The organism is Dyella silvae (assembly GCF_026421305.1).
Lineage (GTDB): Bacteria > Pseudomonadota > Gammaproteobacteria > Xanthomonadales > Rhodanobacteraceae > Dyella > Dyella silvae.
Map to the genome: position 1 here is coordinate 1 of NZ_JAPJBQ010000008.1, position 202,044 is coordinate 202,044.

Here is a 202,044-nt window from a genome sequence, read left to right on the forward strand (position 1 = left end):
GGAAGGCGCGCCATCGGGGTGGCCTTTCTCTTGGTTACTTCTCTTTGGCCACGCAAAGAGAAGTGACCCGCTGTCCGGCAGGACAGCGGAAGCCCGCCGCAGGCGAGCCAGGTCGCGGGAACGCTACGTTAGGGCGAAAGAGCAAAGTCACTGGATGACCAGCCTTCGGCTGTTGTGAAGCGCTTCCAGCCTTCGCTGGGATGACGGTGAGGGGAATAAACGTTACCGCGAGCACCCGCCCCTCACCCCAGCCCTCTCCCCGGAGGGGAGAGGGAGCCAGGAGCGGCGAGCGCGGCGCGATACGCGGAACATCCTTCGTTCGAACACACCACCATTGACCAAATAACACCGCCATCCCACGCCACCCATCCAGCCATAGGCAGTAAGGGATAGAGGCAGGAATAGCCTTCATGGTCTAGGGAAAAAAACCCTTGATCAGCCGACAATCCACTGCAATCCAAGCAGTTCCGACTCGCGGGCTTTCGCCCGGCAACGCCAGTCGAGAGCGGCGCGTTTCGAGCACCTAGGGGCTCTCATTCGGCAGGTTGTTCCGCACCACGCGGGGGAGGGTGTAAGCCATGCATGCCAGCACCGCCGCTCTCATCGAGATGGATTGGGAGAACTTCGACCCATGGCGCATCCAGCCGGTACGCCACACGATGGCCGATCACCCGCTCCTGCAGCCGGATCAGCTCATCGCCCTCGGCAAACGCTTCCAGGGCAGCAGCCACCTCTTCACCTTCAACAACAATGCCGGCGCCGACGCCAACTTTGATGATGTCGCGCGCCTGTATCCCAACCGGCGTTCTGTCACCGACACCGTGCAGGGCATCAATGACGCCAAGGCGTGGATGCTGCTTCGCCATGTGCAGGCCGACCCCACCTACCGTGCGCTGATCGATCGCGCGCTCGATCCGATCATGCCGCACATCGAACGCAAAGATCCCGGCATGTACTACCGCGCTGGGTGGATCTTCATTGCCTCCCCGCACACCATCACGCCGTTCCACATCGACCGCAACCACGGCATCTTGCTGCAGATCAACGGCACCAAGAAGGTGTACGTGTGGGATGCGGAAGATATCGACGTGTGCAGCGAGCTGGCACGCGACTGCTTCCATTCGCGCCATGAGCTGGACAAGGTCAAGTGGCACGAAGAGTTTCGCGAACGCGCACACGTGTTCGAAGTGGGTCCCGGCATGGGTGTGTACATGCCCATCACCAGCCCGCACATGGTGGAAACCGGCGACGAGCCATCCATCACCATCAGCCTCACCTACAGCACCAACGCCACGCGCAAGAACGCGATGGAACATGTCATGCACGACCTGATGCGACGCAAGGGCATCCAGCCGTCGGACATCGGTCAACACCCGCTGCTCGATCGGCTTAGCTACGTGGGCGCAGTGGCCATGATCGCCATGCGCGGTACCGGCAGCCACCCGCCAGCCTGTCCATCGCTGGCACACCGTACAGCCTACGCCGTGGCGGACTAAGCAACCGCCGCCGAGCCTGCCCCTGTGATCGAAGCGGATGTCGTGAATGCAATGAACGCACACAGCTCAACCACTGAAGACGTCGATTCGGCCGCCATCACGTTGTTTGATGTTTTGCCTCGCCAGCCGGGTGCCGCCGATAACGACTGGCGTCAGGCGTCGTTCGCTCTCGGCAATGTGCCGGCGAGCGCCCTGCCCTGCGCACCGGTCCAGCTGGTGTACGCGGCGCTGGCTCTGGTCGAATCGAAACTCACCGGTGCAAGCAGCGTCAACGCGCTCACGCGCGTGGCTGGTCAATCGCATCACACCCAGGTGGAAGTGCCGCGCTCCGCATCGCGTCGCGAATGGCTCGGCTATGTCGCTGGTGCCTTCAACGGAATGTCTGCTGCGTCGACGCATAACCCATGGTGCGCCATCGACAGTGACGCACTGCCAACGGGCGACGCCGATGCACACAGCTACTGGCAACTCGATGCAGACGCATCGAACGTGCGGGTGAGCTACCGTTCGCCGTTCGACGAGGCCAACGTCGCGGTGCTCGGGCGTTGTGTGCAGCTTGCGCTGAACGCGTTGCTTGCATCAGACACTGATCTTCTCGCAGACATCGGCCTGATCGACGCGGCACAACGCCAACAGTTGCTGCACGAGTGGAACGATACCGCCGTGCCGCGCCAGCCCGGCGATACCGTGCATGCGCTGTTCGCCACCGTGGCGCGTCGTTATCCCGAGCGTCTGGCTGTCGTTTCCGGCGACACCTCACTGCGCTATGACGAACTCAATGATCGCGCCGATCGCGTCGCCACTGGCCTGGCTGCCGCGGGGATCAAGCCGGGCGATACCGTGGGTTTGCTGCTTGAGCGCTCGCCGGACGCCATCATCGCGATCCTCGCCATCCTCAAAGCCGGCGCCGCCTATCTTCCGCTCGATGCAGGCCATCCTGAGGAACGGCTGGCGTTCACGCTCAATGATGCAAAGACCGCACTGGTGATCGCGTCGCCCGGCACTACACCGCCGGCGGGCGCCAACATGCCCTTTCAGCCACTCGATCGTCTGGAAGCACCGGTACCCAGGGCATCCTTTCCCGCACTGGACGGCGACGCCCTTGCCTATTTGATGTACACGTCCGGCTCGACCGGCACGCCCAAGGGCACGCAGATCATGCACCGCTCGATCATCCGCCTGGTGCGTGAGGTGGACTATGTGACGTTCGGCAATGCCCCGCGCGTACTGCATGCCGCGCCGCTGGGCTTCGATGCGTCAACGCTGGAAATCTGGGGCGCCTTGCTCAATGGCGGCACCTGCATCATCCACAACGAGCGCATTCCCACCGGTTGCGGCCTGGCGCGCACCATCCAGCGGCACGATGCGCGTATCGCATGGCTCACCGCCGCGCTGTTCAACGCCATCGTCGATGACGACGCCACCCGGCTGGAAGGCTTGCGCCAACTGCTGATCGGTGGCGAAGCCTTGTCCGTGGCGCATGTGCGCAAGGCCTACGCTGCCTTGCCCGATGTCACCATCATCAACGGCTATGGCCCCACGGAATGCACCACGTTCTCGGCCACGTACGCCATTCCGCGCACGCTGGACGAACACGCACACTCCGTTCCCATTGGCCATCCCATTCCAAACACCACCCTGCACGTGCTCAACGCCCAGGGTGAACACGTGCCCGTCGGCGTGGCAGGCGAGCTCTACATCGGCGGCGCCGGTCTCGCGCGCGGCTATCTCGGGCAACCGGCGCTCACCGCCGAACGTTTCGTGCCCGATCCCTTCAGTGCGCCCGGCGAACGCCTCTATCGCACCGGCGATCTGGTGCGCTGGCTGCCGGAAGGTGTGGTCGAGTTCATCGGCCGCACCGACCATCAGGTAAAGATTCGCGGCTTCCGCATCGAGCTCGGCGAAATCGAAGCGGCGTTGCAGCGCATCCCCGGCGTACGCGCCGGTGCGGTGCTGGCACGCGAAGACCATCCCGGCCAGAAGCGCCTCGTCGCTTACTACGTCAGCAGCAACGGAGACGTCACGGCACGCCAGCTGCGTGAACAGCTCGCGCGCGGCCTGCCCGAGTTCATGGTGCCGGCGATTTATCTGCGTCTGGACAGCCTGCCGGTCACACCCAACGGCAAGCTGGACCGGCGGGCGCTCCCCGCTCCCGACGGCCGCCGCCCAGAGCTGGCCAATCCTTACGCGTCGGCAGCCAATGCGCTGGAAGCGAAGCTCTGCACGCTGTTTGCCGATGCGCTCGGTCTGGATCAGGTGGGCCGCCACGACAACTTCTTCGAACTGGGCGGCCACTCACTGCTCGCCGTGCGCACGCTCGCCCGCATTCACGCCGAGCTGTCGCATACGCCAACCATCCCGGCGTTCTTCGGCAACCCGACGCCTGCCGCGCTGGCGGCATTGATCGAAGGCCACGATACGCACACGGCGCTGGCCGCGCGCATCGGGCGCGGCCGCGAAGGCGATCCGGGCGAAGCTATCGCCATTATCAGCATGGCCGGCCGCTTTCCCGGTGCCAGCGATGTGGAGTCTTTCTGGACTCATCTGTGCGAAGGCCGGGAATCGATCCGCTACTTCCAACCCAACGAACTCGACCCCGCGGTACCCGCCACGGATCGCGACGACCCCGCCTATGTCGCGGCCCGTGGCGTGATCGACGGCGTCGAGGATTTCGACGCGCCGTTTTTCGGCATGTCGCCGCGCGAAGCCGAGCTTACCGACCCGCAGCAGCGCGTTTTCCTCGAGCTGTGTTGGGAATGCATGGAACGCGCCGGCTATGTACCCGATACGCACAAGGCACCCGTCGGCGTGTTCGGCGGCATGCACAACGCCACCTATTTCCAGCGTCAGCTCAGCAGCCGCCCCGACCTGATCGACAAGCTCGGCGCGTTCCAGGTCATGCTGGCCAACGAGAAGGACTATCTCGCCACCCGCGTCGCGCACAAACTCAATCTCACCGGGCCGGCCATCAGCATGAACACGGCCTGCTCGACGTCGCTGGTGGCCATCTGTCAGGCCGTCGCCGCGTTACGTTCCGGGCAGTGCGATATGGCGCTGGCCGGCGGCTCGTCGATCACCTGCCCGCCCCGTAGCGGCTATCTCTCGCAGGAAGGGTCGATGCTGTCGCCCGACGGGCACACGCGCACGTTCGACGCGCAGGCTCAGGGCACCGTATTCAGCGATGGCGCGGCAGTCGTTCTGCTGAAGCGACTGTCGGATGCGCAACGCGATGGCGACGCCATCATCGCGCTCGTACGCGGTATCGCAGTCAACAACGATGGCGGCATCAAGGCCAGCTTTACCGCGCCGAGCAGCGCGGGCCAGGCGGCCGTCATTCGCATGGCGCTCGATGATGCGGGCGTCGACGCGCGTTCCATTTCCTACGTCGAAGCGCACGGCACCGCCACGCCGCTGGGCGATCCCATCGAAATTGAAGGACTGACCACAGCATTTCGCGAGTACACCGACGAACGCGGCTTCTGCGCCGTCGGCTCGGTGAAGAGCAACGTCGGCCACCTGGTGATGGCAGCCGGTGCCACCAGCGTGATCAAGACGGCGCTGTCTTTGCGCGAACGCTTGCTGCCGCCCAGCATCAATTTCCAGGCGACCAACCCCAAGATCGACTTTGCCAACTCGCCGTTCGTCGTCAATGACACGCTGCGCGAATGGCCCTCCGAGGCCGGTCCGCGCCGCGCCGGCGTCAGCTCGTTCGGCGTCGGTGGCACCAACGCGCATGTCATTCTGGAAGAACCTCCGGCCGTCCAACCCTCCGACGCCACGAGCGGGCCCCGGCTTTTGTTGCTCTCCGCACGCTCTGCAGATGCGGCGAGCCAGGCGGCCGCGCGTCTCGCCGATCACCTCACCGCGCGACCCGACGAGAACCTCGCCGACGTCGCCTACACCCTGTACCAGGGCCGCAAGGGTTTTGCTCAACGCTTGCACGTGGTGGCGAACAGTACCGATGAGGCAGTCGCCCGCCTGCGCGAACTGACATCCTCGAACGCACGCGCCGCCACCAGCCCCGCACCGGACGTGGTGTTCCTGTTCCCCGGCCAGGGCTCTCAATATGCCGGCATGGGCCGCGCGCTGTATGCCGCCGAACCCGTGTTCTGCGCCGCCATCGATGAGTGCGCGCAGCTATTCCATGCCGAGCTCGGCTTCGATCTGCGCGAACGCCTGTTCGCCGACGATGCCGATGCGCTGCGCGAAACCTCGCTGACGCAGCCTGCGACCTTCGCCATCGAATACGCGCTGGCGAAACTCTGGATCTCGGTCGGCGTACACCCGATAGCCATGATCGGCCACAGCGTCGGCGAGTTCGTCGCAGCCGTGCTTGCCGGCGTGATGAGCCTTGCCGATGGCGCGCGGCTGGTGGCACGACGTGGCCGCCTGATGCAGGCCATGCCAGCCGGTTCCATGTTGTCGGTGCGCATGGATGCCGCCCAGCTCATCGCTCGCCTGCCGCCAACGCTTCAATTGGCCGCCGAAAATTCTCCGCAGGCCAGTGTCGCCAGCGGCCCAACGGCAGAGGTCGAAGCGTTCAAAGCGACCCTCGACAACGAAGGCATCGCCTGTCGTCTGCTGCAGACCTCCCACGCGTTCCACTCCGCAATGATGGATCCGGCGCTTCCGCCATTCCGTCAGGAAGTGGAAAGCGTCGCCTTGTCCGCACCGGCCATTCCCATCATTTCAACGCTGACTGGCGCACCGCTCAGCGACGACGAAGCACGCTCCGTCGATTACTGGACCAGCCATCTGCGCGGCACCGTGCGTTTCTCCAGTGCATTCGCCTCGCAACTCGAACACACCACGGCCCTGTTTGTGGAACTGGGGCCACGCACTGCGCTCACCACGCTCGCACGGCAACATCCGCAAAGCCGGGGACGCACCATCGTGCCGTCGCTGGCCGATACGCCCGACAACGAGCACACCGCCTGGCTAAACGCCGTAGGCACGCTCTGGTGCTCCGGTGCATCGCTTGGCCTGTGCGTGCTCGATCGCCGCCAGCGCCGTCATCGCGTGCGCTTGCCCACCTATCCGTTTGAACGCAAGCGCCACTGGATCGACGCCGCGCCGCTGGGCGCCGCCGCACCCGTGGCAGCGCCGGCTGTTGCGGCGCCCACCAACGTCGTTCCTCTGTTCAACCCAACGTCTGCACCACTTGCGGAGAGTCCCATGGATGCTGTTCTCCCCGATGCGAAGGCTGGTTCTGCGCGTGTCACCCGGCTGATGAACCAGCTCACCGAGCTGTTTGAAGACGTGGCCGGCACCGAGCTGCAAGGTGTGGATCCCACGGCCGGCTTCGTCGAACTCGGTCTGGATTCGCTGGCGCTGACCCAGGTGGCGCTGCAATTGCAGAAAACCTTCGCGCTGAAGATCACCTTCCGCGAACTGATGGAGTCGTTCTCCACATTCGAGCGTCTCGCCATGCACATCGATCAAATGTTGCCACCCGATACCGCCGCACCGGCCGCGCCCGCCGCCAGTGCGACCGCTCCCGCGCCGACCGTTGCCGCCGTTGCCATGCCCGCCATCCACGCCGGCGCGACCGGCAATGTGATGCAAGACGTGATCCAGCAGCAGATGCTGATCATGCAGCAGCAGCTGGCTTTGCTGGCCGCCGCGACTCAGGGCGTGGCGCCGGTGGCCGCACAGGCAGCGCCGCCACCGGCAGCCCCGGTCGCCGCACCGGCGCAAGCGGCCAGCGCCCAGGCACCGGCACCGGACGAGGAAGCCACGCTCGCCCACACCACTTACGACGTCAAGAAAGCCTTCGGCGCCATCGCGCGTATTCACTCCACCCAGACGGACCTCACCGAGCGCCAGCGTGCTCGCCTCGACGCCTTCATGCGCCGCTACATCGACCGCACACGCGCATCCAAGGAATACACGCAACGCCACCGCAATCACCTCGCTGATCCGCGCGTGGTCAACGGCTTCCGTCCGCTGCTCAAGGAAATGATCTACCAGATCGTCATCAACCGCTCCAAGGGTTCCAAGGTGTGGGATCTGGACGGTAACGAGTACGTCGACGCGCTCAACGGCTTTGGCATGAACCTGTTCGGCTGGCAGCCGGATTTCGTGCTCGACGCCGTACGCCGTCAGCTGGACTCCGGCTACGAAATCGGCCCGCAGCATCCGCTGGCCGGTGAAGTCGCCGAACAGATCTGCGAGCTCACCGGCTTCGACCGCGCCGCGCTGTGCAACACGGGCTCCGAGGCGGTGATGGGCACCATCCGCATCGCACGCACCGTCACCGGCCGCGACACGCTGGTGATCTTTACCGGTTCGTATCACGGCATCTTCGATGAAGTGATCGTGCGTGGCACCAAGAAGCTGCGCTCCGTGCCGGCCGCGCCGGGCATTCTGCGCAACACCTCTGAAAACGTGCTGGTGCTCGACTACGGCACGCCGGAGTCGTTGCAGATCATCCGCGAGCGGGCCTCGAGCATCGCCGCCGTGCTGGTGGAGCCGGTGCAGAGCCGTCGCCCGGATTTCCAGCCGCGCGATTTCCTGAAGGAACTGCGCGCCATCACCGCCGACGCCGGCGCATTGCTGATCTTCGACGAAGTCGTCACCGGATTCCGCTCGCATCCGCGCGGTGCGCAGGCGGTGCTTGGCATCGATGCGGATCTCGCTTCCTACGGCAAGGTGGTGGGCGGCGGCTTCCCCATTGGTGTCATCGCCGGCAAGCGCCGCTTCATGGACGCGCTGGATGGCGGCAGCTGGCAGTACGGCGACGCGTCGATTCCGACCGTGGGTGTGACCTACTTCGCCGGCACCTTCGTGCGCCATCCGCTGGCGCTGGCCGCCGCGCATGCGGTGCTCGATCACCTCAAGGCCAACGGCGCGGCCCTGCAGGAGCGCCTCAACGCGCGCACCGCGCTACTGATGGATGAACTCAACGCCTTCTGCGCGAGCGTGGGTGCCCCGGTCCAGCTGGTGCATTTCGCGTCAGTGTGGAAGACCAGTTTCACCGAAGACCACCCGCTGCAGGACCTGCTGTTCGCCATGATGCGCAGCCGCGGCATCCATGTGCTGGACAACTTCCCCTGCTTCTTCACCACCTCGCACAGCGAGCAGGACTTCGTGGCCATCGCCAAGGCCTTCAAGGAGTCGGTGCTGGAAATGCAGGAAGCCGAATTCCTGCCGCGCAAGAAGAATGTGGAAACGCTGGCGTTTGACGCCAACCGCCCGCCGGTGACGGGTGCCCGTCTTGGCAAGGATCAGGACGGCAGCCCCGCGTGGTTCGTTCCGAACCCGGACGTCCCCGGCAAGTACATGAGGGTGAACGCATGAGCCCCAATGACACCACGCCGCTGTCAGCCGCCCCGGTGGCCGTGGATTACGACCCGTTTGCCGGTTCCGCACTTGAGCGCGTGGTGCCACCCACGGCACCCCAGCGCGAAGTGTGGCTGGCCTCGACGCTCGAACCTGCCGCGTCGCTGGCCTATAACGAATCGATCTCGCTGCGCCTGCGCGGCGAGTTGAACGTGTCGGCGCTGCAGACGGCGCTGCAGCAGTTGATGGACCGCCACGAAGCACTGCGCGCGACCTTCAGCAACGATGGCGACGAGCTCTATATCGCCGCACAACAGGACCTGCCCTGCCCCGTGCGCGACCTGTCCTGGCAGGGCGCGGACGAGCGCGAGGCCGAGATCGCCCTCACCCTGCAGCACGCGGTGACCACGCCCTTCGACCTGGAGAACGGCCCACTGGTCCGCGCCGAGCTGCTCCAGCTGGTTCCGCAGGATCATCTGCTGGTGTTCACGGCCCATCACATCGTGTGTGATGGCTGGTCGTTTGGCGTCATCGTGCGCGACCTTGCGGCGCTCTACGCACAGGCCATCGGTGCCGGTACCGAGCCCGCACCGGCCGACACCTTCGCCGACTACGCGCTGGCCGAAGCCGCGCATGAGCAAAGCGAAGAAGGCCGCAGCGCCGAGGCTTATTGGCTCAAGCGCTTTGCCGACGCCACGCCATCACTCGATCTCCCCACCGACCACCCGCGCCCACGCCAGCGCAGCTTCAGCTCGCTCCGCGAAGACCTGATGCTCGATGCGTCGCTGATTGCAGATGTCAAACGCATGGGCGCACAGCGCAACGCCAGCCTGTATGCCACCCTGCTGAGCGCGTTCGGCCTGTTGTTGCAGCGTCTGAGTGGGCAGGACGATGTGGTGATCGGCATTCCTTCCGCCGGCCAGGCCACCGGCGGCCACGACACGCTGGTAGGTCACTGCGTCAACGTGCTGCCGCTGCGCATCGCCATCGATCCGGCCACACCGTTCGCTACCAGTCTGCTGCAGGTGCGCAGCGATCTGCTCGATGCGTTCGACCATCAGCAGTACACGCTGGGCAGCTTGCTGGCGCATCTGGCCTTGCCGCGCGACCCGAGCCGGTTGCCGCTGGTCGGTGTGCTGTTCAACCTGGATCAGGCGCTGGACGAACGCAGCGTGACCTTCCCCGGGCTGTCGTTCGAATTCGCCGGGAATCCGCGCGCCTTCGAGAACTTCGAGCTGTTCGTCAATGCCGTGCAGGTCAACGGCGGCGTGCGGCTGGAGTGCCAGTACAACGCCGATTTGTTCGATGCCGTCACCATCCGTGCCTGGCTGGATGCGTATGCCACCCTGTTGCGCCACGCCACGCTCACGCCTGAAGCGGCCAGTGGCGCGCTGGCGCTGGTCTCCGATGCGGCGAGCGTCGCCCTGCAAGCCATGCAGCCGGCGCGCACGCCGTATCCTGCGCAGCAGCTCGCCCACGAATATTTTGAAGCGCAGGTGGATCGCGCACCGTCGCGCAGTGCCGTTGCTGCCGGCAGCGATCTGTTGACCTACGCGCAACTCGAAGCGCGTGCCAATCGCATCGCCCACGTGCTGCGTGCACGCGGCATCGGCGGCGGTAGTCTGGTCGGCCTGTCGCTGTCGCGCAGTCCCAACATGGTTGCTGCGCTACTCGCCGTGCTGAAGTCGGGCGCGGGCTATGTGCCGCTCGATCCGAGCTTCCCGCCGGACCGCCTGTCGTTCATGGCGGAAGACGCCGCACTGGCCGCATTGATCGTCGATGACGCCGCCTCCGCCGCCTTCTCGTTCCCCGAATCGCAGGTGCTGTCACTGACGCGCGACGCCGCCCTCATCGAAACGGCCAGCGCGGAGCGATTGCCACGCGACGACCAGGCAGCCACGCCGGAATCGGTGGCCTACCTCATCTACACCTCGGGCTCCACCGGCAAACCCAAGGGCGTGCGCGTACCGCATCGCGCCACCGCCAATTTCATCAGCAGCATGCAACAGGCGCCGGGCATCAGCGAAGACGATCGTCTCGTCGCCGTCACCACGCTTTCCTTCGATATCGCCTTCCTGGAACTGATGCTGCCACTCAGCGTCGGCGCTGCCATCGTGCTGGCGAGCTATGACGACGTGCGCGACGGCACAGCGCTTCGCCGGCTGGTGGAAGAAAGCGGCGCGACCTTCATGCAGGCGACTCCGGCAGGCTGGCGCATCCTGCTGGAATCCGGCTGGGCGGGCCGCGACGGTTTCAAGGCACTGGCCGGCGGCGAACCGCTGCCGCTGGATCTGGCCGAGCTGCTGCTGGAACGCTGCGCCGAACTATGGAATGTCTACGGCCCCACCGAAACCACCGTGTGGTCCACGCTGTGGCGCGTGCACGACCCGCGCGCTGGCATCTTCATTGGCCAGCCGATCGCCAACACCACCGTCTACATCCTCGACGGACACGGCTCGCTCTGCCCGCTGGGCATGCCCGGTGAAATGTATATCGGTGGCGACGGCGTCACCCTGGGCTATCTCAACCGCCCCGAACTGAATACCGAGCGCTTCTTGCCCGATCCGTTCGCCACGACCGCCGGCGCGCGCATGTATCGCACGGGCGACCGTGGACGCTGGCTCGCCAACGGGCAGCTCGAACATCGCGGCCGCCTGGATTTTCAGGTGAAGATCCGCGGCTATCGCATCGAACTCGGCGAAATCGAAACGGCGCTTGCCGACCTGCCGGAAGTGGCGCGTGCCGTCGTGGTCGCCCGCGAGGATCGCCCCGGCGACGTGCGGCTGGTCGCCTACGTGGTGCCCAACGAAGGCGCCGCCATCGAAGAAACCGACCTGTGTCCGCGGCTGCGCCAGCGCCTGCCGGACTACATGGTGCCGCAGCACATGATGGCGCTAGCAGCCATTCCGTTGCTGCCCAACGGCAAGATCGACCGCAAGTCGCTGCCCGCACCGCCGGTGCAAACCGTGGCCGCCAACCGCGAACGCCAGGCACCGCAGACCGATACCGAGCAGCGCGTTGCCGCCGCCATGGAGTTGGTGCTGGCATTGCCCGGGCTCGACGTGCGCGACAACTTCTTCGCACTGGGCGGCCACTCGCTATTGGCAGCCCAGCTCACCTCACGACTCAATCGCGAGTTTGAGATCACGCTTTCGTTCCGCACGCTGTTCGACGCACCCACCATCGCCAGCCTCGCCGCGACCATCGACCAGCTCAAGGCCAGCGGCACGGCCACCGCGGCACCTGCCATCGTGCGCCGCAACGATCAGCAACGCGCACCGCTGTCATTGATGCAGCGCCGCCTGTGGGCACTGGAAGAACTGCAACCCGGCCGCGTCACCTACAACGCGCCATCCGCCCATCGCCTGCGCGGCAAACTCAACGAAGCGGCGTTCGATCAGGCCATGCAGGAAATGATGCGCCGCCAGCCGATCCTGCGCACGGCGTTCCGGCGCAACGGCGATGATGTCGAACAAGTGGTGGAAGACCTCACGCTGACGCTGTTCCCGGCGGAAGATCTTTCCTCGCTGCCGGAAAGCGATCGCGAAGCGGTGCTGATGGAGCGCCTGCAAACGCTCACCGATACGCCGTTCGAGCTCACCCGCGCACCGCTGTTCAGCGCCCGCATGTTCAAGCTGGCCGACGACGAGCATGTGTTCTTCTTCATGCCGCACCACATCATCTGGGATGGCTGGTCGTTCGACATCCTGTATACCGAACTCTCGCAACTCTACAAAGCGTTTGCCGAAGGCCACCCCTCGCCGCTGCCTGAGCTGCCTGTGAGTTACGGCGACTTTGCTACCTGGCATGCCACCTGGCTGGAGAGCGAGCCCTTCAAGGCGCAGCTCGGCTATTGGCAGAACCGTCTGGGCAAAGCGGAAGAAACGCGCGCGTTGCCCACCGACCATCCGCGCCGCCCCGGCATGTCCGGCGTTGGCCGCACCGAATGGATCCGCGTACCGAAAGACGCCACCGACGCCATGCACGAGGTCGCACGCAAGGCCGACGCCACGCTCAACATGGCCTTGCTCGCGCTGTACTACGTGCTGCTGAGCGGCATGACTGGCGAGCGCCATCTGGTGGTCGGCACGCCGGTACGTGCACGCAACCAGACCGAAGTCGAAGCCGTGATGGGTTACTTCAACAACCTGTTGCCGTTGCACATCACTGTCGATCCGTCGCAGCGCTTCATCGACTTCGTGCGCCAGGTGAAGGACGCTGCCATCGAGAGCTTCGGCCACCCGGATGTGCCGCTGGAGTACCTGCAGCGCGAGCTGCGCAGCGGTCACGGCAACGGTGCCGTGCTCTATCAGGCGCTGTTCTCGTTCCAGGACGCGCGCCAGCGCATCGTCGACTGGGGCGGTCTGCATCACGAGCAGATCCTGCTGTTCCAGAGCGGCGCCACCGAAGACCTCGGCCTGTGGTTCCTGGAAAACACCAAGGGCCTGCTGGGCGGCGTCACCTACAACGCGGACATCCTGCAGGCCGCCACGGCCCGCTTGCAGCGCGATCGCTACCTCACCCTGATGGCACGGGTCAGCGCGGATCCGCTGCAGACCATCGACGCACTGGTCGCCGCCAATGACGACGAGTTGGCACAGCTGGCGCAATGGAACGCCTCCGCCAGCCCCGCCGAATCAACCTTCGCCGATGTCGTCACGCAATTCGAAACACAGGCCGATAGCCATCCGCAGCAACCGGCTCTCGCCGTCGGCAACTGGAATACGTCGTACGCGGAGCTGGAGACGCGCAGCAACCGCATCGCCGCCTGCCTGCGTGCGCGTGGCGTAAGCACCGGAACCGCCGTGGGCCTGTGCGCCCCGGCGGGCGTAGGCCGACTGGCCGCATTGCTGGGCACGCTCAAGTCGGGTGGCACGCTCGTGTTGCTCGATCCCGAAGATCCGCCGGCACGGTTGCGCCATATCATCGACGACGCCGATGTATCGGTGCTGGTAGGCAACTCGGAGCTCGACAACGCGCTGAGCTGGACGAAGGGCAAGACCCTCTGGCTGGATACGGATACCAGCGAGATCATCGCCGCCTCCGCTGAGCGCTCGCCCGATCGTCGTATCTCGCCCGATGATCTCGCTTTCGCCGTGTACGTGCCGGGCGAGCTTGGACAAGCACGCGGCACCGCCGTAACGCATCGCACGCTTGCCCTGCTGATTCAGGGTTTGCGCACCGCGCTGGATACGTCGGAAGCCGACCGCGTGCTGGGAACCGCGCCTACCACCACCGGCCTTTCCGTCATCGAACGCCTCCTGCCGTTGTGCAACGGTGCGAAGTTCGTACTTGGCAATCATCAGGCCGATGGCGAATCGCTGGCCGGACTGATGCAGGCCAGCGACGCCAACGTCGTGTTCGCATCCCCCGCGCTGTGGCAATCGCTGCTCGCCACCGGTTGGCAAGGTCAACCGCAGCTCAAGGCCGTGTGCACCGTCAGCGCGCCACCACCGGCCCTGGCTGCGGAACTGGCCAAACGCACCGCCGGCGTGTGGAGCCTGCACGGCGCGGACGACAGCGCCATCATCGCCACCATCGGCAAGATCGATCGCCCGGAAGATGGCGTGCACAGCGGTCATGCGCTCGCCGGCACCATCGCCTGGATACTGGATGCGCAGCAGCGCCCCAGCCCCGTCGGCGCCATCGGCGAGTTGCATCTTGCTGGTGCCACGCTGAGCACGCCGTTCGGCAAGCGCGCGACAGCGCTGCGCACCATCAGCCTGCCCAACACACCAACACTCGTTTCCACCGGCATCCGCGCCCGCCGTCTCGCCGACGGTCAGTTGCAGGCGCTCGGCCGTTTCGATCGGCGTCTGCGGATACTTGGCCATGACGTCGACCCCACGGCCGCGGAAACCCTGCTGCGTGCACAGCCCAGCGTGGCACAGGCGGTTGCCGTGGCACGCACGCATGCCGATGGCGAAAACCAGGTAGATGCCTACGTCGTCGCCGCACCCGGCCATGCGCCCGATCGCGAACAGCTGCGCACGTTGCTCAGCAACGCGCTTTCCGCCAACGAGGTACCGCGGCATCTGGTGCTGCTCGACCGGCTGCCGCTGCTCCCCGACGGCAGCGTAGATACGGCGGCCCTGCCCCTGCCCGGTGCTCACACCGACGATCTGTCGGAACTGGCCGTGCAGCCCAAGACACCGGGCGAGCAACTCTTGGCCGACATATGGCGCGATCTGTTGCACATCACCCAGGTACGCACCAGCGACAACTTCTTCGATATCGGCGGGCACTCGCTGCTTGCCGTCGAGATGGCGGCGCGAGTGCAGCGTGACACGGGCGCGCGACTGAACTTGCTCGACATCGCCAACGGCACGCTGGCCACGCTGGCGGCGGAGCTGCCGGATACCCCGCAGGCGCCGGCAGAGAAGCCAGCACCACTCGGACAAAGGTTACGGAAACTGTTTGGAAAACGCTGATTCTTCGAGTTGAGGGTTTGTTTGTGCCTAAACACGATGTCCCTAAAGCGTCAATGCCACCTCACCGTCATCCCTGCGAAAGCAGGGATCCAGCGCCTTTAGTCGTTACGTAAAACCAAAAGACACTGGATCCCTGCCTACGCAGGGATGACGGTGAGGGAACAGGGAAGCAAGGCGGCAATCGTGAAAGGGTTCACAGGGGGAATTGGAGATGATCGGAATGGCCTACGCCGTGTTCATCGCCTGCTGGCTGCTGCTGGTCTATGTCTTTGTGGGTTATCCCGCCTGGATCTGGCTGCAGGCACGCTTTGCGCCGAAACCGGTAAACAAGCAAACCATCACACCCACCGTATCGGTCATCATCGCCGTGCGCGATGGCGCGCGCTGCATCCAGACCAAGCTGTCCAATCTGGGTACGCTCAATTACCCGCGTGACCTGATCGAAATCATCGTGGTCTGCGACGGCTGCAGCGATGCCACCGCCAGCCTCGCGCGTCACTTCGGCGACCCGCGTGTGCGCGTGCTGGATTACAAAGATCGCCGCGGCAAGGCCGCCTGCCTCAACGACGCCATCGCCGTCGCCAAGGGCGAGGTATTGCTGCTCACCGACGTGCGCCAGAAGCTTGCACCCGTAGCGCTGCGCGAACTGGTCGCCAACCTGGCCGACCCCACCATCGGTGCGGTCGGCGGCGAGCTGCTGCTGGCCGATGCAGAAACCGGCTTTGCGCACAGCGTGGATGCCTACTGGCGTTACGAGAAAATGATCCGTTACGCCGAGAGCCAGTCTGGCTCCACCATCGGCGTCAGCGGCGCCATCTACGTCATGCGCCGCGAACTGTACAAACCGCTGCCCGAAGGCACGGTGCTCGACGACGTGCTGGTGCCCATGCGCGTGATCGCGGCCGGCAAGCGCGTGATCTTCGAACCGCGCGCGCTCGCGTGGGATCGCGTCACCCAGCTGCCCGCCGAAGAACGCGTGCGCAAGATCCGCACGCTCGCCGGCAACTGCCAGCTGGTGCAGATCGCGCCATGGCTTCTGGAGCCCTGGCGCAACCCGGCATGGTTCCGTTTTGTCAGCCACAAATTGCTTCGTCTGGTCGCGCCTTGGCTGCTGTTGCTGCTAGCCATGACCTCTACCTATCTCACCACCTATCACCTCGCCTGCACCGTCACCTTCGTGCTGTTGCTGCTGGGTGGCGCGCTGGTGCTGGCTGGCCGGATGTTGCCGGTGTTCGCGCACTGGCTCCCGGTGAAGCTGGCTGTGGCTTTCTTCTATCTCAATCTGTTCGCGGCGCAGGCACTGGTCACCTTCGCCCGCAATCGTGGCCTGAATTTATGGTGACTTCCATGCCAGACAGCGGCACGAAGGTGGGTCTGCGAGGGCAGCTTGGCGAGCTGTGCTACAGCAGCGGCCTGCTGCATTCGCTGCAAAAGATGCGCTCGTGGTGGCGCAAGGATCTGCGCGTGCTCGCCTATCACCGCGTGATGCCGCTGCCTGATCCGGCCACCTACGATTTTGATCTCGAACTGATCAGCGCCACGCCCGAAGGCTTCCGCGAACAGATGCAGCACCTGAAGGCGCGCTATCACCCCATGCGCCTCAGCGACGTCGCCGCCACGCTCAATGCAGGCAAGGAACTTCCTGCCGATGCCGTGGTGGTGACCTTCGACGACGGCTACGACGACAACTACCACGTTGCCTATCCGATTCTTCGCGAACTCGGCGTACCTGCCACGTTCTTCGTGTCCACCGGCCATATCGACAGCGGCCGGCCCTACGCCTACGACTGGCTCGTGCACCTGATTCTGCTCAGCCCTGCCGAACGCCTGCAACTGCCAGAGCTGGGCATCGACCTGCCGATGCCGTCAGACCGCTATGAACGCCGCGCGATGGCCGCCATGGTGCTCGACCACATGAAGGAATTGGACGCGCTGACGCAAACCGCACTGACGCGGCGGCTGGCTGTCGCATGGAACATGCCCGGCGAAGTGGCGCCACCCGAATGCCGTCCCATGACCTGGGACCAGGTGCGCGAGATGCACGCCGATGGTTTCGAGTTTGGCTCGCATGGCGTGCATCACCGCATGCTCTCCAAACTTCCGCCGGCCGAGCTGGCGTTTGAGATCTGCCAGTCACGCGACACCTTGTTGCGCGAAGTGGGCGACGCTCCGCTGCACATGTCCTATCCGGTGGGCGGCGAGCGTGCCTATGACGAGCGCGTGATGGATATGACGCGCGACGCCGGCTACGAGCTGGCCTGCAACTACATTCCCGGCACCAATCCGCAACCCGCGTCGAACCGCTACGCGCTCTACCGGCTTGCCGTGGAGCGCAACATGGGCACGGGCTGGTTCGCCGCCATGCTGACCTTGCCCAGGCTGATGAGCTATCCGCCATCCAGCCGTCCCACCATTCAGGGGGGACCGGCATGTTCCCACTGATCCTGCTCTATCTCGTGCTCACCATCGTGCGTCCACAGGATTACGTGGCCGCGCTGGTCGGCGTGCCCGTGCTGCCGGTGGTGCTGATTCTGGCTTTTCTCAGCTGGCTTGGCTCACGCGCACGCACCTTCGCCGCGCCGCAGTTCGCTCTGCTGCCTGCGTTTCTGTTCGTGCTGATGATCTCGCAGGCCACCAACGGCTGGGTGGGCGGCATGCTCGATCAGCTCGGCAAATTCGGTCCCGCGGTAATCGCTTTCTTCATTCTCGCGGCCGCCTGCACCAGCCGCGAGCACGTCATCACCACCATGAAGGTGATCGTGGTCTGCTCGTTCGTGCTGGCCTTGCACGGCGTGGGACAAGCACAAACCGGCGTCGGCTGGACCGGCATACCCGTGGGCGAAGACGGCCGTATCCAGTACGTAGGCATCTTCAACGACCCCAACGACCTCGGCCTGCTGTTTGTCGCCGCCTTGCCGATGGCCGTCTATCTCAGCCGCCGCGCGGGCATCTTCGGCCGCATGTTCTGGCTGGGCGGTGCTGCGCTGCTGCTCTACGGTATCCGTCTCACCAACTCTCGCGGCGCGTTGCTCGCCGTGCTGGTGGTGGCAGGCGCCTATGTCTGGTATCGCCGCGGCCTGTTCACCGCCAGCGTACTCGGCGTGGTCGGCCTGGCCTGTCTGAAAGTGCTGTCCTCGCGCATGCAGGAACTCGACGCAGGCGAGGAGTCTGCCAACGGCCGCGTGGATGCCTGGTACTCGGGCCTGCACATGTTCATGTCGCACCCGCTCTTCGGCGTTGGCGCAGGCAACTTCACCGAATACAACGAACTCACCGCGCACAACTCCTTTGTGCTGGTGCTGGCTGAGGCCGGCTTCATTGGCTACGTGCTGTGGTTGGCTTTTGTCGGCTACAGCTTCTGGATGATGGCCGCCGCGCTCCGCTACAAGCCCGCGGCCGACAACACCGAGGCGATGGATGCCTGGCGATTGGAACGCCCGCTCGCGCTCACCCTGCTGTTGTCGCTGTGCGGCATGTTCACCACGGCGTTCTTCCTCAGCCGCAGCTACATGATCGTGCTCTATCTGATTCTGGCTGTGGTCACCGGGTACTACATCGGTGCACGGCAGCGCCTGCCCGGGTTGCGTTTGTTCACGCTTCACGATGGCGGCTGGCGCTGGGTACCCGCGGCCATGGGCAGCATCGCCGGGCTTTTTGTATTGGTGGCCGTTCTGTTGCGAACGGCGGGGTGAAACAGGAGGACCTCACATGAGCGTTTTCTACGAAACAGCATTTCGGCGGGTCCTTTTTCCCGCCTACGAAACAGGGTTGAGAAGGCGCGATACCTTGTCGTGGCTGGACCGCTACGAGCGCGACCAGTGGCTGTCACCCGCGCAGATCGCCCAGTTGCAGTGGGCGCGCCTGAAACAGTTGCTGGAACACTGCTATCGCGAAGTGCCCTATTACCAGAAGCAATGGCGCGCGCTGGGCATCACGCCGGATGACATCCGGACCATGGACGACTACGCCCGGCTGCCGCTGCTGACCAAGGCCGACATCCGCGCCAACTTCGAGGATCTCAAGGCCACCTCGGTGCGAGACAAGCTGCTGTACAAGGCCACCGGCGGCTCCACCGGCGAACCCATGCGTTTCGGCTACACGCGCGAAAGCAACAGCCGCCGCCATGCCGTGATGTGGCGCGGCTACAACTGGGCGGGCGCACCGCTCGGCAGCCGCAGCCTGCTGCTATGGGGCGCAGGCGTGGGCACGCTGCCGTGGAAGCAGAAGATGAAGGATCGTCTGTACCACGCCGCGTTCTCCCGCCGCATCGTCAACAGCTTCCACATGACGGAATCCAATATGGCGGAGTACGCCGACGCCATCGACGAGTTCAAGCCGCAGGTGCTGCTCGGTTATATGGGACCGCTGGTGCGTCTGGCCGAGTGGATGCTGGCCACCGGCCGCCGCGTGCACCGGCCGCGCGCTTTCATCGCCTGTGGCGAAGCGCTGCATGATTTCCAACGCGTGCTTATCGAGGAAGCCTTCGGCTGCCCCGCGTTCAACACCTATGGCTGCCGCGAGTTCATGCTGGTGGCCGCCGAATGCGATCGCCACGAAGGTCTGCACATCAACAGCGACCACCTGGTGGTGGAACTGCTGAAGACGCCCGACGCTCCCGAGGAAGGCAGCACCGGCGAAGTCATCGTCACCGATCTCTCCAACCACGGCATGCCGTTCATTCGCTATGCCACCACCGACCTCGCCACGCCGGCCGAGCACACGTGTAGCTGCGGACGCGGCCTGCCCTTGCTCAGCCGCGTGGATGGCCGCGTGATCGACGCCATCCGCACACCGGACGGCCGCATCCTGCCCGGCATGTTCTTCCCGTTCCTGTTCAAGGAGACCAAGGGTGTCAACCAGTACCAGCTGGTGCAGCGTGAGCTCGACAAGCTGGAGCTGTCGATCGTTCGCGGCCCGGCCTTTGACGACGAATCACTCGCCTTCATTCGCCACGAAATCTACAAGGTGCTGGGCGACAGCGTGCAACTGAACTGCCATTTCGTAGACCACATCCCACTCACCAAGAGCGGCAAGACGCGGCTCACCATTTCGGACCTCACGTGAACATTACCCACGTCGTCGAGAACCTCAACCGTGGCGGCCTGGAGCGCATGGTGCTTGAGCTGGTGAAACTGCAGCACCGGCAAGGCCATCGCTGCCAGGTCGTGTGCCTGTTCGAGCCCGGCTCGCAGGCGCATGAACTCGACGCACTGGGTATACCCGTCAATGGCTGCAACAAACAGCGTGGCGTCGACTTTCGCGCGTTGTCGCGGGCACGCGACCTGATCCGCCGACATGACACCGAAGTGCTCCACACCCACAACGCCGTTGCGCATTACCTCGGTGTGCTGGCCAGTCTCAGGCTGGGCGTCCGCCGGGTGATCAACACCCGTCATGGCATGGGCATCAACCAGCACACCGCGCGGCGCGAATGGTTGTATCGCCGCGCGCTCACGCGCACCGATACCGTGGTGACCGTATGCGAGGCCGCACGCCGCGACGCCATCACGTTGGGCATCGTGCCCTGGCCCAAGGCTCAGGTGGTGCCCAACGGCATTGCGCTGGAGGGCTTCGCGCCCGCCTCCACCAGCATGCGCGAACGGCTGCACCGCCTGCTCAACCTGCCTGACGATGCCACGCTCATCGGCAACGTCGGCCGGCTCAACTGGGCCAAAGACCAGGTGGGGCTGATCCGCGCGTTTGGCCGTCTGCACGCACAACGCCCGGATACCGCACTGGTACTGATCGGCGATGGCGAGCTTCGCGCCGAACTGCAACGCGAGGCTGCCGACGAAGGTGTCGGCGACCGCGTGTACTTTCTCGGTGACCGCACCGATGTGCACGAACTGCTGCAAGGGTTGGACCTGTTCGTGCTTTCCTCACTAAGCGAGGGCTACTCCATCGCGCTGCTGGAAGCCTGCGCCGTGGCCCTGCCCATTGTCGCTACCGATGTCGGCGGCAATGCCGAGATCGTGCACGATGGCCATACCGGCCGGCTGGTGCCGCCCGGCGATCCCACGGCGCTGGCCGAGGCCATCCTGTCATTGCTGCGCGAACCCCTGCGCGCCACCGCCTGCGGCCGCGCCGCCCGCGAATGGGTGGAACAGAACGGCACACTGGAAACCATGGCCGGGCGCTATGCCCTGCTCTACCACGGCGTGACGGATCGAGCACCATGCGACTACGCATACTGATCCTTACCAATCTGTTTCCCACGCCATGGGATCCACTGCGTGGAGCCTTCAATCGCCAGCAGTTCGAGCGGCTGGCACAGCACCACGACGTGGACGTGCTGACCTCGGTGAGCTTCACCGAGCGCCGCAATGCCCCCAGGCGCAAGGTGATCGTCAAGAACATCCGCACCGATCACTTCGTGTTCTATTACCTGCCGCGCATTGGCCGGCCGCTGCATGCCGTGTGCTGGCTGCTCTCCCTGCTGTGGCAGCGCGGCAAGCAAATACGCGCCGCCAACTACGACTGCGTGCTGGCGAGCTGGGCCTACCCCGATGCCGCCGCAGCCGGATGGCTGGCACGCCGCCTGCACATTCCCTATGTGGTGAAGGTGCATGGCAGCGATCTCAACGTGCAAGCCGAGCATGCGCTGCACCGCATGCAGATCCGTTCTGCACTGCGCGGTGCCAGTGCCGTGGTGGCAGTAAGCCGGGCGCTTGCCGAGAAATCGGTGACGCTGGGCGCGGCCCCCTCGCAGGTGCATGTGCTCTACAACGGCGTGGATCAGGACCTGTTTGCGCCCGGCTCGCGCCCACAAGCGCGTGAAAAACTGGGCCTGTCACCTGAGGCACCGCTGATCCTCTACGTAGGCAACCTCAAGGAAAGCAAAGGCTGTGGCGATCTGCTGGAAGCCTTTCCCGCCCTGCTCGCGGCGCATCCGCACGCGCGGTTGGTGTACGTGGGCGATGGCACCTACGGCATGGCCCTGCGCGAACGCGCCGCCGCGCTGAACATCATCAAACGCGTCACCTGGGTGGGACCGGTCGCGCATGATCGCCTCGGTGACTGGTTCCGTGCCGCCGATCTGCTGTGCCTCCCCAGCCATAACGAAGGCGTGCCCAATGTGGTGCTGGAAGCCATGGCCTGCGGCACGCCGGTGGTCGCCACGCGCGTCGGCGGCATTCCGGAAGTGGTGCCTGACTGGGCTGGCACGCTGGTGCCACCGCACGATATCCCCGCACTCAGCAAAGCACTCATCGAGGCCAGCCAGCGCGACTGGGACGACGAGCGCATTGCCGCACACGCCGCCAGCTTCCGCTGGGAAGACAACATCGACCGCCTCGACGCCATCATGCGTGGCGTTGCCCAACGCGCGCCCTCATCCGTGGGAGCCACCGCATGACACTCCGGCCCAAAAAGCAGCAACTGCTGAACCTGCTGCCGAAAGGGTTAGTGCAAACGCGCGGCCCGGCGAAGGACAACGCGCTCTATCTCACCTTCGACGATGGCCCGCATCCGTCGTGCACGCCGCGCCTGCTCGATCTGCTCGCCATGCACGGTATTCGCGCAAGTTTCTTCCTCGTCGGACACCGGGCAGAGCGGCACCCTTCGCTGGTCGAGCGCATCGTGGCCGAGGGCCACATGATCGGCAATCACTCCTACAGCCACTGGTCGTTCCGGCCCATGTCGCTGCAACAGCAAGTGGACGAATTCCAGCGCGCCGATGATGTGCTGCAGGCGTTCGACCAGCGCCGCCACCATCGCGTGCGCCCGCCGCAAGGCCATCTGGCGCCCGCCTTGCTGCTCTATTGCGCCAGCCATCGGCGCAGCATCGTTTACTGGTCGTACGACAGCCTGGACTACCAGCAAGGCCCCAGCAGCGAGCTGGTGGCGCGTCTGCGCGCCCAGCCGCCGCGTGCCGGCGACATCCTGTTGATGCACGACGACAGCCACAAGGCCACCGAAGCGCTCACCCTGCTGCTGCCCGAATGGCTGGCCAAGGGACACACCTTCCATCCACTGCCAGCGGACGGCGCATGAAGATCATCTACCACCATCGCACGCAGGGCCGGCACGTCGAAGGCGTGCATATCCGCGGCATCGTGCATGCGTTGCGCGATCTCGGGCACGACGTGAGCGTCATCTCTTTCCCCGGCGCGGACCCGGAGCACGAGCCGCCCAGCCAGGCCACCAGTGGCCGCGGGCCGCTGCACGGCCTCATCGCACGCCTGCCTGGCGTGGTGTTCGAGTGCATGGAGCTCGCCTACAACCTCGTCACGCTGGTGCGCATGGGTTCGGCCATCCGCAAGCAACGTCCGCAACTGATCTACGAGCGGTACTCGTTGTTCCTGTTCGCCACGGTGTGGCTGGCACGCCGGCATGGCATTCCACTGGTGCTCGAGATCAACGACTCGGCGCTGGTGCATCGCGTGCGCCCGCTGCATCTGAAAACGCTGGCCCGCCGCATCGAAAGCTGGTGCCTGCGCCGCAGCACCGGACTGGTGTTCATCTCCAGCTACTTCCGCGCGGAAGCCGAAGCCGCTTACGGTGCTATCGCGCCCTCAGTGATCTCGCCCAACGCCGCCGACCTCCATCGCTTCAACCCCACGCGTTTCGACCGCGAACAGCTGCGCCGCGAACGCGGGCTCACCGGGCATGTCGTGTGCGGTCATATCGGCGTGTTTGCGCACTGGCACGGCGTGGATGGTTTTGTGGAGGCTATTGCGGCACGCCTGCGCGAACAGCCACAACTGGCCCTGGTGCTGGTGGGCGACGGCCGCACCCTGCCCGCCGTGCGCGCACTGGTGGAAGAACGCGGCCTCAGCGACCGCGTACTGCTTCCCGGCCGCGTACCGCACGACGAGATTCCCGCGTGGATCGCCTGCATGGATTACGCCGTGCTGCCCGACTCCAACCTCTACGGCTCGCCCATGAAGCTGTTCGAGCTGATGGCCATGGGCGTCGCCGTGGTAGCACCGGACTATGCGCCGGTGGCTGAAGTCATTCGCGATGGCCACACCGGCTGGCTGTTTCCCCGTGGCGACACCGCACTCTGCGTCGAACGCGTACTTGAGCTCACCGCACAAAACGACGAACGCCAGCGCATCGGCACCGCCGCCCGCGACTATGTGGTGCGTGAGCGCCAGTGGCGAAACAACGCCGAGCAATTGCTGACGCTGGTACCTGCGGGAGCCAACGCATGATGCCCGGCACACTCACCCTCATCGCCCTGCTGCTGGTGGCCTGCGCCTTGCTCGCACTGGCCGCGGCCATACGTGCCCGCAACATGCAGATCTGGCTGGGCAGCTACCTGCGGCGGCGCGCGCCGGCACCCCAGGGCAAGGTCCACGTGATGTTCTGTTTCGTCGACCACTTCGAGCCCGCATGGGGCAAGGCCGACTTGACCACCCAACGCCAACGCGTCGACCGCTGGTGTCTCGACTATCGCACGCTCGCCTCCGCGCATCGCGACGCCGATGGCCACCCACCGCAGCACACGTTCTTCTACCCCGAAGAGGAATACCTGGAAGAACACCTGGAGAAGATTGCCTCGCTTTGTGCTGAAGGCTACGGCGAAATCGAAGTACACCTTCACCACGACAACGACACCGAAGACAACTTCCGCGCCACCATCAGCCGCTTCAACGACGTGCTGCACGCGCGGCACGGCGCACTACCGCGCGACCCGCAAAGCGGCCGCCTGCGCTTCGGCTTCATCCACGGCAACTGGTGCCTGGACAACTCGCGCGCCGATGGCCGCTGGTGCGGCATCAACAACGAGCTGGTGCTGCTGCGCGAACTGGGCTGCTACGCCGACTTCACCCTGCCCTCCGCGCCCAGCGACACGCAAACGAGCACCGTCAACGCCATCTACTACGCCACCGACGACCCCGCACGCCCCAAATCACACGACACCGGCGTACCCGTACGCGTGGGCGGGCAGCCCAGTGGCGACCTGATGATTGTGCAAGGCCCGCTCGGCCTGAACTGGCACGACCGCCGCTTCGGCATCATCCCGCGCATCGAAAACGCCGACGTACGCCGCGCCTGCCCACCCACGCCTTCGCGCGTGGACGCCTGGGTACGCACCGGCATCCATGTCGAAGGCCGCCCGGAGTGGGTGTTCATCAAAGTGCATACGCACGGCACGCAAGAGCGCGACATGGACACGCTGCTCGGCGCACCGGCCCACGCCATGTTCGAACACCTGGAACGCACCTACAACGATGGCCACCGGCACGTACTGCACTACGTCACCGCACGCGAGATGTACAACATCATCAAGGCCGCTGAGGCGGGCAAGGATGGTGACCCTAATCAATGGCGCGACTATGAGTTGCCGCCGCCGTCTTATGGAGGAGCGCTTTCCTCTTGACTCCCTCTCCCCTCCGGGGAGAGGGCTGGGGTGAGGGGCGGGTGCTCGCGGGAACCTACAACATGGCAGCGATCAATCGAACGACATCGCAAGATTGGCCCCTCACCCTAACCCTCTCCCCGGAGGGGAGAGGGAATAAAAAACGCGTGAAGCTTGGCTCATAACATGCGCACCATCCTCATCTGCCACGCCGCAGACACATTCGACCGCGAAGGCCTCGCCGCCTTCATATGGAGGAGCGCTTTCCTCTTTGCTCCCTCTCCCCGGAGGGGAGAGGGAATACAAAACGCGTGAAGCTCGGCTCATAACATGCGCACCATCCTCATCTGCCACGCCGCAGACACATTCGACCGCGAAGGCCTCGCCGCCTGGCTCGCCTCGTTCTCGCAACTCGCCGGCATCGTGATACTCGATGAAACCGGCCCGCAGAAACGCGCCCGCATTCGCCGCGAAATCAAACGCGTCGGCTGGCTGCGCTTCCTTGACGTGATCGCCATGCGCTTCTACCAGCGCCTGGCCCTCGCCACCCGCGATCGCGCATGGATGGACAACGCATTGAACGCCCTGCGTCACCGCTACGGCCCGCCGCCCACCGTTCCGCACATCGTCGCCTCCAACGTCAACGACGAGGCCGTCGTGCAGTTCCTGCGCGACACCCGGCCCGACATGGTGATTGCCCGCTGCAAGCAACTGCTCAAGAAAAAACTCATAGCCATCCCACGCATCGGCACCTTCGTATTCCATCCCGGCATCTGCCCGGAGTACCGCAACGCCCACGGCTGCTTCTGGGCCCTGACGCGGCGCGACCTGCAACGCGTCGGCATGACGCTGCTCGCCATCGACGCCGGCGTGGATACCGGGCCCGTCTACGGCTACTACAGCTACCCGTTCGATGAACGCCACGAATCGCACGTAGTCATCCAATATCGCGTCGTGCTGGAAAACCTCCACGCACTCGAAGCCCGCCTGTGCGACATCGCCAACGGCCTCGCGCAACCGCTGGATACACGCGGCCACGCCAGCGCCAGTTGGGGCCAACCGTGGTTTACACGCTATGTGAGCTGGCGGCGCGCGGTAGCGAAGGCAGGTGCAGCGTGAATCCACCCTCGCTGATGTACCACGACGTAGTGGCGCCCGGTCACGAAGACGCCAGCGGCTTTCCCGGCCCCGCTGCCGCGCACTACAAACTCGACGGCGAAGCGTTCGAGCGGCAGCTCACTGCACTTGCCGGCAGCGGCCTGCAATTTCCCGCCGTCACCACTTCGCCGCTCGCCACCGATACCTCATGCCTGCTCACCTTTGACGACGGCGGTGCCAGCGCCGCCCACATCGGCACCTTGCTCAGCGAGCGGCGCATGGTCGGCCACTTCATGGTCACCACCAGCCGCATCGGCACGGCCGGTTTTCTCAATGCCGATGCCATTCGCGACCTCGATGCCGGCGGTCATATCGTCGGCAGCCATTCGCACACCCACCCGGCGGAAATCTCGCGCATGCCGGCTGCCATGCTCGATGCCGAGTGGCGCATCAGCGTGGAACGCCTGCAGCAAATACTGGGTCGTCCCGTCAGCGTCGCTTCCGTACCCGGCGGCTTCTACTCACGCGCGGTCGCGCAGGCCGCGGCGGCGGCGGGCATCTGTTTCTTGTTTACGTCCGAACCGACCGTGCGCGAGCACATCGTCGATGGCTGCCTGATCCTGGGCCGCTACACGCTGTGGCGCGGCATGGAACCTGCGACGACCTTAGCCCTCGCGCGGGGCACGGGTGCGCTGCGGCAACGGCAGTGGCTTGAATGGAACCTCAAGAAACCACTCAAGCGATGCGCGCGACCTGTCTATCACCTGGTGCGGCGGCATTGGTTGGGTGAGGCGTAGCGGAGGCTTCAGCGGCTCACCGCTGTATCGATGCGTCAGGTCATTCAGTCGGCATGCCGGCCGACACAGGGGTAGCGCGTCAAGGCAAACCCCTACAGCGGGCGGTAGCCGCCCTCAGTACTCTCGAAGGGTCGCTCGCGGTCTCTGTGTACCGGTTGCCGCAAGTGACCATGGCAGTAAAGTCATGAAGCGCGGGCCGCGAGTGTGTCAGCACTCACGACCCGCTGACCAAAGCCAACCTTAGGAGTTGATCTTGGCTACCCACGATCATACGGCACGCGCACGCCTGCCCGTTCCCGCCGGCAGCACCCACACTCCTCCACCCGACACCCTCACGGAGTCGGCGTCGGCACTCCCTCCTGAGCTCGTGTTCACCCGCGAAGACCTCGCCCTGGCTGCGTATGCCCTGACGCGTCTGCGCATCGATCACGAGCAGTGCCTGCACGCCCGCGCCCAAGGGTTTCCCCACAAGTCGCTGGAATGGCCGCTTTCGGCCACCGTGGCCATTGCAGTGGCCACCGCTATCCAGTGCCTTGAACGTCTGGTGGATGGGTACGGTGAGGCGTTGAGAGTGAACGCTTAGCCCCGTCCTGTGATCGTTCCCCGTGGCGCGTCGATACCCATCGATGCGCCACACCTGGGCGATCACGCACAGCGTCGCAGGACATTCCCCGACACGCATCGATGTCATCCCTGATGCGTCGCCTTGCCGTGCCTGACCGGAAAACCCGATGAACCTGATTCGCCTCGACCCGCATCTGCGGGTGGACCCTTCACAGCGTCTGCGCACCCCCGGCGAGGTGCTGAAGCACGACTACCTGATACCCCGCGCCATGACCCTCTCCGCCCTCGCCCGCCGCACGGGGATCACCGTGACCAGTCTGCGGCGACTCATCATCGGCGAGGTCCCCATGCGCACCACCTACGCCATCCGCCTCGCCGTGGTACTCAACACCAGCGCGCTCTACTGGATGCTGCTGCAAGTGCAGTGCGACCTGGAGCGGGAAAGGCGTGGGCGCGATGTCGCGATAAAGGAGCCAAGTGCTTCTTCGCGTTAGGTCGCCTAGAAAAGGAAGCAGGAAAGCACTCCGACCCCTTTTCTGTAGGCTGGCTCAAACTATGAAAGAATCGCTCGTGCGCTCGGGAGCGCAACGAGGGGAACCATGAGAAAGCTACTTCTATCCGTGATGTCGGTGGTTGCGCTTTTTCCTGTCACCGCTAGCGCAGCGCAGGGGTACAACACCGTAAAAGACCTGAGGCTATTGTCCGACGAATCGCGCGCCTTTTTTATCGGTGGCGTTTACCTTGGCTTCAATGAAGGCCTTGGAGTCGGCGACAAGCCGACTTGCCAAGCACCAACTGGATCGTCCATCACTGCCATCTCTGCCATGGTGGAGAGTCAATGGCGTGCATTCCCGCAACAGTACGATGACCTGGAGTCGTCCATTGGCGTAGTGAAAGCAATTTGCACTCTATGGCCGCCAGCTAAGCCAAAGTAGTTTCCAAAGGAAAAGCCCAGCGCTAGGCCGGGCTTTTGTTTTGCGTGTTCAGTATTGCGATCAGCGCTTCATGGCTCGGCCCTCGCAATCGGACACAGCTATTCGATCATGCTAGTTTCGTGCAGGGCGAAACGATGTCAGGCATCAGCCGCCGTTGTGCTTCTTCTTGACTGAGTCGAAGATCGCCTCATAGGCCTCAGCGACCTTGCGCTTCACGTCATCCGCAGTGCCATTGGTCAGAGCCGACCCGTGCGGGTTCGAAACGACTGCGACCAGGATGTCCTTTGCGATTTCAGATGCCGTTTGCGACATGCTCTCTCTCCGTTGGTTGTTGTAACCACTGGCATAAGGCCAAGGCCTCCACGTTTCAAGCCCAGTCCCACTGCCAATGTCACACGGAGACGAAAAAGGGGTGAGAGTGCTTTTTCTAAAGATTTGAAAAAAAGCACTCTGACCCCTTTTCGCTCGAAGGATTCGCCTTATAGAACGTACACGCCGGACATTGACCGCCATAGCTCAGCGCGACCCGACAGGTGATCGTCGAAACTGACGGCTACGCTCGGAAGACGGACGTCACTGATTGGGGCAAGGTGGCTCTGACCGTAGTGTTCGGCTTCGCCGGGATCGGTGGCATCGCCCGCGGTCCTCGCAAAAATCAGTGACCCTCCAATTGGTATAGGCGTCTGGCTCCCAGGCGCCCCGTTATACTTCGACCCATCACAGGGGAGAGCCTATGCGCTACTTCGGGTCAGCGATCATTCTTGCCGCAGCAGCTTGGCCTGCCAGTGCTTCAGCTCAGGGGGCGAACGAGCGGTTCACATTGAGCTGCACATACACCTATGGCCAGTCGGAGCCGATTACTGCCTCGCTGCTCGTGGACCCAGGAAAGCGGCTAGTTGGCGTCTATCCCGCCTCCATCACGGATAGACAGATCCGCTTCCACATCACGCAAAGTGCGTTTCCCGAGGAGACGACGACGACCATTGACCGCTTCAGCGGTGAGATCATGGTGCATGACGACAAGGCCGGCGTGACCCTCGCCAGCGGCACCTGCCACAAGGAAGATAAGCAGCGGTTCTGACCATCGACAGGGGAGTGACTCATGGAAGCCATCATCAGGCGGCTATTGATCGTGCTTACCGTGCTTGGTATGGCATTGGGCGCCGGCATTTCAGGATGGGCCCAGAGGCAGCATCGGGAGGAGGTCGCAGCCTCTTGGCGCATGTACGACATCGCTGCTGCAGCCTACAAACCATGCAAAGCAGATGCGAAGGGCGACTTGGCCGTGGAACAGCTCTGCTGGGACATCTATTGGAAGATCAAGTTGGATTCCGACACTAAGAGAACCGAGGCCGACCGGCTCCGCACGCCGTTCTTCGCTGGCTTGTGGATTATCGGCTGCTCCCTCTTCCTCTGGCCCATCTTCTTCCTGGCACGCTGGATCCTCACCGGAAGTGTTCGACGCGAGCGCAAGCCAGTTGGGGAGGTCTAACTGTGTTCGGCTGGCTATTCAAGAAAAAGACACCGCCTCCGCTGCCCAAGAGCGATCCACTACAGCCCTACCGCGGCTCCGATATCAAGGAGAAGCTGGCCCACGATGATCAGCGGATGCTCGCAGCTGGCATCAAGTACGCCATCTGGCTCAGCTCTGGCGCGCCATGCGCCGATGACGAGATGACAGCGCTCCATCAGAAGCTCGACGGTAAGCGCTACTCCATTGCAAAGGGCATGAGGGTCGGCAAGCGCTACATCCGACCCGGAATAGAGGACGGCTGTCGGTGCTACCACAAGGCTGTGATCCCAGGTTTCAAAGAATGATCCAAGACAAGAGAAAGGGGGTCGGGTTCACTTCCGTACCTCAGAGGTGAACTTGGCCCCATTTCCAGCAGTCGAGGCAAAAACCCTGCGCTTCGCGAGCACACGCCCTACCCACCTACCACCCAGGGAGGGAAAAAGGGGTCAGAGTGCTTTTTCTAAGGACTAGAAAAGCACTCTGGCCCCTTTTCGCTTATGGTCGAAATGCGCAAGACGTAGCCGTCCTTTATCGACTCCGAGAAAAAGGGGTCAGAGTGCTTTTTTCTAGTCCTTAGAAAAGTACTCTGACCCCTTTTTCTCTGAGGAGCTGTTCGATGAGGAGCTGCGGAAGTTTGAGGAGACGGTGTTTGGGTACAGCCGTCCCCCTTACAACTTCTACGACAACTACTGAGCCCGTTCGATAGGCCAACGTGTGAATGCGAAAACGTACAGCATCACAATGTTGACCAGCGGTATGAACATGACCAGAGATAAGACGCCGCTGAAGAAATAGGGGTCAGAGTGCTTTTTTTAAGGACTAGAAAAGCACTCTGACCCCTTTTCGCTCACCCCTTTTCGCTCTCAGGAATCAGCGCATTAACTACGCGCGCCGATACCTTGCCTTCAATTCTTTCTGGCTTTTCTGCCTTGAAGCGCTCCACCGCCACATACCAATGCCACATCATCTGCTCACTGCAACGAACGAGGATTAGGCGTCGTTCGGAAGAGAGTGCACCGACGCCAACCACCCTTGGGCTTCGTCCAGATCCAGGTTCAAGCTCGCATACGTCGCGCGCAGAAGCTTCGGCGGCAGGGCCCAGTCCCACTTTTGTCGTTGCAGGTTCTTCGCCTCGGCCAGGAGGTCGTCAACTCCTGGCATCGCCTCATGGGCCAACGCCATCACGCGTTCAATGATGACCTCAGTCCGTAGATCGCCTTTGGTGACCTCAACTCCGAGTGGCGCAAGCGCTGATGGCAGACCTGCCGCCGACAGCCGGCATGCTAGTGCCTCATTGGCAGCATCCCCCAGCCAGGTCAGTAACAGGCAATAGGGCCCCTGATCAACCAACCAGCGCTCATCCAAGGCCAGTCCCTGGTACGCCAATCGCCCCTCATCGAGGAATCGCTGGGCTGTGGGATCGAGGAATCGTACAAGCCCGCTGCCCCGATAGAGCTCTCGCATCCTCTGGCGCACGCGGGAATGGATGCGACCGCCTGTCCCACTGAACAGCGGCGGTGCACCACCCTTTGACGGGGTTACGAAAATGGTCTTGTCGGAGTCGTTCACGGACTCCACGAGCCAAGTGCGTCCGGCAAACAGGATGCGCTGCCCTGCAACCAATAGCTGGTGCACCGGGAGTGTACCTAAGGCCTTGCCGCCAGTGACGACCCGAAACTCTTCGTCGTTAAGGAAGGCCGCGTAGAACGTGTAGTGGTTGACCAGCTGATCGCCGCGAGGACCGTGCAGGAGCAACCCAGAGCCATCCTGCTGAAGGATCTTCTCCTGACCGAGGTGCCGCAACAGCTCGGTAAACATGGCCGGACTAAGCCCCTCGAATGGCGCGCCTGATCCGCAGAGGAGCCGGTACGCCGACGAGGCATTCATGCCGCCGTACTGAGCAATGACGGACAGCAGCTGCTGCACCAAGGTAGAGAGGTGCGCCCCATGCGTGACGGGCGGCTCGAACCAATTTTCCAGCAGCAACGAAATGCTGGCAGCGATTTCGACAACGTCTAGGCGTAGCTGCGAGGAAAAGGTGGATTGGCTGCCGAGCGCGTCTTCAATCACGAAGCCGCGCAGAATCGCCGACTCACCACGGCGCCGGCCCGACCGCCCGAGCCGCTGACGCAGACTGGCCACCGACGGCGGCGGGCCGATCTGAGCAACGCTCTTGACGGCGCCGATGTCGATGCCAAGCTCGAGCGTACTGGTGCAGACAGCCGTGGCAGGCCTGTCCTTTTGCTTCAGCGCCACCTCAGTGTCGTTGCGGATCTCGCGAGACAGGCTGCCGTGATGGGGCCAGAACTCATTGGCGATCCGCGCTTCTTCGCACAGACCGCTCAGCAGGTGCGCATAGCGTTCCACCTCTCGGCGGCTGTTGGGGAAGACCAGGTTGTTGGATCCGCGAAGATTGGTGAAAAGATCCCGCGCGATCGCGGTGGTGGACAGGCCATCGTTGGGGCCAGGGGCCTTGTCCAACCGGGCCGGCTCCTCGAACCCCTTCACCAAAACCTTCAGCGTCGCACCGCCCGAGCCCGTCTCCACGATCGCCACCGGCCGGCCGCTGCGGAGGAACGTGGCAGCCAGCTGCATATCGCCAAGGGTGGCGGACAGCCCAATGCGCGGCACCTGCCGCCCTAGAACGGAATCAATTCGGTGCATCAAGGACTGAAGCTGCTTGCCGCGCTCCGAGCCAATGAACGCATGAAGCTCGTCAACGACGAAGTACACAGCGTTCGAGAACGCCCCGGCCACAGCCGTGCCCCGGTTGCAGAGCATCGCCTCGAGGGATTCGGGCGTGATAAGGAGGACGCCGGACGGCTTCTTCAGGAATCGACTTTTGACCGAGCTGGACACGTCCCCGTGCCATGGCCAAACCGGAATCTCCAGTGTCTCGCACAGACGCTCCAGTCGGCCGAACTGGTCGTTGATCAGAGCCTTGAGCGGACTGACATAGACGATGAGACCGGCAGGGTTGTGTTGGAGCAGGTGTGTCAGCGCCGGCAGAAATGCCGCCTCGGTCTTTCCCGCTGCCGTTGCAGCCGCAACGATAACGTCTTGGTCCCCGGCGACGATCAGCGGGATCGCTAGTTCCTGCACGTCCCGCAAAGCTTCCCATTGCTCCACCCAAAGGAAGCGCTGGATGCGTTCGTCGAGCAGATGAAAGGCAGTGGACGCCGTCATGCACGCTTACAACTGGAACGAGGCAAGCTCGTCGTCCTGTTCCACCGCCAAGTCTCCGGCGCCGCCGGTGTCGCGCGCAACATCGATGCCGCCCAGGAGAGCCTGCCAGTCCGCGCCTGGGTTCTGCTCCAGAACCGCCAGCAAGTTGATGAACGCAGTGATGGTTGTCCGGGGTGTGCGGTAAAACGAGTCGCCTATACGTCTGTCGCAATGCTCCATGAAGCGGCTGATGCCGTCATCAGGGATGAGGTATTTGGCGGAATCGCCGCTGGCGTACACGTGGCGGATGTTCTGCAGCAGGACAAAAAAGTCCTCAACTGTGAGGCTCGCAAGACGTATTACCGGACCGCTGAAGTCCACCAGGCCGTCCTGCGCAAACGTATTGCGGGCCAATCGGCTCTCCAACGCCGGATAGCTGTACAGACCGCGCCGAGTATCGAGGAGAAACTCAGGGGTCCCACCAAGCACGAAGCCCAACCCCACTGCGGTGCCCTGGAAGGAGTCATTGAGCATGCGCAGCAGCTGCTCGTAGTTGGACTGGCGAGCCTGCGCGTTCGCCAGCTTAAAGAGATTCACCAGCTCATCGAGGCACACAAGCAGGCCGGCATAGCCGGCGAGAGTGACGAAGCGCGCCATGAGCTTCAGCTGGTCGTAGATCGAGGCATCGTCCACGATCGTACGAACCCCCAACGCTGCCCGCGCATCGGTACGCGTGGCAAATTCGCCGCGCAGCCACCGAAGGGCATCTGCCTTCAGCTGTTCGTTGCCCTCCTCGAACCCACGATAGTAGGCCGCGATTACATCGGCAAAATCGTACCCGTTCACCAGCTCTGCGAGCTGCGCCAGCTTCGCGCGGATGACCTGGTCAGTGGGTTGCGCATTCGCCCTTGCCTCGCTGGCGGCAGTCGCGACAAATTTCTCGACCACAGCAGGGAGGGCACCACCTTCGGGCTTTGCTCGGGTGGCCACATTGCGCATCAGCTCGGCATATAGCGAGCGCGCCTGGCCGCCGGTCGCATGCAGCCGGCGATCCGGGTTCAGATCGGCGCTGGCGACGACGAGCTTACGCTCCATAGCTATGGCACGAACAAGATTCAGGAAGAACGTCTTACCCGATCCGTACTCGCCGATCACGAGGCGAAAGGATGCCCCGGTATCGGCCACCCGATCGATGTCACCTACGAGCGTCTCGACCTCACGCTTGCGACCGACCTGAATGAGATGTTGGCCGGTGCGAGGCACAACGCCGATCCGCAGCGATTGAATGACCGAATCCCGGTCCTTGGGTCGAATGGGTGTGCTCATGCTTTCAGTCTCTCAGTAACGTCAGCGTTGACTTCAACGGGGTCGTCCCCTTCCGTAAGAGGGTAGTCAAAGGCATCGTAGGCAGCGTCATTGATGGTCTCCAGGGCGCCATCCAGCATCAGCGATAGGCTGGTTGCCAAACCCTGCAGCTCTGCACGCGTCCATTCCGCACGCTCTAGCAGCTCGCGAACAAGGGCACTGTGCGGGCCGTCGAGCCCCATGAGGCTATCGGTGTCGGGCAGCGCGAGCTCGATCGCCGGGTCCGTCGTGACATCCGCCGGATCTTCTTTAAATACATCGGCGAGCAGCGCAGTGACTGTCGCCGTCTCGCGCTGTAACGCCTCTATGCGCTTGGCATCGAGCTTAAGCCCCCTGGCCGGCTTACGTTCGGGGACGGCGCTACCAGCCGCCGCGGCATGCACGCTGCTGAAGAGGTGCTGGCTGTCCAGGCCAAGCATGGCGTAGACCTTTTCCAACAGCACCATCTCGGCGCGCGAGACCGTGCCATCAACCTGAGCCAGCGTGACCATAAGCGCAGCGATGCGCTCCTTGGAGGCGCTATCTGCTGAGCCCAGCTTTTTCTTCAGCGATGAGATGGCCACAGGAGCCGCCGTTAGCAACCTCAAATGCGCGCCGAGCCGGCGGCGCTGGGCCTCGGTGAGCTGGCGCCAGCTGCCAATCTCCTGCAACAGATGCTGCTCCTCATCCGCGCTGAACTCGCCATCCGCATGGGCGCCAGCAGCCGCGACCTGCAAAGTGAGGGCGGCGACCTTGTATTCATCGCTGTCGCGCGACGCCTCGGGCGTAGCAATTAGCGGAAAAACGACGATGGGATCCGACATGCCAGGCACCCTTGCGCCCTGGAGAAGATCTGGCTCGACTCCCAGACCCTGCGTCGCCAAAATACCTGCCAGTGCTCGGATCCTGTCTCCGGATAAGTCGGGAGTACCCACCTGCCTCAGGAAATCATCCAGCGGCAAAGTGAAGCCCGACTCGCCGGAGCAGCGGCCGCGCAAAGTCTCCACCTGCGCCTTCGCTTTAGTTGGCCACACCTCGAACGGCAGCAGTGTCCGTCCGGCAGGCGTGCCCCGCACGCTCGCATCTTTACCGAGAGCGCGGCTGTACCCGTCCAGCTCAGCCGTGCACTGATTGGCCAACTCAAGCAATTTCTCGATCGGCGCAGATAGGCCAGTCACGTCCGGCAGATCCCCGACTACTCGAGTCAGTTCGGTGCGCCCCTGCAGGCCGGCCGAAGCAGGACGGTAGACGACGGCCAATTTCTTTCGATTCTTGGGTAACACCAGGCCAGTGCCATAGCGCTCCCCATACCGGGCACGGAATAGCTGATCAAATTCCTCGGCACAACGGCTCGCCGGAGTTCGAAGGTAGACCGTGGGGTTATAACGGACCCAAGCCAGTGCCAGCGACGCGGACAATGGCACGCGATCGATCGATGCTTGGCCCAGGGCGACCTTGAGCGGCCACGGCAAACTGTAGCTTCGAACCATCGGGGGCAGCGCTGACGCATAAGTGCGCTCTGGTACTGCAACGACTGCCATCCATTCCAATAAACCTTCGGCAAAAGTTCGAAATGATGGCGAACCGTCAGCGTAAACCGCCGACAGCTGTGTGATCTCGTCGCGAATGATCTGCCATTCCGTCGGGCCCACAACAGAATAGCCATCCACGATAACGCGCTGCTCCAGGCCGTAGAAGAAAAGGAATACGTACCCTATATCGCAGTCTGGGTGACGGCGCCCCGCCACCAGCCAGTTGAGGTAAGCGCGACGCGCCGTTGGGTCGAGCTCAGCGTAGCTGGGCCAGTAGGATGTCCGACTGACTGTGAAGTTCCCCGTACTCCTGACGTTCAAATGCGGCTGAATCAGGCTGGGGTTGTTGTAGCCGCCCGCTGCGCGGCCAGTGCCAACGTAGAGCAGGCCGCCGGGCACAGTGGTGCCAGCCACGTTGACGGTCTGTCCCTGGGGGATCCATCGTGCCGCGCTCAGTTCCGGTGGGCGCTGCGGGAGCTGAAACTCGGACGGGTTGGCGGCATCTCGGCTGCCGGACAGTTGAAACTCTGCGGGCTCGGCTTCCTTGTCTACAAAGCGATCCGTGATTTGCGACAACATAGAGAAGAACTCCGGCTCTGTTGCCGGAGGTGGCACCTGTATGGGAAGGGCGGGCGGCTGCCCGCCTGCCGGCGATGATGAGGCACGCGCCGGCGGCCTGTGACTCGAGGCCATGATCTGCTCGAGCGTCCGGTAGTCGGAGCTCTTCTGGCGAGTGCTGAGGTGACGCTTGATCGCGCGCGCCCCCCAGCGCAGCACCATCAGCCCGATGCCGATAATGGCAAACCAACCCCAAATTCTCCACGGAATGAGTGCCACTACGAAGGCGATGACGATGATTCCGATCAAGGCGTCGCCGCCATTCCCTGAGCGTCGGCTCATACCACTATCCCCTTAGGGTGGAGATCGTCGAGGGCCTTCGTCTGGTCACAACTGGACCAAAGAGAAGCCTCGGTCGATGGCTCGACCCGTCGTCGAACAAACGGTTTCTATCCCATGGCTGCGCAGTCTATCCGAGATGAGGTGACTGCTTGGATCTGTGTACCCGTGCACACCAGGCTCGGTGACAGCGAGCGTAGGCCCCGCTTCAACTCAAGCCTCCAGCGGGTCCAGTGTCGTCCGTGGACAACCGCCCTCCCCTAGAAAGAACCTGATTCCCTTTTCATCCAAAACCCGGGTCAGAGTGCACTTTCGGAATTCATTACTCTTACTCTGATCCCTTACTTGGCTCGGGCATAACCGCTGCCTGCTCATGAGTTGTCGTGGCCATCATTGATGAAGACCGACTCCCTCGATACAGCGGACTGCCCGGATTCCCCATCCGGCGTGCGAGCCACACCATCATGCCGAGTGCGAAAACATTCACGCCCATCTGGCCGAAGTTGATCCAGCCCAGCGAGAAGACCAGATTCAGGCCCAGCGTAAAGGAAAAAGTAAACGCACCGGTCACGAAGTGCAGTAGTTGCACTGCCCAAAACAGTTGACCCAACGGTGCAGATCTATCATCGCCGCGGAAACAACCGACACCCGCAACAATGCCGAGCACGGCCAGCATCAGGTTGAGGGTGATGAAGAGTGCCGGGTAGCCGATCTTGGACGCTAACCAAATGGTCCAGACGATGCCGGTTGTTCCGTGAAATACGAGAACGCCCGCGATGATCTTGTCTTGCTTTGCCACATGCTCTCCCTTGCAGCGTTATTCGCAGCCTGTCCCTTCGTAGCTGCGTGAGCGACATCGTACCGAACTAGGGGTATCTATCAAGGCGCTACGAATGGCTGCTAATGCCATGGCCCGTAAGCGACGAAAGCTTTAGCCACCACTCGTCATCAACGCACAAAAAAACCGCCTTTCGGCGGTTTCTTTGTTCTTCCGGATAGCGATGCAAAAGCCATCGATATCGCTTATTGGTGCCCAAGGGGGGACTCGAACCCCCACGCCTCTCGGCGCTACCACCTCAAGGTAGTGCGTCTACCAATTCCGCCACCTGGGCAGGTGTCTTACTTAGTTTTTCTTTGCCGGTTCCGTCGCGGCCGGTACATCACCCGCGGGCTTGGCCGGAGCCGTTGCCGCGGGGACGTCGCCCTGCGCCGGCTTGGTGGCCTGCGGAATTTCCGCGTTGGCCGGCGCGGCGGGCTGCGCATTCTGCGTTGCCGCCGGCTTGTTGGCAACCCCGGACATCACACCCAGATCGCTGCCGGTTGCAGGCTGCGGCCCACCGTGGTGACCGAGATACATACCCATGCCCAGGCTGAGCGCAAAGAACAGCGCAGCGAGCACCGCCGTGGAGCGAGTGAGGAAGCTGGCCGAGCCGCGCGCACCGAACACGGTAGCGGATGCACCGCCACCGAAACCGGAGCCCGCGTCGGCGCCTGCACCGCGCTGCATCAGAATCAGCACGATCATCGCCGCGGCGATCAAGATGTAGAAAACGCTGAAGATGACGAACATGGTTCTCTTTAAGAGTCCGTGACGCTCAATACGCTGCAGCGCAGATACCCAGGAAATCAGCTGATGCCAGCGAGGCGCCCCCGATCAACCCACCATCTACGTCCGGCTGCGCGAACAATTCCGCAGCATTCGCCGCTTTGACACTACCGCCATAAAGCAGTCGGGTCAGACTGGCAATCATAGCATCTTCTTTTGCGAGTTGGCTACGGATGAACGCATGAACGTGCTGCACCTGTTCGGGCGTGGCGGTGTGGCCGGTGCCGATGGCCCAGACGGGTTCATAGGCGATGACGGCGGTGTCGAACGCGGCAATGCCATTCATCTCGATGACGGCCTTGAGCTGGCGGGTCACCACGGCTTCGGTGAGGCCGGTCTGGCGCTCGGCCAGCGTTTCGCCCACGCAGAGAATCGGGGTGAGGCCACCGGCGCGGGCCGCAGCAAATTTGCGGGCCACCTGCTCGTTGGTTTCGTGGTGGTACTGGCGGCGCTCCGAGTGGCCTACCAGCACCCACTGCGCTCCGGTATCGGCCAGCATGGCGGCGGAGACTTCGCCCGTGTAGGCGCCCTGCCCGTCATGCTCGCTGACGTCCTGGCCGCCAAAACCAAGGCCCGAGCCTGCGTGCTGCGAGGCCAGTTCACCCAGATAAGGGAACGGAGGAAACACGGCTACGTCGATGGCGGGAGGCAATGCTGCGACGATGTCACCGACCAATGCTGCGGCCATGCTGCGGCTCCCATGCATCTTCCAGTTGCCGGCGACGAATTTCTTGCGCATGTTCCCATTCCGTTTCGTGTAAACCCGAAAGCTTACCGATCGACCATGCCACTGGCAATGAAAGGCTGACAAGCCCTTGCATTCACGACAAAAATCAACAACACCAGAAGGAGACCACTTCATGCCCCCAGCCCGCCCACTGACCCTTATCACCGGTGCCTCCGCCGGCATCGGCGCGGCCTTCGCCCGCGATCTGGCTGCACGCGGCCACGACCTGGTGCTGACGGCCCGCAGGGTGGAACGGCTGGAATCCTTGGCGCAGGAGCTGCGCAGCCACCATCAGACGACGGTTACCGTGCTGCCCGCCGACCTGGCGGACCCTGCGGCCGCGCATCAACTGTGCGATGCCCTCGATGCGCGTGGACTCAAGGTGGACTGGCTGATCAACAACGCGGGCTATGGCGTTCCGGGTACGTTCGAGGCGAACGACTGGCCGGTGCACGAGGCGTTTATCCGGGTGCTGATGACCGCGCCGGCCGAGCTCGTGTGGCGTCTGCTGCCCGGCATGCGTGAGCGCGGTTATGGCCGCATCATCAATGTGGCTTCGCTGGCTGGCCACGTGCCGGGTTCGGCGGGCCACACGCTGTACGGCGCGAGCAAGGCCTACCTGATCAAGTTTTCGCAGTCGCTGGCGTTGGAAAACCAACATCTGGGCATCAACGTTTGTGCGCTCTGCCCCGGCTTTACCTGGTCGGAATTCCACGACGTCACCGGCACACGGGAGCTGATGAACAAGCTGCCCGGGTTCATGTGGCAAACCTCTGAGATGGTGGTGCGCGAGGCGTATGACGCGGTTGAGCGTGGCGAGATTGTGCGCGTGACGGGTCGCGTGAATCGTTTTATCAAGGCGCTGACGAAGCTGCTCCCTGACCCGCTGACGTTGTGGCTGTCTGCACGCGAATCGAAGCGCTATCGCGTGCTGGAAACGACTCACTAACTCCGTGCGCGACGCTCGCAGTTGAGGGTGTCGCCAACGACCATGCGGCCATTGCGCTCCACTTCCCAGTCGATGCGGAGCCGCTCTGGCGTCACGCGTATGTATGAGAAGCGTTGCGCGGGTTTTACTTCGGGCGCGGAAGTCCAGATCAAGCGGCCGTCGCGCCAGCCTTCCGAAGAGAAGATGCGTGCGCCGCCGAAGTTGTCGAGGATGGTGGCGTTGTAGCGGCTTGCCTTGGGGTCATAGCCCCATGCTTCTACGGCGTGATACATCGCCGGTGGTGATGTGTCGTCGTGGTGTTTGAGCAAGGCTTTGCCTGCGAGATCGCGTTCGAAATGCAGCTCGGAATCGATGGTTTTGCCGCTGGCGGGGAATACGCCGTGGCAGGTCCACTCGCCGGGTAGATCGGCGAAATCGTGGAAGGGGTCGTCGGTTGCGGCGATGGCATAGCTACTGAGCAAGTACAGACTGCATGCGATCAGCATCGGGCGCATGGCGGACTCCTTGTCATGAGGAGTCCAGCGTAGCTTTGGGCTGATGGAACAGGATCGGTCGGAAGTCATGGGAGGACGTGTCTTCCCGCTCCCGAAGGCGGCTCAGATGAAATGGTGGGGCTAGATTGGCCCCTCACCCCAGCCCTCTCCCCGGAGGGGAGAGGGAGAAGTGGGGTGCACCGCAAGAATCACCGTGCAAGCCGAGAGGAAGCGAAGCGACGGTCCGCTTTAAGTCCTCTCCGCCGTGGCGCGTTGCGGTGTAGCCGTACCGCGTGTCGGATGGATCGATAGGTGCCGATTAACTTAAGCCCCAAGGCTTGTATTAATCACGACGCTACGAGCCCTTTAAGGCCATTTTCTTTGGGTTACTTTCGACGCGAAGCTAGTCCCCGTGGGATCTTTGACTCCGGGCATCCTGCCCTACGCCCTTCGGGCCGGCTTCGCCGTTCGCACGCGCTCCAAGCGCGTGCGTGGGCCAGCAAAAGAAAAGTGACTCGGCCTCCGGCAGGAGGTCGAAACGCCCGCTGCGTAAGCGGCACGCTGGCGGAAACGCCACGCTCAGAGCCAAGAGCAAAGTCACTGGATCCCCGCTTTCGCGGGGATGGCGGTGAGGGAAACTGACTTTGTCGCGAGCACCCGCCCCTCACCCCAGCCCTCTCCCCGGAGGGGAGAGGGAGAAGTGGGGCGTGATCAGATCAGCTTGATTTCGCGCAGGCGCTGCAGCAGGTACTCGTGCGAGGTAATGCTGGTGTCGTAGCGGCTCGGGTTATCGGCCGTCACTGTCTGCGGCAGCGGATCGAGCACCACATCCGGATTCGGATGCAGGAAGTACGGCACCGAGTAACGCGGCTTGCGTGCGTTATCGTTCTGAGGATTCACCACGCGATGCGAGGTGGATGGATACACGTGATTGGTAAGGCGCTGCAGCATGTCGCCGATATTCACCACGATGGCATCGCCTTCGGTGGTGATCGGGAGCCACTCACCTTCGCGAGTAAACACCTCGAGACCCTCGGCACTCGCACCCACCAGCAAGGTGATGAAGTTGATGTCTTCATGCGCACCCGCACGCACGTTGGGGATGTTTTCCTCGGTGATCGGCGGGTAATGGATCGGGCGCAGGATGGAGTTGCCCTGGTCGATCTTGTCGTCGAAGAAGCGCTCAGGCAGGTTGATGTGCAATGCCAGCGCACGCAGCACGCGCGAGCCAAGCTGGTCGAGCGCTTCGAACAAGCCGTAGCCGTTCTTCTTGAAATCGATGATTTCGGCCGGCCAGATGTTGGGCGGCATGACCTCGGCAAATTTCGAGTCGCGCGAAATCTCGCGGCCGATATGCCAGAACTCCTTGAGGTCGGCGAACTTGCTGTCCTTTGCCGTTTCCACTTTGTACGGCGTGTAGCCGCGTGCACCGCCGCTGCCGGCGATGTGGTACTTCATCTTGGTCTCGGTCGGCAGCGCGAAGAACTGCTGGAACGACTCGTAAGCGCCGTCAATCAGCTCGCGCGGGATGCCGTGGCCGCTGATGCAGCAGAAACCGAATTCGCGATAGGCGTTGCCGAGTTCGGCGACGAAAGCGTCGCGGTCGGTGTCGTAACGACGAATGTCGAGGGTTGGAACTTTCTTCATGGCTTGTCCACAGGTGTGCGTGCGGTCCACTTGTCTGTCCGCCACCGCAGGGGCGGGGCACGTCGGGCCAATCCTTGGCGACCTGGGTGTGGGGGCCGGCCTTATCCAGAAGGACGAAGGGCGGGCCCTGACAGGCTCACGAGCGTTCAGCGCTAGATTTTACGACACCAGCAAGCTGTTCGGCCAACTGGCGCACTTCGGCCTCGTCGGCCGCTTCTACGGTGACGCGTACCAGCGGCTCGGTACCTGAGGCGCGCAACACCACGCGGCCGCGGCCGGCCAGTGCACGCTCGGTTTCGGCCAGGGCCTGCCGCACGGGCTCACTGTGAAGCGCTTCGCGTGCGCCATCGGCGCGTACGTTGATCATCACCTGGGGCATCTTGCGCAGGCCCTCGCGTGCCTGTGCCAGATCCTTGCCGGTATAGGCCAGCGCTTCGAGCACGGCGAGCGCGGAGACGATGCCGTCGCCGGTGGTGGCGCGATCCAGAACCAGGATGTGGCCGGAGGTTTCACCGCCAAGGTTGCCGCGATGTTCCTTGAGCTGCTGCAACACGTAGCGGTCGCCGACGTTTGCGCGAATCAGCTTGACGTCGATGGCGGCCAGCGCGAGCTGCAGACCATAGTTGCTCATCAGCGTGCCGACCACCGGGCCCAACAACATGCCCTGCGCATGCCAGGCGTTGGCCAGCACGTAAAGAATGTCGTCGCCATCGGCGGCGCTGCCGTGGCGATCTACCAGCTGCACGCGATCGCCATCACCGTCAAACGCAATGCCGATATCCGCGCCCTGCTCCACCACCGCTCGCTGCAGCGCCTGCGGATGGGTGGAACCGACGTCACGATTGATGTTGAAGCCGTCGGGCTTGTCACCCATGACGATCACGTGCCCGCCGAGTTCGCTGAAGACCTTGGGCGCTACCTGATAGGTCGCACCGTTGGCGCAGTCGAGCACGATCTTCAGGCCGCGCAGATTGAAGTCTTCGGAGACGGTGGACTTGCAGAACTCGGCGTAACGCGTCACCGCGTCGGCAATGCGTGTGGCCTTGCCGAGCTGCTCCGACGGCACGGTGGAGAACTCGAGATCCAGCTCCTCTTCGATGGCTAGCTCCACTTCGTCGGAGAGCTTTTCGCCATTGGCGGAGAAGAACTTGATGCCATTGTCGTGGTGCGGGTTATGCGAAGCGCTGATGACGATGCCCGCATCCGCTCGCAATGAACGCGTAAGGTACGCCACGCCCGGCGTCGGCATCGGGCCAAGCAGCGCCACATCAGCGCCAGCTGCCACCAGACCCGCTTCCAGTGCCGACTCGAACATATAGCCGGAGACGCGGGTGTCCTTGCCGATCAGCACTTTCGGGCGAGGATGGCCATAGCGCGCCAGCACCACGCCCACCGCTCGACCCAGGCGCAGCATGAAGTCCGCACTGATCGGCCATTGGCCGACCAGACCGCGGATACCGTCCGTTCCGAAATATTTGCGTTGTGTCATGGCTCAGCTCCAGGCACCCGCATTTCGTTGCGGCGCCGCGTCCTGCGAAAAGGTTTATTCGTCGTCCGGCCAGCGCGGCGCGGCGGGTTTGGTGTCGCGGCGCACCGGCGTGTCACCTGCCTTGACGGCATGCCATACGGCCAGAGCGTCCACGGTAGCGGCCACATCATGAACTCGTACCACGCGAGCACCGCGCTGCACCGCGATAAGCGCTGCGGCAACGGACCCGGCCGCACGCTCGGCGGGCACTTGCCGACCTGTCATGGCGCCGATCATCGACTTGCGCGACAGGCCTGCGTACACGCCGCTGCCAAGGTTGGCGAACTGCTCCAGCGCGCGCAGCAGGGCAAGGTTGTGTTCGAGCGTCTTGCCGAAGCCGAAACCCGGGTCGACCATGACCTTGCGGCGGTCGATGCCGGCCAACTCGCAAGCGAACAGTCGGTCGGTGAGAAAACGATGCACCTCGCCCACCACGTCGTCGTAGTGCGGTTGATCCTGCATGCTGCGCGGCTCGCCCAGCATGTGCATCAGGCAAACCGGCACGCGCAATTCGGCTGCCGCGTCCAGCGCGCCTTCGCGGCGCAGTGCATAGACGTCGTTGATCATGCCCGCGCCGGCAGCGACTGCCGCACGCATGACTTCGGGCTTGGAGGTGTCGATGGCGAGCGGCACCGTGGTGCGCGCGGCCAGCTGCTCCAGCACCGGTACGACGCGGCGCAGCTCTTCGTTCAAGGGCACGTCTTCGGAACCGGGGCGCGTGGACTCGCCGCCGATATCCAGCATGTCCGCGCCCTCTTCGACCATGCGCAGGCCGTGCGCTACGGCCTCTTCCACCGTGGCATGGCTGCCGCCGTCGGAGAACGAGTCGGGAGTGACGTTGAGAATACCGACCACACGCGGCCGGTCGAGCCGCAAGGGCCGGCCGGCGCAATCGAGCACGGGAGCAAACAGATCATCGAGGGACATGGCGACTCCCGTGTACGCGCAAGGGTGATCTCAGGACTCGCCGCCCAGCGGCCCCATGAACCGGCGGTAATAACGCAGCTCGTCGATGGAGTCGCGAATATCGGACAGCGCGGTGTGCGCCGATTCCTTCGCAAAGCCCTTGCCGATGGCGGGCGCCCAGCGGCGCGCCAGTTCCTTCAGCGTGGATACGTCGAGATTGCGATAGTGGAAGTAGCGCTCCAGCCTCGGCATCTCGCGATGCAGGAAACGGCGATCCTGGCAGATGGAGTTGCCGCACATGGGCGATTTGCCCTGCGGCACCCACGCCTTCAGGAACTCCAGTGTCGCCTGCTCGGCCGCTGCGTGGTCGTCCGTCGAGGCTACCACCTGGTCCCACAAGCCGGATCGGCGATGCTGGTTGCGGTTCCACGCATCCATCCCCTCAAGCCGCTCCAGCGGGTGGCGGATCGCGAATACCGGTCCCTCGGCCAGAATGCGAAGTTCCTTGTCCGTGACAATGGTGGCGATCTCGAGAATGGAGTCGTTGTCCGTATCGAGCCCGGTCATTTCCAGATCGATCCAGATCAGATTGTCTTCGTTCGCTTGGCTCATGCGCCCTCCTGGACGCGCAGTCTACCATCCGCGCCTGCGCCAGCATCCACGGCTGGGACCGGCATGCGATGATCCCCCGTATGCAGACCTTCTTTTGGCATGACTACGAAACCTTCGGGGCCGACCCCTGGCGCGATCGCCCGGTGCAGTTCGCCGGCATCCGCACCACGATGGACCTGGAGATCGTCGGCGAACCGGTGATGTTTTTCGGCAAGCCGCCACGTGAAATGCCGCCCCACCCCGAGGCTTGCCTGATTACCGGTATCACCCCACAGCAGGCCGAGCGTGAGGGCGTGATTGAGGCCGATTTTGCCGCACGCGTGCATGAGCAGTTAGCCCAGCCCGGCACCTGTGGCGTGGGCTACAACTCGCTGCGCTTCGATGACGAAGTGAGCCGGCAACTGTTCTATCGCAACATGTACGAGCCCTACGGCCGGGAGTGGGAGAACGGCAATTCGCGTTGGGATCTGATTGATCTGGTGCGCATGTGCCAGGCGCTGCGCCCGGAAGGTATCGAGTGGCCAAAGCGCGAAGACGGCACGCCGAGTTTCAAGCTGGAGCATCTGGCCACCGCGAATCATCTGCGCCAGGACCGCGCGCATGATGCATTGTCGGACGTTTACGCGCTGATCGACCTGGCGCGGTTGATCCGCGTACGTCAGCCGCGTCTCTGGGACTGGTATTTCGGCCTGCGGCGCAAGCAGCGCGTCTTCGAATTGCTTGACGTCGCTGCCATGACGCCCGTGGTGCATGTCTCGTCACGCTATCCGTCGAGCCGGCATTGTCTGGCCGTCGTGGCGCCGCTGGCCGCTCATCCGAGCCGCCCCGGGGAGATCATTGTCTATGATCTGTCGGGCGATCCTTCCGATCTGCTGGCATTGAACGACGAGGAGATCGCCGACCGTGTGTTCACGGCACGCGCCGACCTGCCCGAAGGTGTCGAGCGGATTCCCTTGCGCACGGTACGCGCCAATCGCGCGCCGGCGCTTGCTCCGCTATCCGTGCTTAAAGGTGTGGATCTGGAACGGCTGCAGATCGACCTTGACCAGGTGCAGATGCATCGCGACATGCTGGCTTCTGCCGAGGGGTTGGCCGCCAAGCTTCGCCGTGTCTTTCAGCGCGCCGCCGATCTGCCGCCGCCGGAGGACCCTGAGCTGGCGATCTACGGCGGCTTTCTACCGGATGCGGATAAGCGCCTGCTCGCCGATATTCGCGCCACCCCACCCGAGCAGTTGGCGCAAGGGGCGTTTCCGTTCCGCGATCCGCGTTATCCGGAGCTGCTGTTCCGCTACCGCGCACGCAACTGGCCGGAAACACTAAACCTCGACGAACAGGCGCGGTGGCAGGCCTTCTGCCACGATCGCCTGACTCGCCCCTCGCCGCTGACCCACCTGACGCTCGATGAGTACTTCGCGCGTATTGCGGCGTTACGTGCAGACGACGCACATCACGACAAACTCGGCATCCTCGACCAGCTACAAGCCTGGGGCGAGATGCTGGCTGCTGACATCGCCCCTCTTGCCGCCTGACCACCGACATCATGGCCAACACTTACTTCTCGCCCGCTACCTTCCGCTTTCTGCGTTCGCTGGACCGCAACAACAATCGCGAGTGGTTTCAAGCTCACAAGGCGGAATACGACCGCGATGTGCGCGATCCGTTTCTTGCGCTGATCACCGACTTGCAGGCGCCGCTGACGAAGATCAGCCCGCATTACCGTGCCGATCCGCGCAAGAACGGCGGCTCGCTGTTTCGCATCTATCGGGATACGCGGTTTTCCAATGACAAGCTGCCTTACAAGCCGTGGCAGGGTGCGCGCTTCTTCCATGAGCGCCGGCATGAGATTCCCGCGCCGTCGTTTTACGTGCATATCCAGCCTGGCGACTGTTTTGCTGGTGGCGGCATGTGGCATCCGGAGTCGGACGCCCTCAAGAAGATCCGCGAATTTCTTGCCGACAACCCCGAGGCGTGGAAGCGTGCCACGCGTGGCAAGACGTTTCGTGATCACTTTCAGTTCTGGGGCGAGTCGCTGACTCGCCCGCCGCGCGGTTTCGACGCGAATCACGAACTCATCGATGACATCAAACGCAAAGATTTTGCGTGCGGCGAAGGCTTTGATGAAAAGCTGGCGTGTTCGGCCGAATTGCTGCCGTGGCTGGTCGATACGTACAAGCGCGTGTCGCCGATGATCGACTATCTGTGTGCGTCGCAGGAATTGGATTTCTGAAGGCTGCAATCCCACCGGCCCCTTCTGATTCGTCATCCCAGCGAAAGCTGGAGGAGCTTCACAACAGCCGAAGGCTGGTCATCCAGTGTCTTTACATGGTGAGGCACGGCATCAAAGTCACTGGATCCCAGCTTTCGCTGGGATGACGAGCATTGGGCGTCGGGGCGATCAGCTCGCTTCTTCCGCCAATCGCAAACCGGGCCTTTGCTTCGCCAGTTTGCGCAACAACGCTGCGAAATTCTGCAGATCCGCGTGCCACGGCGATGCTTCGCGCCAGTACAGGGCGATCTCTCGCCCAGGGGCCTGGCCCTTGAGCTTGGCGAGCACCACATTGGGCATGGAGGCAAGGCGGTCGTGGGCCAAAGCCGGCACGAGCGCATAGCCACCGCGCAGCTCCACCAGTGCGGCAAGACTCTCGAGGCTCACGTCCTGCACGTGGCCGCCACCTAGCACGTCCTCACAATGACTCTCGGTCATGAGCGTGGCGTCGCTGGCCTCGAGCTGCTCGATGCCCACGCTGCGCTTGCCGGCGAGGGCATGGTCCGCACGGAACATCACTTCCCAGGGCTCGAAGAACAGCGGACGCATCGCCACGCCACTCACGGGCGGAACACGTGGCGCAAGCACGGCATCGAGCTCGCCTTCGTTCAAACGACGCAGCAGGCCTCGCGGCTTGCCTTCGGACAGGCTGAGACGTGTACCGGGGAAATGCTGGGGAAACGGCCCGATCAGATGCGGAAGCAGATAAGGCCCCAGCGATGCGGGCACGCCAAGACGCAGCTCGCCACCAAAGGCAACCTCACCGGCGCGGGCAACCTGTTGCAGATGTTCGGCGGCGGCGAGCACGGCATCGATCTGCTCGAGCAATCGCTGCCCGCCCGCGGTCGGTACGATGCGGCGGCCGCCACGCTCGAACAGCGGCGCACCCAGCGCCTGCTCCACCTTTTGAACCTGATGCGAAAGGCCCGACGGACTGATGTGCATCGCGCGCGCGGCGCTGTTGAAGCTGCCATGGCGGCGCACCGCCTGCACCAGCATCAAGTCGCGGAGCGAGACTACCGATAGGTGGGAAGAAATCATCCGCTGGGTGCTGGCCTGGCCTGTAACTGGGCGAAAGCATAAACGACAACGAAGGAGAGGAAGACCATCCTCCCTCTCGCCCTATGCTCGTCATTCCGGCGCAGGCCGGAATCCAGTAGCGAAAATGCTTGGTTATCGCGTTACACAGGGCAAGTCTCTGGAGAGAACCGACCGGTGACGTCACTGGATTCCGGCCTTCGCCGGAATGACGACCACGAAGGGATGAGGCAACGTGCTGCTGTCGAATCCGTTGCAGCGTACAGAAACCGCGCCCGTTCGCACAAAAAAAGGGCGGCTTGCGCCGCCCTTCCCTTGCCATCTGACGATGACTTACCGCATTCAGGCGGTGACCGTGTCGGCCACGTCCTGATAGTCGGCGATCTGGTTGAAGTTCATGTACTTGTAGATCTTCTCGCCATTGGCGTTGATCACGCCCACGTCGGCCATGTACTCCTCCTTGCTCGGGATCTTGCCCAGACGCGAGCAGATCGCGGCCAGCTCGGCCGAACCCAGGTACACGTTGGAGTTCTTGCCCAGACGGTTGGGGAAGTTACGGGTGGAGGTGGAGAACACCGTGGCGCCCTCGCGCACCTGCGCCTGGTTGCCCATGCACAGCGAGCAACCCGGCATTTCCATGCGGGCGCCGGCGGTGCCGAGCACGCCGTAGTGGCCTTCCTCGGTCAGCTGCTGCTGATCCATCTTGGTCGGCGGAGCCACCCACAGCTTGGTCGGGATGTCGCGCTTGCCTTCCAGCAGCTTCGACGCGGCGCGGAAGTGACCGATGTTGGTCATGCACGAACCGATGAACACTTCGTCGATCTTGGCGCCAGCCACGTCGCTGAGCGTCTTCACGTCGTCCGGGTCGTTCGGGCAGGCCACAATGGGCTCATGCACGTCGGCCAGGTCGATCTCGATGACGGCGGCGTATTCGGCGTCGGCATCGCGCTCCAGCAGCTGCGGGTTGGCGAGCCATGCTTCCATCGCCTTGATGCGGCGCTGCAGGCTGCGCGGGTCCTTGTAGCCCTGGGCGATCATGTACTTCAGCAGCGTGATGTTGCTGTTGATGTATTCGATGATCGGCGCCTTGTCCAAGTGCACCGTGCAACCGGCGGCCGAACGCTCGGCCGAAGCGTCGGACAGCTCGAACGCCTGCTCCACCTTCAGGTTCGGCAGACCTTCGATTTCCAGGATGCGGCCGGAGAAGATGTTCTTCTTGCCCTGCTTGGCGACCGTCAGCAGACCCTGCTTGATGGCGTAAAGCGGAATGGCGTTGACGAGGTCACGCAGGGTGACGCCCGGCTGCAGCTCGCCCTTGAAGCGCACCAGCACGGATTCCGGCATATCCAGCGGCATCACGCCCGTGGCGGCGGCGAAGGCCACCAGGCCCGAGCCTGCCGGGAACGAAATACCGATCGGGAAGCGCGTGTGGCTGTCGCCGCCGGTGCCGACGGTGTCGGGCAGCAGCATGCGGTTGAGCCAGGAGTGGATCACGCCGTCGCCCGGACGCAGCGAGATGCCGCCACGGGTGCTGATGAATTCCGGCAGCGTGTGGTGGGTCTTCACGTCCACCGGCTTCGGATAGGCGGCGGTGTGGCAGAACGACTGCATGACCAGGTCGGCCGAGAAGCCCAGGCAGGCCAGATCCTTCAGCTCGTCGCGGGTCATCGGGCCGGTGGTGTCCTGCGAACCCACCGAGGTCATCTTCGGCTCGCAATAGGTGCCCGGGCGCACGCCCTGGCCTTCCGGCAGGCCGACAGCGCGGCCAACCATCTTCTGCGCCAACGTGAAGCCCTTGCCCGTGTCGGCCGGCTGCTGCGGCAGGCGGAACAACGTGGAGACCGGCAGGCCCAGCGCTTCGCGTGCCTTGGCGGTGAGGCCACGGCCGATGATCAGCGGAATGCGGCCACCGGCGCGCACTTCGTCGAACAGCACATCGGACTTCACCTGGAATTCGGCGATCACTTCGCCGTTCTTCAAGGCTTTGCCTTCGTACGGACGCAGCTCGACGACGTCGCCCATGTTCATGTTGGACACGTCGAGTTCGATCGGCAGCGCGCCGGCGTCTTCCATGGTGTTGTAGAAGATCGGGGCGATCTTGCTGCCCAGGCACACGCCGCCGAAACGCTTGTTCGGGATGAAGGGGATATTTTCGCCGGTGAACCACAGCACCGAGTTGGTGGCGGACTTGCGGCTGGAACCGGTACCGACCACGTCACCCACGTAGGCGACCAGATGGCCCTTTTCCTTGAGCGATTCGATGAAGGCGATGGGACCGCGCTTGCCGTCTTCTTCCGGCTGGAACGGGGCGCCATCGCGCTTGTTCTTCAGCATGGCCAGCGCGTGCATCGGGATGTCCGGGCGCGTGGTGGCATCCGGGGCCGGCGACAGGTCGTCGGTGTTGGTTTCGCCCGGCACCTTGAACACGGTGATGGTCAGGCTTTCCGGCACTTCAGGCTTGCTGGTGAACCACTCGGCATCAGCCCAGCTCTGCAGCACGGCCTTGGCGTTGGCGTTGCCCTTGTCGGCCTTTTCCTTGACGTCATGGAAAGCGTCGAACATCAGCAGCGTGTGCTTGAGCGCGTTGGCGGCGACGGTGCCGACCTGTGCGTCGTCGAGCAGCTCGATCAGCGGATGGATGTTGTAGCCGCCGAGCATGGTGCCGAGCAGTTCGGTGGCCTTCTCGCGCGAGATCAGCGCGCTCTTCTCGGTGCCGAACGCCACGGCCGCCAGGTACGAGGCCTTGACCTTGGCCGCATCGTCCACGCCAGCCGGCACGCGGTTGGTGATCAGATCGACCAGGAAGGCTTCCTCGCCAGCGGGCGGGTTCTTCAGGAGCTCGATCAGGTCGGCGGTCTGCTGGGCCGACAGCGGCAGCGGGGGGATACCCAGTGCGGCGCGCTCGGCGACATGTTGGCGGTAGGCGTTAAGCATGTGATCTCGTCCGGTGAACAACAAAAGGGGCAGCGTGCGGTTGCTCACACAACCGCTGCAGAGATCGCCCGACTGGGGAGTCCCGCGTGGCCGCTACCGGCGCTCAACAAGGCGCAAGGCCTTGTCGCCATGCCGTTTTGGGCGGCATAACAGCCCGCTATTTTGCCAGCCGCGGCACCAACGCCGCAACGCAAGACATCGCTTCCGGCTGCGTTCGAAATCTTGCAATGGGGATGTGGCGCAATCCCCATTCGGGTCTCTTGCGTGCCCCGGCTTTTGGCCCAAACTGAATAGCAACGCCGGCGGAGAGGATGCTTTACCTCAGTCCCCCACGAGGCGTCATTCCGGCGCAGGCCGGAATCCAGTCAGGTCAAGGGTAGGTGTTCGCGACAGCCTATCGTGATCGCAACTGGATCCCGGCCTACGCCGGGATGACGGCCTGGAAGACCGAGGCATCTTTTGCAATTCCCCTCACGTTCCGTGCCCTAGGATCCCCAAGCTACGCGTACGCGCGTTCGCCAGACTCACGCAACAGGAGTTAGCACCATGCTGGATTCATTCGCCACCCGCGACACCCTCACTGTCAACGGCAGCCCTTATCAGATCGCCAGCCTGACCAAGCTCGGCCAGCGCTTTGACCTCAAGACCCTGCCCTTCTCGCTGAAGATCCTGCTCGAGAACCTGTTGCGCCACGAGGACGGCGTCAATGTCACCGCCAAGGAAATCGAGGCCGTGGCCAACTGGAACGCCAAGGCTGAACCCGACACCGAAATTGCCTTCATGCCCGCCCGCGTGGTGCTGCAGGATTTCACCGGCGTGCCGTGCGTGGTCGACCTGGCCGCAATGCGCGACGCCGTGGTCAAGCTGGGCGGCGATGCCAAGCAGATCAATCCTCTGGCGCCGGCCGAGCTGGTGATCGACCACTCCGTGCAGGTCGACGTGTACGGCTCGGAGTCCGCGCTGGAAAAGAACGTCGAAATCGAATTCCAGCGCAACCAGGAGCGCTACGCCTTCCTGCGTTGGGGCCAGAAGGCATTCGACAACTTCAAAGTGGTGCCGCCGCGTACCGGCATCGTGCATCAGGTGAATCTGGAGCATCTGGCTCGCGTGGTGTTTACCGCGCAGAAGGACGGTCAGCCGTGGGCCTACCCGGACACCGTATTCGGCACGGACTCGCACACCACCATGATCAACGGCATCGGCGTACTCGGCTGGGGCGTCGGCGGCATCGAGGCCGAGGCGGCCATGCTTGGCCAGCCCTCGTCCATGCTGATTCCGCAGGTGGTGGGCTTCAAGCTCACCGGCAAGCTGGCGGAAGGTGTCACCGCGACCGATCTGGTGCTCACCGTGACGCAGATGCTGCGCAAGCTGGGCGTGGTGGGCAAGTTCGTGGAGTTCTTCGGTGATGGCCTGAAGCACCTGCCGCTGGCCGATCGCGCCACGATCGCCAACATGGCGCCGGAATACGGCGCTACCTGCGGCATCTTCCCGATCGATCAGGAAGCGCTGAACTACCTGCGCCTGTCCGGCCGCGACGAAGCGCAGATCACGCTGGTGGAGACTTACGCCAAGGCACAGGGTCTGTGGCATGACGAAAAGGCGCTGGAGCCGCGCTTTACCACCACGCTGGAACTCAACCTCGCCGATGTAAAGCCCTCGCTGGCCGGCCCCAAGCGCCCGCAGGACCGCGTGCTGCTGGAAGGCGTGCAGAAGAGCTTCCATGACGCCGTGGGCCCGCTTACCGCCAACCGCAAGCCGAGGAACGGCGATACCGCCAGCTTTGCCAATGAAGGCGGCGCCACCGCGATCGGGAATCCTGCCAACGACATCACCGATACCGGCGTGCGCGTGGAGAAGGATGGCCACTCCTTCAAGCTTGGCGACGGCGCCGTGGTGATCGCGGCGATCACCTCCTGCACCAACACGTCCAACCCGGCCGTGATGCTTGGCGCAGGCCTTGTGGCCAAGAAGGCCGCCGCCAAGGGCCTCAAGGCGCAACCGTGGGTGAAGACCTCCATCGGCCCGGGTTCCAAGGTCGTTACCGACTATCTCGAGAAAACCGGCCTGCTGAAGGAGCTGGAGAAAGTCGGCTTCTTTATCGTCGGCTACGGCTGCACCACCTGCATCGGCAACTCCGGCCCGCTGCCGTCCGAAATCAGCAAGGGCATTGCGGAAGGCGATCTTGCAGTGGCATCGGTGCTGTCGGGTAATCGCAACTTCGAAGGCCGCGTGCATCCGGAAGTGAAAATGAACTACCTGGCCTCGCCGCCGCTGGTAGTGGCCTATGCGCTGGCCGGCACGCTGGATATCGACCTGACCAAGGATGCGCTGGGCACCGGCAGCGACGGCAAGCCCGTGTATCTGAAGGACATCTGGCCGAGCAACAAGGAAATTTCCGACACCATCGCTGGCGCGATCAATCCGCAGATGTTCGAGAAGAGCTATGCGGACGTGTTCAAGGGCGACAGCCGCTGGAATCACATCGCCTCGCCGGATGGCGCCGTCTACAAGTGGGACGACTCCACCTATATCAAGAACCCGCCGTACTTCGAGGGCATGACCAAGGAGCCGGGCAGCATCTCGGATGTTCATGGCGCCCGCGTGCTGGGTTTGTTCGGCGACTCCATCACCACCGACCACATCTCGCCGGCCGGTTCCATCAAGAAAGACAGCCCGGCGGGCCGCTTCCTGATCAGCAAGGGTGTCGATCCGAAGGACTTCAACTCCTATGGCTCGCGTCGCGGCAACGACGACGTGATGGTGCGCGGCACCTTCGCCAACATCCGCATCAAGAACCTGATGCTCAATGGCGTCGAGGGTGGCTACACGCTCTACGTGCCCAGCGGCGAGCAGATGGCCATCTACGATGCGGCGATGAAGTACAAGGCGGACAAGACGCCGCTGGTGGTTCTGGCAGGCAAGGAATACGGCACGGGCTCGTCGCGCGACTGGGCCGCCAAGGGCACGCTGCTGTTGGGCGTGAAGGCGGTGATTGCCGAGAGCTTCGAGCGCATCCACCGCTCCAACCTGGTCGGTATGGGCGTGCTGCCCTGCCAGTTCCAGGATGGCCAGAACGCGCAGTCGCTGGGCCTGACCGGCAAGGAAACCTTCGACGTCACCGGCCTCGACGGCGGTGAATCGAAGACGGCCAAGGTCACCGCCACCGCCACCGCCGCCGACGGCAGCAAGAAGGAGTTCACCGTCAAGGTGTTGCTGCTGACGCCGAAGGAGCGGGAGTTCTTCCGCCACGGTGGCATCCTGCAGTACGTACTGCGGCAGCTGGCGGCGAAGAAAGCAGCGTGAGGCTGACACCATGAAGAAAACGCCGCCTTCGGGCGGCGTTTTTTTGTTCGCGTCGCCTATTTCATCGGCGGGGCGCACCGGGTGCGCTCCCACCAGGGAACACGCTCAGTCAGACGTCCACGTGGCCGAATAGCAATGCCATTCGTGCCCCTCTTTCCGCCACGCCGTCTCCACTTTGTACACGCCCATCTGTGCAGGCAGCAGCTTGCCGCCACTGGTCAGCGTCACCGTGAAGCTGGCCACGTAGCGCTCGCCCCGAGCCTCTACGCTTACTGGGCCAACCAGTGCGTGGATGCTGTCCCCACGAAACGCCGCGGCGCGGAGCAGGCCCACCAGCTGGCGCCGATCCGCAGATCCCGCATTGCCGTCGAAGTCCCCGCTGAGTACATCGGCCAGCGCTGAAGCATTGGCGTGTTCGGCGGCATTTGCCGCCGCCTCGATGCCCTGTCTCACCAGGGTTTCATCGGGCGCATGCCGGCAGCCGCCCAGCATCGCCGCCAGCAGGCCAAAAAACAGCGGTATCACCCAGCTCTTTCCCATCATCAGACGCTCCCCGAATCTCGTTGCGGCGCGGCTTGCTGCTATACGCGAGCGTATGCTCCAATGCCGCGTCGTCATTTTGCCGCACCCGTGCCATGCTTGAACTCACGGGCCGTTACATAGAGGAGCTTTGAATCCAACATGAGCAATGAGCGTCCGTGGCTGGCCCAGTACCCGGAAGGCGTTCCCGCGCAGATCGACATCAATCAATACGCCTCCGTCGCCGCGGTCGTGGAAGAGGCGTTTGAGCGCTTTGGTCAGCGTCCGGCGTTCTCCAGCTTTGGCAAGCAACTCAGTTATAGCCAGATCGATGAGCTGAGCCGTCAGTTTGCCGGCTATCTCACGGGTGTGCTCAAGCTTGCCAAGGGCGATCGCATCGCGATCATGATGCCCAACGTTCTGCAGTACCCCATCGCCCTGATCGGCGCGCTGCGCGCTGGCCTGGTGGTGGTCAACACCAACCCGATGTACACCGCGCGCGAGCTCAAGCATCAGCTTGAGGATGCCGGCGCCAAGGTCATCGTGGTGCTCGACAACTTCGCATCGACGCTGCAGCAGGTGGTGGCGGAGACCCACGTCGAACACATCATTACGACGGGCATCGGCGACCTGCTGGGCGCCAAGGGCGCGTTGATCAACTTCGTGCTCAAGCACGTCAAGAAGATGGTGCCGCCTTTCAGCCTGCCGGGTGCGGTGCGCTTCGCCGATGCCCTTTCGCGAGGTGCTTCGCATCCGTTGCCGAAGGTGGCGCTGGGTCACGACGACATCGCCTTCCTGCAGTACACCGGCGGCACCACCGGCGTGGCCAAGGGCGCGATGCTCACCCACGGCAACATGGTCGCCAACATGATGCAGGCCGGTGCGTGGATCGGCAAAAACGTCAAGTATGGCGAGGAAGTGATCATCACGGCGCTGCCGCTGTATCACATCTTCTCGCTCACGGCGAACGGACTGGTATTCATGCGCCTGGGCGGCCTGAACTGGCTGATCACCAATCCGCGCGACATGCCCGGCTTCGTCAAGGAGCTGAAGAAGTCGAACTTCACCGCAATCACCGGCGTCAACACGCTGTTCAACGGCCTGTTGAACACGGCGGGTTTCGCTGAGCTGGATTTCTCCCGGCTGCACCTGACCCTGGGCGGCGGCATGGCTGTGCAACGCGCGGTCGCCGAGCGCTGGAAGAAGGTCACTGGCTGCACGCTGGTGGAAGCGTACGGTCTCACCGAGACCTCGCCCGCCGCCTGCATCAACCCGCTGGACCTCAAGGACTACAACAGCTCCATTGGTCTGCCCATTCCGTCCACCGATGTTGCCATCTGGTCGGAAGACAACCAGCCGCTGGCGATCGGCGAAGTGGGTGAGCTGATGGTGCACGGCCCACAGGTGATGAAGGGTTACTGGCAGCGCCCGGACGAAACCGCCAAGGTGCTCGGCGCCGACGGCTGGCTGCATACCGGCGATGTCGCCCGCATGGACGAGAACGGCTACGTCTATATCGTGGATCGGAAGAAGGACATGATTCTGGTGTCCGGCTTCAATGTGTATCCCAACGAAGTCGAAGACGTGGTGATGCAGCATCCGGGCGTCGCCGAAGTGGCGGCAGTCGGCGTCCCCGACGAGCATTCGGGCGAGGTGGTCAAGCTGTTCGTGGTCCGCAAGGATCCGAACCTCACCGTGGAAGAGCTGAAGAAGTTCTGCCACGACAATCTCACCGGCTACAAGCGCCCGAAGATCATCGAATTCCGCGACGCGCTGCCGAAGAGCAACGTGGGCAAGATCCTGCGCCGCGAACTGCGCGACGAGAAGAAGGCCGCTGCCGCAGGCTGAGAGCGAGAAGTGAGTGGAGAGGAGTGAGTAGTGAGAGTAAAGCTCAGCTACTCACTCGCAACAAAAAAGCCCGGCTTGATGCCGGGCTTTTTTTATAGGTGACTGGCGCGCAGGGGAAAGTGAGCTCTTCTCTCACTACTCACTTCTCCCCACTCACGCCTGCCCTTCAGTCATGCCACATCTCGAGAATGTCGGCATAGCCACCCAGCAGGTTCCACAGCGGCACCTGCTTGTCTTCGGGAATGCGTGTGAAAGCAAAGCCCAGATGCCGCTCGGAAATGCGCGTGACCTGAGCTTCCAGGTGAATGTGCAAGTCGTGACCGAAGATCATGTCCAGGATCCAGCTCTGACCGACCTCGCCTTGCCAGCCTAATGGCCGCCGCAACAGTACGCCGGTGGCAGAAATGTCTACCAACTCAGTGGGCTGCGAATCGTCGCCACGGCTCATCAGTACCGTGGTTTCGATGCGCATGCGCGCTGGCCGCAACTGCTCCGGATCTGAGCCGTTTCTGGCGTTGTCACCCGCTTTGCTCATCCTGCCTCATCTCCCCGCGTCCGACGCACCCAGGCGCCGACTGTTTCATCCTGAAAAGCACACCTCACCGCATTGATGTGGAGAGCTTCCATCCGACTTCAATTCTGCCGCTTCGTTCGCAAAACGCCAGCGCGCACCAAGCTTCCCGTACCGAACCGCAAATTGATCTTGTCCTGCACCCGGTCCGTTACGCGCGCGTCGGATACCGCATCGAACAGATCCTGCTGCCGCTCGGTCGCGAATCCGGAAAGACTCGCGCCCAGTAAGCGCAGGCGCGGCCTTCGCTGCGCCTGCCACCAGGACTTAAGCAAACCCCGTGCCACCGCGTATATATCGCTTGCGGAAGCACTGGGGGCGCGCAACTGCGCCTGGCGTGTATGAGTGACAAACGGCGGCTCGCGCAGTTTCACGGTGACCGTTCGGCCTTCCAGCCCGCGTTGACGCGCCCGCGCGGCGATACGTTCGCAATGCCGCAGCAGCCAGGACTCGGCTAGCGCCAGCTCGGCCACGTCGACATCGAAAGTATGCTCAGCACCGATGGATTGTTCAGCCTGGGCTGGCTCAACGCAACGGTCGTCTTCGCCCCGCGCCAGCGCCTGCAGACCTGACACCTGACGTCCCAGCGCACCAGCAAGACGCGCTGTGTCACATGCTGCCAATTCGCCTATGGTGCGTATCCCCATCCGGTGCAACGCCTGCTCGGTCACCTTGCCCACAGTCCACAGCCTTCCCACCGGCAGCGGCGCGAGCTCATCTGCGGCACCTTGTGCCGTGATGCGATGAAAACCATCCGGCTTGGACATTTCGCTGGCCAGCTTGGCCAACAACTTATTGGGCCCCATGCCCACCGAAGCCACCAACCCCGTGCGTTCGCGGATCGCTTCCTTGATCCCCCGCCCGATGGTCTCGATGGAGCCCAGCAACCGCAGGCTGGCGGTGACATCGAGAAACGCCTCATCGAGTGACAGGCCTTCCACCAGCGGGGTCACCTGATGGAACACGTCGAACACCTGGTCGGAGAGCTCCTCGTAGCGCGCCATGCGCGGCCACACGTAGACGCCATCCGGGCACAAGCGCCGCGCCTGGACGATCGGCATGGCCGAACGCACGCCAAACGTGCGCGCTTCGTAACTGCAGGTCGACACCACGCCGCGCGGGCCCAGGCCGCCCACGATCACCGGCAGCCCACGCAGCCCCGGCTGGTCGAGCACCTCCACGGACGCGTAGAAAGCGTCCATGTCGACATGAATGATGGAGCGTTCATCGGGTGGCATGCCCTGCTATTTTGCCGCCATATAACGTTGCGCGCGTACTGGACTTGCCGGCCTACAGCGGCTAATCTTGGTCCTGCGTGGGTCCTAGGGTGCGCGCACGATCGACCAGGATCGACCGCTACGGCACCCATCCCGATGCATTCAGCCGACCATTGGAAAGCCTGTGACGCGGGTTTCGTCACGTTGTGGCTTGCGCTTTTGCTGTGGCCTAAAGCCCGCTGAAGACGCACAAGGGTCGCTCACGGCCAGCCTGATCGAAACGCCAAGCGCGCGATTTCATCATGCATGCCCGGGACGGTGACGCAAGACGCACTGGCTAGGCATCGCGCAAGATAGCTTCAACGGGTCGCCAACCAGTAGGCGCGATTCGGGCGGGGACATTCGTCAAGCGAATGCCGGTGGGACATAACGTTTCCTAACGTGTTGAACGCAACGCAAGCCGTCGTGGACGGCCCAACGACATGTATTGATGAGCACTGAGCCAGTCGAGCCTCAGGCGGTCACAGCACCGCAGGACGCATTTGCGTCGGTACCGCAACAGCAGGAAATGCCGCTGGCCATCGTGCGCGGCGAACCGATGTTGCAGATGCCGCAGGACCTGTACATCCCACCGGATGCGCTCGAGGTGATTCTCGAAGCATTCGAAGGCCCGCTCGACTTGCTGCTGTACCTGATCCGCCGGCAAAACCTGGACATTCTCGACATTCCTGTCGCCGAGATCACCCGGCAGTACATGAACTACATCGAGATGATGCGCGATGTGATGCGCCTGGAGCTGGCGGCCGAATACCTGCTGATGGCCGCGATTCTGGGCGAGATCAAGTCGCGGCTGCTGCTGCCCCGGCCACCAACCGAGGAAGGCCTGGAGGAAGACCCCCGCGCCGAGCTGGTCCGCCGCCTGCAGGAGTACGAACGCTTCAAGAGGGCCGCGGAGGATATCGAGGCCCTGCCCCGCATGGAGCGCGATTTCTCGCCTGCTCATGCCGACGTGGGCGAGCGCAATGTGATCAAGCTGCCGCCGCCGCTGGAACTGAAAGAGCTGCTGCTGGCCCTGAAAGATGTGCTGCATCGCGCCGAGCTGTTTGGGCATCACGCCATCAAGCGCGAGGCACTCAGCGTTCGTCAGCGCATGGGCGAACTGCTGGGCCGGCTGAATGACCGCAGTTTCCAGCGCTTCGAGACGCTGTTTGACGTGGCCGAAGGCCGCCTGGGCGTGGTGGTGACGTTCCTGGCCATGCTGGAGCTGGCCAAGGAAATGCTGGTGGAGATTGTGCAGGAAGCACCCATGGCACCGATTTACGTAAGAGCGAAGGCAGGACGCGGCGAAGAATCTGCCGTTGAGACCTTCGCCGACGACGAGCCGGCCACCGCTGCCGAATAAGCAGCGCGGCCCGATCCATTCACTGAAGCATTGCATCCAGTCCGAGGCCATGCAGATCGAGCAACTCAAACCCATCATCGAGGCGGCACTGCTGGCATCCACCCAGCCGATGACCATTCCTCAGCTGCTGGAACTGTTCGGCGAAGAGGACGAGGTCGGCCGCGAGGAAGTCGCCAGGACGATCGAGGCGCTGACCGAAGACTGCGCCCACCGTGGCGTCGAACTGCGCGAGGTGGCCTCCGGCTTCCGCTATCAGGTGAAGCAGGATGTGCACCCGTGGATTTCCCGGATGTGGACGGAGCGGCCCAGCCGCTACTCCCGCGCCCTGCTGGAAACGCTGGCACTGATCGCTTACCGCCAGCCGATCACCCGCCCGGAGATCGAGCAGATTCGCGGCGTGGTGGTGTCCTCCAACATCATCAAGACGATGGAGGAGCGCGAGTGGATCCGCGTGGTCGGTTATCGCGACGTACCCGGTAAGCCCGCCCTGTTCGGCACCACCCGCGCTTTCCTCGACTACTTCAACCTCAAGTCGCTGGACGAGCTGCCGCCGCTGTCGGAAATCCGCGACATGGAAGATCCGCAGATGAGCATCGCACCGGAGCCGCTGCCGGCTCGCGTCATACGCGACCTGCCGATCGATCCGGACGAAGAAAACGAAATCCTGGTGGTGGCTGCCGAAGATGCCGAAAGCATCGTCCACGAGCCCACTGCCGACGAAACACCCGCTTTGGAGGAGAGCAACGAGCACCACTCGTCCGCGATCACTGAAGCACCCGCTGAAGAGCAACCTCTGGCGATGGAAGTCGCCAGTTCCGAATCCGGCGATGTCTCACACGCCGAAGCCCTGAATGACACTGCCGACGAGGCAGCGACCCGCGCGGACGCCGACGAAGGCGACGCCACGCAAGACACCAAGGAGTACCGCGCATGACTGCGCCGCAGAAATCTGTTTTGACCCTCAAGCGCGCACCGCGCGACGAGAGCACCCCCGCCCTTGAAGAGCGCCTGCACAAAGTGCTGGCGAATGCCGGCCTCGGCTCTCGCCGCATGCTGGAGCAGCGCATCCAGGCCGGTGAAGTCGAACTCAACGGCACGCCCGCCACCATTGGCGCCAGCGTGCATGCCGGCGATCGCGTCGTGCTCGACGGCAAGCAGTTCATTGTTGCCACCGACAATCGCGACGAGACCGAATTGCTGGTCTATCACAAGCCCGAAGGCGTGGTGACCACCCGCGAAGATCCCGAAGGCCGTCCCACCGTGTTCGAACAGCTGCCGCGCCTGAAGGGCGCGCGCTGGGTTGCCGTGGGCCGTCTGGACATCAACACCACCGGCCTGTTGCTCCTCACCACCGACGGCGAGCTGGCCAATGCCCTGATGCATCCCAAGAGCGGCCTCGAGCGAGAGTACCTGTGCCGCGTGCACGGCGAAGTGCCCGACGAGACCATCGAGAAGCTCAAGGCCGGCGTGGAGCTGGAAGACGGCCCTGCCCGCTTCGATGAAATCGCCGTCATCAGCCGCGGCGGCAGCCATAGCTGGTTCCGCGTGGTCATCCGCGAAGGCCGCAACCGCGAAGTGCGCCGCCTGTGGGATTCGCAGGGCTTCCTGGTGAGCCGCCTCAAGCGTATCCGCTACGGCAGCGTGGAACTGCCGCGCAACCTGCGTCGCGGTGATTGCGAAGCCCTGGGCGAAGAAGCCGTCAAGGAGCTGCGCAAGACCACGGGTCTTGGCGCATCGCAGCCGGTGCTCACGCTGAGCCCCGTGTTGCACCAGCGTCGCGCGCCGCGCAACGTCACCGAGTATCGCCCCGAGCGCGGCGCAACCGGTGGCTGGAGCAGCGCTCACCAGGACGAGGCGCGTGAACTGCGCGCCTATGACCGCATCCGCGAAGAACCCGCGCGCGGCAAGCAGCAGCGCCGCCGTCCGGGCAAGGAAGTGAATGGCAATGTGGCACGCCCTGAGCGTCCCGCAGGTGGCATGCAGCGCAAGAGCAAGCGCGGCGTGGCACCGGGCCAGGAATTGCCGTCGGTCCGCACCTGGTTCGCTGGCGAAACCCGCGAAGGTGGCCGTGGCGGCCAGGGTGCTCGTGGCGGCGCCGGTGGTCCGGGCGGTGCAGGCGGTGCGGGCAATCGACGCGGCGGCAAGCCGTTTGGTGCTCGCGGTGGTGAAGGTGGCGGCAAGCCGTTTGCTGGCCGCGGCGGTGAAGGCGGCGGCCGCTCGTTCGGCGGTCGCAGCTCCGAAGGTGGTCACGGCAACAGCCCGTACGGCGGTTTCGGTGGCGGCAACGCCAGCGGCAATCGTGGTGGCAACAAGCAGGGTCGTCCCGGCCAGGGCGCCGGTGGACGTCCGCAGGGCCGTGGCGGCAATCGTCCGCAGGGTCATGGCGGTGGACGACCGCAGGGGCATGGCGGTGGCCGTCCGCATGGCGGCGGTGGCGGTGGCGGCGGTGGTCGCGGCGGTAACCGCGGCGGCAATCACTGACGCGGCAGAACGCCATGACCGTTCGCATCTTTCACAACCATCGTTGTTCGAAGTCGCGTGCCACGCTCACCCTGCTCGAAGAGCGTGGCATCTCGTGTGACGTCATCAACTATCTGGAAACGCCGCCGAGCGCAGCCGAACTCGAAAAGTTGCTGGATATGCTCGGCATGACGCCACGCGAACTGATGCGAAAAGGCGAGGCTGAGTACACCGAACTCGGCCTCGATGATCCATCACTCGACGACACCGCGCTGATCGCGGCGATGGCAAGCCATCCGCGCCTGATCGAGCGGCCCATCGTGGTGGCGAACGGCAAGGCCGCGCTTGGAAGGCCGCCGGAAGCCGTACTCTCCATTCTCTGAGTACTTGAGCACGCCAGATGCAAGGCACAAAAAAAGGAGGCAACGCCTCCTTTTTTGTGGATCGATCTTCGCTCCCCAATGAGGGCAGCTTTCAGATATCCAGCGTATAGCGATCGGCATCCATCCATGCAGGGAAACGCTCGCGATGCGCGAGCAATGGTGCGGGATCGATCGTCACCGTCACCACCTGCTCTTGCGGTCCCAGCTCCACCAGCGGTTCGCCAATAGGATCGAGCACCGCGCTGTCGCCGGCATAAGGCAGATCGTTGCCGTCCACGCCTACGCGGTTGAGACCCACGACATAGCTGAGGTTTTCGATGGCTCGCGCACGCAGGAGCGTGCGCCACGGCTGGCGACGTGGCGCTGGCCAGTTGGCGACAAACAGGGCGAGGTCGTAGTCCATGCCACCGGCAGCTTCTTCGCAACGACCGTTGCGCAGCCATACCGGAAAACGCAGGTCGTAGCAGACCTGCGGCAGGATGCGCCAACCCTTCAGCTCAACGATCAGCCGCTCGTTGCCGCCACCGTAGCGTGTGTGCTCGCCGGCCATGCGAAACAGATGGCGCTTGTCGTACTGCGCATAGCTGCCATCCGGGCGAGCCCAGATCAAACGGTTGTAGACGACGCCGCCTTCGCTGATGGCCAGACTGCCGCACACGACGGCATCGGCTTCCTGCGCAAGTGCGCGCATCCACGCCACACCTTCGCCATCCATCGTTTCCGCGCTGGCACGCGTGTCGTTGCTGAAGCCCGACAGGAATGTCTCCGGTAACACGATAAGATCGGCCTGACCGGCGACGCGGCGCACCAGCTCGCCGTAATACGCACGATTGGCCGGCGCATCGTGCCAGCGCGTAGCGCCCTGAACCAGACTTACCCTCAAAGCTTGCATAGGCGCTCCGCGGCGGCTTCCATGGTGGCGTCGCTCTTGGCGAAACACAGGCGCAGGAAATGGGTGCCCGGCGCCGTTTCGTAGAACGGCGTGAGCGGAATGGCGGCCACGCCACCTTCCTTCACCATCCACTCGCAGAACGACACGTCGTCCTTGTTGCTGATCGCCGAGTAATCGACGAGCTGGAAGTAGCCACCCGGCACATCAATCAACTTGAAACGCGACGGCTTGATCAGCTCGCGAAAGCGATCGCGCTTGGCCTGATAAAACGCCGGCAGTTCCAGATAGTGCTCGGGCGTGCTCGCCATGAATTCGGCAAACGCCACCTGAGCCGGATGGAAGGTGCAGAACGTGAGGTACTGGTGCACCTTGCGAAATTCGGCCGACAGCGCCTTGGGTGCCACCGCGTAACCCAGCTTCCAGCCGGTGCAGTGATAGGTTTTGCCAAACGAGGACACCACGAAACTGCGCGCTGCGAGTTCCGGATGGCGCAAGACGCTTTCGTGCTGGGCGCCGTCGTACACGATGTGTTCGTACACTTCGTCCGACAGCACCACGATCTCCGTGTCGCGCACGATGTCAGCCAGCGCGTCCAAGTCGGCAGACGAGAGCACCGCACCCGTCGGGTTATGCGGACTATTGATAAGGATCATGCGCGTCTTCGGCGTGATCGCATCACGCACGCGCTGCCAATCCACCGCAAACGTGGGCGCCTGCAGCGGGATGTGTACCGCGCGCGCGCCCTGCAGCTCGATCGCCGGCTCATAGCTGTCATAAGCCGGATCGAACACGATCACTTCATCACCGGCGCTCACCACGGCGGCAATCGCGGCAAACAGCGCCTCGGTAGCGCCGGAAGTCACGGTGACTTCCGTGTCCGCGCTCAGGCGATGGCCGTACATGCGCTCGGTTTTCAGCGCGATCTGCTCGCGCAGCGTCGGCAGGCCGATGCCCGGCGCGTACTGATTGCGGCCTTCGGCCATCGCGCGGGTAATTGCATCGCGCAGCGGTTGCGGCGGCTCGAAATCCGGAAAGCCCTGCCCCAGGTTGACGGCCTTGTGCTCCATGGCCAACTGGCTCATGACGCTGAAGATGGTGGTACCCACTTTCGGAAGCTTGGTCTGGATCTGCATAGTCCGGATGTCTGGATGGCTAAACGGCGATGCTAACACGAGCGTTATGGCAGGCCGTGGTCAAAGGTACTTGCCGCATTGCGCATGATTCTCGCGCACGGCATCGGGCAGCTTTTCTGCCAGGAAATCCACAAAAGCGCGCACGCCAGGCAGCAAGCCGCGACGGCTGGGATAAACGAAGTGCATAGTGCCCTGCGGCACGCTCCAGTCGGGCAGCACGACTTCCAGCTCGCCACGCGACACGGCCGGCCCGCACACGAATTCAGGCAACAACGTCACGCCGATGCCGCCTTTGCAGCTTGTCAGCAATGCCGCGAAATCGCCGCAGATCAGGCGTGGCTGAACATCAACCATCGCCCGCTCACCCTGCGCGTTGTAAAGCTCCCAGCTGTGCGCGCCTTCGTGCTCCTCCATCGTGAGCGCGGGCAGATTGGCCAGGTCGGCAGGCTCCTTGGGGTGCCCATAACGCTTGAGCAACTCAGGACTTGCCACCGGCAACACACGGGACTGTCCGAAGGTACGCATGACCAGGGTGGCATCCGTATCCAGCTTGCTGCGGACGCGGATGGCGACGTCGACCCCCTCGCCAATCACATCGACACGGCGATTGGTGGCCTGCAGCCGCACCTGCATCTTGGGATGCAGCGCGAGAAACTCCGGAAGCACGTGACTCACCACCGATTGCACGATGGAGATCGGGCAACTCACGCGCACGACGCCGCGCGGCTCCGAACGCACCTCCTCCACCGCCTCTTGTGCCGCTCGCGCCTCTTCCAGCACGGCACGGCAATGGCCATAGAAGCGCTCACCGACTTCGGTAACGACAAAGCGGCGCGTGGTCCGTTGCAGCAGCCGCACGCCCAGCCGTTCTTCCAGTTGGGCAATGCGCTTGCTCAGGCGGGACTTGGGAATACCTAAAGCGCGGCCCGCCGATGAAAAGCCGCCGTGCTCCACCACCGATGCGAAGAAATACAGGTCATTGAGATCCTGCAGCGCGCCATCCAACACCGTCATCGTTGTTTCCTTATGGGAACAATACGTTCGATTTTACCCGACTTATCGCGAGATTGTTCCATGGATAACCTATCTCTGTCGCCGGAACACCCCGGCCCGTCACTGAGGAATTGCCATGAAACTGTTGCATCTCGACGCCAGCGCCCTGGGTAGCCACTCGGTTTCGCGCGGGCTTACTGCTGCCATCGTAGCCGAACTGACCACCAACAACCCCGGTACAGAGGTCATCTACCACGATCTGGCCGCCAATCCGCTCCCCCACTGGACCCCGGTGGCCGATGCCAGCGACCCGGTTGCGGTGCAGGGTAGCCAGATGATCGAGGAGTTCCTTGCCGCCGATGTGCTGGTGATTGGCGCCCCGATGTACAACTTCGGTATTCCCAGCCAGCTGAAGGCCTGGATCGACCGGGTCGCCGTCGCGGGCAAGTCGTTCCGCTATACCGCCAACGGCCCCGAAGGTCTGGCCGGCGGCAAGCGCGTGATTATCGTGTCCTCCCGCGGTGGTGTGTACAGCCACGGTAGCCCGGCCCAGCCGATGGACTTCCAGGAAACCTACCTGCGTGCGGTGTTCGGCTTCCTTGGTGTCACCGACATCGAGATCGTCCGCGCCGAAGGCGTGAACCTCGGCGATGACGCCAAGGTGGCATCGCTGAAGTCGGCGCAGGCATCGATCGGTGACGTGACCCGCAAGGCCGCGTAAACCACACCGGTACCACCGTCCCCCGCAACCGCCGCGCGTCACTGCGCGGCGGTTGTCGTTTCAGCGGTATACACAGCCTTGCCATCCACCCAGGTGCTCAGCGGTTTGAGATCAGCGATCTTGCGCGGCGGCACCGTCATCAGGTCATCACTGAGGATGACGAAATCCGCACGCAGGCCCGGCTTGAGCATGCCGACTTCGTTCTCCATGAAGGCGGCGTAGGCCGCTCCACGCGTAAAGCCAGCGAGCGCCTGCAAGCGGCTGACGCACTGATCCGGCAGCCAACCACCGGGCGGCTGTCCGTTGAGGTCCTGGCGGGTAACCGCGGCGTAAAGGCCAAGCATGGGATTGACATGCTCGACCGGAAAATCCGAACCGAATGCCAGCGGCACTTTTTCATGGATGAACCGCTGCCATGCATAAGCGCCCTTGAGACGCTCAGCCCCCAGCCGCTGCCCGGCCCAGGGCATATCCGACGTGGCATGGGTCGGCTGCATCGACGCGATGATTCGCAAGGTCGCAAAGCGCGGGATGTCATCCAGCGCCACGATCTGCGCATGCTCGACGCGCCAGCGATGATCGCTGTCGGCGTGATCGCCCAGCACCGCCTGATACGTATCCAGCACCATGCGATTACCGCGATCGCCGATGGCGTGGGTGGCCACCTGCACGTGGCAGCGATACGCCTTCTCCACAGCACTGCGGTAGGCGTCGGGCGCGGTCACCAGAATGCCGCGGTTGCCGTGATCGTCGCTGTAGTCCGCCAACAAAGCAGCGCCGCGACTACCCAACGCGCCATCCATATAGAGCTTCACCGTGCGCATCTGCAGGCGGCCGCCTGCGTCGATCCAGCGGCCGCCTTGATCGCAAAGCCAGTCCAATGCGGCGTGATTGCCGTCGGCCATTTCATACAGACGTAGCGGAATCTCTTTGGCGGCTGCCATTTCCTGCAGCACCTTGAAGTCGTCGAGGCTGGTGCCTGGGTCATGCACGCCCGTCAGTCCGGATGCCACGGCGTCGGCAAAGGCTGCTTTGTAAGCCTCGCGCGTCTGTTCGTGCGTCAGTGGCGGTATGGCCTCGGCCACCAGGCCCACCGCGCCATCCACCAGCACGCCGCTGGCCTTGTTGCCCGCGCGCACGATGCGGCCGCCTTCGGGCTGCCAGTCGCCATCCAGCGGCTTGACGGCGTGCTTCATTGCCGCGGTGTTCACCCATACCGCGTGGCCGTCGACGCGCTCCAGGTAAACCGGCCGATCCGGGAACGCGGCATCCAGGTCGGCCGCCGTCGGAAACTGTTTATCGGCCCAGCGGTTCTGATCCCACCCACGCCCCACCAGCCAGGTGCCTTTGGGCAGCCTGGCGGCGCCTGTTTTCAGCCGCTCGACGACCTCGGCGCGCGAATTCGCGCCCACCAGATCGACCTGGATATGGGTCATTCCCAAACCCAGCATGTGACCGTGCGCATCGATCAGACCGGGGATCACCGTGGCGCCCCTGGCATCCACTTTCTGGGCATCCGCAAAGCGCTTCACGAGGTCGCCGGTATCGCCCACGGCAAGCAGGCGGCCATCGTCCTTCCAGGCCAGCGCCGAGGCCTCCGGATGGGCGGGATCCATGGTGTGGATATGCGCGTTGACCAACAGCGTGGTCGCGTGCAGCGGCAAGGCTGCGAGCGCAAGTAAGGCAATCGACGAGCAGCGGAGCGGCAGGCGCATGGATGAGTCCCGGCAAAAAGTGCTGCGACTTTGCCTAGCCCCAACCGTTCAAACAAGCGGCCCTGCAACATGGGGGCTGCGCAGGGTGCGCGTACGCCGGCGCAGGGTTACGCAGCCTTCTCCAGCGAGGCCGCCACGCGCACGTATTGCGCCAGCCGGATGGAGGAGCCCATCCCCGGCATTTCCACACACACCGGACGCCCCGACCGGAGATGTTCATCACGCGCTACTTCACGCGCCAGCTTGATGGCTGCACCAAGACGCAGATTACTAAATAGCGAAAAACCCGAGCGGCATACACACCACAGCCCGTCGGAAGACTGCCTGAGTGAATAGGTGACCATGATCAAACCCTGTGAAAAGAGAGCCCTGCCACCACTGGATCGAGTAGGTGAAAACCCACTGACCTGTCCGTTCCGGACTGATCAAGAGTGCACTCGTTCTGCGGACGAGCATATCGGCCCACTGCGCTGCATTACGTAGGAATACGACTACATCGCTCACATGACGGGAACGCGGAGCATCAATTCCCGGCCGCTGTTTCATCCATGAAACACCACGACGTGCGACGTGCGCGCAGCGCGCACGAAACGAGCCTCAAAACCGTGGCCCGTTGACGAGCAAATCGGCCCGTCCCAGCGTCGCCGATACGAAGTACCGGTTGTCCAGCACGCTTCTTATCGCATCAGGCAGCTCATCCCCCGCCGCCGCCTTGAGGACATAGCCCTTACCGATGGCAAGCGCGGCCTTTGCCAGTGACGGATCATCATGCACGGTCATAAATACGATCGGCAGCTCCGGCCGCTCCGCCAGCAACTCACGTGCCGCTTGCATGCCATCCATGCCGGGCATGCTGATATCCGTCACCACTGCGTCCGGCCGCAATCGCCGGACAGCCTTGACCAACGCCTCGCCGTGAGAAACGACCGCAAGCACATCGAACTCCTCGCCCAGCAACGCCCGTATCTGCTCTGCAACGGGCGGATGGTCTTCGGCCAGTACGATGGTGGCGCGTGTCACGAGAGTCCTCTAATCCATGGATGACAGCTCAAACGAGAGCATCGTCCAATGCGAGAACTCGCGCCACCGAAAGAGAACCGACTTGTGGCTAGGTAAAACTACGGCTCCTGCGCGCCCTGAGGCAGTACGGGCCCCTGCGCCGCTAGAACAGCAGGCCCAGATCTTCCGCCCGGCGCACGAGTTCCAGGGTGGAGTGCACACCCAGCACCTGCATCATGGTGTATTTGTGCGCCTCAACGGTCCGCACGGACAGACCCAGCTGTAAAGCGATCTGCTTCGAACGCAGCCCCTCGCCCACCAGCCTGAGCACCTGCAGCTGCTTGGACGTGAGATTGCGCATGTCGGTCAACTGGCCGCTGATGTAACGCGCGCCCAATACCGGCGTGACATACGTGCCGCCGGTCATCACCTGTTGGGCAGCGTTGCGCAGATCTTCGCCCGCCGAGCTTTTGAGAATGTAGCCACTGGCGCCCGCACGCAACGCAGCCACCGCGAGCGCTGGCTCCATATGCATGGTGAGGAAGACGAAGGGCGTTTGAATGCCTTCCTGCCGCAAGCGCTTGAGTGCGTCCATGCCGTTGCAGCGGGGCATGTTGATATCTGCCACCACCATATCCGGCTTGAGGCGGCGCACGGCATCGATCAACGCTTCGCCATCAGCAACGATATCCAGCAGATCGAAATCGTCGTCGAGAATGTGCTGCACACCTTCGGCGACCATCCGGTGATCATCGGCGATGATCAGGCGTGGCCTTGGAGCTGCATGGAGGTTCCTAGCGGAATGCATATGCATAACTGAGTCCCTTTCCCCGGTGTGGAGTGCAATTGATAACTTCCGCCGAGCAACTTGGCGCGCTCATCAATACTCATGAGGCCAAGCCCTCGACGCCCGCGCTCTGCTGTCTCGAACCCCCTGCCGTCGTCCGCCACGCTGAGGTCAACGTGATCGGCACCAATATCCAGTGCTACTTCGATGTGTTGTGCCGCCGCGTGACGTATCGCGTTGTTCAACGCCTCCTGTGCCACCCGGTACAGGCAAAGCGAAACGTCCTCGGACAAATCCGTGGCCTGAGGTGACACCCTCAAATCGATCTCCGGCCCGTTTCGATGCCGCTGCGACTGGCAAAGCCCGGCCAGCGCTGCGGTCAGACCCGTCTGGCTGAGCATGCTCGGATGCAGGTCATGCGATATGCGGCGAACGTCTTCTGACAGTCCCATCAAGTCGTTCTGCAACAAGCTGACGTCCTGCCGATTGCTGTCACCGAGTTTGCGGCGCAAAGCGCTGAGCCGGATCGACGCAACGGCGAGGCGCTGATTGATATCGTCGTGCAGGTCGCGCGCGATGCGGGCACGCTCCTGCTCCTGAGCCACGATGAGGCGCCCCGCCAGTTCGCGCACTTCAACGCTGGAAGCCGACAGCGCACGCATCGTGGTTCTGCGCTGCTCGACGAGCGCCGCGAGAAACAGCGAGGCTGTGGCCATGCCAAGCATCCACAGCTGTACACCGACGGTGGTGAATCGAGGATCCTGCTGTGTGAAAGGCCCCTTCCCGTCCAGACTCAACTGGATAGCCATCGTCCCCAGAACAAGACTGAGCAGGCACGTTCCCGGCATCTGAGCGCGCATGGCGACGAAAATCGCCAGCGGCACAGGGGCGAGCAGCAATAGCGGCCGGGCGGTGGGCAAAGCGCCCAGCTCACGCCATGCCAGCCAGATCACGGCGAGCACGATGCCCATACCCAGCAGGACGTTCCACGCGGGCAATGCATCACGCCGCAAGGACGACCCCGGATTGGCAAGACTCATGATGACCGGCGGCAGCAGCGCGTAGCCCAGCGCATCGGCCAATGCGACGTGCCACCAGTCTTGCGAGAGCCATACGGGCATCGACTGCATGTTGGCCAACAGGGCTATCAAGCCTGCGGCGACCAACGGCAACAGCACCACCGCGATCACCAGAAAATCGATCAATCGCCGGAAATCATCAATCGCCTTACCCTTCCCGGCGCGAACCAGCGCAAACGCAGCCAGATGGATCAACAAGAGATCAGCGAGGCCGAGAATCACCATGCCTGCGAGGGGTAACTTCAGCAAGGCACAGGACGCGAGCATCCCCAGGAACCAGCCCACGTCATAGAAGAGCCAGTAGCGTTGCGCGTCGCTGATGAGTGCCCCGAGCAGCAAGGGACCAGCCAGCCAGACCATCTGCGCATCGCCTTCACGATCCCAGAGCACCAGCGACAGCCATTGCGCCGCCACGGCGATGGCAAACATCCCGCCTGCCCGCCCAAGGGCGGGTAGACCAGCAACTGGCGCTTTTCCAGCCATCATCCCCTTGCTCCATGCATACAGCGTCCCTCACCCAGAATCGCGTCCCGCGGAGCAATCGGACTCCCGCCCGTCGCGGAGAGCCACATCGCATTTGCTCACGGGGCCCGTCATATCTTCGTGATGATTTGCGTAGTTCTACGGAGAGGCCACAAACCGCCTCGGATCGGCACGGAGCAGACCCTGTGCTCAGCTCCACACAAACTCTTCACGTCGCACCTTGAAGCGAGACGGTTTTGTCTGGCAGCTGACACAGAGATCGCTTGGTAATTTTACTGAGCTTGTTTGAGTGAAAGTTCGCTTACTTCGCACGCCCTAACGGACCAAGCTGACGATTGGCGGGAGAGCAGCCGTTGCGGGGACCGACAGGCCATGAGATTCCATTTCGCGCGAAGACGGATCACCGCACCCGGCGCATCTTCCGGCATACCTCGCTGCGGGCCAGGCCGTGCGCAAACATCAAGATCACCGCGAGTACGCTTGCGATGTCGGGCGCATGCCATGCCCATCTCTTTCGGCACGTGCGCAGTACCGGCATCCGTTAGCGGACCCTTCCCTTTCTGCCTCTGTGCCAACGCATGAAGACACGCGCGCAATCACCTGGAAACAGCACGCGTAAGCTGCGGGTGCTGCTGGCAGATGAGCATCGCTGCGTGGCCGAGGGACTGGCGGGCTTGTTGGCCCGGCGAACCAATTCGGTTCGCCTCGTGCATGACGGCGAAGCGCTGATAGACGCCGTGCTCTCAGATGAAGTCGACCTGGTGATCACCGACATTGCCATGCCGCCTTTCAGCGCGCTGCAGGCACTACGCCGGTTGCGCCGCCAGGGCAGCGGCATACCCATACTCGTTCTTTCCACGCACAGCGAACCACTGATCGTGCGAGAAGCCATGCAGGCCGGCGCCAACGGCTATGTACTGAAGCAGTCGCCCAGCAGCGAACTCTTTACGGCGATTGCCGAAGTCGCCGCGGGCAATCAGTTCATCAGCCCTCAACTCATGGCGTCGTTACTGCAGGCTCCCGATGCCGCGCACCGGCTCACGCGCCGCCAGCGCGAGGTGATCGAGTGCATGGCCAAGGGCAAACGCACCAGCGAGATCGCCGCGGAACTGGGCATTTCCGTACGCACCGTAGAAAGTCACCGCCAGGCGTTGCTGGATCTGCTGGGCGTGCACAGCGGCGTAGCGCTGATTCGCGAGGCCGAACGACTAGGACTCATACCCCTGACACCGTATGACGCGGCATTGGCGACGGAGGACGAAATACCACCCTGATGACCTACAGACCTTCGCGCCTTCGCCATGTTCCATTTGACGACCACAACAAGGAGTAGTCACGTCATGAAACCATTGCGGTACGTTCTTTTGGCCCTGTCACTCACCCTCGCCGCGTGCTCGACCTTCAGCGTCAGCAATCAATGGAAAGACCCTAACTGGCCGGGCCCGCCGGCATCCAACGTATTGGTGCTCGGCATCACCAAGAGCGACACCTACCGGCGTGTTTTTGAAGACACGTTCGCCCAGCAACTGCAGGCCGCCGGCGTTCACGCCGAGCAGAGCTATAACCAGATTCCCGCCGGGGAAAGCTCGGAAAAGGTCGGCACTGTCGTCAAGGCAACCGGTGCCGACGTGATTCTCAGCACCCGCGTACAGCGAGTCGAACAGAAGCTCAACGTCACGCCCAGCGGCCCGGTCGGCCCAGGCTTTTACGGTTGGTGGGGTGGTGCCTGGGCGTCCACGCCGGATGTCACGCAGTACAACGAAGTCACGCTGGAAACCACCGTTTGGGACGCCCGGTCGCAGAAGGTGATCTGGTCGGTGACGACGCAGAGTGTCGGCACCAACAACCTCCCCAAGGCGGTTCAGGATCTGGCGCAAACCATCATTCCCAAACTCAAGACAGACGGCATCATCCGCTGACTACGCGACTGTGACGATGGAGATGGTTCCATCGTCATCGGTTCCCTCTAACGATTGTTACGGAGCATCGCCATGAATCGGTCCATCGTAAAAATCGCCGCTCTATCCTGTGTCGTGCTTGCCTTCAACGCGACTGCGCAGCAGTTGCCCGTCGCCTATCCGGCCAACGGGCAGAGCCAAAGCCAGCAGGAGGCAGACAAGAGCGCATGCATGTCATGGGCGCAAAGCAATGCACCCACGCAAGCGGCTCCCCCGCCGCAGACCGGTCCCGCCGTCGGTGGCGGACAACGCGCAGGCGGAGCCGTGCGCGGTGCGGCTGCCGGTGCGGTGATTGGCGGGGTGGCCAACGATGATGCGGGTCACGGCGCCGCCGTTGGCGCCGCGGCTGGCGTCGTCGCAGGTGGCGTGCGCGCCCGTCAGCAACGGCGTGAGCAGAATGAAGCGTCAGCCGCCACGCAAAACCAGAACGTGGCCTCCATGAATCAGGCCTATAGCGCTTGCATGAAGGGCAAGGGCTACACGGTCGGCTGAAGCCAGGCGATGACCTACTGCGAGATCGGCGCGAGTGAGCAGCCCCCTGCTCACTCAGCGCCAGGCGCGGCCCACCTGGATGTCATACGCGCTCTGACCTTGGCTCCATGCCCAGTCGATACCCGCATACCGGCCCAGGACGCGCCATCACCTGAGCTTCCGCAAGACGCGGAAGCCGTTTCGGACTGATCGGGGTTTGTCAGCGATGCGCGAGACGCGCTTGCCCCATGGTCGCCATGGGGCATCGCGCAATTACTCGGCAGCAGCCTTGCTATATCTACTTCACGGCGCAGCCCGAGGAGCGCGCGCCGTGCCGATGAATCACTGCTCGGACTTGACCTCGTTCCAGCTGCTATCGGGATCGAACGACTTCATCGACTCCGCGACCTTCGCGCCGTTCTTGCCAAGATCCTTTTCGAAGATCTCGCCATCGTGGCTCACCATGAAGCTCATCACACCTGACTCACCGTATTGCGCCGGCCAGGCAATGAGCGCGAAGCCACTGGTCATGCGGTTGCCCACGATGTAGTTGTAGGCGCCGCCCGGTGCCGAAGGTCCCTGCGCGGTGAGGATGCGATAGTGGTAGCCATGGAAATCCGACCCATGGGCCTCTTCGCCTGCAAACCGCTCGCCCAGCGGACTGGGTGGCTCGTTGCCCGTCACCGGCCAGTACAAACCATCTCGCTTGCCGGGACTGCTTCTTAGCTTCTGGGCGTACTGCAACACGTGGTCATCATTGCGATCCTCGGCGGCGTAATCACGCTGTGCGTCGTAATACGCAAGCATCGCTTGCTGGGCCGCCAATTCGTTCGCGCCGATGCGGCGTTCGCGTATTTCTTCTGCGCCCTTCTTCACATCAAAGTGCCAGCCACCGTTGCCCTGTACCAGCGGCAAGGGCAAGACCCAATTTTCCGATCCGACATTAAGATGCGACACGCCATCGGCCGCTTCGATCCGGTGGCTTTCGTCATATCGCTTGAGGAATAACTCCACATCTTCCCGATCGATACCTTCGGTGGGGATGTAATCCTTCCAATTGGCGCCCAGCACCTTCGCGAGCACGGTCTTGTCGTTGTCGCGCAGCGCCTGCACGAAGGCTGCGGAAGCCGCGTCGGCCGTCGGATAACTGGCCTCCTGCGCAAGCGCCATGGAAGAAACCGTGCAGCCCGACCACAACGTCAGGGCCAGCACGAGGCGAAGTGTCCACGGATGACGATTCATGATCAGGCTCCTATCCGACGACGACCGCCACCGCCACCGCCCCGACTGGGCGCCGGGCGCGACGTCTGTCGACCTGCGCCACCACCGGCACCGCGGGACTGGGACATCGAACGTTGACTGCTCTGTCCGCGATTCATTTGCGAACGCGACGAGCCGGGTGACTGCGAGCCACTGAAGGCGTTATTGCGGGCACTGCTTCCACCCTGCTGCCGCCCGCCGAAATCACCACCCGCGCCCTGTCGATTGCCGCCACCCAAATCACCCGCCCCGCCCTGGCGATTGCCGCCACCGACGTTGCCGCGATCGGCGCCACCACCCACACCCTGGCCACCGCGATCGCCACCGGAAGGACGATTGAGCTGTGAGCCAGTCTCGCCAGCGCCGCGACGAGCTGCCGCCGACGAACCGTTGTTGGTGCTGCGATCAAAGCTCTGCAACGAACGCTGGCGGTTCGCGTCCGCCTGCGAGTCGCGGCCACGGAATGCTTCGCGCTGCTGCGAACCGCCGCGCCCCTGGTCAAAGCGCTGACGACTGCCCTGGTCGCGGTACGGCGTTCCTCGTCGGTTGTCGGGATTGTGGTTCCAGCGTTGGTTGCCGTTGCCGTTACCGTTACCGGATATACGGTTATTGACGTTGTTGACGCTGTTGTAGCGATTGACGTTGACGTTCACGTCACCATGGCCCCAGTTGAAGCCGCCCCACAACGCGCCGGTGATGGCGATGCCCACGCCGAAGGCCAGGCCCGTGGCGAGGGCCTGCCCCGGATAGTAACCATACGGCGGCGGCCAGTACGTCGGCGGATAAGCCGGGTAAGGCCAGGAACCGTAGACCACCGTCGGGTTGTACTGCGGCACGTACACCACTTCCGGGTTCGCCGGTTCGATCTGAATGATGGTGGGGCCTTCCGTCGATCCCGGCGGCGCCGCCTGTTCGATGACCTTCTGCTGTTCGGTCGTCTTGAGATTGCCCGCTGACTTCGCCTGCGTGCGCAGACGCTGCACTGACGCCATCACGTCGTCCGGCTGGGCAAGGAAGGCATCACCCACGTTCTGCACCCAATCCGGATGCTGCTTCATTTGCGCCAACACCTGAGGAAAGGCCACCAACGATTGCACGCTGGGGTCCCATGGCTTGGTGTTGACCTGCTTGACCGCATCGTCACCCTGAGCTTTGGGATTGGCCGCTGACCACGCGGCCGCCTCAGCGACGTCGCTGGGGTACGTCGTGGCCATGAATATCTGGGAGAGCAGTGCGTCGGGATAGAGCGCGACCGGCGCCAGCATCTGGTCGAGTTGTTGGTTGTTGTAGATCTTTTGACTCTGCCCCGCTGGCTGCGCCTGTGGCTGCGCCTGGCTCGCCTGTGCGTGTGCCGTGTCAGGTAGCACACATGGCAGCAACGCAAAACACCATAGGGACGTCCACAGTAATCCGTAACGCGTCATCGTCTTCATGGTGCCGCTCCCATGCCGCCTTTGCGCTTGCAACAGCTTGACTCTTCCGGGGCGCCGTTGACCACTGCATTTATGCGGTAGCAATGCTACGTAAAACTACTTAGCTCTTCTGCGTAATGTCACCCGCCGCCGGCGGTCCGTAAAATTACGCAGCAGTGGGTACGTAATAGTTCGCTGTGTGCCGCCCGGGAAACGATCCACCATAAGCGCACCACTTCGAACGGGACTCTTCGCCATGCGCCGTGTCGTCGCTCTGCATCCCACGATCTTGATGACGGCCCTCGCCGTGGCACTCGCCGCCGGGCTGGCCGCTCCCGCCGCACACGCCGAAACCCCGGATTTCTGGGACGGCAACTGGCACGGCAACATCCAGCCCTATGTCTGGTTGCCCGGCATCAGCGCAAAAACGCGCTACCAGCTGCCCAACAACGGCGGCGAAGTGGAGTCAAAGACGGACAAAAACATTTTCTCCTATCTGAGCGGCGCCTTCATGCTCGATGGCACCGTTCGCAAGGACAACTGGGGCATGTATGGCGACCTCGACTGGGTGAAGTTCAGCAACGAAGAGGGGCGTTTCTCCGCCATCGGCGGAGAGCGCTTTGGCGGCAGTGCCAACCTGAATACGCGATGGGGCATGAAGGGCGGCATGTTGAACCTGGCTGGCCTGTACACCCTGACGCACTCTGGCCAGGGCTTCGCCGACCTGCTGTTCGGCGTGCGTTACCTGTGGGTCAAGGGCAACCTCGACTGGAATTTCTCGTTCAACGGCAACGCAGGCAACGTCAATATTGCCAACAGTGGTCATCTGCACAATCAGATGCACGTCACCGACGCCATCGTTGGCGTACGTGGCAACTGGTCGCCGTTCGACAATAAGCGTTGGTTCTTCCCCTATTACCTGGACTTTGGCGCGGGCAGTGGCGACACGACCTACAAGCTCAGTGCCGGCGTCGCCTATGGCTACAGCTGGGGCGACATCTCACTGAGTTACCGCGATATCCATTACAGCCAGAACAGCAGTGAGAAGTTCATCAAGGATCTCAACCTGAGCGGCCCGACCTTCAGCGTCAACTGGAACTTCTGATCGCAATCAACCGCGACGTCCAGGAGTTCCATGCCATGAATGATGCCGGCCAGAGCATCTTCGAAGAGCCGCGCCACGTCACCGTGCTCAGGCGCATGCGCCTGATCAAGCCGGAAGACCGCGCCGAAGCAGCACGACGCATCCTTTTCGCCATGGCCATCGGCTGGTTGCCGTTGGCCCTCATATGCGCGGTGGAATGGCTGCTCCTGCACCGCACGTCTTCGGCGGCATTTTTCAGCGACGTGGCGGCGTATGCGCGCTTCCTTCTGGCGGTGCCTATCCTGATCCTGTCCGACTACATCATCCTGCCGCGGCTGGAAGCGATCGCGCAGTACTTCGTGCGCTCCGGCCTGGTGTTGCCCGACGACCAGCCACGCTTTGACCAGGCTGTCGCGTCGGCAAGGCGTTTGAGCCGGGGCGTGTGGCCCACGGTCGGCATGGCTATAGCGGTCTACACGCTGGTGATCGTCATTGGCGTCACCGTATCGCCAGAGGCACTGCTCGACTGGCAACGCGGGGAAGGCTCACTCCACCTGTCGGTAGCAGGCTGGTGGCATATGCTGGTGAGCGCACCACTGGTGCTTGGCCTCATTCTCAGCTGGTTATGGCGATTAGGCGTCTGGATGCGTTTTTTGCATCTGCTCTCGCGGATGGAACTCCGCCTCGTGCCCTCCCATCCGGACAAGGCAGCAGGGCTGGAGTTTGTCGCGCTCTCGCCGCGCATCTTCGCGCCGCTGGGCTTTGCCATCGGCGTCCTCGCTGCGGGCACGCTGGGCAACGAAGTCATGCATCTGCATCTGGATCCCATGGATCACATCGCAGTTCCGGTGGCGACGGCCATTGTGGTGGTCGCGTTGCTGGTCAGTCCGCCGCTGCTCTTCGCACGGAAGCTGATGCTCACCCGTCGCAGCGGGGTGTTCGAGTACGGCGCCTTGGCCAGGCGAGTGGGCGCAGTGTTCGAAGCGAAATGGTTGGCCAACGACCAGACCATCGATAGATCGGCATTGGGCGAGCAAGATTTCTCAGCCACCACCGACTTGTACAGCGTGGCCGCCAATGTCTATGCCATGCAGCCCACGTTGTTCGATCCACGCGTCGCGGCCTCGGTGGCCATCGCGACGCTGGTTCCATTTGCACCGATCTGGCTCGCGGTGATCCCCACCAAGGTACTGCTGACCCACCTGGTCGGTCTGCTCGTCTGATCGGTTACAGCGCTTCGATGTGCCGCAGCAGCAGACGCGCGCTTTCCCTTCCCTGCCAGTCGTTGATCACCAGTTCGTAGACGGCGCGCAACCGTTGCGGCGGCGGCGTGCCTTCGTAGGCATTGAACATCACCGCATCGTGCACTGAGCCGTCACGCGGGTCGCGCAGGTTGAGGCGAAGGTGCTTTTCGCCCATTACGCGCCAGCTCGCGCATTCGAATACGTTGTCGAAGAGCGGCTCTGGAAATGCCTGTCCCCACGGCCCCGCCGCACGCAACTGACGCGCGAGTTCGAGCGTTGCCGCGCCGGGCGGCAGCTCGCCATCGGTGAGTTGCACCGCCTGCAGGTGATCGTCGTCGAGCCACTCGCGTGCGATGGCATCGAAGGCCTCGGCGAAGCGCGGGTAGTCTTCCGTTCGCAAACTGAGGCCCGCGGCCATGGCATGCCCGCCAAAGCGCGCGATGAGTTGGGGATGACGCGCATCGATCATGGCCAGCGCATCGCGAATATGAAATCCCGCGATGGAACGCGCCGAACCCCGTAGCTCGTCAGGCATGTCCTCGCTGGCCGGGGCGAATGCAATTACAGGACGGTGCAGCCTCTCTTTCAACTTGGACGCCACCAGACCCACCACACCCGCGTGCCAGCTCGGCTCATACAGCGCCACACCCACCGCGTCGGTGTCCACGGTGTGCGCCAGCATCACTTCCGCTTCGCCCACCATGGTCGCCTGGAGCTCGCGGCGTTCCTGATTGATCGAGCTCAGCAGTTCGGCGTAACGCCGCGCCTGCGCCATATCGTCAGTGAGCAGGCATTCCACGCCGATACGCATGTCTTCGAGCCGGCCCGCCGCATTGAGACGCGGACCAATGGCGTAACCCAGGTCGCTCGCGCACAGCGTGGCAAGACTGCGCGAGCTTGCCTCCACCAGTGCAGTGACGCCGGCACAACCATGCCCGCTACGCAGGCGCCGCAGGCCAGCTTCCACCAACACACGATTATTGAAATCGAGCGGCACCAGGTCAGCCACGGTGCCCACCGCGACCAGATCGACTAGGGTGGAAAGATCCGGTTCGCGCCCTTCGGCAAACGCACCCTGCTCACGCAGGGCCGCGCGCAGCGCCATCAGCAGATAGAACATCACGCCGACACCGGCCAGCGCCTTGCTCGGGAACGCATCGCCCGCCAGGTTTGGATTGACCATGGCATCGGCCGCCGGCAACTGTTCGCCGGGCAGATGATGGTCGGTGACGATCACGCGAATACCCTGCGCCTGCGCCGCCGCCACACCGGCGAGACTCGCCACGCCGTTGTCCACGGTAACGATCAGTTGTGGCCTGGGTTCCAGCGAATCGACCAGCGCGGGACTCAAGCCGTAACCGTGCACGAAGCGATTGGGCACGACGTAGTCCACATGCCGCGCGCCGAGCATGCGCAAACCTCGCACGGCGACGGCCATGCCCGTGGCGCCATCGCAGTCATAGTCGCCAGCAATCACGATGTGCCAATCGCTACGAATGGCCTCGATAAGCAACGACACGGCTTCCTGCATGCCGCCCAGTTGCTCCGGCGACAGCAACCTGGCGAGCCGATACTCGGCCTGCACCGGCGACAGTACGCCGCGCGCGGCATATACCTGCTGCACGACAGGATGAATCGCGTCGCTCCATCCGACCGGTGCGCCTTGTGACACGCGACGGCGAAGGCGCAGCGGCTTCATCGCCGGCTTCCGCGCCAGAAGCGCCAGCGATGCCATGGGCGATGCAGCCAACGTTCGCCGCTGGCAAAACTCAATTGCAGAGGTTGCTTCAACGCCAGTGTCTCCACGCTGGGCCACCAGCTTGCAGCGATCTCTTCCACCGGAAGGTCCTGCAGATCGACCAGCCAATCGGTAGCGGAGGATTCGATGGCCTGAGCTGTGCGCTGCACCGTGTTGATCCTGGCCCGCTTGGCCAGTGCGCCAAGCAACACGTCGTCGCCGACCACACCCTTCAGAGGCGTGCGCACATGACTCGGCAAGGTACCGCCGCCCCACAGCCACAGGCTGTTGATCGGCGGCATGCCGCGTGTCTTCCGCTCGGCGTTGAGCGGGTGCTGATGCAGCAATACCTGCACCTCGTTGAGCAGTACGCGCCAACGTCTGCCATCGGGCCCCTGCGGCAAATGCTCGTAGAGGTCTTCACCCATGGCCTGCTCGGGCGAGGCAAACGTGGGCACCGGGACACCCTGTGGCAGACGAACATGCCAATGATCCGGCGAAGACACTTCCAGGATCATCCCGGCGTCACCGAATACGGGCTTCAACGGCTTCGCCAGCGCCTGGGCGTCTTCCATGCTCAGCTGCATCTGGCCACAGGCGAGCAAGCGCACGCCGTTGAGATCCGGCTGCACCCAGGCGGGATCGGCGCAAAGCCAGCTCGCGTCGGCTGCATCACCCGTCATCAGTTCGCGTGTCAGTGCACCGGCAGGCAACCCACCGGCCACCACGAAACGTTCGGCTAAACCCCCGAGATATCCTTTGGTGCCAGGTGACTGCTGATCCGCTCTGCGCAGCAACGCACGCAGTGGATGATCCGGCGCAAAGCGGGCCAGGTCGGGCAACCACACATCCACCGCTCCGGGAGCCACGTTTTGCATCGTCGGACTCATGCCTCCAGCTGCTCGTACAGTTCGAGCCACTCGCCTTCCAGCGTTTCCTTTTCGCGACGCAGCTCGGTCTGACGCTGACCCAGCCGCATCATCTCGGCGGTAGGGCCGTTATAGGTTTCAGGGTCGGCCAGCTTGGTTTCCAAGGTTGCCAACTCACCTTCAATGGTGGCGACGCGCGTCTCGATTTTCTTGACGCGCTGACGCGTCACCTTCTCATTTTCTCGCTGCGCCGCCTCGCGCCGGCGGCGATCCTCGGGCGACTCGCTGGGCGTAGCTGGCTTCGCGGCAGCTTCTTTCTTGCCCTTCTTGGCGTTGCCGCCGCGGCTGCGCAGCCAACGCGCATAGTCGTCCAGGTCGCCATCAAACGCGTCAACGACACCGTCAGCAACGCGCCAGAAACTGTCGCTGACCATGCCAAGCAGGTGACGGTCATGCGATACGAGCACCAATGCGCCGTCGAACTCTGCCAACGCATCGGCAAGCGCTTCGCGCATGTCGAGATCGAGGTGGTTGGTCGGTTCGTCGAGCAGCAGCAGATTGGGTTTGTCCCAGGCGATCAATGCCAGCGCCAGTCGGGCGCGCTCACCGCCGGAGAACCCGTCCACCGATTCGAACGCGCGATCGCCGGCGAAATTCCAGGTACCGAGAAAATCACGAATGGCCTGCGCACTGACGCCCGGCGCCTTCTCCTGCAGATGATCGAAGGGCGATGAACCCTCGTGCAGGCTTTCGACGGTGTGCTGGGCGAAGTAGCCGATCTTCAGGTCCTTGTGCGCCTTGCGCTCGCCCCCCAGCGGGGCCAGCTCACCGACCAGCGTTTTCACCAACGTTGACTTACCGGCGCCGTTGGGGCCGAGCAGACCGATACGCTCGCCCGCTTCCAGGCGAAAACGCACGTTGTGCAGAATGGTCGTTGATGCCTCACCGTTGACGCCTGCGTAGCCGGCTTCAATCTCTTCCAGCTGCAACATGGAGTCTGGCAGGCGATCCGGCACCGCGAACGTAAAGCGGAACGGGCGTTCAAGACGAACGGCTTCGGTACCCGCGAGCTTCTCGAGTCGTTTGACGCGCGACTGCGCCTGCTTGGCCTTGCTGGCCTTTGCCTTGAAGCGATCGACGAACGATTGCAGATGCGCGCGCTCGGCCTGCTCGCGCTCGTGAGCAATCTGCTGCTGGCGCAACTGCTCCGCGCGCAGACGCTCAAAGGCGCTGTAGTTGCCGGTGTAAAGCTTGGCCTTGCCGTCATTGAGGTGCAGCGTGTGAGTGATCACGCCATCGAGGAACTCGCGATCGTGCGAGATCACCAGCAAGGTGCCCTGATAGCGGCGCAGCCATTCTTCCAACCAGAGCACGGCATCGAGATCGAGGTGGTTGGTGGGCTCGTCGAGCAGCAGCAGTTCCGACGGCGCCATCAGCGCGCGGGCCAGATTCAGGCGCACGCGCCAGCCACCGGAGAACTCCTTTACCGGGGTCTCGTGCGTTTCGGGAGCGAAGCCTAGGCCGTGCAACAGGCGGCCGGCACGCGCACGCGCGTCGTAGCCATGCAGTTCTTCAATGCGATGATGCGCCCTGGCCATGGCCTCGGTATCGCCACGCGCCTGGGCATCAAGCTCATCACGCAGGGCTATGGCCAGTTCTTCGTCGCCCCCCATGACGTACTCGATGGCCGGGTCCGGCAGCGCAGGCGTCTCTTGCGCCACCGAGGCCATACGCAGCTTGGCCGGCACATCCAGGTCGCCCGTATCCGCCTCGACCAGCCCCTGCAGGGCCGCAAACAGGCTGGATTTGCCGCAACCATTGCGCCCCACTACGCCCAGCCGCCAGCCACTCTGGATCACCAGATCAATGTCGGAGAGCAGCAACCGACTGCCGCGGCGTAGGGCGAAACGACGAAAAGAGATCATGAGGTGCGCTTATCCAGGCCGGGCGTGCTGCCGCCCGCAGCCGCTCATGATAACGGGCTTTCGTCACTGTTCCGCCCAAAAGCACTCGGTCGAATGCCCACCCCATCGCACTAGCCACAGAATCACGTGGATTAGCCCCGTCAGTTCTGCTACAACGGCGCGGCAACGCCTTGTGCGGAGAGGGGAACCGTGAACAAGTACGGAATCAGCAAGCTCAGTATCAGCCTGACCATGATCACCCTGCTGGCTGCGGCCGGCGTAGCGGCTCCTGCCCATGCGGAAGATGTGCTCATCAACCGCGTGCAGCAGGAAAAAGGCATGGATCTGCCCGCCCGCGGCATGAGCATGGACCAGGTCGAAAAGAAATACGGCGCCCCGCAGCGCAAGCTGACGCCGCGCGGCGGCGATAGCGCCAAGCACCCGGTGATCAATCGTTGGGACTATTCCAACTTCATCGTGTACTTCGAAAACAGCCACGTGATCCATGCCGTGCTCAACACCCCGGCGGGCAACAACACCAACCCGTCGTCGGCCAACTGATCGTCTGAGTACCTACTGGCGCGGCCCGTGGCAACACGGGCCGCGCTGTCGTTTCCGTGTTGTCACGGCGCATCGATTACACTTCGCATCCCTCGCGGCCCTGCCTTCGGCAGGCGCCGGACCTCCGATGCAAGAGAATCGCTCACGATGACTGACCTCAGCCTGCGCCTGCCCGCCGAATGGGAGCCGCAATCGGCCGTATTGATCGCCTGGCCGCACGCCGACACCGACTGGGCCGACCGCCTCGCCGACGTGGAGACGACGTACGTGGCGCTGGCAGCAGCCGTTACGCGCTTCCAGCCATTGATCATCGTGGTAGCGAATCAGGCACTGCACTTGCGCGTGCAGGCCTTGCTGACCGGCGAAGGTGTGGACCTGTCCAAGGTGCGCTTCGTCGAGCTGCCTTATGACGACACATGGCTGCGCGATTCAGGCCCCATCACCCTCAAAGCCGGTGATGACCGCTTTCAGCTCACCGATTTCCGCTTCACCGGCTGGGGCGGCAAGTTTGGCGCCGATCAGGACGACGCACTCATCGCCGGCCTGGTCGAGGCGGGCGTGTGCGGCAAGGCCGCGCACAAGCGCGTCGACTGGGCCCTGGAAGGCGGCGGCATCGAAAGCGATGGCGCGGGCACCGTGCTCACCACGTGGCGCTGCCTGACCCAGCGTCATCCCGAGCAGTCGCGCGAAGCAATGAGCGCAATCCTCGGCGACAACCTCCACGCCAGCCGCGTGCTGTGGCTCGATTACGGCTATCTCGAAGGCGACGACACCGACGCCCATATCGATACGCTGGCGCGCTTCGCTCCGGGCGATCGCATCGTTTACCAGGCGTGCGACGACAGCACTGATCTGCACTACGACGAACTCAGGCGGATGGGCGAAGAGCTCGCTGCGCTGCGTACGCCTGACGGCCGTCCGTACCAGTTGTATCCGCTGCCCTGGGCGCGTCCGATCATCGATGAAGGCCGGCGCCTTGCGGCGTCTTATGCCAACTACCTGATCGTCAACGGCGCCGTACTGGTGCCCGCCTATGGCGATACCAACGACGATGAGGCAGCGCGCATCATCGGCGAAGCCCACCCCGGCCGCGAGATCGTGCAGGTGCCCTGCCGTCCGCTGATCTGGCAGAACGGCAGCCTCCACTGCATCACCATGCAGTTGCCGGGCGGATTGATCGGCTAAACCACTCCCCAGGCGTGGCGGCGCTGTCCGGCACGCTTGCCTATGAACGGCGCGACTTCAGGCCACTCAAGCTGGGCAGCAAGGCGCATCATGCACAGGCCTCTACCTCTTATTGGGGGTCGCCATGCGCCGCGTCGCCACCTTGCTGTCCACCACCCTGTTTGCTTTCACGGCCCATGCCGCCGACTTCTCGTTACAGGTCGATGGCGACCACGGCCGCTTGCCGGCGAGCAGCAGCTATCACGGCTATGGGTGTACGGGGGACAACCGCGCGCCCGCCGTGCACTGGCAAAACGCGCCGGCAGGCACCCGCGGTTTCGCCTTGACGGTGTTCGACCCGGATGCACCCACTGGCAAAGGTTGGTGGCACTGGGCGGTGATCAATCTGCCTGCATCCACGACCAGCCTGCCCGCCGGGGCGGCCCTGCCCACTGGTGCTGTCACGCTGCGCAACGATTACGGCGACACTGGCTGGGGTGGTCCGTGCCCTCCCCCGGGGGACCCGCCGCATCATTACGTATTCACCCTCTTCGCACTCGACGTGCCCGGGCTTGATGCCCCCAGCGGCGCCACTGCGGCATGGGTGGAGGGCGCCATTCGTGGACATGCGCTAGGCAAGGCGCAGACCACACTGACCTACGGGCGTTGATATCCAAACAAAGGCTTGCCACCCGGCCATGCCGGCCTCATCTCCGTGGCCACGACACGCCACGGCGCCATGCCGCCAACAGGTATCCGCTAAACTTGCTCGCCTGTCCCCACAGGCAGCCCCTCAGGAAGTGTGCCGATGACCCGCAAGACCCTCAAAGTTGCCCTGCTGCAGGAAACCGATCGCGGCAGCCGCGACGCCAATCTCGACGCCATTGAGGCGGGACTGCGCGAAGCCGCCGCCAAGGGCGTGGAGCTGGTGCTTCTGCAGGAACTGCACAACGGCCCCTACTTCTGTCAGCACGAGTCGGTGGACGAGTTCGACCTGGCCGAAACCATTCCGGGTCACAGCACCGCACGCATCGGCAAACTGGCCGAAGAGCTCAAGCTGGTGGTGGTTGCCTCGCTGTTCGAGAAGCGGGCGACCGGCCTGTATCACAACACGGCCGTGGTGTTCGACCGCTCCGCCACCATCGCCGGCAAGTACCGCAAGATGCACATTCCGGACGATCCGGCGTTCTACGAGAAGTTCTACTTCACGCCGGGCGATCTGGGATTCGATCCCATCGAGACCTCGGTGGGCCGCCTCGGTGTGCTGGTGTGCTGGGATCAGTGGTATCCGGAAGCCGCGCGCCTGATGGCGCTGGCCGGCGCCGATCTGTTGCTCTATCCCACCGCCATTGGCTGGGACCCTAAGGACGAGCAGGCCGAGAAGGACCGCCAGCGCGAAGCCTGGGTGACCGTACAGCGCGGCCATGCCGTGGCAAACGGCCTGCCCCTGCTCTCGTGCAACCGCACGGGTTATGAGGCGGACAAGGCCGGCGTAGGTAATGGCATCCAATTCTGGGGCACCAGCTTCGTGGCCGGGCCGCAAGGCGAATTTCTGGCCCAGGCCGGCACCGATGCGCGCGAGCTCCTGATCGTCGACGTGGACATGGCACGCAGCGAGCATGTGCGCCGTATCTGGCCGTTCTTGCGCGACCGCCGCATCGACGCCTATGGCGACCTGCTCAAGCGCTTCCGCGACTGAACTGTTATCCCTGGCTGGCTTGAGCCGCGCCAGGGTCATCCCCATGCAGGAATAACTCCCCCCTATCGATGCCCGACATGAGCCTGACTGACATCGCCGATTCCCTGCCACCTGTATTGCGCGATCAACCGATCGAGCGTGTAACGCGTGATGGCGTGGAGTATGTGGTGCTTGGCACGGCGCACGTCTCCCGCGCCAGCGTGGAGGCAGTGGAAGCGCTGCTGGCGCACGAGTCGTTCGACGCGGTGGCGGTGGAGCTCTGCGAGAGCCGCGCCCAGGGCATGCGCGATCCCGACGCCTTCAAGCAGATGGATCTGTTCCAGGTGATCCGCCAGGGCAAGGCCGGCATGGTTGCGGCGAGCCTGGTGCTGTCGTCGTTCCAGAAGCGCCTGGCGGAGCAGTACGGCATCCAGCCCGGCGCGGAAATGAAGGCCGGCATGGACGGCGCCGAACAACGCCATATGCCCGTATGGCTGGTCGATCGCGACGTGGGCACCACGTTGCGCCGGGCGTGGCACAGCGTCGGTTTCTGGCAACGCTTCGGGCTGCTTGGCGGCCTGATCGCCAGCGTGTTCGAGCGCCAGGACATCGAAGAAGCCGAGATCGAGAAGCTCAAACAGGGCGATATGCTGGAGAGTGCCTTCAGTGAATTCGCTACCAATTCGGCGCCGCTCTATCGCAGCCTGATCGCAGAACGCGATGCTTACATGGCAGCGCGTTTGCGAGAGCAGGCGGCGCAAGCCGGATTTGGCGAAGGCCGCCGCGTGCTGGTCGTCATTGGCGCAGGCCACCTGAAAGGCCTGTGCGAACAGATCCAGACGCAGCAGGGCAATCCGTCACTTGAGGCGGCCACCCTTGCTGCCGCACCACCGAAATCGCACTGGCCCAAATGGATCGCGCTTGCCCTGGTGCTTGCCGTATTCGTCGCCATCGCGTTTGCTTTTCACCGCGATGCGTCGCTAGGCACCGCAGCGCTACGCGACTGGGTGCTGTATACCGGCGGCTTCTCGGCACTGGGTGCCCTCGTGGCCGGCGCGCATCCGCTCAGCATTCTGGCGGCGTTTGTCGCCGGCCCGATCAAACCATTCCGCCCCGGCATCCCGTCCGGCGGCATCAGTGCGATGGTGGAAGCGTGGATCCGCCGCCCGCGCGTGGCGGATTTCGAAACGCTGCGCGACGACATCACGCACTGGAGCGGCTGGTGGAAGAATCGCGTGGCGCGCACGCTGCTCAATTTCTTCCTGGTTTGCTTCGGCACCATCATCGGCGAATACACGGCCGGGATTCATATCTTCAAGAGCTTGCTTTGACGCGGGCTCGTTCCCTGCGCAGATACTCTCCAGAACATCCGTCAAACCCTCACGCTCGTCATTCCGGCGCAGGCCGGAATCCAGTCGCGGGAGCGCGCGGTTTTCGCCAGTGCTGTTTCAGTCTTCGCGAATGCCGAAACATGACGAGACTGGATTCCGGCCTGCGCCGGAATGACGGCAAAAGATCAGCGCGACCGCAGTGACTGATCCAGCACATCCAACAACGCTTCGTTGCGATCCAGGCTGTGCTCCCAATACATCACGCCACCAAGGCCCTTCGCTTTCACGAAAGCCGTCTTCGCACGCAACGACTCGGGATCTTCGTAGCTGACGAAGGTATGCGTCTTGGCGTTCCACAAATACGGCGCCTGCGCCTTTGCATCCCAGTGACGCACATAGCCGTTTTTGCCGATGTAGTCGGCTACGAGTTCGCTCCATGAAGGATCGCCCATGTACTTGGCGTACTTCTGCTGCAGACCGTCATGAGCCGGATCAACGCCAGTGAACGCCCGGCCGTAAAATGCAACACCCAGATTGAGTTTCTTCGCGGGCACGCCGGCGGCGAGGAACTGAGCGACCGCCTTATCCCCGGCACGATCGTCCGCCGGAGCGACTGCCGACAGATGCAGTCCAGCGTGATGACCGGTGGTGGGCGTAAGGCTGTTGTGGAAGTCGTACGTCATCAGGTTGATCCAGTCGAGCGAACGTGCCGCCCGCTGTAACTCGATACCCGCGACAAACTCGCTGTCCGCTGCGGCGATGGTCAACAAATAGTGGCGGCCGCCGTGTGCCGCGCCCAGTTTGTCGAGGCGAGCGCGCAAGGTTTCCAACAGCAGACTGAAGTTGCGCTTGTCCTCGGGGCGATGACTGATGCCCGCGCCGGGCAAGGTGGGATATTCCCAGTCGAGGTCCACCCCGTCCACGTCGTACTTCTCGATCAACGCCGCCACGCTCTCGGCCATGCGCTGGCGCGTGGCATCGGTCAATGCCACGTCGGAGAAGTAATCAGCGCCCCAGCCGCCGATGGACACGATGATCTTGAGGTGCGGATTGATTTTGCGCAGACCAACGAAGGTCGCCAGGGTGCTGCCCACCGTCGGACTGGGGAAAATCACATCCCCCTCAGGGTCAAGCCGGCCAAACGCATAGTTGATGACATCGAGTTTGCCGGCACTCACGCGTGGCAGCGGCGAGGCATCCATCACATAACCCACGATGCGGTAATCTGCCGCAGGGGGTGAGGCCCAGGCCGGTGATGTGCCCATGGCCAACCCCAGCATGAGCGTCAGCACCGCAGAAAAACGGCTCCCTTCACCCTTCTTCGCCATCAAACGCCTCCCCATCGCGTAAGCCCTACCCGGCTTCTTAAGCGGACGCCACCAAGGCCTGCCTCGGCGCTATCACTCTTTCTGGTGTCGCGCACTGAAAAGAATCAGTGGCTTGCGGCATGTTGTCCGTTCGTGAAAGCAACGACTATACTTCCGCGACATTTCACCTTGTACCAGCCGGAATCGTGGGGACGATGCTGATGACTCGAGTGCAACTGCTTGGCCTTACCGTGGCCGCAGCTTTCTTGGCCACTGCCAGCGTGCATGCTGAGGGTGATAAAGCTGCCGGACGCAAGTTGATCTACACGTGCAACGGTTGTCATGGCGTACCGGGCTACGCCAACGCCTACCCGAACTACCCCGTGCCGCAGATTGCCGGCCAGAACCAGCAATACATCGTCAACGCGCTGCACGAGTACAAGAGTGGCGACCGCAAGCATCCGACGATGATGGCGCAGGCGCAGAGTCTGTCCGACAAGGACATTGAAGACATTGCCGCCTACCTTTCCAGCCTCGCCAAGTAAGCCAAGGATCTCCGCATGAAGCGCGCACTTTCACTGCTTTCATTCGGCGCCGTCCTGGCGCTTGCTTCAACCCAGCTGCTGGCCGCCGGCAACATCGAGAACGGCAAGCAGAAGGCTGCTACCTGCTTTGCCTGCCACGGCACCGACGGTAATGCCGTGGACCCGCAGTACCCGCGCCTTGCCGGCCAGTACAACCTGTATATCCAGCAGGCCCTGCATGAGTACAAGAGCGGCCAGCGCGACAACGCCATCATGAAGGGCTTTGTTGCCACGCTGTCCGAGCAGGACATCGAAGATGTCGCTGCGTACTTCTCCAGCCTGCCGACCAAGCTCGGCACGCTGCAAGGTCACATCCAGGGCGACAAGTAAGCCTCAGCTTCGGATGCGCCATAAAAAAGGCCCGCTCTCAGCGGGCCTTTTGTTTTGGGTGCGAACAGCCTTGCTCAGCCCATCGCGGACTGCCCTTCCTTCTTGCTGTAGTACGGATTGCTGCCGCCGCTGTGATCCGTGGCATCGCGCACTTCGGTGATCTCGGGCACGCGTTCGCGCAACGTTTTCTCCACGCCATGCTTGAGCGTGACATCTACCATGCCGCAGCCATGGCAACCGCCGCCGAACTGCAGCACTACCACGCCGTTGGCATCGACCTCGAGCAGGCTGACGCGGCCGCCGTGCGAGGCGATCTTCGGGTTCACCTCGGCCTCCAGCACGTAGCGCACGCGCTCGATCAGGCCGGCGTCCTCACCCGGAATCTTCCCCTTGATGCGCGGCGCGCGGATATTGAGCTGACCACCGGTGGCGTTAGGCTCGAAATCGATACTCGCCCCTTCCAGCCAGGACGCGCTATCGCCCTCGACGTGGAAGTCGAAACCATCGCAAACGATGGTCCATTCGTTGCCGGTCAATTCGTCCGGCTCGGCGAACTCCAGCTCGCAGTTGGCCGCGGGCGTACCCGGCGAGGTCACGCGCAGGCGAATGCTCAGCCCATCGGTCCCCTGCTGGGAGAGCAGCCGCAGGAAGTGGCGCTGTGCGCGTTCTGAAATCTCGATCATGTCTACTCCAGCTGAAACACCGGCCTGGCCGGAAATACAGCACCATTTTAGTCCTATTTTAATCTGAGGTGCTTTGATGCAGACACAAGGCGCCGATTTTGACTTTTACGCGCCAAGCTTCGACGCTTCGCACCTTTCCTCTACTCGGGACCCATCGCCATGAGCCTCCATGAACTCGCCAGCCAGCACTGCACACCACGCAAAGGCAAGGAACACGCGCTGGACGCAGCCAAGGTCAAGGAGCTACTCGCGTCGCTGCCGGGTTGGCAGACCACCGCCGACGGCAAGGCCATCGTGAAGGATTTCAAGTTCCCTGACTTTCACCACACGCTGGGCTTTATCAATGCGGTGGGCTTCATGGCCAACCAGGAAGATCATCACCCCGACCTGGAAGCCGGCTACGGGCACTGCCATCTGCTGTGGTCTACCCATGACGTCGGCGGGCTGTCGCTCAATGACTTCATCTGCGCCGCCCGCGTCGACGTGTTGCTGGAACGTTGAGGCCCTCGCGCGCCATGCGCCAGCTTGCCGCCACCGCAGGTTTCGCGGTGGCGCTGCTTCTGCTGCTCCAATGCATGGCGACGCTTTCCGGCTGGGTTACGCGCGGCCAACTGGTGCACGACGCCCGCGAGGCGCTGGCCACGCTACACAATGGCGAGCCACGATGGCATTGGCGCCTTGAGCAACGATCAGACCTGGTGGCCCGACGCGTCTTTGGCGCCGCCGACCTGCACGCTGAACCCGACGGGTTGCGGATAACCAGCCAGGACGGCCGCCCCTTCGAACTCGGTTTGCCGGTGGCGGAGCCGATCGACCTCGCCCACTGGCCCATGCTTCGCCTGAACATGCGAAGCGATAGTGCCGGCGTGGTTGGGCTGGTCTATCAGACCAGCGAATCCGGGACCGCCTGCCGCGCGACACATGCAGCGCAGTTCGCGCCCGCCGACACCTCGTTGACAATCGATCTGCGGGCCGCCGCATGGCAAGGCGATACCGGTGGCCCCTGCCAGCCGCCGGGTGTCGTCTCTTACATGTTGCGCCTGCAGGTTGAGGTGCCGGCCAAGAGCACGCTGACGATCCAGGGTGCGGCGCTGACGTCACCCCAAGCCATGCCATTGCCTGCCGCCATCGACGCCAACCGTGCGGACATACGCCTGCCGGCCACCGGCCAACCTGATGCGCTTGCCACGAATACGCGTGAACAGGAACGCTATGCGGCACCGGTAGTGCGCCTCCCGGACCACGCATCGGCCGAGGCGATGCTTTCGTTGCGCGACCGGGTGATGGCGCAATGGCCGGCGGCGATCATTCTTCCCTATGGCCAATCCATTGCGGCCAGCCACGACGGGCGCATGCCGGCATGGCTGGACTGGGGTGCCTGCAGTCTCTATCTGGCCGGCCTGTTCTGGCTGGCGCTTCGTCAGAAGCCGGGCATCATTCGGCCCTGGATCGAGGTGGCGGCCATTGCTGCCGGCCCCTTGTGGCTGATCGCGGGCCTGCGCTGGGGCCCTCAGCTTTCCGTTCCCGGTGTGATCGCCTTCGTTGCCGCCCTTGTTTATGGGGGGCAGAGCGAATGGCGCCGGCGCCCCGTGCCCTGGTCATGGTGGACCAACCGCTGGAAGGACTGGCTCTGGCCCCTGCTGCCTCTACCGGTGGCCGGTATCCTCACCCTGGCGGATGGCCATGGCCTGATTCATCTGGACGCCAAGCATGTGCTCGCCTATCTGGGCTGGGCGCTGCTGCAGCAATGGGCCATGCTGGCTCTGGTGATGGGACGGCTGAGGCACACGCAGCTGCCCCAGCCTGTCATCCTGCTGATCACCGCCACGCTGTTCGGGCTGCTTCACACACCCAATGGCACCTTGATGCAGCTGTGCCTGCTGGCCGAACTTTGGTGGGCCTGGTGCTTTACCCGGTCACCACGGCTGGTGCCGATGGCGCTGGCTCATGCTGCCAGCGCCCTGCTGGTGGAAGCCGGGCTGACCGGCCACCTGCTGCGCTCACTCGGAGTCAGTGCGCGCTTCTTCCTGTAGTCTTTCCCACAAGCGCCTGATTTTATTGCCTTTGACGGCCAGAACGTCGAGGAAATCCTTCAGGTCGTCGGTCAGCGGCGCAGAGAAGCTGTAAGAGCGGCCGTCCAGCTCGAAACTCATGTGCGAGGCATGCAGGAACAAGCGATTGAGGCCCAGGTCCTTGAAAGCCTTGTTCATTTCCTTGTTGCCGTACTTCGGGTCGCCCGCCAGCGGATGACCGATATGGGCAGCATGCACGCGAATCTGATGCGTACGCCCCGTTCCCAGCGTCGCCTGCATCAGGCGCGCGCCCGGGTAGTGCTCCATCTCCTGGAAAAAAGTCAATGACGGCTTGCCGTTATCAGACACTCTTACCATGCGTTCTCCGCCCTGAAGCACCGACTTGAGCAACGGCGCGTTGACGCTGAACTTGGCTTTCCCTGGGTGGCCGTCCATCAGGCAGAGGTATTGCTTGGTCACCGCGTTGTCGCGGATCGCGGCCTGCAGACCGGTCAGTCCGGCGCGGGTCTTGGCGAATACCAGCACGCCGCTGGTGTCGCGATCGAGGCGATGGACCAGCTCAAGATGCTCATTCGGGCGCGCCGCGCGCAGCAACTCGATGGCACCGTGACTCACACCGCTGCCGCCATGGCTGGCGACTCCGGTTGGCTTGTCGATCACCAGGAAATGCTTGTCCTCGAAAATGATCGACTCAGTCACCGCTGAGACCAGAGCAGGCGCTGGCCCCTTGTCGGGCGCCTTTTCCGCCGTACGCACAGGCGGAATACGCAGCATATCGCCCGCTGCGAGACGCGTGTCCGGCTTGGCCCGCTTGCCGTTAACCCGCACCTGCCCGGTCCGCAGGATGCGGTAAATCATGCTCTTGGGTACACCCTTGAGCAGGGTCATCAGCGCATTGTCGATACGCTGACCGTCCCGCTCGGGACCAATCTCGACTTGACGCACACCGTGAGGTGCGTCTGGGGAAGTTGCCGTCTGCATTGAAAAAAACCTGACGAAATAGGATACTCGGCCGGCGCTACGTCCCGCCCTGCCGCAGTTCGGAGGGAGTCGGGACGCCCGCCCCGTGACGTCGGCGAGGATAGCGCCGGTCGCCTTCTTGGGCAGCCGGTCGCTGCTCCCTATCATCGTAACGGTTCGGGTGGTCGTTGTCCGGTTCCATGGGGTTCCGGGGCGGCGAGTGCATTGCCACGAAATCATCCCGGCACCGGAAACGATGCCGTCATGTTGCCGCTTAACCGCAGCGGCGCGATCCCCGGCAGGCCGCCGACGTCACGGCGCCACCGCGGCACGCGACGCGCGGCAAGCTGAGGAAAAATTACAATGAAACGTATGTTGATCAACGCAACTCAGCGTGAAGAGTTGCGTGTGGCCATTGTCGATGGCCAAGCCCTTTACGATCTCGACATCGAAATCCCTTCCCGCGAACAGAAAAAGGCCAATATTTACAAGGGCCGCATCACTCGCGTCGAACAATCTCTCGAAGCCTGCTTTGTCGATTACGGCGCCGAACGCCACGGCTTTCTGCCCCTGAAGGAAATCGCCCGCGAGTACTTCACGCCGGGTCTTGATCCCAACAAGGCGAACATCCGTGACCTTCTGAAGGAAGGTCAGGAAGTGGTCGTGCAGGTAGAGAAGGAAGAGCGCGGCAACAAGGGAGCTGCGCTGACCACCTTCATCAGCCTGGCCGGCCGCTACATGGTGCTGATGCCGAACAACCCGAAAGCGGGTGGCGTCTCGCGTCGCATCGAGGGCGAAGACCGTCAGGCCCTGAAGGAAGCGCTGGAGCACCTGACCGTTCCCGACGACGTCGGCCTGATCGTGCGTACTGCCGGCATGGGCCGAGACGCCGAAGAGCTGCAGTGGGACCTCGATTACCTCCTGCAGCTGTGGAAGGCGATTTCCGGCGCCGCCCAGGCGCAGAAGGGACCGTTCCTGATCTACCAGGAATCGAAGCTGTTCATCCGCGCCCTGCGCGATTACCTGCGCAACGACATCGGCGAGATCCTCATCGACGAGGAGTCGCTGTACAACGACGCACGCGAGTTCATGCAGCAGGTGATGCCCAACGCCCTGCGCAAGCTCAAGATGTACCGCGACGACACCCCGCTGTTCTCGCGCTACCAGATCGAGACCCAGATCGAGAGCGCGTTCGACCGTCAGGTCCGCCTGCCCTCCGGCGGCTCGATCGTCATCGACCAGACCGAAGCCCTCACCGCCATCGACATCAACTCGTCGAAGGCCACCAAGGGCAGCGACATCGAAGAAACGGCGTTTAACACCAACCTGGAAGCGGCGGTGGAGATCGCCCGCCAGTTGCGCATCCGCGACGCCGGCGGCCTGATCGTGATCGACTTCATCGACATGGACAGCCCCAAGCACCAGCGCGAGGTTGAGGAACGCCTCAAGGATGCGCTGAAGCTGGATCGCGCCCGCGTGCAGATCGGCCGCATCTCGCGCTTCGGCCTGCTGGAAATGTCCCGTCAGCGCCTGCGCCCGTCGCTGGGCGAAGCCACTCAGATCGTCTGCCCGCGCTGCGAAGGCCATGGCCATGTCCGCGGCGTGGAGTCGCTGGCGCTGTCGACGCTGCGACTGATCGAAGAGCACGCCATGAAGGACAACACCGGCCAGGTGCTGGTGCAGGCGCCGCCGAGCGTCGCCAACTTCATGCTCAACGAGAAGCGCGCCAGCGTGGTCGAGATCGAGCTGCGCAACAAGGTGCACGTGGTGATCGTGGCCGACGACAAGCTCGAGACGCCGCACATTGAGATCCAGCGTATTCGCGAAGCGGACATGGGCGAGCACAGCAAGCCCAGCTATGAGCGCCTGACCGCGGTCGAAGCATCGCCGGTGCCGAAGATGGGCCAGATGCTGGGCAGCGGCGAGCAGCCGGCTGTTAGCGGGATCGTGCCCTCCACGCCCGCGCCCGTCCGTGAGGAAGTGGCTGCCGCCCCTCAAGTTCAGCCGGCTCGTCAGCCGGCGGCGACGCCCGCTCCGAGTGGCGGCGTGATTTCGCGCCTGCTCGGTTGGTTCCGCGGCACGGCGGCTCCCGCAGCACCGGCACCTGCCACGAAGGCCGAGCCCGCGCAGGCGCAGCCCCGCGGCCAGCGCCGCGACGAGCGTGGCCGCCAGTCACAGGGCGGTCAACAGCAAGGCGGTCGCCAGCAGCAGCCGCAGCAGCGCCGCGAGCCGTCGCAGCAGCAGGGACAGAAGAACCAGCAGCAAGCCAAGGGCAACCGCCAGCAGCAACAGCAGCAGCGTCAGCCCCAGGGCGCGAAGCAGGATCAGCGTCAGCCGCAGCAGCCCGCCAAGCTTGAGGCTCAGCAACCGCAGAACGAGCGTAAGCAGCAGCGTCAGGAGCAGCCGCAGCGCCAGCCGCGCCCGGTGCAGCAACCGCCCGCTGCCGCCGCCACGCAGCCGGCCGACCGTCCGGCGCCAACGCCGGTGACGGAAGCCGCCAAGGAAACCCTTAAGGACGCCGCTGTTGCCGCCACGCCGGTAACCGAGGCTGTTGCGAACACCGAAGCGCCCACCAACGAGGCAGCCGAAACCGAAGGTAGTCAGTCGCGCCGCCGCCGCGGTCGCCGTGGTGGTCGCCGTCGCCGTCGTCATGACGACGCCGCGCAGGCCGGCGCGCCGCAGTCGGTCGAGGGTGACGAGCATCTCGACCTCGACGACGAAGATCGCAACGAAGCCGCTGCTTCTTCGACCCCGGTAGCCGCCCCGCAAATGGCAGCCAGCGCAACTGCCGCCGTGGCAATGGCGACTGTGGCTGCCACCGAGCAGGTTTCTTCGTTCACCGCAGCGGCAGATGTCACCTCATCTGCGACTGCGGCGCACGCCGAGCCCGTGCATGTGCCGGAGCAAGTGCTGAGTGCGGTGGCGCCGGCCTCCTTCAACCTGCCTACCCTTCCCCCTATTCCGGAGAAGGCAGCAGAAGCCGACGCGACGATCGTTGCGACTGAGGCGTTATACGTCACGCCGGTCAACCCGGCGGCTGACGTGACCATTCATGCGCAACCCACCGCCCATGCCGTGGTCGTCGAGCCCGTTGCTGAGCCAGCAGTGACGCTGACGCCTGACGTCACCGCCAGCGCCACTCATGCGCCGGAAGCTGTCGCACCGGTCGAAGCAGCACCGGTCGTTGCAACCGCCAGCACCACCATCGACTTCCGCGCGCATCTGGACGCCGCGCCCCACGCGGAACCGGCGATCGTCGAACCCTCGACCATCGTGACGGCGCCTGAAGTGGCAATCGTCCAGCCGCAGCCGGAAGCACCGATCGAGAGCGAACCGGTCGCACCGGCGGCACCCGCACAAGGCGATTTGCTGGCTCATGCCGAACTGCCTCACGAGTCCGCTCACGTCGTCGCTACGGAAAAGCCGGCAGCCGACGTCGACGCTGATGCCGTCAAAAAGGATGCCTCGCACGGCTGATGCCGGGTGCGCTTCATCCATAAAAAAAGCCGGACCTATGGTCCGGCTTTTTTTTGTTTGATGACTTAACCGACAGCTGTCAGCCACCCACTTGATTGTTGTGTGTGTCGAGCAATCCGTGGATGGTCATCAGGTGCGCGAGACTGATCACGTGGTCTACCTGCAGCTTCTCCATCAGGCGCTGCTTGTACGTGGAAACAGTCTTGGGGCTGAGATTAAGCTGTTCGCCGATCGTGGTGAGCGGCTTGCCACGTACCAGCATCATGGCCACCTCCAGCTCACGACTGGACAGCGCATCGAACGGTGAGCCTTCGCCGTCCAGCGTGGCCAACGCCAATTGCTGTGCAACGGCCGGGGCGAGGTAACGGCGCCCCATGGCCACCTGACGGACGGCATCGAGCAACTCCTCCGCAGCGCATCCCTTGGTGAGATAGCCCAAGGCACCAGCGTCCAACAGACGCTTGGGAAAACGCGCGTCATCCACCACCGTTACGATGATGATGAAGGTATCCATCTTGGAGCGAGATACGCGCTCAGTCAGTTCGATGCCACTCATACCTGGCATGTGTACGTCGACCAGCGCAATGTCCGGGGCCTTGGCGCGAATGAGCCGCAGGCCATCCTCAGCAGTGGCGGCTTCGCCGCAAACCTGCATATCCGGCTGTTGCTGCAGGATCATCCTGAATCCAGTGCGCACCAGCTCGTGATCGTCAATCAGAACTACCTTGATCACCAATGACACCCTCCTTGGGTTAGTTGGATGAACATAGGCCGCGGCGTGGCGTAATGCAAGCGCTTGAAGGGCAAAAGAAACCTACCATCCAAGTCACCCTACGAGATTGAACGATATTCCCCTACAACCCATGCGCCACACCCATAGCTCGGACTATTCCACGCCCGTCGACCAGTTGCGCAGTGCGGCGCGATCGAGGTCCACCTCCTCAACCAGAACCGTCATGGCATTCCCGGTTTCATCCAGCCAGCGCTGCTCGCCAGTGCGCCTGAACACGCCGGTGATGGCACTGCCATCGGTGATCACACACTCACCTTTGCACGTACCCACGACGAAACCTTCCGGCAATTCAGCGGCTACGCGGTCATCGTAGGGGCCAAAAAAACGTACGCTATTCATGATTCCCCCGGTAGCAGGGTCGCGCCTTATGTGGTGCCCGGAGCGGGGATCGAACCCGCATAGCCTTGCGGCTGAGGGATTTTAAGTCCCTTGCGTCTACCAGTTTCGCCATCCGGGCCATTAGCGGAAGGCTGCGCATCCTAGCATGCGCGCCGTACACGCTCTCGTGCGAGGCGTGGCAATAAAAAACCCGCCGTAAGGCGGGTTGATATGTCTTGCTGCGCAATGGAGGCCTGGGTCGGAATCGAACCGGCGTACACGGCTTTGCAGGCCGCTGCATGACCACTCTGCCACCAGGCCATTGCGCGGAGATCGTAACCCGAAACGGCAGCTACCATCCCCTGAAAAAACAAAACCCCGGTATTCCGAGGTTTTGCTGAAAACTGGAGCGGGAAACGAGACTCGAACTCGCGACCCCGACCTTGGCAAGGTCGTGCTCTACCAACTGAGCTATTCCCGCATCGGAGTCAGAAATAGTAACAGAAAGGCGGCATTTGTGAAGAGTCTGAGATGAAATTTTTCCAGATGTGCGGATTCTCCCTGCGCGACCAGGCACCCCTGCCGAGGCCCGCATCGCTCCCTTCCCGCTTTTCACGGACTCGTCGCGGCGCATGCTTAACCTGAGGGAATAAGCGTTTTTGGCAACAGTCCGTTCCCACCGCAACGACTGGTATCCGTGGAGTACTGCCCTATCTTGTTGGCATGCCGATACGGCGCAGTTATCCAAAGGAGAGCAGCATGATTGAACGTCGCCCTTTCAACGCTCTTGGTGGAGCCAACCACGGCTGGCTCGACGCCAAGCATCATTTTTCGTTTGCCAACTACTACGACGGTTCGCGCATGGGCTGGGGTGCGTTGCGCGTATGGAACGACGACACCATTGCGCCACAGACCGGCTTTCCTCCGCACCCGCACGGTGACATGGAAATCATCACCTATGTGCGCGAGGGTGCCATCACGCATCAGGACAACCTTGGCAACAAGGGCCGCACGGTTGCGGGCGACGTGCAGGTGATGAGCGCAGGTACCGGCATTACGCATGCGGAATACAACCTGGAACCGGGCACCACACGCATCTTCCAGATCTGGATCATTCCTAATGAGCAGGGCAACCCGCCGTCATGGGGTACCAAACCATTCCCTGTGGGTGACCGCTCGGGACGTTTCGTTGCGCTGGCCAGTGGATTCAAGGACGACACCGACGCCCTGCCGCTTCGTACCGATGCACGTGTTCTCGGCGCCACCTTGAAGGCTGGCGAAACCGCTGAATACGAGTTCGGCCCGCATCGCTTCGCTTATCTGGTGCCGTCCAAAGGCAAGGTGGAAGTCAACGGCGTGAAGCTGGACGAACGCGACGGCGCGGCCATTCGCAATGAAGCCAAGATCAGCGTAACCGCGCTGGAAGACGCCGAGATTGTATTGGTCGACTCTGCCCCCTGAGCAGCCCGGTCTGCTCGACCATCGTGGGGCTGTGCCGACTTACCTGACTTGCTAACCTCGCCTGATTCCTTCAGTGCGAGGTTAGCGATGAGTCACGGCATTCATACGATCGACACTGGTTTCGTTCGCCCGCATTTCGATGCGGCTTACCTCGTCGTAGAGAACGGCCACGGCGCCTTCATCGACTGCGGCACCAACTACTCCGTGCCACGCATGTTGCGCGGACTGAGCGACGCCGGCCTGTCTCCTGCCGATGTCGACTGGCTGATTCTCACGCACGTGCATCTCGATCACGCAGGCGGCGCGGGTGAGCTGATGGCGCACTTGCCGAACGCGCGCGTCGCCGTGCATCCCCGTGGTGCGCGTCACATGATCGATCCGAGCCAGCTTTGGGCCTGTGCATCGGCGGTCTACGGTGAGGACGTCATGGCTGCGACGTATGGGACGCTGCGCCCCATTCCCGCCGAACGTGTCACGGAGACACCGGACGGCCATGTGGTGATGTTGTCCGGCCGGCCACTGCGCTGCCTGGATACGCCGGGGCATGCGCGTCACCATATGAGCATCTATGACGAACGCGCCAACGTCTGTTTCACCGGCGACACGTTTGGCTTGTCCTATCGCGAATTCGATACGTCGAACGGCGCATTCATTCTGCCCACCACAACACCAGTGCAGTTCGATCCCGATGCGTTGCACGCGTCCATCCGTCGCTTAATGTCGTTGAAACCCGAAGCGATCTACGTCACGCACTTCAATCGCGTCGAGGATCTGGAACGGTTGGCGGGTGATCTGCATGTGCAAATCGATGCCATGGTGGCCATCGCGCACACTGCGCAACAAAACGCGCGTGATACCTCGCAACGGCACGAGGCCATGAAGGAGCAGCTCACCGAACTTTATCTCTCGCGTGCCCTGGCTCATGGCTGGCATGGCGACCGCGCCAGATTGCTTGAGATTCTCGCGATGGACATCGAGCTCAACGCGCAGGGCCTCGGCGTGTGGCTGGATAGTCAGCAACGCCGCGCCAACTGACGCGACGGCACTTCAACGCAAGGACGCGTTGATCAATTGCTCTGCGACAGCTACCAGCGAACGTGCCGGCCCCTGACGCCCGAACAACTGCCCCGACGCATAGGTGCCTTCGAGTAACAACAGCAGGCCATCTGCCAGTACCTCGGGCTCTTTTGCGCCCATGGCGGCGGACATCTCGGCCAGCCGTGCCCGCAATTTGCGCTTGTGCGTCTGGGCTACCTTACGCGCGGGATGATCGTCGCCGGGATACTCCACCACGGCGTTGGTCAAGCCACAGCCGCGATAACTCGCTTGCGTGGCGCGCTGCGCCAACCGCTCGATATAGAACATCAGCTGCGCCCGTGCGTCGCCGGGATGAGCCTCTGCGCCGGCCTCGAACACCGACCAGAAGGCCATTTCGTAATCTCGCAGATACTCGGCAGCCAGATCGTCCTTGGAGGCGTAACTGCGATACAGGCTGGGCTTGGTGACACCGGCCCGGCTGACGATCTCCTCCACGCCAATGGCGCGGATGCCCTCCCGATAGAAGAGCTCACGTGCCGTGCGACGGATGCGTTCAGCCGCCTTCGGTTTGGTCTCGTCGTGGGTATCGACGGTCGATGATGACGAGCGTTTGGTCGGCATGGCAGGTAACTCTTGACGATGTTACCGATCGGTACGTATGATCCACCAACCCAACGTACCGGTCGGTAACATGACTATACCGCGCTCCCGCCCTTTCGGCCAGAAGTACGCCTTTGTCGTTGCCGGTGTGATCTTTCTGGCGCTGCTCGCCGCCGCAGGTGTACGCGCGGCACCCGGCGTATTGATCCTTCCCTTGGGCAAGGCCTTTGGCTGGAGCCGGGACACCATTTCGTTGTCAGCCGCCCTGGGTATTTTCCTGTACGGCATGGTGGGGCCGTTCGCCGCCGCGCTGATGCAGGCGGTGGGTATCCGACGCACGCTGATCGGTGCGCTAACCCTTATGACCGTATCGATCTCGGCTAGCGCATGGATGACGCAGCCCTGGCACCTGATAGTGACATGGGGCGTGTTTTCCGGCGTGGGTTCGGGTTGCGTGGCCATCGTGCTTGGCGCCACCGTGGTGAACCGCTGGTTCGTCACCCATCGCGGCTTGATGATGGGGCTGCTTACCGCGAGCACCGCGACAGGTACGCTGGCATTTCTGCCCGCACTGGCCGTCATTGCCGAACATGGCGGCTGGCGCCCGGTGGTCTGGACCGTCGCCGCTGGCTGCGCGCTCTTGATACCGCTGGCGTGGTGGCTGCTGCCGGAACGGCCCGCGGATATTGGCCTGCGTCCCTACGGCGCTACGGAAGATGACGCCGATACGGCGCCTCGCCGCAACCTGCTTTCCATCGCCATCGGTACCCTGGTGACAGCATCAAGGCAGCGCACCTTCTGGTTTCTGTTTGCCACCTTCTTCATCTGCGGCTTCACCACCAATGGCCTGATCGGTACGCACTTCATCGCGATGTGCGGCGACCACGGCATCCCTGAGGTTCGTGCTGCCAGCCTGTTGGCGATGATGGGCGCGTTCGACCTGATCGGCACCACTTTGTCAGGCTGGCTGACTGACCGTTACGACCCGCGCAAACTGCTGTTCGTGTACTACGGCTTGCGTGGGCTGTCGCTGATCTGGCTGCCCTACTCCGATTTCTCCCTGACCAGCCTCTCCCTGTTTGGCATGTTCTACGGCCTCGACTGGATCGCGACGGTGCCGCCGACGCTCCGCCTCGCTACGGAGGCCTTTGGTGATCGCGATGCGCCGGTGGTGTTTGGTTGGGTGGCGGCCGGCCATCAGATCGGCGCAGCGAGCGCGGCGTTCTTCGCGGGCGCGTTGCGCACGCAGAATGGCGACTACCTGCAACCGTTTGTCGTGGCTGGCGTCACCGGTTTGATCGCATCAGGCCTTGCCTTGATGATCCGCCGGCGCGCTCACCTGCAACCGGTGCTGCAGGCGAGCTGATCACGCCAGCCGCGTACCGTTGGGCACAGGGCGTTCGATCGCAGTGATGACAACGCCGTCGTCCGTCGGAAAACCGGTCAGCAGGAATTGCGAACGGAACGGCCCGATCTGCTTCTCGGGAAAATTGATTACCCCAACAATCTGCCGGCCTAACAGATCTTCCGCGCGATAGAGATGCGCAATCTGTGCACTGGTCTTCTTCTCACCGTACGGACCAAAGTCCACCCAAACTTTCCACGCGGGCTTGCGCGCCTCGGGAAATGGCTCCACACGTGTCACGGTGCCCGCCACCATCCAGATCTTCTCGAAGTCGGCCCAGCTGATGTCTGCGGGTGTCGTTGAGTTGATTTCGCTCATCCTTCCAGTCTCGTCTTGAACCAGTCTTTGCTCTGCTGCCACCAATAGCTGGCCTGCGCACCGAGGTAGCCGAATGGCCGGTAGGTACGTGCCAGGCCGTAGCTGGCGAATTGCTTCCAGCGATCATCACCCTCGGCAATAGCCGACGCCAGCAGATCACCCGCGGCGCACGTCGGTGCCAGGCCGTGCCCACCGAACGCCTGGGCCCACCAGAGTCCATCATGGCTGCTGCCGATCTGCGGCATCTGATGCCGCGCATAGCTCATCAGGCCCGACCAGGCGTAGTCGACGCGCACTCCTTTCAATTGCGGGAAGACGCGCAAGAGATCCTGCGTAAGCAACCGTTGCACGCCACGTGGCGAACGATCCCGCACCGAAATGCGGCCTCCCCATAACAGGCGGGTGTCGGGCAAGGGCCGGTAATAGTCGAAGGCGAATCGCGAATCGTAGACCGCCGAGCGTGTGCGCAGACATTCGCCGAGGCGGTCACCCAACGGCTCGGTCACCATCACATAGGTGGCAATGGGCAGGATGGCCCGATCCACCTGCCGCCGTAATCCGGCCAGATAGCCGCCGCAGGCAAGTACCACCTGATCCGCGTGGACGGCGCCCTGCGCCGTTTCGATGCGCCAACGCAAACCGTCGCGGTGCAACTTCCAGACATCCGTATGTTCGTGAATGCGTACACCCTGCGATGCCGCGGCGCCGGCAAGCCCGATGGCGAAGTTGAGCGGATGAAGATGGAGCGCATCACGCTCGTACAGACCATCGAAATAACGTTGCGTGTGAATGCGTTCGCGCAGTTCGTGCTGGGGCAGCCACTCCCACGATACGTTGTAGTGCCTGGCCAACAGTTCCTGGCGCTGCCGCAGCACCGCGGGATCGCGGAACCAGTTGGCCCAGATCACACCTTCATCGACGATATCGCAGGGAATGGCGTACTGCGCAACGCGGCGGCGAATACGTGCGACGGCTTCGGTGGTCAACCGGAACAGTGCGCGGGCCGAGGCCTCGCCCTGCTGCTCGAGCAACGACTGCTCACCCAATGAATAACCGCCGAACACGAAGCCGCCGTTGCGGCCAGATGCGCCAAAACCCACCTGCTCCCGCTCCAGCAGCACTACGTCGCGGATACCTCGTTCCGCGAGGCCGAGTGCCGTATGCAAGCCGGCATAACCGCCACCGATGATGGCAATGCGCGCGTCCGTTTTTCCCTGCAGGGCAGCAAACGGTTCATACGGCGTAGCCGTGGCGCGGTAATAGGAAACAGCCGGTGACGAGGTCATGCGGTGTGCTTACGCCTGTCTCGGTGATGACGATCAAGCATAGCGCAGCCGCAGCGCCCGACTGCGACATGACGCATGGCACAGCCGGCAGGCTACTCGACGAGGGTGACGCCTAACGGACGATCATCGCTGCGGCCTCTGTCATCCACGACGCGCACCTCATAGTTGCCCGCGTTTGGTGGTTGCCAGAACAGCGGCTCGCCCGGCGCGGTACGCCCCACATAGGCGTCGTTGACGAACCAGTACATCTCGCGAACCGAGGCGTCGGCATTGGCATTGAAGGCGATGCGATCTTCACCGGCCGATTTCAGGCGCATGGCATAGATGCTGCCCTTCAAGGGGGAGGTGATGGCCGGCGGCTCGCCATCGATGCTTCCATTTCCGCAGGCATCGTTGCGGGGTGGCGTGCGGCGCGGCATGCCGGCCTGCACAAACACCCGCTGCAATTCGGATGGCCAGAACTCATAGACCTCAACGTGCGTACGTTTGCCCGCGTACGGCGGACACGCCGGTTGGCCGGTGGCATCGTCGATCAACACAGGCCGATGCACCTGGCTTACGCGAATCGGCGACTTGCCGGGAATGAACCAGGTCATGCCCCGCTGAGGGCACCACTGGTTCGGCAGGTCACCACTGGCAAGGCAGATTTCCACGCGGCGCAGATGCGCAGGCATGTGGCGAATCGGCTCTGCCATCTGCGGCTGTGCTGCACGCAGCGCGTCGACCATCTGGAAGAACAGCGGCGCGGCAGCCTCCACACCGACAAACGCCGGATTGCTGCTACCGTCGAAGTTGCCTACCCAGACCACCAGCACGTAGGGGCCGAAGCTGCCCGCGGTCCAGGCGTCGCGGAAACCCCAGGAAGTGCCGGTCTTCCAATACACCGGGAGGCGATCGGGTTGGGCACCGGTGGTTTCATCAGGGCGCGGATTCTGCCGCAGCATATCCATCACCATGAAGCTCGCCTCGTCACTGAGCAGGCGCGTGCTGCCTCCTTGTTGCTCGCTGGCTAGCAAGCGCAAGGTACGGAATTCGCCGCGATTGGCGAGCATCGCGTAAAGGCCGCCCAGCTCCTGCATGGTCACTTCACCACCGCCAAGCACCAGCGCAAGGCCGTAATGCTTTTCGCTCGCCATGCGGCTGATACCGGCATCGCGCAGGAACTGATAGAACGTCGGCTGCTGCAACTGCGACGCTACCCATACCGCGGGAATGTTGCGGCTACGCACCAACGCTTCGGTCGCGGTTACCGGGCCCAGGAAATGGCCATCGAAGTTTTCCGGCGTGTAGGGACCGAACGCCGTAGGCACGTCGCGCAACACGGTCTGGGGATGCAATACGCCCTGATCAAAACCAAGGCCATAGATGAAAGGTTTGAGCGTCGAACCCGGCGAACGCTTGGCGAGCGTACCGTTGACCTGCCCCTGGATGGCAGCGTTCGCATAATCGGCAGAGCCAATGAGCGCCTTGATGCCCATGTCGCGCGTGTCGATTAGTACGGCCGCAGCATTGCGGATGCCTCGTCCATCATTGCGCTCGATGTATCGGCTGACCTGCCGTTCCAGCACATGCTGCAGGTCCAGATCCAGCGTCGTGACGACACGGCTGTCCTGCGCTTGCGGTGGGACTATGCGCCGTTGCGACAGCACCTGATCGACCGCATGCGGCGCCTCAAATGGCAGCTGGGAAAGCGGACGCAAGCGCAGCGGCAAGGCAAACAGCGGCTGTAACGTGCCGTCCTCGGGATGGTGCGCTTTCCATCGTGCAAACAGACGATTGCGCGATGCGGTGAGTCGCGTGCCGATCACATCGGGCGCATCGGCGCCTCCCTGCAGCCGGCGGGTGGGGTCCTGCGGTATGACGGCCAGTGTCAACGCCTCGGGCAAGCTGAGCGCACTGGCGGGCTTGTCGAAGTAGGCCACGCTGGCGGCACCCACGCCCTCGACATTGCGGCCGTAGGGTGCGTAATTGAGGTACGCCTCCAGAATCTCGCTCTTCGAATAGAACAGTTCCAGTTGCACGGCCCGCACGACCTGCCGCGCCTTGCCGAGCGGTGTGCGCGTATTGAGCCGCCACAACAAGCGCGCCAGCTGCATGGAGACGGTGGAGCCACCCTGGCGATTGCCATGACTCACATAGGTCACCCAGGCGCCGCGCAACAGACCGTAAGGGTTGACGCCAGGGTGCCAGCGATACCAGCGGTCCTCGTGCAACAGCACGCCGTCGACCAAGGCTGGAGAAATATCTTTCAACGGCACCCACAGGCGATAACGGTCATCGCTGGCAAGCGTCAACCGCAGCAGTCGTCCACGCGCGTCATACACCGCCGTGGATGAAGGCAACCATGCATTGAGCGGTCGATGTGGCCACAGACGGCACCCGACCAACAGCGCCGCCAGCAGGGCAAACCCCACCAGCCAGTTCTGCCAGCGAACCAGCCAGCGCACCAGGGCATTGCAATAGCGAGCGATTGGCAGAGACATGGTCATGCGCTTAAGCCGCCTGGCGCGCCTCCTCCCGTAGGAGGCGCGCCCTTGGGATCAGGGCTGTCGAACTACCTCGATCGTCACGCCGCCCGCCGTGCGAGCCTGCACGGCACGGTCGTACAAGGACTCGCCATAAGCCGGCGGCACGACGAACTTGCCGGCGTTGGTGGCCTTGATGCGATAGACGAACTCGCCGACATCCGGCAACGCCGTACCGTAGAGCACCACGCGATCCTCGCGCACGTCGGCATACTCCAGGCGCCAGCTGGACTGACCCACGCCAATCGGCGAACGCCACTCGCCGGCCTTGACCGTGCTGTCGCCGCCCTGGTCTGCCGGCACGCTGCCATCGTCCTGATGATCCGTCACGACCGGCGCCGGCTGGATCACCGGCTCGAACCCACCGGGCAGCAGATCAACAATCGCGACGTTGCCCACACCCGAGCCGCCGGTCGCACGTATCTTCAGATGCACGTCGATCTCCTGACCAATAGTCACCTTGTCGATCGACTTGCCTTTAACGTCGGTGTAGTCGCGAATGATCTCGAGACCATTCCTGATGGCCTTGCCGGATGCATCGCGGTCGTAGCCGCCCTGGCTGACCATGCGCCATGCCGGCAGGGTGCTGCCGTTCGTGAAGCGCAGCCGTTTGGCCGTGGCATCCCAGCTGCCTGCCTGCAGCAGATTCCCCTGCAGGGCAGCAATGGCCTTCACGCTACCGTCGCCGTGCACTTCGTCGATGCGCAACTTGTCCAGCTCGCCGCCAGCTTGTGTGGCGTAGGTGTCCAGCGCCAACAGGGTCATGGACGAAGACAGCGTGTTGTACCAGCCACGTTCCATCGGCTCGGTGATGTTTTCCATCACACGGGGCGACAGCGCTTTGGCGCGCTCGGGGAAATGCTTGCTCAGCAGGTAAAGCGTGCTGGCATCGCGGATCAGTGAATCGTAGTAGTAGTCGTAGCTGTAGCTCTTGTCGGCTGCCGCACGCTCCAGCAACTTCTGAGGCCCTGCCATCAGCTGGGCCGCCTGCTTTTCCTGCTTCAGCAGCTGATACGACGCCGCAAGCCAGGCCGCCGCGAGATCGTTTTTCCACTGATCCGGATAAGCCTCCTGCAAGCGCTTCTGCACCGCCGCCAGATCATTGGTGGTGACGTTGCCCTGGCGGGTCAGCAGGTAGACGGCGTAAGCGCGCTGTCGCAGCAGCGGCAATCCATCCAGCGTGTCGTCACTGGCCAGCTGGTGCAGGTACTTGTTGCCAGCGTCGAACATGTCGCGCGGCACCTCCACGCCACGTTCACGCGCCTCCAGCATGAAATGCATCGCGTAGGTCGAGACGAACGGATTGGCATCGGGCGTCGCTGCCCACAGACCAAACCCGCCCTGCCCGTTCTGGCGCGAATGCAACACATCGAGAAACTGTGTCAGCGCCTCGCTGTTGCTGATCTTCTTCTCGCTGATGGCCCGCTGCAGCGCATCGGCAAACACCTTCACCTGAGGCCACTTGGCCAGCACCAGCCGCGGCATGGCCGAGCTGATGATCTGCTCGCTGCAGTAGTGCTGGAAGTTGACGAGGTAGGTGGTGAGACCGCCGGAAAGTACCACCGGCACCGTGGAGATTGCCGCATCACGCGAAGCGTACTCGGTGAACATGCTGCGCAGATCTGGCTTGTCCACCTTGCTGTTGGCGTCGACGCGACCGACATCCACCTGCGTGCGATACGCCGACGCCGGGCGCACCGACACATCCACGCTCTGACGCGCGGACTTGTCACCGTAACCCGCGGTGAAACTCAGGTTGCCCGAACCCAGCTTGTCCGTGGCTTTGACCCGGAACAACGCCACGCCTTCGCGCATTTCGCCCAGCGTAAGGCTCTGCGTTGCCGCACCAATCACCTGCAACTGCGGACCGGTCTTGAGCGATACCGACACCGGCACCTGCTTGCCACTCAGGCCGGTGAGGTTGTTGGCCACGCCTACGCTGACCTCCACCTCGTCGCCAGGAGCCAGCGTGGTAGGCACGTTGGGCGAAAGCACAAAGTCACCGCGTACGGTGGTGCTTCCCTCGAACGTACCGATGCGATCAGACGAGACGGCGACGGCCATCACCCGGAGCTTGCCGTTGAAGTAATCCGGCACCTGATAAGTCAGCTCCTTCTCGCCGTTCACATCGACAATGCCTGACCAAAAGGCTACCGGCTTGTCGCGCTTGCGCTTGAACGGATTGAGCTGACGACCGATGGCAGCATCCGCATCGCCACCCGGCGCAGCCATGGCCATCAACTTTTCGAAGTCGGGCAGGATCAAGTCGAGGATCTGCGACGTACCCACCTCAAGCATGCGCTTGCGGAAGAAGAACTTCAGCGGGTCGCCCAACTTGTAGCGGGCCACCTGCAAGATGCCTTCATCCACGGCAAACACCACTGCGCGCGTGGGTTGTGGCGCGCTCAGCTTGAACGTCACCGTCTCGCCGGGCTTCGCCAGTGCCGGTGACGTCACCTGGATGGCATTGCGGCGAGCGTCCAGATTCACCGAGAACGGCACCACCCCATAGCTCAACGGGCTCATGAAGATTTCATCCGACGACGGATCGCGGATGTACTGCACGTTGATATAACCGTTGCCTTCAAAGTCCGCGGGCACGGTGATGTGCTGCACCGAGCTGGTGGTGTCGGCATGGAACCAGGCGTGCGCGTACACCTTGTCGCGCTCAATGGTGATCAGGCCGCTGCCCGCATACGGGGCACGAATGGCGATATCCACCGCCTCGCCTGGCGCATAGTCCTGTTTGCTCAAATTGAGCTGCAACTCGGCGTTACGGTCGAGCGAGCGCGACACGTTCGCCGCGCCGGCCACCGAGTACTCCACGCGATTCACTTCCACGCCGTCGCCGCTGCGCACGATGACCAGCGCGTAGTTGCCGGGCTTGTCCGTGGGCAGTGCGTAGTCCATGCCGTTGGCGGGGATGGACAACGCGTCCTCCTTCAACGGTATTTCCTTGAGCTTGGACTGGTATTTGTAGACACCCGAATCCTGCTTGGTCAGCACCGAGATGTAGCGGCGCTCGATCAGGCGTACCTTCAGGTCTTTCAGTGCGATGGACTTCGCCGCGTGGTCAATCGCCACCAGATGCACGCTGCGCGGCGCATCACGGTTGATGTAGTCCAGGTTGTCGACAGACTTGTAGCCCACCAGCCAGTCATTGCTCGACACCAGTGTCTGCGCAGCGGCAGCCACACTGCGGCCACCCTCGGGCTCGTACGCCTTCACCAGGAAATACAGCTGGTAGGTGGCGTCGGCGTATTTCTTCAGGTCGAAATCGAACTCGGCATGGCCCTTGTCGTCGGTCTTGCCATCCTGCAGCTTGTCCTCATACCCCTCCTTGGCTCGGCGCACGTCGTAGAAATGGTAGTCGGGCCAGCTACGGAAGGCCGGCCACGCCGGGCGCAAGGTCAGTGAAGCCTCGACGCGACGATCCGCTGCCGGCGTACCGAACAGGTTCATCACGTCGACGATGCCCTTCACCTGATCCGGCTTCACCCAGCCCTCGGGCACTTGACCCGCGAGCTTGGCTTCCACCTTCATGCGATCCGGCAGGAACTCCTTCACCTGCACGGTCGTGCTGCCGATCTGCGCGCCGGGCTTGCCGTCCTTGACGATGTAGAGATTGACCGTCCAGGTACCCGTCGGCGCGGTTTCGGCAGGCGCATACGCGAGCTCGCCGAAACCCGAGGCATCCATCGACATGGGCAACTGCTTGACCGACATGCCGCGCGGGTCGACGATTTCCGCCTGCAGCGGAATGCCCACGACGCTACGCGTCCAGCTTGCGGCGCGCACAATCAGGCCAACGTGGAAGGTATCGCCAGGACGGTAAATACCGCGATCGGAGAACAGATAGGCCGACAGCTGGCCTTCGTTCTGCGCATTGCGCTCGCCGCCCACGTCAAAGCGTGAGAAGTCGAGCTTGCGTTCGTAGCTGCTGTAACCACCAATCGGAAGGAACGACAGATCGTCACTCTTCTTCACGACATACAAGGTGGGCTGCTTCTCGCGCTCCAGCCCCTTGAACGTGGGGAAATGCACCACGCCATCGGCCGAAGTGGTTTCGCTGAAAAGCGTCTGACCATTGACGGCAAGTACCGATACGGTGGCGCCGCCCACCGGCTGACCGGTGCGGATGGATTGCACGAACACATCCTGGCTGCCGTCCAGCGCACGCTTTACCAGCATGCCCAGGTCGGTAACCACGATCATGCGCGTGTCGGAGGCGTTGGCGCTGCCGGCATCGTCGCCGTTGTCCGACATCCCGCTCTGGTCGGCCTCACCCTCTCCCTCGTCACCCTCCGAAGCATCGTTGCGCGGCGCTGCCTGCGGCTCGTTTTCGGCGGCCTTTTTCGCCTCCTCTCTCTTTTTCTCTGCCGCGGCGTCATAGCTGGAAAGATGCAGCAGGAACACGCCGCGCTTGCCGTCCTTCAAGTACTGCCCCAGATCCACGCCTTCATAGTGCGCCTTGGCCGGATCACCCTTGGGGAAGCTGCGCTTCTGCTCGAAGCGCTCCACGATGTGATCTTCGCTGAACATGTAATTCAACGCCGGACGTGCGAACGTGCCTTGGTTGAAGCTCACCAGATGCTGCAGCTGATCCGGCAGCACGCGGCCGACCTCCACGCGCATGCCGGGAAGGTTTCGCGATACGACCGAGATCCGCTTGCTGCCTGAAACGGAAAGCAGCGAGCCATCGGCCATGAAACGCAGCAGTTTGGGATAGTTGGGTACGGTGACCACCGCGGCATAGGGCTTGCCCATGGCGTAACCGCCAAACGATTCCATCCCTTTCTCTACATGCACATAAATGCGCTGCCCCGGCTCCGCACGGTACTTGAAGCTCTGAACCGTTTCGTACTCGTTCTCGGTAGGTACCAGCTCCAGCTTTAGCGGCTGCGCCTTGCGCAATTCGGCCTCGCCGACTTCGGAAACATCCCAGCTGTAAGGCGGCTCGTCATCGCCCTGCTCCACACCGGGCTTGCGATTGGGCAATACCCAGGCTTTGGTGAGTCGCGCGAGCTCGCTGTCACGCACGCTGCCGCCGACGTTGACTACCAGCACCTGCTCAGGCTCGTACTTCTCGTTATCGACGAGCGTCGGATCGACGCTGTTGATGGTCAGGCTATAGCGCCCAGGCACGCGGACCTGTGCCTGGATGTCACTACCGGTGCCATCGCCGCCACGTACGCTGCGCACACCCTTGGCAATGCTGTAGTGCACGGCGCCCTCATCGCGAGGCAGCGCCAGCGGCTGCGAGTGAATCCAGGCGTGTAGCTTGTACTGGTCATAGGTAACGCTGTACTTGAGCGCGACGTCACGGCTGCCTTGCTGTGCCAGGCCAACCTCAATGCGCTTCTCGAAATCTGCGGTATCGACGGGATAGTTGAAGCTCACCGGCAGAATGGTCTTCTTGGCGGTGGCGTCCTGGGGATCCTGATAGAACTCGCCGTTCTCGACCTTCGCCTCGAACGCCGGGGTGTCGAAACTGAAATGATCGTCCGCCATCAGCACATGGCTGGCGAACGCCTTGGCGATGTCGAAACGCACGTCGTAGTGGCGCCCCACCGGCCAGTCGTCGCCGGGCACAAAGCGGAGGGTGTGGTCATCGACCCAACTCCACTGCCCCTTCGCGGCAGGCTGCATGACGATACCAGTCGTCACCGGCTTGCCGACAAGTTCGATGGGAGCGGCCGAACCGGAAAACGTCACCGTGAGCGGATGGATGATGATCGGCTGGTGCGCGTAGTCGGTGATCGCGGGAACATCGACGGTCAGTGCGATTCGCGAAGGCTCAACGGGCTTGGGCCGGTTCTTGTACCACTGCCAGCCGAACCAGCCACCCGCAGCCAGCAGCAGCACAGCCACCAGCGTGCCGGCAGCCTGCATCGGCCTGCGCCGAATCCACCCACCCGTGGCCGGCAGCCATGCCGGTGCCGACCAGCTGACCTGCCCCAGCAAGGGCCGCAGGATCAGGCCTAAGACCGCGAACAGCCCGCGCAAAAGGCGCAGCGGCAGCGTGAGAAGAAATCGCAACAAATCCATGATGCTTCCCTGGTTTTCATCCAATGAACACGGTGACGGCGCATGGCCCGGCCTTGGGCAAAGCCCGGATGCGCCAAAACACCCGCCTCTCGCGAAGCGGACCTGACACACCGGGTGTTCCCCACATCATCCTGCTCGCCGAACATGGCGAAATGCAGGGCGGATTCTGGCATGCGCCAGTCAAAGACGCATGAGGAAAAGTCTGACTCGTGCGAAGTCGCCCGCGTCGCCTTGCGCGACAGGGCCTGTATGGGATGCAGCGACTGCCGAAGCGGTCGCAGCATGGGCGGCCGGCGCTAGGCGCCGACCGCCTGACGAAGCGTCAGAGTGCAGCCATAAGCTCGCGCACCACCGGCGCAAGCTTGGGGTCCTGCAGGGCCATATGCATGGTGGCGCGCACCAGACCAGCCTTGTTGCCGCAGTCGAAGCGAGTACCTTCAAAACGATAAGCCAGCACCTTGCCCTGCTCCTTGAGCAGCGCCTCAATGGCGTCGGTCAGCTGAATCTCGCCGCCGGCGCCCGGCGTGGTCTGCTCCAGCAGCTCGAAGATGCGTCCCGGCAGCACATAACGGCCCACCACGGCGAGGTTGGACGGCGCATCGGCCGGCTTGGGCTTCTCGACCATGTGGCGAATCTGCGCGCTGCGCTCATCGACAGGCGTGGCGTCGACGATGCCGTACTTGTCGGTGTCGCTGTGTGGCACCTCTTCGACGGCGATCACACCGGCCTGCTGCCCTTCGGCGAGCTCCGCCATCTGGCGCAGGGCACCCTTGCCCTTGTTCCAGATAAGGTCGTCCGGAAGGACAACGCCAAACGGCTCATCACCCACCACCGGCTTAGCGCACAGCACCGCGTGACCGAGGCCAAGCGCTTCGGGCTGGGTCACAAAGATGGCGCGCACATGCTTGGGCAACGTGCCCTGCACCAGAGCAAGCAGTTCGTCCTTGCCCTTCTCCTGCAGTTTCGCTTCCAGCTCGTACGCCTTGTCGAAATAGTCGGCAATCGCGTGCTTATAGCGATTGGTGACAAAGATCAGCGTGTCCGCGCCCGCGTCCACGGCCTCGTCTACGGCGTACTGAATCAAGGGACGATCCAGCACCGGCAACATCTCCTTCGCCACCACCTTGGTGGCCGGCAGGAAACGCGTGCCGAGACCGGCGACAGGGAACACGACCTTACGCAGCTTGCTCACTTACTTCTCTCCTGAATCATTGCGGCGCAGCGACACCACGTTGCCCGGCTGCGACGACTCGCCCCAGCGAAACGATGGCAGCAAATGGGATACGCAGGCGCGCAACGCGTCTTCGTCATAGGCGACCACCGCATCGGCCGCCCTGGCCATCTGAATGTTGAGCAGATCCCACTTAACCGGACGGTACTGGGCGAGAAAAATCTTCGCATGCGTCGTCTCGATGTAGTTCTCGAGGGGGTGGAACAATTCCTCGAACAGTTTTTCGCCGGAGCGCAGTCCCGTGTAGACAATCGGAATTTCCGTGCCGGGCTTACGTCCCGCCAGGCGGATCATCTGCTCGGCCAGATCGCGGATCTTGATCGGCTCGCCCATATCCAGCGCAAAAATCTCACCGCCCTTGCCGATGCTGGCCGCCTGCAGGATCAACTGACAGGCTTCCGGAATGGTCATGAAGTAGCGGGAGATCTCCGGATGGGTGATGGTCACCGGCCCGCCATTGCGAATCTGCTCGCGGAACAGCGGCACCACCGACCCTGCGGAATCGAGCACATTGCCGAAACGCACCGTAATGAAGTGAGTGTTCGAATGCTCGTTGAGGTTCTGACACCAGATTTCCGCGAGACGCTTGCAGGCGCCCATCACACTGGTGGGATTCACCGCCTTGTCGGTGGAAATCAACACGAAGCATTCCACCTCGTGCCGGTCAGCCAGATCGGCCACGTTTCGCGTAGCCATCACGTTATTGCGGAACGCCGCACGCAGCTGCGCCTGCAGCATAGGCACATGCTTGTAAGCGGCCGCATGGAACACGACCTGCGGCTTATATTCGCCGAACAGCTTGCGCATGGCCGCCGTATCGCCGCAATCGGCGAGCACGCCTTCGAAAATCAGTTCGGGATACTCCGCACGCAGCTCCTGCGAAATCCGGTAGAGATTGAACTCGCAGTTTTCCACGACGCACAACGATTGCGCCCCAAGGCGGGCCACCTGACGGCAGAGCTCCGAGCCGATCGAACCGCCACCACCCGTAACCAGTACGCGACGCCCGGTGAGCGTCACGCGAATGGCGGTCCAGTCCAGCTCCACCGTGTCCCGGCCAAGCAGGTCTTCAATCGCCACTTCCTTGATCTCGTTGAAGTGCGCGCGGCCGGAAACCACGTCCTCCAATTTGGGAACGGTGCGGTAAGGCAAACCGCTCAGATCACACAGCTCCACCACGCGACGCATTTCCTGCGTCGAAGCGGCGGGCATCGCGATCAGCAGCATCTGCGCCGCCACCTCGCGTGCGAGCTCGGGAATCTGCTCGATGCGCCCCAGCACCGGCCGGCCGCTGATACTGGCGCCACGCAGACTTTCGCTGTCATCGACGAAGCCCACGACGGTATAGCCGTTGTCGCGAAGCAGGTCGCGCGAAAGCGCCTCGCCAGCGCGATCCGCGCCAACAATCAGAACGCGCTGCGCAGGCTTGGCCTGGAACACGTCGACACGGCTGTCTTTCCAGAAGCGGTAAGCCAGGCGGGGGCCACCCAGCAACACGGCGAGCACCACGGGATAAAGCAGCAACACCGAGCGCGGTACGTCAGCCAGTCGGTTGTAGAGAATGAGTACGGCGGCAATGGCGAGCGCGCCGATGATCGCCGCGCGCAGGATGTTCCACAGATCAGGCAGGCTGGCAAAGCGCCAGACGCCTTTGTAAAGACCTGTCCAGCTCATGACGGCGCCCTGGACCAGCAGCACCAGCGGAAATTCGAGCGCATGAAAGCTGATCGCCGCGTTGTCGATCATGGCGTAGCGCAACGCCTTGGCGATCCACCACGCCAGCGCAGCCATCAGCAGGTCGTGCAACACCACGGCCGTACGCGGATGAATGACACTGACCCATTTACGAAGCGACATGACAGACCTTGTGCGAAACGCGCCGCAAACACTGGCGCTTCATGAGTATCCATACGGCGGTCGCTATCAGGTAGGTACCGATAAATACCGGCACCGCCCATGCCGGCCAGGCCCATGCAAGTGCGGCCAGCGGAGCCGCCACCAACATGTTCCAGGCCAGATAGCACGCCCCCCCTCCGGCATGCGTAAATCCACTGCGAACCAACCACTGGTAAAGATGTTCGCGGTGCGCAGTGTACCAACGACGGCCAGCCACCATACGCCCCAACAGGGTAAGCGTAGCGTCCGCTACAAAAGATGAACTGAGGATCAAAGCCGGCCAGAGCAGGTGCCAATCCACCCGCCAGAGCAGCGCCACGAGGGCAAACAGCAGCAACCCCATGGTGCCGCTGCCCACATCCCCCATGAAAATGCGGGCCCGGGGCCGGTTGTAGTACCAGAAGCCCAATGCCGCAGCCGCCAGGCTGGCTGCCGCCGTCATAAGCGCAGGCTGGGCGGCCGCATAAGCCAGCAGCGCCAGCCCCACACCGACAAAAATCACCTGCTGCGCCAGCAGACCATCAATGCCATCCATAAAGTTGTGCAGGTTGATGCTCCAGCCACCCGCGAGCACCAGCAAGGGCACCCACCACCACGACATGCCGCCCGTCGCGAGCGCAAAGGCAATCAACGCAGCCGACAGCAGCTGGATGCCCAGCCGTGGCAGCACGGGCAGGGAGCGATGGTCGTCCCACCAACCAACCGCTGCCACCAGCAAAGTGGCAGCTGAAAGCGAGAGCACGACGGGTATGGGCCACGCCGCCGGCAAGGTAAGCAGAGCAAGGGGCATCGTCAGCAGTACGGCAACGACAATGCCAATGCCGCCGCCACGCGGTGTGGGAATGGTGTGCGAGCGACGCTGCCCCGGCAGATCCATCATCCCTCGGCGATGCGCATAGGCAATCGCACCGCGCACCACGATCAGCGCGATCAACAACGAGGCCAGCACTATCCCTATCGCCAGCGAAACAGACGTCATCCGAACCTCATTCGTTGGCCACACCATGAATCGGGCGAATCGTGCTCCAGCTCTTGCAGCTCGGGCACTGCCAATGATGCGCCTTGGCACCGAAGCCGCAGCGGCTGCAGCGATACATGGCCTGGCCTTCCAGCAGCTTCTTGGTGAGATCGCGCAGAATCAGGAAATTCTCCCGCGCCTCGCCTTCGATCTTGTCCATGGTGGCATCGATCAACGCCATCAGCCCGCGCACGGAAGGACGCTGACGCAACTGCGACGTGAGGAACTCGATCGCTGTGCGTTCACCGTCGCGCTGCTGATAAAGGCGCGTGAGCGCGAGCACCGGCGAGATGCCGTGATAACGCTCAAGAATGTCACGCAGAAAATGCTCCGCATGTTCCATCTGTTGGGAGCGGGCGTAACTGTTGAGCAACGGCGGAAGGATTTCCGGCACAAAGGCGATATCCGCCTCCACCGCCTGCTCATAAACCTTGGCCGCTTCGGCGTGCTGACCTTCCTCGGCATACAGCCGGCCGGTAAGCATGAAGGCACGTACGCAATCGGCCTGACAGGCAAAGGCCTGACGCAGATACTCGCGTGCATCCTGCCGCGCGCCATGCTGCCGCGATTGCTCGGCCAGCTCGCAGTAGAACTGCGCGATCATGCCGGCTTCGTCCTCACCGGTCATGGCTTCCAGCCGGCGTGCGTGCTCAATCGCTTTGTGCCAATCGCGCTCGTGCTGGTAGATCGCGATCAAGTGGCGCAATGCCGAAGGCGCGTGCGCATCCATCGCGACCAGATCGGAGAACAAGGTTTCCGCGCGGTCGAGCAAGCCCGCACGCATGTAATCCTCGCCCAGCTCAAGCAAGGCGACCGTCTTCATGGCGTCGGACAAACCGGGGCGCGATACCAGGTGCTGGTGCAGGCGAATGGCCCGGTCCACCTCGCCGCGACGCCGGAACAGGTTGCCCAGAGCGAGATGGGTTTCCACCGTATCGCGGTTGTATTCGGCGAGTTTGAGGAAGACTTCGATCGCCTTGTCCTGCTCTTCGTTGAGCAGGTAGTTCAGTCCGCGGAAGTAGTCGGAAGAAAGCTCACTGACCTGCGCGCCGGAGCGGCGTACACCCGCCCTGCGGGCCGTCCACCAGCCACTGGCGAACGCCGCGGGTACCAACAGGATAAGGACGTACTGAAGCGCGTTCATGCACCGGCCGGCGTGGTCTTGGCCTTGGCGCCTGCTTGCTTCGACGCCTGACGACGCTGGCGCCGATGCCGTGAACTGACGCCCAGCCAAGCGGTAAGCCCGCCCAGTAGCCAGCCGATCACGAGCGCCAGCAGCAAAGCGGCACCTTTGGGCAGCTGCAGGCGTACAAACCCGAGGTCATAGCCGACCAGGTCGGCATTGAGCGCGCCCAGCACAATGCCCGCGGCAATAAAGAACAGAAGGATCAGCGTCACAATCAGTCGCATCCCGCGACTTTACCCGATTGCCAAAGGTCATCACAGGCGTGCATTCGCATGCCCTTCATAAAGCAGGTACCGCGTCAGAAAAGCACGCTTGATGTACTGAGCCGTTTAAAAAAAAGAAGGCAGGATCGGCCCTGGGGCCGCCTGCCTTCGCAAGTTCTTGGCATGACATCCGATGGCCGGATATCAATCCAGATTCAGGTTGACGCGCTCACGCAGTTCCTTGCCCGGCTTGAAGTGCGGAACGTGCTTACCCGGAAGCGCTACGGCGTCGCCCGTCTTGGGATTGCGGCCCATGCGAGGCGGACGATAGTGCAAGGCAAAGCTGCCGAAACCGCGAACTTCAATGCGCTCGCCATTGGACAGGGCGTGGCTCATCTGTTCGATCACGCTCTTGACCGCCAACTCCACATCGGCGAACGCGAGGTGGGTCTGACGCCGTGACAGCGCCTCAATCAATTCGGATTTGGTCATGGGTCCCCAATGTCCGTGACGTGAAATCGCGGGGCGGCTGAGCGCCGCCCCGCATTCCTACTGCGTACTGCTTAGTCAGCCTTGTTGAGCTGCTCCTTGAGCAGCGCACCGAGCTTCGTCGTACCGCCGGAGGCGTTCGAGTACTCGGCCATAGCGTCGTGCAGTTCTTCTTCGTCCTTCGCGCGGATCGACAGCTGCAGCTGGCGGCCCTTACGGTCCATGCCGGTGAACTTGGCTTCGACCTTGTCGCCCACCTTCAGATGCTGCGTGGCATCGTCGATGCGCTCCTTGGCGATGTCGTTGGCGCGCAGGTAACCCTCGACGCCCTCGCCCAGATCGATCACGGCGCCCTTGGCGTCCACTTCCTTCACGGTACCGTTGACGATGGTGCCGCGCGGATTGGTGGCCATGAACTGACCAAACGGATCCTGCTCCATCTGCTTGATGCCGAGGGAGATGCGCTCGCGCTCCGGATCCACGGCCAGCACCACGGCTTCGATCTCGTCGCCCTTCTTGAAGTTGCGAACGAGGTCTTCACCGGAGGCCTGCCAGGAGATGTCGGACAGGTGGACCAGACCGTCGATGCCGCCATCCAGGCCGATGAAGATGCCGAAGTCGGTGATCGACTTGATCTGACCGGACACCTTGTCGCCCTTTTTGTGCATCGCTGCGAAGGCTTCCCACGGGTTCGAGCGGGTCTGCTTGATACCCAGCGAGATGCGGCGACGCTCTTCATCCACGTCCAGCACCATCACTTCGGTCTCGTCACCAACCTGCACAACCTTGGCCGGGTTGACGTTCTTGTTGGTCCAGTCCATTTCGGACACGTGGACCAGGCCTTCCACGCCCGGCTCGATCTCGACGAAGCAGCCGTAATCGGTGACGTTGGAGACCTTGCCGAACAGGCGGCTGCCGACCGGGTAGCGGCGGGCGATGGCGACCCACGGATCGTCACCCAGCTGCTTGAGGCCCAGCGACACGCGGTTACGCTCGCGGTCGTACTTCAGCACGCGGACGTCCAGCTCGTCGCCGACGTTGACGACTTCGGACGGATGACGCACGCGCTTCCACGCCATGTCGGTGATGTGCAGCAGGCCGTCGATACCGCCCAGGTCCACGAATGCGCCGTAGTCGGTGAGGTTCTTGACCGTGCCCTTGACCACTGCGCCCTCGGTGAGGCGCTCAAGCAGCTTCTCGCGCTCCTCGGAGAACTCGGTCTCGACGACGGCACGGCGGCTGACCACAACGTTGTTGCGCTTGCGGTCGAGCTTGATGATCTTGAACTCGAGGTCCTTGCCTTCCAGGTAAACCGGATCGCGGACCGGACGGACGTCGACCAGCGAGCCCGGCAGGAATGCGCGGACGTCCTTGATGTCGACGGTGAAACCACCCTTGACCTTGCCGGAAATCTTGCCGGTGATGGTCTCTTCCTTGTCGAAGGCCTGCTCGAGGTCGTCCCATACCATGGAACGCTTGGCCTTCTCACGGGAGAGCTTGGTCTCGCCGAAACCGTCTTCCAGGGCGTCGAGGGCAACCTTCACCTCATCGCCTACCTGCACTTCCAGCTCTCCGCTCTCGTCCTTGAACTGCTCGATCGGGACGATGCCTTCGCTCTTCAGGCCAGCGTTGATCACGACGACGTCGTTGCGGATTTCCACAACGATACCCGTGACGATCGCGCCCGGCTTCAGCTTGGAGATAGCCTGTTGGCTCTGTTCAAACAGTTCGGCAAAACTTTCAGTCATGTTGATTCCAGAAATGAGAAAAGGCCTTAGGTCCTTGTGCGCACCTGTATGAATGGCGCACGGACGGTCGGCCCACCGGTTATGGGTGTCTTGGGATCGCTCCCTTGGCACCGTTGACCAATATCCCCCGCCAGGGCAGGGGCGCCAAAAGCCGCCGGCAGCCCTATCAGGACTGCACGACAGCCAATACTTTCGCGACGACGACGTCGATGCCCATGCCGGTGGTGTCGATAAAAACCGCATCCGCGGCCGGCTTGAGCGGCGCGACCGCTCGCGATGCATCGCGGGCGTCACGCGCTTCGATCTCGCGCTGAAGGGTAGCAAGTGTAACGCTGAGTCCCTTTTCCTTCAACTGCTTATAGCGCCTTTTCGCCCGTTCGGCGGCGCTCGCCGTCAGAAAGACCTTGAAGGGCGCCTCGGGGAAGATCACCGTGCCCATATCGCGCCCGTCCGCCACCAGGCCCGGGGCCTTGCGAAAAGCCAGCTGCATATCTACAAGTGCCTGACGCACCGAAGGAATCGAGGCAATGGCAGAGGCAGCCGCACCCGCCGTTTCGGTGCGCAGTTCGTCCGTGGCGTCGTGGCCATTCACCAGCACCCGGGTGTCCTCGCCGTCCGGCGCAGCGTGAAAGCGGATCTTGGTGGTCTGGGCGCACCGGGTGACTGCCTCAACGTCGGAGAGATCCAGCCCCTCCGCGCCCGCGGCATAGCCCACTGCACGGTAAAGTGCCCCGGAGTCCAGCAGCCGCCAACCCAGCGTTTCCGCCACCAGACGGCTGATGGTGCCCTTGCCCGACCCCGAAGGCCCGTCGATGGTGAGTACAGGGACGGACGAAGACGAGGTCATAGGGACTCCTGACGGCGGCGAAAGAAAACGCATATGCTATCGCGTTGGTCCTCGCACGGAACGCGGGATTTCCTGTAGCCCTCATTAGTCCGTCTGACCATGCAAGTCCAAACCATGACCGATCTGCGTCGCGAATTCGAACAAGCCGCTGAAAACATCCAGCGCCTTGGACAGCGACCGGACAACGACACCCTGCTCAAGCTCTACGCCCTCTACAAGCAGGGCTCCGAAGGCGATGTCCACGGCGAACAGCCTGGCTTCTTCGACTTCATCGGCACCGCCAAGTACGAAGCGTGGGCGCAACTGCGCGGGCTCCCCGGAGATGACGCCATGCAGCGCTACATCGAGCTGGTGCACGATCTGCTGGCCTGACCCGCCCTTCCCGCTGATCCCCGCCCCGATCTGAAGGCGCTCCGGCACAGGCCGGAAATCTGGCGCCACCCCAATCGCTTCGTTCCCGGCTCCCGCGATTTTCGCGGGATGGCCGATGGTGCCCCCTTGCTTTCAAACGCATGACCCGGGCACATTCATACGATCGTTTGAACCTTTCGGGGCCGCCATGAACTTCCCTCGCCTATTCGCCCCGCTCGATCTCGGGCATACCACCCTGCCCAACCGCATCCTGATGGGCTCGATGCACACCGGGTTGGAAGACAAAGCCAGCGACTACGACAAACTCGCCGCCTACTTCGCGGAGCGCGCGCGCGGCGGCGTTGGCCTGATGGTGACCGGCGGCATCGCGCCCAGCATTGAGGGATGGCTGGCGCCCTTCGGAGGCCGCCTGACCATGCCGTGGCATGTGGCGCGCCATCGCAAACTCACCCGCGCAGTACATGCGGAGGGTGGCAAGCTGTGCATGCAGATCCTGCATGCAGGCCGTTATGGCTATCACCCGCTGTCGGTGGCGCCATCGAAGATCAAGTCGCCGATCACACCCTTTACCCCACGAGCGCTCTCTTCGCGCGGCGTCGAACGCACCATCGGTGACTTCGTCCGTTGCGCCAGGCTGGCCCAGGATGCTGGCTATGACGGCATCGAAGTGATGGGTTCGGAAGGCTATTTGATCAATCAGTTTCTGACGGCCCGCACCAACCAGCGCAACGATGCATGGGGTGGCGATGCCGCCAAACGTATGCGTTTTCCGGTGGAAATCGTTCGCCGCACACGTGAAGCCGTGGGGCGTGACTTCATCATCATCTATCGTTTGTCGATGCTTGATCTGGTGGAGAACGGCCAGGACTGGAACGAGATCGTCACGCTGGCCAAGGCCATCGAAGCGGCTGGCGCAAGCATCATCAACACCGGCATCGGATGGCATGAAGCGCGTGTGCCCACGATCGTTACCAGCGTGCCTCGTGCCGGTTTTGCGTGGGTTACAAAGAAGCTGAAGGGCGAGGTGTCGATTCCGCTCATCACCACCAATCGCATCAACATGCCTGAAGTGGCAGAGCAAATCCTCGCCAGTGGCGAAGCAGACATGGTGTCGATGGCACGCCCGCTGCTGGCCGATCCCGAGTGGCCCAGGAAAGCCCAGGCCGGGCGCAGCGAACGCATCAACACGTGCATCGCGTGCAATCAGGCCTGTCTTGATCACGTGTTCCAGAAGCGCCGTGCGAGCTGCCTGCTCAACCCTCGTGCCTGCCACGAGACGGAGCTCCGCATCGATCCCGCTCCCGCACGCAAGAACATTGCGGTGATTGGTGCGGGCCCTGCCGGCCTGGCCTGCGCAAGCACACTTGCAGAACGCGGACACGCAGTAACACTGATCGACCAGGCAAGCGACATCGGCGGACAGTTCAACTACGCCAAGCGCATTCCAGGCAAAGAGGAATTCCACGAAACCCTGCGCTATTTCCGCCATCGACTGGAGGACACGGGCGTGACGGTCAAGCTCGGCCAGACCGCTGATGCGGCCTCGCTGGCCGGCGCCGGGCATGACGAAGTCGTCATTGCAACGGGTATCACACCGCGCCGTATCCACTTCCCCGGCAGCGACGACGCACGTGTGCTCAGCTACCTCGATGTGCTTGCGCACAACAAGCCGGTGGGCCAGCGCGTGGCCATCATCGGCGCGGGTGGCATTGGTTTCGATGTGGCGGAATTCCTTGTGGAGCACCCACCCTCCGCCACACTCGACATTTCGCGCTGGACCCGCGAATGGGGCGTGAACATGCAGCTCGACACACGCGGCGGCCTTGCACCGGCCAAGCCAGAAACACCGGCTCGCGAAGTGTGGCTGCTGCAGCGCTCAGAAGGCCGCCCCGGCGCACGCCTCAACAAGACCACTGGATGGGTGCACCGCGCCACGCTCAAGGCCAAGCGCGTCAACATGCTGGGCAGCGTCAACTACGAGCGCTTCGATGACCAGGGCCTGCACATCACTGTGGACGGCAAGCCGCAGGTATTGCCAGTGGACAACATCATCGTGTGCGCCGGCCAGGAACCCAATCGCGCCCTGGCTGACACCCTTACGACGGCTGGCATCAAGACGCACATCATCGGTGGCGCTGATGTAGCCGCCGAGCTGGATGCAAAGCGCGCCATTGATCAGGGCACGCGCCTCGCCGCCACCCTCTGAGCACCTGACCGACCTCATAGCGGGAGCGCACGAGTGCACTCCCGTATCGGGCGGCCGTGGCCCAGAAACGACAACGCCCGGCTTTTGGCCGGGCGTTGTACTGAAAAAGAAAGCGCCCCGCTGGGCAACGCGTCGATATGGGTCAGGGGGGAGGAAGACCAGATATCGCGGGGATAGCGTTGCAGCGGGGCGAGGGTCGCCGCCACCTGGGGGGAGGGGACGGTGGCGGGACGGAAGAAATAATATGATCGACGAGTTATAGAAACAAATATATATTTAGAGGCCTACTTATTCGAAAAACCTATTAAAGCCCTTGCCATGTTCGACTTCCGTCAGCTTCGTTACTTTGTAACGGTCGCCGAGGAGCTCAGCTTCACCCGGGCGGCCCAGCGGCTATACATTTCACAGCCCCCTCTTTCTCAGCAAATACAGGCACTTGAGAACGACCTAGGGGTACGCCTGCTGGAGCGCAACAAGCGCAACGTTTCGCTGACCGAACCGGGCAAATTGTTTCTTGAACAGGCCCGCCAGATCCTGGATAAGGCCGAGGAAGCACGCGCCCAGATGGCCGACGCGGCGACCGGCTTCAGCGGCAAGCTGCGCCTGGCCTATACGGTGTCGGTCACGTTCCACCCCGCCCTGCCCCAGACCCTGCTGCGCTACCGCAGCTTTGCGCCGCAGGTGCGGCTGATCCTCAGCGAGATGTATACCGAGCAGCAGTACGCTGCCCTGCTCTCGGGCGATCTGGACGTCGGCTTCGTGCGCGACGAGCCAGAGCATCAGGGCATGGCGCGCAATCTGCGCCTGGACGTCATCGACCGCGAGCCGCTGCTGCTGGCCCTGCCCTCCAACCACCCTTTGGCAAGCCGGGAAAGCATCTGGCTGCGTGAAGTGGCCATGGAGGCCTTCATCGTGCAGCCGCGCGAACTGGCCGCGACGCTGTATGACCGCCTTGCCCAGATCGCCGCCAAGGCCAACTTCCATCCGCTGATCCGCCAGCACGCCCAGCAGATCAATGGTTTGCTAGTACTGGTGGCGGCTGGCATGGGACTGGCCCTGGTGCCCGCCTCGATGCGTTCGGTGAGTCTCGCTGGCGTGAGCTATCTCCGGCTCGAGGATCCCGATGCGTTTATGCTGTTGGCCCTGGCCAGCCGGGCAGATGACCCCTCACCCGTGGTGCGGCGTTTTCTGAGCGTCATGACGGAACCGGAATGAACGCTCGTTCATGCGCGAACCGACGCCCCCCCCGATTCGCGCGAACAGCCCTGCATGAGCGTCTTTCTTCACCTTCGTGAGGCAGAATTGCTCAGTTCATCCAAAGACTTGTGCAAAGTGCGCAAGTTGTTTACTATTTCGTTCTTATATTTTCCATTAGTTCGTTTCAGGAGCTGGCCGTGAAGGTGCTTTCCTCTTTGAAGTCCGCCAAGGCGCGGCACCGTGACTGCAAGGTTGTGCGTCGTCGCGGCAAAGTTTTCGTGATCTGCAAGAGCAACCCGCGTTTCAAGGCTCGTCAGCGCTAAGTTTTGCGCGACGCACCTATGAAAAAAGGCCGCGCAAGCGGCCTTTTTTATTACGCGCACCAAAGTACTTGCCGCCGTTACTTCTCCACGAACGACTTCAGCCTCGCCAGCGCCTGATCCCACTGCAGCGCAATCGCTTCCAGCGAACGCCTCGCCTCTTCCAGGTGCGACGGCTCGAACTCCCACAGGCGTTCGCGCCCCTGTTTGACGTCACGGACCAGTCCCGCCTCGGCAAGCACCAACAGATGCTTGGTCACCGCCTGACGGGTGATATCCGTGCCCGCCGTGAGTTGCGCGATCGACATGGCACCGCCTGCGCACAGCGCGGCAACCATGCGCAACCGGGTTTCGTCGCCCAGCGCGGCGAAGATCGACGCGGATTTGCGCAATACCGGAACCTTCAGCGCCGATGGCTTTGTCACTCGACGATCAACGGTCGACATAGGCCCCGATATTTGTCATCTGCTCGGTCCAGCCACTGCTATTCATGCGGAATGCTTCGTCACGACGCGACAGCGGGATGCCATCGAAACCCGACTCCACCACCCGCAACAACGTGCCGTCCTTCACGGACTCCAGCTCGAACACCACCAGCGTCATGGGTTCCTGCGAGTAATCCATGGCGGGATCGACAGCGTAAGGATGCCAGCGGAATGACAGCACCCGCTGCGGCTCCACCCGCTCGACCAGCGCCTCGAACACGAGGTGTTCGTAGCCGGGATAGGTGATGTTTCCGCGCACAGGCTCGCCAGCGACAAAGCGCTGTCCTTTCAGGGCGACGCCGAACCACTCGCCAAACGATTCCGCATCGGCAAGCGCATTCCATACTTTTGCCAACGGGGCCTTGAGCAAGGTCTCGCGCTCAATACGATCAGTCGAAGCGTTCATAGGCAACCTCCAAGCTGCATATTGCTCCCGCCATGACCCCATTGCAACCATTTGGTTGCTCTTTATCTGAACAAAAAGAGAGGGCCAAAGGCCCTCTCTTTGTTTCTGCTTTCGACGCAATCAGGCGTAGCGGACGCCGGTGATCTCGTAACGCTTCACACCATTGGGCGCATTGAACTCGAAGCTGTCCCCCTCGCTCTTGCCGATCAGCGCGCGCGCGATCGGCGAAGACACGGCGATAAGGCGCAGTTTGATATCCGCCTCCAGGTCACCAACGATCTGGTAGGTCACGGCTTCGCCGTTGTCCTCGTCCTCCAGATCTACCGTGGCGCCAAACACGACGCGCGAACCGGCCGCCAAACGACTCACGTCGATGACCTCGGCAGTAGACAGCAACGCCTCGAGCGCAGCGATGCGACCTTCGATGAAGCTCTGTTGCTCACGCGCGGCGTGGTACTCGGCGTTCTCCTTGAGATCGCCATGCGCACGAGCCTCAGCGATGGCCGCAATGATATGCGGCCGATCGATGGACTTCAGCTTTTCCAGCTCACCGCGAAGACGCTCAGAGCCGATCTTGGTGATGGGAGCACGACTCATGCATTCAGCTCCTTGTGCAGTTCCTGCAGGCTGTGCACTTCGCCATCACCGTGGAAGTCGAGCGAATGCACCAGTGCGCGTGCGCCCGCCACCGTGGTGGAGTACGTAACGCGCTGCTGCAGGGCCTCGCGCCGGATCGAGAACGAGTCGGCGATGGCCGCCTTGCCCTCCGTCGTGTTGACGATATAGACGATCTCGCCGTTCTTGATCAGGTCGACGATGTGCGGACGGCCTTCGGCGACCTTGTTGATGCGCTCGCAAGCCACGCCGTTCTCAGCCAGATACTTGGCCGTGCCTTCGGTGGCGACGAGGCTGAAGCCACGCTCCAGCACTTCGCGCGCTACCGGCAGCAGGCGAGCCTTGTCGGCATCGCGCACCGACACGAACACCTTGCCCTTCGGCGGCGTCTTGATCGAAGCCGCTTCGTGGCCGCGCGCGAACGCTGCGCCAAAGCTGCGGCCCACGCCCATCACCTCACCGGTGGAGCGCATTTCGGGGCCAAGGATCGGGTCCACGTTCTGGAACTTCAGGAACGGGAAGATCGCTTCCTTCACCGAGTAGTACTCCGGAATCACTTCCTTCGTCGTGCCCTGCGCCTTGAGCGTGCGGCCAGCCATGGCGCGCGCCGCGATCTTGGCGAGCGGCACACCCGTCGCCTTGGACACGAACGGCACCGTACGCGAGGCGCGCGGATTCACTTCGAGGATGAACACGGTGTCGCCCTGGATGGCGAACTGCGTGTTCATCAGGCCGATGACCTTCAACTCCCTCGCCATCATGGCAACCTGACGACGCAGTTCATCCTGCATCTCGCTGGTCAGCGAGTACGGCGGCAGCGAGCAGGACGAATCGCCCGAGTGCACGCCGGCTTCCTCGATATGCTCCATGATGCCGCCCACCAGCACATTGCCTTCGGCGTCCGCGATGATGTCCACGTCCACTTCGACCGCGTGGTCGAGGAAGCGATCGAGCAGCACCGGCGAATCATTGGATACCTGCACCGCTTCGCGGATGTAGCGCGTGAGGTCGGCGTCGCTGTAGACGATTTCCATCGCGCGGCCGCCCAGCACATAGCTCGGGCGCACCACCAGCGGATAGCCGATTTCGCGCGCCAGCGCCAAGGCTTCATCGGCGTTGCGTGCGGTGCGGTTCGGCGGCTGCTTCAGGCCGATCTTCTCGATCATCTGCTGGAAGCGTTCGCGGTCTTCCGCCAGGTCGATGCTATCCGGCGAGGTGCCGATCACGGGTGCGCCAGCGGCCTCCAATGCACGCGCCAGCTTCAGCGGGGTCTGGCCGCCGTACTGCACGATCACGCCCTTCGGCTTCTCGAGGTCGATGATCTCGAGCACGTCTTCCAGCGTCAGCGGTTCGAAGTACAGGCGATCGGAGGTGTCGTAGTCGGTCGACACGGTTTCCGGGTTGCAGTTGACCATGATGGTTTCGAAACCATCCTCGCGCAGTGCGAGCGCTGCGTGCACGCAGCAGTAGTCGAACTCGATGCCCTGACCGATACGGTTCGGACCACCGCCGAGCACCACGATCTTGTCGCGGTTGGTCGGATTGGCTTCGCACTCTTCCTCGTAGGTCGAGTACATGTAGGCCGTGGTGGTGGCGAACTCGGCCGCACACGAGTCCACGCGCTTGTACACCGGGCGCACGCCCAGCGTGCGGCGCAGGTGGCGCAGCGCGGCTTCGTTGGTGTCGAGCAATTCGGCCAGACGCGCATCGGAGAAGCCCATGCGCTTGAGTTCGCGCATGCGCAGAGCGTCCAGCGCAGCAATACCCTGCGCTTCCACTTCCTTCTCGGTCAGCACGATGTCCTCGAACGCAGCGAGGAACCAGGGATCGACGCGGCTGAGGCTGTACACCTCGTCCAGCGTGAGACCTGCGCGGAATGCATCGGCAAGGTGGAACACGCGATCCGGACGCGGCTCGCGCAGCTCGCGCTTGAGCACTGCCAGGCCATCATCGGTGGTCAGGTCCAGGCCGGTCGGGTTCAGACCCGTCTTGCCGATTTCCAGACCACGCAGCGCCTTCTGCAGCGACTCGTGGAAGGTGCGGCCCATCGCCATCACCTCACCCACCGACTTCATCTGCGTGGTGAGACGGGCGTCAGCGGCCGGGAACTTCTCGAACGCGAAGCGCGGAATCTTGGTGACGACGTAGTCGATGGTCGGCTCGAACGACGCCGGGGTGAGGCCGCCGGTGATGTCGTTCTTCAGCTCATCGAGCGTGTAACCCACGGCCAGCTTCGCGGCGATCTTGGCGATCGGGAAGCCGGTGGCCTTGGAGGCAAGCGCCGACGAACGCGACACGCGCGGGTTCATCTCGATGACCACCACACGGCCGTCTTCGGCATTGATGCCGAACTGCACGTTGGAGCCACCAGTGTCCACGCCGATCTTGCGCAGCACCGCAATGGAGGCATCGCGCAGGCGCTGGTACTCCTTGTCGGTGAGCGTCTGCGCCGGCGCGACCGTGATCGAGTCGCCGGTGTGCACGCCCATCGGGTCGAGGTTTTCGATCGAGCACACGATGATGCAGTTGTCCGCCTTGTCGCGGACCACTTCCATCTCGAATTCCTTCCAGCCCAGCACCGATTCCTCGACGAGGATTTCGTGCACCGGCGAGAGGTCAAGGCCGCGCTTGGCGATCTCTTCGAATTCTTCCTTGTTGTAGGCGATGCCACCGCCCGAACCGCCGAGCGTGAAGCTGGGACGGATGATGGTGGGGAAGCCCACCTTGACCTGAATTTCCACCGCCTGCTCGAAGGTCTTGGCGACCTCGGCCTTCGGGCATTCCAGGCCGATATCCTTCATGGCGACGCGGAACAGCTCGCGGTCTTCCGCCATGCGGATGGCTTCGCGCGACGCGCCGATCAGTTCGACGTTGTACTTCTCGAGCACGCCGTTGTCGGCGAGGTCGAGCGCGCAATTGAGGCCGGTCTGGCCACCCATGGTGGGCAGCACGGCATCCGGGCGCTCCTTGGCGATGATGCGCTCCACCGTCTGCCAGTTGATCGGCTCGATGTAGACGGCGTCAGCCGTCTCCGGATCGGTCATGATCGTGGCAGGGTTGGAGTTCACCAGGATGACACGGTAACCCTCTTCCTTCAGCGCCTTGCAGGCCTGCGCGCCGGAGTAGTCGAACTCGCACGCCTGACCGATAACGATCGGGCCGGCGCCGATAATGAGGATGCTCTTGATATCAGTGCGCTTAGCCATTCGTGCGGGCCTCCTGCATCAGTGCAGCAAAACGATCAAACAAGTAACCGATGTCGTGCGGGCCGGGGCTGGCTTCCGGGTGACCCTGGAAGCAGAACGCCGGGCGATCCGTGAGCGCGAAGCCCTGCAGCGAGCCATCGAACAGTGAGGCGTGAGTCACGCGCACGTTGGCCGGCAGCGTCGCCGGATCCACGGCGAAGCCGTGGTTCTGCGAGGTGATCAGCACGCGGCCATCGTCCATGTCCTTCACCGGATGGTTCGCGCCGTGATGGCCGAACTTCATCTTCAGCGTCTTGGCGCCGAGAGCGAGGCCCATGATCTGGTGGCCGAGGCAGATGCCGAAGAGCGGGATCTTCGAATCAAGCAGCTCGCGCGTGGCGGCGATGGCGTAATCGCAGGCCGCCGGATCGCCGGGGCCGTTGGAGAGGAACACGCCATCCGGCTTCATGGCGAGCACGTCGGCCGCCGGCGTCTGCGCAGGCACCACCGTGATATCGCAGCCCTGCTCGGCGAGCAGGCGCAGGATGTTGTGCTTCACGCCGAAATCGTAAGCCGCGACCTTGAAGCGCTTGGCCGGCTGATTGAAAGCCGTGCGATCGAGGTCGTAGATGCCCGCGTTCCACGAGTACGACTCGCCGACGCTGACCACCTTGGCCAGATCCATGCCGTTGAGGCCCGGGAAGGCGCGCGCCTTGGCCAGCGCGGCCTCGGCGTCGATCTGCTCGCCGGCCACGATGCAGCCGTTGAGTGCGCCCTTGTCGCGCAGGATGCGGGTAAGCCGGCGGGTGTCGATGCCGGCGATGGCCACGATGCCATGGCGCTTGAGGTAATCGGGCAGGCTTTCGGTGCTACGCCAGTTGCTGGGGCGGCGCGGCACGTCGCGCACGATCAGGCCGGCGGCGTGCACCGTATCGGACTCCGCGTCCTCGACGTTGACGCCGGTGTTGCCGATATGGGGATAAGTGAGGGTGACGAGCTGTTTGGCGTACGAGGGATCGGTAAGGATCTCCTGGTAGCCGGTCATGGCGGTGTTGAAAACCACCTCGCCGACGGTTTCACCAGTCGCGCCCACGGCGTGGCCGTGGAACACGCTGCCGTCTTCGAGGGCAAGCAATGCGGAAATGGGCATGGGAGGCCGCCTTTAGGTGCAGCAAAGTCCGCAAGCCGCTGCGAAAGCAGCTTGTGGACCTTGGTCGAGGAATGTTGCAGGGCGGGTCGCAATTCTAGGTGCTGGGACCCTTGGTGTCCACCCGGAAGAGCTGAACACGGGCAGCTAAAAACGCCAATGGCTGACCATACGGGCGTTACACTTACGGCGTCTCACCCCTGACTGGATGTCCATGAATTCCGCCTCGCTGCTCGATCCTGCCCGCCTCGACCGACCAGATACGGATATACGGCTGGAGCCGTTTCCGTTCCTGATCGCCCATGGGCAGCTGCCGGACGAGGCGCGCGGCGAGCTGGAGCGCGACTTTCCGCGCTACGCCAGCGCAGGCTTCTTCCCTTATGACGCCAGCGACTGCGGCCCGTCGGTCAATGCGCTGGTGCAGCGCCTGAGCTCGGCCGAGTTCGCCAGCGCCATTGGCGAGCGCCTGGGTATCGAGAACCTCGGGCAGTACCCCACCCTGATTACCCTGTGCCGCTCGCTGAACAAGCGCCACGGCACCATCCATACCGACAGCAAGTCCAAAGTGGCAACGGCCCTCCTCTACCTCAACAACCTGTGGCCCGACACCAGCGATGGCTGCCTGCGATTCCTGGGCAGCATCGACAGCATCGACAGCATGATCGCCCCCGAGCTCAAGCCGCTGTACGGCGAGTTCGCGGTGTTCAAGCGCTGCGACAACTCGTTCCACGGCCACCTCCCCTACGAGGGTGAGCGCAGGGTCATTCAGGTGGCCTGGCTTACCAGCGAAGAGGAGAAGCTGCGCAAGACCAAGCGCGGCAAATTCTCTCGCGCCTTCAAGAAGCTGTTCGGTTCTCTCGATCGCAAGCTGGGCGCAGGCCGCGACCGCAACGCAGCGCACCGCGACTAGATGGTATGCAGAGGTGCGCGGACGGCTATGCCTCCGCGCACCGTTCGCTTTTCTACGATCTACAACTGACTACCGTAGTGCCACGCGATGTACGCGGCAAACACGCCGTAGAGCAGACCCACCGGCATCAGCCAGCGCGCGTCCACGCGGCCACGGCGGAATATCCACCACAGGTAAATCACGGCGACTCCCGTGAGCACACCGGACACCATCAGCGGTGCGTCGAACATCCACGGTGTGGCGAACAACGCGAGCGAGCTGGGGATGGTCGCCTGGATCATCATGGCGCCCGAGATATTCGCCAGCGCGAGGCGCTCCTTGCCCTGGCGCACCCAGATCAGCGCGTTCATGGTCTCAGGCAATTCGGTGGCGACGGGACTGAGCACCAGTGCGACCAGGTGCGGCGACAGCTGCAATGCCACGCCAATGGCCTCGATCTGCTTGACGAAGGTGTGAGACGCAAACGCGATTACGATCAGTGCCAGCGTCGTTTGAGCCGCGACCCACCACAGGGAAGGGTCAGCGGCCTTCGGCTGAAACTTCAGCGGTTCAAGCGCTTCCTCTTCCGGCGCGGTGTCCGAGCTTTTCAGCTCGCGCCACACATACAGTCCGTAGGCGAGCAGGAAGAGCACACCAAGCCACGGCTTGAAGGCGAAAGCGACGAGACCAAGCCCACACTTCACCACGAAGATGGCGAGGAACCACGACTGGTCGCGCGCCAGGCGGCCGTGCTCGACGCGCACGATGTTGTCCGCACGCTGCAGGCGGCGACGATTAACCCATAGCGCCACGCCGACGACGGCATAGGCGATGGTGGCGAGAACCAGGGGGCCACCCAATGCCGCGCCCACGCCGATGTCTTTTTGCTCTGGCGTCTTGCCGAGAATGACGGCCACAAACGTCACCGCACTCTCGGGCAGCGCCGTACCAAACGCAGCCAGGATGGTGCCGGTGGCGGTAGCCCCGAGATTGAGCTTCTGGCCGAACCATTCCACGCCGTTTACGAAGTACTCGCAAGCGAGGTAGATCGCACCGGCAGAGAGCAGGAACAACAAGGCTATGAGCATGACTTTTCCAAGGCCGGGCGAGCGGACAACCATTGGCTCAGCGACGCGAGCTCGCCCGGCAAAGGTGAGCGCGTCGTGGCCAAAGGTCTCGCCGGGCGGTCGATACCGGAAGGTACCGAAGGCCATCCACGCCATGAAGCCGAAGCTTCAAGTCTGTTGACGCGGATTCCTCTGAAGCTGCAACCCAGTGCGGGCCGCAAGGGGGTGAGGATGGCTACTCCCCAATGACAGTGATCGGAATGGTAACGGTGGCCATGCGCCCCAGCAAGCACCACCCCAAAGGGGAGATGAAGCATGGGCCCGATGGTCAGCGCGCCGAGCGCTCCGCCAACATGGCATCAAGATCGTAGTCGCCAGCATCGCGACCACTGAGCCAATGCGCCGCCTCAAGGGCTCCGCGCGCAAAGATGGAACGATCCGTCGCGCGATGCACCAGTTCCAGTCGCTCACCCTGCCCCATCAGCAAGGCTTCGTGCTCGCCGACGACGTCACCGCCGCGCACCACGGCGAAGCCGATGGTGCCGTGCTCGCGAGGCCCTGTACGCCCTTCACGGGCGTAGACGGCACTCTCGCGAAGTGACGTGTTGCGCGCCGCAGCGGCAGCCTCGCCAAGTGCGAGCGCCGTGCCCGACGGTGCGTCTTCTTTGCGGTTGTGGTGCGCCTCGACGATATCCAGATCCCATTCGGGCAGCGCAGCCGCGGCCTCGCGCAGCAGGCGCGTCAGCACTGCTACACCGAGACTGAAGTTGGCCGCACGCAGCAGCGCAATACGCTGAGCCGATGCGTTGAGCCGCTGCGCAAAGGTTGCATCGAGGCCCGTGGTACCCGTGACCAGCGCGACGCTGTGGGACTCGCAATACGTAAGCGCCTCAGCCAGCCCCGAAGGCCCGCTGAAGTCCACCACCACGTCGAGCGCGCCCGCCGCGGGCCACCCATGCGTGAAATGAAGACCGTTCTCGCCCGCGAACACCGGCTGCCCCAGCTTTGGCGATTGGGGCGAGGTCAAAGCCGCCACCAGGGTGAAGCGCGCGTCTTGCTTCACCAATGCGAGCAAGGCCTGCCCCATGCGGCCAGTGGCGCCATTGATGGCGAGACGAACGGAACTGGCCATGCGAAAACTCCTGCCGGACTAGTGATGAGGTGCGAGCGGATGCTAACGGCAAAAGGACAGGAGTGAGTGAAGAGAAATGAGGAGTGAGAGAGAGCTAGGGCTCGCCACTCTCATTTCTCACTCCTTACATCTCACTTCTCTCGCTTCTTACGATGTGACGCGCGACCAGAACTGCTTGACGCCATCCACCCAGGTCTTCGCCCGCGGGGTGTGCTTGTCGGCTTCACCATCGGCAAAGGTGTTTTCGAGTTGCTCGAACAGCTCACGCTGCTGCTTGGTGAGGCGTACCGGCGTTTCCACCACAACACGGCAGATCAGGTCACCCGTGCGGCTGCTGCGCACGGATTTCACGCCACGCCCGCGCAAGCGGAACATCTGGCCGGTCTGTGTTTCCGGCGGAATGTTGATCGGCACCTCGCCTTCCAGCGTCGGTACCTGCAGCTCGGCGCCCAGCGCCGCCTGCGAGAAACGAATAGGCAGTTCGCAATGCAGGTCGTTGCCGTCGCGTTGGAAGATGGCGTGCTCGCGCACGCGCACTTCCACGTAGAGATCGCCCGCTTCGGCACCCGAGCCACCCGCCTCACCCTGCCCGGCCAGGCGGATGCGATCGCCGTTGTCCACGCCGGCGGGAATGTTCACCGACAGCGTGCGGGTTTCTTCCAGGCGACCTTCGCCATCGCATTCTTTGCAGGGCTTTTCGATCGCCTGACCGCTCCCGCCACAATGCGGGCATGCCTGCTGGATGGAGAAAATGCCGTTCTGCATGCGTACGCGGCCATGGCCTGCGCAGGTCTTGCAGGTCACTGTCTTGCCATCGTCCGAGCCGCTGCCGTTGCAATGGTGGCAGTTGACCTGTGTGGGAATCTCGATCTTCTTCTCGACGCCAAATACGGCTTCCTCGAGATCGAGTTCCATGATGTAGCGGAGATCGGAGCCACGGCGCACGCGGCCACGGCCACCGCCGCCCATGCCGAAGATGTCGCCGAAGATATCGCCAAAAATGTCGCCCATGTCGCCAAAGCCGGCGCCACCGCGACCACCCATGCCGTGCTCGAAAGCGGCATGGCCGTGCTGGTCGTACATCGCCCGCTTCTGCGGATCCGACAGCACTTCGTAGGCCTCTTTGGCCTCTTTGAATTTTTCCTGCGCATGCGGATCGTCCGGACAACGATCCGGGTGGAACTTCATCGCCAGGCGGCGAAAGGACTTCTTCAGATCGCCTTCGGTGACGGTACGTTCAACGCTCAGGATTTCGTAGTAATCACGCTTGCTCATTGTTGCATCCGGCATGGATCGCTCTCTTGCACATGAATCCAGGCGATCCATGTCTCCTCAGCAAACAGCCCGCGGCCAGACTCAAGTCCGGACGCGGGCTGCGTCAGATCGGCAGCGCCGACCGGCCAATATTACTTCTTGTCGTCCTTGACTTCGGTGAACTCGGCATCGACCACGTCGTCCTGCGCCGCGCTGTGCGAGCCAGCGTGGGCACTGGCCGGCTCAGCCTGAGCGCCGCCCTGAGCCGCGGCGTACAGCGCCTGCGCCACCTGCTCGAGCTTCTCGATCTTGGACTCGATGGCACCCTTGTCGTCGCCGTCCTTGACCTTCTCCAGATCAGACAGCGCGCCCTCAATGCTGCTCAGCTGGTCAGCCGGCACCTTGCCACCGTGCTCCTTCAGAGCGCTACGGGTGGCGTGCACCATCTGATCGGCCTTGTTGCGGGTGGCGACAAGTTCGTGGAACTTCTTGTCTTCTTCCTTGTTGGCCTCGGCGTCGGCCACCATGCGGGCGATCTCTTCCTCGGACAGGCCCGAACCGGCCTTGATCTCGATCTTCTGTTCCTTGCCGCTCTTCTTGTCCTTGGCCGACACGTGCAGGATGCCGTTGGCGTCGATGTCGAAGGTCACTTCGATCTGCGGCATACCGCGCGGCGCCGGCTCGATGCCCTGCAGGTCGAACTTGCCCAGCGACTTGTTGGCGCTGGCACGCTCGCGCTCACCCTGCAGCACGTGCACAGTGACGGCGCTCTGGTTGTCGTCGGCGGTGGAGAACACCTGCGAGGCCTTGGTCGGCACGGTGGTGTTCTTCTCGATCAGCTTGGTCATCACGCCACCCATCGTCTCGATACCGAGCGACAGCGGGGTGACGTCGAGCAGCAGCACGTCCTTTACGGTACCGCCCAGCACGCCGCCCTGGATCGCGGCGCCAACGGCGACGGCTTCATCCGGGTTCACGTCCTTGCGCGGCTCCTTGCCGAAGAAGTCCTTCACCGACTCCTGCACCTTGGGCATACGGGTCTGGCCACCGACGAGGATCACCTCGCTGATGTCGGACACGCGCAGGCCGGCGTCATTCAACGCGGTGCGGCACGGCTCGATGGTGCGCTTGATCAGATCTTCCACCAGCGCTTCCAGCTTGGCGCGGGTCAGCTTGATGTTGAGGTGCTTCGGACCGGAGGCATCGGCCGTGATGTACGGCAGGTTCACTTCGGTCTGGTGGCTGGACGACAGCTCGATCTTCGCGCGCTCGGCGGCGTCCTTCAGGCGCTGCAGCGCGAGCGGATCCTTGCGCAGGTCCATGCCCTGGTCTTTCTTGAACTCTTCGACGAGGTAATCGATGACGCGCATGTCGAAGTCTTCGCCACCCAGGAAGGTGTCGCCGTTGGTGGCCAGGACTTCGAACTGCTTCTCACCGTCGACTTCGGCGATTTCGATGATGGACACGTCGAACGTGCCGCCGCCAAGGTCGTACACGGCCACCTTGCGATCGGCGCCCTTCTTGTCGAGGCCATAAGCCAAAGCAGCCGCGGTCGGCTCGTTGATGATGCGCTTGACGTCGAGACCGGCGATGCGGCCGGCGTCCTTGGTGGCCTGGCGCTGGCTGTCGTTGAAGTAGGCCGGCACGGTGATCACGGCCTCAGTGATGGTCTCGCCGAGATAATCTTCGGCGGTCTTCTTCATCTTCATGAGGACCTTGGCCGAGATCTCCTGCGGAGCCATCTTCTTGCCGTCGGAGGTCTCTACCCAGGCGTCGCCGTTGTCATGCGCGATGATGCCGTAGGGCACGATGTGCAGGTCTTTCTGCACTTCCGCGTCAGTGAACTTGCGGCCGATGAGGCGCTTCACTGCGTAGAAGGTGTTCTTGGGGTTGGTCACGCTCTGGCGCTTGGCCGGCGCGCCCACCATGACTTCGTTGTCCTTCGTGAAAGCAACGATCGACGGCGTGGTGCGATCGCCTTCCGAATTCTCGATGACCTTGGCGGTGGTGCCGTCCATCACGGCGACGCACGAGTTGGTCGTGCCCAGGTCGATACCGATGATTTTACCCATGTTGTCTACTCCCGAATGCTTTAAGCGACCCCTCGGCCGCGACTGGTTTCTAGATGGGGCTGTGCGTCTGGCATCTCAATGCCGACAAGACCCCGAAAGCCCTTCCACCATGGCCGACAGGGGACGCCGTTCAGGCGTCCTCGACCGTCGGCTGTGGTGTCACTCCTTGGCGACCGCTACCAACGCGGGGCGCAGAAGCCGGTCGTTCAACACGTAGCCCTTCTGCAGCACGTTGACGACCGTGTTGGGGGCCGCGCCCGGGGCCTCCACCATGCTCACGGCGTGGTGCTTCTCCGGATCCAGCGGCTGACCCACCGGATCGATCTGCACCAGGCCATTGTTCTCGGCGATCTTCAGTAGCGACTTGAGCGTCAGCGCAATGCCCTCGCGCACGCTGGCCACGTCGCCACCTTCCACCTGCAGGCCCATCTCGAGGCCGTCGTAAACCGGCAGCAGCTCGTTCAGCAGCTTCTCATTGGCGAAGCGGCGAGCCTGCTCCACGTCGCGATGCAGGCGGCGGCGCTGGTTCTCGATTTCGGCCTTTTCACGCAGCACGGTGTCGCGCAGCTCCACGTTGCTGGTTTCCAGCTCGGCGATGCGCGCCTTCAGTGCCTCCAGTTCCGCGCTGGACACTTCGCCCTGCGCGCCATTGCCCTGCGCCTCGTTGGGCGCCTTTGGATCGTTGCTCTGCATGAATAACTCCAAGCCTCATCCGTGGCCGGTGCGCCAGGCACCAACCGTCAATCACTTGCGGGCAAACCCCGCCTCCCGAGCGCGTTATAAGGTCGTAGCGGCGCGATTCAAGGCGTCACTGAGCAAACCGGCCGTCGCCTGCACCACCGGGATCACCCGATCGTAAGCCATCCGGGTAGGACCAATCACGCCAACCGCCCCCAGCACACGGCCCTGGGCACCATAACTGGCAGTGACCACGCTGCACCCTTCCAGCGCAGCAAAGCCCGATTCTTCGCCGATAAACAGCCGCACGCCCGGGGCCTTGGCACAGACCTCCATCAGCTGCAGCAGCTCGTTCTTCTGCTGAAACGCCTCGAACAGCTCGCGCAGGCGCTCCAGATTGGCCAGCTCCGAATACCCCATCAGGTTGGTCTGGCCGCTGACCAGCACGTCATCGGTCTCGCTCTGAGGGGCAAAGGAGGCCGCCGCCAGCTCCACCGCGCTCGACAGCAGCCGGTTGAGCTCGCCACTCGCCTCGCGCAGCTCCCGCAGCAGATGAGCCCGGATATCGTCCAGGCGCAGACCGGCAAACTGGGTGTTGAGATAGTTGGCCGCCTGCTCAAGCTCGCGGCCGTCCAGCGGCTTGGCCAGCTGGACGATACGGTTCTGCACCTGGTTGTCGGCAAATACCAGGATCACCAGCACGCGGGCATCGGGCAGCGACACGAAATCGATATGCCGCAGGGGAAAGTCCACCTGCCGCGGCACCGTCACCACACCGGCAAAACGAGTCATGGCCGACAGCAGCGTCGACACATTGCCCAGCAGGTCGCGGGTGGTGGTCGGCCCCGGGGGCAGCTCGCGGCGCAGACGCGCCATCTCGTCCACCGGCAGCGGTTGCAATTCGATCAGGCTGTCCACGAACAGGCGCAGACCGCGCGGCGTGGGAACGCGGCCAGCCGAGGTATGCGGCGAGGCCACCAGGCCGGCCTCTTCCAGGTCGGCCATGATGTTGCGGATGGTCGCGGGGCTCACGTCCAGGCCGGACGAACGCGACAACGTGCGCGACCCCACAGGCTCGCCGTCGGCGAGGTACTGGGCAATCAATGTGCGCAACAGGCGGCGTGCGCGGGCATCGAGTTGGGCGGTGAGCATGCTGTAGCAATCCGTGAGACAGAGAAGAAATAAGGTCTGGCGGAAAAGTTTGCAAGGAATGGGGCTGGGGAGTGGGTTGCGGAAGCGTGACAACCGAGCGCTGCGACACGGCTCGGGCGTCCGGGCTCAGACCCCACTACCCGTTTCCCATCCCCTCCCCCTTACAATCTCCCGACTTCACCACGCCATCGCCCATGCTCACTTCGCTCTACGTTCGTCATTTCGCCGTCGTCGAAGAAGCCGAGATCGCCTTCGGCCTTGGTCTTACCGTTGTCAGCGGCGAGACCGGCGCCGGCAAGTCCCTGCTGGTCGACGCCCTGATGCTACTGGCCGGCGCCCGTGCGGACAGCGGCATGGTGCGTGCCGGCAGCGACCGCGCCGAGCTCACCGCCGAATTCGACCTGACCCATCTCCCCGAAGCCCGCGACTGGCTGCACCGCGAAGAGCTGGACGAGGACGACACTTGCCAACTGCGCCGCGTGATCCGAGCCGAAGGCAGCTCGCGCGCATGGATCAACGGCCGCCCCGCCAATGCCAGCCAGCTTGGCGAACTGGCCACGTTGCTGGTGGAAATCCACGGCCAGCACGAACACCAGGCGCTGCTGTCGCGCGCCCATCAGATGGAGCTGCTCGACGCCTATGCCGGCAACGAAGCGCTGGTGGCGCAAGTGCGCGAGCTGGCGCAGCAATGGCGTGAGCTCGGTACCCGCATCCGGAAACTCAGCGGCGGCGATGACCGGGAACAACGCATCGAGATGCTCACCCACGAGCTGGGCGAGCTGGAAAAGTGGGCGCTACCTGCCAGCGAACTCAGTGAGCTGGAAGCCAGCCACAAGCGACTGGCGAATGCCGGCCGGCTCGCTGAAGGTGCGGGCAGCGTGGTTGAACTGCTCGATGGCGAAAGCGAATTCGCCCTGCGCCGCGCACTGGGCCGCGCCCAGCTGGAGCTGAGCAAGCTCGCACCGCTGGACGACCGCCTCGCACCGATGCTGGACCTGCTCGACAACGCCTCCATCCAGCTCAGCGAAGCCGCCGATGGCCTCGGCCGCTACGCCCTGGACGTGGATCTGGACCCGGAGCGCTACGCCGAGGTCGACACCCACGTCACCCGTCTGCACGAACTATCGCGCCGTCACCGCGTACCCGTGCCGGAATTGCACGATAAAGCGGCCACGCTGCGGTTCGAACTCGACGAGCTGGAAGGCGCCGGCGACGCGCTGGAGAAACTCGCCAGCCAACGCACGCGCTTACATCAGCAATACGACGAACACGCCGCGAAGCTCAGCCATGCCCGGCAGGATGCAGCGGCTCGTCTCGGCAGCGAAGTCAGCGCACTCATGGGCGAACTGGGCATGAGTGGCGGACGCCTCGTGGTCGAATTGGAACCCACCACCGACAGCGACCCCGATCTTCAGGGCCGCGAACGTTGCGAATTGCTGGTCAGCGCCAACCCCGGACAGCCGCCACGCGCACTGCGCAAGGTGGCGTCAGGCGGTGAACTTGCCCGTATCAGCCTCGCCATTGAAGTGGCCACGCTGGGCAAAGACACCATCGGCACCATGGTGTTCGACGAGGTCGACACCGGCATCGGCGGCGCCGTGGCCGAAGTGGTTGGCCAGAAGCTGCGCGCGCTTGGCGGGCAGCGTCAGGTGCTGTGCGTCACCCACCTGCCTCAGGTTGCCGCGCAAGGCCATTCGCATCTGCGCGTGAGTAAGGCCAGCGATGGCGAATCCACGCGTACGCGCATCGAGAAACTGGATGCCAACGGTCGCCGTGATGAACTGGCTCGCATGCTTGGCGGCGTGGAAATCACTCGCGAGACGAAGGCACACGCCAAGCAGATGCTGGAGCGGGCGCAGGTCTAAGGCGCCCATCACCCTTGCTAAGCCGTCATTCCGGCGCAGGCCGGAAGCGCTTCACAACAGCCGAAGGCTGGTCATCCAGTGACCGCGCGGGTGGGCTATCGCTAATCCGTGTGCAGGCTGTGGCGAAAACCGCGCACTCTCGCTACTGGATTCCGGCCTGCGCCGGAATGACGAGCGAAATGATCGCGGCCTTGCCGGACGGCTGAGCCTTCAGTTCTTGCGCGGCAGCAAGCCGCGCTCGGCCGCCATGCGATAGAGATCGAGTTCCGAACCCGCGCCCAGCTTGCCCATCAGACTGGCGCGGTGGATATAGACGGTTTTCTGGCCGATACCCAACTCACCCGCCACCTGCTTGGGCGCACGCCCCGCAGCCAGCAACAGGAACACTTCGCGCTCACGCGCCGTGAGCCGATGGATCGGATCGCGCGCTTCGCTCGGCCGCTCGGCACGGCGCTTGCGCAAATCCGAGCTGAGGAAACATTCGCCCTGCATCACGGCGCGCAGGCCGGCCACCAGCTCCTCCGGCGCCACGCCCTTGGTCACGTAACCACTGGCGCCGCGACGCAGCGCCTCGGAAACGTAGGGTTCGCCGTCGTGCATGCTCAGCACCACGATGCGCGTGTCCGCCGCCACGCTGCGCAGATGTTCGATCAACGGCAAGCCACTGCCATCGGGCAGTGAAAGATCGAGCGCCACGAGATCAGGCCGCCGCGTGCCAACCGCTTCTACCGCATCGTCGGCGCTGCGACACTCCGCAACCACCTCCAGATCCGGTTCCAGTTCGATCAGCCGTTTGAACCCCTCGCGTACGATGGCATGGTCATCGACCAGGACGATGCTGTACATGGGCTGCATGTATAGCAGCCCGGGGGACGGCCGCCTATACCCCCGCTAACGCCATGTACCATCGCCCGATGCGATCTAAATCCTCTCTGCTGCCTGATTCCAGCCTCCTGCTGGGCATTGGCTACTTCCTGCTCTGGTTGCTGCTGTGGCCGACTGAACAGCCCTATTGGATGCTGCCCTACGGCCTGCGCTTCGGCGCCCTGCTGCTGGCTCCGGCCCGGACGTGGCCTTGGCTGCTGGTTGCGGAGTTCGCCGCCACTGGCCTGATCGCGGTGGTCCATGGCATGCCGATGGGCTGGACGGGCTTTTTGCTGGGTGAACTGCCCGAACCCATCGTGGTGGTGATCTGCCTGTGGCTGATGCGGCGCGCCAATCTCCACGCCAGTCTGCGCGATCCGGAAGATGTCGCCCGCCTGCTGCTATCAGCAGCGTTCACCGTGGCCGCCACCACGGCTACCGATGCCGTGCTGCTGGCGCTGGTACACGCAAGCCCGACCTCCGACCTGATGATGCAGGCGCTGGGCCAGGACTTGTTGGGCAATTATGTCGGCGTGCTGCTGGTGGTGCCGCTGCTGGTCATGCTGTTTCGCGCGCGCATGGGCAAGCGCGCGTTCGGCCGGTTGCTGATGGATGGCCTGCTGGTGCTGCTGCCGTCGCTCGCGATACTGCTGGTGCTTTCCTCGCACGAAGCACCGCAACCTCAGTTCGCACGCGTGCTGTCGCTTGCCCCTGTGCTGTTTTTCGCCTTCCGACATGGCTGGCGCGGCGCCAGCCTGGCCATGCTGATATCCAGCCTGGGTATCACCCTGGTGGACCATATCTCAGGTCACGGCGCCCCCGGCGCCGCGGGCGAATTGTTCCTTGCCGTGGCGGGTACCGGCGCCCTGATGCTTGGCTCCGCCACCGATGCGTTACGCCGCAGCAGCGAGCGCGTGGCCGAGCAGAACGTCTATCTCGCCGCGGTGAATCGGCGCCTCGACCATCTCGCGCGCCAGCTACGCGACGCTGCACGCGGCAACTTGCGCACTGAAGAAAACCAGCGCCGCCACATGGCGGCAGAACTCCACGACGAACTGGGCCAGAATCTCACGGCGATCCAGACCCATCTAAAACTGGCCCAGTCGCGCCTGGCGCAGGCGGGCATGGACGACATCGGCATCTCGATCAACACCATTCTTGGCCACATGCGCCGCGCGCTGCATCGCCTGCTCGATGATCTGCGTCCTGCCGTACTGGACGAATTCGGCTTGCTGCGCGCGCTGGACGAGGGTCCGATCCGCGACCTGCTCAACGCCGCCGGCGTGGCCTATCGCACCGACCTGCACGGCGACCCGCGCCTGCTGGATGACGATACGCGTACGGTGGTCTATCGGCTGGTGCAGGAGAGCGCGACCAACGCGGTAAAGCACGCGCACGCCGACACCTTCCAGCTGCGCCTGCGCATTGGCGAGCGGCAAGGCGTAGCCCTGGCCCTGCTCGACATCCGCGACAACGGCATCGGCCTGCCCGCCCGCATGCCGCGCGGCGGCCGAGGCATGCAGGGCATGCGTGACCGGGTAACTTCGCTGGGTGGGCTTTTCCGGGTGCGCCCCGAGTCGCAGGGCGTTCACCTACGAATTTTGTTGCGAAGCAACACGCAAACTAGTGACGTAGCTCGCACTTAAGACGGTTACATAGGAAATATTCCGATACCCGGCGTGTGAAGGCTTCGTTACGCTGGATCCATCGATGTGGGGGAGCCACCATCGCAAGATGGTGAGCCATGCCAACCGTGGGGACGGTGGGCATGAAGAACGGCAGGATGCCGTTCCGCCGGTATCGGTGGCAAAACCAGGTTACGCGAGCAACTCGCCTTTCTCTGGAGCCATCCGGTAACGGATCAAGCCGTAGGGCGGACAGGAGTCCTCCCGCGGCTTTTTTTATGGGCGCTTTTCGGCCTGCCCTCCTGGCCCGCCATGGCGCGCGTCCGGCACCGCCTGGAACCCCCATACCGCTAAAACAAAGACCGGCGGCGTTTCCGCCACCGGCCTCGATCCATTCCCTGAGGGGACAGGCTTACTTGTTGCGGTGTTTCGGCCGCACGTACAGCACCAGGCTGTGGTCCTCGATAACGTAGCCATGGCGGGCAGCAATTTCATGCTGCAGGCGCTCGATTTCCTCGCTGACGAACTCAATGACCTTTCCGCTGTCCACATCGATCATGTGGTCATGGTGCTTGCCGCGGTCCAGTTCGTAGACGGCCTGGCCGCCCTCGAAGTTGTGCTTGACGACGATGCCGGCTGCCTCGAACTGGGTCAGGACCCGGTAGACGGTGGCCAGCCCGATGTCTTCCTGGTCGGCCAGCAGGCGCTTGTAGACGTCTTCGGCGGTGAGGTGGTGGGGTGCCTCCTCGTCCTCGAAGATCTGCAGGATGCGCATGCGGGGATGGGTGACCTTAAGCCCGGCTTTGCGCAGTTCTTTGGTTTCCTGTTCCATAGCAAGCTCCACGCACACGGCGCCACAAGGCCGTTAGTGTATCATCCGACACCTTTACGATCCGGACGCAACACGCATGCATAAGCTGATTCGCACGCTGGGTTTTGCCTTGTTGGCCCTGTCATTGGCCAGCTGCCGCCTCATCTATACCCCAGACGTGCACCAGGGCAACCTGCTCGACAAGAAGACCGTGGATCAGCTGCAGCCGGGCATGACCAAGCGCCAGGTGCTGGTGCTGATGGGCTCACCGTCGGTGAATTCGCCCTTCAACCAGAACCAGTGGGATTACGTCTCCACCGAGCAGCATCGCGGCGGCGACATCAAAGTCCATACGCTGACGCTCACCTTCAATAACGACGCGCTGGTGCGCACCGAAGGCGATTTCTTTGCCGAAGACGCCCAGAAGCTGGTCGACGACACCAAGAAGTACCACGCCAGCTATCCGGTGGACGAAACCAAGGGTGACAAGAGCACCGATGGCGGCGCCCCCGAAAAGAAGGACGACGGCGGCAAGTAAGGCCCTGTGCCGGCGTCAGCCCTCGTGGGCGCGGCGTCGGCGGGCTTCCTTGGGGTCCAGCGTGAGCGGCCGGTAGATTTCCACCCGATCGCCCTCGCCCACCCGTTGATCCGGCGTTGCCTTGCGCGAAAAGATGCCCAGCCGCGCCGGGTCGATCACCAGACCGGGAACCGCCTGAGCGATGCCGGAAGCCTCGATGGCCTGCATCACCGTGCTGCCCTCAGGTACGGCCACGCGACGCACAAGCTGACTGACCGGCCCCGCATAAGCCACTTCCACGGTGATCTGCTCAGCCATAGGTTCGCTCCGCCTCGCGGCAGAAATCGTCGACCATGCGGCCAGCCAGTCCCTGGAAGCCCAGCTTCAGCGCGGTGCCTCCCAACTTGCCGGCATAGTCGAAATCAAGCGCAAACGACACCTTGCAGCCGACGTCGCCCAGCGCAATGAACTCCCATAGTCCATCCAGGCTGCGGAATGGACCATCGACAAGATTCATGCGCAAGCGCTTCGGTTTCTCGGTGCTGTTGCGCGTAGTAAAGCTCTGACGAAAACCGGCGTACTTGAGATCCAGCCGGGCCACCAGCACATCATCGCCACGCTCCAGCACCTGGGAGTCGACACACCAGGGGAACCGCTTTGGGTATGCTTCGACCTCATTCACGAGGTCAAACATCTGGACCGGCGAATATCTCACCAGGGCGCTGCGGCGGATTTCGATCACTTCAGCCTCTTCTTGAGCATTATCTAAGATCCCCGCACCAGCGGCCGGATCATCATCAGGGCGAACAGCCCGAAGTTTAACGGACATGGCCAAGCCTAAGGACAAAGACAAAAACGCGGGCGGCACCATTGCGCTCAACAAGCGTGCGCGCCACGAGTACCACATCGATCAGCGCTTCGAGGCCGGCGTGGAGCTGCAAGGCTGGGAAGTGAAATCGCTGCGTGCCGGCCGCATCAACTTCGGCGACAGCTACGCCATGGTGATCCGCAATGAGATCCAGCTGGTGGGCACGTCCATTCCTCCTCTGATCAGCGCCTCCACCCACGTGGTCGCCAATGACCGCCGCACGCGCAAACTGCTGCTGCATCGTGCTGAGATCGACCAGCTCATCGGCGCCGTCGAGCGCAAGGGCTACACCCTCATCCCCATGGCCATGTACTGGAAAGGCAACAAGGTGAAGGTGGAGATCGGCCTGGCCAAGGGCAAGCAGGCACACGACAAGCGCGACACCGAGAAAGAGCGCGACTGGCAGCGCGAAAAACAGCGCACCATGCGCGCCCACAACAAGCACGCCTGACGTCGCTCAGCCTGACCCCGCCCGCCAGGAGCCCGGTTCGCCTTCTGACAGACCGGCCACGCCTTCGTGCAGCGTCATGTTCATGGCATCCACTGACGTGCCGAAGCCGAAGCGCTCGTAGATGCGGTGTGCGGCGGCCGTCGAGTGCAGGTTCAACGAATCAATCTCCTGCTCCCTCGCCGCACCGCCGAGCGAGGCGAGCAAGGCGGCAGCAACGCCTTGCCGCCGATGGGTCGGCTTCACGTACATGTTGAGTACGTACCAGCCCACACCGCGCTGGAAATACGCCGAAGGCATGTGCGAGTAGGGATGCACCGCCACGCAACCGGCAGCGCGTCCATCCACCTCGGCCAGCCAGAACAGCAGGCGGCCCTCTGGCAGCGCTTCTTCGATCCATGCACGCAACTGGTCAGCAAAGCCTCCTGGCAGCTGCTGATGGAGCTCCTCTTCCAGAAACGCGCAACGCAAGTCGGTCAACACACCCGCATCGTGCAGCCCCGCCTGACGAATCCGCAGCATGGCCTTCCCTTCCGGTGGTGGTCCGTGCCGCCACCATAGCGGCGACATACCGCCTTGATGAAAGCCCCGCTGCCTACATATACTGACTGACCAGCTTCAGTTTCCCCGGGGGTGTCATGGCTTCGACGGGGGTAGTGAGATAGCTTGGTGCATGCCGAGGGGGCAGCTTTCCTCGTTAATCCAGCAGCAAACTTATAGTTGCCAACGACGACAACTACGCTCTGGCCGCTTAAGGCCTAGCCCCGAACCCACTTGTGCTCGTGCTCGTGGATGTAGGGTCATTATCACGAGATCGCCCGAAGCTGCCGCCTGTCGGTAAGGGCTAAATCAAGCAGGCTGGTCCTTCGATGCGCTTCGCACACTGTGCTGTCGCGGGACGAGATCTAACGGTGAGCTAAGCATGTAGTACCGGGCGTCAAACGCCTTCGGACGCGGGTTCGACTCCCGCCACCTCCACCAATACGGCCATCTAAGCAATGACATTGCTTAGGTGGCTTTTTCTTTTACTGGCCTGTCCTGGTCGATCTTGGTCAGCGAAATCCAGGCCGTTAGATCCCCTTTTTGAATCTACGCTGCTTTACGCGAATCCAGCCGCACTGTGGTGGAGCCAGTGACAGCTGGCTAAATCCAAAAAATAGAATCTTGCACGCACGTTCGCTATGGGTTGAATGCAGCGACGGCCTAACCGTGGTCCGTTGGTACTTCACCGGATCCATTGACGCCGGGCCTGACATTGCGGATCTGGCCGTGATCGTCATGCTCCACGTAGAGCGTCCTCGCCGCCTGCCATTGAGTGAGGCAAGGTTCGGAGGTCGAGGCTACGGCCGCCAGCTGGCCCAGGGTGACGGGCGCGGCGCAATGGCCGGAATACGGCCTGGACTCGCTCCGGATGTCCCACAGCTGCCTGCCGAGGATGCTCACCAGCGACAGCGCGATCAGCGCGATCCCGATGCGGCTGCCGATCGGAAAAGCGCTGAGGATTGCGCCCCTGACTATGCCTGGTACGGCCACGTGGAGGCCTGCCAGCGCCAACAGCTCCCGCAAGATGGGTAGCCACGTAAGCGACAGCAGAGCCCATGCCGCCAGCGTTATCAGGACCGCGAGAAAGCGCCGGCGCCAAGGAATGGATGCGGGTTTCTCAATGATCAGCGTTCGTTGATTCATTTCCCCACCCCCCGATCGGGGCTGTGCCAGCGGGCCCGTTCGCCCTTCGCTCTGAGCAAGGCAACCGGGGTGCCGGCCACCGCCGCGGCCGCCGCGATCAGCCAAAAGGCGGCGGGATACCAGATGGCCCACACATAGTTGCGCCACAGGTCTCGGTCGTAAGGATGGTCGAGGAAAAAACCAATCAGCACCTGGGCCAGGCAGACCGATCCCAGAACGACACCCAGTGGACCTGGCAGCAGGATCGCCGAGCTTCCCAAATCCACCCAGGCGGTCACCAGATCGATGCAGCGATAGGTCAGTGCGATGGCAAAAAGCCACGCCCAGAGGACGCCCAGATAGTATTCGGCGTACATGGGCCACAACGAGGCGCCGCGCGAGCCAAGGATTTGTCGCCAGCCGCCAAGAATCACCTGGGCACCGCCCGCGGCCCATCGCAAGCGCTGCTTCCACAAGCCACCCAGCGTTTCAGGCATCAGGATCCAGCACAGCGCCCTTGGCTCAAAATGGAGCTCCCAACCGGCCAGCTGAAGTTTCCAGGACACATCGACGTCTTCGGTCAGGCGATGCGGCGTCCAGTAGCCGACTTCATGCAACGCGCTTCGACGAAACGCAGCGACCACCCCCGACACCGTAAAGATGGCGCCGTTGGATCGCTGGGCGCGCTTGATCATGCCCACCATCGCGGAAAACTCGCCTACCTGGATGCGGCCCAGCAAGGTAGAGCGGTTGCGCATCCGCGGGTTGCCCGTGACCGCAGCCACGGACGGCCGCTCAAAGTGACGAACGAGCCAGTGCACCGCCCATGGGTCAAGCAAGGCGTCTCCGTCGATACCGATCAGCAAGTCCGCGCGGGTAAGCAGAGCCGCCGTGTTCAGCCCGACCGCCTTGCCCTGATTCTTCACGAGGTGGATGACCCGAAGCCTTTCATGACGCTGAGATAAGCGATCCAGGACTTCGCCGGTGCGATCGGTGCTTCCATCGTTGATCGCGATGACTTCGTAGTTGGGGTACTTCGAATGCATGAGTGCCCCGATCGTCTCCTCGATGTTGCGCTCCTCGTTGTGGCACGGGATGAGCACGGCCACCAGCGGGTAGTCGGCCAGGTCAGGTGGCTGGCTGACGATGCGATGCGGTATTCGTTCGTACCGCAGGTAGAAGACGATGGCACCGAACATCCAGATGAAGGACATCGTCAGGGGATAGAGAAGGAGATACCCCTTGGCGATATGGGCGACCACCGCCCAGATTTGCATGAGCGTACTCACCGGAGAGGCTCGCTTCGGGGCGAGAACGCCTGCCGCACCTCGTCGTCGAGGCGCGGCGGAAGCTCATCGATAGCAAAATCGCCGAAGCCCTTGGCCTCCAGCGATCGCATCGTGCGCGCCGTGGCGTGTGCAGACGCCGTGGCGTCGAACACCAGAATCACGTGGCCTCTGGCGGCGATGGGAAGGCCGGCCAGCACCGCGTCGTTCGCAGGCAACTGCACCCAATCCCCCTCAGGCAACTGATTCCACACTTCAGGACTGGGCAAGGACGCCATGCGATAAACAAGATGCACCGGCCAGCGCCAACGGCCTGCGGCTCGGCGCAAGGCTTCCGCTGAGGCACTCCCTGGGGAAGCCTTCACACGCAGTCCTTGGAACGGGACGTAACGTGCCAGGTCCTCCAACAATCCAGGGTTATCCAGCCAAACATCGGGTACGTCGATGTACGCTGCGGCACCGGTCCGTGATTCGATTTGCCACGCGATGCGATTGAGCACATCGGGACCAACGGGCAATTGGCTGGTGGGAAACAGGGCGACCTGTCCGGACGCCGTCGAGCGCACGGGCGGGAGAAAAACCATGTTGGGCTGGATGACCAGCAACTGGTCCAGCGTTGCCGAGAGGCGACTCTCATCGTGCGCCGGCCATTCCGTAGGATCGACACCCAATGCTCTGCGCGGTGGCGGTGGCCACGTTTCGCGCATTATCTCCGCCAGGTGCGTCAGGGTGGCGGGGTTCTGTATCAGGTGCCTGCGGATGGTCAGCAACGATTGCGGCCCCGTTTCCACATCCGTCTCCAACAACAGTCCGATGGGCATGCCCAGACTGGCGGCCATGTCCTGCGCGACGCGATTGCTGCGGCCGTAGGGCCACACGACCACGCGCGGTGGGCGACCAAGATGCACGTCGATCTGGTCGCGTGCCTTGATCAGGTCGTCGCGCATGCGCCGCTCGTAGCTGGCATCCCCCTCATACATCCCACCGGCGTACAGGCGCGCGGTGACAGCCGGCTCGCGGTTGCCCTGCGGATTGGCCACGATGCCGAGGTGCTGCTGGTACAAATGCGTCGCCACCTCGACCAGCCCTGACTGCTGCATCTCCTTCAGCTGGTCCCACGTCACGAAATCCGCCGGAGATAACTTGCTGCTTCCGTATTCCTCGGTGTCACCCGGCCGAAGGTCCATCCAGGCCCCCACGGGAGCGACCACTGCCGGATAGTGGAAGAGTTTCAGGAGTGGGTAGGCGCGCGAGTAGACGTTCGCCAGGCCATCATCGAAGCTGAGCAAGACGGCATGGTCAGGCAGCGGTGCCCCACCATGGCGCGACGCCAGGATCGCATCGATGCTGACGGGATGGTAACCATTGGCCTGCAACCAGGCGAAGTGCGCGGCGAGCTCCCGCGCACTGATCGCCGTCGACGAGTACGGCTGGGGATCATCTCCCGTCACCTCGTGGTAGCACAGCGCCACAAAGTCGCCCTGCGCGCCTGCCCGCAGCGCCGTGCTGAGCAACAGCGCGAGCATCAGGGTCACCAGACGCCGCATCAGAATCGCCATAGCAGGTGGATATCCGCGCGCAACTGCGTTTCCTGGACGCCATCATACGGGCGTCTCACCACAGCGACGCCGTAGTGCCATTCCACCGGGCCGCCCAGATCCCATGCGTGGCCATAGCGCAGATAGGTCATGTTTCCCGGCGAATAGTCAGCCTGCCAATAGCGCCCGACGCCAAGTTCCACGCGCTGCGTGAAGCGATAGTTGTAGTCCAGCCAGGTGACATGTTCGGCGATGCCTGTCAGCAGCACATCATGGTCATGGCGGGGATTGAAATAGCTCGCAGGCGTAGAGAGCGTGTTGGTGGATCCACTGCTGGCCAGCAGTGTTTCGACGGTCCAGCGGGCCTCGCTGACCCAGCGCTGCTCCCATTGAACGGACCAGGCCGTACGCTTGTTGCTGTCGGTGAAGTTAGTGCGCGTTGTTACTGCCGAAAGACCCAGAGACTCGTTCAGGCGCCAGTTGACGCCGAGGCTGACATCGTTCGCATAAATACCTTCGGCCACCGCCTTCAACGGGATGTCGTTTGTACGATAGTTCGCACTGGCGTCGATGCTCCAATGGTCATCCGGCGCCCAGCGGAGCGACGCGTTACCTCCCGTGCCACCCACGTTTCCGCCATTCACCTCGGCCGCCAGGCGCCAGTTGAGCCAGCGCCACTCGACACCGGCGCCAGTCCGGTTCCATCGGACCCAGGAATCGGAGAAGTCCGCCAGCGCGATGTAGTTATGGGCATACCAGCGCCAGTACTCCCCCATCGGTGGGCCGTAGAGTGTGGTGTCCGCGTTCCAGTCGTCGTTGCCGAAGTAGTCCGACGCGTGTGAGTTGTTCGCCTGAGAGTGCTCGTAGTTCACGTCCACGCGCAGCTCATAACGGTCATGCAGCGCCATCGACGTGTCGGCACGCCGCACCGCGCTGGTGTCCGGATCGAGGGTCTGCGCAACTTGCAGCGACTGGCGCGCCCTCTCCCAATCCTGGGTGATCAGCGCGGTTTCACTCAGTTCGGCAAATGCGCCCGCGTCGCACGGTGCCATTGCGGTCACGCCTTGCAACCGCTGCTGCGCATCACGCGGCCAGCCCCGCGCGTGGGCCAGGCTGGCCATCGCACGGCGCACTTCCCCATTGAATGGCGCCTCGGACCATCGCACGGCTAGCCGCTGCTCCGCCTCATCGAGCCGATTGGCATCGATGCGTGCACGATCCGACAAGACGTCCGCAGCCCAGCGTTCGCCATTGTATTTACCGTCCAGGCGGCGACGCTCCGGAAGACCCGCCGCATACGCATCAATGGTGTCGATGGCGGAAGGAGCGTCATGCATGTCAAGTAATGCATAGACCAGCCCCATGTGGGCCTCGAAATCCTCGGGATGTTCGGCAAGCACTGTTTGATAGAGCGCTACCGCTTCGGCGGGCCTTCTCACGTTGAGATAACTGCCGGCCACTTCCCTCAGCGTCCAGCTGGGAATTCGAAGATCACGCTGGCGCATCGCCTCGTAAAGCCGAACGGCGTCACCATCGCGGCGTCGTTCGTGCAACGCAATGATGCGATCGCCAAGGCGGCGAAGGTCCTCCTGATCGGGTGAATACCCGCCGAGGAATGTGCTTTCCAGCTGATCGGTTGATGCCAGGGCGCTGTCGAGACGATCAAAACGATGGGGGCCGCACAGCGTGTCACGATCGATGACGCCATAACGGATCGTCAGCGCCAGGCGGTCACCTTCGATCTGGCGATCCAGTTGCCGATGGTCGACGGGCGCGAACCTGGTCGCCCACTCGAACAAGCCGAGGTCCCGCGTAGCCTGGAAAACTTGAGCTCGCGCGTGCTGGTCATCGGGTGAGCGGGCAAGGATGCGAAGACCTTCACTGAGCATCTGGAGATCCTCATCACTCTTGCCCCCCGCCACAGCGCAGACGGGGAACAAGGCGATGGACAGGCAAATAACCTGACGGGTCCAGAGTGTGAGCTGCATGGTTCGTCATTCCGAACCAACGAGTCTCAACGACGTGTGAACTCCCTGGAATCTGCATCCTGCCCATGCTCTTCTAGCGGCTTTTATCGGCCTCGCGCGCGGTCTCCTGGATGCTGCGCACCGCCGCGGCAATGACCATACCCGTGATCAGCAACCCGTTCAGGCCGAGCAGCAACGCATCGATGTGGCCAAGCGTCGTCGTAGGCACCACGTCGCCATAGCCGATCGTGAGTGCGGTAATGCTGCAGAAATACAGGGTGTCCATGAACGACGACGGCGATCGATCCGATGTGGCTACGGGTCCGCCCAGGTAAAACATGCCGATGGTCAACAGGGCAAAGAGCACGAGCTGGAAGGCAAGGATCATTCGCAAAAACCACAGAGTTTCAAAGAACTCTGCCACGACGTCGCGGGCCTTCATGCGGTAGATGGTGGATTTTGTCTTGGATTCCATGATGAAAGCCTCACGGTTATGCATGGCACGCATCGAAGCGCCGCAACCAACGGCTATCGCCTTATCGAAAGCGGCGATGTGTGTTGAGCAGGTGGACCATCAGGTAGGCATAGAGTGTGACGGCAATAAACAGCGTCATACGTACGGCGAAGGCCGTATAGACGTCTTTTCCGGCCAGGCTATCCTGCACGGATTGGCCCAGCAGGATGATCATGGTTACCAGGCTATTGATCCAGAAGCTGGGGGTGTATCGGGTCGGGCTTATCGAATAGATCTTGCGTGCCACCAGCAAGGCGAACAGCAAGGTCCACAGAAAAAACATCCACAGGTGCACAAAGCACTTGAGGGCGAACCAGAACAGAATCGCCATCGCGCCGGCGAGCAGCGTGGATCCCAGCAGCTCCATGCCGGCACTGCGCGTCGTTGTCGTGCAGCTCTGCCTGCCCAGACTGACTGCCTTCATGATGACGGGCATGTTGGTTGTCGGGTCGGTCAGCGCAAAGAGAAACGCCGGCAACACCACCAGGGTGGCACGCAACGCCAGACGCGAGGCGTCACTTTTCGACAGTTCCTGGGGAGATGGGGCTTTGGGTGCGCCGGCAGGGTCCGGAAGCAGCAGGTGACTGAGTGCCAGCACCAGCACGGCAAGAAAAAGCCCCTTGAGCAAGGCCTCTACGACCGTGACGGCCAGTTTGAATTCCGCTGTGCCGGCGGCGGAAATCATGGTCAGGCCCACCACGAGAAACGTAGTGACCAGGCTGTTGCCGCCGCGCATGTTGTAACGAAAGGCAAGGAACAGACACAAGCCGATCAGCAGCACGCCAGCAAACGCGTAGTAGCGAAGCAACGGTGTCAGCAACAGGCCGGTGCCCGTGGTTAACGCCACGACCAACACCAGGCCCAATCCCTCTTTCAAGGAAAGCGGCTGATTGAACATCGCCAGCAGGAACACGGCGAATACCGGCGACACCATGGGAATGGGCAGGCCCATGCCGAAACTGGCGGCGAGGCAGAGCGCCGTGCCCACCCCGAGGCGAAGCGCGCGTTGCCCCAGTAGCCATCGTTTGTCGAGTGCGATGTCCATCAGTAGAGATAGGAAAGCCAGCTCATGACACGCAGGAATACACGACCCAATGGATTGAGCGGATTGCCCTTCGTTGGAAACGCCATCACTTCAGCCTGCCCACCGACACGAATGTCACGAATCGGCACGGATGCTCCCGGCGTGAACTCCACGATGACCGGAAAGCGCTGTGCCGGCCGCAGCCAGTCGCGGCTGTTCTGCACGGTCGGCAGGCTGCCAGGCGGTGTGCCCGGCCCCGGGCCCACGTTGATGCCATAACCGATGCTGCGGACCCGGCCGGTGAAGAGCTCTCCTGGCCGTGAATCCAGCGCAATCGAGACCGGCGTACCCGGCTCAAGGTGGCCCAGGTTGTTCTCGGTCATGTCTGCGCTCACCCATACGTCGTGGATAGCGATCAGCGTCATGACCGGATTGCCCACCCCGGCGTACTGACCGACGTCGGTACGCATATCGGTGATGAGCCCCGCCGAGCGAGCGCGAACACGAGTATTGGAGAGATCCAGCTCAGCCTTCTTCACCGCCGCGGCGGCAGCGCGTATCTGAGCATTCACGGCTTCGTTGCCGCCTTGCGTCTCTTTCGCACGCACGACGTCGGCCTCGGCGGCGCTGACCTGGCTCACCGCCTGTTCGTAGGTGGCACGCGCAACTTCCAGGCGGCGCAGCGACACGGTGCCTTTGTCCTCACGGTATAAGCGATCCAGTCGATCGCTGTCCTGCTGCGCCTTGAGCTCGTTGGCGCGGGCGGCGCGCAGCCCTGCGACGGCTGCGTCGATACCGGCCGTGCTCGCACCCAGCTGGCGGCGTGTCGTTTCCAGATCGGCGCGCGCGCGCACCAGGGCGATTTCGTAAGGCTCCGGATCCACTTCAAACAGGACCTCGCCCGCCTGCACTTCCTGATTGTTGTGCACCAACACCCGGGTCACGCGCCCCGCCGCTTCCGCAGCCACCGGAATGACAAAGCCTTGTATCCGGGCCTGCTGCGTATAGGGGGTGTAGCGATCGGCCAGCAGGTACCAAAGGAAGCTGATGCCGATCAGCACGAGCACCCATTTCACCCCCTTGCCGGAGGGCTCAGCCGCGGGCGGTGGTGATGGCGGCGCAGCCGCAGCGGGTGACGACGCATCGCTCATCGGGATTGGCCTGCAGGCGTTGGGACGGTGGTGGATGGGGCATTCGACTCTTCTTTGATCAGGTCGCCCCAGTTCGTGCGCTGCTCCATCTGCTCACGGGTTGCCGGATCGATCATCGGCTGCTCCGTGTGCCAGCCGCCACCAACCGCTTTGTAGAGGGCGATAAGGCTGCCGACGGCATTGCTGCGGTTCACGACGTAGGCGTCCTGCTGGGCAGCCAGGGCGCGTTGTGCATCGAGTACACGCTCGAAGTCCGAGTAGCCTTCGCGATAGACGGTGTTGGCAAGTGAAAGCGAGCGGCTCGCGGCCTTTTCAGCATCGAAAAGAGCGCTGTCGCGCTGCAGCGCTGCGATCAGTCCGGTGGCCGCATCGTCAGCCTCGCGAGCGGCCTGACGCACGGTGTCCTGATAGGCGACGGTCAGCTGTTGCAAGCGAGCGTCCTGCACGCGCACGTTGTTGACGATCCTGCCGTGGTCGAACACGTTCCACGTGACGCTAGGGCCGACCGCCAAAGCCAATTTGCTGGGTGACCCCGCCACCTCGCTGGCGCTCAGGATCGAGCTGGGTGTTCCCGACGATGAACTCGCGCTCCAGGCGAGCGTGCCCAACAGGGTGACGGTCGGATAGAGATCTGCCTTTGCAACGCCTATCAGCGCCGATTGAGAGGCCATGTACAGTTCGGCGGCACGCACGTCGGGGCGGCGAAGCAACAGGTTTGCCGGCACATCCTGCAATACCGCGCGATCGACGAGCGGGATCACGCCCTCCTTGCCGGGCTGTTCATTCAACTCAGGCAAAGGCCCGGGCGGGCGCCCGATAAGCGTGGACAAGGCATGCTGCGCCAGCGTGATCTGGCTCTCGAAGTTGGGGATGGTGCTCAGCGTGCTGAGGTACTGCGTCTTGGCTTGCTGAAGATCCAGCTCATCGGTTTGACCGCTTTTGAACAGCGCGTCAGTAATTTCGAGGCTGCGCTTCTGCAATGCAGCGTTCTCGCGGGCGATCTTCAGGCGCGCTTCCGCCGTACGCATGGTGAAGTAGGTGTCGGCCACCTGCGCGTGGAGCAGCACCAGCACAGCGTCATGGTTGGCCTGCGACGCAAAGTACGACGCATTCGCGGCCTCGATGGCGCGCCTGAATCGGCCCCAGAAATCCAGCTCCCAGCCGATATCGAAGCCCACGCCGTATTGCCACGAGCCACTCGAATTGGCGCCACCGCCCCCGGAATGCTTGCTCTTTGTATAGAGCGCGTCGCCTCCGATCTGCTGCACCTGCGGGTAACGTCCGCTCTGGGCGATGCCCAGTTGTGCGCGTGCCTCGAGCACGCGCAACCCGGCGATCTTCAGATTGGCGTTATGGGCATCGGCTTCCGTCATCAGGCGCTCGAGATTCTGATCACCGAAGACATGCCACCACTGGCTGAAATCAGGTTGCGACTGCTGCGATATGGCCTTCTCGAAGACCGGGTCGTCCCAATGTTCAACCCACTCCTCATGCTGAGGATGAAAGTCCGGGCCCACCATCACGCAACCGGTGAGGCAGGCCACGCAAGCCAGCCCTAGTCGGGACAAACCAGTGAGGCGCGGCACCATGGAGTGTCCGGCAGCATCAAGGCTGCTTTGGCTCGACCGGCGCGTCGGCCTGCGGCTGGTCGTCGACCCAACGCCAGAACAGTTGATAGCCGACAGCGAGCACCACCGGGCCGATAAACAGGCCTATGACGCCGCCGGTCACCATGCCGCCCAGCGCACCGATCAGCACCACCGGCATCGGCACGTCGACGCCGCGCCCCAACAGCAGAGGCTTGAGCACGTTGTCCGCCAGTCCTGCGATAAAAACATAGACGGCGAACACGATCGCCATCACCGAGAAGCCTTCGGTGGCGAAGACCCAGATAATCACCGGCACGGTAATCAGCGTTGCCGGTAGCTGCATGATGCCGAGCAGCAACACCGCCAGCGCCAGCAGGCCCGCCCCAGGAATGCCTTTCAAAATGAAGGCGACCCCGACCAGGAGCGTCTGGATAAAGGCGATGCCGACCACGCCCTGAGCTACCGCGCGGATAGTGGCGGCACACAGTTCCGTGATTTTCGGGCCGCCCTCGACGCCAAAGATGCGCGATGCAATGCGAACGGCGCTGCGCCTGGACTCCTCACCATAGGCCATGAAGATGCCCGAGATGATCAGCGCGAAGATGAAGATCATCAGCCCCGCGCCCACCCCGGTGGCGCCATGAAGCAAGGCAACACCTACTTCCTTGAGTTGCGGCGTGAACGTCTGGATCAGGCCGGTCAGATTCGTGGAAGCCTGGAGCCAGAACGCATAAACCTTCCCTCCCACCAGTGGCCAGCCAGCGACCGACTCGGAGGGTGGCGGAATGCTGAAGGTTCCGTTTTTGACGATCTCCAGCCCATGGCTGGCCGAGCCGATCAGCGCGACACACAAGAAATACGTTGGAATGGCAAGTATGAGCAGCGCGATCAGTACGAGAAGCGTGGCGGTCAGGCCATCCTTGTTGCCTATGTGCTTGCGCAGGCGCAAATGCAGCGGATAGAGCGTGATGGCCAGAATCAGCGACCACACGAGCAGGCTGCCGAACGGATAGAAAATGCGGAAGCAAACCACGGCCAGAACGACGATCAGACCTGCGCGAATCAATACATCGAGCATGCCTCGGGACAACGTTTTTTCGGAAACCGGCGTCGTCAGCATCGTTGATCTCCTCGCATGTTGCAGCAGAGATACTCAAGCGGTAAGCCAGCCCTTCGACGAGAGCAGAACTGGCCAGCCCGTTAGCACGGCGCTGCGATAATCCGTCACCCAGCGTGTTTGCCATGAGAAGGCGCAGGCCCCTGGAGGCGCTCCAATCCTTAGCCGCGGGCTGCTCTCCGGACGCATGGATCATCACTTGGCCGCCAGCCTGCGGGCAATAAGTAGATCTACTTAGCGCCACGCAGGCGCCAGGCATCCGCGCCAGACGAAGCCGCGCCACCTGCCTTTGACTTCGTGAGGCGCTAAAGTAAAACCGCTCTTGCAGGGTGCCGCCCAACCGCCCCGTTCGATGGTGGGCAGCACGTGACGTGTTACCGCCACGCAAGATCTTTTGCTGCGCAAATCATCCGAGCGAGTCGACAATGAGGCGATTCTTGATCTATCGGGCCGTGCTGCTGGCAACCCTCTTTGGGTTGCTGCTGTACATGGGGAACGTATCGGCGCAGGAGCTCGAACCTCGATCCTATTCGGCGTCGCCCGTCGGCACCAATTTCATCGGCGTCGGCTATTCCCGCCTGAGCGGTGACGTACTGACCGACCCGTCGCTCCCCATCACTCATGTCCAGGCAGAGATCAACACCTATGCGCTCAGCTATGTGCGCACCTTCGGCATGGCTGGCCACCTGGCATCGCTGGGCTTCGCCCTTCCCTACGTCGATGGCAATCTGAGCGGCAGTGTGATCGATGCGCCGACTCAGATTCACCGCTCCGGCATGGGCGATGTGAGGGTTCGGTTAGCCTTCAATCTCATCGGTGGCCCCGCTCTGACGCCACAAGAGTTCGCACGCTCGACACCGGCCACCACAGTGGGCGTGAGCTTCACGATATCGGCACCAACGGGCCAATACATGCCGGACCGGCTCGTCAACGTCGGTACCAACCGATGGTCATTCAAGCCCGAAATTGGCATCTCCAAACCCCTTGGAAACTGGTTCCTCGAGGCGTCTGCCGGCGCGTATTTTTTTACCAATAACGACAACTTCTATCGCGGAAACGAGCGCACCCAGGATCCTCTGGCCATTGTGCAACTGCACGGTGTCTATACCGTCCGCCCGGGATTCTGGATTTCTGCCGACCTCGGCTACGTCGATGGCGGAGGAACCAGCCTCAACGGCGTTTCCAAAAACGACCGTCAATCGAACGCCCGCTATGGCCTTACTGGCTCGATACCCCTCACTCGTCGCTGGTCGGCCAAGATGGCCGTGTCGAATGGACTGGTGACACGCGTCGGTGGCAACTACAAGTCCATCACGTTTGCAGTGCAGTACCGCTGGTTCGATAGTTGAACGTCGACGACAATGTCGCCCGCGAATCTCTGGGGACACGACGATGGCGCAGGGTTAGCGCTACCATGCGGCGCTCATCGCGCCGTCCAGAGCCATTGATTTGAACCCGACACGCATACTCGCCGTTCTCGGCATTGCGCTACTCATAGCCGCCATCGTCTGGACGCAACGCCACCAGAGTGCACAGGGTGTGCATATTTCGGGAGGACGCAGCGGCGCGTCGGGGATGACGCGGTAGGCTGCCGCCACAAAAAAATGGGCGATGTGTTTTCTGAAAAAGGGGAAAGCACGCCGGCCCCATGACGGGAAAACCGCATCCCTTCACCGGGCGTTTTTCATTCAGGCTCCGCAGTCCGGCACGACGCTCAGACCATCCCCGCGATATCGACCTCGGCGGCATGTACACGCGCCCGCCCCTGCTGCTTGGCCTGATAAAGCGCCTTATCGGCCTGCTCGACAAACGTGGCCATGACGACATCGCTGCGCGGCACGGCGCTGACGACGCCGATCGATACAGTCACCTGTCCATCGATACCGCTGAGGTGCGGCAAGTGGAGCGCACGGATGGCGGCATCGATGCGCTGCAGTAGCTCCATGGCGTCCTGCAATGTGGTGTCCGGGAAGAGGCAGATGAATTCTTCGCCGCCCATTCGCCCCGCAAAATCGCCGGGCCGCTGCATGGAAGCCTGAATCGCCTGGGCCACGCTGCGCAAACAATCGTCGCCGGCCAGATGGCCGTAGGTGTCGTTGAAGGCCTTGAAGTAGTCGATGTCGACCACGGCCACCGCCAGCGGCAGCTCCTCCCGTTTGCAACGACGAAACTCCTGCTCCGATCGCGCATCGATCTGCCGCTTGTTGGGAATACCCGTCAGGCCGTCGATCCACGCCAGCTGGCGAAGCATGTCGGCCTGGTATTTCAGCGTGAGATGCGCACGCACGCGATTCCGGGTGGTCTTGGCGTTGATGGGTTTGGTGATGAAATCCACCCCGCCTACGTCCCAGCAAGCCCCCTCCTCTTCCGGATCGTTGAGCGAGGTGACGAAGATCACCGGAATATCCGCGGTCGCCGGGCTGGCTTTGAGCGCCCGGCAAACATCCAACCCGCTCAGCTCAGGCATGACCACGTCCAGCAGAACGAGATCCGGCTGCGATGTCTCGCAGAACGCGATGGCATCTGCGCCGTTGGTGGCCATGAAAACATCGTGATCGCCCGCAAAGATCTGGTGCAGTGCCCGGATGTTCACCGGCTGATCGTCAACGATGAGCAGCTTTGGCCGGCTGTTTGCGACCACGGGCTGCGGCTGATTGAAACCAAGGCTGTCATTCATGAGGGCGTCCCTTGTTTTCCGCCTCAAGAAGCTCGTTGCAGATGCGCAAACCTGTCTTGAGATCCAGCATCGACATGGCGTCATCCAGCTGCTGCCGGATATCCGGGCGCGCTCCCGCAAACTGACCGCGCATCCCTTCGTAATGATCGACGGCCGACAGGTTTGATGCTGCCAAGAGCTTCGCAAGTTCCGAAAGCGCATCGCGATCCAACGGCAGGTCGACCACCGACTCCGGGTTACCTTCCGGTGCCTTGAGGACCTGGCGGATGGCCGAGGCGACACGTCCGATCAGCTCGGTCAGGTGACTGACCACGGTACTCTCACCCGTCAGGATCGACCCGGCGGAGGCTTCGCGCTCATAGGAGCCCGCCATGGCGGACAGGCGATTGGCGCCTATCGTCGCCGCTGCACCTTTCAGGGTGTGCAGCGTCATGGCGGCCTCCTTGGCGTCGTTGTTCTCCAGCGCCACCTCCAGACCCACGATGACTTCCTTTGCGGATCGCTCAAACGTCTTCAAGGCGGCGTGATAAGGCGCTTCCCTTCCCCCGAAACGCGCAAGCGATCCGGCATAGTCGAGGTCGGCATCAACCCAGCCACTGGTCGGATGACGTTGCGGCGCAGCCGGTGCACTCTCGTCAGCGCTGCCTCCGCGCTTGTTCGTCCAGTGAAGAATCGTGTTCACCAGCACATCGATATTGAACGGCTTGCCCAGATGATCGTTCATGCCCGCCTCAAGGCAGGCCAGGCGATCGGTCTCGAGCACGTTGGCCGTCATTGCAATGATGGGCAGGGTTTCCATGCCTGCGGTGGCGCGTATGTGACGGGTCGCGGTAAATCCGTCCATGCCAGGCATCTGAATATCCATGAGTACAACGTCGTACAGATGGATACCTTCATCGAGCATCGTGAGCGCTTCTATGCCACTGCTCGCCACGTCAACCACCGCGCCTTCGAACTCCAGCAGCTCCTTGGCTACTTGCTGATTGGTCGCGTTGTCTTCCACCACCAGGATGCTCACGCCGATCAACGGGCGCGGCTCCTCGCCCGGCCGGCCAGCCTCATGCAGCGCCGGAAGCACCGGCGTTCTGGAAGCCAGCGCATCGGCCACCGCGTCCAGCAGCATGGATGAGGTGACTGGCTTGACGAGAAAACCATCCATCGCGACGCTGGCCGAGGACATCTGCTCCGCCACCGCCTCGCGCTCGTGCATGGTGACCATCACGATCAGCGGGCATTGGTCGGGCTGACACATGTCCCGGATACGGCGCCCTGCCTCCCAGCCGTCCATGCCCGGCATGGACCAGTCCATCAGGATCACGTCGTAAACCATGGCCTGATCGCCTTTGCCACCCACGCGCCGAAGTGCTTCCGCACCGTTGGCCACGGCATCGCAATGCCACCCGAGCGACGTGGCAATGTCGGAAAGAATGGTGCGCGCGCTGGCGTTGTCATCGACCACCAGCACCTTGAGTTCGCGGAGCTGGCTCATGACGTCTGCCGATACGGCCGTCGGCCGCTCGGTCGTCTGGACGTCTACATTGAAATAGAACCGGCTGCCGATCCCCAGCTGACTCTCGACATGCAGCTCGCCGCCCATCATCTCGACCAGCCGGCGGGAAATGGCCAGGCCAAGCCCACTGCCGCCAAAACGCCGGGTCGTTGATGCCTCTGCTTGCGAGAACCCTTCGAAAATGGTCGCGAGCTTTTCCTCGGCAATACCGATGCCGGTGTCCTGCACTTCGAAATGAACGCCGACGCTGCCACCCGTGCGGCGCACCAGCCTTGCCTGCAAGCGGACCTCGCCAACCTCGGTGAACTTGACGGCATTACCGGCCAGATTGATGAGCACCTGTTGCAGCCGCAGCGAATCGCCTACCAGCCAGCTGGGAATACCGGGGTCGATATCAAAGACCACCTCGATATCCTTGCCGCCTATGTTCGCGCTGACGATAACGGCGATCTCGCGCAGCAGCTTGTCGAGATCAAACTCATGCATTTCCAGCGTCAGGCGACCTGCTTCGATCTTGGAAAAATCGAGAATGTCGTTCAGCAAGGTCAGCAGCGTCGTTGCGGCGGTTTCGGTTTTCTGCGTGTAGTCCCGCTGTTTGGCGTCAAGCGACGTTTTCTGTAGCAGCTGCAGCATGCCCAGGATGGCGTTCATCGGCGTACGAATTTCGTGACTCATGTTGGCGAGAAAGTCACTCTTCGCCTGACTGGCCGCTTCGGCCGCGACGATCGCATTCACCATGGTCGCTTCCGCCAGACGCTGGTCGGTCGTGTCTTCAACGATGGACCAGATGTACGGCTTGTCCTCGATACGCAAGGTCACGCCATTGAGGCGAACAGGTACCCGGGTACCGTCTTTACGTACATAGTGCTTGTCGTACGGGCCATAACGCCCCGTTTGCTCCAGCGTGGCGAGAATGCGCTGCTCCTGCGGCAAATACTCCGATGGGGTCAGGCGCCAGTAGTCCATCTCCATCAGTTCGGCATCGGTATAACCGGTAAGGTTGCGATACGCCGGGTTGAATTCGACCAGCTTGCCGGACTCGTCTGTCAGTGCAATGCCGAGCGGTGATAGCTCAAACAAGCCGCGCAACTTGCGCTGGTTCACCGCCAACGCGTTCTCGCGCCGCTTCAGCTCCTCGAGGCTGGCCGCGACGCCCAAGTAGCCCTCGATCGAGCCATCCTCACGTTTCATGGCGCTGATGTTGAGCAGCACGGGGAGGCGCTTGCCGCTTTTCTTTACATAGGTCCACTCGTGCACGTCGGGGGCGTGCTGCGCTTTGACGGCCAAGGCCTCGAAGCCTGCGCGAACCGGACGGTGTAGCTCCGCCTCCAGCGCCTCGGCGCGCAGGATGACCTCGGTCTCATCGTGAAACTGGAGAGGCGATGCCTCGCCGATCAATTCGGGCGCGGCATAGCCAAGCATGGCCTCGGCCGCAGGATTGAACAGCGTGATCGTCCCCTGCGCGTCCGTGGCGAAGATGGCGTAGCCGGCGTTGGACAGCACCGCCTTATGCAAGGCGGACACCGCCTTCAATTCGGCGGTGCGCTGCTGAACCTGATGCTCCAGCGTGGCGTTGAGTTCGCGCACCCGCCGCTCCGCCGCCTTGCGGTCGGTGATGTTGCGCAGGGTGGTCGCTACTCCGATGACGCGTTGCCGTTCGTCGCGAATCGGTGACGCCGAGACCTCGACGTACAGCATCGAGCCATCGCTGTGCCTGCGGACGGATTCAGCAATGGCGACGCTCTCCCCCGCAGCGACCCGCTGTCGTATGTCCTTGTCTTCATCCAGGTAACGCCTGGGCACGATGAGGTCGGCCATCGGCTTGCCCATCGCATGCTCAGCGTCGTGACCGAAATGACGGGTGGCCGCACGATTCCATTCGATGATGGTGCCGTCGAGTGCGGTGCCAATGATGGCGTCGTGTGAGTCTTCGATAATCGTTGCCAGCCGCGCACGCTGCGCCAGCGAGCGCCGCCGCCGCGAGGTGGCGTACGCCACCAGCCCTGCGATCACTGCGAGCAAGGCGCCACCCGTAGCCATCCAGAACGCCTGCGCTACCGGGTCAGGCAATCCCAGGTCCTTGATGAACGCTGCGCTCGGCGCGATACCCAGGCGCCAGGTGCGGCCGTACATCGGGATATCCCGCGTCAGCGCGTGACTCAGCTTTCCGTTGGCGCGCGCCGGCCGCGACGTAAACACGCTTTCAGCGTTGCCACCACCGGACACGTCGGCGATGTCGAGCGACATGCCCGGATAGGATCGCGCAAACGTCGCGAGAATCTCGTCCGTGACCAGCGGGGTATAGACCCAGCCGATCAGGTCCGCGTCGCGTTGCTCAGGCGCTGGCTCTTGCGTTGCGCGGTAGATCGGCAACAAAAACAACGCACCCCGATCTTTTGCACCGGTGGCCTGAACCAGCGTAATGGGCCCGGTCAGCGTGGCGTGAGCCGATGCCATGGAACTCAGCGCGGCCGCGTGCCGGTTCGGATCCGACGCAATGTCCAGACCGATGGCTGCCTCATTGGGCGACTCGGGCTCAACGTACTTGATGATGAACCGGTCGCCGGTCGTGCCGGTGAGCTCACGCAGATGGAACGGTGCGCCCCGCTCGGCCTGGGCCTTGGCCACAAACCGGGTCAGTTCGCTCTCGGGCACCCGGACAATAAAGCCGAACCCCCGCGACCCCGGAAATTCCACGCCCATGTCGCGCGACTGCATGGCACGGGCAAAGGTGTCGTGGCTGACATTGCTGAAGCCCACGGCGATGACGGCGGCGCGCACGCCGCGCAGGCCGTTGTCGTAAAGATGAAAGCGGGTCTGCAAATCCTGGGATATCTGGTCCGCGGTGAGATTCAACCGCTGTTCGACCACCCGATGATTATTTGCCAGCAACCGCCAGCTTGCCGCGGCGGTCACGCCCCACGCCAACACCAGCACTGCCACCGACCAGAATACTGGGCCAAGTTTCCTTGCCACGCCGTCCCCCGTCTGGATGCGCCGCTGTGAGGTCGGCGGAGCGCATTATGACGCCGGCCGGCGTCCCGGTTCCATGAAGATGCCTTGTCCTTGCGCAGGTCCCCGCACGAGCCCCCGGGCACTCGCGCCGCAGGATTTCACGGCAGACACTCAGTGGCCCTTGCCCCCGTGACTCTGCCAGCATGAGGCCGCCCCGGCTCACGCTGGCTCGACGGTAGCGCAGGCAGGGTTGCAGGACATCGACAGGTTCGTTCCATTGATAGGGAGAGCACACTAAATGGGTTTTATCCTTGGCCACCCGCTGGTGGTGTTTGTTGTCGCGGTCGTTGCTCTCTGGATCGCCGGACGCGTCGGCGCCAGCCTTGCAAAACGGCATGGCCGCGCTGAGTCCGAAGAGCGCGAGGCTTTCAATGTGTTGCAGGGCGCCACGCTGACCCTGCTCGGGCTGATCATCGGCTTCAGCTTTTCCATGGCGATCAGCCGCTACGACCAGCGCAAAAACTACGAAGAGGCCGAAGCCAACGCCATCGGCACGGAATATGTGCGCTTCGACCTGCTACCGGCGGCAGCCGCCGCCAAAGCACGCCCCTTGCTCGTCCAGTATCTCGATCAACGCATCAAGTTCTACGAGACGAGAGACCGGGATCAGCTCGCCCAGATCAATGCCCGCACCAGCGCGTTGCAGGCCAGCCTGTGGGACACCGTAACCCCTTCGGCCAAAGAGCAACCCAGTCCCATCATCGCCCTCGTGGTCGCGGGGATGAATGACGTACTCAACTCACAAGGCTATACGCAGGCCGCGTGGTGGAACCGCATACCCATCGCCGCGTGGATCCTGATGGCGACCATCGCTCTCGGCTGTAACGTGCTGGTTGGCATCGGAGCAGGCGGCCTCACCAGAGACCCGGCGATGATGTTCGTGCTTCCGTTGGTCGTCGCCGTGTCATTCATGCTCATCGCCGATATCGACAGCCCACGCGGCGGCGTCATCCACGTGAGCGCGCAGAACCTGCTCGCGCTGAAGGCATCCCTGCCCCAGACATGACAGACATCAGCACGATATGGGCTCACTCACCAGCGTGCCGGAGAGTGAGCCCGATCGGGTCATGGTTTTACTGCGTTGATCAGAACGGTAAAGCGGCTCAGCGCAATTGCTGAATACGGATCATGTTGCCGGCAGGATCACGAACGGCACAGTCGCGCACGCCATACGGCTGATCGGTGGGCTCCTGGACAATATCGGCGTCGCGAGCCTGCAGCTGCTCAAAGGTGCCGGCAAGGTCTTTGGTAGCCAGCAGAAGAATGCCGAAGGTGCCCTTGGCCATCATCTCGGCGATGGTGCGGCGCTCATCGTCGGTCATACCCGGGCTGGCCTCGGGCGGGTACAGCACAATGGAAGTACCGGGCTGGCCCGTCGGGCCCACGGTGATCCAGCGCTTTCCTGCATACCCGACATCGTTGCGCACTTCAAAGCCGAGGGTATCGCGATAAAACGCCAGCGCGGCGTCAGGATTGTTCTGAGGGAGGAAGCTCGAGTGAATGGAAATATCCATGGCAGTTGCTCTCAGTGGTGGGTGAGGTCCATGGGGATCAGTCTAGTTCCGGCTCCCGAACCGGCGCTTCTCGATTCCTGACGGGTCGCGCCACCTGACGCGCCACGCAGGGCGGCATCTCCGCGACGGCATGCGTCTCCTGGCGCCGGTAGACACCGGGTGACATGCCGACCAGTTCCGTGAATCGCGTTGTAAAGGTGCCCAGGGACGCGCACCCCACCGCAAAGCAAACCTCGGTGACGCTGAGGTCCCCACGGCGCAGCAAGGTCATCGCGCGCTCGATGCGGCGTGTCATCAGATAGCTATAAGGCGATTCGCCATAGGCAAGCCGGAACTGACGGCTGAGATGCCCGGCTGACATATGCACGCCGCGTGCAAGCGCTTCGACATCCAGCGGCTGCGCGTAGTCGCGGTCGATCCGGTCGCGGACCCGGCGCAAGCGGGCAAGGTCACGCAGATGCTGTGCTGCTGCGGGTCGCTTGTTCATAGGCGGGATCGTGTCATGTCGCCCTTTGTCGCTCAAGCCCGGGCAGGAACAGGGCTTGCTCACGGATATCCGTGTTGCCGAGTCATGGCCACCCACGCAGACAGGCAGGCCAGCTTCTGCTCCTTGCGCCACGGCTTTCCCATGGACGCGCCCAACGCATTCAGCTGGACAGCGATCTCTGCCGATGACTTGCCGAACATCTCGCCGGCGAGATCCGGCAGCGACTTCTCGTCCAGCTCGGTAAGCGGGATACCGCATTCACCGGATGCGAACCGAAGCGCGTCGCGCACCGCCAGCGCTTCCGCAACGGGCACGTGCTCTGCCCAGGCAAGGCTGTATCCGACAAGATCGGTGATCCAACCGGCGCGATTGACGAGCAATGCCACCATGCCCGGCTTGTGTCCCGTCAATGCCAGTTGATCGATGATGGCTTGCAGACCACGTGTTGCCAGTTGCTCCTGACGCCTGCGCCCCTCTGCTACCTTCGCCGATGCCTCGATTGATGCACCGCCCTGCGGGCCGCGTGGCATCTCAGCCGCTATCTGGTAAGGCTCCAGGGAAATGCGGTCGCCTGCGGCGCTGGTTTCGAGAACGGTAGAAAGAATAGTGCGGGGCTCACCCGCAGCGATGGTTACGCACACCACCACGGCACCGCCCTTGTGCGCGCGCAATCCGATGCCAGTCATGACTTGAGCACGATGTTCCGGTGCTGGCATAAGCGCCTCCCGGTAGCTGGTTGAACGCGGCTGCCTTCCCTGCCTCCCCATTTGCGGAAAATTTACTCAAATCCGCTCTTGCGCCATAGCGCTTTTACGCAGGCCTCATGGAGCATTTACCCATCCAATCCGGATGGCAAAACGTATACAACACTATGAGTATAAGGATCATCCAGGGTCCCCACGCTCAATCACCCGACACCGAGGTACTGCGCCATTTGCAGCAACGGGCAAACGCAGCGGGCCGCACGTTGGAACTATGCCCTTGCGGCTGCCTGCCCGAGCTGATCGACCAGATACGCGCCACCGAAGCGGACTCCACGGAATTCATGCTGCTCGATCTCGGCGATCTGGCGTATCAAGCCAAAATCCATCCCGAAGCGGGTCTGGATGGCGCGCTCGATGAACTGAGCACGCCCTATGTCGAAGTCCACGAAGAAAGTGGCGCCGAGCTGGATCACCCTGCAGGGTTTCATCACGCGCCCATCGCCACCGTCATCATCCACGGTGACATCGGCAGCAGCTACCACATCGGCCTGGGTATTGCCCTGCGGCAACTGAGCCTGCAGCAGGCCGCCTGACCGCGTGCCTTGCGTCGTACTCGTCCCGGATATCGGCAGCGGGCCGAAAGCCAACATCTACCCAAACGGCGTAAGGTAGGCGTGTCTACACAGCGCACGCCATGCCGCCGATCGCTTCGCTTGATTCGCGCGATTCATGATCCCGGAGATGGCGACGAAAGGACGCCTCAGATGGCCGACCTGATTCTCACCACCTACGATTGGGTTCCCGAGTTACCTCGAGGTTCCGTGCGTGACCTGCGCATCCGCTGGGCGCTGGAAGAAGCCGGCCTGCCCTACCGTGTCGAGAGCACCTCGTTCAACGAACGCACCCCAGAGCACTTTGCCCACCAACCTTTCGGCCAGGTGCCGTGGTTGACCGACGGCGATCTCTCGATGTTCGAGAGCGGTGCGATTCTCCTTTATCTGGGCCAGCAGAGTGAGGCGCTGATGCCTTCCGATCCGCGTGGCCGCAGCGAAGTGATGGAGTGGCTGTTCGCAGCGTTGAATTCCGTTGAAATGGCCAGCCTGCCCTGGTCCATTTTTATGTTTGCCGGCGACACTACTGAAACGCCAGGGCGAAAGCGCCTGGACCAGTTCCTCAAGGCTCGCCTTCGCCACATGGAGGCGGTGCTGGCGGGACGGGAATGGCTAGCAAGGACCTTCTCCGTCGCCGATATCGCCATGGCCGACGTACTGCGCCTTGTTGACCGATTCGATGGGCTGGCGGCGTATCCCGCCTGCCGGGAATATGTCGCGCGCGCCACTGCCCGTCCGTCGTTCGTGAAAGCACACGCCGATCAGATGGCGCATTTCGCTGCGGCCGACCCGGCCTAGCGTATTCGCTCGCTGCGCGGGCTTGCGACAGCGATTGCGCTGATGGTCAGCATCGAAAAGGGGGCTTCACCTGCTTACTAGCGACTCGCGGTGCCGCTGGGGTATTTCGCCAGCACTGCCTTGAAGCGCGGATCGTCACGCAAGGGATCCCAAAGCGGATCGAGCCGAAGCACCGCGCTCGACAGGACGACGCCAGCAGGCATGGACAGCACGCGGTCGATCAGCGCGATAGCCTGCTCGGGCTGACCGACCCGCATATAGATCTGCGCCTGATAGGAGAGCATATCCGCGCCGGTGAGCGCATCCTCAGCGACGGGCATCAAGGCCACGGCGCGCTCGCCTGCGGCGATCGCCTCGGCTTTCTTCCCGAGACCGGCATAGGCAAAGCCCAGAGCGAGATGCAGATCCGCGTCGTCGGGCCGCTCGACGAGGGCGGCGCGAGCCTGTGCCGCAATCTCGGTATAGAGGTCCGCCGCTTTGGCCGTGTCTCCGTTCGCCTGCAAGGCCCATGCGAGATACAGGCGCCGGGGCAACACGATGTTGTCCGGATCGTCCCAGTTCTCAAAATTGTCTGCCTCTGCCACCTTGATGGCGCCTGCATAATCGCGGGCCCACGTGCGCTCGTAATAGATCGCCATGGTGTTGCCCTTGTAGATATCGCTCCCCGGCGTGAGCGTCGCAAGCGTGGCGCGCAGCGGTGCAGGATCACCCTTCCACATCAGCTCATTGAAGATCTGTGTCAATCGTTCGCCGACCGGATTGCGGCTCAGCTTGATGGCAACGCCATAGGCCTGATCGGCATCGGCGTAGCGGCGCATACTTTGATAGGTCACGCCGAGTTGGTTGAACGCAAATTCACTATGCGGGTCGAGCACGGTGGCCGTGTGAAACAGCGCCACCGCTTCATCCCAGCGCCCCTGACGCCGTGCGATCGAGGCGATAAGCAGCTCCACCGTGGCACTGTTGGGCAACGCCTGCCGGGCCAGCTCCAGCTGCGTGGTGGCGCTGGCGTAGTCCCGGTGCCCCCAGTAGTAGTACAACCCCAGTGCGTAATGTCCCTGCCCAAGATTCGGCTGCAATGCCAGGGCGCGATCCGCGGCAGTTTTTGCTTCAGCCAGTCGCGCATTCGTACGATCGGGCGCGAAGAAATACATCTGCATGTGGGCGCGCGCCAGCGCGGCCGATGCCAGCGCAAAGTCCGGATCTTTGGCCAGTGCCTGTTGATACAGCGAGATCGCCACGGGTATTTCCGCGGATGACAGCGTGGGGTCGTCGTAGGCACGGTTGGCATGCACGCCCGCGCGCAGGAACAGATCGTAGGCTTCAGCGTTTCTGGTAGGCACTCGGTCGAGACGCGCGGTCTCGGCGGACGTCAGCTGCACCTTCAGCGCCTCTGCCACATTTTGCGCGACCTCGCCTTCCACATTGAATACGTTGTCCAGCGTGCGCGTATAGGCTTTTGCCCAGAGATGGTTTCCACTGTCGGCATCGATCAGCTGCACATTGATCAGCACCTGATCACCGGCCTTCTGCACCGTACCCTCGAGCAGCGTTGCCACGCCCAATTGGTGTGCGATGGTTTTTACGTCCTCGGGATGGCTCGGATACTTTTCCGTCGAGGTGCGGGAGATCACCTTGAGCCCGCCGATACCCACCAGCTGGGTCAGGATCATGTCTTGCATGCCACTGGCGAAATACGCGTTGCTCTCGTCCGCGCTGAGACTCTGGAACGGCAGCACCGCGATGGACTTGATATCAACCACGGATGCCGTCTCCGCCGGGTGGCGTCCGAACTGGTGCCAGCTGAGCAATGCCGCCGCCAGTGCGAGCAATCCCGCAAGCACGGCAACGAATCGCCTTGCGGGCCGGCCGGCCTCCGCTGGCGGCACGGGCGTCTCCGGGCTGGCTGGCGTTTCGGCCGGCGTGGCGGCGACCTGGCTGGTAAAGTCATGTACGAACGCAAGTTCCGTGCCGCCCGGCACCCGGTCCGCCATCAACTCCTCGCGCGATCCGGCGGATCGCACATCGGCGTCGAGACGAAAGCCAACGCCATGCACGGTGTGCAGATAGTGGCTCTCTTCACCGCTCTCGCCGAGCGCATGGCGCAACAACGCGATGATGCGGCTGAGTGAGCCTGGGGTGACATTGCGGTGCCCCCACACCACGTCGAGAATCTCATCACGGCTCAATACGCGGCCGGGTTCGTTCGCCAGCAGGACGAGCACGGCGAACGCCTTGCGCTCAAGCCCGACCTCTTCGCCATCGACAAAAAGGCGATGGCCCAGGGTGTCGATCTCGACGGCATCGAACGCAATCCACGCAGCAGAGGCGGTCTCTGCGGTCATTTGTTCGACCTCCAGTGCCCTTCGTTGGCCCATTGAGCTTACTCCAAGTCTGACGCAAGTCCCGTCGCGCGCACGTGTGGATTCCGTTGCTGATTGGGCAGCCTTTGGCTCACCCAAAAAATCCTTCTTCTATACGACGAGTCAGGGGGTGCCAGATCGACATTCGCGCCTTATGCGGCGCCAGCGTCACACGGAGCGGGAGATGCAAAAAAGCCGGCCGGAAGGGCGAGCTGGCGCTTCCTAGTTGGACGCACAGACGTCTGTTTCACGGTAGCGGCCATGACGGCCATGCAAACCAAAGCGCCCGTCAGGTGAAGATCTGCAAGTCGCGCGCTGCGGATCAACCCGCCTCAAGCTGAACCAGAGTGGCCTTGAACTCCTCGGCCGCCCCTGCAAAACCCGCTGCGCCAACATCAAATACCCAGCGACGCAATGAAGGTGCCGGTGCCAGGCCGTAGCCCGCAAGGCTCACCTGGGCGTCGATAGCACGGGTAACGGCCTTCATCATTGCCGATGCGGCGCCCGTCGTTTCCTTGGGTGCCAGGCCCGCGTCGAGCAGACTTGGCGCAAAAGCGGCACTGGCCACGCCAAGTTGCGTGGCAGCGCGAACCGCCGTGGCGGCCGCACTCGCCGTCACTGCCGTCGTCCACTCCGATGGCTCGCCCATACCGATCACCATGACCGCGCGTGCCGCGATGGCCGCGGGCGGCTGACGGATAAGCAGCGTCTCCATGGGGTTGGCGAGAAACACGCCCTCATCGCGCAACCGCAGCAGCATGCCCGACAGCACCTGGTTCAGATGGAGCAACCCACCGCGTGGCCCACCATCAAGCTCGCGGGTGAACATGCAGGCAAAAGAGAGGTCGACATCGGCCGCCACGCCATCCCAGGCAGCGATGTCGAGGGATATCCCCTGCCAATGGCCCAGGGTCTGCTGTTCAGGCATGCGTTCTCCGGAGACGATTACAGGTTTGATCATGTCACACGCGTACGCGCGGCCGACGCGATAGCCACCGGCGAACTTTTTCGACCACGGCCCAGGCGCAGGTGTTACGGCGCGATCCTAGAAGAATACGCCGAACAGCTTTTTCACCAGATCCTCCAGCGACCAGATGGTCAACGCCAGCGGCGCAATCGGCGCAAGTACAGCAGCCGCTAACTGGATGATGGCGTCCCGGGTAATGGGTACGACGCGCATACCCTGCACTACTTCGTAGCTGTTGCTCAGGTCCGCCAGTGACTGGATGTCGGCACTCCCTACGAAGGGCTCATCACCAGGCGCGCCACCCCGCAGCCATTTGACATCGAAGTCGCGCACGTAATGCTCAGCAAGTGTGCCGTATTCACGAAGACCCGTCCGCCTCGCCAGCGAAAGCTGAGGTGCAAACACCAGCAGTGGACCAAAGACCACGAACAGCAGGAACACCACCATGGCCGCGATCTCGATCTTGAATTCAAAAAGAGTCGCACCGAGAAGGATGATGCGATTGGCGAGCTGCGCAGCCACCATCGCACCGTGGGCTACCAGTAGCACACCGAAGGCATAGGCCGTCGCCGAAAGAAATCCCAGGCCGGCGAGGCGATCCGGGTGCGTTGGAATCAGGCTGAGCTTGATGCGTGATACCTGCCAGAGAAATCGCGCCCAGATGAAGACTCGGAAATACCAGCGGACCAATAGAAATTGGAACAGCGGGAGGCTTACGTAGCCATACCATATTCCCGCAAACGAGAGCTGTGAGCCGGCTCTGGACGAAGTCCCGTACCAGGTGTCGGCATTGAGCGCCGTGTAATGGCGCCAAACGATCAGGACACCCACCGCATATACGATGAGTACCAGCAGTACTTCAGCAAGCACCGAGTCGCGCAGGCGCAATGCCGACGTGATCGCGCCGTCGAAGTGCGATTTGTCAGCATCGGGAATCAAATTCCGATCCAGGAACGTCTGCGCAATCGGATGCAGGCGCCGGTTTACTTCGACCTCGGCAACAACCAATAAGGGCACGGCCACCAGGAAGCGAATATGTACTTCCATATCCTTAAGGAAAGGTACCGCCACGGCGCCGCCCCACAAATGGCCTTCCAGAGCAGAGAGCGCCAGGAGCGGTAACCACGCAAAGAGCGCGATCACAATGACGCGTTTGCGCAACAGGGTCAGCGCGTCACCCGCCAGGCGCGCCCGGCGCAAGAGCTGAAAGAGCGGCCCGCCGAGAACCAGCGAAAAATCCTGCGCGCCTGGTGGGACGCGGCGGTCGGTACTGTTCGTCGTCGATGTCATATGCGATCCGTAGACAGAACTTCGAATCGAATGCCCCGGGCCAATGTATACAGGATACGGCACCCACCCACCATCACCCGTGCCATGGCCGCAAAGGCGGCTGAACCGCCATGCCCACCCGAACCCCCCGTCGATCTACTGTAGAACAGCGGGCAGTAACGTGTGCACCGATGTGCTTAATCGCAGGATCACAAGTTCGTACTTAGGCCTCCCGCACTGCTGGCCTGCGTCCCGCCAACGCCACCGCGAGCCGCTCCACCAGGGCATCCACTTCTGCCTCGGCCGCTGCGATGGACGCGTGCAAGCGTTTATCGCTGAATTCATCGTATTCGATGGCGACACGGTCCACTTGATCGATCCCGATGTAATCCAATGGGACCGTCACGCCACCCTCCACATGGTTGCGCAAGCCAAGGCGCTCACCGGGCTCGTACCCGTAATCGCCGCGCGAGCTGAGCAGGACCAGACGTTTCCCCTGCCCGGCAAGCATCGGCCAATAAGGCTCACCTGTGCGGCTACGATCGAAGCCAAAGGTGCGGCCAACGCGCACGATGTTGTCGATCCAGGCCTTGAGCGTCGACGGCATGCCAAAGTTGTACATGGGCACGCCGATCACGATGAGATCCGCATCTATCAGCTCGGCGACAAGGTCATCGCTCTGCGAGAGAACCTGATGCATCCAGGGTTCCCGCTGGGTGGGTGGAGTGAAGGCCGCATGCACCCATGGGCCGGTGACCGGGGCCGGCGGTTGTTCGGCCAGGTCGCGATAGACAACCGCATCGCGCGGCCTGCGCTCTTGCCACTGACGGACGAACTGGGCCGACAGGCGCCGCGTGTGCGACCCGTGCGTCCATTGATCAGAACGGCCGCTGCGGGCACTGGAATCGATATGCAGTAGCGTGATCACAAATCACCTGTAACCTGAGGGCGCTTGAGCATCCACCGCAACGACACCGGCGTAAAATGATCATTCCCCATGCATCAGATGAACTTGTTTCATCCATTGGCCGCCGCCTGCCACCGTTGACGGCATTGCGCGCGTTTGAGGCTGCAGCCCGGCACCTCAGCTTCAAGCACGCCGCCGCAGAGCTGTCACTGACCGCGACTGCCATCAGCCACCAGATCCGTCAGCTGGAGGATCATCTGGGCGTCCAGCTGTTCGTGCGTGGTACTCGCCGGGTGGACCTCACGCCGGCGGGCCAGAGCCTGTTCCCGGCGCTACGTGAAAGCTTCGATACCATGGCGCGCGCCGTGCAGGCCGTTCGGCCGAGTAAGAAGCCCCGCACTGTCGTGCTGAGTACGACCATGGCGTTCGGTTCGCGCTGGTTGCTGCCGCGCCTCGCGCGATTCGCGTCGCTGAGGCCAGACATCACCCTTTACCTTCACACCAGCGACCAGCCGGTCGATCTGCATAGCGGCGTTGCCCAGTTGGCCGTCCGCTATGGGCCTGGGCACTATCACGGGCTCAACTCAGCACCGTTGCTGCCTTCTCACTTTACCCCGGTGTGCGCGCCAGGCCTTGGCGTCCATCAACTGAAAGATCTCGAGCGGGTCCCGTTAATCGGCTTCGACTGGTTTCGCCGCGATGCGACGACGCCGGACTGGCCGCTATGGTTTGAGCGCGCCCGGCGCGCAGCGATACCAAGGCAGCTTCAGTTTTCCGATGAAGTCCACGCCATCCAGGCTGCCATGGCTGGCCAAGGTATCGCCCTGGTCAATCAGACGCTGGTGGCGGACGTGTTAGCCGCCGGAATGCTGTGCCAACCCTTCGGCCCCACGCTCACGGGTCATCCCTTTCATCTCGTTTGGCCGGAGGCGTGCGACCTCGATCCCGTGATCTCAGACGTCCGCCATTGGTTACGGGATGAAGCCGCAGGTGCCGCGCAGCCAAGGTAACAAAGCCGAGAGTTGCGATAGCGGCTACGTGGTGGATATAAGCGTGAAGAACCCACTTGCGCCTTCCCTCCGCTGACCACCGGCCTCTACAAAGGCATCACAACCTCCTCACCAACCTACGCCTTGCCGGGGGGCATACGGCTATGCCGGCATTTGGTCAGACGGCAGGACTTATGCGAGGTGATGCGCGGCCATGTCCCACAAAGTGTCGTCCGGTGATTCGATCTACGCACGGTTCCGCCGCATCATCATCACCTTCTACCTCGTGCTTGTGGCGTTGGTGGTATGGCGGTTCGTAGATCAGTGGGAGGGCTACTGGAACGCCCATCAGGCGCACACCGAGTTTGCGGCGCTGCAGGCTGCGCTGCGCACGATGGCGGATGTCTCCGCCGAACGCGGCCCCGCCTTCGCCGTGCTCAACAACGGCGTCACGGTTTCAAGTGACCAATTAGCCGCGCTGAAAAAGGCGCGTCAGGCAACAGATGCCCACTTTGCCGAACTCGACGCGGCATTGCGTCAATCGGAATGCAAAGGATGCGCCGCGCTGATACAGCCGCTGTCCCAGGCGAAGTCTGATCTTGCGCTGGCAAGACGGGAGGTCGATTCGATCGGACAACGTCTGCGCGACGAGAACGCGTATGCCAGTTCGCTGCATGCGTTCGACCATCTGGTCAGCATCGTCCCGCAGCTATCGTCCATCGCGGATACCACTGCCATGGGTGTCATCAGGGAAAATGCCGATGTGCAAAGTTACCTTTTGGCTGCGCGCCTGGCTGCCCTGCTGCGCGAACAGGCGGGCCTGCTGAGCTTTCATCTGGTGCGCGCGCTGGAGTATCAACGAGCCCTGACCGATGACGAGTCGTTCGATGTCGGGCGAACACTGGGCAGCATTGAGCAGTTGCGGATCCTGCTTGGCCCGAGCGTTCATGGCCTTCCGCCCCAGCTCAAGAACGATTTCGACGAGGTCGACCGACGCTACTTCGGCGACGGTATCGCCTATATCGAACAGGTCAGGGAAAACGCAAAACGTCCTGGCGGAGCCGCTACGACGGCCACTCAGCTACTGGACCACTACAACCCGAGTCTTGCCCCCATCGGCCGCTTCCGTGAGGACGCCTTAGGGCTGGCAGAACAAGTCATTGTTGAGAGCCTTCGCTGGCATCTGATGCTGTTGCTGGGCGCCGGCCTGTTCGCCGCGGCACTCACCGCCTTGTTGATGCTGATGATCTGGCGCTTCCGGGACAAGATCATCCGCCCCTTTGTGGAGGCAAGGAAAACCATTCTCGCTATCGCCTCCGGTAACCTCTCGGTCGCCATTCCGCAGACAGGCTATATCGGCGAAATCAAAGACCTCTTCGGCGCACTGGCTGTGCTCAAGGCGAATGATGCCGAGCGGCTGAAGCTTGAGAGGGAGCGCAAGCGTCTGATCGGCGAGCTCAAAGTGATGGCGGAAACCGACCCACTCACGGGCTTGCTCAACCGGCGTGCCTTTGAGAGCCGGTCACGGGTCATGCTGAGAGACAAGCGCGGTGGTGAGCCATTCCTCGCGCTGATCATGCTGGATATCGATTTCTTCAAGCGCATCAATGACACCTACGGCCACGACAGCGGCGATCGCGCCCTGGTGGGCCTTGCCAAGGTATGCCGCGATACCGTGCGGATCGACGACATCGTCGCTCGCTTCGGCGGCGAGGAATTCGTGGTCCTGCTTCGCGTGACCCAGCCGTCTCAGGCCATCGAGCTGGCAGAGCGGTTATGGCAGGCGCTTGGCCAGGAAAAGATCACCGCCACCGACGGCACGGTGTTCGGCTTCACCGTCAGTCTTGGCGTCGCCCTTGCGCGACGCGCCGACTCGCCAGCCATCGCGGACTTATTGCAGCGCGCCGACGCCCTGCTCTATCAGGCCAAATCCAACGGACGTGACCGCATCGAAGCGGAAACTGTCGCGTGACGCTTCAGTCCTCGGGTCCACGAGGCGTTTCGAGGTTCAGCACCGCGGCGAGCAGCGGCCAACGCTGCAAAGCGGCGGTGCGCACTTGTTGCGCCTGGCAATCGTAGTAGCGCGCAGGATCCATGCTACCGACGTACTGCGCGTACGTGTCGATATCGCTGGGCATCAGCCTGGTGTGCCCGTTGCGCTCCGCGGTCATGGCTTGCCCTCTATCCAGACGTTATCCGGTGTGTGGATCACGTAGCCTTCCGGCGTTTTCATGGTAACGGTGTTTTCGTTCTCGCCCACCAGACGCGTCTGCGGCAGGTCGGTGGCGTATTGATCCGGCGCAGGCGCGCCCTCCCGGAACGGACTGTTTGCCACCAGTCCGGACAGAAGCTGCGCAAGCGCCAGATAACTGCTGGGGGCATCGATGACCACGCTGTGCCCGGCTTGGTTGGCAGGGGTTGGCAGGCCGATCAGCTTGACGCCTACCGGCACATTGACGATGCGTGGCGTGGGTATTTCACGCAGGCCCGACACCTGCCCGGCATCGCCGCGCAACGCAGCGCCATGCTCGGGCACAAAGACCAGCACGGCCTTGCGGCCGGAATGCTGGATCAACAGGATGAGACGATCGATATCGTCCAGCATCGTCTTCAGACGAACGGGATACGACTGCTGGCTGGTGAGATTGCTATTGGGCAGGCGATTGCCATCGTGCATGGTCACCGTGTTGTAGTAGAGCGCCACCGGACGGGCTTCGCCGTTGAGGCGCGATTGGTACCACCGGGCCAGCACATCGTAATCACTGATCAGAGGTGAGCCGTCGAAGGCCCGCATCGCTGGCGGCAATCCTTCATTCGATATCGGCTGCAAGCCTGCCGGGCCGATCTCGCGCTCTATCACGCCGCGGAAGTTGTCGAAGCGCCCATCGTGGTTCATCAGAAACTGGACGTCATAGCCAGCCGCCGCCAGATCGGAGAACAGGTGGCAGTCTTGCGGTGCCTGGCTATAAAGGTCTTTGTGGGCTTGCTGCCCGCAGGAGGCACGCAGCAGGCGAATCGCGGCCGGTCCGCTGTAACTGGCGGCGCTGCTGAAGTTCTTGAAGATGTAGTCGAACCGGCTGAACAACGGATTGTCACGCATGTTGACCACATCCAGGTCGTCCCACGACAGCGAACAGATGTGGATGATGATGATGTCAAACTGCGCGCTGGGGATCGCGCTCATCGGAAAAAAGGCGACGTGGCGATTCTTCTCGTTGAGGTGAAAAGCGGCGAGCTGATCGTCGTAGCTACCGGTCGTGGCGTTGGCATTGGCGTTGGCGTTTGCTGCCGCCTCATCGCTGCCCGTACCGGTTGCGTACTGCTGACCACCTGCCGACTTGGCGATCAGTGCCCCCATGCTTTGCCATAGCGGGAACACGATCAAGGCAAGCAGCACCAGCGTGGTAACCCGTATCCATCGATTGACGACAACGTAAATCAGTATGGCGGCGATGGGCACATAGATCATGGCGGGCTTGAACACCCGCCGGGCCAGCTCCATCAGGTAAGTCGGCGAAAAGCCGGCCAACCCCGATAGCTGCGTCAGCACGTAGCCGATGGGCGGCAAACTCGACTCGCGATACATCAGCGCAAAAGCCACCACCAAGGCAAGCACCTGCCGTGTGGTGGACTGCCACCGGCGAGAAAGCGGCACCAGCAGCGCCAAAGCAAACAGCAGGTTGAGCCACCAGATCGGCTTGAGGACGTCGATGGAGGCCAGGTAGATCTTGGCGATGAAGTAAAGATTCCAGAGTCCCATGGCTTATCCCATTAACCCCTCTGGCTCGGCCGGCGGAGGAATACCGACCCGATGCCTTCCAGGCAGGCGTCGAGGAGCCGCAGCACACCCTGTATGCCCATTTCGATCACCTCGACAAAGCTTTGCAGCGGCGAGTCCGGCACCAGCTGCTCTTCCCAACGAACCCACGCATCGGCGCGGCCAAACGTGCACTGGATCAGCTGGGTCTCTTTCTCGTGTGACCACTCCTCGAACTTGAGGCCCAGGTGCACGCCGTTGCATCGCGCGACGACGGCGGAAAAGTAGTAATCCAGCTCCCCGCGCGACAGCGCGACACCGATCGCCTCGCCGCGCTCCAATGGCATCGCCTCCGGCAGCACGATGGCGAGTCCGCCGGTGGAATAGTCCTGCGTGTGGCAGGCCATCGTTTTGCCATTCGACAAGATAAGGGTGGCCGGCACACGCAGGGGAACGTGATGGGAAACGCGCACCTGCCGGGTCTCTTTGGCGACACCGACCGCCGCACCAAGCATGGCGACATTGAACAACGCCCACACCATATTCATCAGTACGGTGATGGGTTCGTCGCGCTCAACGGTGAAGATACGCACGACACCCGCCACCAGCGCCACGAGATTGATGGCAAGCAGCCAGACGTAGGGTTTGGAGGTACCCCAGTCCAGGTACTCCTGCTCGATCAGGCCGCCCTTGGCCGTGACGTTGAACTTGCCCTTCTTCGGGTTGATAAAGGCCACCGTGGTGGGAAGCACCGTGTACCACGCCAACACCGACTCGTAGACCTCGGCCCAGAATGAGTGGCGGTACTGCCCCTGGATGCGCGAATTGGCGAGGCCGGAGATGAACAGATACGGCAACACGTACGCCATCACCGCCAGCGCATCCGCGTTGAACACATGCAGGCCGAAGAACAGGAAGGCGCTCGGCATCAGAATGAAGATCAGACGCGGAATGCCGTAAAAGAAATGCAGCATAGCGTTGCTGTAGCAGATGCGCTGGAAGAACTTGAGCCCTTTGCCGAACAGCGGCGTATCGATGCGGAAGATCTGCGCCATGCCGCGCGCCCAGCGGATACGCTGGCCGATATGCCCCGACAGGCTTTCGGTCGCCAGACCCGCGGCCTGCACGATGCGCAGATAGGCCGTGCGATAGCCGCGACGATGGATCTTCAACGAGGTATGTGCGTCTTCAGTGACCGTTTCCACAGCGATGCCACCAACCTCTTCCAACGGCACGCGGCAAATCACCGCGCACGAACCGCAGAAGAAGGTGGCGTTCCAGAAATCATTGCCGTCCTGGATCAAGCCGTAGAACAGGCTGCCTTCGTTGGGAATGCGCAGAAAGGTGTCGAAGTTGCGCTCGAACGGATCGGGCGAGAAAAAGTGATGCGGCGTCTGCACGATCGCGCATTTCGGATCGACGGTGAATTCGCCCATCGTGGTCTGCAGAAACGAACGCGTCGGTATGTGATCGCAGTCGAAGATGGCAATGAAATCGCCACTGGTCAGCTTGAGCGCGTTGTTGATGTTGCCGGCCTTGGCGAAGTGATGTTCCTCGCGGGCGATGTAACCCACCCCCACTTGCTCGGCGAAGTGCTGAAACTCCTCACGCGAACCGTCATCGAGCAGATACACACGTAGCTTGTCCCGCGGCCAGTCCATGCTCTTGGCCGCAAGCACCGTGGGGCTGACCACGGACATGGGCTCGTTGTAGGTGGGAATGTAGACATCTACCGTGGGCCAGCTCTCCGGGTCGTCCGGCAAAGCTGCGGGTTGACGGTTGAGTGGCCACGCTGTCTGCATGTAGCCGAAGAACAGTACGATCCATGTGTAGATCTCGGCCATGAACAGCAGATAGCCGAAGACAGCTTCGATGGGGCTGGCGAAGTTGAGCGTCTGCGTAACGCGCCACCACATGTAGCGCCCTGTCATGAGGATGGACAGCGACACCATCAGCATGGTCGGCCAGCGCCCGGGTATGAACCGCGTCACCAGCATGACCGCGGCGACCACGATGAAGAGCCGGAACTGTTCGGACAGTTGCAACGGCGTCGTCCAGAAGGCGGCGCCGACGGCAAACGCCATCAGCAGAATCACTACCTTCAGATAGGGCAAACGATCCAGCACAGCCGACCAGCGCGCGATATGTTCCCCAACCCCACTCCAGGGAATGCTGGGCAACCGGGCGGACACACGATGTCCCGCTTTGCTGACCACGCCGTGGACTGGCTGCAACCAGGCACTGATCCGCCCCAGCAACAGGGAGCCACGACGCTCTCCACGATGGTGGCGAACGCTGCGCAAGTTGGCCGCCAGCCGCACCCGGCGGCGCGGCGGCCGGAAAAACAGGTGTTTGATCCATGTGCCGATACTGGCGTCGGCATTGACATCCAGTTCGCTGCGCAGGCGCCGTTCCATACCCTGGAACCAGTGCAATACCCAGTCACGTTGCCCCTCGCGAGGTGGACGGAACACCAGTCGTAACGCCCAAAGGCTTCCGCTGTCGCCGGGCTCGACGCCCAGCTGTCGGGCCAGTAGCTGTTTGGCGCGATCTTTCAGACGCACAGGGGCGGCTCCGCTCACGTCGTGCCTCCCGCTGCCGATTCGGCCCGCCGGGATGCGTCATGCACCCAATGAGAGAGCCACGACGCCAGGCCCTGCATGTCGTGCGCTGCCTGCGAATGCGGTGCGCTCCGGCAGAAATTCTCGTTGCGGGCCAATGCTTCGGGAATACCTGTATCCGCGTGAACGCGATAGGACAACAGCGCTGCCCCCAGTGTGTCGCGCAGCAACACCAGGATGTCTGTATGCAGTTGCGACGCTGGCGATATCGCGTTGGCGACATACACGCTGGTCTTGCCCATGGCGCGCAGTTCATGCCGCAGACGCTGAAGCGTTGCCGCCGCCTGCACTTGCGGCGGCAGCACCACCAGCACGAGATCGGCCGCATGGATGGCCTGCGTCGCATGAATCGATGGCCAGGCTGCGGTATCCACCAGAGTGATGCCGGGCTCAGGAAGATCCACTTGTGCCAGCAGATCACGCAACCATAAAGGATGGTTGTGCAACGTGGCCGCGATGGCGGCAGCCTGCGCTGCATCGGGCTCCCTGGCGTCATCGCGTGCACTGCCCCATGGCAGCCAGAGCACGCCGTCTTCGCTTTGCAACGCGGCGTGGCTCCACCCGTCACCTGGCGATAGCAGCTGCGTCACCAGTCCTTGCCGGGCTGGCTCGCGCAATCCCACATGAAGCGAGAGCACGTTGCGCGGGTCGCACTCCACCGCGAGCACAGGATGCCTGCGCGCCATCAGCAGACCGGCAAGCTCGGCAGTAAGCGTGGTGCGCCCCGCGCCTCCCGCCGGGGCGATGATGGCGATGGTCTTCATGCCTTTTCCCTCACGCCTCCATCCTGACGTTTGCCAAGGATGACCAGTCCTTCCACGCTTGGCGGCAACTTCACCGTCCGGCGCCGCAAGAGGGAACGCCAGCGAGGCAGCCAATAACCGAGCCGCAGGCGCCACGCCAGCCACCAGAGCGGTGCCGCCAACATCAGTCCCCAAATGAAATAGCCGAAGAACGGCGTCGTCATGGCCCTGTCCTTCGTGCTTTGAGCGGCACCGATGCGGCACGCGGCGTACGTATCGTGGCGGCAGTTGCAGGCCCCGGCGCCGCCGCATCCGGTGTGCCCCAGATCGGAAGCGTTGCGGTTTTCAGGCCACCGTCTGTGTCCGATGCCGCCTCCGGTTCTTTGGGCAGCGTCGTCGAGAGCATGGGCGCGGCCGTCTCGACCAGTCCGGTGTAATCCGGTGCGGGCAGTTCGGCGATGGTTTTCTCAAGTGCATCGAGCAGCGAGAAGATCGTTTCGCGGTCGCCGCAACGCAGTTCGCCGCGGAATAGCTCCGCCGGCGATCGTTCAAACGCCCGCTCCATCGCCTTGCCGACGTCATCGACGTGGCAGGCAAAGAAAAACAGATAAATACTGTCGCCACTCGCCGTGCAAAGATCGCCCGTGCGGCGCATATGGCAGGCATTCAAGGCATCGATAGCAGCCACGTCCAGCCCTAGCGGGAGTTGCAGCAGTACGTTCGGCATGCGCACCGTACGGCTACGCTCCACCGCTTCGCGTACCAGCGACACGAAGCGCGGCGCGGGCACATAGCCGGTAGTCGAGTCGCGCATGGCAGCAGCCAGCGAGGCGTGGTAGTCGTCCGGCACGGGACGCGAGAACAGCTGCCCCTGCACGCTTCCCACGATGACTTCGACTTGCGCAAACGGTGTGTGGCGCGGAATCACGGCGTTGGCGCCCAGCGTCAGCAGCACCAGCTCATAGCGAATGCTGATGTTGTCCTCGCGCACGAGAATCTTCAGTGCCTTGCCACACTGGCGGCGAAGGTAATTGACCTGCTTGGCCAGCGTGGCGAGGTTGACGTTGATGCCGTAGTGCAGGATCACAGTGGCCGCGACGGCATGGCTGGCCGCGCCCACCAGCACTTCGTTGTCGGACAGCACTTGCCACGACTTGGGTACGGAGCGCTCGTTGGCGATGGCATCCTGTGCCACCATCACCGACGACTCATCGGGGGCCAGCATGCCAATGCCTGCGTCACGGCCCTTCTCGGGGTCGATGACGGCAACCAGCCGGTGCCCCTCGGCAGAGAAGCGCAAAGGAATCGATTGCACGGCCGTAAGTGCGCCGCGGTTGTCGCGCCAGAACGCGACTTCCCAACGGTATTCGCCTTGCTCGTGCACCAGCTGCGCGGCGCCGGCGAACTGAATCTGAAAGTCGGTCAGCGGAAGGAAACCTTCGTGCTGATCCACCAGCGGCGGCAGCATCACCATGAGTACGGTGTGGCGCGTCTGCTCACACCACTGTGCCAACGCAGCGCCCTGCCGGATCAATTTGGAGCGGTCATCCCATGCGAAACATGCCGCAACGCCCTCGACCAGAAACTGAGATGCCGGCGACGCACATTGCTCGGACAACGCTTTGAGCGCCTCCATCAGCACATCGCAGCCATCTCGATTCGCCGACAGACGCAGGCTGCAGACATTGGAGCGCGGATGCACGGCACCGGGCTGGTCGATATCCAGGCCATGCTGGCGCAGCGCTTGCGCGATGTCCTGTGGCGCTCGCGTCGACAGCACGGTGACCGGCGTCAGCAACGCCGTGGCTGCTGTTTTCCAGAACAGCGCATCGCGCGCCGGTGAGCGGCTCGCATAGGCCGCGTAAACGCGCCCGGTGGCGAGCCCGGCGAGTGACGGCGGCAACCCATCGATGGCGAGCGACTGGTTCAGGCGCAGCCGGGCACGGGATACCGGACCCTGCGGCTGTTCAGTAGCTGATGATGAAGGGTTGGCCACGGTGATCGTCCCAGGTAAGCATCGGCAGGTCAGTAGGTGGAGTACGGCTGAACCGGATTGGGCGGGTACGGCACCGGCATTCGCTGCCGATCGAAGAAATAACGCAGGTACAGCGTGCCAAGGTTGGGGGCGTAATCGTGTGAACGGTCGAGCTTGAAGCGCGTACCCGCGACCCAGTGCGGCGTGAGGCGGTACTCCAGCGCGGCGGCTACGGTGTAACTGAAACCACCGCCCCTGCCACTGCCGAAGATGGGCGATCCGAGATCGGCTGCCGCCATGCGAACCGCTGCCGCCTTTTGCAGGTCAGGCCGCGTGGGAAAGAACGGCGCGTCGTCTTCGTGGGTAGAAGATCGGCCTACCCCCGCCTCCAGCTCCCACGACAAGCGCCGGTACCGACCGGCCCAATCCAAAGGAATGCTCACCGACAGATACCGCTGCGGGCTGTAATAGCCACCGTTGCCAAAGGTGTAAAAGTGCTGGTTGTTGTCGTAACGCCAGTAGTTGATGACCAGGCCGCTGGTAAAGCGTTGGTCGGTACCTCTGACGATGGGCCAGTCGATACCCGTGCGCACCTTGAAGTCGTGATTGGTCTCTGTGTTCTTTCCGGTAAGCGCGCCATAACCGACGGAGGCGAACAGCGTGGTGCGCCCCACGTCCTGTGCGCCGCGCACGCTGAAACCGCTGCGCACCACCCCGCCCCAGCTCTCGCCGGTGACGGGATCCCGCGCGCCCGCATACGACACCAGGCTGCTGGTGACCGGGCGGCGCGACACGTCCAGCGAAAACGACGAACTGTAGAAGTCGTGCCGGTATTGAAAGCCACCCAGCACCTGGGTGGCGGTGAACCCCAACGGCGTCGTACCGATGTCGGCACGCCAACTGTTGCTTGCGCCGCTGAATTCGTAGCCTGCCGCCAGCGCCACGCCGCGGTCGCTCTGGTCGACAGGATGCAAGCCAGCATTGCCAAGCGCCGCAATCTTGCCGAACTTGTAGGCTGGATCGAACTGGTCGGCGGGAAGCTCGCCCGCGCGCAGCAGCACCGTATCGGCGTGAAAGAAGTAGTGCCCGGTGTAGCCATCAGGAATGCGCAGATAGACCGGAATCTCGGTCGCATCCAGACGCGACATGCCGCTGCTGCCCGATTCGTTGGACTGCAGCACACCCGTCGCCACCTGACCCTGACGCCGATCTTCCAGGCCTTGCAGCGCACGCCCGGCGGATGTGAGGCCATCTTCCGCGCTGGGCAGTTCGCCTTCGCCCTGCTCCTGCGCGAGCGCCGAGCCATAGAGCTGCGCGGCGCCGTTGAAATCGCCCTGCGCCTGCGCCACTCGCCCGAACTGCAAGGTGACATCCGAACGATCGGGATACGTCTGCCGCAGCGGATCGACCACCGCCTGCGCCTGCTCGTTGCGGCCCAGCGCGGTGTAGCGGCGCGCGATGGACAAGCGCGTGTCCACATCGTCGGCGGCGGTATCCGCGAGTACCTCGTTCACTGTTGCTTCCGCGGCTTGTCGCTGCCCCAGATGGGCCTGCATGCGCGCGATGGTCAGTCGCGCGTCGGCATCGCCGGGATGCGTAGCCAGCACCGCGCGTGCGGAAGCTTCCGCGCCGCGGTAGTCGCCTTGCGCTTCGCGCAGATCCGCTTGCGCGAGCAGCCAGCGGCGATCGGCCTTGCCGGCGTCAGGCACCGCATCAAGCGTGCGCTGCGCTCCCTTGAGATCCCCGGCACTGATCTGTCGTCCCACGTTGCGCAGGGACAGCCGCAATAACTGATCGTCGAACTGCGCCTGCTGTTCGGCAGTAACACCGGGGCGCGCACGCGCATCGGCAAGCCAGGCGGCCAACGCGTCATCCCGGTTGGCGGATGCAAGCAATTCGCCATAGCGCAAGCGAACGCTGATCGCCGGGTCATCCGGATGTGCGTCGAGCCAGTCACGCACGAGCTTGAGACCTTTATCCGGCTCGCCCAGAGCAATCCACTCGCGCCCTACCGTGGCGAGCATCTGAGGATCATCGCGCACGTCCGCCGCAACTGCGTCGAGACGCGCCTGCGCCTCCTGTTTGCGCCCTTGCGCCGCCAGCTGCCTCACGTCGCGCAGATCGCGCTGCGCTTTGAGGTTGCGTGCGAGCTCTCGCATGCCCTCGGAACGCTGAGCCTCGGGCACCGCCGCGAGCACGGTGCTGGCCGTGTCGACGTCATCCAGTGAATTGAAATACAGCGCGCTGGCGTAACGCATATCTGGCGACGGCGCGGCCTTCAACCCGTCATCCATGACGGAGCGCCCCAAGGTGGGCAGGCCGAGATCCCGATACTGGCGCGCCAGCGTGTAGCGCAACCAGGCGTCCTGCGGGGTGAGGCGCACGGCCTGCTCCAGTTTGAGCACGGCCGGGCCACGCTGGCCGTTGGCGAGCAACTGATCCGCTTCTATGGACAGCAGCTGCGCGCGCAGCTTGACCATGGCGTCGCTGTTGCCGGTGTAACGCTGTTCGGCGTGCGCTATGAGCGGCGTGAGCTCTTCCGTGCGGTGTGTTTCGATAAACACCTTGGCGAGTAGTTGCAAGGCATCCACATCCGGCTGCGGCGACTCCACCATGGGGCGCAGCACGGCTTCGGCCTGCGGCCATTTACTTTGCGCGATCAGCGAAACCGCCAACAGTTTTTTGGCATCGGGTTGATCAGGTTGCTGTCGCAGCGCTTCCCGCGCCAACGCCTCGCCCTGTTCGGGGTGTCCTTGCGCATTGGCGGCGCGCGCCTTGGCCAGCGTGCCCCAGAATGTCGCCGTGGCCATCAAGCCACGCCATTTGCCGGCATTGTCGGGGTCGAGCTTCAAGGCGCGCGCAAAAAGATCGCGTGCTTCGTCGTGCCGCCCTTCGCGCAACAAAGCGAGTCCCTGTGCGCCCAACGCCGCGCCTTGGCGGGCGGCGGGCGATGACGGAGTAGATGTACTGACCGTGTTTGACTCCACGCCTTTAGGTGGTGCGACATAGTTGGCGCCACCCTTCTTTGCCAATGCCGCCAGCGCATCCCTGGCACTGGTGTCGTCGGGCACTTCCTTCAGATAACGCTGATACCAGATGTAGTACGCGGGATCGCTGCGGCCAGCACTGTTGAGCGCACGCCGCCACAAATCCAATGCCTGGCTGCGGTTGCCATCGGGCCGCTGGTAGACGCGATAAATGATCTGCAAACCTTCGATACGCGTGTCGTTGCGATCGGTCAGCAGATCAGCCAGCGTCAGGGCCAGACCGAGATCATTGGGGTCCTGCGCCGTGCGACGGCGCAGCTCCGTCAGGGCACGATCGCGCCCGCCGGTCGAACTGGCCATGACGCGGTAGTAATCCTGCGCCAGCGATCCGCTGGGCGCACCGTGTGGAAACAACGTCTGCATTTGTTGCCACGCCTCGTCCGACTTGCCGCTGCGCGCCAGCAAGCGCGCCTGCGCCAACGCCATTCTGTCCGTGGTGGCGAGGCGATAGGCATCGGCCAGTTGCAGCGTCGCCGGATGATTCGGATACAGGCGCTGCATCTGCTGCAACACTTTGCCGGCTTCGACGGGCTGGTTCGAACTCAATTCAATCTGCCCCATCAGAGCCAGCGCGTCGGGCTGCGTGGGATCGATACGCAACGCCTTCTGCACGATGACGCGGGCCATATCCGGGCGATTCTTGGCTTGCCACATGCGCGCTGAGTTCAGCAGCTCCGTCATCGCTGCGTTGGGTGCCGCAGGTACCGTCTGCGCCCATGACATGGCGGGCGCACTGCTGACCAGGAGCAGCGCGGCGATGGGAATACAGCCGAGGGTCAGTGCGCGGCAGGACACGTCGAGGTCCATGCGGGAACCACCGCGCCGCTCTGGTCGAAGCGATATAGCCCGTCTAAATAGCCCAGGCCAAACAGAGCCAGCACCTGACTGTAGTAACCCAGGGCTTCTTTCTGGGCCAGCGCACGCGCGCGTTGCACCTGCGCCTGCGCCAGCTCCGGCCGGCCCAGTGCAGCAAGAAAAGGCGCCACCGCCGCGGAAAAGCCAGCATTGCCGGCGTTGCTTTCAGCGATGCCCGTTTGCGTATCGACGCGCTCAGGCGGGTAGCCATGCGCCGCCACAAAATCCGCCAGCGGCTTGAATGGCCCCAACGCAGACATGCGTGAGGACGCATCCGGCGCCAACGTGCCCGCCCACAGATAGACGCGAATGGCGTTGTACGCGCTCTCCGCCTTGGTCGCCTGGTCGGGCAGAAAACCTTTGTCACGCTGGTAGATCACCCAATCAGGCGAAAAACCGTGTGGCGCGGTCTCGATCACCAGCCGCTGCGAGGTGCCAAGCACAGCGTTCCATTCCGCCTGCTCAGGCAACGCATGGGCGAGGTGTTGCATGACCTGGAGCGGCACGTAACTGGGATTGAGCCGCCAGGTGTCTTCCTTCGGATGAAAGCCCACCGGCCCTGGCAGCACGGTGCGTCCCAGCCCCGGCAGCATGGCGGTTTCTTTGTCGATGATGGTGCGCGCCAACACCGTGCCAAGCGCGGTATAGCTGCGCTCTTGCCACAGGCGGCCCGCTTCGAGGAGCGTGTAAGCGATCCACAGATCTGCATCGGATGCGGCGTTGGTATCGAGCACGCCCCACGTCGCGGTGCCTTTGCTGTCGAGGCGTCCCCACTGCCACGCCGGCAGATGTCTGGTGAGGTCACCCTGAGCGAGATTGTTCTGTGTCCAGTTCAGCACCTTGTCGAACGTCGGGCGATCGTTGGCTACCAGCGCGAAGAACAACGCATAGGCCTGCCCCTCGGAAACGGTGACCTGCTGAGGCGAGCTGCTGTCGATCACCCGCCCGTCGGCACTCAGCATGCTCTGCTTGAAGTGCACCCAATCAGGCCACGCGCACGTGCTCGCGGCCACGCTGCCGGACACCAGCATGGCCAGCCCGATCAGCCATATGCGCCACAACGGTGCGAGTGTGCCTCGCATGCCTCACCTTTCAAGCCGGCGCGCAGCAAGCCGCCCCAGTGCCCAGAACACGCTCAGCGCTACAAAGAGGCCCGCAAGGATCCCCGCAAAAGCGATGAGCGAGGGGTACTTTGAGATGTGCACCCATAGCCATGCGTACCACGGCAAACGGCCGACGTAGTACTTGTCTCCCACCGACAGGGGTGTGACCAGGGTCTGCCGAATCACCGTGAGATCGCCGCGTACCTGTCCGATCCGCGCATCGTCATCGAGCACATCGAGCACATCACCGAGCTGGTCCGATGCATTGGCGGCAAGCGCCACCACGCTCTTGCCCCTGGTGTAAGGCGACTCGAATCCAATCAACGCAGCGGTGGGGCCATTCACATCCATCGCCGCGCGCCCGGTTCCGCTGCCTTGCGGCCGGCGCTGTGCGCTTACTGGTTGCCGCAATATCAATTGGTTCTGGTTCTGCGCGATCAGCATGGGCAGCCCCTTGCCCCACTTGGCCAGCAGCGCTTCCCCGCTGTGCGTGCCGATGACAAGCAGATCGCGATCGCGCACTGTCTCCACATTGCTGGCAGGCACCATCGACACGCGCAAGGCGGGCAACCCGCTCCATCGCCCCATCTGCCCAAGCAGGGTGAGCACGGCCTCCTGTTCATGCGCGTCGGGCTTGTCCGGGATCACCATCGCCGTTTCGGAAAGATCCGCCATGCGGGTAAACGGAAATCCGCTGTTGGCGAAATAAGCCAGGTTAGGCATGGCGGTGTAGTGCACGAACTGGCTGAAATCGATGGTGGAATCCGGATCGATGGCAGCGCGCGCGCTATCGGTGACGGCTGAAACACACAACCCGGTCCGCTGCGAATCCAGATGAAACTGGAACTGGAACTGATTGGTGCCGCCAATGTTCAACGACGGTACGCGAATCTCTTCTTCGCCACGCGCCTCCGATCCTGTCAGCAGGGGCACGTTGAATTGCCGGTCGCCACTTGATCCACTGACCGGCCTCAGGCGCACCGAGCGAAGCAGCTGATCGTTGACGCCTACGTTGAGCACCGAGTCGTTGTAAGTAGATGGCGCGGTGTAGCGGTAGCGCACATTGAGCGGAACGCTATGACGCGCCCATGCAAACAGATCGGGCGGCAAATGCATGTCCACGCGAATGGCCGGCGGATTGAAGCCTGAGGCCTGCAATTGCTGCGGTTGGGTGACCAGATCCTTGAACTTCATCGGCCGGTCCACCGGCGCCCAGTTGGGCGCGTCGTAAGGCCGGCGCTCACGCCCCATGTCCACGGCGTTGATGATGGCTACATTGCCGGACATCCCTGCCTGGCCAAGCACCAGCGCGTCGACCGCCAACTGCAGCTCTTTGGCATCGCGTCCGGCGATCACCAGCAGTTTGCGCCCTGACTCCGGTGGGCTCGCCGGATTGGCCAGCACCATCACGGTGGGGCCTTTGATTTCACCCAGTTTGACCCCTGCAGGGAGCGCGTCCGGCGTCGCCAGGGCAATGGCATGCGTATTCGCAGGTGGCGTGCGCACGACAGGAAAGCGCGCGCCACGATAACCGGCCAGCGCGCCAAGCCATGACGACACCACGCCGGCCGCGCGCAGCGTCGATATATCCGACTGCGCCGGCAGCACAAAGGGGACGGTGACGCGACGGTTGTCACGCCGATCGAAGAAAGGTGCCGGCAACAGCGCCAGGTTGTCAGGCAGGCCCAGACCGGTGGTGCTCAGACTGAGCGTGGTATCCGGGCTGATATCCGCCCACAGCGAGGAGTGGTAAGGGTCTTCGCAATGATCGAGCGTGTAATGCGCAATCATCTGCACGCCGATGCGGTTGAAATCGGTGAACAGCCGCGGGTCGATATCGATGGTCCGCGTAACGGTCTGTCCGGCCAGTTCCTTTTCCATCGGCAAGGTGGCAATCACTTCGCCGTTGATATCCACCTTCAGGTGCGACAGCGACTCGATCAACGACGGCGAATAGGTGAAGACAAGCTTGAGCTTGGCACCGGTCACCACCTCGTCGTTGCGGACAGCCACGTTCATCACACCGGTGGGGTCGAGGCCGCGCAGTTTCATGGGGCCATACGAGCCCAGCTGCTTCAATGTGATCTCGCGCGTCTCCGTCGGCAGGCCATGCGGCGATGCGGTGACATCACTCGCAGTCTGAGGCTGTGCGGCAGATGCGGCTGTCGCCGGGAGAACCGTGTTGTTGGAGGCTGTCTTGCGGGCGGCGTCATCGGCAGCGAGCGCGCCTGCACTCATGGCCACCCAACACCCCAAGAGCAGGGAGCCCAAACAAATCTGAGGAGATAGCCGCATGGAGTGTCGCCTTGGGTCAGAGATGACATGTCACTGACTGGCCAAACCGATTTGCCAACTCTGGGTTTCGCATCCGTGCCTCATGGTTGCAGCGCGCGCCAACCTCGCCAGCCGCGCCCCGCACTGCCTGGCCAACGCAGCTCATGCGATGACGCATATCCAGGTGCCATCACGGCAATGCGCCCAGGTCATGGCGGCCTTCCGCCACATCGTGGCAACACTGCGGTGACGACGGCCAGCGCCATGCATCAACTTGCCGAGTCTGTCCCTTTGCGTGAGACGATTAAAAAACCGGCATAAAAGAAACGTGAACAGTGCGCCGCGCACGGTTTCGGCACGCGCCAGCGCGCGATCGGTCTGTCACCAGAGCATCGTGTCCCCTGGAGGGGATGGACAAATCGCAGGAAGCTGCCCGGCGGCGATTCAGATATAGCTACGAGCGTTGGCGTTCGCGAGCGCGCGCTGGATCAGGGGAAAATGCATCCTTGCTGGCGCGCGTTCCTGGCGATAGCGGCGAGCCAGCCCGTCAACAACGCCCTGGATACTTCCGCCCACGCTGGCCGCATGGCGGTTGACCGCTGAGTTGAGCGCACGCAAGTCCCAGCTATCGAGATCATTGGCGGGTTGCGCAGTAAGCCGGACGGCAAGTTTCTCGACCAGCGAGCCCACGCGCGGCGTGACCCACTGCATCAACAAGGTCACCACCTCGCTCGCCTCCCGGTTAAGCGGCGACATACGTACCGCATTGTCTGCGCCATCGTTCGCGCTGAGCAGCCACTTGTGTTTGTGGATCTCCAACCATCCCAGCGGATCACAGAATACGACCGGCGCCATCGGCGCTGCCGCAAGCGCGTACAGGCGCTGCGCGCAATGCTCGCTCGCGTAGCACACGTCTGCATCGAGACCGGGAGCCTTGGGCAGCGCACGGAACGTGTAGAACGAATGGCCTCGCAGGATGGCGGAGCCACAGCAACATACGAACATGCCATCGGCCGGCGCCGCGTTATGGCCTACCGGCGTCACCGCATAGTTGGAAAGAAGTGCTCGTTTGGCGTCGTCGCCGCGCCCGATGCGAAGTGACATGGACCCACTCCCGCAATGCCTGAAAAATCACCCGCGCATCATGGGACGCAGCGTGATGGCAGTCTTTGGGAGCATTCTGAAAAGACACGAAAGCGTGCTACGTGTACGCAACGTGTTCACACACAGACGTCTGAACAGGAAACGCCTGTGCCGCGAGAAACCACTAGATGGTGCTGGTTTTTCCACCATCCATGGGAATGACTGCACCCGTCACATAGCTGGCGAGCGGCGATGCCAGAAAGACCGCGACGTGTGCGATCTCCTCCGGTTCTGCCATGCGCCCCATCGGTATTTCCGCCAGCTGCTGGGCGAGCAGTTCGTCGACCGGGCGGCCACTGGCACGCGACGCTGCCTGCAGCCCTTCCTGCACTCGCCCCGTATGCGTCATGCCGGGATTGATCACATTCACGCGCACGCCTTTGGCCGCATAGGCGTTGGCATAACCTACTGACGCCAACATCAGTGCAGCGTTGGCAGCACCGCCGCCAATATGCAGCGGATTGGCCTGCCGGCCGCCCTGCCCGACCACGTTGACGATGCTGCCGTGACCGCGCGCGGCCATATGGCGAATCACCGGTTCGATCATGTGCATGTAGGTGAAGTATTTGGCTTGCATGGCGGCGTGCATGGCATCGGCATGCAGCTCGGCCACCGGCGTCCGCTTGGCGGCGCCTGCGCAATTGACCAGCACTTCGATGGGGCCGAATTCGTTCTCGACGTAATCGGTGACCATTTGCGCGGCAACGCTTTCGCGCAGATCAGCCGCAGTCACATCCATATGCAGGCCGGCCTGCTGCAGCTCGTGCTGCGCCGCGTGCAAATGGCCCAGGTCACGCGACACGCCCACCACTTTCGCGCCTTCACGCGCAAAGGCAGCGGCGCACGCCAGACCTATGCCCTTGCTGGCACCCGTGATGACAACGACACGTCCGGTGAGACCGGCATCCATGGCTCGCTTCCTCTGCGGTTCTGAGCGTCATTGAACCACGACCGTTCTTGCCGGGGTGATGCCTGTCACCCGCAATGGCTGATGAGCGGCTCTGCCCCGGCATGACCCCGCCGAAGACCATGGTCCGCACGATCCGGATCGCGGCCTGGCCCGGACGTCGTTCAGCTTTATAGGCCATCAGTCACATTGCGATTTTCCGCCCGAGCTATTGACGGCCTCGATTATGGTGTTATAGTTCACTACAACACCGGTCCACGAGGTCACTAAAGGAGACCCGCCATGAAAGCGAATAACCTGCTAGCACTGACCGCCGCCGCCCTGTTCACCACAGTCGGCCTGGCCGCCATCCACACCAACGTCACCAGTCTCCCTGCCGCTGAGATCAACGGCGTCAAGGTCATCGACCTGGCCCCGGTGGTGGTTCGCCCGACGGCTGAAGACATGCGCGCCGCCGCCCTGCTGGCCGACGCCAGCGTCGCCGCCATCACGGCCGCCCCTCTGCTGAGCGCCGACGCAACACCTGCCACCACGGTGCTCGGTGCTCAGTTGGCCATGCCCTACTATTCGTTTGGCACCAAGTTCGGCCGCATCAGCAGCAAGGAATAACCGTATGACCATTACCTGGAACGACAGCGTCCCGATTTATCGTCAGCTCCGCGAACGCGTGGTGGCGATGATTCTGGACGGCGCCTTGAACGAGGGCGACCCGCTGCCGTCAGTACGCCAGGTAGCCGCAGACTTTCAGATCAATCCGCTGACGGTCTCCAAGGCGTACCAGGAACTGGTCGACGATCAACTGGTGGAAAAAAGGAGGGGGTTGGGCATGTTCGTCATTGATGGAGCCAGGGAGGCACTGCTCAAGTCCGAGCGCGAGCGCTTCCTGCGGGAGGAGTGGCCCGCGCTCTACGCCAGGCTGCAGCGCCTCGGGTTGGATCTGAAGACGCTGTTGCGCGAAGCACCAGACAATGCGCCAGGCCATGGGGAGAGCCAGCCATGAACGCGGTCGTGACTGCCAGCAGCCTCACCAAGCGCTACAAGAATGCCTTGGCACTGGACGATGTGAGTTTTCGCATCGAATCCGGCCGCATCGTGGGCCTGATTGGTCCCAACGGCGCCGGCAAGACCACGGCACTGAAGGCCATTCTCGGCCTCACCGATTTCAAGGGCGAGCTGAATGTGCTGGGCTTCGACCCACGCACCCAGCGCGACCGGCTGATGGAACAGGTGTGCTTTATCGCCGACGTGGCCGTGCTGCCGCGGTGGATCCGGGTGAGCGAGGCGATCGACTTCGTCGCCAACGTGCATCCGCGCTTCAACCGCGCCAAATGCGAGGCCTTTCTGGCGCGCACCAAGCTCAAGCCCAATCAGCGCGTGAAGCAGATGTCCAAGGGCATGATCGTGCAGTTGCACCTGGCACTGGTCATGGCCATCGACGCCCGCCTGCTGGTGTTGGACGAGCCCACGCTGGGTCTGGACATTCTCTATCGCAAGCAGTTCTACCAGAGCCTGCTGGAGGACTACTTCGACGAGAACAAGACCATCATCGTCACCACGCACCAGGTGGAAGAGATCGAACACATCCTCACCGACCTGATGTTTATCCGCGACGGCAAAATCGTGCTGGATACGGACATGGACGCCGTGGGCGAGCGTTTCGCCGAAGTGATGGTAAGCGCCGACAAGGCCGATGCGGCCCGCAAGATGCAGCCACTGGATGAGCGCCAGGTGTTCGGCAAGAGCATCTTCCTGTTTGACGGCGCCGACCGCTCCACCCTGGAGAGCATGGGCGAGGTACGCCGCCCCACCGTCAGTGACCTGTTTGTTGCCACCATGAAGGGAACCTACGCATGAAAACCTTCTACTGGCTGTTGAAACGCGAATTCTGGGAGCATCGCGGCGGCTTTCTGTGGGCGCCGGTGGTTACCGGTTCGGTATTCCTCGTGCTCAACCTGATGGCGATCATCACGGCCGAAGTGCTGGGGGCCAAACACGGAATCGAAATCGGCGGCAATGATGTACGCATGATGCTGCAGCACGCCGACCGGGGTGATATGGCGCAGATCGGCTCTGCGCTGGACATGGCCATGATCTCGTCGATGAGCCTTATCGGCATCGTCATGGGTATCGTCGTGCTGTTCTACTGCCTCGGCGCGTTGTACGACGATCGCCGCGACCGCAGCGTGCTGTTCTGGAAATCGCTGCCGGTGTCCAACACCAGCACGGTATTGTCCAAGGTGACCAGCGCCGCGCTCGTGGCTCCGGTGATCGCCGTCGTCGCCAGCATTGCGTGCGGTCTGCTGCAACTGGTGATCTACGCCGTCGTACTGTCGTTCCACGGCGTGAATGTGTGGCAGCTGCTCACGCTGGCGCATCCGCTTCAGGCCATTGGTTCGCTGCTCAGCAATATTCCGCTGTACGCCTTGTGGGCCATGCCCGCGATCGGCTGGCTGATGCTGTGCTCGTCCGGTGCCCGCACCAAGCCCTTCCTGTGGGCGGTGGCGGTACCGGTGGTGGCCGGCCTGCTGGTGACGTGGTTTGGCATCATGGGTCTGTTCAATCTGCCTCCGGCGTGGTTCTGGACGCACATCGTGCAGCGCGCCCTGCTCAGTGTGTTCCCGGGCTCGAGCCTCATCTTCAATGACCACGACGTCACCGCCATGGCCGACATGGATGGCAACAACCCACTGGGCTTGCTGGCCCCGTCGCACACCTACGGCCTGCTGGCCAGCCCCAACCTGTGGCTGGGTGTGGTGGCAGGCGCAGGCTTGATTGCCGCGGCCATCTGGTTCCGCCGGGTTCGCGACGACGGCTGATCGCCTTGCCTCGCCTGCAATGTCCGCACGGATGCGGCTTGCAGGCGAGGCGACCTTTCAGGCGCTTGCAGCCATGAAGTTGAAGGCTCCTGGACCTGCCGTTGCAACTGGTCTCTCTTTTCCATCAAGGAATCCAACCATGAGCCATCGTTACCTGCCCTGCGTACTCGCCCTGGCGATGCTTACCGCATGCAGTGGCGGTACCGGCAGCGATGTCCAGGTATTCGGCAGCAGCACCGATACGATCAACCGTCACATCACGCTGCACAACGGCAGCGTGACCATCAAGGCAGAGGGTGTACCCGATGCGACGGTGGATGCCGCTGGTCAGCTGAGCATCAACGGGCAGAAGGTGCAGGAAACGGACGCGCAGCGGGCACTGCTTAAGCGCTACAGCGCCTCCGCCCAGGCCATGCACGATCACGCCATTGCCACCGGCAAGGCTGGCGTAGATACCGCAGCCGAAGCGGTAAGTGCCGCGGCCAGCAAGATGATAGGCAGCGACAGCGCGGAACAAACCCGCGCGAAGGCGGAAGCCGCAGCCGACAACGTGAAACAGGCTGCGGCGAAGATCTGCGACGACATGGCCGACATGAAGTCCGCGCAGGACGAGCTAGCGACACAGATGGATGCGTTCAAGCCCTACAGCGCAGCGCTGGACGACGCCAACATCACCAAATGCCGCAAGAGCACCAGCAAACATTGACCAGGGCCAGCGCCAGGCGGTGATGGCGTCAACCGCCACCACCGCCTCCGCCGTGGATGCCCCCGCGCGTCAGCGTCATCGGATCCAATAGTTTTTGCAGCTCGGCTTTCGACAAGCCCGTAGTTTCCAGGGCTACATCGAGGATCGGGCGTTTTTCCTTATACGCCTGCTTGGCCGTCGCCGCACCCTTCTCGTAACCAATCACCGGATTGAGCGCAGTGACGAGAATCGGATTCTTGTCCAGCGCCTCTTTCACCCGCGCCGTGTTGACCTTGAAGCCGGCAATCGCCTTGTCGGCAAGCAGCACGCTGACGTTGGAAAGAATGCCGATGGACTGCAGCAGGTTGTGGGCAATCAGCGGCAACATCACGTTGAGCTGGAAGTTGCCTGACTGCCCCGCGATGGTGATGGCTGCATCGTTGCCGATCACTTGCGCCGCCACCATGGCGGTGGCTTCGGGAATGACGGGATTCACCTTACCCGGCATGATCGACGAACCCGGCTGCAGCGCCGGCAGTTCGATTTCGCCCAGCCCCGCCAGCGGACCGGAATTCATCCAGCGCAGGTCATTGGCAATCTTCATCAACGCCACGGCCAGTGCTTTGAGCTGACCGGACAACTCCACCGCCGCATCCTGTCCGGCCATGCCTTCGAAATAGTTGTCGGCCGCGTCGAAGCGCACACCGGTGAGCTTTTTCAGTTCGCGTGGCACCGTCGCACCAAACTTGGGGTCGGCATTGATGCCAGTACCTACGGCTGTGCCACCCAGTGGCAGGCGGCGCATGCGCTTGAGGCTGTCTTCAATGCGCTCGATAGCGGTACCGATCTGCGCGGCCCAACCGGACAGCTCCTGCCCGAACGTCACCGGCATGGCATCCATCAAGTGCGTGCGCCCGGTTTTGGGCACGCTGCGCAGTTCACGCGCACGGCGATCGATGGTGCGCTTGAGATGCCTGAGTGCCGGCAGCAACTGCTCGGACGTGGTGAGCGTGGCGCTCACATGAATAGCGGTGGGAATCACGTCATTGGAGCTTTGCCCGTAATTGACGTGATCGTTGGGGTGAATCTTGCCGCCCCCGCGATTGGCCAGATGCGCAATCACCTCGTTGGCATTCATGTTGGTGCTGGTGCCCGAGCCGGTCTGAAACACATCGATGGGAAACTGGTCGTCGTACTCGCCCTCGGCCACGGACAACGCCGCCTTGCGGATGGCGTGCGCCTGATTCTTCTTCAGGTGGCCAAGCAGGAAATTGGCATCGGCTGCGGCGGCCTTGATCAGGCCTAGTGCGCGTATGAAAGCGCGCGGCAGATGCATGCCGGAGATGGGGAAATTGTCGACGGCGCGCTGCGTCTGGGCGCCATAGAGGGCTTTGGACGGCACTTTCAGTTCACCCATGCTGTCGTGTTCGATGCGGAACTGGCTCATGTCCTGGCGAATCCTTGGGTGGAGGGTCGGCACTATAGGTCGGGGCGCGTTAGGGCGCCGCCAAGGGTGCCCGCCTCTACTCCCTCTCCCCTCCGGGGAGAGGGTTGGGGTGAGGGGTGGGTGCTCGCGGCACGGTTGACTCCCCTCACAGTCATCCCGGCGCAGGCCGGGATCCAGTAGCGATATGGCTTGGTTTTAGCGATATCGCGACCTGGCTCGCCTGCGGCGGGCTTCCGACCTCCTGCCGGAGGCCGGGTCACTTTTCTTTGCTTGCTCAAAGAAAAGTAACCAAAAGAAAGAGCACCCCGCTTGGCGCTTGCCGGGCTGGCAGCCCGGCAAGTCCGTGAGGGTTGGCCGGGCTTTTCGACAGGGCATCCTGCCCTGACGAAAAGGGATCGGCATCCATGCCGATCCCCCTGCGGGCCTGATCGTCCAACCCTCACCGCCGCACAGGGGCCCCGCAGATCAAAAGCATCAGGCTCGTGCCGCTGGCGCGGCACATCGCATCGCCTCGTATCGCGTGCTTTTTTCTGTAGTGGCGCGCTTGTGCGCGACCCGCCGACGAGGCGGCAACGATGTGACGCTGCGGTCGCGCACGAGGGCGCTCCTACAGGAAAACCATGGGCACGGAAAAACCACGGCCGCTGCTTCTGGCGCGCAGCGCGCGCTGCTCTGGCTCTAGCTTTCGCTCTTGACCTTCGGGCCCCTATGGCGCGGCGGGCGGGTGGAGGAATAGCCCGAAGGGTGGCCGGCATGGATGCCGGCCAGTTTTTCGACAGGACAGGGATGTCCTGTCGAAAAACCCCGTAACCCGCCCGCGAACCTT

At 62.9% G+C, this 202,044-nt stretch carries 162 protein-coding genes, 4 tRNA genes, 1 other RNA gene and 1 riboswitch; of the genes, 69 read left to right on the plus strand and 98 right to left on the minus strand.

Annotated features, from left to right (window positions below; translation table 11 throughout):
• Window positions 1-578: 578 nt before the first annotated feature.
• The 17 genes from OQE56_RS16750 (at window position 579) to OQE56_RS16830 (ending at window position 28,908) form a co-directional block, all read left to right on the plus strand.
• Window positions 579-1,496, plus strand: coding sequence for a cupin-like domain-containing protein (locus OQE56_RS16750; protein ID WP_267225799.1), 918 nt, complete (start codon window positions 579-581; stop codon window positions 1,494-1,496).
• 51 nt (window positions 1,497-1,547) lie between these two features.
• Window positions 1,548-8,795, plus strand: a complete 7,248-nt coding sequence (locus tag OQE56_RS16755) for a hybrid non-ribosomal peptide synthetase/type I polyketide synthase (protein ID WP_267225800.1) — start codon at window positions 1,548-1,550, stop codon at window positions 8,793-8,795.
• Window positions 8,792-15,208: a non-ribosomal peptide synthetase gene (locus OQE56_RS16760; RefSeq protein WP_267225801.1), complete on the plus strand. Its 6,417-nt coding sequence runs from the start codon at window positions 8,792-8,794 to the stop codon at window positions 15,206-15,208. Before OQE56_RS16755 ends, OQE56_RS16760 begins: the two co-directional genes overlap by 4 nt.
• 211 nt (window positions 15,209-15,419) lie before the next feature.
• The gene (locus tag OQE56_RS16765; protein ID WP_267225802.1) at window positions 15,420-16,550 is read left to right on the plus strand and encodes a glycosyltransferase family 2 protein; all 1,131 of its coding nucleotides are present in this window, start codon (window positions 15,420-15,422) and stop codon (window positions 16,548-16,550) included.
• Between the two features lie 5 nt (window positions 16,551-16,555).
• The gene (locus tag OQE56_RS16770; protein WP_267225803.1) at window positions 16,556-17,650 is read left to right on the plus strand and encodes a polysaccharide deacetylase family protein; all 1,095 of its coding nucleotides are present in this window, start codon (window positions 16,556-16,558) and stop codon (window positions 17,648-17,650) included.
• Window positions 17,638-18,900, plus strand: coding sequence for an O-antigen ligase family protein (locus tag OQE56_RS16775; RefSeq protein WP_267225804.1), 1,263 nt, complete (start codon window positions 17,638-17,640; stop codon window positions 18,898-18,900). Before OQE56_RS16770 ends, OQE56_RS16775 begins: the two co-directional genes overlap by 13 nt.
• Before the next feature lie 16 nt (window positions 18,901-18,916).
• Window positions 18,917-20,272 carry a phenylacetate--CoA ligase family protein gene (locus OQE56_RS16780; protein ID WP_267225806.1) on the plus strand — a complete coding sequence of 452 codons (1,356 nt, stop codon included), beginning with the start codon at window positions 18,917-18,919 and terminating at the stop codon, window positions 20,270-20,272.
• A complete protein-coding gene (locus OQE56_RS16785) occupies window positions 20,269-21,402 on the plus strand; it encodes a glycosyltransferase (RefSeq protein ID WP_267225807.1) in 1,134 nt (377 codons plus the stop codon). The genes OQE56_RS16780 and OQE56_RS16785 overlap by 4 nt, the downstream gene beginning before the upstream one ends.
• Window positions 21,384-22,562, plus strand: a complete 1,179-nt coding sequence (locus OQE56_RS16790) for a glycosyltransferase family 4 protein (protein ID WP_267225808.1) — start codon at window positions 21,384-21,386, stop codon at window positions 22,560-22,562. The genes OQE56_RS16785 and OQE56_RS16790 overlap by 19 nt, the downstream gene beginning before the upstream one ends.
• Window positions 22,559-23,200, plus strand: a complete 642-nt coding sequence (locus OQE56_RS16795) for a polysaccharide deacetylase family protein (RefSeq protein WP_267225809.1) — start codon at window positions 22,559-22,561, stop codon at window positions 23,198-23,200. Before OQE56_RS16790 ends, OQE56_RS16795 begins: the two co-directional genes overlap by 4 nt.
• Complete coding sequence (locus tag OQE56_RS16800) at window positions 23,197-24,363, plus strand: glycosyltransferase family 4 protein (protein WP_267225810.1); 1,167 nt, start codon at window positions 23,197-23,199, stop codon at window positions 24,361-24,363. The genes OQE56_RS16795 and OQE56_RS16800 overlap by 4 nt, the downstream gene beginning before the upstream one ends.
• Window positions 24,360-25,535 carry a hypothetical protein gene (locus OQE56_RS16805; RefSeq protein WP_267225811.1) on the plus strand — a complete coding sequence of 392 codons (1,176 nt, stop codon included), beginning with the start codon at window positions 24,360-24,362 and terminating at the stop codon, window positions 25,533-25,535. The genes OQE56_RS16800 and OQE56_RS16805 overlap by 4 nt, the downstream gene beginning before the upstream one ends.
• A gap of 309 nt (window positions 25,536-25,844) precedes the next feature.
• Window positions 25,845-26,633: a formyltransferase family protein gene (locus OQE56_RS16810; RefSeq protein WP_267225812.1), complete on the plus strand. Its 789-nt coding sequence runs from the start codon at window positions 25,845-25,847 to the stop codon at window positions 26,631-26,633.
• Window positions 26,630-27,409, plus strand: coding sequence for a polysaccharide deacetylase family protein (locus OQE56_RS16815; RefSeq protein ID WP_267225813.1), 780 nt, complete (start codon window positions 26,630-26,632; stop codon window positions 27,407-27,409). The genes OQE56_RS16810 and OQE56_RS16815 overlap by 4 nt, the downstream gene beginning before the upstream one ends.
• A 253-nt stretch (window positions 27,410-27,662) precedes the next feature.
• On the plus strand, window positions 27,663-27,992 hold the full coding sequence (locus OQE56_RS16820) for a hypothetical protein (protein WP_267225814.1): 330 nt from the start codon (window positions 27,663-27,665) through the stop codon (window positions 27,990-27,992).
• A 148-nt stretch (window positions 27,993-28,140) separates the two neighbouring features.
• Window positions 28,141-28,467 (plus strand): HigA family addiction module antitoxin, encoded by a 327-nt coding sequence (locus tag OQE56_RS16825; RefSeq protein ID WP_267225815.1) that lies wholly within the window; start codon window positions 28,141-28,143, stop codon window positions 28,465-28,467.
• Between the two features lie 105 nt (window positions 28,468-28,572).
• Window positions 28,573-28,908 (plus strand): hypothetical protein, encoded by a 336-nt coding sequence (locus OQE56_RS16830; protein WP_267225816.1) that lies wholly within the window; start codon window positions 28,573-28,575, stop codon window positions 28,906-28,908.
• Between the two features lie 144 nt (window positions 28,909-29,052).
• Here OQE56_RS16830 and OQE56_RS16835 read toward each other — a convergent pair whose 3' ends face one another.
• On the minus strand, window positions 29,053-29,220 hold the full coding sequence (locus tag OQE56_RS16835) for a hypothetical protein (RefSeq protein ID WP_267225817.1): 168 nt from the start codon (window positions 29,218-29,220) through the stop codon (window positions 29,053-29,055).
• A 421-nt stretch (window positions 29,221-29,641) separates the two neighbouring features.
• Here OQE56_RS16835 and OQE56_RS16840 point away from each other — a divergent pair, with 421 nt between their 5' ends.
• Genes OQE56_RS16840 through OQE56_RS16850 form a run of 3 tightly spaced genes read left to right on the plus strand, consistent with a single transcriptional unit; the run spans window position 29,642 to window position 30,726 of the window.
• On the plus strand, window positions 29,642-29,989 hold the full coding sequence (locus OQE56_RS16840; RefSeq protein ID WP_267225818.1) for a hypothetical protein: 348 nt from the start codon (window positions 29,642-29,644) through the stop codon (window positions 29,987-29,989).
• Window positions 29,990-30,010: 21 nt separating this feature from the next.
• Window positions 30,011-30,400 carry a hypothetical protein gene (locus OQE56_RS16845; protein ID WP_267225820.1) on the plus strand — a complete coding sequence of 130 codons (390 nt, stop codon included), beginning with the start codon at window positions 30,011-30,013 and terminating at the stop codon, window positions 30,398-30,400.
• Between the two features lie 2 nt (window positions 30,401-30,402).
• Window positions 30,403-30,726, plus strand: coding sequence for a hypothetical protein (locus OQE56_RS16850; protein WP_267225821.1), 324 nt, complete (start codon window positions 30,403-30,405; stop codon window positions 30,724-30,726).
• Window positions 30,727-31,411: 685 nt separating this feature from the next.
• On the opposite strand, the gene OQE56_RS16855 is transcribed toward OQE56_RS16850, so the two are convergent.
• The 7 genes from OQE56_RS16855 to tpiA form a co-directional block, all read right to left on the minus strand.
• The gene (locus tag OQE56_RS16855; RefSeq protein WP_267225822.1) at window positions 31,412-33,607 is read right to left on the minus strand and encodes a DEAD/DEAH box helicase; all 2,196 of its coding nucleotides are present in this window, start codon (window positions 33,605-33,607) and stop codon (window positions 31,412-31,414) included.
• Between the two features lie 6 nt (window positions 33,608-33,613).
• Entirely contained in the window at window positions 33,614-34,912 is a 1,299-nt protein-coding gene (locus OQE56_RS16860) for an ATP-binding protein (protein ID WP_267225823.1), read from the minus strand.
• Entirely contained in the window at window positions 34,909-37,362 is a 2,454-nt protein-coding gene (locus tag OQE56_RS16865) for a tellurite resistance TerB family protein (RefSeq protein ID WP_267225825.1), read from the minus strand. The genes OQE56_RS16860 and OQE56_RS16865 overlap by 4 nt, the downstream gene beginning before the upstream one ends.
• 325 nt (window positions 37,363-37,687) lie before the next feature.
• On the minus strand, window positions 37,688-38,158 hold the full coding sequence (locus OQE56_RS16870; protein ID WP_267225827.1) for a hypothetical protein: 471 nt from the start codon (window positions 38,156-38,158) through the stop codon (window positions 37,688-37,690).
• Window positions 38,159-38,386: 228 nt separating this feature from the next.
• A tRNA-Leu gene (locus OQE56_RS16875) sits at window positions 38,387-38,471 on the minus strand.
• A gap of 11 nt (window positions 38,472-38,482) precedes the next feature.
• The gene (secG, locus tag OQE56_RS16880; protein ID WP_267225828.1) at window positions 38,483-38,929 is read right to left on the minus strand and encodes a preprotein translocase subunit SecG; all 447 of its coding nucleotides are present in this window, start codon (window positions 38,927-38,929) and stop codon (window positions 38,483-38,485) included.
• Between the two features lie 25 nt (window positions 38,930-38,954).
• Entirely contained in the window at window positions 38,955-39,704 is a 750-nt protein-coding gene (gene tpiA, locus OQE56_RS16885) for a triose-phosphate isomerase (RefSeq protein WP_267225829.1), read from the minus strand.
• A 121-nt stretch (window positions 39,705-39,825) separates the two neighbouring features.
• Here tpiA and OQE56_RS16890 point away from each other — a divergent pair, with 121 nt between their 5' ends.
• Window positions 39,826-40,641 (plus strand): SDR family NAD(P)-dependent oxidoreductase, encoded by an 816-nt coding sequence (locus tag OQE56_RS16890; RefSeq protein WP_267225830.1) that lies wholly within the window; start codon window positions 39,826-39,828, stop codon window positions 40,639-40,641.
• Here OQE56_RS16890 and OQE56_RS16895 read toward each other — a convergent pair.
• The 5 genes from OQE56_RS16895 to orn form a co-directional block, all read right to left on the minus strand.
• Window positions 40,638-41,135 (minus strand): hypothetical protein, encoded by a 498-nt coding sequence (locus OQE56_RS16895; RefSeq protein ID WP_267225832.1) that lies wholly within the window; start codon window positions 41,133-41,135, stop codon window positions 40,638-40,640. The two genes, OQE56_RS16890 and OQE56_RS16895, sit on opposite strands and share 4 nt — an antisense overlap.
• Window positions 41,136-41,825: 690 nt before the next feature.
• Window positions 41,826-42,761 (minus strand): isopenicillin N synthase family dioxygenase, encoded by a 936-nt coding sequence (locus tag OQE56_RS16900; protein ID WP_267225834.1) that lies wholly within the window; start codon window positions 42,759-42,761, stop codon window positions 41,826-41,828.
• A gap of 136 nt (window positions 42,762-42,897) precedes the next feature.
• A complete protein-coding gene (gene glmM / locus OQE56_RS16905) occupies window positions 42,898-44,250 on the minus strand; it encodes a phosphoglucosamine mutase (RefSeq protein WP_267225835.1) in 1,353 nt (450 codons plus the stop codon).
• A gap of 54 nt (window positions 44,251-44,304) precedes the next feature.
• Window positions 44,305-45,216 carry a dihydropteroate synthase gene (gene folP, locus OQE56_RS16910; RefSeq protein WP_267225836.1) on the minus strand — a complete coding sequence of 304 codons (912 nt, stop codon included), beginning with the start codon at window positions 45,214-45,216 and terminating at the stop codon, window positions 44,305-44,307.
• 30 nt (window positions 45,217-45,246) lie between these two features.
• Window positions 45,247-45,807 (minus strand): oligoribonuclease, encoded by a 561-nt coding sequence (gene orn / locus OQE56_RS16915; RefSeq protein ID WP_267225838.1) that lies wholly within the window; start codon window positions 45,805-45,807, stop codon window positions 45,247-45,249.
• 80 nt (window positions 45,808-45,887) lie between these two features.
• Here orn and sbcB point away from each other — a divergent pair, with 80 nt between their 5' ends.
• Together sbcB and OQE56_RS16925 are read left to right on the plus strand one after the other, a co-directional pair.
• Complete coding sequence (gene sbcB / locus OQE56_RS16920; protein WP_267225839.1) at window positions 45,888-47,336, plus strand: exodeoxyribonuclease I; 1,449 nt, start codon at window positions 45,888-45,890, stop codon at window positions 47,334-47,336.
• A gap of 11 nt (window positions 47,337-47,347) precedes the next feature.
• Window positions 47,348-48,034 carry a DUF2461 domain-containing protein gene (locus OQE56_RS16925; RefSeq protein ID WP_267225840.1) on the plus strand — a complete coding sequence of 229 codons (687 nt, stop codon included), beginning with the start codon at window positions 47,348-47,350 and terminating at the stop codon, window positions 48,032-48,034.
• A 168-nt stretch (window positions 48,035-48,202) separates the two neighbouring features.
• Here OQE56_RS16925 and OQE56_RS16930 read toward each other — a convergent pair whose 3' ends face one another.
• Together OQE56_RS16930 and acnB are read right to left on the minus strand one after the other, a co-directional pair.
• Window positions 48,203-49,114, minus strand: coding sequence for a LysR family transcriptional regulator (locus OQE56_RS16930; RefSeq protein WP_267225841.1), 912 nt, complete (start codon window positions 49,112-49,114; stop codon window positions 48,203-48,205).
• Window positions 49,115-49,453: 339 nt separating this feature from the next.
• Complete coding sequence (gene acnB / locus OQE56_RS16935; RefSeq protein WP_267225842.1) at window positions 49,454-52,045, minus strand: bifunctional aconitate hydratase 2/2-methylisocitrate dehydratase; 2,592 nt, start codon at window positions 52,043-52,045, stop codon at window positions 49,454-49,456.
• 546 nt (window positions 52,046-52,591) lie between these two features.
• Here acnB and acnA point away from each other — a divergent pair.
• Window positions 52,592-55,348, plus strand: coding sequence for an aconitate hydratase AcnA (acnA, locus tag OQE56_RS16940; RefSeq protein WP_267225843.1), 2,757 nt, complete (start codon window positions 52,592-52,594; stop codon window positions 55,346-55,348).
• 105 nt (window positions 55,349-55,453) lie between these two features.
• Here the strand turns inward: acnA and OQE56_RS16945 are convergent, their stop codons facing one another.
• Window positions 55,454-55,891: a hypothetical protein gene (locus tag OQE56_RS16945; RefSeq protein WP_323748595.1), complete on the minus strand. Its 438-nt coding sequence runs from the start codon at window positions 55,889-55,891 to the stop codon at window positions 55,454-55,456.
• 138 nt (window positions 55,892-56,029) lie between these two features.
• On the opposite strand from OQE56_RS16945, the gene OQE56_RS16950 reads away from it, so the two are divergent.
• Entirely contained in the window at window positions 56,030-57,715 is a 1,686-nt protein-coding gene (locus tag OQE56_RS16950) for a long-chain-fatty-acid--CoA ligase (RefSeq protein ID WP_267225844.1), read from the plus strand.
• Window positions 57,716-57,881: 166 nt separating this feature from the next.
• Here OQE56_RS16950 and OQE56_RS16955 read toward each other — a convergent pair whose 3' ends face one another.
• Window positions 57,882-58,250, minus strand: coding sequence for a PilZ domain-containing protein (locus tag OQE56_RS16955; RefSeq protein WP_267225845.1), 369 nt, complete (start codon window positions 58,248-58,250; stop codon window positions 57,882-57,884).
• A gap of 98 nt (window positions 58,251-58,348) precedes the next feature.
• The gene (locus OQE56_RS16960) at window positions 58,349-59,524 is read right to left on the minus strand and encodes a DNA polymerase IV (protein ID WP_267225846.1); all 1,176 of its coding nucleotides are present in this window, start codon (window positions 59,522-59,524) and stop codon (window positions 58,349-58,351) included.
• Window positions 59,525-59,993: 469 nt separating this feature from the next.
• On the opposite strand from OQE56_RS16960, the gene OQE56_RS16965 reads away from it, so the two are divergent.
• The 4 genes from OQE56_RS16965 to arsC are packed head-to-tail and all read left to right on the plus strand — an operon-like array spanning window position 59,994 to window position 63,748.
• Window positions 59,994-60,905: a segregation and condensation protein A gene (locus OQE56_RS16965; protein ID WP_425601641.1), complete on the plus strand. Its 912-nt coding sequence runs from the start codon at window positions 59,994-59,996 to the stop codon at window positions 60,903-60,905.
• A 49-nt stretch (window positions 60,906-60,954) separates the two neighbouring features.
• Complete coding sequence (gene scpB, locus OQE56_RS16970) at window positions 60,955-61,839, plus strand: SMC-Scp complex subunit ScpB (RefSeq protein ID WP_267225990.1); 885 nt, start codon at window positions 60,955-60,957, stop codon at window positions 61,837-61,839.
• Window positions 61,836-63,386 (plus strand): pseudouridine synthase, encoded by a 1,551-nt coding sequence (locus OQE56_RS16975; protein WP_267225847.1) that lies wholly within the window; start codon window positions 61,836-61,838, stop codon window positions 63,384-63,386. Before scpB ends, OQE56_RS16975 begins: the two co-directional genes overlap by 4 nt.
• A 14-nt stretch (window positions 63,387-63,400) precedes the next feature.
• Entirely contained in the window at window positions 63,401-63,748 is a 348-nt protein-coding gene (gene arsC / locus OQE56_RS16980) for an arsenate reductase (glutaredoxin) (protein WP_267225849.1), read from the plus strand.
• A 91-nt stretch (window positions 63,749-63,839) separates the two neighbouring features.
• Here the strand turns inward: arsC and OQE56_RS16985 are convergent, their stop codons facing one another.
• From OQE56_RS16985 to OQE56_RS16995, 3 genes are read right to left on the minus strand one after another with little or no spacing between them, the layout of a single operon-like run.
• The gene (locus OQE56_RS16985) at window positions 63,840-64,640 is read right to left on the minus strand and encodes an amidohydrolase (protein ID WP_267225850.1); all 801 of its coding nucleotides are present in this window, start codon (window positions 64,638-64,640) and stop codon (window positions 63,840-63,842) included.
• Window positions 64,628-65,773, minus strand: coding sequence for a pyridoxal phosphate-dependent aminotransferase (locus OQE56_RS16990; RefSeq protein ID WP_267225851.1), 1,146 nt, complete (start codon window positions 65,771-65,773; stop codon window positions 64,628-64,630). The genes OQE56_RS16985 and OQE56_RS16990 overlap by 13 nt, the downstream gene beginning before the upstream one ends.
• A gap of 60 nt (window positions 65,774-65,833) precedes the next feature.
• On the minus strand, window positions 65,834-66,787 hold the full coding sequence (locus OQE56_RS16995) for a LysR substrate-binding domain-containing protein (protein ID WP_267225852.1): 954 nt from the start codon (window positions 66,785-66,787) through the stop codon (window positions 65,834-65,836).
• 115 nt (window positions 66,788-66,902) lie between these two features.
• Between OQE56_RS16995 and OQE56_RS17000 the strand changes: the two genes are divergently transcribed.
• A complete protein-coding gene (locus OQE56_RS17000; RefSeq protein ID WP_267225853.1) occupies window positions 66,903-67,487 on the plus strand; it encodes an FMN-dependent NADH-azoreductase in 585 nt (194 codons plus the stop codon).
• Between the two features lie 38 nt (window positions 67,488-67,525).
• Here OQE56_RS17000 and OQE56_RS17005 read toward each other — a convergent pair whose 3' ends face one another.
• The 5 genes from OQE56_RS17005 to OQE56_RS17025 all read right to left on the minus strand — a co-directional run bounded on the left by OQE56_RS17005 (window position 67,526) and on the right by OQE56_RS17025 (window position 72,496).
• Window positions 67,526-69,202 (minus strand): amidohydrolase, encoded by a 1,677-nt coding sequence (locus OQE56_RS17005; RefSeq protein ID WP_267225854.1) that lies wholly within the window; start codon window positions 69,200-69,202, stop codon window positions 67,526-67,528.
• 107 nt (window positions 69,203-69,309) lie between these two features.
• Window positions 69,310-69,546 carry a hypothetical protein gene (locus tag OQE56_RS17010; protein WP_267225855.1) on the minus strand — a complete coding sequence of 79 codons (237 nt, stop codon included), beginning with the start codon at window positions 69,544-69,546 and terminating at the stop codon, window positions 69,310-69,312.
• A gap of 253 nt (window positions 69,547-69,799) precedes the next feature.
• Window positions 69,800-70,222: a response regulator gene (locus OQE56_RS17015; protein WP_267225856.1), complete on the minus strand. Its 423-nt coding sequence runs from the start codon at window positions 70,220-70,222 to the stop codon at window positions 69,800-69,802.
• A 142-nt stretch (window positions 70,223-70,364) separates the two neighbouring features.
• Window positions 70,365-71,015 carry a response regulator transcription factor gene (locus OQE56_RS17020; RefSeq protein ID WP_323748596.1) on the minus strand — a complete coding sequence of 217 codons (651 nt, stop codon included), beginning with the start codon at window positions 71,013-71,015 and terminating at the stop codon, window positions 70,365-70,367.
• On the minus strand, window positions 70,964-72,496 hold the full coding sequence (locus OQE56_RS17025; protein WP_267225858.1) for a sensor histidine kinase: 1,533 nt from the start codon (window positions 72,494-72,496) through the stop codon (window positions 70,964-70,966). The genes OQE56_RS17020 and OQE56_RS17025 overlap by 52 nt, the downstream gene beginning before the upstream one ends.
• 632 nt (window positions 72,497-73,128) lie before the next feature.
• Between OQE56_RS17025 and OQE56_RS17030 the strand changes: the two genes are divergently transcribed.
• The 3 genes from OQE56_RS17030 to OQE56_RS17040 all read left to right on the plus strand — a co-directional run bounded on the left by OQE56_RS17030 (window position 73,129) and on the right by OQE56_RS17040 (window position 75,000).
• On the plus strand, window positions 73,129-73,824 hold the full coding sequence (locus OQE56_RS17030) for a response regulator (RefSeq protein WP_267225859.1): 696 nt from the start codon (window positions 73,129-73,131) through the stop codon (window positions 73,822-73,824).
• Between the two features lie 66 nt (window positions 73,825-73,890).
• A complete protein-coding gene (locus OQE56_RS17035) occupies window positions 73,891-74,469 on the plus strand; it encodes a DUF4136 domain-containing protein (protein WP_267225860.1) in 579 nt (192 codons plus the stop codon).
• 72 nt (window positions 74,470-74,541) lie between these two features.
• On the plus strand, window positions 74,542-75,000 hold the full coding sequence (locus OQE56_RS17040; protein WP_267225861.1) for a glycine zipper domain-containing protein: 459 nt from the start codon (window positions 74,542-74,544) through the stop codon (window positions 74,998-75,000).
• A gap of 321 nt (window positions 75,001-75,321) precedes the next feature.
• Here OQE56_RS17040 and OQE56_RS17045 read toward each other — a convergent pair whose 3' ends face one another.
• Both OQE56_RS17045 and OQE56_RS17050 read right to left on the minus strand, forming a co-directional pair.
• The gene (locus tag OQE56_RS17045; protein ID WP_267225862.1) at window positions 75,322-76,221 is read right to left on the minus strand and encodes a DUF2950 domain-containing protein; all 900 of its coding nucleotides are present in this window, start codon (window positions 76,219-76,221) and stop codon (window positions 75,322-75,324) included.
• Window positions 76,222-76,223: 2 nt separating this feature from the next.
• Window positions 76,224-77,672 carry a DUF3300 domain-containing protein gene (locus tag OQE56_RS17050; protein ID WP_267225863.1) on the minus strand — a complete coding sequence of 483 codons (1,449 nt, stop codon included), beginning with the start codon at window positions 77,670-77,672 and terminating at the stop codon, window positions 76,224-76,226.
• A 235-nt stretch (window positions 77,673-77,907) separates the two neighbouring features.
• Between OQE56_RS17050 and OQE56_RS17055 the strand changes: the two genes are divergently transcribed.
• On the plus strand, window positions 77,908-78,756 hold the full coding sequence (locus tag OQE56_RS17055; RefSeq protein WP_267225864.1) for a hypothetical protein: 849 nt from the start codon (window positions 77,908-77,910) through the stop codon (window positions 78,754-78,756).
• Between the two features lie 35 nt (window positions 78,757-78,791).
• Window positions 78,792-79,958 carry a hypothetical protein gene (locus OQE56_RS17060; protein WP_267225865.1) on the plus strand — a complete coding sequence of 389 codons (1,167 nt, stop codon included), beginning with the start codon at window positions 78,792-78,794 and terminating at the stop codon, window positions 79,956-79,958.
• Window positions 79,959-79,962: 4 nt separating this feature from the next.
• On the opposite strand, the gene recJ is transcribed toward OQE56_RS17060, so the two are convergent.
• The 3 genes from recJ to abc-f are packed head-to-tail and all read right to left on the minus strand — an operon-like array spanning window position 79,963 to window position 84,511.
• On the minus strand, window positions 79,963-81,678 hold the full coding sequence (gene recJ, locus OQE56_RS17065) for a single-stranded-DNA-specific exonuclease RecJ (RefSeq protein WP_267225866.1): 1,716 nt from the start codon (window positions 81,676-81,678) through the stop codon (window positions 79,963-79,965).
• Entirely contained in the window at window positions 81,675-82,607 is a 933-nt protein-coding gene (locus tag OQE56_RS17070) for a phosphoglycerate mutase (RefSeq protein ID WP_267225868.1), read from the minus strand. Before OQE56_RS17070 ends, recJ begins: the two co-directional genes overlap by 4 nt.
• Window positions 82,604-84,511 (minus strand): ribosomal protection-like ABC-F family protein, encoded by a 1,908-nt coding sequence (abc-f, locus tag OQE56_RS17075; RefSeq protein WP_267225869.1) that lies wholly within the window; start codon window positions 84,509-84,511, stop codon window positions 82,604-82,606. Before abc-f ends, OQE56_RS17070 begins: the two co-directional genes overlap by 4 nt.
• 204 nt (window positions 84,512-84,715) lie before the next feature.
• On the opposite strand from abc-f, the gene OQE56_RS17080 reads away from it, so the two are divergent.
• From OQE56_RS17080 to OQE56_RS17100, 5 genes are all read left to right on the plus strand, one after another.
• Window positions 84,716-85,051, plus strand: a complete 336-nt coding sequence (locus OQE56_RS17080) for a hypothetical protein (RefSeq protein WP_425601642.1) — start codon at window positions 84,716-84,718, stop codon at window positions 85,049-85,051.
• 147 nt (window positions 85,052-85,198) lie between these two features.
• Complete coding sequence (locus tag OQE56_RS17085) at window positions 85,199-86,236, plus strand: agmatine deiminase family protein (RefSeq protein ID WP_267225870.1); 1,038 nt, start codon at window positions 85,199-85,201, stop codon at window positions 86,234-86,236.
• A 124-nt stretch (window positions 86,237-86,360) separates the two neighbouring features.
• Window positions 86,361-86,885 (plus strand): YbhB/YbcL family Raf kinase inhibitor-like protein, encoded by a 525-nt coding sequence (locus OQE56_RS17090; protein ID WP_267225871.1) that lies wholly within the window; start codon window positions 86,361-86,363, stop codon window positions 86,883-86,885.
• Window positions 86,886-87,023: 138 nt separating this feature from the next.
• The gene (locus OQE56_RS17095) at window positions 87,024-87,914 is read left to right on the plus strand and encodes a carbon-nitrogen hydrolase (protein WP_267225872.1); all 891 of its coding nucleotides are present in this window, start codon (window positions 87,024-87,026) and stop codon (window positions 87,912-87,914) included.
• A gap of 77 nt (window positions 87,915-87,991) precedes the next feature.
• Window positions 87,992-89,224, plus strand: coding sequence for a TraB/GumN family protein (locus tag OQE56_RS17100; RefSeq protein WP_267225874.1), 1,233 nt, complete (start codon window positions 87,992-87,994; stop codon window positions 89,222-89,224).
• Window positions 89,225-89,409: 185 nt separating this feature from the next.
• On the opposite strand, the gene OQE56_RS17105 is transcribed toward OQE56_RS17100, so the two are convergent.
• Window positions 89,410-90,552, minus strand: coding sequence for a glycoside hydrolase family 18 protein (locus OQE56_RS17105; RefSeq protein ID WP_267225875.1), 1,143 nt, complete (start codon window positions 90,550-90,552; stop codon window positions 89,410-89,412).
• Window positions 90,553-90,752: 200 nt separating this feature from the next.
• Here OQE56_RS17105 and OQE56_RS17110 point away from each other — a divergent pair, with 200 nt between their 5' ends.
• Complete coding sequence (locus OQE56_RS17110) at window positions 90,753-91,076, plus strand: c-type cytochrome (protein WP_267225876.1); 324 nt, start codon at window positions 90,753-90,755, stop codon at window positions 91,074-91,076.
• 15 nt (window positions 91,077-91,091) lie between these two features.
• Entirely contained in the window at window positions 91,092-91,445 is a 354-nt protein-coding gene (locus OQE56_RS17115) for a c-type cytochrome (RefSeq protein ID WP_267225877.1), read from the plus strand.
• 74 nt (window positions 91,446-91,519) lie between these two features.
• Here the strand turns inward: OQE56_RS17115 and OQE56_RS17120 are convergent, their stop codons facing one another.
• Window positions 91,520-92,128, minus strand: coding sequence for an NfuA family Fe-S biogenesis protein (locus OQE56_RS17120; protein WP_267225879.1), 609 nt, complete (start codon window positions 92,126-92,128; stop codon window positions 91,520-91,522).
• A 159-nt stretch (window positions 92,129-92,287) separates the two neighbouring features.
• On the opposite strand from OQE56_RS17120, the gene OQE56_RS17125 reads away from it, so the two are divergent.
• Window positions 92,288-92,629, plus strand: a complete 342-nt coding sequence (locus OQE56_RS17125; RefSeq protein WP_267225881.1) for a 4a-hydroxytetrahydrobiopterin dehydratase — start codon at window positions 92,288-92,290, stop codon at window positions 92,627-92,629.
• Between the two features lie 14 nt (window positions 92,630-92,643).
• Entirely contained in the window at window positions 92,644-94,161 is a 1,518-nt protein-coding gene (locus tag OQE56_RS17130; RefSeq protein WP_267225882.1) for a CPBP family glutamic-type intramembrane protease, read from the plus strand.
• Here OQE56_RS17130 and OQE56_RS17135 read toward each other — a convergent pair.
• Window positions 94,129-95,142, minus strand: a complete 1,014-nt coding sequence (locus OQE56_RS17135; RefSeq protein WP_267225993.1) for an RluA family pseudouridine synthase — start codon at window positions 95,140-95,142, stop codon at window positions 94,129-94,131. The genes OQE56_RS17130 and OQE56_RS17135 overlap by 33 nt on opposite strands.
• Before the next feature lie 342 nt (window positions 95,143-95,484).
• Between OQE56_RS17135 and OQE56_RS17140 the strand changes: the two genes are divergently transcribed.
• A complete protein-coding gene (locus OQE56_RS17140; protein WP_267225884.1) occupies window positions 95,485-98,598 on the plus strand; it encodes an Rne/Rng family ribonuclease in 3,114 nt (1,037 codons plus the stop codon).
• A 79-nt stretch (window positions 98,599-98,677) separates the two neighbouring features.
• Here OQE56_RS17140 and OQE56_RS17145 read toward each other — a convergent pair whose 3' ends face one another.
• The 5 genes from OQE56_RS17145 to OQE56_RS17165 all read right to left on the minus strand — a co-directional run bounded on the left by OQE56_RS17145 (window position 98,678) and on the right by OQE56_RS17165 (window position 100,190).
• Window positions 98,678-99,331, minus strand: coding sequence for a response regulator (locus OQE56_RS17145; RefSeq protein WP_267225885.1), 654 nt, complete (start codon window positions 99,329-99,331; stop codon window positions 98,678-98,680).
• Between the two features lie 153 nt (window positions 99,332-99,484).
• On the minus strand, window positions 99,485-99,730 hold the full coding sequence (locus tag OQE56_RS17150) for a hypothetical protein (RefSeq protein WP_267225887.1): 246 nt from the start codon (window positions 99,728-99,730) through the stop codon (window positions 99,485-99,487).
• Window positions 99,731-99,761: 31 nt separating this feature from the next.
• Window positions 99,762-99,848: transfer RNA gene (locus tag OQE56_RS17155), tRNA-Leu, on the minus strand.
• 108 nt (window positions 99,849-99,956) lie between these two features.
• Window positions 99,957-100,030 (minus strand) — tRNA-Cys (locus tag OQE56_RS17160).
• 84 nt (window positions 100,031-100,114) lie between these two features.
• Window positions 100,115-100,190 (minus strand) — tRNA-Gly (locus tag OQE56_RS17165).
• Between the two features lie 278 nt (window positions 100,191-100,468).
• On the opposite strand from OQE56_RS17165, the gene OQE56_RS17170 reads away from it, so the two are divergent.
• Together OQE56_RS17170 and OQE56_RS17175 are read left to right on the plus strand one after the other, a co-directional pair.
• A complete protein-coding gene (locus OQE56_RS17170; protein WP_267225889.1) occupies window positions 100,469-101,170 on the plus strand; it encodes a pirin family protein in 702 nt (233 codons plus the stop codon).
• A gap of 87 nt (window positions 101,171-101,257) precedes the next feature.
• Entirely contained in the window at window positions 101,258-102,205 is a 948-nt protein-coding gene (locus OQE56_RS17175; RefSeq protein WP_267225890.1) for an MBL fold metallo-hydrolase, read from the plus strand.
• A 12-nt stretch (window positions 102,206-102,217) separates the two neighbouring features.
• On the opposite strand, the gene OQE56_RS17180 is transcribed toward OQE56_RS17175, so the two are convergent.
• Window positions 102,218-102,829 (minus strand): TetR/AcrR family transcriptional regulator, encoded by a 612-nt coding sequence (locus OQE56_RS17180; RefSeq protein ID WP_267225891.1) that lies wholly within the window; start codon window positions 102,827-102,829, stop codon window positions 102,218-102,220.
• 70 nt (window positions 102,830-102,899) lie between these two features.
• On the opposite strand from OQE56_RS17180, the gene OQE56_RS17185 reads away from it, so the two are divergent.
• Window positions 102,900-104,174 (plus strand): MFS transporter, encoded by a 1,275-nt coding sequence (locus tag OQE56_RS17185; RefSeq protein ID WP_267225892.1) that lies wholly within the window; start codon window positions 102,900-102,902, stop codon window positions 104,172-104,174.
• On the opposite strand, the gene OQE56_RS17190 is transcribed toward OQE56_RS17185, so the two are convergent.
• From OQE56_RS17190 to cmk, 12 genes are all read right to left on the minus strand, one after another.
• Complete coding sequence (locus tag OQE56_RS17190) at window positions 104,175-104,531, minus strand: tRNA-binding protein (protein ID WP_267225893.1); 357 nt, start codon at window positions 104,529-104,531, stop codon at window positions 104,175-104,177.
• Window positions 104,528-105,817, minus strand: coding sequence for an NAD(P)/FAD-dependent oxidoreductase (locus tag OQE56_RS17195; RefSeq protein ID WP_267225894.1), 1,290 nt, complete (start codon window positions 105,815-105,817; stop codon window positions 104,528-104,530). Before OQE56_RS17195 ends, OQE56_RS17190 begins: the two co-directional genes overlap by 4 nt.
• Before the next feature lie 92 nt (window positions 105,818-105,909).
• Window positions 105,910-108,300 (minus strand): penicillin-binding protein 1C, encoded by a 2,391-nt coding sequence (gene pbpC, locus OQE56_RS17200; protein WP_267225895.1) that lies wholly within the window; start codon window positions 108,298-108,300, stop codon window positions 105,910-105,912.
• 57 nt (window positions 108,301-108,357) lie between these two features.
• On the minus strand, window positions 108,358-114,390 hold the full coding sequence (locus OQE56_RS17205; protein ID WP_267225896.1) for an alpha-2-macroglobulin family protein: 6,033 nt from the start codon (window positions 114,388-114,390) through the stop codon (window positions 108,358-108,360).
• A 322-nt stretch (window positions 114,391-114,712) separates the two neighbouring features.
• Window positions 114,713-115,582: a UTP--glucose-1-phosphate uridylyltransferase GalU gene (gene galU / locus OQE56_RS17210; RefSeq protein WP_267225897.1), complete on the minus strand. Its 870-nt coding sequence runs from the start codon at window positions 115,580-115,582 to the stop codon at window positions 114,713-114,715.
• Window positions 115,583-117,478: a polysaccharide biosynthesis protein gene (locus OQE56_RS17215; RefSeq protein ID WP_267225898.1), complete on the minus strand. Its 1,896-nt coding sequence runs from the start codon at window positions 117,476-117,478 to the stop codon at window positions 115,583-115,585.
• Window positions 117,465-118,496, minus strand: a complete 1,032-nt coding sequence (locus tag OQE56_RS17220) for an MraY family glycosyltransferase (RefSeq protein ID WP_267225899.1) — start codon at window positions 118,494-118,496, stop codon at window positions 117,465-117,467. Before OQE56_RS17220 ends, OQE56_RS17215 begins: the two co-directional genes overlap by 14 nt.
• Window positions 118,497-118,503: 7 nt before the next feature.
• Window positions 118,504-119,679 carry a lipopolysaccharide assembly protein LapB gene (lapB, locus tag OQE56_RS17225; RefSeq protein ID WP_267225900.1) on the minus strand — a complete coding sequence of 392 codons (1,176 nt, stop codon included), beginning with the start codon at window positions 119,677-119,679 and terminating at the stop codon, window positions 118,504-118,506.
• Window positions 119,676-119,945: a lipopolysaccharide assembly protein LapA domain-containing protein gene (locus OQE56_RS17230; RefSeq protein WP_267225901.1), complete on the minus strand. Its 270-nt coding sequence runs from the start codon at window positions 119,943-119,945 to the stop codon at window positions 119,676-119,678. Before OQE56_RS17230 ends, lapB begins: the two co-directional genes overlap by 4 nt.
• 183 nt (window positions 119,946-120,128) lie before the next feature.
• Window positions 120,129-120,416 carry an integration host factor subunit beta gene (locus OQE56_RS17235; protein ID WP_267225903.1) on the minus strand — a complete coding sequence of 96 codons (288 nt, stop codon included), beginning with the start codon at window positions 120,414-120,416 and terminating at the stop codon, window positions 120,129-120,131.
• 71 nt (window positions 120,417-120,487) lie between these two features.
• Complete coding sequence (gene rpsA, locus OQE56_RS17240) at window positions 120,488-122,161, minus strand: 30S ribosomal protein S1 (protein WP_038617080.1); 1,674 nt, start codon at window positions 122,159-122,161, stop codon at window positions 120,488-120,490.
• Window positions 122,162-122,327: 166 nt separating this feature from the next.
• On the minus strand, window positions 122,328-123,008 hold the full coding sequence (gene cmk / locus OQE56_RS17245) for a (d)CMP kinase (RefSeq protein WP_267225904.1): 681 nt from the start codon (window positions 123,006-123,008) through the stop codon (window positions 122,328-122,330).
• Between the two features lie 114 nt (window positions 123,009-123,122).
• On the opposite strand from cmk, the gene OQE56_RS17250 reads away from it, so the two are divergent.
• The 4 genes from OQE56_RS17250 to ykgO all read left to right on the plus strand — a co-directional run bounded on the left by OQE56_RS17250 (window position 123,123) and on the right by ykgO (window position 127,106).
• Window positions 123,123-123,380 carry an acyl-CoA-binding protein gene (locus OQE56_RS17250; protein WP_267225905.1) on the plus strand — a complete coding sequence of 86 codons (258 nt, stop codon included), beginning with the start codon at window positions 123,123-123,125 and terminating at the stop codon, window positions 123,378-123,380.
• Window positions 123,381-123,567: 187 nt separating this feature from the next.
• Window positions 123,568-125,586, plus strand: coding sequence for an NADPH-dependent 2,4-dienoyl-CoA reductase (locus OQE56_RS17255; protein ID WP_267225906.1), 2,019 nt, complete (start codon window positions 123,568-123,570; stop codon window positions 125,584-125,586).
• Between the two features lie 318 nt (window positions 125,587-125,904).
• Window positions 125,905-126,801 carry a LysR family transcriptional regulator gene (locus tag OQE56_RS17260; RefSeq protein ID WP_267225908.1) on the plus strand — a complete coding sequence of 299 codons (897 nt, stop codon included), beginning with the start codon at window positions 125,905-125,907 and terminating at the stop codon, window positions 126,799-126,801.
• 179 nt (window positions 126,802-126,980) lie between these two features.
• Window positions 126,981-127,106 carry a type B 50S ribosomal protein L36 gene (gene ykgO, locus OQE56_RS17265; protein WP_010342887.1) on the plus strand — a complete coding sequence of 42 codons (126 nt, stop codon included), beginning with the start codon at window positions 126,981-126,983 and terminating at the stop codon, window positions 127,104-127,106.
• Window positions 127,107-127,183: 77 nt separating this feature from the next.
• On the opposite strand, the gene OQE56_RS17270 is transcribed toward ykgO, so the two are convergent.
• The 5 genes from OQE56_RS17270 to carA form a co-directional block, all read right to left on the minus strand.
• Window positions 127,184-127,528, minus strand: coding sequence for an ArsR/SmtB family transcription factor (locus OQE56_RS17270; RefSeq protein WP_267225915.1), 345 nt, complete (start codon window positions 127,526-127,528; stop codon window positions 127,184-127,186).
• A 7-nt stretch (window positions 127,529-127,535) separates the two neighbouring features.
• Window positions 127,536-127,994, minus strand: coding sequence for an SRPBCC family protein (locus OQE56_RS17275; protein WP_267225916.1), 459 nt, complete (start codon window positions 127,992-127,994; stop codon window positions 127,536-127,538).
• A 120-nt stretch (window positions 127,995-128,114) separates the two neighbouring features.
• Window positions 128,115-128,591: a transcription elongation factor GreA gene (gene greA, locus OQE56_RS17280; RefSeq protein WP_267225917.1), complete on the minus strand. Its 477-nt coding sequence runs from the start codon at window positions 128,589-128,591 to the stop codon at window positions 128,115-128,117.
• The gene (gene carB, locus OQE56_RS17285) at window positions 128,588-131,815 is read right to left on the minus strand and encodes a carbamoyl-phosphate synthase large subunit (protein WP_267225918.1); all 3,228 of its coding nucleotides are present in this window, start codon (window positions 131,813-131,815) and stop codon (window positions 128,588-128,590) included. The genes greA and carB overlap by 4 nt, the downstream gene beginning before the upstream one ends.
• Window positions 131,808-132,944 (minus strand): glutamine-hydrolyzing carbamoyl-phosphate synthase small subunit, encoded by a 1,137-nt coding sequence (gene carA / locus OQE56_RS17290; protein ID WP_267225919.1) that lies wholly within the window; start codon window positions 132,942-132,944, stop codon window positions 131,808-131,810. The genes carB and carA overlap by 8 nt, the downstream gene beginning before the upstream one ends.
• 211 nt (window positions 132,945-133,155) lie before the next feature.
• Here carA and OQE56_RS17295 point away from each other — a divergent pair, with 211 nt between their 5' ends.
• Entirely contained in the window at window positions 133,156-133,851 is a 696-nt protein-coding gene (locus OQE56_RS17295) for a 2OG-Fe(II) oxygenase (RefSeq protein ID WP_267225921.1), read from the plus strand.
• Window positions 133,852-133,910: 59 nt separating this feature from the next.
• Here OQE56_RS17295 and OQE56_RS17300 read toward each other — a convergent pair whose 3' ends face one another.
• From OQE56_RS17300 to hrcA, 6 genes are all read right to left on the minus strand, one after another.
• On the minus strand, window positions 133,911-134,918 hold the full coding sequence (locus tag OQE56_RS17300) for a sodium:calcium antiporter (RefSeq protein WP_267225922.1): 1,008 nt from the start codon (window positions 134,916-134,918) through the stop codon (window positions 133,911-133,913).
• Window positions 134,919-134,984: 66 nt separating this feature from the next.
• Window positions 134,985-135,153: riboswitch (yybP-ykoY riboswitch) on the minus strand.
• A 72-nt stretch (window positions 135,154-135,225) separates the two neighbouring features.
• Complete coding sequence (dapB, locus tag OQE56_RS17305; RefSeq protein ID WP_267225923.1) at window positions 135,226-136,029, minus strand: 4-hydroxy-tetrahydrodipicolinate reductase; 804 nt, start codon at window positions 136,027-136,029, stop codon at window positions 135,226-135,228.
• Between the two features lie 147 nt (window positions 136,030-136,176).
• Window positions 136,177-137,304, minus strand: coding sequence for a molecular chaperone DnaJ (gene dnaJ, locus OQE56_RS17310; RefSeq protein WP_267225924.1), 1,128 nt, complete (start codon window positions 137,302-137,304; stop codon window positions 136,177-136,179).
• A gap of 131 nt (window positions 137,305-137,435) precedes the next feature.
• Entirely contained in the window at window positions 137,436-139,355 is a 1,920-nt protein-coding gene (gene dnaK / locus OQE56_RS17315; RefSeq protein WP_267225925.1) for a molecular chaperone DnaK, read from the minus strand.
• 159 nt (window positions 139,356-139,514) lie between these two features.
• The gene (grpE, locus tag OQE56_RS17320) at window positions 139,515-140,048 is read right to left on the minus strand and encodes a nucleotide exchange factor GrpE (RefSeq protein WP_267225926.1); all 534 of its coding nucleotides are present in this window, start codon (window positions 140,046-140,048) and stop codon (window positions 139,515-139,517) included.
• 84 nt (window positions 140,049-140,132) lie between these two features.
• Window positions 140,133-141,185 carry a heat-inducible transcriptional repressor HrcA gene (gene hrcA, locus OQE56_RS17325; RefSeq protein WP_267225927.1) on the minus strand — a complete coding sequence of 351 codons (1,053 nt, stop codon included), beginning with the start codon at window positions 141,183-141,185 and terminating at the stop codon, window positions 140,133-140,135.
• A gap of 194 nt (window positions 141,186-141,379) precedes the next feature.
• On the opposite strand from hrcA, the gene recN reads away from it, so the two are divergent.
• Window positions 141,380-143,050 (plus strand): DNA repair protein RecN, encoded by a 1,671-nt coding sequence (gene recN, locus OQE56_RS17330; RefSeq protein WP_267225928.1) that lies wholly within the window; start codon window positions 141,380-141,382, stop codon window positions 143,048-143,050.
• Between the two features lie 210 nt (window positions 143,051-143,260).
• Here recN and OQE56_RS17335 read toward each other — a convergent pair whose 3' ends face one another.
• Window positions 143,261-143,896: a response regulator transcription factor gene (locus OQE56_RS17335; protein WP_267225929.1), complete on the minus strand. Its 636-nt coding sequence runs from the start codon at window positions 143,894-143,896 to the stop codon at window positions 143,261-143,263.
• 68 nt (window positions 143,897-143,964) lie between these two features.
• On the opposite strand from OQE56_RS17335, the gene OQE56_RS17340 reads away from it, so the two are divergent.
• The gene (locus OQE56_RS17340) at window positions 143,965-145,560 is read left to right on the plus strand and encodes an MASE1 domain-containing sensor histidine kinase (protein WP_267225931.1); all 1,596 of its coding nucleotides are present in this window, start codon (window positions 143,965-143,967) and stop codon (window positions 145,558-145,560) included.
• A gap of 391 nt (window positions 145,561-145,951) precedes the next feature.
• On the opposite strand, the gene fur is transcribed toward OQE56_RS17340, so the two are convergent.
• Window positions 145,952-146,371 (minus strand): ferric iron uptake transcriptional regulator, encoded by a 420-nt coding sequence (gene fur, locus OQE56_RS17345; protein ID WP_267225932.1) that lies wholly within the window; start codon window positions 146,369-146,371, stop codon window positions 145,952-145,954.
• A 76-nt stretch (window positions 146,372-146,447) separates the two neighbouring features.
• Between fur and OQE56_RS17350 the strand changes: the two genes are divergently transcribed.
• Entirely contained in the window at window positions 146,448-146,888 is a 441-nt protein-coding gene (locus tag OQE56_RS17350) for an outer membrane protein assembly factor BamE (RefSeq protein ID WP_267225933.1), read from the plus strand.
• A gap of 15 nt (window positions 146,889-146,903) precedes the next feature.
• Here the strand turns inward: OQE56_RS17350 and OQE56_RS17355 are convergent, their stop codons facing one another.
• Both OQE56_RS17355 and OQE56_RS17360 read right to left on the minus strand, forming a co-directional pair.
• Window positions 146,904-147,185 carry an RnfH family protein gene (locus tag OQE56_RS17355; protein WP_267225934.1) on the minus strand — a complete coding sequence of 94 codons (282 nt, stop codon included), beginning with the start codon at window positions 147,183-147,185 and terminating at the stop codon, window positions 146,904-146,906.
• Window positions 147,178-147,609: a type II toxin-antitoxin system RatA family toxin gene (locus OQE56_RS17360; RefSeq protein WP_267225995.1), complete on the minus strand. Its 432-nt coding sequence runs from the start codon at window positions 147,607-147,609 to the stop codon at window positions 147,178-147,180. The genes OQE56_RS17355 and OQE56_RS17360 overlap by 8 nt, the downstream gene beginning before the upstream one ends.
• Window positions 147,610-147,694: 85 nt before the next feature.
• Here OQE56_RS17360 and smpB point away from each other — a divergent pair, with 85 nt between their 5' ends.
• Entirely contained in the window at window positions 147,695-148,186 is a 492-nt protein-coding gene (gene smpB, locus OQE56_RS17365) for an SsrA-binding protein SmpB (RefSeq protein WP_267225935.1), read from the plus strand.
• A 6-nt stretch (window positions 148,187-148,192) separates the two neighbouring features.
• On the opposite strand, the gene OQE56_RS17370 is transcribed toward smpB, so the two are convergent.
• Window positions 148,193-148,705, minus strand: a complete 513-nt coding sequence (locus OQE56_RS17370) for a GNAT family N-acetyltransferase (protein ID WP_267225936.1) — start codon at window positions 148,703-148,705, stop codon at window positions 148,193-148,195.
• Between the two features lie 107 nt (window positions 148,706-148,812).
• On the opposite strand from OQE56_RS17370, the gene ssrA reads away from it, so the two are divergent.
• Window positions 148,813-149,164: a transfer-messenger RNA gene (gene ssrA, locus OQE56_RS17375) on the plus strand.
• A 222-nt stretch (window positions 149,165-149,386) separates the two neighbouring features.
• Here the strand turns inward: ssrA and pgaD are convergent.
• From pgaD to OQE56_RS17420, 9 genes are all read right to left on the minus strand, one after another.
• A complete protein-coding gene (pgaD, locus tag OQE56_RS17380) occupies window positions 149,387-149,869 on the minus strand; it encodes a poly-beta-1,6-N-acetyl-D-glucosamine biosynthesis protein PgaD (RefSeq protein WP_267225938.1) in 483 nt (160 codons plus the stop codon).
• Entirely contained in the window at window positions 149,866-151,125 is a 1,260-nt protein-coding gene (gene pgaC, locus OQE56_RS17385) for a poly-beta-1,6-N-acetyl-D-glucosamine synthase (protein WP_267225939.1), read from the minus strand. The genes pgaD and pgaC overlap by 4 nt, the downstream gene beginning before the upstream one ends.
• Before the next feature lie 8 nt (window positions 151,126-151,133).
• Window positions 151,134-152,693 (minus strand): poly-beta-1,6-N-acetyl-D-glucosamine N-deacetylase PgaB, encoded by a 1,560-nt coding sequence (gene pgaB / locus OQE56_RS17390; RefSeq protein ID WP_267225940.1) that lies wholly within the window; start codon window positions 152,691-152,693, stop codon window positions 151,134-151,136.
• Complete coding sequence (gene pgaA / locus OQE56_RS17395; protein ID WP_267225941.1) at window positions 152,681-154,660, minus strand: poly-beta-1,6 N-acetyl-D-glucosamine export porin PgaA; 1,980 nt, start codon at window positions 154,658-154,660, stop codon at window positions 152,681-152,683. The genes pgaB and pgaA overlap by 13 nt, the downstream gene beginning before the upstream one ends.
• Window positions 154,661-154,733: 73 nt before the next feature.
• Window positions 154,734-155,114, minus strand: coding sequence for a potassium channel family protein (locus OQE56_RS17400; protein ID WP_267225942.1), 381 nt, complete (start codon window positions 155,112-155,114; stop codon window positions 154,734-154,736).
• A 61-nt stretch (window positions 155,115-155,175) separates the two neighbouring features.
• Window positions 155,176-156,198, minus strand: coding sequence for a DUF2955 domain-containing protein (locus OQE56_RS17405; RefSeq protein WP_267225943.1), 1,023 nt, complete (start codon window positions 156,196-156,198; stop codon window positions 155,176-155,178).
• Entirely contained in the window at window positions 156,198-157,328 is a 1,131-nt protein-coding gene (locus OQE56_RS17410; RefSeq protein WP_267225944.1) for an HlyD family secretion protein, read from the minus strand. Before OQE56_RS17410 ends, OQE56_RS17405 begins: the two co-directional genes overlap by 1 nt.
• Window positions 157,325-158,917, minus strand: a complete 1,593-nt coding sequence (locus OQE56_RS17415; protein ID WP_267225945.1) for a TolC family protein — start codon at window positions 158,915-158,917, stop codon at window positions 157,325-157,327. Before OQE56_RS17415 ends, OQE56_RS17410 begins: the two co-directional genes overlap by 4 nt.
• Window positions 158,918-158,933: 16 nt before the next feature.
• Window positions 158,934-160,037, minus strand: a complete 1,104-nt coding sequence (locus OQE56_RS17420; RefSeq protein ID WP_267225946.1) for an AI-2E family transporter — start codon at window positions 160,035-160,037, stop codon at window positions 158,934-158,936.
• A 434-nt stretch (window positions 160,038-160,471) separates the two neighbouring features.
• Here OQE56_RS17420 and OQE56_RS17425 point away from each other — a divergent pair, with 434 nt between their 5' ends.
• Window positions 160,472-161,383 carry a transporter gene (locus OQE56_RS17425; RefSeq protein ID WP_267225947.1) on the plus strand — a complete coding sequence of 304 codons (912 nt, stop codon included), beginning with the start codon at window positions 160,472-160,474 and terminating at the stop codon, window positions 161,381-161,383.
• A gap of 365 nt (window positions 161,384-161,748) precedes the next feature.
• Here the strand turns inward: OQE56_RS17425 and OQE56_RS17430 are convergent, their stop codons facing one another.
• Window positions 161,749-162,711, minus strand: coding sequence for a GGDEF domain-containing response regulator (locus tag OQE56_RS17430; protein ID WP_267225948.1), 963 nt, complete (start codon window positions 162,709-162,711; stop codon window positions 161,749-161,751).
• Window positions 162,704-167,197: a CHASE domain-containing hybrid sensor histidine kinase/response regulator gene (locus OQE56_RS17435; RefSeq protein WP_267225949.1), complete on the minus strand. Its 4,494-nt coding sequence runs from the start codon at window positions 167,195-167,197 to the stop codon at window positions 162,704-162,706. The genes OQE56_RS17430 and OQE56_RS17435 overlap by 8 nt, the downstream gene beginning before the upstream one ends.
• Before the next feature lie 277 nt (window positions 167,198-167,474).
• Here OQE56_RS17435 and OQE56_RS17440 point away from each other — a divergent pair, with 277 nt between their 5' ends.
• Window positions 167,475-168,242, plus strand: coding sequence for a bestrophin-like domain (locus tag OQE56_RS17440; protein ID WP_267225950.1), 768 nt, complete (start codon window positions 167,475-167,477; stop codon window positions 168,240-168,242).
• 97 nt (window positions 168,243-168,339) lie between these two features.
• On the opposite strand, the gene OQE56_RS17445 is transcribed toward OQE56_RS17440, so the two are convergent.
• From OQE56_RS17445 to OQE56_RS17455, 3 genes are read right to left on the minus strand one after another with little or no spacing between them, the layout of a single operon-like run.
• A complete protein-coding gene (locus OQE56_RS17445; protein WP_267225951.1) occupies window positions 168,340-168,750 on the minus strand; it encodes a VOC family protein in 411 nt (136 codons plus the stop codon).
• A 37-nt stretch (window positions 168,751-168,787) separates the two neighbouring features.
• Window positions 168,788-169,237, minus strand: coding sequence for a helix-turn-helix transcriptional regulator (locus OQE56_RS17450; RefSeq protein ID WP_267225952.1), 450 nt, complete (start codon window positions 169,235-169,237; stop codon window positions 168,788-168,790).
• Between the two features lie 59 nt (window positions 169,238-169,296).
• Window positions 169,297-169,953: a hypothetical protein gene (locus tag OQE56_RS17455; protein ID WP_267225953.1), complete on the minus strand. Its 657-nt coding sequence runs from the start codon at window positions 169,951-169,953 to the stop codon at window positions 169,297-169,299.
• Between the two features lie 155 nt (window positions 169,954-170,108).
• Between OQE56_RS17455 and OQE56_RS17460 the strand changes: the two genes are divergently transcribed.
• Both OQE56_RS17460 and OQE56_RS17465 read left to right on the plus strand, forming a co-directional pair.
• Window positions 170,109-170,534: a hypothetical protein gene (locus OQE56_RS17460; protein ID WP_267225954.1), complete on the plus strand. Its 426-nt coding sequence runs from the start codon at window positions 170,109-170,111 to the stop codon at window positions 170,532-170,534.
• Window positions 170,535-170,705: 171 nt separating this feature from the next.
• Window positions 170,706-171,350: a glutathione S-transferase family protein gene (locus OQE56_RS17465; protein WP_267225955.1), complete on the plus strand. Its 645-nt coding sequence runs from the start codon at window positions 170,706-170,708 to the stop codon at window positions 171,348-171,350.
• A 77-nt stretch (window positions 171,351-171,427) separates the two neighbouring features.
• Here the strand turns inward: OQE56_RS17465 and OQE56_RS17470 are convergent, their stop codons facing one another.
• The 4 genes from OQE56_RS17470 to OQE56_RS17485 all read right to left on the minus strand — a co-directional run bounded on the left by OQE56_RS17470 (window position 171,428) and on the right by OQE56_RS17485 (window position 176,877).
• A complete protein-coding gene (locus OQE56_RS17470) occupies window positions 171,428-173,695 on the minus strand; it encodes a winged helix-turn-helix domain-containing protein (RefSeq protein WP_267225956.1) in 2,268 nt (755 codons plus the stop codon).
• 340 nt (window positions 173,696-174,035) lie between these two features.
• The gene (locus OQE56_RS17475) at window positions 174,036-174,641 is read right to left on the minus strand and encodes a M17 family peptidase N-terminal domain-containing protein (protein WP_267225957.1); all 606 of its coding nucleotides are present in this window, start codon (window positions 174,639-174,641) and stop codon (window positions 174,036-174,038) included.
• A 117-nt stretch (window positions 174,642-174,758) separates the two neighbouring features.
• Entirely contained in the window at window positions 174,759-175,970 is a 1,212-nt protein-coding gene (locus tag OQE56_RS17480) for a hypothetical protein (RefSeq protein WP_267225959.1), read from the minus strand.
• Window positions 175,971-176,172: 202 nt separating this feature from the next.
• On the minus strand, window positions 176,173-176,877 hold the full coding sequence (locus OQE56_RS17485; protein ID WP_267225960.1) for an FMN-dependent NADH-azoreductase: 705 nt from the start codon (window positions 176,875-176,877) through the stop codon (window positions 176,173-176,175).
• A gap of 56 nt (window positions 176,878-176,933) precedes the next feature.
• Here OQE56_RS17485 and OQE56_RS17495 point away from each other — a divergent pair, with 56 nt between their 5' ends.
• Window positions 176,934-177,866 carry a LysR substrate-binding domain-containing protein gene (locus OQE56_RS17495; protein WP_323748597.1) on the plus strand — a complete coding sequence of 311 codons (933 nt, stop codon included), beginning with the start codon at window positions 176,934-176,936 and terminating at the stop codon, window positions 177,864-177,866.
• Between the two features lie 412 nt (window positions 177,867-178,278).
• Entirely contained in the window at window positions 178,279-179,817 is a 1,539-nt protein-coding gene (locus OQE56_RS17500; protein ID WP_267225961.1) for a GGDEF domain-containing protein, read from the plus strand.
• 4 nt (window positions 179,818-179,821) lie between these two features.
• Here the strand turns inward: OQE56_RS17500 and bcsR are convergent, their stop codons facing one another.
• The 11 genes from bcsR to OQE56_RS17555 all read right to left on the minus strand — a co-directional run bounded on the left by bcsR (window position 179,822) and on the right by OQE56_RS17555 (window position 196,273).
• Window positions 179,822-180,016 carry a BcsR/BcsP family cellulose biosynthesis protein gene (gene bcsR, locus OQE56_RS17505; RefSeq protein ID WP_267225962.1) on the minus strand — a complete coding sequence of 65 codons (195 nt, stop codon included), beginning with the start codon at window positions 180,014-180,016 and terminating at the stop codon, window positions 179,822-179,824.
• Window positions 180,013-181,605, minus strand: a complete 1,593-nt coding sequence (bcsG, locus tag OQE56_RS17510) for a cellulose biosynthesis protein BcsG (protein ID WP_267225963.1) — start codon at window positions 181,603-181,605, stop codon at window positions 180,013-180,015. Before bcsG ends, bcsR begins: the two co-directional genes overlap by 4 nt.
• A gap of 11 nt (window positions 181,606-181,616) precedes the next feature.
• Entirely contained in the window at window positions 181,617-184,184 is a 2,568-nt protein-coding gene (bcsA, locus tag OQE56_RS17515; RefSeq protein ID WP_267225965.1) for a UDP-forming cellulose synthase catalytic subunit, read from the minus strand.
• Entirely contained in the window at window positions 184,181-184,987 is an 807-nt protein-coding gene (gene bcsQ / locus OQE56_RS17520) for a cellulose biosynthesis protein BcsQ (RefSeq protein WP_267225966.1), read from the minus strand. The genes bcsA and bcsQ overlap by 4 nt, the downstream gene beginning before the upstream one ends.
• Window positions 184,984-185,190: a hypothetical protein gene (locus OQE56_RS17525; protein ID WP_267225967.1), complete on the minus strand. Its 207-nt coding sequence runs from the start codon at window positions 185,188-185,190 to the stop codon at window positions 184,984-184,986. Before OQE56_RS17525 ends, bcsQ begins: the two co-directional genes overlap by 4 nt.
• Complete coding sequence (gene bcsE / locus OQE56_RS17530) at window positions 185,187-186,962, minus strand: cellulose biosynthesis protein BcsE (RefSeq protein WP_267225970.1); 1,776 nt, start codon at window positions 186,960-186,962, stop codon at window positions 185,187-185,189. The genes OQE56_RS17525 and bcsE overlap by 4 nt, the downstream gene beginning before the upstream one ends.
• 29 nt (window positions 186,963-186,991) lie before the next feature.
• Window positions 186,992-190,795 (minus strand): cellulose synthase subunit BcsC-related outer membrane protein, encoded by a 3,804-nt coding sequence (locus OQE56_RS17535; protein ID WP_267225971.1) that lies wholly within the window; start codon window positions 190,793-190,795, stop codon window positions 186,992-186,994.
• On the minus strand, window positions 190,765-191,925 hold the full coding sequence (bcsZ, locus tag OQE56_RS17540) for a cellulose synthase complex periplasmic endoglucanase BcsZ (RefSeq protein WP_267225972.1): 1,161 nt from the start codon (window positions 191,923-191,925) through the stop codon (window positions 190,765-190,767). Before bcsZ ends, OQE56_RS17535 begins: the two co-directional genes overlap by 31 nt.
• A 3-nt stretch (window positions 191,926-191,928) precedes the next feature.
• Window positions 191,929-194,184 (minus strand): cellulose biosynthesis cyclic di-GMP-binding regulatory protein BcsB, encoded by a 2,256-nt coding sequence (gene bcsB / locus OQE56_RS17545; protein ID WP_267225973.1) that lies wholly within the window; start codon window positions 194,182-194,184, stop codon window positions 191,929-191,931.
• Between the two features lie 480 nt (window positions 194,185-194,664).
• Window positions 194,665-195,324, minus strand: coding sequence for a hypothetical protein (locus tag OQE56_RS17550; protein WP_267225974.1), 660 nt, complete (start codon window positions 195,322-195,324; stop codon window positions 194,665-194,667).
• Between the two features lie 163 nt (window positions 195,325-195,487).
• Complete coding sequence (locus tag OQE56_RS17555; protein ID WP_267225975.1) at window positions 195,488-196,273, minus strand: SDR family oxidoreductase; 786 nt, start codon at window positions 196,271-196,273, stop codon at window positions 195,488-195,490.
• Between the two features lie 279 nt (window positions 196,274-196,552).
• Here OQE56_RS17555 and OQE56_RS17560 point away from each other — a divergent pair, with 279 nt between their 5' ends.
• The 5 genes from OQE56_RS17560 to OQE56_RS17580 all read left to right on the plus strand — a co-directional run bounded on the left by OQE56_RS17560 (window position 196,553) and on the right by OQE56_RS17580 (window position 199,792).
• Entirely contained in the window at window positions 196,553-196,879 is a 327-nt protein-coding gene (locus OQE56_RS17560) for a hypothetical protein (protein WP_267225976.1), read from the plus strand.
• A 4-nt stretch (window positions 196,880-196,883) separates the two neighbouring features.
• Window positions 196,884-197,270 carry a GntR family transcriptional regulator gene (locus OQE56_RS17565; protein WP_267225979.1) on the plus strand — a complete coding sequence of 129 codons (387 nt, stop codon included), beginning with the start codon at window positions 196,884-196,886 and terminating at the stop codon, window positions 197,268-197,270.
• Window positions 197,267-198,124: an ABC transporter ATP-binding protein gene (locus OQE56_RS17570; protein ID WP_267225980.1), complete on the plus strand. Its 858-nt coding sequence runs from the start codon at window positions 197,267-197,269 to the stop codon at window positions 198,122-198,124. Before OQE56_RS17565 ends, OQE56_RS17570 begins: the two co-directional genes overlap by 4 nt.
• On the plus strand, window positions 198,121-199,086 hold the full coding sequence (locus OQE56_RS17575; protein ID WP_267225982.1) for a hypothetical protein: 966 nt from the start codon (window positions 198,121-198,123) through the stop codon (window positions 199,084-199,086). Before OQE56_RS17570 ends, OQE56_RS17575 begins: the two co-directional genes overlap by 4 nt.
• A 139-nt stretch (window positions 199,087-199,225) precedes the next feature.
• Window positions 199,226-199,792, plus strand: a complete 567-nt coding sequence (locus OQE56_RS17580) for a DUF2884 family protein (RefSeq protein ID WP_267225983.1) — start codon at window positions 199,226-199,228, stop codon at window positions 199,790-199,792.
• A 28-nt stretch (window positions 199,793-199,820) separates the two neighbouring features.
• On the opposite strand, the gene OQE56_RS17585 is transcribed toward OQE56_RS17580, so the two are convergent.
• Window positions 199,821-201,218, minus strand: coding sequence for a class II fumarate hydratase (locus tag OQE56_RS17585; RefSeq protein WP_267225984.1), 1,398 nt, complete (start codon window positions 201,216-201,218; stop codon window positions 199,821-199,823).
• Window positions 201,219-202,044: the final 826 nt, after the last annotated feature.

What these genes read in the sequence shown, in the direction of transcription:
- OQE56_RS17070 (WP_267225868.1), bottom strand. Translation starts at nt 82,607, where the DNA reads ATGAGTCCGACGATGCAAAACGTGGCTCCCGGAGCGGTGGATGTGTGG.
- OQE56_RS16865 (WP_267225825.1), bottom strand. Translation starts at nt 37,362, where the DNA reads ATGAGCCGACGCTCAGGGAATGGCGGCGACGCCTTGATCGGAATCATC.
- OQE56_RS16990 (WP_267225851.1), bottom strand. Translation starts at nt 65,773, where the DNA reads ATGCAGATCCAGACCAAGCTTCCGAAAGTGGGTACCACCATCTTCAGC.
- OQE56_RS17090 (WP_267225871.1), top strand. Translation starts at nt 86,361, where the DNA reads ATGCGCCGCGTCGCCACCTTGCTGTCCACCACCCTGTTTGCTTTCACG.
- OQE56_RS17035 (WP_267225860.1), top strand. Translation starts at nt 73,891, where the DNA reads ATGAAACCATTGCGGTACGTTCTTTTGGCCCTGTCACTCACCCTCGCC.
- OQE56_RS17170 (WP_267225889.1), top strand. Translation starts at nt 100,469, where the DNA reads ATGATTGAACGTCGCCCTTTCAACGCTCTTGGTGGAGCCAACCACGGC.
- greA (WP_267225917.1), bottom strand. Translation starts at nt 128,591, where the DNA reads ATGAGTCGTGCTCCCATCACCAAGATCGGCTCTGAGCGTCTTCGCGGT.
- dnaK (WP_267225925.1), bottom strand. Translation starts at nt 139,355, where the DNA reads ATGGGTAAAATCATCGGTATCGACCTGGGCACGACCAACTCGTGCGTC.
- OQE56_RS16770 (WP_267225803.1), top strand. Translation starts at nt 16,556, where the DNA reads ATGCCAGACAGCGGCACGAAGGTGGGTCTGCGAGGGCAGCTTGGCGAG.
- OQE56_RS17195 (WP_267225894.1), bottom strand. Translation starts at nt 105,817, where the DNA reads ATGACCTCGTCACCGGCTGTTTCCTATTACCGCGCCACGGCTACGCCG.
- OQE56_RS17255 (WP_267225906.1), top strand. Translation starts at nt 123,568, where the DNA reads ATGAACTTCCCTCGCCTATTCGCCCCGCTCGATCTCGGGCATACCACC.
- OQE56_RS17040 (WP_267225861.1), top strand. Translation starts at nt 74,542, where the DNA reads ATGAATCGGTCCATCGTAAAAATCGCCGCTCTATCCTGTGTCGTGCTT.
- OQE56_RS17055 (WP_267225864.1), top strand. Translation starts at nt 77,908, where the DNA reads ATGCGCCGTGTCGTCGCTCTGCATCCCACGATCTTGATGACGGCCCTC.
- OQE56_RS17550 (WP_267225974.1), bottom strand. Translation starts at nt 195,324, where the DNA reads ATGTCACTTCGCATCGGGCGCGGCGACGACGCCAAACGAGCACTTCTT.
- OQE56_RS17370 (WP_267225936.1), bottom strand. Translation starts at nt 148,705, where the DNA reads ATGCTGCGGATTCGTCAGGCGGGGCTGCACGATGCGGGTGTGTTGACC.
- OQE56_RS17045 (WP_267225862.1), bottom strand. Translation starts at nt 76,221, where the DNA reads ATGAATCGTCATCCGTGGACACTTCGCCTCGTGCTGGCCCTGACGTTG.
- OQE56_RS16950 (WP_267225844.1), top strand. Translation starts at nt 56,030, where the DNA reads ATGAGCAATGAGCGTCCGTGGCTGGCCCAGTACCCGGAAGGCGTTCCC.
- cmk (WP_267225904.1), bottom strand. Translation starts at nt 123,008, where the DNA reads ATGACCTCGTCTTCGTCCGTCCCTGTACTCACCATCGACGGGCCTTCG.
- OQE56_RS16985 (WP_267225850.1), bottom strand. Translation starts at nt 64,640, where the DNA reads ATGCAAGCTTTGAGGGTAAGTCTGGTTCAGGGCGCTACGCGCTGGCAC.
- rpsA (WP_038617080.1), bottom strand. Translation starts at nt 122,161, where the DNA reads ATGACTGAAAGTTTTGCCGAACTGTTTGAACAGAGCCAACAGGCTATC.
- OQE56_RS17120 (WP_267225879.1), bottom strand. Translation starts at nt 92,128, where the DNA reads ATGATCGAGATTTCAGAACGCGCACAGCGCCACTTCCTGCGGCTGCTC.
- OQE56_RS16810 (WP_267225812.1), top strand. Translation starts at nt 25,845, where the DNA reads ATGCGCACCATCCTCATCTGCCACGCCGCAGACACATTCGACCGCGAA.
- OQE56_RS17405 (WP_267225943.1), bottom strand. Translation starts at nt 156,198, where the DNA reads ATGGACATCGCACTCGACAAACGATGGCTACTGGGGCAACGCGCGCTT.
- OQE56_RS17570 (WP_267225980.1), top strand. Translation starts at nt 197,267, where the DNA reads ATGAACGCGGTCGTGACTGCCAGCAGCCTCACCAAGCGCTACAAGAAT.
- pbpC (WP_267225895.1), bottom strand. Translation starts at nt 108,300, where the DNA reads ATGTCTCTGCCAATCGCTCGCTATTGCAATGCCCTGGTGCGCTGGCTG.
- OQE56_RS17180 (WP_267225891.1), bottom strand. Translation starts at nt 102,829, where the DNA reads ATGCCGACCAAACGCTCGTCATCATCGACCGTCGATACCCACGACGAG.
- OQE56_RS17565 (WP_267225979.1), top strand. Translation starts at nt 196,884, where the DNA reads ATGACCATTACCTGGAACGACAGCGTCCCGATTTATCGTCAGCTCCGC.
- bcsQ (WP_267225966.1), bottom strand. Translation starts at nt 184,987, where the DNA reads ATGAAGACCATCGCCATCATCGCCCCGGCGGGAGGCGCGGGGCGCACC.
- OQE56_RS16930 (WP_267225841.1), bottom strand. Translation starts at nt 49,114, where the DNA reads ATGATTTCTTCCCACCTATCGGTAGTCTCGCTCCGCGACTTGATGCTG.
- OQE56_RS16900 (WP_267225834.1), bottom strand. Translation starts at nt 42,761, where the DNA reads ATGAAGAAAGTTCCAACCCTCGACATTCGTCGTTACGACACCGACCGC.
- fur (WP_267225932.1), bottom strand. Translation starts at nt 146,371, where the DNA reads ATGGAACAGGAAACCAAAGAACTGCGCAAAGCCGGGCTTAAGGTCACC.
- OQE56_RS17335 (WP_267225929.1), bottom strand. Translation starts at nt 143,896, where the DNA reads ATGTACAGCATCGTCCTGGTCGATGACCATGCCATCGTACGCGAGGGG.
- secG (WP_267225828.1), bottom strand. Translation starts at nt 38,929, where the DNA reads ATGTTCGTCATCTTCAGCGTTTTCTACATCTTGATCGCCGCGGCGATG.
- carB (WP_267225918.1), bottom strand. Translation starts at nt 131,815, where the DNA reads ATGGCTAAGCGCACTGATATCAAGAGCATCCTCATTATCGGCGCCGGC.
- OQE56_RS17475 (WP_267225957.1), bottom strand. Translation starts at nt 174,641, where the DNA reads ATGCCTGAACAGCAGACCCTGGGCCATTGGCAGGGGATATCCCTCGAC.
- OQE56_RS16945 (WP_323748595.1), bottom strand. Translation starts at nt 55,891, where the DNA reads ATGATGGGAAAGAGCTGGGTGATACCGCTGTTTTTTGGCCTGCTGGCG.
- OQE56_RS17185 (WP_267225892.1), top strand. Translation starts at nt 102,900, where the DNA reads ATGACTATACCGCGCTCCCGCCCTTTCGGCCAGAAGTACGCCTTTGTC.
- OQE56_RS17275 (WP_267225916.1), bottom strand. Translation starts at nt 127,994, where the DNA reads ATGAACGCTTCGACTGATCGTATTGAGCGCGAGACCTTGCTCAAGGCC.
- OQE56_RS16790 (WP_267225808.1), top strand. Translation starts at nt 21,384, where the DNA reads ATGCGACTACGCATACTGATCCTTACCAATCTGTTTCCCACGCCATGG.
- OQE56_RS16835 (WP_267225817.1), bottom strand. Translation starts at nt 29,220, where the DNA reads ATGTCGCAAACGGCATCTGAAATCGCAAAGGACATCCTGGTCGCAGTC.
- OQE56_RS17025 (WP_267225858.1), bottom strand. Translation starts at nt 72,496, where the DNA reads ATGTTTGCCATCGCCGTGGCGGCGCAATGGCTGTCGCTGGTGCTCTGG.
- OQE56_RS17460 (WP_267225954.1), top strand. Translation starts at nt 170,109, where the DNA reads ATGAGTATAAGGATCATCCAGGGTCCCCACGCTCAATCACCCGACACC.
- bcsR (WP_267225962.1), bottom strand. Translation starts at nt 180,016, where the DNA reads ATGACCGCGGAGCGCAACGGGCACACCAGGCTGATGCCCAGCGATATC.
- OQE56_RS16855 (WP_267225822.1), bottom strand. Translation starts at nt 33,607, where the DNA reads ATGACGGCGTCCACTGCCTTTCATCTGCTCGACGAACGCATCCAGCGC.
- OQE56_RS16840 (WP_267225818.1), top strand. Translation starts at nt 29,642, where the DNA reads ATGCGCTACTTCGGGTCAGCGATCATTCTTGCCGCAGCAGCTTGGCCT.
- OQE56_RS17440 (WP_267225950.1), top strand. Translation starts at nt 167,475, where the DNA reads ATGGGTTTTATCCTTGGCCACCCGCTGGTGGTGTTTGTTGTCGCGGTC.
- OQE56_RS17410 (WP_267225944.1), bottom strand. Translation starts at nt 157,328, where the DNA reads ATGAGCGATGCGTCGTCACCCGCTGCGGCTGCGCCGCCATCACCACCG.
- dapB (WP_267225923.1), bottom strand. Translation starts at nt 136,029, where the DNA reads ATGGCCAGTTCCGTTCGTCTCGCCATCAATGGCGCCACTGGCCGCATG.
- OQE56_RS17585 (WP_267225984.1), bottom strand. Translation starts at nt 201,218, where the DNA reads ATGAGCCAGTTCCGCATCGAACACGACAGCATGGGTGAACTGAAAGTG.
- OQE56_RS16760 (WP_267225801.1), top strand. Translation starts at nt 8,792, where the DNA reads ATGAGCCCCAATGACACCACGCCGCTGTCAGCCGCCCCGGTGGCCGTG.
- OQE56_RS17450 (WP_267225952.1), bottom strand. Translation starts at nt 169,237, where the DNA reads ATGAACAAGCGACCCGCAGCAGCACAGCATCTGCGTGACCTTGCCCGC.
- OQE56_RS17175 (WP_267225890.1), top strand. Translation starts at nt 101,258, where the DNA reads ATGAGTCACGGCATTCATACGATCGACACTGGTTTCGTTCGCCCGCAT.
- OQE56_RS17525 (WP_267225967.1), bottom strand. Translation starts at nt 185,190, where the DNA reads ATGACGACGCCGTTCTTCGGCTATTTCATTTGGGGACTGATGTTGGCG.
- OQE56_RS17300 (WP_267225922.1), bottom strand. Translation starts at nt 134,918, where the DNA reads ATGCTCATAGCCTTGTTGTTCCTGCTCTCTGCCGGTGCGATCTACCTC.
- OQE56_RS17110 (WP_267225876.1), top strand. Translation starts at nt 90,753, where the DNA reads ATGACTCGAGTGCAACTGCTTGGCCTTACCGTGGCCGCAGCTTTCTTG.
- OQE56_RS17140 (WP_267225884.1), top strand. Translation starts at nt 95,485, where the DNA reads ATGAAACGTATGTTGATCAACGCAACTCAGCGTGAAGAGTTGCGTGTG.
- OQE56_RS16830 (WP_267225816.1), top strand. Translation starts at nt 28,573, where the DNA reads ATGAGAAAGCTACTTCTATCCGTGATGTCGGTGGTTGCGCTTTTTCCT.
- smpB (WP_267225935.1), top strand. Translation starts at nt 147,695, where the DNA reads ATGGCCAAGCCTAAGGACAAAGACAAAAACGCGGGCGGCACCATTGCG.
- OQE56_RS17020 (WP_323748596.1), bottom strand. Translation starts at nt 71,015, where the DNA reads ATGCATATGCATTCCGCTAGGAACCTCCATGCAGCTCCAAGGCCACGC.
- OQE56_RS17230 (WP_267225901.1), bottom strand. Translation starts at nt 119,945, where the DNA reads ATGCGACTGATTGTGACGCTGATCCTTCTGTTCTTTATTGCCGCGGGC.
- OQE56_RS17050 (WP_267225863.1), bottom strand. Translation starts at nt 77,672, where the DNA reads ATGAAGACGATGACGCGTTACGGATTACTGTGGACGTCCCTATGGTGT.
- OQE56_RS17420 (WP_267225946.1), bottom strand. Translation starts at nt 160,037, where the DNA reads ATGCTGACGACGCCGGTTTCCGAAAAAACGTTGTCCCGAGGCATGCTC.
- folP (WP_267225836.1), bottom strand. Translation starts at nt 45,216, where the DNA reads ATGTCCCTCGATGATCTGTTTGCTCCCGTGCTCGATTGCGCCGGCCGG.
- bcsG (WP_267225963.1), bottom strand. Translation starts at nt 181,605, where the DNA reads ATGGGACTCTGGAATCTTTACTTCATCGCCAAGATCTACCTGGCCTCC.
- OQE56_RS17095 (WP_267225872.1), top strand. Translation starts at nt 87,024, where the DNA reads ATGACCCGCAAGACCCTCAAAGTTGCCCTGCTGCAGGAAACCGATCGC.
- OQE56_RS17455 (WP_267225953.1), bottom strand. Translation starts at nt 169,953, where the DNA reads ATGCCAGCACCGGAACATCGTGCTCAAGTCATGACTGGCATCGGATTG.
- OQE56_RS16805 (WP_267225811.1), top strand. Translation starts at nt 24,360, where the DNA reads ATGATGCCCGGCACACTCACCCTCATCGCCCTGCTGCTGGTGGCCTGC.
- OQE56_RS16995 (WP_267225852.1), bottom strand. Translation starts at nt 66,787, where the DNA reads ATGACGGTGTTGGATGGCGCGCTGCAGGATCTCAATGACCTGTATTTC.
- OQE56_RS16925 (WP_267225840.1), top strand. Translation starts at nt 47,348, where the DNA reads ATGGCCAACACTTACTTCTCGCCCGCTACCTTCCGCTTTCTGCGTTCG.
- bcsB (WP_267225973.1), bottom strand. Translation starts at nt 194,184, where the DNA reads ATGAGTGCAGGCGCGCTCGCTGCCGATGACGCCGCCCGCAAGACAGCC.
- OQE56_RS17260 (WP_267225908.1), top strand. Translation starts at nt 125,905, where the DNA reads ATGTTCGACTTCCGTCAGCTTCGTTACTTTGTAACGGTCGCCGAGGAG.
- OQE56_RS17105 (WP_267225875.1), bottom strand. Translation starts at nt 90,552, where the DNA reads ATGGCGAAGAAGGGTGAAGGGAGCCGTTTTTCTGCGGTGCTGACGCTC.
- OQE56_RS17125 (WP_267225881.1), top strand. Translation starts at nt 92,288, where the DNA reads ATGAGCCTCCATGAACTCGCCAGCCAGCACTGCACACCACGCAAAGGC.
- OQE56_RS17250 (WP_267225905.1), top strand. Translation starts at nt 123,123, where the DNA reads ATGACCGATCTGCGTCGCGAATTCGAACAAGCCGCTGAAAACATCCAG.
- OQE56_RS17350 (WP_267225933.1), top strand. Translation starts at nt 146,448, where the DNA reads ATGCATAAGCTGATTCGCACGCTGGGTTTTGCCTTGTTGGCCCTGTCA.
- OQE56_RS16960 (WP_267225846.1), bottom strand. Translation starts at nt 59,524, where the DNA reads ATGCCACCCGATGAACGCTCCATCATTCATGTCGACATGGACGCTTTC.
- OQE56_RS17130 (WP_267225882.1), top strand. Translation starts at nt 92,644, where the DNA reads ATGCGCCAGCTTGCCGCCACCGCAGGTTTCGCGGTGGCGCTGCTTCTG.
- OQE56_RS16975 (WP_267225847.1), top strand. Translation starts at nt 61,836, where the DNA reads ATGACTGCGCCGCAGAAATCTGTTTTGACCCTCAAGCGCGCACCGCGC.
- OQE56_RS17480 (WP_267225959.1), bottom strand. Translation starts at nt 175,970, where the DNA reads ATGACATCGACGACGAACAGTACCGACCGCCGCGTCCCACCAGGCGCG.
- arsC (WP_267225849.1), top strand. Translation starts at nt 63,401, where the DNA reads ATGACCGTTCGCATCTTTCACAACCATCGTTGTTCGAAGTCGCGTGCC.
- OQE56_RS17135 (WP_267225993.1), bottom strand. Translation starts at nt 95,142, where the DNA reads ATGCAGACGGCAACTTCCCCAGACGCACCTCACGGTGTGCGTCAAGTC.
- OQE56_RS17100 (WP_267225874.1), top strand. Translation starts at nt 87,992, where the DNA reads ATGAGCCTGACTGACATCGCCGATTCCCTGCCACCTGTATTGCGCGAT.
- OQE56_RS17215 (WP_267225898.1), bottom strand. Translation starts at nt 117,478, where the DNA reads ATGTCGCTTCGTAAATGGGTCAGTGTCATTCATCCGCGTACGGCCGTG.
- OQE56_RS17575 (WP_267225982.1), top strand. Translation starts at nt 198,121, where the DNA reads ATGAAAACCTTCTACTGGCTGTTGAAACGCGAATTCTGGGAGCATCGC.
- OQE56_RS17115 (WP_267225877.1), top strand. Translation starts at nt 91,092, where the DNA reads ATGAAGCGCGCACTTTCACTGCTTTCATTCGGCGCCGTCCTGGCGCTT.
- OQE56_RS17295 (WP_267225921.1), top strand. Translation starts at nt 133,156, where the DNA reads ATGAATTCCGCCTCGCTGCTCGATCCTGCCCGCCTCGACCGACCAGAT.
- OQE56_RS16845 (WP_267225820.1), top strand. Translation starts at nt 30,011, where the DNA reads ATGGAAGCCATCATCAGGCGGCTATTGATCGTGCTTACCGTGCTTGGT.
- OQE56_RS17430 (WP_267225948.1), bottom strand. Translation starts at nt 162,711, where the DNA reads ATGAATGACAGCCTTGGTTTCAATCAGCCGCAGCCCGTGGTCGCAAAC.
- sbcB (WP_267225839.1), top strand. Translation starts at nt 45,888, where the DNA reads ATGCAGACCTTCTTTTGGCATGACTACGAAACCTTCGGGGCCGACCCC.
- abc-f (WP_267225869.1), bottom strand. Translation starts at nt 84,511, where the DNA reads ATGATCTCTTTTCGTCGTTTCGCCCTACGCCGCGGCAGTCGGTTGCTG.
- grpE (WP_267225926.1), bottom strand. Translation starts at nt 140,048, where the DNA reads ATGCAGAGCAACGATCCAAAGGCGCCCAACGAGGCGCAGGGCAATGGC.
- OQE56_RS17555 (WP_267225975.1), bottom strand. Translation starts at nt 196,273, where the DNA reads ATGGATGCCGGTCTCACCGGACGTGTCGTTGTCATCACGGGTGCCAGC.
- OQE56_RS16780 (WP_267225806.1), top strand. Translation starts at nt 18,917, where the DNA reads ATGAGCGTTTTCTACGAAACAGCATTTCGGCGGGTCCTTTTTCCCGCC.
- OQE56_RS16955 (WP_267225845.1), bottom strand. Translation starts at nt 58,250, where the DNA reads ATGAGCAAAGCGGGTGACAACGCCAGAAACGGCTCAGATCCGGAGCAG.
- OQE56_RS17495 (WP_323748597.1), top strand. Translation starts at nt 176,934, where the DNA reads ATGATCATTCCCCATGCATCAGATGAACTTGTTTCATCCATTGGCCGC.
- OQE56_RS17010 (WP_267225855.1), bottom strand. Translation starts at nt 69,546, where the DNA reads ATGGTCACCTATTCACTCAGGCAGTCTTCCGACGGGCTGTGGTGTGTA.
- OQE56_RS17150 (WP_267225887.1), bottom strand. Translation starts at nt 99,730, where the DNA reads ATGAATAGCGTACGTTTTTTTGGCCCCTACGATGACCGCGTAGCCGCT.
- glmM (WP_267225835.1), bottom strand. Translation starts at nt 44,250, where the DNA reads ATGACACAACGCAAATATTTCGGAACGGACGGTATCCGCGGTCTGGTC.
- pgaD (WP_267225938.1), bottom strand. Translation starts at nt 149,869, where the DNA reads ATGAATCAACGAACGCTGATCATTGAGAAACCCGCATCCATTCCTTGG.
- OQE56_RS17355 (WP_267225934.1), bottom strand. Translation starts at nt 147,185, where the DNA reads ATGGCTGAGCAGATCACCGTGGAAGTGGCTTATGCGGGGCCGGTCAGT.
- OQE56_RS16775 (WP_267225804.1), top strand. Translation starts at nt 17,638, where the DNA reads ATGTTCCCACTGATCCTGCTCTATCTCGTGCTCACCATCGTGCGTCCA.
- carA (WP_267225919.1), bottom strand. Translation starts at nt 132,944, where the DNA reads ATGCCCATTTCCGCATTGCTTGCCCTCGAAGACGGCAGCGTGTTCCAC.
- OQE56_RS16825 (WP_267225815.1), top strand. Translation starts at nt 28,141, where the DNA reads ATGAACCTGATTCGCCTCGACCCGCATCTGCGGGTGGACCCTTCACAG.
- OQE56_RS17465 (WP_267225955.1), top strand. Translation starts at nt 170,706, where the DNA reads ATGGCCGACCTGATTCTCACCACCTACGATTGGGTTCCCGAGTTACCT.
- OQE56_RS17085 (WP_267225870.1), top strand. Translation starts at nt 85,199, where the DNA reads ATGACTGACCTCAGCCTGCGCCTGCCCGCCGAATGGGAGCCGCAATCG.
- acnB (WP_267225842.1), bottom strand. Translation starts at nt 52,045, where the DNA reads ATGCTTAACGCCTACCGCCAACATGTCGCCGAGCGCGCCGCACTGGGT.
- OQE56_RS17005 (WP_267225854.1), bottom strand. Translation starts at nt 69,202, where the DNA reads ATGCGCCTGCCGCTCCGCTGCTCGTCGATTGCCTTACTTGCGCTCGCA.
- tpiA (WP_267225829.1), bottom strand. Translation starts at nt 39,704, where the DNA reads ATGCGCAAGAAATTCGTCGCCGGCAACTGGAAGATGCATGGGAGCCGC.
- OQE56_RS17400 (WP_267225942.1), bottom strand. Translation starts at nt 155,114, where the DNA reads ATGGAATCCAAGACAAAATCCACCATCTACCGCATGAAGGCCCGCGAC.
- OQE56_RS17205 (WP_267225896.1), bottom strand. Translation starts at nt 114,390, where the DNA reads ATGGATTTGTTGCGATTTCTTCTCACGCTGCCGCTGCGCCTTTTGCGC.
- OQE56_RS17445 (WP_267225951.1), bottom strand. Translation starts at nt 168,750, where the DNA reads ATGGATATTTCCATTCACTCGAGCTTCCTCCCTCAGAACAATCCTGAC.
- OQE56_RS17535 (WP_267225971.1), bottom strand. Translation starts at nt 190,795, where the DNA reads ATGGACCTCGACGTGTCCTGCCGCGCACTGACCCTCGGCTGTATTCCC.
- OQE56_RS17190 (WP_267225893.1), bottom strand. Translation starts at nt 104,531, where the DNA reads ATGAGCGAAATCAACTCAACGACACCCGCAGACATCAGCTGGGCCGAC.
- OQE56_RS17060 (WP_267225865.1), top strand. Translation starts at nt 78,792, where the DNA reads ATGAATGATGCCGGCCAGAGCATCTTCGAAGAGCCGCGCCACGTCACC.
- OQE56_RS16890 (WP_267225830.1), top strand. Translation starts at nt 39,826, where the DNA reads ATGCCCCCAGCCCGCCCACTGACCCTTATCACCGGTGCCTCCGCCGGC.
- pgaA (WP_267225941.1), bottom strand. Translation starts at nt 154,660, where the DNA reads ATGCAGCTCACACTCTGGACCCGTCAGGTTATTTGCCTGTCCATCGCC.
- hrcA (WP_267225927.1), bottom strand. Translation starts at nt 141,185, where the DNA reads ATGCTCACCGCCCAACTCGATGCCCGCGCACGCCGCCTGTTGCGCACA.
- lapB (WP_267225900.1), bottom strand. Translation starts at nt 119,679, where the DNA reads ATGAACGCGCTTCAGTACGTCCTTATCCTGTTGGTACCCGCGGCGTTC.
- pgaC (WP_267225939.1), bottom strand. Translation starts at nt 151,125, where the DNA reads ATGCAAATCTGGGCGGTGGTCGCCCATATCGCCAAGGGGTATCTCCTT.
- OQE56_RS17560 (WP_267225976.1), top strand. Translation starts at nt 196,553, where the DNA reads ATGAAAGCGAATAACCTGCTAGCACTGACCGCCGCCGCCCTGTTCACC.
- acnA (WP_267225843.1), top strand. Translation starts at nt 52,592, where the DNA reads ATGCTGGATTCATTCGCCACCCGCGACACCCTCACTGTCAACGGCAGC.
- dnaJ (WP_267225924.1), bottom strand. Translation starts at nt 137,304, where the DNA reads ATGAGCAAGCGTGATTACTACGAAATCCTGAGCGTTGAACGTACCGTC.
- OQE56_RS17470 (WP_267225956.1), bottom strand. Translation starts at nt 173,695, where the DNA reads ATGACCGCAGAGACCGCCTCTGCTGCGTGGATTGCGTTCGATGCCGTC.
- OQE56_RS17340 (WP_267225931.1), top strand. Translation starts at nt 143,965, where the DNA reads ATGCGATCTAAATCCTCTCTGCTGCCTGATTCCAGCCTCCTGCTGGGC.
- orn (WP_267225838.1), bottom strand. Translation starts at nt 45,807, where the DNA reads ATGAGCCAAGCGAACGAAGACAATCTGATCTGGATCGATCTGGAAATG.
- OQE56_RS16795 (WP_267225809.1), top strand. Translation starts at nt 22,559, where the DNA reads ATGACACTCCGGCCCAAAAAGCAGCAACTGCTGAACCTGCTGCCGAAA.
- recJ (WP_267225866.1), bottom strand. Translation starts at nt 81,678, where the DNA reads ATGAAGCCGCTGCGCCTTCGCCGTCGCGTGTCACAAGGCGCACCGGTC.
- OQE56_RS16965 (WP_425601641.1), top strand. Translation starts at nt 59,994, where the DNA reads ATGAGCACTGAGCCAGTCGAGCCTCAGGCGGTCACAGCACCGCAGGAC.
- OQE56_RS16765 (WP_267225802.1), top strand. Translation starts at nt 15,420, where the DNA reads ATGATCGGAATGGCCTACGCCGTGTTCATCGCCTGCTGGCTGCTGCTG.
- OQE56_RS17000 (WP_267225853.1), top strand. Translation starts at nt 66,903, where the DNA reads ATGAAACTGTTGCATCTCGACGCCAGCGCCCTGGGTAGCCACTCGGTT.
- OQE56_RS17030 (WP_267225859.1), top strand. Translation starts at nt 73,129, where the DNA reads ATGAAGACACGCGCGCAATCACCTGGAAACAGCACGCGTAAGCTGCGG.
- OQE56_RS16860 (WP_267225823.1), bottom strand. Translation starts at nt 34,912, where the DNA reads ATGAGCACACCCATTCGACCCAAGGACCGGGATTCGGTCATTCAATCG.
- OQE56_RS17220 (WP_267225899.1), bottom strand. Translation starts at nt 118,496, where the DNA reads ATGACGTCTGTTTCGCTGGCGATAGGGATAGTGCTGGCCTCGTTGTTG.
- pgaB (WP_267225940.1), bottom strand. Translation starts at nt 152,693, where the DNA reads ATGGCGATTCTGATGCGGCGTCTGGTGACCCTGATGCTCGCGCTGTTG.
- OQE56_RS16750 (WP_267225799.1), top strand. Translation starts at nt 579, where the DNA reads ATGCATGCCAGCACCGCCGCTCTCATCGAGATGGATTGGGAGAACTTC.
- recN (WP_267225928.1), top strand. Translation starts at nt 141,380, where the DNA reads ATGCTCACTTCGCTCTACGTTCGTCATTTCGCCGTCGTCGAAGAAGCC.
- OQE56_RS17415 (WP_267225945.1), bottom strand. Translation starts at nt 158,917, where the DNA reads ATGGTGCCGCGCCTCACTGGTTTGTCCCGACTAGGGCTGGCTTGCGTG.
- OQE56_RS17235 (WP_267225903.1), bottom strand. Translation starts at nt 120,416, where the DNA reads ATGACCAAATCCGAATTGATTGAGGCGCTGTCACGGCGTCAGACCCAC.
- OQE56_RS16895 (WP_267225832.1), bottom strand. Translation starts at nt 41,135, where the DNA reads ATGCGCCCGATGCTGATCGCATGCAGTCTGTACTTGCTCAGTAGCTAT.
- OQE56_RS16800 (WP_267225810.1), top strand. Translation starts at nt 23,197, where the DNA reads ATGAAGATCATCTACCACCATCGCACGCAGGGCCGGCACGTCGAAGGC.
- OQE56_RS17580 (WP_267225983.1), top strand. Translation starts at nt 199,226, where the DNA reads ATGAGCCATCGTTACCTGCCCTGCGTACTCGCCCTGGCGATGCTTACC.
- scpB (WP_267225990.1), top strand. Translation starts at nt 60,955, where the DNA reads ATGCAGATCGAGCAACTCAAACCCATCATCGAGGCGGCACTGCTGGCA.
- OQE56_RS16755 (WP_267225800.1), top strand. Translation starts at nt 1,548, where the DNA reads ATGAACGCACACAGCTCAACCACTGAAGACGTCGATTCGGCCGCCATC.
- bcsZ (WP_267225972.1), bottom strand. Translation starts at nt 191,925, where the DNA reads ATGCGAGGCACACTCGCACCGTTGTGGCGCATATGGCTGATCGGGCTG.